Annotated in this window: 216 protein-coding genes, 1 tRNA gene, 1 pseudogene and 3 riboswitches (1 of these 221 running past the window's edge); of the genes and pseudogenes, 105 read left to right on the top strand and 113 right to left on the bottom strand. The window is 65.7% G+C overall.

The window, feature by feature from the left end; genetic code table 11:
- A protein-coding gene (gene glgC, locus ACJJVR_RS04220; RefSeq protein ID WP_405402499.1) for a glucose-1-phosphate adenylyltransferase crosses the window boundary here: on the bottom strand, positions 1 to 1,109 show its 5' portion. The gene continues 151 nt to the left of window position 1, outside the view; only the first 1,109 of its 1,260 coding nucleotides appear in the window; its start codon is at positions 1,107 to 1,109; the stop codon falls past the left edge of the window.
- 22 nt (positions 1,110 to 1,131) lie between these two features.
- Positions 1,132 to 3,315, bottom strand: a complete 2,184-nt coding sequence (gene glgB, locus ACJJVR_RS04215; RefSeq protein ID WP_405402497.1) for a 1,4-alpha-glucan branching protein GlgB — start codon at positions 3,313 to 3,315, stop codon at positions 1,132 to 1,134.
- Between the two features lie 117 nt (positions 3,316 to 3,432).
- Between glgB and ACJJVR_RS04210 the strand changes: the two genes are divergently transcribed.
- Entirely contained in the window at positions 3,433 to 5,037 is a 1,605-nt protein-coding gene (locus ACJJVR_RS04210; RefSeq protein WP_405402538.1) for an alpha-glucosidase, read from the top strand.
- An 18-nt stretch (positions 5,038 to 5,055) separates the two neighbouring features.
- Here the strand turns inward: ACJJVR_RS04210 and ACJJVR_RS04205 are convergent, their stop codons facing one another.
- Together ACJJVR_RS04205 and ACJJVR_RS04200 are read right to left on the bottom strand one after the other, a co-directional pair.
- Complete coding sequence (locus ACJJVR_RS04205; RefSeq protein ID WP_405402494.1) at positions 5,056 to 5,244, bottom strand: hypothetical protein; 189 nt, start codon at positions 5,242 to 5,244, stop codon at positions 5,056 to 5,058.
- Entirely contained in the window at positions 5,241 to 6,215 is a 975-nt protein-coding gene (locus ACJJVR_RS04200) for a LysR family transcriptional regulator (protein ID WP_405402493.1), read from the bottom strand. The genes ACJJVR_RS04205 and ACJJVR_RS04200 overlap by 4 nt, the downstream gene beginning before the upstream one ends.
- Before the next feature lie 121 nt (positions 6,216 to 6,336).
- Between ACJJVR_RS04200 and ACJJVR_RS04195 the strand changes: the two genes are divergently transcribed.
- Complete coding sequence (locus tag ACJJVR_RS04195; RefSeq protein WP_405402491.1) at positions 6,337 to 7,269, top strand: ring-cleaving dioxygenase; 933 nt, start codon at positions 6,337 to 6,339, stop codon at positions 7,267 to 7,269.
- Between the two features lie 17 nt (positions 7,270 to 7,286).
- Complete coding sequence (locus ACJJVR_RS04190) at positions 7,287 to 7,841, top strand: NADPH-dependent FMN reductase (RefSeq protein WP_405402489.1); 555 nt, start codon at positions 7,287 to 7,289, stop codon at positions 7,839 to 7,841.
- Positions 7,842 to 8,674: 833 nt separating this feature from the next.
- Here the strand turns inward: ACJJVR_RS04190 and ACJJVR_RS04185 are convergent.
- Complete coding sequence (locus tag ACJJVR_RS04185; protein WP_405402488.1) at positions 8,675 to 10,171, bottom strand: VOC family protein; 1,497 nt, start codon at positions 10,169 to 10,171, stop codon at positions 8,675 to 8,677.
- Between the two features lie 153 nt (positions 10,172 to 10,324).
- Here ACJJVR_RS04185 and ACJJVR_RS04180 point away from each other — a divergent pair, with 153 nt between their 5' ends.
- Genes ACJJVR_RS04180 through aroQ form a run of 5 tightly spaced genes read left to right on the top strand, consistent with a single transcriptional unit; the run spans position 10,325 to position 14,843 of the window.
- Positions 10,325 to 11,257: a pirin family protein gene (locus ACJJVR_RS04180; protein WP_405402487.1), complete on the top strand. Its 933-nt coding sequence runs from the start codon at positions 10,325 to 10,327 to the stop codon at positions 11,255 to 11,257.
- A gap of 11 nt (positions 11,258 to 11,268) precedes the next feature.
- Entirely contained in the window at positions 11,269 to 11,811 is a 543-nt protein-coding gene (locus tag ACJJVR_RS04175) for a DUF924 family protein (RefSeq protein WP_405402485.1), read from the top strand.
- Between the two features lie 2 nt (positions 11,812 to 11,813).
- A complete protein-coding gene (locus ACJJVR_RS04170) occupies positions 11,814 to 12,875 on the top strand; it encodes a histone deacetylase family protein (RefSeq protein WP_405402484.1) in 1,062 nt (353 codons plus the stop codon).
- Positions 12,876 to 12,908: 33 nt separating this feature from the next.
- The gene (locus ACJJVR_RS04165; protein WP_405402483.1) at positions 12,909 to 14,375 is read left to right on the top strand and encodes an asparaginase domain-containing protein; all 1,467 of its coding nucleotides are present in this window, start codon (positions 12,909 to 12,911) and stop codon (positions 14,373 to 14,375) included.
- A 36-nt stretch (positions 14,376 to 14,411) separates the two neighbouring features.
- Positions 14,412 to 14,843 carry a type II 3-dehydroquinate dehydratase gene (gene aroQ / locus ACJJVR_RS04160; protein WP_405402536.1) on the top strand — a complete coding sequence of 144 codons (432 nt, stop codon included), beginning with the start codon at positions 14,412 to 14,414 and terminating at the stop codon, positions 14,841 to 14,843.
- A gap of 258 nt (positions 14,844 to 15,101) precedes the next feature.
- Here the strand turns inward: aroQ and ACJJVR_RS04155 are convergent, their stop codons facing one another.
- From ACJJVR_RS04155 to cobO, 3 genes are all read right to left on the bottom strand, one after another.
- A complete protein-coding gene (locus ACJJVR_RS04155; protein WP_405402481.1) occupies positions 15,102 to 16,457 on the bottom strand; it encodes a trehalose-6-phosphate synthase in 1,356 nt (451 codons plus the stop codon).
- A 9-nt stretch (positions 16,458 to 16,466) separates the two neighbouring features.
- Positions 16,467 to 17,189: a trehalose-phosphatase gene (gene otsB / locus ACJJVR_RS04150; RefSeq protein ID WP_405402480.1), complete on the bottom strand. Its 723-nt coding sequence runs from the start codon at positions 17,187 to 17,189 to the stop codon at positions 16,467 to 16,469.
- A 102-nt stretch (positions 17,190 to 17,291) separates the two neighbouring features.
- A complete protein-coding gene (gene cobO / locus ACJJVR_RS04145) occupies positions 17,292 to 17,921 on the bottom strand; it encodes a cob(I)yrinic acid a,c-diamide adenosyltransferase (RefSeq protein WP_405402478.1) in 630 nt (209 codons plus the stop codon).
- Between the two features lie 40 nt (positions 17,922 to 17,961).
- Positions 17,962 to 18,188: riboswitch (cobalamin riboswitch) on the top strand.
- A 94-nt stretch (positions 18,189 to 18,282) separates the two neighbouring features.
- On the opposite strand from cobO, the gene ACJJVR_RS04140 reads away from it, so the two are divergent.
- From ACJJVR_RS04140 to cobJ, 7 genes are read left to right on the top strand one after another with little or no spacing between them, the layout of a single operon-like run.
- On the top strand, positions 18,283 to 18,636 hold the full coding sequence (locus tag ACJJVR_RS04140) for a DUF1636 family protein (protein ID WP_405402476.1): 354 nt from the start codon (positions 18,283 to 18,285) through the stop codon (positions 18,634 to 18,636).
- Positions 18,637 to 18,638: 2 nt separating this feature from the next.
- A complete protein-coding gene (cobW, locus tag ACJJVR_RS04135; RefSeq protein ID WP_405402475.1) occupies positions 18,639 to 19,682 on the top strand; it encodes a cobalamin biosynthesis protein CobW in 1,044 nt (347 codons plus the stop codon).
- A gap of 13 nt (positions 19,683 to 19,695) precedes the next feature.
- Positions 19,696 to 22,905: a cobaltochelatase subunit CobN gene (cobN, locus tag ACJJVR_RS04130; protein WP_405402473.1), complete on the top strand. Its 3,210-nt coding sequence runs from the start codon at positions 19,696 to 19,698 to the stop codon at positions 22,903 to 22,905.
- Positions 22,902 to 23,990: a precorrin-3B synthase gene (cobG, locus tag ACJJVR_RS04125; RefSeq protein WP_405402472.1), complete on the top strand. Its 1,089-nt coding sequence runs from the start codon at positions 22,902 to 22,904 to the stop codon at positions 23,988 to 23,990. The genes cobN and cobG overlap by 4 nt, the downstream gene beginning before the upstream one ends.
- The gene (locus ACJJVR_RS04120; protein ID WP_405402470.1) at positions 23,990 to 24,619 is read left to right on the top strand and encodes a precorrin-8X methylmutase; all 630 of its coding nucleotides are present in this window, start codon (positions 23,990 to 23,992) and stop codon (positions 24,617 to 24,619) included. The genes cobG and ACJJVR_RS04120 overlap by 1 nt, the downstream gene beginning before the upstream one ends.
- The gene (gene cobI / locus ACJJVR_RS04115) at positions 24,619 to 25,356 is read left to right on the top strand and encodes a precorrin-2 C(20)-methyltransferase (protein ID WP_405402534.1); all 738 of its coding nucleotides are present in this window, start codon (positions 24,619 to 24,621) and stop codon (positions 25,354 to 25,356) included. The genes ACJJVR_RS04120 and cobI overlap by 1 nt, the downstream gene beginning before the upstream one ends.
- The gene (gene cobJ / locus ACJJVR_RS04110; RefSeq protein WP_405402469.1) at positions 25,353 to 26,084 is read left to right on the top strand and encodes a precorrin-3B C(17)-methyltransferase; all 732 of its coding nucleotides are present in this window, start codon (positions 25,353 to 25,355) and stop codon (positions 26,082 to 26,084) included. The genes cobI and cobJ overlap by 4 nt, the downstream gene beginning before the upstream one ends.
- Here cobJ and ACJJVR_RS04105 read toward each other — a convergent pair.
- On the bottom strand, positions 26,057 to 26,797 hold the full coding sequence (locus ACJJVR_RS04105; RefSeq protein ID WP_405402468.1) for a cobalt-precorrin-6A reductase: 741 nt from the start codon (positions 26,795 to 26,797) through the stop codon (positions 26,057 to 26,059). The two genes, cobJ and ACJJVR_RS04105, sit on opposite strands and share 28 nt — an antisense overlap.
- On the opposite strand from ACJJVR_RS04105, the gene cbiT reads away from it, so the two are divergent.
- The 6 genes from cbiT to cobF all read left to right on the top strand — a co-directional run bounded on the left by cbiT (position 26,796) and on the right by cobF (position 32,111).
- Positions 26,796 to 27,995 (top strand): precorrin-6Y C5,15-methyltransferase (decarboxylating) subunit CbiT, encoded by a 1,200-nt coding sequence (gene cbiT / locus ACJJVR_RS04100; RefSeq protein WP_405402466.1) that lies wholly within the window; start codon positions 26,796 to 26,798, stop codon positions 27,993 to 27,995. The two genes, ACJJVR_RS04105 and cbiT, sit on opposite strands and share 2 nt — an antisense overlap.
- Entirely contained in the window at positions 27,977 to 28,300 is a 324-nt protein-coding gene (locus ACJJVR_RS04095; protein ID WP_405402465.1) for a cobalamin biosynthesis protein, read from the top strand. The genes cbiT and ACJJVR_RS04095 overlap by 19 nt, the downstream gene beginning before the upstream one ends.
- Entirely contained in the window at positions 28,297 to 29,064 is a 768-nt protein-coding gene (gene cobM, locus ACJJVR_RS04090) for a precorrin-4 C(11)-methyltransferase (protein ID WP_405402463.1), read from the top strand. The genes ACJJVR_RS04095 and cobM overlap by 4 nt, the downstream gene beginning before the upstream one ends.
- Complete coding sequence (locus ACJJVR_RS04085) at positions 29,064 to 30,383, top strand: cobyrinate a,c-diamide synthase (protein WP_405402532.1); 1,320 nt, start codon at positions 29,064 to 29,066, stop codon at positions 30,381 to 30,383. Before cobM ends, ACJJVR_RS04085 begins: the two co-directional genes overlap by 1 nt.
- Before the next feature lie 20 nt (positions 30,384 to 30,403).
- Positions 30,404 to 30,623: riboswitch (cobalamin riboswitch) on the top strand.
- 31 nt (positions 30,624 to 30,654) lie between these two features.
- Positions 30,655 to 31,320, top strand: a complete 666-nt coding sequence (locus ACJJVR_RS04080; RefSeq protein WP_405402462.1) for an energy-coupling factor ABC transporter permease — start codon at positions 30,655 to 30,657, stop codon at positions 31,318 to 31,320.
- On the top strand, positions 31,317 to 32,111 hold the full coding sequence (cobF, locus tag ACJJVR_RS04075) for a precorrin-6A synthase (deacetylating) (RefSeq protein WP_405402461.1): 795 nt from the start codon (positions 31,317 to 31,319) through the stop codon (positions 32,109 to 32,111). Before ACJJVR_RS04080 ends, cobF begins: the two co-directional genes overlap by 4 nt.
- 404 nt (positions 32,112 to 32,515) lie before the next feature.
- Here the strand turns inward: cobF and carB are convergent, their stop codons facing one another.
- The 7 genes from carB to ACJJVR_RS04040 form a co-directional block, all read right to left on the bottom strand.
- The gene (gene carB, locus ACJJVR_RS04070) at positions 32,516 to 35,854 is read right to left on the bottom strand and encodes a carbamoyl-phosphate synthase large subunit (RefSeq protein WP_405402460.1); all 3,339 of its coding nucleotides are present in this window, start codon (positions 35,852 to 35,854) and stop codon (positions 32,516 to 32,518) included.
- Positions 35,855 to 35,993: 139 nt separating this feature from the next.
- The gene (locus tag ACJJVR_RS04065; protein WP_405402458.1) at positions 35,994 to 36,767 is read right to left on the bottom strand and encodes a DUF1217 domain-containing protein; all 774 of its coding nucleotides are present in this window, start codon (positions 36,765 to 36,767) and stop codon (positions 35,994 to 35,996) included.
- Positions 36,768 to 36,774: 7 nt separating this feature from the next.
- Positions 36,775 to 37,179: a flagellar biosynthesis repressor FlbT gene (gene flbT, locus ACJJVR_RS04060; RefSeq protein WP_405402457.1), complete on the bottom strand. Its 405-nt coding sequence runs from the start codon at positions 37,177 to 37,179 to the stop codon at positions 36,775 to 36,777.
- Positions 37,176 to 37,556 (bottom strand): flagellar biosynthesis regulator FlaF, encoded by a 381-nt coding sequence (gene flaF, locus ACJJVR_RS04055; protein WP_405402455.1) that lies wholly within the window; start codon positions 37,554 to 37,556, stop codon positions 37,176 to 37,178. Before flaF ends, flbT begins: the two co-directional genes overlap by 4 nt.
- A gap of 71 nt (positions 37,557 to 37,627) precedes the next feature.
- On the bottom strand, positions 37,628 to 38,494 hold the full coding sequence (locus ACJJVR_RS04050) for a flagellin (protein ID WP_405402454.1): 867 nt from the start codon (positions 38,492 to 38,494) through the stop codon (positions 37,628 to 37,630).
- Between the two features lie 169 nt (positions 38,495 to 38,663).
- Entirely contained in the window at positions 38,664 to 38,981 is a 318-nt protein-coding gene (locus tag ACJJVR_RS04045) for a hypothetical protein (protein WP_405402453.1), read from the bottom strand.
- The gene (locus ACJJVR_RS04040) at positions 38,978 to 39,223 is read right to left on the bottom strand and encodes a flagellar biosynthesis protein FlgJ (RefSeq protein ID WP_405402452.1); all 246 of its coding nucleotides are present in this window, start codon (positions 39,221 to 39,223) and stop codon (positions 38,978 to 38,980) included. Before ACJJVR_RS04040 ends, ACJJVR_RS04045 begins: the two co-directional genes overlap by 4 nt.
- 104 nt (positions 39,224 to 39,327) lie before the next feature.
- On the opposite strand from ACJJVR_RS04040, the gene ACJJVR_RS04035 reads away from it, so the two are divergent.
- From ACJJVR_RS04035 to ACJJVR_RS04015, 5 genes are all read left to right on the top strand, one after another.
- Complete coding sequence (locus ACJJVR_RS04035) at positions 39,328 to 40,587, top strand: flagellar hook-length control protein FliK (RefSeq protein ID WP_405402450.1); 1,260 nt, start codon at positions 39,328 to 39,330, stop codon at positions 40,585 to 40,587.
- 9 nt (positions 40,588 to 40,596) lie between these two features.
- Complete coding sequence (locus tag ACJJVR_RS04030) at positions 40,597 to 41,262, top strand: flagellar hook capping FlgD N-terminal domain-containing protein (RefSeq protein ID WP_405402449.1); 666 nt, start codon at positions 40,597 to 40,599, stop codon at positions 41,260 to 41,262.
- Between the two features lie 1,453 nt (positions 41,263 to 42,715).
- Complete coding sequence (gene rpe / locus ACJJVR_RS04025; RefSeq protein ID WP_405402448.1) at positions 42,716 to 43,399, top strand: ribulose-phosphate 3-epimerase; 684 nt, start codon at positions 42,716 to 42,718, stop codon at positions 43,397 to 43,399.
- Positions 43,400 to 43,537: 138 nt separating this feature from the next.
- On the top strand, positions 43,538 to 44,317 hold the full coding sequence (locus ACJJVR_RS04020) for an SDR family oxidoreductase (protein ID WP_405402447.1): 780 nt from the start codon (positions 43,538 to 43,540) through the stop codon (positions 44,315 to 44,317).
- A gap of 66 nt (positions 44,318 to 44,383) precedes the next feature.
- Complete coding sequence (locus ACJJVR_RS04015; protein ID WP_405402446.1) at positions 44,384 to 45,463, top strand: ABC transporter ATP-binding protein; 1,080 nt, start codon at positions 44,384 to 44,386, stop codon at positions 45,461 to 45,463.
- On the opposite strand, the gene ACJJVR_RS04010 is transcribed toward ACJJVR_RS04015, so the two are convergent.
- A complete protein-coding gene (locus ACJJVR_RS04010; RefSeq protein WP_405402445.1) occupies positions 45,460 to 47,343 on the bottom strand; it encodes a glycosyl transferase family 90 in 1,884 nt (627 codons plus the stop codon). The two genes, ACJJVR_RS04015 and ACJJVR_RS04010, sit on opposite strands and share 4 nt — an antisense overlap.
- Positions 47,318 to 47,407: riboswitch (glycine riboswitch) on the top strand. (Overlaps the previous gene by 26 nt.)
- A gap of 161 nt (positions 47,408 to 47,568) precedes the next feature.
- On the opposite strand from ACJJVR_RS04010, the gene gcvT reads away from it, so the two are divergent.
- The 3 genes from gcvT to gcvP all read left to right on the top strand — a co-directional run bounded on the left by gcvT (position 47,569) and on the right by gcvP (position 51,982).
- Positions 47,569 to 48,684 (top strand): glycine cleavage system aminomethyltransferase GcvT, encoded by a 1,116-nt coding sequence (gcvT, locus tag ACJJVR_RS04005; RefSeq protein ID WP_405402444.1) that lies wholly within the window; start codon positions 47,569 to 47,571, stop codon positions 48,682 to 48,684.
- Positions 48,685 to 48,695: 11 nt separating this feature from the next.
- Entirely contained in the window at positions 48,696 to 49,055 is a 360-nt protein-coding gene (gene gcvH / locus ACJJVR_RS04000; RefSeq protein ID WP_405402442.1) for a glycine cleavage system protein GcvH, read from the top strand.
- A 92-nt stretch (positions 49,056 to 49,147) separates the two neighbouring features.
- Positions 49,148 to 51,982, top strand: a complete 2,835-nt coding sequence (gene gcvP, locus ACJJVR_RS03995; protein WP_405402440.1) for an aminomethyl-transferring glycine dehydrogenase — start codon at positions 49,148 to 49,150, stop codon at positions 51,980 to 51,982.
- A 1,175-nt stretch (positions 51,983 to 53,157) separates the two neighbouring features.
- On the opposite strand, the gene ACJJVR_RS03990 is transcribed toward gcvP, so the two are convergent.
- From ACJJVR_RS03990 to ACJJVR_RS03925, 14 genes are all read right to left on the bottom strand, one after another.
- Positions 53,158 to 54,192 (bottom strand): acyltransferase family protein, encoded by a 1,035-nt coding sequence (locus ACJJVR_RS03990; protein ID WP_405402438.1) that lies wholly within the window; start codon positions 54,190 to 54,192, stop codon positions 53,158 to 53,160.
- Positions 54,185 to 54,412: a hypothetical protein gene (locus ACJJVR_RS03985; protein WP_405402437.1), complete on the bottom strand. Its 228-nt coding sequence runs from the start codon at positions 54,410 to 54,412 to the stop codon at positions 54,185 to 54,187. The genes ACJJVR_RS03990 and ACJJVR_RS03985 overlap by 8 nt, the downstream gene beginning before the upstream one ends.
- A 1,327-nt stretch (positions 54,413 to 55,739) precedes the next feature.
- Positions 55,740 to 56,180, bottom strand: a complete 441-nt coding sequence (locus tag ACJJVR_RS03980) for a hypothetical protein (protein ID WP_405402435.1) — start codon at positions 56,178 to 56,180, stop codon at positions 55,740 to 55,742.
- 141 nt (positions 56,181 to 56,321) lie between these two features.
- Positions 56,322 to 57,239, bottom strand: a complete 918-nt coding sequence (argC, locus tag ACJJVR_RS03975; RefSeq protein WP_405402433.1) for an N-acetyl-gamma-glutamyl-phosphate reductase — start codon at positions 57,237 to 57,239, stop codon at positions 56,322 to 56,324.
- Between the two features lie 51 nt (positions 57,240 to 57,290).
- Complete coding sequence (locus ACJJVR_RS03970) at positions 57,291 to 57,638, bottom strand: DUF779 domain-containing protein (protein WP_405402432.1); 348 nt, start codon at positions 57,636 to 57,638, stop codon at positions 57,291 to 57,293.
- Positions 57,635 to 58,690, bottom strand: a complete 1,056-nt coding sequence (locus ACJJVR_RS03965) for a DNA topoisomerase IB (RefSeq protein ID WP_405402429.1) — start codon at positions 58,688 to 58,690, stop codon at positions 57,635 to 57,637. Before ACJJVR_RS03965 ends, ACJJVR_RS03970 begins: the two co-directional genes overlap by 4 nt.
- An 82-nt stretch (positions 58,691 to 58,772) precedes the next feature.
- Positions 58,773 to 60,299 carry an aldehyde dehydrogenase gene (gene adh / locus ACJJVR_RS03960; RefSeq protein ID WP_405402428.1) on the bottom strand — a complete coding sequence of 509 codons (1,527 nt, stop codon included), beginning with the start codon at positions 60,297 to 60,299 and terminating at the stop codon, positions 58,773 to 58,775.
- 114 nt (positions 60,300 to 60,413) lie between these two features.
- Entirely contained in the window at positions 60,414 to 61,385 is a 972-nt protein-coding gene (locus ACJJVR_RS03955) for a GAF domain-containing protein (RefSeq protein WP_405402427.1), read from the bottom strand.
- 79 nt (positions 61,386 to 61,464) lie between these two features.
- Positions 61,465 to 62,688 (bottom strand): ABC transporter ATP-binding protein, encoded by a 1,224-nt coding sequence (locus ACJJVR_RS03950; RefSeq protein WP_405402425.1) that lies wholly within the window; start codon positions 62,686 to 62,688, stop codon positions 61,465 to 61,467.
- A gap of 16 nt (positions 62,689 to 62,704) precedes the next feature.
- Entirely contained in the window at positions 62,705 to 64,246 is a 1,542-nt protein-coding gene (locus ACJJVR_RS03945; RefSeq protein ID WP_405402423.1) for an alpha-amylase family glycosyl hydrolase, read from the bottom strand.
- Positions 64,243 to 65,376, bottom strand: a complete 1,134-nt coding sequence (locus ACJJVR_RS03940) for a carbohydrate ABC transporter permease (protein WP_405402422.1) — start codon at positions 65,374 to 65,376, stop codon at positions 64,243 to 64,245. Before ACJJVR_RS03940 ends, ACJJVR_RS03945 begins: the two co-directional genes overlap by 4 nt.
- Positions 65,376 to 66,371 carry a carbohydrate ABC transporter permease gene (locus ACJJVR_RS03935; protein ID WP_405402420.1) on the bottom strand — a complete coding sequence of 332 codons (996 nt, stop codon included), beginning with the start codon at positions 66,369 to 66,371 and terminating at the stop codon, positions 65,376 to 65,378. Before ACJJVR_RS03935 ends, ACJJVR_RS03940 begins: the two co-directional genes overlap by 1 nt.
- Before the next feature lie 57 nt (positions 66,372 to 66,428).
- Complete coding sequence (locus ACJJVR_RS03930) at positions 66,429 to 67,784, bottom strand: ABC transporter substrate-binding protein (protein WP_405402419.1); 1,356 nt, start codon at positions 67,782 to 67,784, stop codon at positions 66,429 to 66,431.
- Between the two features lie 87 nt (positions 67,785 to 67,871).
- Positions 67,872 to 68,930: a quinoprotein relay system zinc metallohydrolase 2 gene (locus tag ACJJVR_RS03925; RefSeq protein WP_405402417.1), complete on the bottom strand. Its 1,059-nt coding sequence runs from the start codon at positions 68,928 to 68,930 to the stop codon at positions 67,872 to 67,874.
- A 147-nt stretch (positions 68,931 to 69,077) separates the two neighbouring features.
- On the opposite strand from ACJJVR_RS03925, the gene pqqA reads away from it, so the two are divergent.
- The 11 genes from pqqA to ACJJVR_RS03870 all read left to right on the top strand — a co-directional run bounded on the left by pqqA (position 69,078) and on the right by ACJJVR_RS03870 (position 77,407).
- On the top strand, positions 69,078 to 69,170 hold the full coding sequence (pqqA, locus tag ACJJVR_RS03920) for a pyrroloquinoline quinone precursor peptide PqqA (RefSeq protein ID WP_405402416.1): 93 nt from the start codon (positions 69,078 to 69,080) through the stop codon (positions 69,168 to 69,170).
- 73 nt (positions 69,171 to 69,243) lie between these two features.
- Positions 69,244 to 70,125, top strand: a complete 882-nt coding sequence (pqqB, locus tag ACJJVR_RS03915) for a pyrroloquinoline quinone biosynthesis protein PqqB (RefSeq protein WP_405402415.1) — start codon at positions 69,244 to 69,246, stop codon at positions 70,123 to 70,125.
- Positions 70,122 to 70,874 (top strand): pyrroloquinoline-quinone synthase PqqC, encoded by a 753-nt coding sequence (pqqC, locus tag ACJJVR_RS03910; protein ID WP_405402413.1) that lies wholly within the window; start codon positions 70,122 to 70,124, stop codon positions 70,872 to 70,874. Before pqqB ends, pqqC begins: the two co-directional genes overlap by 4 nt.
- On the top strand, positions 70,871 to 71,164 hold the full coding sequence (gene pqqD, locus ACJJVR_RS03905) for a pyrroloquinoline quinone biosynthesis peptide chaperone PqqD (RefSeq protein WP_405402411.1): 294 nt from the start codon (positions 70,871 to 70,873) through the stop codon (positions 71,162 to 71,164). Before pqqC ends, pqqD begins: the two co-directional genes overlap by 4 nt.
- Positions 71,161 to 72,297, top strand: coding sequence for a pyrroloquinoline quinone biosynthesis protein PqqE (gene pqqE / locus ACJJVR_RS03900; protein ID WP_405402410.1), 1,137 nt, complete (start codon positions 71,161 to 71,163; stop codon positions 72,295 to 72,297). Before pqqD ends, pqqE begins: the two co-directional genes overlap by 4 nt.
- Before the next feature lie 4 nt (positions 72,298 to 72,301).
- Positions 72,302 to 73,096, top strand: a complete 795-nt coding sequence (locus tag ACJJVR_RS03895; protein ID WP_405402408.1) for a quinoprotein dehydrogenase-associated SoxYZ-like carrier — start codon at positions 72,302 to 72,304, stop codon at positions 73,094 to 73,096.
- A 119-nt stretch (positions 73,097 to 73,215) separates the two neighbouring features.
- On the top strand, positions 73,216 to 73,923 hold the full coding sequence (locus ACJJVR_RS03890) for a response regulator (RefSeq protein ID WP_405402406.1): 708 nt from the start codon (positions 73,216 to 73,218) through the stop codon (positions 73,921 to 73,923).
- Positions 73,923 to 75,065, top strand: coding sequence for an FIST N-terminal domain-containing protein (locus ACJJVR_RS03885; RefSeq protein WP_405402405.1), 1,143 nt, complete (start codon positions 73,923 to 73,925; stop codon positions 75,063 to 75,065). Before ACJJVR_RS03890 ends, ACJJVR_RS03885 begins: the two co-directional genes overlap by 1 nt.
- On the top strand, positions 75,062 to 76,384 hold the full coding sequence (locus tag ACJJVR_RS03880; RefSeq protein ID WP_405402403.1) for a hybrid sensor histidine kinase/response regulator: 1,323 nt from the start codon (positions 75,062 to 75,064) through the stop codon (positions 76,382 to 76,384). Before ACJJVR_RS03885 ends, ACJJVR_RS03880 begins: the two co-directional genes overlap by 4 nt.
- Positions 76,385 to 76,469: 85 nt before the next feature.
- Complete coding sequence (locus ACJJVR_RS03875; RefSeq protein ID WP_405402401.1) at positions 76,470 to 77,075, top strand: hypothetical protein; 606 nt, start codon at positions 76,470 to 76,472, stop codon at positions 77,073 to 77,075.
- A complete protein-coding gene (locus ACJJVR_RS03870) occupies positions 77,072 to 77,407 on the top strand; it encodes a hypothetical protein (RefSeq protein ID WP_405402400.1) in 336 nt (111 codons plus the stop codon). The genes ACJJVR_RS03875 and ACJJVR_RS03870 overlap by 4 nt, the downstream gene beginning before the upstream one ends.
- Positions 77,408 to 77,417: 10 nt before the next feature.
- Here the strand turns inward: ACJJVR_RS03870 and ubiB are convergent, their stop codons facing one another.
- Together ubiB and ubiE are read right to left on the bottom strand one after the other, a co-directional pair.
- Positions 77,418 to 78,950, bottom strand: a complete 1,533-nt coding sequence (ubiB, locus tag ACJJVR_RS03865; protein ID WP_405402398.1) for a 2-polyprenylphenol 6-hydroxylase — start codon at positions 78,948 to 78,950, stop codon at positions 77,418 to 77,420.
- A 4-nt stretch (positions 78,951 to 78,954) separates the two neighbouring features.
- Positions 78,955 to 79,701 (bottom strand): bifunctional demethylmenaquinone methyltransferase/2-methoxy-6-polyprenyl-1,4-benzoquinol methylase UbiE, encoded by a 747-nt coding sequence (gene ubiE, locus ACJJVR_RS03860; RefSeq protein WP_405402395.1) that lies wholly within the window; start codon positions 79,699 to 79,701, stop codon positions 78,955 to 78,957.
- A gap of 76 nt (positions 79,702 to 79,777) precedes the next feature.
- On the opposite strand from ubiE, the gene mutM reads away from it, so the two are divergent.
- The 8 genes from mutM to ACJJVR_RS03820 all read left to right on the top strand — a co-directional run bounded on the left by mutM (position 79,778) and on the right by ACJJVR_RS03820 (position 89,681).
- A complete protein-coding gene (gene mutM, locus ACJJVR_RS03855) occupies positions 79,778 to 80,623 on the top strand; it encodes a bifunctional DNA-formamidopyrimidine glycosylase/DNA-(apurinic or apyrimidinic site) lyase (RefSeq protein ID WP_405402394.1) in 846 nt (281 codons plus the stop codon).
- A gap of 69 nt (positions 80,624 to 80,692) precedes the next feature.
- Entirely contained in the window at positions 80,693 to 81,469 is a 777-nt protein-coding gene (locus tag ACJJVR_RS03850) for an enoyl-CoA hydratase (RefSeq protein ID WP_405402392.1), read from the top strand.
- 157 nt (positions 81,470 to 81,626) lie between these two features.
- Positions 81,627 to 81,896 (top strand): 30S ribosomal protein S20, encoded by a 270-nt coding sequence (rpsT, locus tag ACJJVR_RS03845; RefSeq protein ID WP_045982305.1) that lies wholly within the window; start codon positions 81,627 to 81,629, stop codon positions 81,894 to 81,896.
- 545 nt (positions 81,897 to 82,441) lie between these two features.
- Positions 82,442 to 83,803 (top strand): chromosomal replication initiator protein DnaA, encoded by a 1,362-nt coding sequence (gene dnaA, locus ACJJVR_RS03840; RefSeq protein WP_405402390.1) that lies wholly within the window; start codon positions 82,442 to 82,444, stop codon positions 83,801 to 83,803.
- Between the two features lie 84 nt (positions 83,804 to 83,887).
- Positions 83,888 to 85,006, top strand: coding sequence for a DNA polymerase III subunit beta (dnaN, locus tag ACJJVR_RS03835; RefSeq protein WP_405402388.1), 1,119 nt, complete (start codon positions 83,888 to 83,890; stop codon positions 85,004 to 85,006).
- Positions 85,003 to 86,085 (top strand): DNA replication/repair protein RecF, encoded by a 1,083-nt coding sequence (recF, locus tag ACJJVR_RS03830; RefSeq protein ID WP_405402387.1) that lies wholly within the window; start codon positions 85,003 to 85,005, stop codon positions 86,083 to 86,085. Before dnaN ends, recF begins: the two co-directional genes overlap by 4 nt.
- Positions 86,086 to 86,326: 241 nt before the next feature.
- A complete protein-coding gene (gyrB, locus tag ACJJVR_RS03825) occupies positions 86,327 to 88,762 on the top strand; it encodes a DNA topoisomerase (ATP-hydrolyzing) subunit B (RefSeq protein WP_405402386.1) in 2,436 nt (811 codons plus the stop codon).
- Positions 88,763 to 88,934: 172 nt separating this feature from the next.
- Positions 88,935 to 89,681, top strand: coding sequence for an outer membrane protein (locus ACJJVR_RS03820; RefSeq protein ID WP_405402384.1), 747 nt, complete (start codon positions 88,935 to 88,937; stop codon positions 89,679 to 89,681).
- Between the two features lie 51 nt (positions 89,682 to 89,732).
- Here the strand turns inward: ACJJVR_RS03820 and pdeM are convergent, their stop codons facing one another.
- The 7 genes from pdeM to ACJJVR_RS03785 all read right to left on the bottom strand — a co-directional run bounded on the left by pdeM (position 89,733) and on the right by ACJJVR_RS03785 (position 98,317).
- The gene (gene pdeM, locus ACJJVR_RS03815) at positions 89,733 to 90,389 is read right to left on the bottom strand and encodes a ligase-associated DNA damage response endonuclease PdeM (protein WP_405402383.1); all 657 of its coding nucleotides are present in this window, start codon (positions 90,387 to 90,389) and stop codon (positions 89,733 to 89,735) included.
- A complete protein-coding gene (locus tag ACJJVR_RS03810; RefSeq protein WP_405402381.1) occupies positions 90,386 to 92,761 on the bottom strand; it encodes a ligase-associated DNA damage response DEXH box helicase in 2,376 nt (791 codons plus the stop codon). The genes pdeM and ACJJVR_RS03810 overlap by 4 nt, the downstream gene beginning before the upstream one ends.
- A complete protein-coding gene (locus tag ACJJVR_RS03805; protein ID WP_405402380.1) occupies positions 92,758 to 94,308 on the bottom strand; it encodes a cisplatin damage response ATP-dependent DNA ligase in 1,551 nt (516 codons plus the stop codon). Before ACJJVR_RS03805 ends, ACJJVR_RS03810 begins: the two co-directional genes overlap by 4 nt.
- Entirely contained in the window at positions 94,305 to 95,297 is a 993-nt protein-coding gene (locus ACJJVR_RS03800; RefSeq protein ID WP_405402531.1) for a ligase-associated DNA damage response exonuclease, read from the bottom strand. The genes ACJJVR_RS03805 and ACJJVR_RS03800 overlap by 4 nt, the downstream gene beginning before the upstream one ends.
- Before the next feature lie 73 nt (positions 95,298 to 95,370).
- Positions 95,371 to 96,261 carry a DMT family transporter gene (locus ACJJVR_RS03795; protein ID WP_405402378.1) on the bottom strand — a complete coding sequence of 297 codons (891 nt, stop codon included), beginning with the start codon at positions 96,259 to 96,261 and terminating at the stop codon, positions 95,371 to 95,373.
- 124 nt (positions 96,262 to 96,385) lie between these two features.
- The gene (locus ACJJVR_RS03790; RefSeq protein WP_042246023.1) at positions 96,386 to 96,685 is read right to left on the bottom strand and encodes an HU family DNA-binding protein; all 300 of its coding nucleotides are present in this window, start codon (positions 96,683 to 96,685) and stop codon (positions 96,386 to 96,388) included.
- Positions 96,686 to 96,832: 147 nt separating this feature from the next.
- The gene (locus ACJJVR_RS03785) at positions 96,833 to 98,317 is read right to left on the bottom strand and encodes an AMP nucleosidase (RefSeq protein WP_405402375.1); all 1,485 of its coding nucleotides are present in this window, start codon (positions 98,315 to 98,317) and stop codon (positions 96,833 to 96,835) included.
- A gap of 94 nt (positions 98,318 to 98,411) precedes the next feature.
- Between ACJJVR_RS03785 and ACJJVR_RS03780 the strand changes: the two genes are divergently transcribed.
- Genes ACJJVR_RS03780 through ACJJVR_RS03770 form a run of 3 tightly spaced genes read left to right on the top strand, consistent with a single transcriptional unit; the run spans position 98,412 to position 101,503 of the window.
- Positions 98,412 to 99,263 (top strand): SDR family oxidoreductase, encoded by an 852-nt coding sequence (locus tag ACJJVR_RS03780; RefSeq protein WP_405402374.1) that lies wholly within the window; start codon positions 98,412 to 98,414, stop codon positions 99,261 to 99,263.
- A gap of 49 nt (positions 99,264 to 99,312) precedes the next feature.
- On the top strand, positions 99,313 to 100,536 hold the full coding sequence (locus tag ACJJVR_RS03775) for a UbiH/UbiF/VisC/COQ6 family ubiquinone biosynthesis hydroxylase (protein ID WP_405402372.1): 1,224 nt from the start codon (positions 99,313 to 99,315) through the stop codon (positions 100,534 to 100,536).
- 55 nt (positions 100,537 to 100,591) lie between these two features.
- Positions 100,592 to 101,503: a glutaminase gene (locus ACJJVR_RS03770; RefSeq protein WP_405402370.1), complete on the top strand. Its 912-nt coding sequence runs from the start codon at positions 100,592 to 100,594 to the stop codon at positions 101,501 to 101,503.
- Between the two features lie 4 nt (positions 101,504 to 101,507).
- Here ACJJVR_RS03770 and ACJJVR_RS03765 read toward each other — a convergent pair whose 3' ends face one another.
- Positions 101,508 to 102,929: a UdgX family uracil-DNA binding protein gene (locus ACJJVR_RS03765; RefSeq protein ID WP_405402368.1), complete on the bottom strand. Its 1,422-nt coding sequence runs from the start codon at positions 102,927 to 102,929 to the stop codon at positions 101,508 to 101,510.
- Entirely contained in the window at positions 102,929 to 104,161 is a 1,233-nt protein-coding gene (locus ACJJVR_RS03760; RefSeq protein WP_405402367.1) for a putative DNA modification/repair radical SAM protein, read from the bottom strand. Before ACJJVR_RS03760 ends, ACJJVR_RS03765 begins: the two co-directional genes overlap by 1 nt.
- A gap of 150 nt (positions 104,162 to 104,311) precedes the next feature.
- Between ACJJVR_RS03760 and ACJJVR_RS03755 the strand changes: the two genes are divergently transcribed.
- From ACJJVR_RS03755 to ACJJVR_RS03745, 3 genes are all read left to right on the top strand, one after another.
- Positions 104,312 to 104,902, top strand: a complete 591-nt coding sequence (locus ACJJVR_RS03755) for a LolA family protein (protein ID WP_405402365.1) — start codon at positions 104,312 to 104,314, stop codon at positions 104,900 to 104,902.
- A gap of 89 nt (positions 104,903 to 104,991) precedes the next feature.
- The gene (locus ACJJVR_RS03750; RefSeq protein ID WP_405402363.1) at positions 104,992 to 106,233 is read left to right on the top strand and encodes an MFS transporter; all 1,242 of its coding nucleotides are present in this window, start codon (positions 104,992 to 104,994) and stop codon (positions 106,231 to 106,233) included.
- 91 nt (positions 106,234 to 106,324) lie between these two features.
- A complete protein-coding gene (locus ACJJVR_RS03745; protein WP_405402362.1) occupies positions 106,325 to 106,999 on the top strand; it encodes a 5'-nucleotidase, lipoprotein e(P4) family in 675 nt (224 codons plus the stop codon).
- A 1,050-nt stretch (positions 107,000 to 108,049) separates the two neighbouring features.
- On the opposite strand, the gene ACJJVR_RS03740 is transcribed toward ACJJVR_RS03745, so the two are convergent.
- A complete protein-coding gene (locus ACJJVR_RS03740) occupies positions 108,050 to 108,232 on the bottom strand; it encodes a hypothetical protein (protein WP_405402361.1) in 183 nt (60 codons plus the stop codon).
- A gap of 730 nt (positions 108,233 to 108,962) precedes the next feature.
- On the opposite strand from ACJJVR_RS03740, the gene glf reads away from it, so the two are divergent.
- Together glf and ACJJVR_RS03730 are read left to right on the top strand one after the other, a co-directional pair.
- Positions 108,963 to 110,099 carry a UDP-galactopyranose mutase gene (gene glf, locus ACJJVR_RS03735; RefSeq protein ID WP_405402359.1) on the top strand — a complete coding sequence of 379 codons (1,137 nt, stop codon included), beginning with the start codon at positions 108,963 to 108,965 and terminating at the stop codon, positions 110,097 to 110,099.
- 166 nt (positions 110,100 to 110,265) lie between these two features.
- Complete coding sequence (locus ACJJVR_RS03730) at positions 110,266 to 111,063, top strand: hypothetical protein (RefSeq protein ID WP_405402358.1); 798 nt, start codon at positions 110,266 to 110,268, stop codon at positions 111,061 to 111,063.
- Positions 111,064 to 111,066: 3 nt separating this feature from the next.
- On the opposite strand, the gene ACJJVR_RS03725 is transcribed toward ACJJVR_RS03730, so the two are convergent.
- From ACJJVR_RS03725 to rfbC, 7 genes are read right to left on the bottom strand one after another with little or no spacing between them, the layout of a single operon-like run.
- Entirely contained in the window at positions 111,067 to 112,053 is a 987-nt protein-coding gene (locus ACJJVR_RS03725) for a hypothetical protein (RefSeq protein WP_405402356.1), read from the bottom strand.
- Between the two features lie 31 nt (positions 112,054 to 112,084).
- Entirely contained in the window at positions 112,085 to 112,984 is a 900-nt protein-coding gene (locus ACJJVR_RS03720; RefSeq protein ID WP_405402354.1) for a glycosyltransferase family 2 protein, read from the bottom strand.
- Positions 112,981 to 114,600: a glycosyltransferase gene (locus tag ACJJVR_RS03715; RefSeq protein WP_405402352.1), complete on the bottom strand. Its 1,620-nt coding sequence runs from the start codon at positions 114,598 to 114,600 to the stop codon at positions 112,981 to 112,983. The genes ACJJVR_RS03720 and ACJJVR_RS03715 overlap by 4 nt, the downstream gene beginning before the upstream one ends.
- A 33-nt stretch (positions 114,601 to 114,633) precedes the next feature.
- Entirely contained in the window at positions 114,634 to 115,506 is an 873-nt protein-coding gene (rfbA, locus tag ACJJVR_RS03710; protein ID WP_405402351.1) for a glucose-1-phosphate thymidylyltransferase RfbA, read from the bottom strand.
- Positions 115,503 to 116,363, bottom strand: a complete 861-nt coding sequence (rfbD, locus tag ACJJVR_RS03705) for a dTDP-4-dehydrorhamnose reductase (RefSeq protein ID WP_405402350.1) — start codon at positions 116,361 to 116,363, stop codon at positions 115,503 to 115,505. The genes rfbA and rfbD overlap by 4 nt, the downstream gene beginning before the upstream one ends.
- On the bottom strand, positions 116,363 to 117,400 hold the full coding sequence (gene rfbB, locus ACJJVR_RS03700; RefSeq protein ID WP_405402348.1) for a dTDP-glucose 4,6-dehydratase: 1,038 nt from the start codon (positions 117,398 to 117,400) through the stop codon (positions 116,363 to 116,365). The genes rfbD and rfbB overlap by 1 nt, the downstream gene beginning before the upstream one ends.
- Positions 117,397 to 117,957 (bottom strand): dTDP-4-dehydrorhamnose 3,5-epimerase, encoded by a 561-nt coding sequence (gene rfbC, locus ACJJVR_RS03695; RefSeq protein WP_405402347.1) that lies wholly within the window; start codon positions 117,955 to 117,957, stop codon positions 117,397 to 117,399. Before rfbC ends, rfbB begins: the two co-directional genes overlap by 4 nt.
- Positions 117,958 to 118,129: 172 nt before the next feature.
- On the opposite strand from rfbC, the gene ACJJVR_RS03690 reads away from it, so the two are divergent.
- Entirely contained in the window at positions 118,130 to 119,116 is a 987-nt protein-coding gene (locus tag ACJJVR_RS03690) for a glycosyltransferase (protein WP_405402345.1), read from the top strand.
- On the opposite strand, the gene ACJJVR_RS03685 is transcribed toward ACJJVR_RS03690, so the two are convergent.
- The 6 genes from ACJJVR_RS03685 to ACJJVR_RS03660 all read right to left on the bottom strand — a co-directional run bounded on the left by ACJJVR_RS03685 (position 119,113) and on the right by ACJJVR_RS03660 (position 124,062).
- The gene (locus ACJJVR_RS03685; protein ID WP_405402344.1) at positions 119,113 to 119,703 is read right to left on the bottom strand and encodes a hypothetical protein; all 591 of its coding nucleotides are present in this window, start codon (positions 119,701 to 119,703) and stop codon (positions 119,113 to 119,115) included. The genes ACJJVR_RS03690 and ACJJVR_RS03685 overlap by 4 nt on opposite strands.
- Positions 119,700 to 120,524, bottom strand: a complete 825-nt coding sequence (locus tag ACJJVR_RS03680; RefSeq protein ID WP_405402343.1) for an ABC transporter permease — start codon at positions 120,522 to 120,524, stop codon at positions 119,700 to 119,702. The genes ACJJVR_RS03685 and ACJJVR_RS03680 overlap by 4 nt, the downstream gene beginning before the upstream one ends.
- Entirely contained in the window at positions 120,521 to 121,243 is a 723-nt protein-coding gene (locus tag ACJJVR_RS03675) for an ABC transporter ATP-binding protein (protein ID WP_405402342.1), read from the bottom strand. The genes ACJJVR_RS03680 and ACJJVR_RS03675 overlap by 4 nt, the downstream gene beginning before the upstream one ends.
- 6 nt (positions 121,244 to 121,249) lie before the next feature.
- On the bottom strand, positions 121,250 to 121,705 hold the full coding sequence (locus ACJJVR_RS03670) for a hypothetical protein (protein ID WP_405402529.1): 456 nt from the start codon (positions 121,703 to 121,705) through the stop codon (positions 121,250 to 121,252).
- A 189-nt stretch (positions 121,706 to 121,894) separates the two neighbouring features.
- Positions 121,895 to 122,866, bottom strand: a complete 972-nt coding sequence (locus ACJJVR_RS03665) for a YVTN family beta-propeller repeat protein (protein ID WP_405402340.1) — start codon at positions 122,864 to 122,866, stop codon at positions 121,895 to 121,897.
- A gap of 8 nt (positions 122,867 to 122,874) precedes the next feature.
- Positions 122,875 to 124,062, bottom strand: a complete 1,188-nt coding sequence (locus ACJJVR_RS03660; protein WP_405402338.1) for an ABC transporter substrate-binding protein — start codon at positions 124,060 to 124,062, stop codon at positions 122,875 to 122,877.
- Between the two features lie 160 nt (positions 124,063 to 124,222).
- Between ACJJVR_RS03660 and ACJJVR_RS03655 the strand changes: the two genes are divergently transcribed.
- Genes ACJJVR_RS03655 through ACJJVR_RS03645 form a run of 3 tightly spaced genes read left to right on the top strand, consistent with a single transcriptional unit; the run spans position 124,223 to position 126,210 of the window.
- Positions 124,223 to 124,729 (top strand): DUF3280 domain-containing protein, encoded by a 507-nt coding sequence (locus ACJJVR_RS03655; protein WP_405402337.1) that lies wholly within the window; start codon positions 124,223 to 124,225, stop codon positions 124,727 to 124,729.
- Entirely contained in the window at positions 124,726 to 125,283 is a 558-nt protein-coding gene (locus tag ACJJVR_RS03650; RefSeq protein WP_405402335.1) for an SRPBCC family protein, read from the top strand. Before ACJJVR_RS03655 ends, ACJJVR_RS03650 begins: the two co-directional genes overlap by 4 nt.
- Positions 125,284 to 126,210, top strand: a complete 927-nt coding sequence (locus tag ACJJVR_RS03645) for a PQQ-binding-like beta-propeller repeat protein (RefSeq protein WP_405402334.1) — start codon at positions 125,284 to 125,286, stop codon at positions 126,208 to 126,210.
- Here the strand turns inward: ACJJVR_RS03645 and ACJJVR_RS03640 are convergent.
- From ACJJVR_RS03640 to hrcA, 11 genes are all read right to left on the bottom strand, one after another.
- Complete coding sequence (locus ACJJVR_RS03640) at positions 126,185 to 126,715, bottom strand: rhodanese-like domain-containing protein (protein ID WP_405402332.1); 531 nt, start codon at positions 126,713 to 126,715, stop codon at positions 126,185 to 126,187. The two genes, ACJJVR_RS03645 and ACJJVR_RS03640, sit on opposite strands and share 26 nt — an antisense overlap.
- Positions 126,712 to 127,533, bottom strand: a complete 822-nt coding sequence (locus ACJJVR_RS03635) for a quinoprotein dehydrogenase-associated putative ABC transporter substrate-binding protein (protein WP_405402331.1) — start codon at positions 127,531 to 127,533, stop codon at positions 126,712 to 126,714. Before ACJJVR_RS03635 ends, ACJJVR_RS03640 begins: the two co-directional genes overlap by 4 nt.
- Entirely contained in the window at positions 127,530 to 128,075 is a 546-nt protein-coding gene (locus ACJJVR_RS03630) for a c-type cytochrome, methanol metabolism-related (protein WP_405402330.1), read from the bottom strand. The genes ACJJVR_RS03635 and ACJJVR_RS03630 overlap by 4 nt, the downstream gene beginning before the upstream one ends.
- Positions 128,076 to 128,204: 129 nt before the next feature.
- Positions 128,205 to 130,007, bottom strand: coding sequence for a methanol/ethanol family PQQ-dependent dehydrogenase (locus ACJJVR_RS03625; RefSeq protein ID WP_405402329.1), 1,803 nt, complete (start codon positions 130,005 to 130,007; stop codon positions 128,205 to 128,207).
- A 170-nt stretch (positions 130,008 to 130,177) separates the two neighbouring features.
- Positions 130,178 to 131,011, bottom strand: a complete 834-nt coding sequence (fghA, locus tag ACJJVR_RS03620; protein ID WP_405402328.1) for an S-formylglutathione hydrolase — start codon at positions 131,009 to 131,011, stop codon at positions 130,178 to 130,180.
- A complete protein-coding gene (locus ACJJVR_RS03615; protein ID WP_405402327.1) occupies positions 131,001 to 131,504 on the bottom strand; it encodes a GNAT family N-acetyltransferase in 504 nt (167 codons plus the stop codon). Before ACJJVR_RS03615 ends, fghA begins: the two co-directional genes overlap by 11 nt.
- Positions 131,505 to 131,518: 14 nt before the next feature.
- Positions 131,519 to 132,151 carry an ATP-dependent Clp protease proteolytic subunit gene (locus ACJJVR_RS03610; protein ID WP_405402325.1) on the bottom strand — a complete coding sequence of 211 codons (633 nt, stop codon included), beginning with the start codon at positions 132,149 to 132,151 and terminating at the stop codon, positions 131,519 to 131,521.
- A gap of 79 nt (positions 132,152 to 132,230) precedes the next feature.
- A complete protein-coding gene (locus tag ACJJVR_RS03605) occupies positions 132,231 to 133,361 on the bottom strand; it encodes an S-(hydroxymethyl)glutathione dehydrogenase/class III alcohol dehydrogenase (protein WP_042245943.1) in 1,131 nt (376 codons plus the stop codon).
- Between the two features lie 109 nt (positions 133,362 to 133,470).
- The gene (gene gfa / locus ACJJVR_RS03600; protein ID WP_405402324.1) at positions 133,471 to 134,058 is read right to left on the bottom strand and encodes an S-(hydroxymethyl)glutathione synthase; all 588 of its coding nucleotides are present in this window, start codon (positions 134,056 to 134,058) and stop codon (positions 133,471 to 133,473) included.
- A gap of 105 nt (positions 134,059 to 134,163) precedes the next feature.
- Complete coding sequence (locus tag ACJJVR_RS03595) at positions 134,164 to 134,694, bottom strand: nucleotide exchange factor GrpE (RefSeq protein ID WP_405402323.1); 531 nt, start codon at positions 134,692 to 134,694, stop codon at positions 134,164 to 134,166.
- 6 nt (positions 134,695 to 134,700) lie between these two features.
- Positions 134,701 to 135,756, bottom strand: a complete 1,056-nt coding sequence (hrcA, locus tag ACJJVR_RS03590; RefSeq protein WP_405402321.1) for a heat-inducible transcriptional repressor HrcA — start codon at positions 135,754 to 135,756, stop codon at positions 134,701 to 134,703.
- Positions 135,757 to 135,842: 86 nt separating this feature from the next.
- Between hrcA and rph the strand changes: the two genes are divergently transcribed.
- The 5 genes from rph to ACJJVR_RS03565 are packed head-to-tail and all read left to right on the top strand — an operon-like array spanning position 135,843 to position 139,050.
- Positions 135,843 to 136,556 carry a ribonuclease PH gene (gene rph, locus ACJJVR_RS03585; RefSeq protein ID WP_046000531.1) on the top strand — a complete coding sequence of 238 codons (714 nt, stop codon included), beginning with the start codon at positions 135,843 to 135,845 and terminating at the stop codon, positions 136,554 to 136,556.
- Positions 136,553 to 137,161, top strand: a complete 609-nt coding sequence (rdgB, locus tag ACJJVR_RS03580; RefSeq protein ID WP_405402319.1) for an RdgB/HAM1 family non-canonical purine NTP pyrophosphatase — start codon at positions 136,553 to 136,555, stop codon at positions 137,159 to 137,161. Before rph ends, rdgB begins: the two co-directional genes overlap by 4 nt.
- Positions 137,154 to 137,528, top strand: a complete 375-nt coding sequence (locus ACJJVR_RS03575) for a RidA family protein (protein WP_405402318.1) — start codon at positions 137,154 to 137,156, stop codon at positions 137,526 to 137,528. Before rdgB ends, ACJJVR_RS03575 begins: the two co-directional genes overlap by 8 nt.
- Complete coding sequence (gene hemW, locus ACJJVR_RS03570) at positions 137,525 to 138,691, top strand: radical SAM family heme chaperone HemW (RefSeq protein ID WP_405402316.1); 1,167 nt, start codon at positions 137,525 to 137,527, stop codon at positions 138,689 to 138,691. The genes ACJJVR_RS03575 and hemW overlap by 4 nt, the downstream gene beginning before the upstream one ends.
- 2 nt (positions 138,692 to 138,693) lie before the next feature.
- Complete coding sequence (locus tag ACJJVR_RS03565; RefSeq protein ID WP_405402314.1) at positions 138,694 to 139,050, top strand: YbaN family protein; 357 nt, start codon at positions 138,694 to 138,696, stop codon at positions 139,048 to 139,050.
- A 41-nt stretch (positions 139,051 to 139,091) separates the two neighbouring features.
- Here the strand turns inward: ACJJVR_RS03565 and ACJJVR_RS03560 are convergent, their stop codons facing one another.
- The 7 genes from ACJJVR_RS03560 to ACJJVR_RS03530 all read right to left on the bottom strand — a co-directional run bounded on the left by ACJJVR_RS03560 (position 139,092) and on the right by ACJJVR_RS03530 (position 146,345).
- On the bottom strand, positions 139,092 to 139,985 hold the full coding sequence (locus ACJJVR_RS03560) for a ParB/RepB/Spo0J family partition protein (RefSeq protein ID WP_405402527.1): 894 nt from the start codon (positions 139,983 to 139,985) through the stop codon (positions 139,092 to 139,094).
- A complete protein-coding gene (locus ACJJVR_RS03555) occupies positions 139,985 to 140,770 on the bottom strand; it encodes a ParA family protein (RefSeq protein ID WP_405402311.1) in 786 nt (261 codons plus the stop codon). The genes ACJJVR_RS03560 and ACJJVR_RS03555 overlap by 1 nt, the downstream gene beginning before the upstream one ends.
- The gene (gene rsmG / locus ACJJVR_RS03550) at positions 140,763 to 141,353 is read right to left on the bottom strand and encodes a 16S rRNA (guanine(527)-N(7))-methyltransferase RsmG (RefSeq protein WP_405402309.1); all 591 of its coding nucleotides are present in this window, start codon (positions 141,351 to 141,353) and stop codon (positions 140,763 to 140,765) included. Before rsmG ends, ACJJVR_RS03555 begins: the two co-directional genes overlap by 8 nt.
- Positions 141,350 to 143,212, bottom strand: a complete 1,863-nt coding sequence (gene mnmG / locus ACJJVR_RS03545) for a tRNA uridine-5-carboxymethylaminomethyl(34) synthesis enzyme MnmG (RefSeq protein WP_405402308.1) — start codon at positions 143,210 to 143,212, stop codon at positions 141,350 to 141,352. The genes rsmG and mnmG overlap by 4 nt, the downstream gene beginning before the upstream one ends.
- Positions 143,213 to 143,223: 11 nt before the next feature.
- Positions 143,224 to 144,489: a tRNA uridine-5-carboxymethylaminomethyl(34) synthesis GTPase MnmE gene (gene mnmE / locus ACJJVR_RS03540; protein ID WP_405402307.1), complete on the bottom strand. Its 1,266-nt coding sequence runs from the start codon at positions 144,487 to 144,489 to the stop codon at positions 143,224 to 143,226.
- A gap of 10 nt (positions 144,490 to 144,499) precedes the next feature.
- Positions 144,500 to 145,771: a transcription termination factor Rho gene (gene rho / locus ACJJVR_RS03535; protein WP_405402306.1), complete on the bottom strand. Its 1,272-nt coding sequence runs from the start codon at positions 145,769 to 145,771 to the stop codon at positions 144,500 to 144,502.
- A gap of 127 nt (positions 145,772 to 145,898) precedes the next feature.
- A complete protein-coding gene (locus ACJJVR_RS03530) occupies positions 145,899 to 146,345 on the bottom strand; it encodes a CopD family protein (RefSeq protein WP_405402526.1) in 447 nt (148 codons plus the stop codon).
- Between the two features lie 493 nt (positions 146,346 to 146,838).
- Here ACJJVR_RS03530 and ACJJVR_RS03525 point away from each other — a divergent pair, with 493 nt between their 5' ends.
- The 4 genes from ACJJVR_RS03525 to ACJJVR_RS03510 are packed head-to-tail and all read left to right on the top strand — an operon-like array spanning position 146,839 to position 149,928.
- Positions 146,839 to 147,693 carry a shikimate dehydrogenase gene (locus ACJJVR_RS03525; protein WP_405402524.1) on the top strand — a complete coding sequence of 285 codons (855 nt, stop codon included), beginning with the start codon at positions 146,839 to 146,841 and terminating at the stop codon, positions 147,691 to 147,693.
- Positions 147,690 to 148,277: a dephospho-CoA kinase gene (coaE, locus tag ACJJVR_RS03520; protein WP_405402304.1), complete on the top strand. Its 588-nt coding sequence runs from the start codon at positions 147,690 to 147,692 to the stop codon at positions 148,275 to 148,277. The genes ACJJVR_RS03525 and coaE overlap by 4 nt, the downstream gene beginning before the upstream one ends.
- Positions 148,270 to 148,977 (top strand): DNA polymerase III subunit epsilon, encoded by a 708-nt coding sequence (gene dnaQ, locus ACJJVR_RS03515; RefSeq protein WP_405402303.1) that lies wholly within the window; start codon positions 148,270 to 148,272, stop codon positions 148,975 to 148,977. The genes coaE and dnaQ overlap by 8 nt, the downstream gene beginning before the upstream one ends.
- Before the next feature lie 60 nt (positions 148,978 to 149,037).
- Positions 149,038 to 149,928, top strand: a complete 891-nt coding sequence (locus ACJJVR_RS03510; RefSeq protein WP_405402302.1) for a YihY/virulence factor BrkB family protein — start codon at positions 149,038 to 149,040, stop codon at positions 149,926 to 149,928.
- A 36-nt stretch (positions 149,929 to 149,964) separates the two neighbouring features.
- Here the strand turns inward: ACJJVR_RS03510 and ACJJVR_RS03505 are convergent, their stop codons facing one another.
- Positions 149,965 to 150,768, bottom strand: a complete 804-nt coding sequence (locus tag ACJJVR_RS03505; RefSeq protein ID WP_405402299.1) for a response regulator — start codon at positions 150,766 to 150,768, stop codon at positions 149,965 to 149,967.
- Positions 150,769 to 150,899: 131 nt separating this feature from the next.
- On the opposite strand from ACJJVR_RS03505, the gene ACJJVR_RS03500 reads away from it, so the two are divergent.
- The 7 genes from ACJJVR_RS03500 to ACJJVR_RS03470 all read left to right on the top strand — a co-directional run bounded on the left by ACJJVR_RS03500 (position 150,900) and on the right by ACJJVR_RS03470 (position 157,623).
- The gene (locus tag ACJJVR_RS03500) at positions 150,900 to 151,010 is read left to right on the top strand and encodes a NepR family anti-sigma factor (RefSeq protein WP_405402297.1); all 111 of its coding nucleotides are present in this window, start codon (positions 150,900 to 150,902) and stop codon (positions 151,008 to 151,010) included.
- A 55-nt stretch (positions 151,011 to 151,065) separates the two neighbouring features.
- Positions 151,066 to 151,632, top strand: coding sequence for an RNA polymerase sigma factor (locus ACJJVR_RS03495; protein WP_405402295.1), 567 nt, complete (start codon positions 151,066 to 151,068; stop codon positions 151,630 to 151,632).
- Positions 151,633 to 151,708: 76 nt separating this feature from the next.
- Positions 151,709 to 153,433 carry a sensor histidine kinase gene (locus ACJJVR_RS03490; RefSeq protein WP_405402294.1) on the top strand — a complete coding sequence of 575 codons (1,725 nt, stop codon included), beginning with the start codon at positions 151,709 to 151,711 and terminating at the stop codon, positions 153,431 to 153,433.
- A 79-nt stretch (positions 153,434 to 153,512) separates the two neighbouring features.
- Complete coding sequence (locus ACJJVR_RS03485) at positions 153,513 to 154,208, top strand: paraquat-inducible protein A (protein ID WP_405402292.1); 696 nt, start codon at positions 153,513 to 153,515, stop codon at positions 154,206 to 154,208.
- Positions 154,205 to 154,867 (top strand): paraquat-inducible protein A, encoded by a 663-nt coding sequence (locus tag ACJJVR_RS03480; RefSeq protein WP_405402291.1) that lies wholly within the window; start codon positions 154,205 to 154,207, stop codon positions 154,865 to 154,867. The genes ACJJVR_RS03485 and ACJJVR_RS03480 overlap by 4 nt, the downstream gene beginning before the upstream one ends.
- 42 nt (positions 154,868 to 154,909) lie before the next feature.
- A complete protein-coding gene (locus ACJJVR_RS03475) occupies positions 154,910 to 156,961 on the top strand; it encodes an intermembrane transport protein PqiB (RefSeq protein ID WP_405402290.1) in 2,052 nt (683 codons plus the stop codon).
- 2 nt (positions 156,962 to 156,963) lie between these two features.
- Positions 156,964 to 157,623, top strand: coding sequence for a membrane integrity-associated transporter subunit PqiC (locus ACJJVR_RS03470; RefSeq protein ID WP_405402289.1), 660 nt, complete (start codon positions 156,964 to 156,966; stop codon positions 157,621 to 157,623).
- A gap of 118 nt (positions 157,624 to 157,741) precedes the next feature.
- Here the strand turns inward: ACJJVR_RS03470 and ACJJVR_RS03465 are convergent, their stop codons facing one another.
- The 3 genes from ACJJVR_RS03465 to ACJJVR_RS03455 form a co-directional block, all read right to left on the bottom strand.
- Positions 157,742 to 158,119, bottom strand: a complete 378-nt coding sequence (locus ACJJVR_RS03465; RefSeq protein ID WP_405402288.1) for a hypothetical protein — start codon at positions 158,117 to 158,119, stop codon at positions 157,742 to 157,744.
- Between the two features lie 79 nt (positions 158,120 to 158,198).
- Complete coding sequence (locus tag ACJJVR_RS03460; RefSeq protein ID WP_405402286.1) at positions 158,199 to 160,025, bottom strand: hypothetical protein; 1,827 nt, start codon at positions 160,023 to 160,025, stop codon at positions 158,199 to 158,201.
- Positions 160,016 to 161,068, bottom strand: a complete 1,053-nt coding sequence (locus tag ACJJVR_RS03455) for a phosphatase PAP2 family protein (RefSeq protein WP_405402284.1) — start codon at positions 161,066 to 161,068, stop codon at positions 160,016 to 160,018. Before ACJJVR_RS03455 ends, ACJJVR_RS03460 begins: the two co-directional genes overlap by 10 nt.
- A 96-nt stretch (positions 161,069 to 161,164) precedes the next feature.
- On the opposite strand from ACJJVR_RS03455, the gene ACJJVR_RS03450 reads away from it, so the two are divergent.
- Positions 161,165 to 162,703 carry an SARP family transcriptional regulator gene (locus ACJJVR_RS03450; RefSeq protein ID WP_405402283.1) on the top strand — a complete coding sequence of 513 codons (1,539 nt, stop codon included), beginning with the start codon at positions 161,165 to 161,167 and terminating at the stop codon, positions 162,701 to 162,703.
- Here the strand turns inward: ACJJVR_RS03450 and ACJJVR_RS03445 are convergent.
- The 3 genes from ACJJVR_RS03445 to ACJJVR_RS03435 all read right to left on the bottom strand — a co-directional run bounded on the left by ACJJVR_RS03445 (position 162,700) and on the right by ACJJVR_RS03435 (position 166,484).
- On the bottom strand, positions 162,700 to 163,476 hold the full coding sequence (locus tag ACJJVR_RS03445; RefSeq protein ID WP_405402282.1) for a 3'(2'),5'-bisphosphate nucleotidase CysQ: 777 nt from the start codon (positions 163,474 to 163,476) through the stop codon (positions 162,700 to 162,702). The two genes, ACJJVR_RS03450 and ACJJVR_RS03445, sit on opposite strands and share 4 nt — an antisense overlap.
- The gene (locus tag ACJJVR_RS03440) at positions 163,463 to 164,824 is read right to left on the bottom strand and encodes a TldD/PmbA family protein (RefSeq protein WP_405402281.1); all 1,362 of its coding nucleotides are present in this window, start codon (positions 164,822 to 164,824) and stop codon (positions 163,463 to 163,465) included. Before ACJJVR_RS03440 ends, ACJJVR_RS03445 begins: the two co-directional genes overlap by 14 nt.
- A 67-nt stretch (positions 164,825 to 164,891) precedes the next feature.
- On the bottom strand, positions 164,892 to 166,484 hold the full coding sequence (locus tag ACJJVR_RS03435; RefSeq protein WP_405402279.1) for a hypothetical protein: 1,593 nt from the start codon (positions 166,482 to 166,484) through the stop codon (positions 164,892 to 164,894).
- A 74-nt stretch (positions 166,485 to 166,558) separates the two neighbouring features.
- Between ACJJVR_RS03435 and ACJJVR_RS03430 the strand changes: the two genes are divergently transcribed.
- The 4 genes from ACJJVR_RS03430 to ACJJVR_RS03415 all read left to right on the top strand — a co-directional run bounded on the left by ACJJVR_RS03430 (position 166,559) and on the right by ACJJVR_RS03415 (position 169,526).
- Positions 166,559 to 167,176, top strand: a complete 618-nt coding sequence (locus ACJJVR_RS03430) for an enoyl-CoA hydratase/isomerase family protein (protein ID WP_405402277.1) — start codon at positions 166,559 to 166,561, stop codon at positions 167,174 to 167,176.
- Positions 167,177 to 167,357: 181 nt separating this feature from the next.
- Positions 167,358 to 168,113 carry an amino acid ABC transporter substrate-binding protein gene (locus ACJJVR_RS03425; protein ID WP_405402275.1) on the top strand — a complete coding sequence of 252 codons (756 nt, stop codon included), beginning with the start codon at positions 167,358 to 167,360 and terminating at the stop codon, positions 168,111 to 168,113.
- A 1-nt stretch (position 168,114) separates the two neighbouring features.
- Positions 168,115 to 168,789 (top strand): amino acid ABC transporter permease, encoded by a 675-nt coding sequence (locus ACJJVR_RS03420; RefSeq protein ID WP_405402274.1) that lies wholly within the window; start codon positions 168,115 to 168,117, stop codon positions 168,787 to 168,789.
- Positions 168,786 to 169,526, top strand: a complete 741-nt coding sequence (locus ACJJVR_RS03415; protein ID WP_405402273.1) for an amino acid ABC transporter ATP-binding protein — start codon at positions 168,786 to 168,788, stop codon at positions 169,524 to 169,526. Before ACJJVR_RS03420 ends, ACJJVR_RS03415 begins: the two co-directional genes overlap by 4 nt.
- Here the strand turns inward: ACJJVR_RS03415 and ACJJVR_RS03410 are convergent, their stop codons facing one another.
- The 3 genes from ACJJVR_RS03410 to ACJJVR_RS03400 form a co-directional block, all read right to left on the bottom strand.
- Positions 169,527 to 169,949, bottom strand: coding sequence for a hypothetical protein (locus tag ACJJVR_RS03410; RefSeq protein WP_405402270.1), 423 nt, complete (start codon positions 169,947 to 169,949; stop codon positions 169,527 to 169,529).
- Positions 169,950 to 170,017: 68 nt separating this feature from the next.
- Complete coding sequence (locus ACJJVR_RS03405) at positions 170,018 to 171,430, bottom strand: ATP-binding protein (RefSeq protein WP_405402268.1); 1,413 nt, start codon at positions 171,428 to 171,430, stop codon at positions 170,018 to 170,020.
- Positions 171,417 to 172,121 carry a response regulator transcription factor gene (locus ACJJVR_RS03400; RefSeq protein ID WP_405402267.1) on the bottom strand — a complete coding sequence of 235 codons (705 nt, stop codon included), beginning with the start codon at positions 172,119 to 172,121 and terminating at the stop codon, positions 171,417 to 171,419. The genes ACJJVR_RS03405 and ACJJVR_RS03400 overlap by 14 nt, the downstream gene beginning before the upstream one ends.
- A gap of 181 nt (positions 172,122 to 172,302) precedes the next feature.
- On the opposite strand from ACJJVR_RS03400, the gene ACJJVR_RS03395 reads away from it, so the two are divergent.
- The 7 genes from ACJJVR_RS03395 to ACJJVR_RS03365 all read left to right on the top strand — a co-directional run bounded on the left by ACJJVR_RS03395 (position 172,303) and on the right by ACJJVR_RS03365 (position 183,826).
- Complete coding sequence (locus ACJJVR_RS03395; RefSeq protein WP_405402265.1) at positions 172,303 to 173,544, top strand: ABC transporter substrate-binding protein; 1,242 nt, start codon at positions 172,303 to 172,305, stop codon at positions 173,542 to 173,544.
- 64 nt (positions 173,545 to 173,608) lie between these two features.
- On the top strand, positions 173,609 to 174,481 hold the full coding sequence (locus ACJJVR_RS03390; protein WP_405402263.1) for a carbohydrate ABC transporter permease: 873 nt from the start codon (positions 173,609 to 173,611) through the stop codon (positions 174,479 to 174,481).
- Positions 174,471 to 175,325, top strand: coding sequence for a carbohydrate ABC transporter permease (locus tag ACJJVR_RS03385; protein WP_405402261.1), 855 nt, complete (start codon positions 174,471 to 174,473; stop codon positions 175,323 to 175,325). Before ACJJVR_RS03390 ends, ACJJVR_RS03385 begins: the two co-directional genes overlap by 11 nt.
- A 3-nt stretch (positions 175,326 to 175,328) precedes the next feature.
- The gene (locus ACJJVR_RS03380) at positions 175,329 to 176,435 is read left to right on the top strand and encodes an ABC transporter ATP-binding protein (RefSeq protein WP_405402259.1); all 1,107 of its coding nucleotides are present in this window, start codon (positions 175,329 to 175,331) and stop codon (positions 176,433 to 176,435) included.
- Between the two features lie 14 nt (positions 176,436 to 176,449).
- Positions 176,450 to 177,376: a glucokinase gene (locus ACJJVR_RS03375; protein WP_405402258.1), complete on the top strand. Its 927-nt coding sequence runs from the start codon at positions 176,450 to 176,452 to the stop codon at positions 177,374 to 177,376.
- Positions 177,377 to 177,488: 112 nt separating this feature from the next.
- On the top strand, positions 177,489 to 179,348 hold the full coding sequence (locus tag ACJJVR_RS03370) for an autotransporter assembly complex family protein (RefSeq protein WP_405402257.1): 1,860 nt from the start codon (positions 177,489 to 177,491) through the stop codon (positions 179,346 to 179,348).
- The gene (locus ACJJVR_RS03365; protein WP_405402255.1) at positions 179,348 to 183,826 is read left to right on the top strand and encodes a translocation/assembly module TamB domain-containing protein; all 4,479 of its coding nucleotides are present in this window, start codon (positions 179,348 to 179,350) and stop codon (positions 183,824 to 183,826) included. Before ACJJVR_RS03370 ends, ACJJVR_RS03365 begins: the two co-directional genes overlap by 1 nt.
- Here the strand turns inward: ACJJVR_RS03365 and ACJJVR_RS03360 are convergent, their stop codons facing one another.
- Together ACJJVR_RS03360 and ACJJVR_RS03355 are read right to left on the bottom strand one after the other, a co-directional pair.
- Complete coding sequence (locus tag ACJJVR_RS03360) at positions 183,827 to 185,419, bottom strand: PAS-domain containing protein (RefSeq protein WP_405402253.1); 1,593 nt, start codon at positions 185,417 to 185,419, stop codon at positions 183,827 to 183,829. It lies immediately after the preceding gene.
- 65 nt (positions 185,420 to 185,484) lie between these two features.
- Complete coding sequence (locus ACJJVR_RS03355) at positions 185,485 to 186,831, bottom strand: ActS/PrrB/RegB family redox-sensitive histidine kinase (protein ID WP_405402251.1); 1,347 nt, start codon at positions 186,829 to 186,831, stop codon at positions 185,485 to 185,487.
- Between the two features lie 92 nt (positions 186,832 to 186,923).
- Between ACJJVR_RS03355 and ACJJVR_RS03350 the strand changes: the two genes are divergently transcribed.
- The 3 genes from ACJJVR_RS03350 (at position 186,924) to ACJJVR_RS03340 (ending at position 188,580) form a co-directional block, all read left to right on the top strand.
- Positions 186,924 to 187,553, top strand: a complete 630-nt coding sequence (locus tag ACJJVR_RS03350; RefSeq protein ID WP_405402250.1) for an SCO family protein — start codon at positions 186,924 to 186,926, stop codon at positions 187,551 to 187,553.
- 78 nt (positions 187,554 to 187,631) lie between these two features.
- Positions 187,632 to 188,183, top strand: coding sequence for an ActR/PrrA/RegA family redox response regulator transcription factor (locus tag ACJJVR_RS03345; protein ID WP_405402248.1), 552 nt, complete (start codon positions 187,632 to 187,634; stop codon positions 188,181 to 188,183).
- An 85-nt stretch (positions 188,184 to 188,268) separates the two neighbouring features.
- Positions 188,269 to 188,580, top strand: coding sequence for an H-NS family nucleoid-associated regulatory protein (locus tag ACJJVR_RS03340; protein WP_405402247.1), 312 nt, complete (start codon positions 188,269 to 188,271; stop codon positions 188,578 to 188,580).
- Positions 188,581 to 188,634: 54 nt separating this feature from the next.
- Here the strand turns inward: ACJJVR_RS03340 and ACJJVR_RS03335 are convergent, their stop codons facing one another.
- From ACJJVR_RS03335 to ACJJVR_RS03325, 3 genes are read right to left on the bottom strand one after another with little or no spacing between them, the layout of a single operon-like run.
- On the bottom strand, positions 188,635 to 189,243 hold the full coding sequence (locus tag ACJJVR_RS03335) for a hypothetical protein (protein WP_405402246.1): 609 nt from the start codon (positions 189,241 to 189,243) through the stop codon (positions 188,635 to 188,637).
- Between the two features lie 5 nt (positions 189,244 to 189,248).
- Positions 189,249 to 189,764 carry a protein-export chaperone SecB gene (gene secB / locus ACJJVR_RS03330; RefSeq protein WP_405402244.1) on the bottom strand — a complete coding sequence of 172 codons (516 nt, stop codon included), beginning with the start codon at positions 189,762 to 189,764 and terminating at the stop codon, positions 189,249 to 189,251.
- A 57-nt stretch (positions 189,765 to 189,821) separates the two neighbouring features.
- A complete protein-coding gene (locus ACJJVR_RS03325; protein WP_405402243.1) occupies positions 189,822 to 190,361 on the bottom strand; it encodes an FxsA family protein in 540 nt (179 codons plus the stop codon).
- Between the two features lie 111 nt (positions 190,362 to 190,472).
- Here ACJJVR_RS03325 and ACJJVR_RS03320 point away from each other — a divergent pair, with 111 nt between their 5' ends.
- Both ACJJVR_RS03320 and ACJJVR_RS03315 read left to right on the top strand, forming a co-directional pair.
- Complete coding sequence (locus tag ACJJVR_RS03320) at positions 190,473 to 191,135, top strand: Tim44/TimA family putative adaptor protein (RefSeq protein WP_405402241.1); 663 nt, start codon at positions 190,473 to 190,475, stop codon at positions 191,133 to 191,135.
- Positions 191,135 to 191,752 (top strand): Smr/MutS family protein, encoded by a 618-nt coding sequence (locus ACJJVR_RS03315; RefSeq protein ID WP_405402239.1) that lies wholly within the window; start codon positions 191,135 to 191,137, stop codon positions 191,750 to 191,752. The genes ACJJVR_RS03320 and ACJJVR_RS03315 overlap by 1 nt, the downstream gene beginning before the upstream one ends.
- Positions 191,753 to 191,803: 51 nt before the next feature.
- On the opposite strand, the gene ACJJVR_RS03310 is transcribed toward ACJJVR_RS03315, so the two are convergent.
- The 3 genes from ACJJVR_RS03310 to hslV all read right to left on the bottom strand — a co-directional run bounded on the left by ACJJVR_RS03310 (position 191,804) and on the right by hslV (position 193,970).
- A complete protein-coding gene (locus tag ACJJVR_RS03310) occupies positions 191,804 to 191,983 on the bottom strand; it encodes a PLDc N-terminal domain-containing protein (RefSeq protein WP_405402238.1) in 180 nt (59 codons plus the stop codon).
- A 61-nt stretch (positions 191,984 to 192,044) separates the two neighbouring features.
- Complete coding sequence (hslU, locus tag ACJJVR_RS03305; protein WP_405402236.1) at positions 192,045 to 193,352, bottom strand: ATP-dependent protease ATPase subunit HslU; 1,308 nt, start codon at positions 193,350 to 193,352, stop codon at positions 192,045 to 192,047.
- Between the two features lie 63 nt (positions 193,353 to 193,415).
- Positions 193,416 to 193,970 carry an ATP-dependent protease subunit HslV gene (gene hslV / locus ACJJVR_RS03300; RefSeq protein ID WP_405402235.1) on the bottom strand — a complete coding sequence of 185 codons (555 nt, stop codon included), beginning with the start codon at positions 193,968 to 193,970 and terminating at the stop codon, positions 193,416 to 193,418.
- A 99-nt stretch (positions 193,971 to 194,069) separates the two neighbouring features.
- On the opposite strand from hslV, the gene ACJJVR_RS03295 reads away from it, so the two are divergent.
- Entirely contained in the window at positions 194,070 to 194,969 is a 900-nt protein-coding gene (locus ACJJVR_RS03295; RefSeq protein WP_405402232.1) for a hypothetical protein, read from the top strand.
- A gap of 34 nt (positions 194,970 to 195,003) precedes the next feature.
- Here ACJJVR_RS03295 and trxA read toward each other — a convergent pair whose 3' ends face one another.
- The 5 genes from trxA to tsaE form a co-directional block, all read right to left on the bottom strand.
- Positions 195,004 to 195,324: a thioredoxin gene (gene trxA, locus ACJJVR_RS03290; RefSeq protein WP_405402230.1), complete on the bottom strand. Its 321-nt coding sequence runs from the start codon at positions 195,322 to 195,324 to the stop codon at positions 195,004 to 195,006.
- A gap of 81 nt (positions 195,325 to 195,405) precedes the next feature.
- Positions 195,406 to 198,777: a double-strand break repair helicase AddA gene (gene addA / locus ACJJVR_RS03285; RefSeq protein WP_405402229.1), complete on the bottom strand. Its 3,372-nt coding sequence runs from the start codon at positions 198,775 to 198,777 to the stop codon at positions 195,406 to 195,408.
- Positions 198,770 to 201,718, bottom strand: a complete 2,949-nt coding sequence (gene addB / locus ACJJVR_RS03280; protein ID WP_405402227.1) for a double-strand break repair protein AddB — start codon at positions 201,716 to 201,718, stop codon at positions 198,770 to 198,772. The genes addA and addB overlap by 8 nt, the downstream gene beginning before the upstream one ends.
- Positions 201,711 to 202,379 (bottom strand): nucleotidyltransferase family protein, encoded by a 669-nt coding sequence (locus ACJJVR_RS03275; RefSeq protein WP_405402226.1) that lies wholly within the window; start codon positions 202,377 to 202,379, stop codon positions 201,711 to 201,713. Before ACJJVR_RS03275 ends, addB begins: the two co-directional genes overlap by 8 nt.
- The gene (gene tsaE / locus ACJJVR_RS03270; RefSeq protein ID WP_405402224.1) at positions 202,367 to 203,743 is read right to left on the bottom strand and encodes a tRNA (adenosine(37)-N6)-threonylcarbamoyltransferase complex ATPase subunit type 1 TsaE; all 1,377 of its coding nucleotides are present in this window, start codon (positions 203,741 to 203,743) and stop codon (positions 202,367 to 202,369) included. Before tsaE ends, ACJJVR_RS03275 begins: the two co-directional genes overlap by 13 nt.
- Before the next feature lie 99 nt (positions 203,744 to 203,842).
- On the opposite strand from tsaE, the gene ACJJVR_RS03265 reads away from it, so the two are divergent.
- Entirely contained in the window at positions 203,843 to 204,442 is a 600-nt protein-coding gene (locus ACJJVR_RS03265; RefSeq protein ID WP_405402222.1) for a COG3650 family protein, read from the top strand.
- Here ACJJVR_RS03265 and dapB read toward each other — a convergent pair.
- On the bottom strand, positions 204,433 to 205,272 hold the full coding sequence (dapB, locus tag ACJJVR_RS03260; RefSeq protein ID WP_405402220.1) for a 4-hydroxy-tetrahydrodipicolinate reductase: 840 nt from the start codon (positions 205,270 to 205,272) through the stop codon (positions 204,433 to 204,435). The two genes, ACJJVR_RS03265 and dapB, sit on opposite strands and share 10 nt — an antisense overlap.
- A 72-nt stretch (positions 205,273 to 205,344) precedes the next feature.
- Here dapB and rbfA point away from each other — a divergent pair, with 72 nt between their 5' ends.
- The 3 genes from rbfA to truB are packed head-to-tail and all read left to right on the top strand — an operon-like array spanning position 205,345 to position 207,457.
- Positions 205,345 to 205,764, top strand: coding sequence for a 30S ribosome-binding factor RbfA (rbfA, locus tag ACJJVR_RS03255; protein ID WP_042251397.1), 420 nt, complete (start codon positions 205,345 to 205,347; stop codon positions 205,762 to 205,764).
- Positions 205,754 to 206,503, top strand: coding sequence for a phosphodiester glycosidase family protein (locus tag ACJJVR_RS03250; protein WP_405402217.1), 750 nt, complete (start codon positions 205,754 to 205,756; stop codon positions 206,501 to 206,503). The genes rbfA and ACJJVR_RS03250 overlap by 11 nt, the downstream gene beginning before the upstream one ends.
- Positions 206,504 to 206,563: 60 nt before the next feature.
- Entirely contained in the window at positions 206,564 to 207,457 is an 894-nt protein-coding gene (gene truB / locus ACJJVR_RS03245) for a tRNA pseudouridine(55) synthase TruB (protein WP_405402216.1), read from the top strand.
- Here the strand turns inward: truB and ACJJVR_RS03240 are convergent.
- The 3 genes from ACJJVR_RS03240 to ACJJVR_RS03230 are packed head-to-tail and all read right to left on the bottom strand — an operon-like array spanning position 207,447 to position 210,076.
- Positions 207,447 to 208,271 (bottom strand): C40 family peptidase, encoded by an 825-nt coding sequence (locus ACJJVR_RS03240; RefSeq protein WP_405402215.1) that lies wholly within the window; start codon positions 208,269 to 208,271, stop codon positions 207,447 to 207,449. The two genes, truB and ACJJVR_RS03240, sit on opposite strands and share 11 nt — an antisense overlap.
- Positions 208,271 to 209,641, bottom strand: a complete 1,371-nt coding sequence (locus tag ACJJVR_RS03235) for a leucyl aminopeptidase family protein (protein ID WP_405402213.1) — start codon at positions 209,639 to 209,641, stop codon at positions 208,271 to 208,273. Before ACJJVR_RS03235 ends, ACJJVR_RS03240 begins: the two co-directional genes overlap by 1 nt.
- A 57-nt stretch (positions 209,642 to 209,698) precedes the next feature.
- Positions 209,699 to 210,076, bottom strand: a complete 378-nt coding sequence (locus ACJJVR_RS03230; protein ID WP_405402212.1) for a hypothetical protein — start codon at positions 210,074 to 210,076, stop codon at positions 209,699 to 209,701.
- A 141-nt stretch (positions 210,077 to 210,217) separates the two neighbouring features.
- Between ACJJVR_RS03230 and ACJJVR_RS03225 the strand changes: the two genes are divergently transcribed.
- Positions 210,218 to 210,865 (top strand): carbonic anhydrase, encoded by a 648-nt coding sequence (locus tag ACJJVR_RS03225; RefSeq protein WP_405402210.1) that lies wholly within the window; start codon positions 210,218 to 210,220, stop codon positions 210,863 to 210,865.
- 21 nt (positions 210,866 to 210,886) lie between these two features.
- Here the strand turns inward: ACJJVR_RS03225 and ACJJVR_RS03220 are convergent, their stop codons facing one another.
- From ACJJVR_RS03220 to ACJJVR_RS03190, 7 genes are all read right to left on the bottom strand, one after another.
- Positions 210,887 to 211,486 (bottom strand): DedA family protein, encoded by a 600-nt coding sequence (locus tag ACJJVR_RS03220; RefSeq protein ID WP_405402208.1) that lies wholly within the window; start codon positions 211,484 to 211,486, stop codon positions 210,887 to 210,889.
- A 3-nt stretch (positions 211,487 to 211,489) separates the two neighbouring features.
- Positions 211,490 to 212,512, bottom strand: a complete 1,023-nt coding sequence (locus ACJJVR_RS03215) for an aspartate-semialdehyde dehydrogenase (protein ID WP_405402206.1) — start codon at positions 212,510 to 212,512, stop codon at positions 211,490 to 211,492.
- Between the two features lie 118 nt (positions 212,513 to 212,630).
- Positions 212,631 to 214,589, bottom strand: coding sequence for a M28 family peptidase (locus ACJJVR_RS03210; protein ID WP_405402205.1), 1,959 nt, complete (start codon positions 214,587 to 214,589; stop codon positions 212,631 to 212,633).
- An 85-nt stretch (positions 214,590 to 214,674) separates the two neighbouring features.
- Positions 214,675 to 215,292, bottom strand: a complete 618-nt coding sequence (locus ACJJVR_RS03205; RefSeq protein WP_405402203.1) for a glycosyltransferase family 29 protein — start codon at positions 215,290 to 215,292, stop codon at positions 214,675 to 214,677.
- Positions 215,289 to 216,317, bottom strand: coding sequence for a glycosyltransferase family 4 protein (locus ACJJVR_RS03200; protein WP_405402202.1), 1,029 nt, complete (start codon positions 216,315 to 216,317; stop codon positions 215,289 to 215,291). Before ACJJVR_RS03200 ends, ACJJVR_RS03205 begins: the two co-directional genes overlap by 4 nt.
- Positions 216,310 to 217,497: an MFS transporter gene (locus tag ACJJVR_RS03195; protein ID WP_405402522.1), complete on the bottom strand. Its 1,188-nt coding sequence runs from the start codon at positions 217,495 to 217,497 to the stop codon at positions 216,310 to 216,312. The genes ACJJVR_RS03200 and ACJJVR_RS03195 overlap by 8 nt, the downstream gene beginning before the upstream one ends.
- A gap of 88 nt (positions 217,498 to 217,585) precedes the next feature.
- Positions 217,586 to 218,065, bottom strand: a complete 480-nt coding sequence (locus ACJJVR_RS03190; RefSeq protein WP_405402201.1) for a hypothetical protein — start codon at positions 218,063 to 218,065, stop codon at positions 217,586 to 217,588.
- 164 nt (positions 218,066 to 218,229) lie between these two features.
- Here ACJJVR_RS03190 and leuB point away from each other — a divergent pair, with 164 nt between their 5' ends.
- The 4 genes from leuB to ACJJVR_RS03170 all read left to right on the top strand — a co-directional run bounded on the left by leuB (position 218,230) and on the right by ACJJVR_RS03170 (position 221,102).
- Complete coding sequence (gene leuB, locus ACJJVR_RS03185) at positions 218,230 to 219,351, top strand: 3-isopropylmalate dehydrogenase (protein ID WP_405402199.1); 1,122 nt, start codon at positions 218,230 to 218,232, stop codon at positions 219,349 to 219,351.
- 6 nt (positions 219,352 to 219,357) lie between these two features.
- Positions 219,358 to 220,311, top strand: a complete 954-nt coding sequence (locus ACJJVR_RS03180; RefSeq protein ID WP_405402520.1) for a DMT family transporter — start codon at positions 219,358 to 219,360, stop codon at positions 220,309 to 220,311.
- Positions 220,312 to 220,360: 49 nt separating this feature from the next.
- Positions 220,361 to 220,437 (top strand) — tRNA-Pro (locus ACJJVR_RS03175).
- 197 nt (positions 220,438 to 220,634) lie between these two features.
- The gene (locus tag ACJJVR_RS03170) at positions 220,635 to 221,102 is read left to right on the top strand and encodes a GNAT family N-acetyltransferase (protein ID WP_405402198.1); all 468 of its coding nucleotides are present in this window, start codon (positions 220,635 to 220,637) and stop codon (positions 221,100 to 221,102) included.
- 121 nt (positions 221,103 to 221,223) lie between these two features.
- Here ACJJVR_RS03170 and ACJJVR_RS03165 read toward each other — a convergent pair whose 3' ends face one another.
- Positions 221,224 to 221,559 (bottom strand): DUF1330 domain-containing protein, encoded by a 336-nt coding sequence (locus ACJJVR_RS03165; RefSeq protein ID WP_405402196.1) that lies wholly within the window; start codon positions 221,557 to 221,559, stop codon positions 221,224 to 221,226.
- Between the two features lie 110 nt (positions 221,560 to 221,669).
- Between ACJJVR_RS03165 and ACJJVR_RS03160 the strand changes: the two genes are divergently transcribed.
- Positions 221,670 to 222,458, top strand: coding sequence for a helix-turn-helix domain-containing protein (locus tag ACJJVR_RS03160; RefSeq protein ID WP_405402195.1), 789 nt, complete (start codon positions 221,670 to 221,672; stop codon positions 222,456 to 222,458).
- Between the two features lie 126 nt (positions 222,459 to 222,584).
- Here the strand turns inward: ACJJVR_RS03160 and ACJJVR_RS03155 are convergent, their stop codons facing one another.
- Together ACJJVR_RS03155 and ACJJVR_RS03150 are read right to left on the bottom strand one after the other, a co-directional pair.
- Positions 222,585 to 223,151, bottom strand: coding sequence for a TetR/AcrR family transcriptional regulator (locus ACJJVR_RS03155; protein WP_405402194.1), 567 nt, complete (start codon positions 223,149 to 223,151; stop codon positions 222,585 to 222,587).
- Positions 223,152 to 223,610: 459 nt separating this feature from the next.
- Positions 223,611 to 224,058, bottom strand: a pseudogene (locus ACJJVR_RS03150) (transposase); the annotation flags it as partial.
- Positions 224,059 to 224,220: 162 nt separating this feature from the next.
- Here ACJJVR_RS03150 and ACJJVR_RS03145 point away from each other — a divergent pair.
- Positions 224,221 to 224,403, top strand: coding sequence for a hypothetical protein (locus tag ACJJVR_RS03145; RefSeq protein WP_405402192.1), 183 nt, complete (start codon positions 224,221 to 224,223; stop codon positions 224,401 to 224,403).
- 153 nt (positions 224,404 to 224,556) lie between these two features.
- Here ACJJVR_RS03145 and ACJJVR_RS03140 read toward each other — a convergent pair whose 3' ends face one another.
- Together ACJJVR_RS03140 and ACJJVR_RS03135 are read right to left on the bottom strand one after the other, a co-directional pair.
- A complete protein-coding gene (locus ACJJVR_RS03140) occupies positions 224,557 to 225,195 on the bottom strand; it encodes a DUF1349 domain-containing protein (RefSeq protein ID WP_405402191.1) in 639 nt (212 codons plus the stop codon).
- 30 nt (positions 225,196 to 225,225) lie between these two features.
- Positions 225,226 to 225,428: IS3 family transposase (locus ACJJVR_RS03135; RefSeq protein WP_405402189.1), on the bottom strand; the 203-nt coding region annotated here is incomplete at its 5' end.

Genomic DNA, 225,428 nt, shown 5'->3' with positions numbered 1-225,428 from the left:
CGCAGCTTGGCGTGACGGCTGACGGTCACATAGGGCAGCACGACCGCGTGATCCAGCACCGCATAGCTGTTGGTATGCACCTCTGTGAACAACAGCGAATTGCGGATTTCCGTCCCCGAGATGATGCACCCCCCCGACACCATGGACGAAATGGCCACCCCCCGGCGGTTGGCTTCGTCATGGATGAACTTGGCGGGCGGCGTGCTCTCGGAATAGGTCCAGATCGGCCAGTCGGTGTCCCACAGGTCCAGTTCGGGCGTGAAATCGGTCAGCGCGATGTTCGCCTGCCAGAAGGCGTCCACCGTGCCCACGTCCTTCCAATAGGCCGGCGCACCCTGATCGCGGACACAGGACGTGTCGAACCGGTGCGCGACGGCCTTGCCGTTCTTGACGATGTCGGGGATCAGATCGGTGCCGAAATCGTGGCTTGAATTCGGGTCCTGCGCATCGCGCAACAGCAGGTCGCGCAGAAATGCCCAGTTGAAGACATAGATCCCCATAGACGCCAGCGCCTTGTCCGGTTCGCCCGGCATAGCAGGCGGATCGGCGGGTTTTTCCAGAAACGACACGATGCGACCGGAGGCGTCCACGTCCATCACGCCGAATGCCACGGCCTCCATCCGTGGCACGGTAAGACAGCCCACGGTGACGTCCGCCCCGCTGGCCACATGCTCACGCAGCATGATCTCATAGTCCATCTTGTAGATGTGGTCGCCCGCCAGGATGACGATGTAATCGACGTCGTAATCGTCGACGATATCGATGTTCTGGGTCACCGCATCGGCGGTGCCGCGGTACCAGTGCCCCTCGGACGTGCGCTGGCTGGCGGGCAGAATGTCCAGAAATTCGTTGCGTTCCGCCCGAAAGAAGTTCCAGCCCCGTTGGCAATGCCGGATCAGGCTGTGCGCCTTGTATTGCGTGGCGACCGCGATCTTGCGGATGCCGGAATTCATGGCATTCGACAGGGCGAAATCCACGATGCGGGTCTTGCCCCCGAAATAGACGGCGGGCTTTACCCGCCGGTCGGTCAGCTCCATCAGACGACTGCCCCGGCCCCCCGCCAGCACGAACGCCATCGCCCGGCGTGTCAGCCGTTGCGTTTCCACCATGGTCCTCTCCTCCCTCATGAAATCAGCCTGCCGCCACGAAGATCACCACGGACAGCGGCGGCAGGGTCACAGTCATCGAAGCCGGCTGACCGTCCTGCGGTTCCCCGTCGGCCACGACCCCGCCCAGATTGCCCATGCCGCTGCCGCCATAGGCGGTGGCATCGGTGTTCACCGCCTCGCGCCATTGGCCCGACTGCGGCACGCCGATGCGGAAACCGGGACGCGGCACCGGCGTGAAATTGCAGACCACCACCACCGGCGGATCGCCCGCATCGCCGCGCCGCACCCAGACATAGGTCGATTGCGCAGGGTCGGTGGCGACCCACTGGAACCCCTCGGGTTCGGCATCACCCACATGCAGGGCGGGCGTGTCGCGATACAGCACGTTCAGGTCGCGCACCAACGCCTGTACCCCCTGATGCATCGGCTGACTGGCCGCGTGCCAGTTCAGTTCGCCATTGTGGTTCCACTCCTCGGGCTGGGCGAACTCGCAGCCCATGAACAGCAGCTTTTTGCCCGGATGCCCCCACATAAAGCCGTAATAGGCGCGCAGGTTCGCGAATTGCTGCCATTCGTCGCCTGGCATCTTGTGCAGCAGGCTGCCCTTGCCGTGGACCACCTCATCGTGGCTGATCGGCAGGATGAAGTTTTCGGTGAATGCGTACATCAGCCCGAAACTCATCAGGTCGTGGTGATAGCGGCGGTGGACCGGATCGCGGCTCATGTAGCGCAGGGTGTCGTTCATCCACCCCATGTTCCACTTGAACCCGAACCCCAGGCCGCCCGCATCGACCGGCGCCGACACCTTGGGAAATGACGTGCTCTCCTCGGCCACGGTCATGATGCCGGGCTGTTCGCCGTAAGCCTCAATGTTCATCTGCTGCAGGAACGCGATCGCCTCGTAATTCTCGCGGCCGCCATCCTTGTTGGGCACCCATTCGCCTGCCTTGCGCGAATAGTCGCGGTACAGCATCGACGCCACCGCATCCACGCGCAGCCCGTCGATATGGTATTCGTCCAGCCAATAGACGGCATTCGCGGTCAGGAAATTCTGCACCTCGGTCCGGCCGTAATTATAGATCAGCGTGTTCCAGTCCTGGTGAAACCCCTCGCGCGGGTCGGCATGTTCGTACAGGTCGGTCCCGTCGAACCGCGCCAGACCATGCGCATCGCTCGGGAAATGCCCCGGCACCCAGTCCAGCAGAACCCCCAACCCCGCCCGGTGCGCGGCATCGACCAGATCGCGAAACTCGTGCGGCGGACCGAACCGGATCGTCGGCGCATAGAGGCCCACCGGCTGATAGCCCCATGACCCGTCGAACGGAAACTCGCTGACCGGCATCAGCTCCAGGTGGGTGAACCCCATGTCCTTGGCATAGGCGACCAGATCACGGGCCATCTCCTGATAGGACAGCGGACGGCCGCCATCGTCGTACTTGCGCCGCCAGCTGCCCGGATGGACCTCATAGATGCTGATGGGGGCGCGGCGATCCTGCGCCTTGGCGCGGGTTGCCATCCAGTCGCCGTCCTTCCAGCCATAGCCCGCGATGTCGCGCACCACGCTGGCCTTTTCGGGCGGATGCTGGCTGCCGAACCCCACCGGGTCGGCCTTCAGCATGACCCCGCCCTGGGCATCCAGGATCTCGTACTTGTACAGCGTGCCCTCGCCCAGATCGGGCAGGAAAATCTCCCAGAACCCCTGGCCCACGCGGCGCATCGGGTGCCGCCTGCCGTCCCATCCGTTGAACTGACCCACCACCGACACGCGGCGCGCGTTGGGCGCCCAGACCGCGAACTGCGTCCCTGCGACGCCCTGATGGGTGGTCACATGCGCACCCAGCACCTGCCACAACCGCTTGTGCGTGCCTTCGGCCAGCAGGTGCAGGTCCATCTCTCCCAATACCGGCGCGAACCGATAGGGATCGTCGAACGTCCATTCGACACCGCCCCCCGACCGCGCCTTCAGCTGATAGGGGCCTGACGGAATGGGCCCCGCGAACAGGTCGCCCGCCACGCGCGGCAGATCGACGGCCCCGTCAGGCCCCACCGCCGACAACGCGGCCAGATCCGGGTGATAGACGGTCAGCCATTGTCCGTCGCCAAAGGGGCGCGGGCCCAGAACCGAAAACGGATGCGCACATTGCCCTTGGGCCAGCAGGGCCTGATCTGCGGGGCTAACATGCGGAGGATTCTTGATTTTGTCCATGCTCTCCACCTTAGCCCCATCATCGATCAGGACAATCGTCTGGTTAACGCTAACACCTCCTATTTGATCCCGCTATAGTCATGCAGGATGTCAGAGCGGTTGAACGAGGTGACGACGATGGCGGAATGGTGGCGCGACGCGGTGATCTATCAGATCTATCCCCGCAGCTTTCAGGACAGTGACGGCGATGGCATCGGCGACCTGCCGGGCATCACCCGCAGGCTGGACCATGTGGCGGCGCTTGGGGTGGACGCGATCTGGCTGTCGCCCTTTTTCACCTCTCCGCAAAAGGACATGGGCTATGACGTGTCCGACTATACCGACGTCGACCCGCTGTTCGGCAGCATGGCCGATTTCGACGCCATGGTTGCCCGCGCGCATGATCTGGGCCTCAAGGTCATCATCGACCAGGTCATCAGCCATTCCAGCGACAAGCACCTCTGGTTCGAGGAAAGCCGCCGCGACCGCACCAACGCGCGCGCCGACTGGTATGTCTGGGCCGACCCAAAGCCCGACGGCACGCCGCCCACCAACTGGCCCGCAGTCTTTGGCGGTCCGGCTTGGGAGTGGGAGCCGCGTCGCCGCCAGTACTATCTGCACAACTTCCTGATCGAACAGCCCGACCTGAACATGTGGAACCCCGCCGTTCAGGACGCGCTTCTGGACACGATGCGGTTCTGGCTGGACCGGGGCGTGGACGGGTTCCGGCTGGATACGGTGAACTACTATTTCCACGACGCCAAACTGCGCGACAACCCGCCCAACCCCGACCACAAGGGCCCTGAAACCTATGGCTTCCAGCGCCACGTGCATTCCAAGAACCAGCCCCAGAACATCGCCTTTCTGGAACGCATGCGCGCGCTGACCGACAAATACGACGCCCGCATGATGGTCGGAGAGGTCGGCGACGGCGGCCAGACCGCCATCGACATCATGGGCGATTACACCAAGGGCGATGACCGCCTCCACATGTGCTACAGCTTTGAAATGCTCAGCCCCGATTTCACCGCACGCCATTTCCGGCACACGATCGAGGGCGTGCACGACCATGCCCCCGACAGCCATTCCTGCTGGTCCTTCTCGAACCACGACGTGGTCCGGCACGTGACACGGTGGTCCGACCACGCCGAAACCCCCGATGCATTGGCCCGGCAGGCGGCGGCGATGCTGCTGTCGTTCCCCGGCACGATCTGCCTCTATCAGGGAGAGGAGTTGGGCCAGACAGAAACCACGTTGGTCTATGCGGAACTGACCGACCCCCCCGCCCTGCGCTTCTGGCCCGAGGTCAGGGGCCGCGATGGCTGTCGCACGCCGATGGTCTGGGATCAGGGCGAACCGCATGCCGGCTTCTCGGCCACGACGCCCTGGCTACCGGTCAAGGATGAACAGGCCCTCCGCGCCGTGGCCCATCAGCAGGATCGGGACGACAGCGTCCTGGCGGCCTATCGCGACACGATCGCGTTCCGCAAGGCATCCGATGCGCTGCGCTTTGGTACGACAACGTTCCTTGACATGCCCGAACCGGTGCTGGCATTCCGCCGCGACCATGGCGGACAGGCGCTGACGGCAGTGTTCAACCTGTCGGCCACGCCCCTGTCGCTGAAGGTGGCGGGCGACACTGCGCTTTGCGGTCCGGTGCATGCCGCGCTGGACGCGAGCGTGCTGCACCTGCCTGCGAACGGGTTCGCCTGGCTGACCGGTACACCGACGCTGACGGCCTGAACCGGCCATGCCGGGGCCTTATGGCTCCGGCTGCCGCCACACGAACAGCGCCACCGCCAGATAGACCCCCGCGGCAGCCGACAGAATCGCCCAGACCGCGCTGCCAGACCACAGCTCCACCACCGCCCAGACCAGCGGCACGATCACGCAGATCACCCGCACCCACAGCGGGCGAAAGAACGGCGCGTCGGGATCGACCAGCCTCATGGCGCACCTTCCAGGGGCTCGGGCCGGCGGGGGGTCCGGGGGGCTGGCCCCCCGGCCATCGCGGGACGCACCAGACCGCGCTGCCATGGCGGGTTTTCGGCAAAGGCCGCCGCAATGTGATCGACAAAGGCACGTGTCTTGCGCGGCAGGGGCCGGATCGGGGGCCAGACCACGCTGATCGGCATCGGGTCCTGCGCCAGATCGGGCAACAGCCGCACCAGCCGCCCGTCGCGCAACGCATCATGAACGATGAACAGCGGCAGCAACGCCAGCCCCAGCCCCCCGATGGCCAGATCGCGCATCGCCTCGCCGTTGTTGGCGGACACCCGGCTTTGCCGGAGCGGTGGAACATCCGCGCCAAAGGGCCATATTTCGGCCAGCCGCGCATTCAGGTACCCGATGACCTCATGCCCCGCCAGATCGCCCGGCCCCGTCACCGCCCCGTGCCGTTCCAGGTAATCCGGGCTGGCCACCAGGGCACGCGGGTCCTCGCACAGGCGGCGCGCCATCAGGCTGCTGTCCTTCAGATGCCCGATGCGCAGAGCCAGGTCGAACCCCGCCCGTCCCAGATCGGCTTGCCGGTCGTCATACTCCACCACGATCTCCAACTCCGGATGCGCGCGGGCGAACCCCGCGATCACCGGTCCCAGATGGCGGATGCCGAAACTCATCGGCGCGGCGATCGACAGCCTGCCGCGCAGCGTGGCCTCGGGGGCGGCGGCGCTTTCCGTGGCGGCGACCAGTTCGGCCAATGCAGGACGCAGCCGCTCTGCCAGTGACAGCGCGCTGTCGGTGGGTGTGATCCGCCCTGCGTGCCGGGTAAACAGCGCGACGCCCAACGCGGCCTCGAAATCGCTGATCCGCTTGCTGACGACGGATTTGGACAGGTCCGCCCGCACCGCAGCACAAGAAATGCTGCCGGCATCCAGGACCGACAGAAAGGTGCGGATATCCGTGATCGTCCAGCTCATGGCGCACCCTAGCATGCCGCCAGTCGTTCGCAAGAACCGAACACCGCGTTGACGCGCGCATGGGTGCCGCGAACGCCATGCCTGCGCCATATTTCCTGACAAGCCAACACAGGAGCCTGCCATGCAGTTGACCGGAATTCATCACCTGACGGCCATCACCTCTGATGCGCGGGGCAAAAACCGATTTTATACCGACACCTTGGGCCTGCGCCGGGTCAAGAAGACCGTGAACCAGGACGACACATCGGCCTATCACCTGTTCTTTGCGGACGGCGCGGGCAGCCCAGGCACCGACATCACCTTTTTCGACTGGCCCGCGGCCCCCGAACGCCGCGGGACGAACGCGATCACCCGGACCGGGCTGCGCGTGGGTTCGGACAGCCTTGATTACTGGGCCGACCGCCTGTCCGGACTGGCGGGCCCGATCACGACGCTGGACGGTCGTCCGACCCTGGACGTCGAGGACCCCGAGGGTCAGCGCCTGCGCCTGATCGCCGCCCCGACCCCGGCAGGCCAGCCCTGGGACCGCAGCGACGTCCCAGCCGAACACCAGATCCAGGGCCTGGGGCCGATCACCATCTCGGTCCCCGAACTGGCGCCAACCCAGTCCGTGCTGACACAGGTGATGAACATGCGCCTGGTGCGCGACTATGCCAGCCCCGATGGGCAGGGCCAGGTCCATGTGTTCCAGATGGGCGATGGTGGCGCCGCGGCCGAACTGCATGTCGCGGTTCAGCCCGACCTGCCGCAGGCGCGCCAAGGGGCGGGCGGGGTACATCACGTGGCCTTTCGCGTACCCGACACCGCCGCCCTGACCGCCTGGACCGACCACGTCGCCCGGTTCCGCGTTCCCAGCTCTGGCGAGGTCGAGCGGTTCTATTTCCGGTCGTTGTATTTCCGCGAACCCGGCGGCAATCTGTTCGAACTGGCGACCGACGGGCCGGGTTTCGACGTGGACGAACCCTTCGAGACGATGGGCGAGGGATTATCCCTGCCCCCGTTTCTGGAGGGCAAACGCCAGCAGATCGAGGCAGGGCTGAAACCGCTGACCTGACCACAAGGAGAACCGCGATGACCACGATTCTGGGACTTTCCGGCAGCCTGCGTCGGGCATCGCTGAATTCCGGCCTGCTTCGGGCGGCGGCGGATGTCGCCCCCGATGGGGTGACGATCACCATCGGCGACATCGCACAGGTGCCGCTGTATGACGGCGACCTTGAGGCCGCGTCGGGCATTCCCGCCGCGGTCACGACCCTGACTGAACAGCTGGCCGCCGCCGATGGGTTGCTGCTGGTCAGCCCGGAATACAACAACGGCGTGCCCGGCGTGTTCAAGAACGTCATCGACTGGATGTCACGCGGACCCGGCATGGCCGCGTTCAAGGGTAAGCCGGTGGCAGTCATCGGCGCCTCTCCGGGCGGTTTCGGAACCGCGCATGCACAGTCGCACTGGCTGCCGGTGCTGCGGATGCTGGGCACGCGCCCCTGGTGGGACGGGCGGCTGATGGTGGCGCGTGCGGGCGACCTGTTCGATGACCACGGCACTTTGACGGACGACAAGACCCGCACAAAGGTGGCGGAATTCGTGGCGGGCTTTGCGGGGTCCATCGACCGCGGCCATTCGTGACCTGAATCGCCCATCGCGTACGAACCGCGCGCCACCTGTCGGGTACGGTGCTGGTCCGGCAGACCAATCTTGTCCATGGACAGATCGGCCCGTGGCGCGGCCCTTGTTCGGACCTTTTGCACACCGCTTTGCTGATGGCACAGCCGCAACAATCCGGGCCGATGGCTGATCAGTGCCAGGCGCACACGGATGGCCCGTGCATCGTTCTGGATCATGCCGTTGTTCCCGATAGGACAGTACCGCGTCGCGTGGTCACCGTCTTGGGTAGCGATATGACGCAAAGGCGACCGCTTTGCCGTTGGGGCGGAACTGCAGAACGCCTTGGCCGTTTTTGCCGCGTGACGCGGCAAATACGCGTCCAGACCCCGCCAGCCATCCACGCAAAGCGTATGGCGGCATTGAACATGATCCATCGCCACTGCGCTTGTCGCGCACGCCAAGGATTTACCGCGTAAGCCAGTCAGAGCCGTCGCGGGCACTCCGTCCCGCCCAACCACCATCGGCAGAAGCGTGTCAAAGGCGGCCCCGGCGGCAATCGGACCATGTCCGGATCAGCACCGGACGCGGTCGTTTCAGGGTGGGCGCGACGCGTTCTGGACATCACGCCGGGGGCTGGCGCACAGCCAAGTCGCGCGAAACGAAGGTTCATTCGTCACGCACGGGATCATCATTGGGTCGCCGCAAAGGCTTCGTCGGCACGACGGTTATCACAGCGCGTTGACCGCATATCGACGATCCGTTCGGGAACCGGTTCAATTTGTCTGAGTTATATGCCCGTAAACAGTCTGAAGAGTGCGCCCCGCCTCCGGCAACAACCGGAGGCGGGGCTTTTTTCATGGCGCAGGTTCCGTCAACCACGCGCTGGCAGCGGACAGATCTTCGGGAGCGATTTCATGGCCCGCCGCGACCTGTCGATCGTCCAGATCGGCCCCGCTGGCGGCCAGCCAGTCGTTCAGCGCCGGGGCGTATTGCTCATAGGGATCAAGCGCGCCACGCAGGGTCAGCACCCTGACGCCCGACAGGTCCGCATCGGGAACCGCGTTCAGAACCAGCATCGGCCGGATCAGAATCGCCCGCATGATCAACTCCGGGTGCAACGCCATCACGGCGCCTGCAAAATTCGCGCCATTCGAATAGCCCAGCACCGTCAGCCGCGCGGGGTCCAGACCATAGGCGGCCATCGCACTGTCCCAGAAATCCGCAAAGACCGCGGCTTCAGAACGGATGTCGTCCTGGTCAAAGCTGACCGGAGACAGGCGGCGGAAAAAGCGGGCAACGCCCTCCTCGGTTGATCGTCCGCGCAGACCCAGCAGGGTCGCACGCGGCGCGATCCGGTGCGCCAAAGGCATCAGGTCTGATTCCGACCCGCCAGTGCCGTGCAGCAGCAGGATCACCGAACCATCCGCATCGTCGGGCGCATGGATACGGTGGATGAAGGGCAGATCGCGCATGGGGGTCCTTTCCTCGCCCGGACGGGCGAATTGCGGCAGGCGCAGCCGCAGGTCGATGCTGTCGGTCATGTGCGGCGGGACCATCAGGGTCCGGCCAGGGTCGTCCTCGTCCACGGTCATGCCGGGGCCTTCGGTCGCCAGCTCGATCAGGATGCCCGCAGGATCGCGGACATAGAGAGAGGTGAAATACAGCCGGTCATGAACCGTCACGTCCGTCAGGACGGCACGGTGGGCATGGATCGCATCGACATCCTGCACGCGCAGCGCGACGTGGTCGATCACTCCCGTCCCCGGGATACCCGGCACGAATCCGGCCGTGTCGCGGATGTCGATCACATCGCCATCGGATGCCAAACGTGTCACGCCCCCTTCGGCCCCCTGCAGGGCATAGCCGAACCCGGCCAGAAACGCCGCCGTGGCACCGGCATTTTGCGACCACAGCGTCACGCCGTGCATGCGGGTGGGCGATGCGGGCCATCCGGTGTCGGGAATGTCCACGCCCACCAGCTTGACGATGATCCCGTCAGGGTCGCGCAGGCGCAGCACCGGCGCGCCGAATTCGTGCGACGGCCCCTGAACAGACAGGCCGCGCTGCATGGCGCGGGTCAGCCAGTCGCCGATCCGCATACGGGGGATGGCCAATGCGATTTCCGCAACCTGCCCGTGGCCGACGCGACCCGGCGCGCCGTCCTGCCAGACCAGAAAGCTGACCAGCGATCCGGGCGTGCCGTTGGCATCGCCATAGAACAGGTGCAGTTGTTCGGCATCCTCGAACCCCGCAGTCTGCTTGACCAGCGACAGGCCGACAAAGCCCATCCAGAAATCGACATTGGCCTGCACGTCGCGCGTGATGGCTGTCACGTGATGAAGTCCCGTCATGGCGACCTCCTTTCACGGCCCAAGATGACCGCGCCGAGCGTTCGGCGCCACGAGGGCTCGGCGCAACGCGGCGTTCGCCCCTGCCGAACGACCGCACGCTTGCCCGATGGTCTGCGAACCCTCATCCTTGAGGACAGCACAGGAGACAACGCCATGAGCTGGAACCCCGCCCTGACCCCCGGATGCCCCGATCAGATCGGCCTGGATGCCATCGAAACCCTGATCATCCCCCGCGCCCGCGATCTGGGCGGGTTCGAGGTGCGCCGCGCCCTGCCCGCCCCCAAACGCCAGATGGTCGGACCGTTCATCTTTTTCGACCAGATGGGCCCGGCGGAATTCCTGACCGATCAGGGCATCGACGTGCGCCCGCACCCCCATATCGGCCTGGGCACGGTCACCTATCTGTATCGCGGCAGCTTCCAGCATCGCGACAGCACCGGCGCGGACCAGATCATCACGCCCGGCGCGCTGAACTGGATGGTGGCCGGGCGCGGTGTGACACATTCCGAACGCAGCCCCGATGCCGTGCGCGCCGGGCCCAGCAGCCTGTTGGGCATTCAGACCTGGATCGCCCTGCCGGAAGCGCACGAGGACGCAGCCCCCAGCTTTGAACATCACGCCGCCACCGCCCTGCCCGAGATCCGCGACCAGGGGATCGAGGCGCGGCTGATCCTTGGCCACGCCTATGGCGAAACCGCCCCGGCGACGATACATTCCGACACCTTCTATCTGGACGTGACGCTGGCGCCCCGCGCCCGCTTTCCCCTGCCCGTCGATCACGAGGATCGCGGGATCTACATCACCGAAGGCAGCGTCAGCATCGCCGGGCAGGAGTTTCAGGCCGGTCAGATGATGGTGTTCCGCCCCGGCGATGCGATCACCGTGGCGGCGGGCGACCGGGGCGCACGGCTGATGGCGCTTGGCGGTGCCACACTGAACGGGCCGCGCCACATCTGGTGGAACTTTGTCGCGTCGTCGCGCGACCGGATCGAGACCGCGAAACAGGAATGGCGCGAAGCGCGTTGGGGACTAGGCCGGTTCGACCTGCCGCCGGGCGACCGCGACGAATACATTCCCCTGCCATGACGGAGAGACACATGCCCAAGACCCCCCACGAGGTGCTGGAGTTCTGGTTTTCGGACCAGATGCGCCCCTATTGGTTCGCCAAATCGGACGACATCGACCGCGACATCGCCGCCCGGTTCAGCGACACCTATGAGGCCGCGCATGCCGGTCGGCTGGACGCCTGGATGGACGCGCCCGACACTGCGCTGGCGCTGGTGATCGTGCTGGACCAGTTTCCGCGCAACATCTATCGCGGCGGGCCGCGCAGCTTTGAATCGAACGACCTGGCGTTGCGCCATGCGCGGACCACGCTGGACATGGGCCACGATACCGGACAGACGCCTGACCGGCGGCAGTTCTTTTATCTGCCCTTCATGCACAGCGAGGATTTGGCCGACCAGACCCGGTCCGTCACCCTGTACGAGGGGCTGGGCAACGACCACTCGCTGCATTTTGCGCGTGAACACCGCGATATCGTCGCACGCTTTGGCCGCTTTCCGCACCGCAACGCGATTCTGGGCCGCGACAGCACCCCCGATGAGGCCGAATTCCTGAAAACGCATTCCGGCTTCTGATCTTGCCCAAGCGGCGCGGGCCCCCTAGCCTGTGCCGCATGGACAGCCTTCCCTGCTTTTACGCGCCCGACACCGCCGCCCATGATCCGCAGTTCTGGATGCTGCGCGGGGTGCCGATGGCCAACAAGGAAACCGCCGAACGGGCCGACCGCCTGTTGGCGGGTATCGCCGCCGCCGGTCTGGTCGCGACCGATCCGCCGGTCACCGACCGTGCGCCGATGCGTGCGGTCCATACGGCACGGTACCTGACCTTTCTGGAAACCGCGTGGGACGAATGGCAGACCGCCCCCGGCGCGGGGGCAGAAGTCGTGGCCAACCTGCATCCGCAAAAGGCAGGCCAGACCTATCCATCGGGGATCACCGGGCGGGCGGGATGGCACATGGCCGATACCGGCTGCCCGCTTGGGCGCCATACCTTTGCGGCCGCGCTGCGCGGGGTCGACACCGCGTTGGCGGCCACCCATGCGGTGCTGGACGGCGCGGGTGCGGCCTATGCGCTGTGTCGTCCGCCGGGGCACCATGCCGATGCCGACACCGCGGCGGGCCACTGTTTCCTGAACAATTCCGCCGTCGCCGCGCAGGCGCTGCGCGGGGTTCATGACCGGGTCGCCATTCTGGATATCGACGTGCATCACGGCAACGGCACGCAGCAGATCTTTTTCGACCGCGCCGACGTGCTGACCGTGTCGGTCCATGCCGACCCGGACGCGTTCTATCCCTTTTACCTGGGCCACGCGCACGAGGTGGGGCCCCCAGGCACCAACCTGAACCTGCCGCTGCCCTTGGGGTCGGACGATGCCGTCTGGCTGGACGCGATCGACCGGGCGCTGAACCGTATCGCGGATTTCGCGCCGGGCGCGCTGGTTTTGGCCCTGGGGTTGGACGCGCATGAAAACGACCCGTTTCGCGGGCTGCGCGTGACCACCCCCGGCTTTGCCCACGCCGCCGCCCGCATCCGCGCGGCGGGCCTGCCCACCGTCATCGTGCAGGAGGGCGGCTATGTCTCCGAGGATCTGACCCGCAACCTTGCCAGTTTCCTGCAGGGCTGGATCGGCACCGCCTGAGCGGTCTATAGCGGTCCGGAACGGGGGGCCATCATGCGCATCTGCATCATCAACACCGGCGGCACGATCAGCAGCATGGGACAGCCGCTGGCCCCGATGTCGGCGGACCGGTTTGCCCGCGCCGCGGGTGATCTGCTGGGACCGGCACTGGCAGCTGCCCTGCCGGGTTGCACATTGCATTTCGATACCGGCCTGCGGTTTCCCGGGGACGGGCCGGGAACGCTGGACAGCACCGACCTGCGCCCGTCCGACTGGTGCCGAATCGCGCGGCGGGTGCTGGAGCTGTACGTCGATCACGACGCCTTTGTGGTTTTGCACGGCACCGACACGATGGATTATACCGGCGCGGCGCTGCCACTGCTGCTGAATGTGTTCGACGGTCTTGGTTTGGCGCGCGCCGCGCTGTCCAAGCCGGTGATCCTGACCGGTGCGCAACTGCCGCTGTTCACCGACACCACCGCCGGTCTGGTCCTGAACGCGGGCAGCGATGCGTTGGCGAACCTGACCGGCGCGCTGGCCTGTGCGCGCCTGCGCCTGCCCGAGGTTGCGGTTTTCTTCGACGGCCGCCTGATGCGCGGTGGCCGCACGGTCAAGGTGTCGACCACCGGCTTTGCGGCGTTCGACAGCCCGCACCTGCCACCGCTGGCCGAACGCGGCATCGGCATCCGCATGGGTCACGTGCCGCCCCTGCCCGGCCCCGCCGCGCCGGACATGGCGCTGGACGCGGCCCCGGCCCGCGCGCTTGCGCTGGCACAACTGGACGCGGTGCAGGCGCGCATCGACGTTCAGCGCGTGGTGCAGATCGCGGCCGTGCCCGCCGATCACCGCGCCGCCGCGCCGATGCTGGCGCAACTGGTGCGCGCGGCGCTGGATCAGGGCGCGACCGGGCTGGTCCTGCAGGGGTTCGGTCCGGGCAACGTCCCGGCGGGACAGGGTGCGATGGAACGGGTGCTGACCGACGCGGGCGTGCCCGTGCTGATCGCCAGCCGGGTGATCGGCGGGCAGGTGGGCGCGTTCGATTATGCCGCCGGGGCGTGGATCGCGGCGACAGGGGCCGTGGCGGGGGGTGACATGACGCCCGTGGCCGCGCTGGCCAAGTTGGCGATCCTGACCGCCGCCGCGCCCCATCACGGGTGGGACCGCGCCACGCTGGACACGCTGCTGACGCGCAGTCTGGCCGGGGAATGCACGGCCACGGATCGGATGGACGGGCCGCTGTGGCCGGGACAGGCGCTGACCTGCGGCCCGGTGCGGTTGGAAAACGACCCCGATGCCGGGCCCTTGCTGACCCGCAACGGTGCGGTTCTGTGGCGCGCGCCGGGTCCGGGGGTGCTGCGGATGCGCGGCGACCGGCTGGCGCTGATCGGTCATGACGGGGCGGTGCTGTGGTCCGGGCCGCCCACCCCCGGCGCGGTGGCGATCCTGTGCGACGATCCCGCGGGCCTGCAGATGGTCGACCCCACCCATCGCACGGTTCCCGTCATGGCGCTTGCGGGCTGACCCCGGCCCGCGCTAGCAATTCCCAGCAAGGAGACCCTGATGCCGCTGATCCATGTCCTGAACGGTCCGAACCTGAACCTGCTGGGCCAGCGCCAGCCCGAGGTCTATGGCCACCAGACGCTGGCCGACCTCGAGGCGCTGTGCCGCACGGCCGCCGCCCCGCATGACATCCGGTTCCTGCAATCCAACTGGGAGGGCCAGATCGTCGACTGGATCCACGAAGCCCGGCTGGAGGCCGCGGCCATCGTCATCAATCCGGCCGCGCTGACCCACACCTCGGTTGCGGTGCTGGATGCGCTGAACGCCTTTGACGGCCCGGTGATAGAGGTCCATATCAGCCAGATCCACAAACGCGAGGCGTTCCGCCATCATTCCTTTGTGTCGAAACGCGCCGATGGGGTGATCGCGGGACTGGGCCTTGACGGCTATGGCGCAGCGCTGCGCCATGTGGCGGGCCTGATCGCCTGAGGCGAAAAGGCCGCCGGACCTGACCGCAGGGAGGAGGAGGGCGGGCAGGACCGGCGGCTTTCCGAAGTGTCCGTGGCCGGACCGGGAGGAGGATGCCACGAAGCAGCTGCTTCATGAGTTCACCCTGCATAGTCGATCTTTCCCTGTCACCGGTCTGCGTACAGTCCGTTCAACCTTAACGTGCGTTGCCGCCAGATCGGGCAAAATTGCAACGCAATGCCCCATATTTGGGCAATATCCGGTCAAACCCGCCGCTGTCTATCGCGTCAGTGCCTGCAGATAGGTCCGTGACCACCATGCAACGTCATGGTCAACCACGCCCTGCAACAGGGCCGCGTGGCGCTGACGGCGCTCGACGCGCGACATGCGCATGGCCTGAGCCATGGCGACAGCCAGATCATGGGGGTCATGCGGGTTGATGATCAGCGCCTCGTCCATCGTCTCGGCCGCGCCGGCGAAACGCGACAGGATAAGGACCCCCGGATCGTCGGGGTTCTGGGCGGCGACGTATTCCTTGGCCACCAGGTTCATGCCGTCGGCCAATGGCGTGACCAGCCCGATCCGCGCCTGTCGGTACAGGCCCGCCAGCACGGTGCGTGGAAACGGCCGGTGGATGAACCGGATCGGCGTCCAGTTCAGCGTCGCGAACTGACCGTTGATGCGGCCGGCCAGGTGTTCGGTCTCTTCGCGGATGTCCTGATAGGCCTCGACCTCGCCCCGCGTTGGCGGGGCGATCTGCAGGAACGAGATCTTTTCGTGCAGGTCGGGGATTTTCTCCAACAGCAGCTGATAGGCCCGGAACCGCTGCGGGATGCCCTTGGAGTAGTCCAGGCGGTCGACGCCAATCATCATCTTGGCGCCAGTCAACAGACGCATGCGATCGCTGTCGGGCGCCTCGGCGGCCTCGTTGATGAACGTCTTGGCATCGATGCCGATGGGAAAGACCTGTGTCCGGACCATCCGCCCCGACAACTGGAACCGATCGGGCGCAACCTGGTCCCCGTCGGCCAGCTGGCGCGCGCTTTCGGCGAATGCGCCCAGGTCGCGATCGGCCTGAAACCCCAGCAGGTCGTAATGCGACAGCCAGTCGAACAGCTGCGCAGGGTTCGGCAGGGCTGCACAGTCGGCAGGGCCGGGAAACGGAATATGCAGGAAATGCCCGATGGGATTTTCGACCCCAAGCGCACGCAGTTCTGCGGCCAGCGGAAACAAATGATAGTCCTGAACCCAGATCCGGTCGTCGGGGCGCAGCACTGGCAACAGCATCCGTGCGATGCGTTCGTTCACTGCGGCATAGCCGTCCAGATATTCGGGCCTGATGCGCATCAGGTTCGGGCGCCCGTGACACAGCGGCCACAGAATCGAGTTGGAATAGCCCAGATAGTATTCGTCATGTTCCTGCGGCGTCAGATCAAAGGACAGACGCTGAAACGATGCCCCCGGATGATCCTGCAGGTCGGCGGCAGGGTCATCCGTCACCTCGCCCGAGAATCCGACCCACACCCCGCCGGAACTGCGCAACGCATCCTCCAGCGCCACGACCAGCCCGCCCGAGGGATCGTCCCCCAACGGCAGACGGTTCGCGACGACGATCAGGCGCGGTTCGGTGGACATGGACATTCCTCAGTTCAACGATGCGTCAAGCCAGGCGGCCAGCGCGGCAGGGTCGGACAACCGATAGCGCGCCGCTGTGGCACCGTCACCGATCTTGATGGCGAAACCACCACGGGCCTGTGCCTCGGCCATGGCAGGTTCGTCGGTGGTGTCGTCGCCAGCAAAGACCGGCATGCGTCCCACAAACGGGGCCAGGGTCATCAGATGCGCCAACGCGCTGTCCTTGCCCACGCCGCCGGGGCGCAACTCGACCGCCATCTTGGCGGGTTGCAACACAAGATGTGGGTTCTGGTCGGCCAGATCCTGCATCACCCCCTCGACAAAGCCGCGCAGGTCGGGCGCATCGCGGTAATGCAGCGCGACGCCATGGGGCTTTTCCTCGACCAACAGGGCGGAATGGGGGGCGGCGGCGGCATGGGCCGCGGCATGAAGGGGTGCGGGGTCGAAATCATCGCGGTGCAGAGTTTCGATGCTGCCGGGGCGCAGCGACAGTTCGGCACCGTGGCTGCCGGCGACGATGCCAGCAAACCCGTCCATATATCCCCGCAGATCGGCGACATCGCGCCCCGAGATCAGCGCGACCGCGCCCCCCTGCCGGTGATACAGGGCCGCCAGACGGTCGCGCAGCGCCTGTGTGACGATCACCGCGTCAGGTCGGGGGGCGATGTCGACCAGACATCCATCGAAATCCAGAAACAGGGCGGCATCGGGGGCAAGGGGCGGTGGGGTCACGTCAGTGGGGCTCCGGCGAATGGGATACGCAGATGAAACCCGCGAACGCCTCCAAGGGTTCACCGTCGCGTGAGGTTTTTTGATCCCGACACCCCCGGAGGGTCAGTATTCGACCCCGGCCTGCGCCTTGATCCCCGACCGGAACGGGTGCTTGACCTGGGTCATTTCGGTGACCAGGTCGGCAGCCTCGACCAGCGCATCGGGGGCACCGCGGCCGGTCAGCACGACATGGGTCATCGCGGGCTTTTCCGCCTGCAGGAACGCGACCACCTGCGCCGCGTCCAGATAGCCATAGCGCAGCGCGATGTTGATCTCGTCCAGCAGGACCATGCGGATGTCGGGGTCGCGGATCAGATCCTGCGCGCGCGCCCACCCGGCCTGTGCCATGGCGATGTCGCGGGTCTTGTCCTGGGTTTCCCAGGTGAACCCCTCGCCCATGGCGTGGAATTGGCAGATGTCGGCGAAATGCGTGGTCAGCAGCGTCCGTTCGCCCGTGTCCCACGCGCCCTTGATGAACTGGACCACCGCGCAGGGCATGCCATGCGCGATGCTGCGCATGATCATCCCGAACCCCGATGACGATTTGCCCTTGCCCGGTCCGGTATGGACGATGATCAGCCCCTTTTCGCCGGTCTTGGTTTCCATCATCCGGTCGCGGGCGGCCTTTTTGCGCGCCATCTTGGCGGCGTGGCGGTCCTGATCGGCGGCGGAAATCGGGTCGGTCTGCGTCATCGGGTCGTTCCTTGCGGTTGACAAACGGCGGGTGCGGGGGTTTGGGTGAGAGCGTGTTGGTTCCTGTCTATGACAGGCGAAGAGGGAATGCGACAAGGCCCGGGTCACCTGACCCGCGACCCCAAGCGCAGCCGCCCCCGCGACCGTGACCGGAGAGGTCGCCCGATCCACTGGCCCCGATCCGGGGCTGGGAAGGTGGGACGACCGTCGGGGCAACCGCCCCGGGATCCGCAAGCCGGGAGACCTGCCAACACCTGACGATGACGGGCGAACGGGGTGTTTCGCAACCGGCAGGTGATGGCCGGATGCCCCGTGCCGTCGTCTCTCGGACGCCCCTTGCCGCAACAAGGAAGGGGCCGCGATGCGTGCCGTTCTGCATGTCTGCACCACCTGTCGCGGCGCGCAGCCCGACGCCGATCCCGATCAGCCTCGTCCCGGCGCGCGCCTGATGGACCGCCTGTCATGCGATATCCCCGACGGCGTCGAGATCCGCCCCGTCGAATGCCTGTCCGCCTGTTCGCAAGGCTGTTCCGTCGCGCTGTCCGCGCCGGGCAAGTGGTCCTATGTCTATGGCCGCCTGACCCCGGAGGACGCCGCCGACATCCTGTCGGGCGCGCGCGCCTATGCCGGCACCACGGATGGCATCGTGCCGTGGCGCGAACGCCCCGCCATCTTCCGCAAGCAGAGCCTTGCCCGCATCCCCCCGCAGGAGTGACCATGACCGACCTTGTGAAAACCCCCGTCACCGTGATCACCGGCTTTCTGGGATCGGGCAAGACCACCCTTGTCCGCCACTTGATGGCCAATCCCCAGGGGCTGCGCCTGGCGGTGATCGTGAACGAGTTCGGGACGATGGGCGTGGATGGCGACATCCTGAAAGACTGTGCTGATGCCAGCTGCCCGGCCGAGAACATCGTCGAGCTGTCGAACGGCTGCATCTGCTGCACCGTGGCCGATGATTTCATCCCCACGCTGGAGGCGCTGATGGCGTTGCCCGTTCGTCCCGACCACATCCTGATCGAGACCTCGGGGCTGGCGCTGCCGAAACCGCTGCTCAAGGCCTTTGACTGGCCCGCGATCCGGTCGCGGATCACCGTGGACGGCGTGATCGCGCTGGCCGATGCCGAAGCCGTGGCCGCGGGCCGTTTCGCCCCCGACGTGGCGGCGGTCGATGCACAGCGTGCGGCCGACCCGTCCCTGGACCACGAGACGCCCCTGTCCGAGGTGTTCGAGGATCAGATCGCCTGCGCCGACGTGATCCTGCTGACCAAGGCCGATCTGGCCGGGCCCGACGGCGTTACCGCCGCCCGCGCGGTGATCGAGGCCGAACTGCCCCGCCCCCTGCCCATCCTGACCGTGACCGAGGGCGCGATCGACCCGCGCCTGATCCTGGGACTGGGCGCCGCCGCCGAGGACGATCTGGACGCCCGACCCAGCCATCATGACGGCGCAGACGACCACGAGCACGAAGATTTCGACACCGTGGTGATCGACCTGCCGGAAATCACCGATCCCGCCGATCTTGCCGCCCGCATCGCGCGGTTGGCCACCGAACAGAACGTGCTGCGGGTCAAGGGCCACGTGGCCGTTGCGGGCAAACCCATGCGCCTGCTGGTGCAGGCCGTGGGTGCACGGGTGCGGCATCAGTACGACCGCCCGTGGGGCGACAGCCCGCGTCGGTCGCGGCTGGTGGTGATCGCGGAACATGACGACGTGAACCCCGACGCGATCCGCGCCGTGCTGGAGGGCGTGCCCGCATGACCCGAGCCGCCTGATGCATGTCATCTTTCGCGAACAGGTCGGGCTGGAACAGTCCGACACTCCCTATGATCCCGGGCAGACGCCCGGCGATCTGGTGGTCCTGTCCTTTTCAGATAGCGACCTGGGGGCGTTTGCGAAAGGGTGGCACCGTGCGGCGGGGGGCCTGCCGCCCACCCGCCTGTGCAACCTCGTGGCGCTGCGCCATCCGGTGTCGGTCGACACCTATGTCGAACAGACCTTGTCGGGGGCGCGCGGCATCCTGATCCGGCTGATCGGAGGCGAGGCGTACTGGCCCTATGGGCTGGCCTCGGTCCAGGATCTGGCGCGGCGGCGGGGCATCGCGCTGGCGGTGCTGCCCGCCGACGGGCGCGACGATCCGCGGCTGGACCAGATGTCGACCGTGCCGCCGTCAGTGCTGCGCGTGCTGCGGCGGCATTGCGATCAGGGCGGCGCCGTGGCGGCCCAGGCGGCGCTGGCGCAGATGGCAATCGCATCCGGCCTGCAGGCGGCCCCGGTGCCGGGGGTCAAGACGCTGCCCGGAATGGGGTTTTACGACCCTGACCACGGGGTCGTGGCCGATCCGGGACCGGTACAGGCGCTGGTCACGTTCTATCGCAGCTGGCTGGCGGCGGCGGATGTGGCGCCCATTGATGCGCTGATCCGGGCGCTGCGCGATCGCGGGATCGCCGCCGTGGGGGTGTTCGCGCCGTCGCTGAAGGCGCCGGGGTTGGGCCAATGGCTGGCGGATGTGCTGCCGGGCGGGCCAGAGATGGTCGTCAACGCGACAGGGTTTTCCGGGGGCGGCGTCGAGGGGTCTTTGGACAACGGCGACATGCCGGGCGTCGCGCCCTTTGGCGGCTGGTCCTGTCCGGTGTTTCAGGTCGCGCTGTCGACGAACCGGCGGCGGGACTGGCTGGCCGCAGAGCGTGGCCTGTCGCCATCGGATCTGGCGATGAATGTCGTCCTGCCCGAGGTGGACGGGCGCATCTTTGCGGGGGTCATCAGCTTCAAGGCAGTCAGCGCACGCGACCCGGACCTGCAGTATTCGCGGTTCGTACACAGGCCCGATGCGGGGCTGCTGGCACAGGCGGTGGGGCGGATCGCGGCCTGGCACGGTCTGTCGCGGGGTGCGGGCCGGGTGGCCGTGGTGCTGTCGACCTATCCGGGGCGCGACTGGCAACAGGCCCATGCGGTGGGGCTGGACGCGCCGGCATCGGCGGTTGCGGTGGGGGCGATGCTGGGGGTCGATCTGCCGGGTCTGCCCCAGAGCGTCGTCGAATGGCCCATCGCGGCGTATCGTGCGGCGCTGGCGCGGTTGCCCGAGGTTTTGCGCAACGATCTGGAAGTCGCCTGGGGCGTGCCCGAAAGCGACCCGGATTGCGTGGACGGCCTGTTCCGGCTGCGCGTCAGTCGGCACGGTCCGGTGATCCTGGCGCTGCAGCCCGAACGCAGCCACCGCGCCGGGCGGACGGACAGCTATCACGACCTGACCCGCGTGCCGCGCCATGCCTATGTGGCGTTCTATCTGTGGCTGGCGGAACAGGGCGCGCAGGCGCTGATCCACATGGGCGCGCATGGCACGCTGGAATGGCTGCCGGGCAAGGCGGTCGCACTGTCGGGTGATTGCTGGCCGCAGGCGTTGCTGGGCACGCTGCCGGTGATCTATCCGTTCATCGTCAACGATCCGGGCGAAGCCGCGCAGGCCAAACGGCGGATCGGGGCCGTGACCCTGGGCCACATGCCACCGCCCATGCGGGCCAGCGCCCTGCCCCCCGGCATGGCCGGGCTGGAGCGGTCGTTGGACGAATATTCGACCGCCGACGGGCTGGACCCGGCGCGGCGCAACCGATTGATTGCCGCTATCCGCGACGAGGCCCGCGCCCTGGGGGTCGAGGACGATCTGGGCATACCGCATGACGCCAGCGCGGCCGAGGCGATCACCCGGATCGACCGGTTCGTCTGTGACATCAAGGAAAGCCAGTACGGCGAGGGGCTGCATGTCTGGGGCAGCGGCATCTGTGGGGACGCAGAACGCGCAGGGCTGGCGGCTGCGCTGGCGGGCCAGTTCGTGCCGCCGGGACCGTCGGGGTCGCCCAACCGGGGGCGGTCGGACGTGATACCCACGGGGCGCAACCTGTTTTCCGTCGATCCGCGCGCGGTGCCGACCCCGTCCGCCCATGCGCAGGGCGTCAAGCTGGCCGAAGAGTTGCTGCGCCGCCATCTGCAGGATCATGGCGACTGGCCGCAGGGTCTGGTCGTCGATCTGTGGGGCAGCGCTACGATGCGCACCGCCGGAGAGGAGTTCGCGATGGCCTTGCATCTGGCCGGGCTGAAGCCGGTATGGGATGCCGGATCGGGGCGCGTGTCGGGGGTCGAGGTCGTGCCGCTGGCCCTGCTGGGCCGTCCGCGCATCGACGTGACGCTGCGCGTGTCGGGGCTGTTCCGCGATGTGTTCCCGGTGCTGGCGCAACTGTTCGAGACCGGGGCCACGACGCTGGCCGTACGGGAAGAGGGTGCGGATCAGAACCCCTATGCCGCACGTGGACCGCGGGTTTTCGGCCCACAACCCGGGCAGTACGGGCTGGGCATGGGCACCGCGCCGACAGAGTTCACCGATGCCGCGCGGGCCGCGGCAGGCGAGGCGTGGATCGCCGCGTCCAGCTGGGCGATCGGCGCGGATGGTGCCAGCCACGAGGCCCGCGGCGCGCTGGAGGCGCGGCTGGCCGGGACCGACAGTTTCGTCCACGCACAGGATCTGCCCGAGACCGACCTGCTGCTGGCGGCCGACTATGCCGCGCATGAGGGGGGCTTTGCCGCCGCCATGGCGCGGATCGGGGGGCGGGCCAGCCTGTATCATCTGGACGCGACACAGCCCGACCGCCCCCGCGCCCGCACCCTGACCGAAGAGATCGCCCGCACCACCCGCGCCCGCGCCGCCGACCCGGCCTGGGCCGATGCGATGACCGCGCACGGCTATCGCGGTGCGGCGGAAATTGCGGCGACGCTGGATCACATGGCGGCTTTCGCCCATCTGGCGGGCGCGGTGCCCCCGCATCTGTTCGACCTGTACCATCAGGCGACGTTGGGGCGGCCACAGATCGTGGCGTTCATGGAACAGGCCAATCCCGCCGCCCTGGCCGCGATGCGCGACCTGTTCCAGCGTCTGCACGACGCGGGCCTGTGGGTCACGCGGCGCAATTCGATCATGGCGGGGCTGTCATGATCCGCGGCTGGTGCCCCGGCGCGCTGCAGCCGATGGAGTCGGGCGACGGGTGGGTGGTGCGCATCCGTCCCCCCGGCGGTCGGTTGGACGCGGCGCAGAGCCAAGCCATCGCCGACGCCGCCGAGGCCCACGGCAATGGCGTGATAGAGCTGACCGGCCGCGCCAACCTGCAGCTGCGCGGGGTGACGCCCGCGACCCATGCGCCCCTGATCGCGGGGCTGCGGTCCGTGGAGCTGATCGACGCCGACATCGCCACGGAAACGCGCCGCAACATCATGGTCACGCCCTTTGCCGATGCGGCGGCGGATGCGTTAGCCGCCGAACTGGCGGCGGCGCTGGCGGGCAGCGACCTGGCCCTGCCCGCCAAGTTCGGGTTCGCGGTCGATACCGGCCCCGCGCCGGTGCTGTCCCGCGACCCCGCCGATATCCGCATCGAGGCCGGCCCGGTCCTGCGCGCCGACGGGATGGACCGCGCCGCGCCCTATCGCGGGCCGCAGGATGCGCTGGCGCTGGCACGCTGGTTCCTGGACCAGGGCGGCGCGCCGGATGGCCGGGGCCGCATGGCCGCGCTGACAGCGCGGATACAGCCCCCCGGCACCACCCTGCCCGCCCCTGCGCCTGCCGCGCCGCCACAGCCGGGCGTGCATCCGCGGGGAATGCTGGTCGCGCTGGAATTCGGCCAGATCGCGCCCGACACGCTGCGCCGTCTTGGTCGGCTGGCACCGCTGCGCCTGACGCCCTGGCGGATGCTGCTGGTCGAAGGTGCGCGCCACCTGCCTCCGATGGAGGGGCTGATATTGGACCCCCGCGACCCGCGCCTGCGCCTGCGCGCCTGTCCCGGTGCGCCCGCCTGTCCCCAAGGGTGTGCGGCGACACGGCCCCTGGCGCGCAGCCTGGCGCCGCTGATCCCGGCGGACGCGGTGCTGCATGTCAGCGGCTGTGCCAAGGGCTGCGGCTGGCCGCGTGCCGCCGACATTACGCTGACCGCGACGCCGGCCGGGTTCGACTTGATCCGCCATGGCCGAGCCCATGACGTGGCTGCCCTGCGCGGCCTGCACCCCGATCAACTGCCAAAGGTTCTGTGATGCCCCATGATTACGAAAAGGACGGCGCCGCGATCTATCGCCAGTCCTTTGCCACCATCCGGGCCGAGGCCGACCTGACGCGCTTCGACGCGGACGAGGAACCCGTCGTCGTCCGCATGATCCATGCCGCGGGGCTGGTCGGGTTGGAACGCGACGTGGCCTTTACCCCCGGCATGGCGACCGTGGCCCGCGCCGCGATGGCCGCAGGTGCGCCGATCCTTTGCGACGCGCGCATGGTCAGCGAAGGCATCACCCGTGCCCGCCTGCCCGCCGACAACCCGGTGATCTGCACCCTGCACGACCCCCGCGTGCCCGACATGGCGCGTGACATGGGCAACACCCGCAGCGCCACCGCGCTGGAACTGTGGCGCCCGCATCTGGACGGTGCGATCGTGGCGATCGGCAATGCGCCGACCGCGCTGTTCCATCTGCTGAACATGCTGGAGGACCCCGCCTGCCCCCGGCCCGCCGCGATCATCGGCTGTCCCGTGGGGTTCGTCGGCGCGGCGGAATCCAAGGACGCCTTGATGGCCGCGCCGCCGGTGCCGTCGGTCATCGTGCGGGGGCGCCTTGGCGGGTCGGCGATCACCGTCGCCGCGATCAACGCGCTGGCCAGCCGGAGGGAATGATGGGACGCATCATCTGCGCGGGGTTGGGACCGGGCGACCCGGACCTGATCTCGGTCCGGGCCGACAGGGCGGTGCGCGCGGCGCGCCACGTGGCCTATTTCAGGAAACCCGGCAGGCCCGGTCAGGCGCGTCGCATCGTTCAGGGCATGCTGGCCCCGGATGCGGTCGAATACCCGATGGAATACCCGGTCACGACGGAAATCCCGTTCGACCATCCCGACTACAACGACGCGCTGGCGGGGTTCTATGACCTCTGGGCCGCGCGGCTGGCGCAGCTGGCGCAGACCGAGGACGTGGTGGTGCTGTGCGAGGGGGACCCGTTCCTCTATGGCAGTTTCATGCACCTGCAGATCCGGTTGCAGGGGCTGGCAGAGGTCGAGGTGATCCCCGGCATTCCGGGTATGGTCGGCTGCTGGAACGCGGTGGGTCAGCCGATGACCTGGGGCGACGACGTACTGACCGTGCTGATGGGCACGCTGCCGGAACCCGACCTGATCCGCCACATGCAGGGCAGCGACGCGCTGGTGGTGATGAAAACGGGGCGCAACCTGCCCAAGCTGCGCCGCGCGCTGACCGCTGCCGGTCGTTTGGCCGACGCCTGGCTGATCGAGCGTGGCACCATGCCCGGCCAGCGCATCGTGGCGCTGCGCGATGTGGCCGACGACGACTGCCCCTATTTCGCGATCCTGCTGGTGCATGGCCACGGGCGGCGTCCGATGGCACGGGTGGCGGAATGACCGGCTGGATCACCGTCGCCGGGCTGGGCCCGGGGTCCGACGCCATGGTCACGCCCGAGGTTGCAGCCGCGCTGGAACAGGCGACCGACGTGATCGGATACATCCCCTATGTCGCGCGGGTGGCCCCGCGCCCCGGCCTGACCCTGCATGCCAGCGACAACCGGGTGGAGCTGGACCGGGCGCGCCATGCCCTGTCGCTGGCGGCGGGCGGCGCGCGGGTCGTGATCGTGTCGTCGGGCGATCCGGGGGTGTTCGCGATGGCCTCGGCCCTGTTCGAGGCGCTGGAGGAGGTCGGGGGCGACCCGGACATCCGTATCCTGCCGGGCATCACGGCGATGCTGGCGGCGGCGGCGCGGGCGGGCGCGCCCCTGGGCCATGATTTCTGCGCGATCAACCTGTCGGACAATCTGAAACCCATGGCCCTGATCGAACACCGCCTGCGCCACGCGGCGCGGGGCGATTTTGCGATGGCGTTCTATAACCCGCGATCGGCCAGCCGCCCTGCGGGGTTCGCGCGCGTGCTGACGGTGCTGCGCGAGGAGTGCGAACCGGGGCGACTGATGATCTTTGCCCGCGCGGTGACGACGCCGGACGAATCGCTGCGCATTGTGACGCTGGAACAGGCCACGCCCGACATGGCCGACATGCGCACCGTCGTGCTGGTCGGCAACCGCGCCACGCGGCGCGTGGGGCGGTGGGTCTATACCCCGCGCCAGGGGGCCGTCTGATGCAGCCAGTCCAGCGCCTGATCCGGGGTGGCGACCTGCGGTCGGTCCGGGGCCGCGGGGCGGTCGATCAACACGACGCGCACACCCAGATCGCGCGCCGCCTGCAGTTTCGCGGCGGCTCCTGTGCCGCCGCTGTTCTTGGCGACCAGATGGGTGATGCCATGCGCCTGCATCAGCGCCCGGTCGCCCGCGACCGTGAACGGGCCGCGCGCCAGAACGACCTTTGCGCCGGGCAAGGGGGCCGCATCCGGCGCATCGACCAGGCGCAGCAACCAGCGATGCGGCAGCGACGCAAAGGGTGCCAAGGTCTGCTTGCCGATGGCCAGGAACACGCCGGTGGGTGCGTGGGGCAGCGCCGCGACGGCACCGCCGATATCGGGCACGTGCTGCCAGTCCGGGTCCACCGCCCATGCGGGACGGCGCAGCATCAGCATGGGCACCCCCGCCGCGCGGCAGGCAGCATCGGCATTGCCGCTGATCCGGGCGGCAAAGGGATGCGTCGCATCGATCAGGGCGGCGATATCGTGGTCGCGCAGATATCGCGCCAACCCCTCGGCCCCGCCAAAGCCCCCCGTTCGCGTGGGCAATGGTTGGGCGATGGGTGCCACGGTACGCCCGGCATAGGAAAAGATCGCCGGACAGTCCGCATGCGCCAGCAGTGCGGCCAGACGGCTGGCTTCGGTCGTGCCGCCCAACAGCAGGATGTGTCGCATGTCTGACCCTTGGCTGACGATCATCGGGATCACCGAAGATGGCCCGGACGGGTTGCCGGATGCAAGCCTGCGGGCGCTGGCGTCGGCCCATATCGTTTTTGGCGGCCCGCGTCATCTGGCGCTGGCCGGGGTCGGCACGCGGGGGCGGGCGTGGCCGGTACCGTTCGACATGGCACCGCTGCTGTCGCTGCGGGGTATGCCGGTCGCGGCGTTGGTGTCGGGCGATCCGTTCTGGTGCGGCGCGGGGGGCAGCCTGGCCGCCGCGTTGTCACCCGGCGAATGGCGCGCCCTGCCCGCGCCGGGGGTGCTGACGCTGGCGGCCGCGCGCCTTGGATGGCGGCTGGAGGATACGGTCACCCTGGGCCTACACGCGGCACCCCTGTCGCGGCTGCGCCCGCACCTGTCGCGCGGCTGTCGTATCATCGCGACCCTGCGCGACGGCGATGCGCCTGCGGCACTGGCCGGATGGCTGGCGGCGCAGGGGGCGGGGGCCGCGCGGCTGACGATGCTGGAACGTCTGGGTGGCCCATCGGAACGGGTGCGCCAGACCCGCGCCGACGCGTTCGCGATGGACTGTGCGGCACCGGTAGCGGTGGCCATCGACGGGGCCGACCTGCCACGGGGGTTCGGTCTTGCCACGGTGCCGGGGCGGGCCGACGCGCTGTTCACCGATGACGGGCAGATCACCAAATCGCCGGTCCGTGCGCTGACGCTGGCGGCGCTGGCACCGCGTGCCGGGCAACTGCTGTGGGATATCGGCGGGGGTTCTGGCGCGATTGCGGTGGAATGGGCGCTGGCCGGGGGGCGGGCCGTGACCATCGAACCGCGCGCTGATCGCATCGCCCGCATCCGTGCCAACCTGGACAGGTTTGGCGTCACGCATCGCGTCACCGCGATCCATGGCGCGGCGCCGGACGCGATGGCGGACCTGCCCGACCCCGATGCCGTGTTCATCGGCGGCGGCGCGTCGCAGGTGTTGATGAAAACGCTGTGGCATCGCCTGCCCCCCGGCGCGCGGCTGGTCGCCAATGCCGTCACGTTGGAGACCGAGGCTTTGCTGGCCAGTTGGCACGCCGACCACGGTGGCCGCCTGATCCGCATCGACATCGCCGAGGTGGCCCCCCTTGGCCGGATGCGCGGCTGGACCCCCGCCCGCCCCGTTACGCAATGGAGCGTCACATGCGCATCGCCGGAATAGGCTGCCGCCCCGGCACGCCCCTGCCCGCCCTGCTGGCCGCGCTGGACGCGGTGGGCGGTGCCGACGCGCTGGCCACCATTCCCGACCGCGAAACCGACCTGCGCCCGCTGGCGCAGGCCCGCGCCCTGCCGCTGCACCTAGTTCCGGTCGCGGGCATTGCCACGCCCACCCAATCAGCCCGCATCAACGCGACCTTTGGCACCGGATCGGTGGCCGAGGCCGCGGCCATCGCGGCGGGCGGCCGCCTGACCCATCCCCGCCGCATCGTCGGCCCCGTCACCATCGCCATAGCCGAGGTTCCATGACCGTCCATTTCATCGGCGCCGGTCCCGGCGCACCCGACCTGATCACGCTGCGCGGTCGCGACCTGATCGCGGCCTGCCCGGTCTGTCTGTACGCCGGATCGCTGATCCCTGCCGCCCTGCTGTCCCATTGCCCGCCCGGCGCGCACATCGTGAACACCGCGTCGCTGTCACTGGACGACATCATGGCGGAAATCGCCACCGCCCATGCGGCGGGGCATGACGTCGCGCGGCTGCATTCGGGCGACCTGTCGGTCTGGTCCGCGATGGGCGAACAGATCCGCCGGTTGCGGGCGCTGGACATTCCCTTTGACGTGACGCCGGGCGTGCCCAGTTTTGCCGCCGCCGCCGCCGCGCTGCAGACCGAACTGACCCTGCCCGGTCTGGCGCAGTCGGTCGTGCTGACCCGCACGCCGGGGCGCGCATCGACGATGCCGGAACGCGAGACGCTGGCCGCCTTTGCCGCGACCGGGGCGACGCTGGCAATTCACCTGTCGATCCATGCGCTGGACCGGGTGGTGGCCGACCTGACGCCCCATTACGGCCCCGACTGCCCGGTGGCGGTGGTCTGGCGGGCCAGTTGGCCCGACCAGCGGGTGATCCGCGCCACGCTGGCAACGGTGGACGCCCAAGGCATCGACCGCACCGCACTGATCCTGGTCGGCCCCGCGCTGGCGGCCGAGGGGTTCGACGACAGCCGCCTGTATGCCGCTGATTACGACCGCAGGTATCGCCCGGTCGGTGACGCGCCGAGGTTTCCGGAATGATGCCGCATCTGTGTCCGGGCCTGATGATTTCCGCCCCCGCATCCGGCACCGGCAAGACGATGCTGATGCTGGGCCTGCTGACCGCGCTGCGCCGGCGCGGGCTGGCGGTGCAGCCCTTCAAGTCGGGGCCGGACTATATTGATCCGGGGTTTCATCTTGCGGCTTCGGGGCGGGCCAGCTTCAACCTGGATGCCTGGGCGATGGAGCCGGGACGCCTGACCGCCCATGTGGCAGACCAGCCGCCCGCCGATCTGGTTCTGGCCGAAGGGTCGATGGGCCTGTTCGACGGGGTCGCGACCAAGGGCGAAACCGGCATCGGGTCCAGTGCCGAGATATCCCAGATGATGGGGTGGCCCGTGGTTCTGGTGCTGGATGTGGGCGGACAGGCGCAATCGGCGGCGGCCACCGCGCGGGGGTTCGCCACGCTGCGGCCCGACCTGCCCTTTGCGGGGGTGGTGCTGAACCGCGTGGCCTCCCCCCGCCATGACCGGCTGATCCGCGAGGGGATGCGCGATGCGGGCATCCGTGTCCTGGGCAGCCTGCCGCGACAGGGCAACATCACCCTGCCCGAACGCCATCTGGGCCTGATCCAAGCCGAGGAAACGTCTGGCCTGCAGACGATTCTGGACCACGCGGGCGATTTCATCGCGGCGCATTGCGATCTGGACGCGATCATCGCCGCCGCCGCGCATCGCGCCCTGCCCGACGCCCCCGCGCCGCGACCGCTGACCCCGCCGGGGGGCCGGATCGCGCTGGCCCGTGACGCGGCCTTCAGCTTTGTCTATCCGCATGTGCTGGAGGCGTGGCGGCGTGCCGGTGCCACAATCCTGCCGTTCTCTCCGCTGGCGGATCAGGGGCCGGACGACGGCGCCGATTGCTGCTGGCTGCCGGGCGGATACCCGGAGCTGCACGCGCCGCGGCTGGCGGCCTGTGACGGGTTCCGCGCGTCGATGCACCGGTTCGCGGCAACGCGTGCGGTGCATGGGGAATGCGGCGGATATATGGCGCTTGGTGCAGGTCTGGTAGATGCTGACGGACAGCGCCACCAGATGTTGGGGCTGCTGGGGTTGGAGACCAGCTATGCGAAACGCCGCATGCATCTGGGATATAGACGCGCCGATCCGTTGACCGTCCTGCCCGGCCTTGGCCGCGTGGCGCTGCGCGGGCACGAATTCCACTATGCCTCGATCCTGTCGCAACCCGATGCGCCGTTGGCCCGCGTGACCGACGCGACTGGGGCCGAGGTGCCGGAAACCGGCAGCCATCGCGACCATGTCACCGGGACATTCTTTCACCTGATCGCCCCGGCGGCGACTTGACGCAGGCATTGCGATCCCGTCTAGGTGGGCGCCTGACTGGTGCCCGTCAGGCGTTCAACGCCGGGCTTCATCGGGAACGGGGAAGGGTGGACCCAATCGCGGCACCCGAAGCCCCGGCCGCCCCCGCGACTGTATGCGGAGAGCGCGCGTCACCAAACGCCACTGGGCCCCGGCCCGGGAAGGCCGACGCCGCGCCCCGACCCGCAAGCCAGGAAACCGGCCAACTCAGGCAAACCCCATGCCGTCGGGTGGACGGCCAAAGGAGCATGAGATGCATATCGAAGAAGGCGTCGTCCACGGCGCGAAACTGATTCTGGGCTATGCCACCGCCGCGACGGCGGGGCTGTATACGCTGCGGCTGGCGGCGGATGCGTTGCGCGCGCAGGGTGCCGGGTCGCTGGCGGCCCGCGCGGGGCTGGCCACCGTCGCGACATTCGTGTTTTTTCAGGTCCTGCCGACCGCGCCCGTGGGCGTGTCCGAGGTGCACCTGATTTTGGGGTCGACGCTGTTCCTGCTGTTCGGAGCAGCCCCCGCGGCGTTGGGCCTGGCATTGGGCTTGCTGATCCAGGGGCTGTTCTTTGCGCCATTTGATCTGCCGCAATACGGAATGAACGTGACGACGCTGCTGGTGCCGCTGTTCGCGGTTGGTGCCCTGGCGCGGCGGCTCATCGCGCCAGACACGGCCTATGTGGACCTGCGATACGCGCAGGCACTGGCGCTGTCGGCGGCCTATCAGGGCGGGATCGTGGCATGGGTCGCGTTCTGGGCGTTCTATGGTCAGGGCGCCGGGGCAACCGCGGGCGTGCTGTCGTTCGGCGCGGCCTATCTGCTGGTCATCGCGATAGAGCCGCTGGTCGATCTGGCCGTGCTGGCCGCAGCCAAGGCGGCGCGGGGCCTGCAGGGCAGCGGTCTGGTGACGCCCCGGCTGTATGCATGATAGATCTGGTGCTGATCGGGGCAGGCACGGGCCATCCCGATCACCTGACATTGCAGGGCGTCCGCGCCCTGCAACAGGCCGACCTTGTCGTGGTTCCCCGCAAGGGTACGGGCAAGGAAGACTTGGCGCATCTGCGGTTGGCGATGCTGAACCGGCACCGACCGGGCGGTGCGGTGGCCAACATCGATCTGCCGGTCCGGGACGCGGACCTGCCCTATCTTGATGGGGTGGAGCGGTGGCACGACGCGATCGCGCACGTCTGGGCACAGGCGGTGGCGGCCGCACTGCCACAAGGCGGGACGGTGGCGATGCTGGTCTGGGGTGACCCGTCGCTGTACGACAGCAGCTTGCGGATCGCGGCGCGGCTGAACTGGCGCGCCCGCGTCGTTCCCGGGATCACCGCGATACAGGCGCTGTGCGCGGCACATGCCATTCCGTTGAACGCATTGGGGTCCGACGTGCGGATCACCACCGGACGACGGCTGCGCGATGCGGGGTTTCCCCCCGATGCCGACCGGGTTGTCGTGATGCTGGACGGGACCTGCGCGTTTGCGACACTTGACCCCAAGGGGCTGCAGATTTGGTGGGGGGCCTATCTTGGGATGCCCGAACAGCTGATCCAGGCGGGCCCGCTGCCCGACACCGCGCCACGGATCACGGCCGCACGCACAGCAGCCCGGGCGACGCATGGCTGGATCATGGACTGTTATCTGCTGGCCCGCGACGGCAGCCACAGCGCACCGGAACTGTTGCAGCACAATCATGGTCGGCGCATCCACAGCGTAGGATAGACCCGATACCATCGTGACACAGACGCCGCCGAACTGACAGGTATCGAAGTGGCATCCCTTGTCAGCGCAGATCACACCCTGTGCGTGATCGTGCGCTTTGCGGGGTTTTATCGTGACACTGGCAGCGCTTGGCAATCACCACAGCGCAGCCGCGTTGCAACACCCCGCATCACAGTGCCTGTCGCAATCCCTGCGGCGGAAACGAACCGTCGTTTCGCTGTGTCTTTTATGATCGTTGTGACAGTGACCTCAGGGACAGGCCACCGCTGTCACGCTTTGGGTGGCATGTCGTCGATGCACCAAGGATGCATCGACGTTCCGGAACCCCAGAACACATCAGGCGTCCACCAGTCCGGCCAAGCAGTTCAGATATCGTTCCCGGCCTGCTTTGGCGGGGATCGGTACTATGCTTGCAGCGACCTCACGCCCACTTCGCCTTCCTCACGCGACTTGATCGCTGCAACAGCGGCGATGCTGCCTGCAGCCGTCGTGAAGTAGGGGATCTTGTCATAAAGGGCGACCGCGCGGATTTCCCGGCTGTCCGCGATGGCCTGAACGCCCTCGGTCGTATTCAGAACCATCGCGATCTCGTCGTTCTTGAGACGGTCCACGATGTTCGGTCGACCCTCATAGACCTTGTTCACGCGGGTCGAAGGCACCCCTTGGGCGTCAAGGAAATCGGCTGTGCCAGACGTGGCGATCAGATCAAAGCCCATCGTCACCAGGTCACGGGCGGCCTGTGCCAACGCGGGCGTCTTGTCGGCATCCTTGACAGACAGGAAAACACGGCCGGTCGTCGGCAGGTCGGTACCCGCACCCATCTGCGCCTTGAGGAAGGCGCGCGCAAAATTACGGTCCCAACCCATGACTTCGCCGGTCGAACGCATTTCCGGCCCCAGCAGCGTGTCGACCCCAGGGAAGCGGGCAAACGGCAGAACGGCCTCCTTGACCGAGAACCAGGGCGTGATCGGGTCGGCCAGCGTCATCGGATCGGCAAAGGGCAGGTCGGTTTCCGGGCCGACACCCTCGGGGTACGGCGCACGGGCGGGAAAGTTCGACATCGGCTCTCCGGCCATCAGGCGCGCGGCGATCGACGCGATGGCGCTGTCGGTGGCCTTGGCGACAAAGGGGACGGTGCGGCTGGCGCGCGGATTGACCTCAAGGACATAGATCTCACCGTCCTTCAGGGCGAACTGCACGTTCATCAGGCCTTTGACCTTGAGTGCGCGGGCCATCGCTGTGGTCTGAACCTTGAGTTCCGCGATCGTCGCCGCGTCCAGCGTGTGCGGCGGCAGGGAACAGGCGCTGTCGCCGGAATGGACACCGGCCTCTTCGATATGCTCCATGATCCCGGCAACGTGGACTTCATGGCCGTCGCAAAGCGCATCGACATCGACCTCGATCGCGCCGGACAGATAGCTGTCCAGCAGGACCGGGCTCTTGCCGCTGACCGTCACGGCCTCGGTGATATAGCGGCGCAGGTGGTCCATGTCGCGCACGATCTCCATCGCGCGGCCGCCCAGCACATAGGACGGGCGGATGACCAGCGGAAAGCCGATGCGCTCCGCGATCTCGATGGCCTGCGCGTCGCTGCTGGCGATGCCGTTGATGGGCTGCTTCAGGTTCAGATCCTGCAGCAGGCGCTGGAACCGTTCGCGGTCCTCGGCCAGATCGATGGCATCGGGGGTGGTTCCCAGGATCGGAATGCCCTCATCCTGCAGCGCGTTTGCCAGCTTCAGGGGCGTTTGCCCGCCGAACTGCACGATCACGCCGTGCAAGGTGCCGTTCTGCTGTTCGGTGTGCAGGATCTCCAGCACATGCTCGAAGGTCAGCGGTTCGAAATACAGCCTGTCCGATGTGTCGTAATCGGTGCTGACCGTTTCCGGGTTGCAGTTGATCATGATCGTCTCATAGCCCGCCTTGGTCAGCGCATAGCAGGCGTGGCAACAGCAGTAATCGAACTCGATCCCCTGGCCGATGCGGTTGGGACCGCCGCCCAGGATGACGACCTTTTTGGCGTCGGTGGGGCGGGATTCGCATTCCACGTCGCCCATCGCGGGCGCTTCGTAGGTCGAGTACATATAGGGGGTTTGAGCCTCGAATTCGGCCGCGCAGGTGTCGATGCGCTTGAAGACCGGGCGGATGTCCAGTGCGCGGCGGGCACGGCGGATAGTAGTTTCGTCGGATCCGGTCAGATGCGCAAGGCGCGCGTCGGTAAAGCCCATCATCTTGACGCGGCGCAGACCGGCCTCGTCCGTGGGCAGGCCCTGATGGCGGATGACGTGTTCGGCGTCGATGATCTCGCGGATGCGGGCCAGGAACCACGGGTCAAAGCTGGTGACGCGGCCGATCTCGTCGTCGGACAGGCCGAACCGCATCGCTTCGGCGATGACGCGGATGCGATCCGGGGTGGCCTTGGACAGCGCCGCAATGACTGCTGGCTTTCCCTGCTCCGCGGCACCCTCGATGGCGATCTCGTCAAGGCCGGTCAGGCCCGTCTCCATCGATGCCAGTGCCTTTTGCAGCGATTCATGGAAGCTGCGGCCGATCGCCATCACCTCGCCCACTGATTTCATCGCGGTGGTCAGGTCGGGCTTGCTGCCGGGAAACTTCTCAAAGGCAAACCGCGGGATCTTGGTCACGACATAGTCAATGGACGGTTCAAAACTGGCAGGCGTCACTTTGGTGATGTCGTTGTCCAGTTCGTCCAGCGTGTAACCCACGGCCAGCTTTGCAGCGATCTTGGCGATCGGAAAACCGGTGGCCTTGGAGGCCAGCGCCGACGACCGGCTGACGCGCGGGTTCATCTCGATCACGACCATGCGGCCGTCTGCGGGGTTCACGGCCCATTGCACGTTTGAACCGCCGGTCTCGACCCCGATCTCGCGCAGGACAGCAATGCTGGCGGTCCGCATGATCTGATATTCGCGGTCCGTCAGGGTCAGTGCGGGTGCAACGGTCATGCTGTCGCCGGTATGCACGCCCATCGGGTCGATGTTCTCGATCGCGCAGACGATGATGGCGTTGTCGTTGCGATCCCGCACGACCTCCATCTCGAATTCCTTCCAGCCAAGAAGAGATTCGTCGATCAGGACCTGGGCCATCGGTGATGCATCCAGGCCCGAGCGCACGATACGTTCATAGTCGTCGCGGTTGTATGCAACGCCGCCGCCGGTGCCGCCCAAGGTGAAGGCAGGCCGGATGATCGCGGGCAGGCCGATTTCTTCCAGAGCGTCCATCGCCTGACTGACAGCGGTATTGATGTCGTACTTTCCCGATGCCAGTTTGGGGGCGGCGATGATCGTGGCCTTGGGGTTTTCAAGACCGATACGGTCCATCGCCTCGCGGAACAGCTTGCGGTCCTCGGCCATCTCGATCGCGCTGCGCTGCGCGCCGATCAGTTCGACACCATAACGGTTCAGCGCGCCGCTGTCGGCGAGGGCCAGTGCGGTGTTCAGACCTGTCTGCCCCCCCATCGTGGGCAGCAGCGCGTCGGGGCGCTCCTTGGCGATGATTTTTTCGACGATCTCGGGGGTGATCGGCTCGATATAGGTGGCGTCAGCCATCTCCGGGTCGGTCATGATCGTGGCGGGGTTGGAGTTGACCAGAATGACCCGATAGCCCTCTTCGCGCAGGGCCTTGCAGGCTTGCGCGCCGGAATAGTCGAACTCACAGGCCTGCCCGATGACAATGGGCCCTGCCCCGATGATCAGGATCGACTTGATATCGGTACGTTTCGGCATGGTTTTGGCCCCCGGGCTGGTCGTGCATCGATCGCGGCAAATCGTCCGGGGTTATAGCCAGTCACACTTTGGACGCAAGGTCCGGCAGGCCGACGCGGCATCGAAAACAGGGCCGTTCGCCACCCACGATGGCGTCGCGTCAAATGTTTTGCAGCAAGGTCAGCGCCGCGCTGTAGCGATTGGCCGTCGAAGACTCGGCCAGCTGGGACCGCGCCATGAACGTCTGGATCAGCTTTTCCATGTTTTCCGAACTGCTGATGTCCTTGAAGCTGGAACTGCCCAACAGACGCTCGGAGGCTTTTGTGTATTCTTCCAACTGCCGATCAATCGGTAATTGGCTATAGCTGTCACCAAACCCGAACGCTCCTTGGAAGACCGTGCGCAACGGGGCGTTGCCAATCACCTCAAACCACAACGTCCGGTCGGTCGAACTGCGCGCGGCCAACTGTTCCACCTCGCGCCTGGCATTCAGGGCAAGGCGCAGGTTGTCATCGCTTTCACCGATGCGACGTTCGAATTCTCGCTGTACAAAGGCGGTGCTGATCGTGTCCGCCAGATCAGCAGCAGGCGTTGATGAGCCATAGCCCATCGCCTCGTTCATACGTAGATAACGCTTGTCTGCCAGTCGGTTGACAAGCGAAGTCTTGTCCGCGGGGTCACTTTCCAGAACCTTCTGGATGAAGGCCTTGTTTGGCAGGTCGGCCTCCAACCCGAAGGCCGACAGTGTCGTGCTGAGCAGGCGATAGTCCTTGACCAGCTCTTCGGCCTTTGTAGTCGCAGCGATATTCTCGCGGAAATAAGCAGTGCTGCGCTGCACCACCGGGTCGCGGGCGACGGATTCGATCTGTCGGGCCTCGGTCCGCTGGACAATCTTCCAGCCCAGCAGGCCCGTGGCACCAACGGAAATCGTCATGGGAACCTCATATTCGGGCAGCGGCGAACAACCGTGCCTCTCGGGGCAACAGGTCCCGCAACTTTCGCAGTGCCTGATAGGAATTGGCATCGACTACAGCCGCGGTAGCCTCGGCCAGCAACAGACGGCTGTCGCGGTCATCGAACACCTGGCTCAGCTGTTCGATGGCAACTATCAATTGGCGGCGTCCTTCGGTTGGGTCGGCGTCGCCCGACAGAATCATCTGGGCGATATACATAGCGCGCGACACCGGGGTCTGGGCACTATCGGGATGGATAGCGTCGCGCAGGCGCAGGACGTTCACGTTCGGCGTCTTGATCGCGATCTTGGTGCGGCGGTCGCCGTTTTCGATCACCGCGCCGTTGATCAGCACGCGCTCGTTTGGCGCCAGCTTGAGGACGAGGCCGCTCATGCGCCCCCCTCTCCGCGCAGACCACGCATGACGGTCATGTTGATGTCGATCAGCGGGTCGGTTTGTGCGCTGCCCGCCATGACGGCCTGACCGTGGCGAATGGCAAATCCCGCCAGCGAAATCAGACCGGCCTTGACCTGGTCGGGCAAACCGTTGCCAGGATCGGCAAGGTCGGCGGCCAAAATCGTCCACAGTTCGGAATTCTTGTGCACCGCCTGGATTGTATCGGTGTTGTCGGCCTTGCGCGGGGCCTGGCGCAACATTCGCGTCACGCGCGAAAAGATGTCGTATTCGGCATCGCGCGGAGAGCGGATGGCGGATGTCCTGTAGCCATGTTCGGTCAGTGGCGTTACCGCGTTCAAGATCGTGCTTCCCATTCTGGAGTGTGATCAGGGGCTGAGAGATATTCAGGGGGTGGCGGGCGCCCCTGGGGCGCCCGCCGATCTTATCAGCGGAACAGCGACATGACGGCCGACGGACCCTGGTTGGCGATCGACAGCGCCTGGATGCCCAGCTGCTGCTGGGTCTGCAGGGCCTGAAGGCGGGCCGAAGCCTCCTCCATGTCCGCATCCACCATCGACCCAATTCCGGATTTCAGCGAGTCCGACAGTTTGCCGACGAAACTGGCCTGATCGGAGATCCGCTTTCCGGCGGAACCAAGGTCTGCTGCACCTTGCACGGCCAGTTCGATCATTCCTTCAATCGTTTCGATCGCACCTGCTGCAGTCGCGGTATTACTGATTGCCGTATAATCAGTTGAGACGCCGAAGGTCGCAGCGTCAGTTGGATCAATACCAATATTTAGCGTGCCTGCTAAGTTGATCCCAGTTACTGAGATCGTATTCGCCGTGGTCTCCGCGGTACCGTTAGTACGGTCCAAAGACGCAACAACGGAGAGGCCACCTGCAGAGCTCAGCAGGTTGACGCCATTCATCTGGCTTCCATTGATCACAGAGGCAATTTGCTTAAACTTTGCTTCAATATCGGTATTGATTTTATCGAAGTCAGCCGTGCTGACGGTAGCGCCGATCGCAAGGTCCTTCATCTCCCGCAGAAGATCCGTGATTTGCTCTGCGCCGTTCCGACCCGTTGCCACGGTTGCATCGGCAACGTTCAGGTTCGATTGAATCGCCTTGGCAGCCGACTGGTCGGTTTCCATGACTTTCGAGATCGCCCAGACAGCGGCGTTGTCCTTGGCGTTCGCCACCGATTTGCCGGTTGCGATGTCGGACTGGGTTTTACCCAGCTGCGAGTTGATGTTCTTCAGGGTCTGCAGCGCGACCATGGCGCTGTTGTTGGTCAGAATGCTGGACATGGTGTCCTCCGGTATAAGGCGCTTTGCGCCCAGGTTGCATCTTGTGGCCTTCTGACCTGTCGGGCGGTTGCCCTTGCCATTTCCCTGGCATGTCCCCGGTTTAGCGGCCGGTTATTGACAACTAGTGAATATCGGACGCCCGCTCAAACAAACGTTCCGACGCATTTTATCAAAACCTTTGCGGGGCATTGGCGCGGGTTTCATTGACCTGGCGCTGACCAAGGGAATCATAGGTCTGAAGGCTGCGCGCGGCCTGCACGATGGCGCGCACCTGTTCGGCCGCCTGTTGCGCACCCAGCAGCGACGCTTGCGCAAGCGCGCGCAGATCTGCCAACGCAGGCTCCAGCAGATCACGCGTGGAGGCGTCAATACCCTTGCGCGTGGCGATGCGTGTCAGATCGTCCAGTCCGACCAGTGCCGCCTGGGCGTTTCCAGCCATCAATGCGCTGCGGATCAGGGCAAGCTGCCGGGTCAGGGCACGGCTCATGTGCGGCCCTCCAGCATGCCGGCAAAACCAAGGTCCAGACGATCAGCCAGCAGCCCCGCATGTTCGCGGGTCAGAAAGCTGGAGAACTGCTCCTCTCCGGCACCGCCGGAAAACGCGCCTTCGGACGGGCCCGGACCGCAGTATTTAAGCATCTCTTCGAGAAATGCCTGCTCCAGTTGATTCGCGACGGCCAAGGGCGTGGGCTTTTGTGCCGTGCCGGGCATTGTCATTTCGATCTGCATTCTATCCCCGCTATTCATGACGATGAGATTCAAAATATCGAGGTGCAGTAAATAATTAGTAAGGAATCAGGATTAATCAGGAAAAAACCCAAAGAGGCTTTTTCATGACTGAAATCCAGATCATATCGCCCGTGCCGACCCGCCCCGACGCGCTGATCGACGTCGCTGCGCCAGCGTCCCCAACGGGCGAAACGGGTTTCGACGCATGGACCATGACAGCAGAGGGGCAGATCGCGGCCGCAATCGCGGTCCCTGTACCGGCAGAAGATCCGCTGGCGGCGTGGCTGGACCGGCAGATGGGCTTTAGCGGGCAGTTCAGCGCGCCGCCCGGAACCGATCCCGCAATCGAGGCGCTGGCGGCAGGACTGCCGACACTGCCCGAGCCGGGGATCGTTGATCAGATCGATATACAACGTGACGCTCCTCTGGCGCACATGCCTTCCGCTGACCCGCAGGCGGTCGAGATGATCCCGGGTGTCCCCATGCCCGATGCCCCCGTGCCGGTTCCGGGCGATGTCACATTAGTGGGCGCAGCCGATCAGCCTGACACCCCGGACGCGCTGCCCTTGGCATCGCAGCCCGACCCCCGGATCGCTGCCGTGCAGGTCCCGCAGGCAGCTGCCACGCCGATCGCCACGCAGTCCGCCGCGCCCGCTGTGCAGGCCGCCGCTGCGGCCGTCGGCAGCCCGGCGGTTTTGCCGTCGCACCTTGGCCGGCCAGTTCCAAAAGCCGAGAGCGTGCCTGTGATGCGTACGGCAGACGTGGCGCCCGTAGTGCCCCCGCCAGCGTCCGATGCAATGGTGGTGGATCGTTCCGCAGCCGTCGTGGCACGCGATGCGACCGCCACCGTCCGCGCAGAAATCACCTTGCCCGCAGGCCTTGCCGAAACCATGTCCGAGATGCCGTTCGGAACAGATCCACATACCCCGGCTGCAGCGCGTACAGCCGTTTCTGGCCCCGGCTGGCAGGCGGCAACCCAGGATCCACGCCCCGTCATGCAACAGGTCACCGACGCGCTGGTCAGCAACCGCGGCGATCGGACCGAGATCGCCCTGTCCCCCGAAGAGCTGGGCCGCATCCGGTTGGTCATGTCCGGACCCGATCGCGGCCAGATCACCATCTGGGCAGAACGCCCTGAAACGCTGGATCTGGTGCGTCGCAACGCCGATCTGCTGACCCAACAGCTGGCAGAGGCGGGCGTGACCGCAGGGAGCCTGGATTTTCACCGTGACGACCGCGGTGGCGGACAGGCCGCGCACGGCGGGCCGACCGACGACGACGATGGACCCGTGCTGGCCACATCCGCCCGGGTCCGCATGTCCCCTTCCGTGCTGAGCGATCGCCGCTTGGACATCAGATTATAGGAACCCCTCATGGTTGACGCGATCAGCAATCCGACAGTGACCATTCCCACGTCCACCGCCGCGACAAGCTCGGGCGGGTTTGCAGGCGCCAGCGCAGGGGGCGATTTTCAGACCTTCCTGACCATGCTGACGGCTCAGTTGAAAAACCAGGACCCCCTGAACCCGATGGAAAGCACCGACTTTGCGATTCAGTTGGCAACATTCGCCGGGGTCGAGCAAGCCGCGCTGAGCAACAAGTTTCTGGAACAGATGGCCGGCCAGGCGGGGGGCGCGGGCATCTCCGGGTGGATCGGAAAGGAGGCACGGACCACGACGCCTGTCTGGTTCGGCGATGAGGCCATCACCCTGGATGTGTCGCCCCATGCATTGGCCGACAGCGTGCAACTGGTCACCCGCAATGCGCAAGGCCGCGAGGTCACCCGCGAAGAGATCGGTCCCGGAGAGGGCCAGATCGACTGGCTGGGCCGCACCGACGAAGGCACCAAGCTGCCGGACGGTCTGTACAGCTTTACGATCGAGAACCGGCGCAGTGGAGAGATGATTCTCGAAACGCAGGTCGGCGCCTATGCCCGCATCATCGAGGCGCAGTTCGACGCCAGCGGCGGGCGCGTCGTGTTCGAGGGCGGCAGCTCCGCCCCCGCGGCAGAGATCACGGCCCTGCGCGATCCGGCCTGACGGCGGACAGTTGTAACCGTAGAAAAAAGGCGCGCTGTGATGGTTCCCAAAGGCCATACCGCCCCCTGCCACGCTGCTTTCGCGGCGCAGCAAGCCATATGGGGCTTGTCCGTGAGGTCCCGCACAGTCATCCGCGCGTCGCGGGAAATTAGGCTGTGGCAGTGGGTTCCTCACGGATCCGTCTGATTGCAAGATCGGAAACTGTTCGATGCGGGCAGCACCGGCGACCGACGGCTAAAGTGACACTGCCCTGCGGGTCAGATGGACGGCCTTGCAATGAACGCATGGACACGGACCTTGGCTGCGGCGTTAGCAGTAGTGGACTGCAGCAAGAGGTATCGCAGCGTGGTGATCAGCAAGACTGCCAGACATGGGCAACCGATACCAGGTGGCAGGCCGGGTCAGCGCTGTCCGATCCGTACCCTTGTCATTAGACCCCATGATTGCGAAGTGAGCTGACTGGGTCAGCGGCCTCTCCCGCGGCATTCTCCGTTCGAGGGTTGCGCCAGATTGGCTGGCGCCGGGCCTCAAGAATGGGGAAGAGACCGCATGGAAGACGCATGAGAGCTTGCTCAACTGTCGTCTCAGTTCCGTCTCCTACCTTGCGCATCTACACAAGTTGCGCCCGGTCCCGCCGGGTTAATTGCCATGGAACAGGAGGTTGACAACGACCATGAGAACAGGCTGGGGATCGCGGTGGTATAGAACGGCCCCATACGGTTGCACGTGCAGGCAATCCGGCATTTGTGAAATCTGCAGATTGGTTAGGTTGAGGTCCATGCTGGCGTCCCACTATTATGCCCTGCGCGGACTGGCTTCAGGGCGACGCAAGCACGGTCCGCCAGCATGATCCGTGACGTTTCCGTTCGCCATGTCGCATGTGCCACAATCGCCGCTGCGGTCGTTCTTCCGTCCACCAATCATACCAGGGCGGCGCAGTGACAGAATCGCTTTGCCAGACGAACCGGACAACCATGCCGCGGCCTGCGCGGTCAATGGGTTTGTCGTGGCGGCCGCGGTGGTCGTGCATACGCAGATTTTCGCATCATCCGGAACACCGTCCGTCTCCACGTGAGTACACGATGGTGGCGGTTTCTTGGTCCGGCAGACCAAGATGACGCAAACACCGATGCGGCATCCGGATTCCGGGCATGGCGGCCAACGCCTTGCCTCAGCATGGAGCAGAACCGGCCCTGCTGTCATGCGCAGGTTCCAACAGATATATCGGATGGGGCCAGGCGAAACGGTGAAAGTACAATCTCGCCGTCTCGGCTGATGCGATGCGCAGGCGGGTAAGCACACGTCACCCTTGTCAGGGTGCTGCATATTCAGATGAGGTGAATGCAGACCGGGAATGTCCTGTCGAGATCCCTGCCGACGCCGCATTCGACGGCAGGCTTGACGTGGCGTATGCAAGCAGGCAGGCCGCAATGAAGTGCATAGGGAGAGACCCATGGAGTTCGACCGCAAGATCAAGATCGCCCCGTCGATCCTGTCCGCCGATTTCGCAAATTTCGGTGCAGAAATCCGCGCCATTGAGGATCAGGGTGCCGATTGGGTCCATGTCGACGTGATGGACGGGCATTTCGTGCCGAACCTGACCTTTGGGCCCCCGGCGGTGAAGGCGTTCCGGCCGCATGTGAAGACATTCATGGACGTGCATCTGATGATCGCGCCGGTGGACGCGTATATCGAGGCCTATGCCGAAGCGGGCGCCGACATGATCACCGCGCATGTCGAGGCCGGTCGCCATCCGCACCGCACCTTGCAGGCGATCCGCGCGACGGGGAAAAAGGCGGGGATCGCGCTGAACCCCGGGACGCCGGCCGATGCGGTCGAATACCTGCTGGACCTGTGCGACATGGTGCTGGTGATGACCGTGAATCCCGGCTTTGGCGGGCAGAAGTTCATTCACAGCCAGACAGGCAAGATCGCCCAACTGCGCGCCATGATCGGCGATCGGCCGATCCATATCCAGGTGGATGGTGGTGTGGACCCGGTAACCGCGCCGCTGGTGGCGCGCGCTGGCGCAGATGTGCTGGTCGCGGGATCAGCGGTGTTCAGGGGCGGGTCGGTGGATCGGGCCGATATCTATGGCGCGAACATGCGCGCGATCCGCGAGGCCATCGCGGGTTGAGCATGAGGCAAGGGCGGGGCCGTCGAGGCCCCTTCCTTGCCGCGGGGCCATGCCCCGCCGCACATCGCGGACGTCATCGCGTTTGACAATGCCGCCCCGCCCGCGTTTCCTGCGCCCCGAATGCAGAGGGAGAGCACGATGGATCTGGGCATCAAAGGCAAAAGGGCGCTGGTCTGTGCGGCGTCCAAGGGGTTGGGGCGCGGATGCGCCGAGGCGCTGGCCGAAGCTGGCGTGAACCTGGTCATCAATGCCCGCACCGAGGCCGAGATCACCCGGACCGCCCGTGAGATCGCCCAGACCCATGGCGTCGAGGTCATTCCAGTCGCCGCCGACATCACAACCGAGGACGGCCGCGCCCGCGTGCTGGCCGCCGTGGGGCATGCCGACATCCTGGTCACAAACGCGGGCGGCCCGCCGCCGGGCAACTGGCAGGACTGGTCGCGCGAGGATTTCATTCGCGCCATCGACGCCAACATGCTGTCGGCCGTGGCCCTGATGCAGGCGCTGGTGCCTGGCATGATGGACCGTGGCTGGGGTCGGGTCGTCAACATCACGTCGGCGTCGGTCAGGTCACCGATCTCGGTTCTGGGGCTGTCGAACACGGCGCGGACGGGCCTGACCGGGTTCGTCGCAGGCATGTCGCGGGAGGTTGCCGGCAAGGGCGTCTGCGTGAACAACCTGCTGCCCGGCATTCATGCGACCGACCGCGCCGCCAGCCTGGACGGGGGCGTTGCCTCCGCGCAGGGGATCACGGTCGATCAGGCCCGCGTGCAGCGGCAGGCGACCATTCCCACCGGCACCTATGGCACGGCCGCCGATTTCGGCGCGACCTGTGCGTTCCTGTGCAGCCAGCAGGCCCGGTTCATCGTCGGGCAGAACGTCCTGCTGGACGGCGGCGCGCTGAACGTCACGGTCTGAGCCGCCCTGTTGCGAGCCGGGGGCGCGCCTGATACGCAACCCCGACCCAAACGCCAAGGATTGCCCGTGACACTGCCTCCGCGACTGGACGTTCAGGGACTGACACGCCGTTTCGACGGGCAGGCAGTGGTGGATGATGTCAGCTTTCAGGTCGAGGCGGGCCAGGTCGCCTGCCTGCTGGGTCCGTCGGGCTGCGGCAAATCGACCACGCTGCGCATCGTGGCGGGCGTCGACATGCAGGACCACGGCCGCATCTGGGTCGACGGCCAGCTGGTCTGCGACACCCAGTTCCGCATTCCGCCGGAACGCCGCGCCATCGGTCTGATGTTTCAGGATTTCGCCCTGTTTCCGCATCTGCCTGTGCGCGAGAACGTGGCTTTTGGCCTGACCGGCGGGTGGAAAGCCAACCGCGACCGCGTGGCAGAGCTGTTGGACCGGGTGCGGATGATAGGCCACATCGACAGCTATCCCCATGAACTGTCGGGCGGTGAGCAACAGCGCGTGGCGCTGGCGCGCGCACTGGCGCCGCGTCCCCGCGTGCTGTTGATGGACGAGCCTTTCAGCGGTTTGGACGAACGTCTGCGCGACGGTATCCGCGACGAGACGCTGGCCCTGCTGAAGGAAGAGGGCACCGCCGTCCTGCTGGTCACCCACGAGCCGCACGAGGCGATGCGCATGGCCGACCAGATTCTGCTGATGCGGGACGGCCGGATCGTGCAACAGGGGGCGCCATACAACCTGTACAACGCGCCCGTAGACAGGCTGGCGGCAGGTTTCTTTAGCGACATCAACGTATTGACAGGGCGGGTGCAGGGCGCATTGACCGACACGCCCTTTGGCCAGTTCCTCACGCCGGGCCTGCCCGAGGGGGCGGAGGTCGAGATCGTCATCCGCCCCCAGCACCTCAAGATGGATTTCGACCGCGCCGGCCAGGGCCCCGCCCCCACCGCGGAAAACGGCAGCGCCGCGCTGGCGCGGGTCACACGGGCCCGCTATCTGGGCCGCGAATCGCTGGTGGAATTCGTCACCGATACGGGGAGTATCGCGCTGAACGCGACGGTGCCGGGGGTGTTCCTGCCCCCCGCAGGGACGCCGATGTGGCTGATGCTGCGCCGCGACAGGGTGCTTGTCTTTCCCCGCAGCTAGTCTTGGCCCGTGGCGCGACGGTAATCGGCCAGCACCTGTCCCAGATGCAGCCTGCGCCCGGCGGGGTCGGCCAGGGCGTGGCACAGCCTGCGCGCCTTGCGCGACATCTGCCGACAGGCATCGGGGTTGGCCCGCGCCCAATCCAGCCGTTCGGCCAGATCGGACCCGTCCGGAGCCATGGGAATGACATGGACCCAAGGGCGCAACAGCCGCCCCACGAAACTTTCCCAATCGTCGTCCTGACGGATCACCACCGCATGGCTGTTCGCCAGTGGCAGCAGGTCGGCATCCCCCTCGGACCCTGACAGGCACAGGGCGTGGCGCGGGTGCCGCAGCGGCCCCTGCGCCACGGGCGGGGTCAGGCCGGCCCGGTCCAGCGCCCGTGCAACACGCGCGTCGGGGATCAGCGCCAGATCGACGCCGTCGCACGCCGCGTGATTGGTCAGGAACCGCCAGCGCGGCGTTCGGGGCAACGCATCCGCCGCCTGTGTAAAGGCGTCAGACCCCGGCGCGCGGGTCAGCAGGGTGGTGATCGCGGTCTCGGCGGTCAGGCGGTCGTGATGGCCGGACAGCGTGCCGCGCCAGCCTGCCACGTCGGCGCGGTCCCGCCACGCGGGGTCGTCGCCCACGGGCGCGCCGGGAAAGCCGTCATTGCCGATGCGATGCAGCCACGGCGCAGGCCACAGGAACACGTTGCGCGCACCCCGGCGGCGCAGGCTGGCGATCAGCGGCCCGTCGGCCGGATCGTCGGGTCCGCTGCCCGCGAATGTCGCGGGGCGCATGTCCAGCCAATAGCGGCCGTGATCGGTCAGCGCAGCGATGTCGTTGGCCACCGCCGCCGCGCGCAGTAGGCCGGGACGCTGTGCCGCCAGATGGAACCGCCCGTCCGGCCCGCGATGCAGCGGCAGGTCGGCCCCGTCCGCGGCCCGCAGGCAGCCCCGGTCCATGTCCAGGCACAGCGCCTGCGCATGGGGTGGGCGGTCGACAGTACCCTTTTGCCGCAGCCGCGCGGGGGCGGCCAGCCGCGCCAGCCGCGTGGCCAGCCGGGCGCGGCGGTCGGGGTCGATATCGGCGCCGGAAACCGCCGTCTCCATCATCGCCAGCACCCGCGGCAGGTTCACCCGCCGGGCGCGGTGCACCCCCGCGCCCGGCAGCGCGGGCAGATGCGGCAGGTCGTACCACGGCGACAGGGCGCGTCGGTAATCCTCAGGCGTGGCCTCATCGATGTCGATGTCGATGAATTCCGCGCGCCCCGCGAAATGCGCGCGCACGGACGACAGATGGTCGGCCCAGTCCCGCGCCCAGATGTCGCCCAGATCGCCCAAGGAAACCCCCAGATTGGCCGCGATGCTGCGCGCATAGGCACCGCCCCGGTGCAGATAGCGGCTGGCGATCCAGTCCTCGACCCGGCGGGTGTTCAGCATGAACACCGATCCCGGATAGTGACGGTCCAGCAGGGCGAAATCGCGGAAACCCTCGATCACCGGTATGTTCAGAAAGCGTACCGATTCCATGTCGGTAAAGGCCGTGACGCTGTCAGCCCATCGCGCCAGGGGCCGCGCCCCGGTCAGTTTCGCATAGGCGATGTCGTCGGCCAGCGCGCCTTCCAGCCAGTGGGCGGCGGGAATTGCGTTCAGGTCGAACAGCCGCGCGATGAAGGTCGTGCCGCATTTGTTGAAGCCGATCTGAAAGAATTTGGGCACCATGATCGACCTGTCCGGGGGGCAAGGCGCGACGATGCGCATGGGGGCCGCACCTGTCAACGCCCGCCCGACCCATGGGCGGAAAGCGCCGCTTTGGCACCCGGCTGCGACAAAGGTCTTGCCTTGCGGCGAGGGGGCGGCTAGCACCGAGGGCAGGAATTCGGGAGACATCGGCATCGCGCCGGGGCCGAAGGAGAAGCCGCCCCGGCAAGCTCTCAGGCAAAAGGACCGTTTTCCCCAAGAACTCTGGAGAGTGGCGCGATGCGCCCGCCGAAGGGATAACGATCTCAGGCGCCCGAACCCTGCAATCAGGGACGGGCACGGACAGAGGGGGCATCGACGCGCGGGGGGCACCCCCCGGCCCACCGATGCCGGCTGCCCGGCAGACACGCAGGAGGCCAGATGGCCGAGACGAGCCGCCGGACCGGTCTTTACGACCTTCACGTCGAACAGGGCGCCCGCATGGTGCCCTTTGCGGGCTGGGACATGCCCGTGCAGTACCCGATGGGGGTGATGGCCGAACATCTGCACACCCGCGCCCAGGCCGGGTTGTTCGACGTCAGCCACATGGGACAGGTGCTGGTCACCCCCACGGATGGCGACATGGCCACCGCCGCCGCCACGCTGGAGACGCTGATCCCCGCCGATGTCGCGGGCCTGGCCCCGGGGCGACAGCGCTATGGGCTGTTCACGAACGATGCGGGCGGGATTCTGGACGACCTGATGTTCGCCAACCGGGGTGATCATTATCTGCTGGTCGTGAATGCGGCCTGTGCTGATCAGGACATCGCGCATCTGCGGACGCTGTCGGGCGTGACGGTGACCCCGGTGACCGATCGCGGGCTGATTGCGCTGCAAGGGCCGCTGGCCGCGACGGCGCTGGCGCGGCTGGTGCCGGGCGTGGCTGCGATGCGGTTCATGGACAGCACCGCGCTGGACTGGGACGGGGCGGCGCTTTGGGTGTCGCGGTCGGGCTATACCGGAGAGGACGGGTTCGAGATTTCGGTCCCCGAGGCGCGTCTGGCGGATTTCGCGCGGGCGCTGTTGGCGCAGCCCGAGGTCGCGCCCATCGGCCTGGGCGCGCGCGACAGCCTGCGCCTGGAGGCAGGGATGCCGCTGTATGGTCATGACATGGACGGGGGCGTCACACCGGCGCAGGCGGGGCTGGGTTGGTCCATCCCCAAGGTGCGCCGCACCGGTGGCGACCGTGCGGGCGGGTTTCCGGGCGCAGACGTGGTGCTGGCCGAACTGGGCACGCCCGCCGTCACGCGTCGCGGGCTGCGCCCCGAAGGCCGCGCGCCCATCCGCGAGGGTGTCGCGCTCTTCGACGATGCGGGCAATGCCATCGGCATCGTCAGTTCGGGCAGCTTTGGGCCGTCGGTCGGCGGACCGATCGCGATGGCGCGCATTCCCGCCGACATCCCCGACGGCGCCACCATCCAGGCAGAGCTGCGCGGCAAGCGCGTGCCCCTGACGGTCTGCGCCCTGCCCTTCGTCACCCCATCGTACAAACGCTGAAGGACCTGATCATGCTGAAATACACCGAAGACCACGAATGGTTGCGCGCCGAGGGCGACGAGATCGTCGTGGGCATCACGAAACATGCCAGCGAACAGCTGGGCGACGTGGTGTTCATCGAACTGCCCGAGGAGGGGCGCGAGGTATCTGCAGGCGACGAGATCGTGGTGATCGAGAGCGTCAAGGCCGCGTCCGACATCTCGGCCCCCGTGGCAGGCACCATCACCGCGGTGAACGAGGCACTGGCGGACAGCCCGGGCGACGTGAACGGCGATCCAATGACCGCGTGGTTCTTTCGGATCAAGCCGACCGATGCGGATGCGTTGGCCGGGTTCATGGACGAGGCTGCCTACAAGGCGCTGGTCGACTGATCCGACCGTCGGTCCGGGGATCACCCCCGGACCCCCCAAAATAGTTGAGCAAAGAAGGGCCGCCGCCGCGCGAGCCCGTCAGGGAGGCCGCGATGAGCCGCTGGACGCCGAGTGACTATAACCCCGATGATTTCGCGAACCGCCGGCATATCGGCCCGTCTCCGGTCGAGATGGCCGAGATGCTGCGCGCCGTGGGGGCAGACAGTCTGGATGAGCTGATCGAGCAGACCGTGCCCGCCGCGATCCGACAGGCGGACGCGTTGGACTGGCCCGCTTTGTCCGAGGCCGGGCTGCTGGCGCGGATGCGCGAGGTTGCGGACAAGAACCGCGTGATGACCAGCCTGATCGGCCAGGGATATTACGGCACCGTCACGCCGCCCGCGATCCAGCGCAACATCCTGGAAAACCCGGCCTGGTACACGGCCTATACCCCCTATCAGCCCGAAATCGCCCAGGGGCGGCTGGAGGCGTTGCTGAATTTCCAGACCATGGTGGCGGATCTGACCGGGTTGCCGGTGGCAAACGCATCCCTGCTGGACGAGGCGACCGCGGCGGCCGAGGCAATGGCCATGGCGCGGCGGCAGTCGAAATCCAAGGCGGACGCGTTCTTTGTCGCCCATGATCTGCATCCGCAGACGATCAGCGTGATCGAGACGCGGGCGGCCCCGTTGGGCATTCGCATCATCAAGGGCTCGGTGGACGACCTGGTGGCGGATCAGGTGTTCGCCGCCGCGTTCCAGTATCCCGGCACCTATGGCCATGTCCGCGACCTGACACCAGAAATCGACGCGCTGCACGGCGCGGGTGCGCTGGCTATCGTGGCAACCGACCTGCTGGCGCTGTGCGTGCTCAAGGAACCGGGCGCGATGGGGGCGGATATCGCCGTCGGATCGTCGCAGCGGTTCGGCGTGCCGATGGGGTATGGCGGGCCGCATGCGGCCTTCATGTCCTGTCGCGACGCGCTGAAGCGGGCGATGCCGGGGCGCATCGTCGGCGTCAGCATCGACAGTTCCGGCAATCAGGCCCTGCGCCTGTCGCTGCAGACGCGCGAACAGCATATCCGCCGCGAAAAGGCCACCAGCAACGTCTGCACCGCGCAGGCGCTGTTGGCGGTGATGGCGGGGTTCTATGCGGTGTTCCACGGGCCGGTGGGCCTGCGTGCCATCGCGCAGCGGGTGCATCTGCACGCCGTGACCATCGCGGATGCGTTGCGCGCCGCGGGGGCCGAGGTCGCGCCGGATGCGTTCTTTGACACGATTACCGTCAAGGTCGGCGTGGGCCAGCAGGGCATCATGGCCGCCGCGCGACATCGCGGCATCAACCTGCGCCGCGTTGGCCGCGACCGCGTGGGCATCAGCGTAGACGAGACGACCGATGCCGGCGTAATCACCCGCCTGCTGGACGCGTTCGGGATCACCGATGCGGCACCTGCGGCTGTGGCACCCGCGATCCCCGACGCGTTGCTGCGGGAAAGCGATTACCTGACCCACCCGGTGTTCCACATGAACCGGGCCGAGTCCGAGATGATGCGGTACATGCGCCGCCTGTCGGACCGCGACCTGGCGCTGGACCGGGCGATGATCCCATTGGGGTCCTGCACGATGAAGCTGAACGCGGCGGCCGAGATGATGCCGATCACCTGGCCCGAGTTCGGCGCGCTGCACCCGTTCGCGCCGCATGACCAGGCGGCGGGGTACCATGAGGCCATCGCGGATCTGACCGAAAAGCTGTGCGTGATCACAGGGTACGACGCGTTCTCGATGCAGCCGAACAGCGGCGCGCAGGGGGAATATGCGGGGCTGCTGACCATTCAGGCCTATCACAAGGCGCGCGGGGAAAACCGTGACATCTGCCTGATCCCGGTATCGGCGCATGGGACGAACCCCGCGTCGGCACAGATGTGTGGCATGCAGGTCGTCGTGGTGAAATCGGCCCCCAACGGCGATATCGACCTGGAGGATTTCGCCGACAAGGCAGCCAAGGCGGGCGATCGGCTGGCGGCGGTGATGATCACCTATCCCTCCACCCATGGCGTGTTCGAGGATACGGTCCGGCAGGTCTGCGACATCACGCATGATCACGGCGGTCAGGTCTATATCGACGGCGCGAACATGAACGCGCTGGTCGGTCTGGTGAAACCCGGAGAGATCGGCGGCGATGTCAGCCACCTGAACCTGCACAAGACATTCGCCATTCCGCATGGCGGCGGCGGTCCCGGCATGGGGCCGATCGGGGTGCGGGCGCATCTGGCGCCCTATCTGCCCGGCGATCCGCAGGGTGGCGAAGGTGCTGTCAGCGCGGCGCCCTATGGGTCGGCATCGATCCTGCTGATCAGCTGGGCCTATTGCCTGATGATGGGCGGCGAAGGGCTGACGCAGGCCACGCGCGTGGCGATCCTGAACGCGAACTATATCGCGGCGCGGCTGGCGGGGTCGTACCCGATCCTGTTCATGGGCAACCGCGGGCGGGTGGCACATGAGTGCATCATCGACACGCGGTCCTTTGCCGAACATGGCGTGACGGTCGATGATATCGCAAAACGGCTGATCGACAACGGTTTCCACGCCCCCACCATGAGCTGGCCGGTCAGCGGCACGCTGATGGTGGAGCCGACGGAATCGGAGACCAAGGCCGAGATCGACCGTTTCATCACCGCCCTGCTGGCGATCCGCGCCGAGATCACCGAGGTGGCCGAAGGCCGCATCGCCGCCGCCGACAGCCCGCTGCGCCACGCGCCCCACACGGTCGAGGATCTGGTGCGGGACTGGGACCGCCCCTATGGCCGCGAACAGGGCTGTTTCCCGCCGGGCGCGTTCCGGGTCGACAAATACTGGCCGCCGGTGGGGCGTGTCGACAACGCCTATGGCGACCGGAACCTGATCTGCACCTGTCCCCCGCTGGAGGCCTATGCCGAGGCTGCCGAATAGGACGCACTCTCTCCCCCAGGCCACTCATTCGGGCCTGGGGGGGAGACTTTGCCCCGCTGCGGCAATCGCGTTGGCGGGTCACGGCCTGAACCGGCCCCCTTGCCGCGCCGACCTGATGCCGCTCCGGCCAGTATTGCCCGCCAACACACACTGCGATGGCGTGTTCGGTCAGGCCGATATCGCATTTCCTGGCTGTCGCGCACGCGATCCTGAGACGCTGCACGATACAAGCTGTAATTCCCGACCCGGCCTGCAACTATCGCCAGCAACTTCTGTAACTGTGGACAGTTACCATCTGGGCGACCCCACGGTCGAACCGGACCGCTGCATCCTGCAGTTCAACCGCATCTATGTGTCCCCAAGACGATGACACCATGCTCTGACAACAAAGCCGGTCGTCTCGACCCATATGAACCGTACGACCACCGCGATCAAAATGGCATCGCGGTCATAGCTTCGCTGTAAGAATGCGCGCCTGTGTCGTGGCAATGTGCTGACATAGGCTCTTTGTGCTGCCCAGACGGATCCGCATTATGACTGTAGCGACAGGGACGCCGATGGCGGTGGCGTGGTTCAGCGTCGCAACGCCCCTGAACCGCGGCGGCGTTGCATGCCTTCAGCCACTGCCCCAAGCAGGTTGTCGCCATCCATCGTCGTCGCGACATGGCTCCGGCGGTGGTATCCGCTGCAACTGCGCCATAGCGTCCGATCCGGATATTTTAACGCGTGGAGTAGGTCGCTCCCAACGACGGCGCGGGCAGTAATTGGCATCCACTCCCATACGTTTCCACGCGGCGCAATGGACGCTGCTGCGCCATGCGTTGGCATCGTCACAGGACACCTCTGCGGTCTGCAGCACTCCCCCGGGAGTTTTAGCGGGCCGCCATTCTGACTCAGAGAGAGGCGCAGTCCAAAGGCTGCTCCCGTGCCCAGCCAGCGTTCCCGTCAAGCTTTCGCTTGGCCAAACAAGGGCATGCTGCGGGGGTCGGCAGGATCATGCAGACCCCGGGCTGCTGTACCGATTCCGGCAAGACGACGCGGGTGGCGACAGGGCCTCCCTTGTGCCGCCTTTGCCCGTGACGTGGCCTGGCCTGCGTCATGGGCGATGCGCATTTTGGTGCTGAATAACCCCACGCGCAGTCTCAACTGCGACCACAGCCTAGCCCGACAATGATCTAGTTGCCCAACACTGCCTGACGTCCGGAGGCGGTGAATTTCCCATTCAGGAAAACTCTTGCTGGCTGTTCAACCAAATGAAAGCTTCCGAATGCGAAAGCAGCAGTGGCAGCCAAGCTGAACAGCATGCTCAGCTCGCCAGCATGATGCAATTGATAGAACGGTTGCTGCCATAAATAGATAGAGTAGGAATACATTCCTATTATCATCGCGATTGAATTATCAAACAGCCGTCGAAACCACTCATAGGATCGATCGATGGTGCAGACCGAAACCGCGAGGCAAATTGTGCCAAGGGAGTACGTCAGCGGCGGAGGGAATATGTTGGCGCTCAGCAAAAGGCCCGCGGCGAATGCCATTGGCGACACCCAAGGCAGAACAACGGAAGGTTTACGGGCCAGCCAAAGGTAAACGGCAGCAGAAACGGAAATTGAGGCGATATGAACGTCTGTGCGCCAGTAAGTCTCAAAGTAGTCCAGCTGAAAAATCGACATGCTGAGAATGCCGTTGATAAATCCGATGGCGCTAATCATCAGGACCATCGGCAACGGACTTAATCGAAAGGCCCGAGCTAATAGAACAACAAGTGCCAGAATGACATAAGCGTGCTCTTCGACACAAAGCGACCACAGGTGATCGACAAATCCATGCCGGTATAGTCCCGGTATCCAGATGCTATAGTTGGAAATGAACGTCAGAGATCCAAGAACAGCCTTTGGACCAATCCGCCAGTCGGAAAATTGCGTCAAAGCAAACAGAACCAAAACGAAAGCCAGCAATGCCGGATAAACACGGTTTATTCTTCTTGGAAAGAACGTGCGAAGCGGTACTTTTCGAATAAACAGGATTTCTGCCATCAGCCTGCCACTAAGGACAAAAAATAATTCGACCCCGAATGTGCCAAAATTTATTCCGGGAATTGAAAGAAAGTGCCCCAAAAGAACAAGCGTGACCGCCCACCCCCTCCATCCATCTAAATAGTAAAGACGATTCTCAGCCAGTGGCGCTGCCGCAGCCAAAGATAATTCACTCATAAATTTTATTTACCTGGGAAAATATGGCGGCCATATAAGCTTGCTTGCTATCCCTTGGCAATATCGCCTGTTCAGCAGTATCCAGGCTCACGCCTCCGGCAATGTGGCCTTTTTTGCCGGGCGGTTTTGCGCGTGCGCGGTGGGCTGCCATGTCACGGTTTTGGCTATGTCGGCCGTCCTGCCAGACGCCGCGACCTTTGTCCGCGATCGTTTGGGCCATGCCTTGGTCCGTGGTCGGCGCGCGGGCCGCCGACAGGATGCTGGTTCAATGCCGTCCCGATGTGCCCATCCCATCGGCGTGCTTGATGGGGTTCGGCGGCAGTCCTGACCGCGGCATCATCAGGACCGCGTCCCTAAAGGCCCTCGAAAGCCTGCGATCAGGCAGGCAATAGTGGGGCGCTTGGGCGATCACGCTGCATGTGCCGGGTGGATCTGGCAAAGGGCGGCGGTGCCATGGCTCACGTTCGTTGCACGATCACGCTACTGTACGGCCTTGCGGGCACCACGCAAAGCGCACCCTGAAGGATGCGCGGTGCACGGGCCGGAACCAGCCACGGTCAAGCAGGCGCGTCATGCCATCGTCAGCCCTCCGGTCCGTCTAGGAACTGCAATGGCGCTTCGGGTGCTCTGCGCCTGCCGGGTCTCCATCAGGATGGGGGCGGGGCGCGCACCCCGCTCAGTCCAGGGCGCACCATTGCGACAGGGGCCGGCTTCAGGGCCGACGACCGCGATGGTGCCGGCCAGTTCCCCGGTCCAGCGCGTCAGCACCTCTGGCTCACGGGTCGCCCGCGCTTTTCGTAAGATGGTCCAGTGCTCGCGGATCGCAGGTCTCTCCGGTGAGACGCCCAGTCCGACAAACAGCTCTATCCCACAGCCGTCCCGATGGATCCGAGACGGGAACGGCGCCGGATCACCTACAGTATGGCAATGCTGAAGGGCAGGTCGCGGCACAGGCCCGGTGACACGGCCAGAACAGGACGCTCCCGGCCAATACGATTGCGAAAAGGCAGGTCTCCGGGCACCTGTCGTAACGCGTGGCGACGCGTTTGCAGTCCTTCAGGTGGCCAAACATGACCTCGATACGACTGCGCCGTCAGAAGCAGCGTTGTCGTATTGGTGGGCTTATCGAACCTTCTGCCCGGAATGAAGGCGTGTATCCCCCTGTCCTACAATGCTTTTAGCCGCCATTCAGCATTTTGGCCGCGGCCCGCCAGAAACCAATGGGCCGGTGGCCGGTTGCCCAACAGCGCCACCGCGCGGGTATGATTGCTGACATGCCATGCCGACATGAAGAAGCGGATAGGCCGGCGTTCCACACCCGTGACGGCGTGCAAACTTATGTGCCGTTCGTGGGCGAAACCGTCCCCCAGACGGTGTCTCCCCCCCAACCCACGTGTTCGACCGATCCGGCGACCGCCCCTCTTTCACACGCAAACTGCGAGCCATGCGATGCGCCGTCAGATACGTGGCATCGATCATGATCGTCTTTGGATCGGCATTCTCGACAGCAAGGCCGACCATTGGCCTTGCCGCATTCAGCGGCCTCGTCACGACTGCACCTTCAGCCATGACAGATCGGCCAGGAACAGCCTGCGGCGATTTTCTCTGGCATGGGTGATTGCGTCGGGTTCAGGGACACGAGCGTGTTTGGTCCTGGTGCAGCCCATCACGACAAAATCAAGCATCGCTTTGTTGACCATCGCGACCTGCCGGGGCCGCATGGCGCGCCCTGCAGCATGGCTGTCGATGCCGACGCGACCGTTGATCGGGTCATTGCCGCCGACACCAGCGCCAGAAATGCTGTTGGCACCATCTGGATGTGACGTACCTTTGCGTGACACCGCCGGTTCGACACCCACAAGGTCGCTGACAGGCGAATACCTCAAGGTTGCGCCCGAGAAACCCTTCTGCGCAATCGCATGCGTTGGAGCCTTGCGGCACACGCACCATATGTCCGACCTGCGGAAAGCCGGAACGGGACGCAGCATGATACACGGTGCCAAGACCGGAATGGGCGACGTCGCGGCGGTGGCACGACTGTTCCTGTGCGGCCAGTCAGGTCCTCGGTGACGACGTCCGGCGATGGGCGTCAAACCCTGTCGCACGGCATCGTCACTCTTTGCATACGGTTACAGGCTTGTGCCCTCGGGCAGTCCCAGCATGATGTTCATGTTCTGAACTGCAGCGCCGGACGCGCCCTTGCCCAGATTGTCCAGCACCGCGACGATGGTGGCGCAGCCGACCTCGTCGTCGCCATGCACGCTGATGCGCAACACGTTGCTGCCGTTCAGCGCGGTCGGGTCGATCCGGGCACCGATCTGGTCGGCAGGGACGACCTGGACGAAAACCTCGTTCGCGTAATGGTCGGCCAGCGCCTGGTGCAGGGCCGCGACGCTGCGATCGTCGTCCAGGTGCAGCGGCAACTGAACGGCCATGCCCTGTGCGAAATTGCCGACGGACGGCGCAAAAACCGGCTGCAACAGCAGGCCGCCATGGGTCATGATCTCGGGGATGTGCTTGTGCCGCTGGTCCAGACCATAGACGAAATGCGCTGGTGCGGTGCCCGCGTCATAATCCACGACCATCGCCTTGCCGCCACCGGTATAGCCGCTGACAGCGTTGATCGACAGGGCCTCGGTCTCGTCGATCAGGCCGGCGGCGACCAGGGGCGCGACGATGGCGATCGCGCCGGTCGAATAGCAGCCCGGGTTGCTGACCAGCCGCGCGGCGGCGATACGCTCGCGCATTTCGGGGGCCAGTTCGGGAAAGCCGAAGACCCATTCCGGGTCGATCCGATGCGCGGTCGACGCATCGATCAGGCGCACGCCCATATCGGCGGTCAGGGCCACGGCCTCGCGCGCGGCGGCATCGGGCAGGCACAGGATCGCGACGTCGGCCTGCGCGAAACAGTCGGCCCGGGCCTGGGGATCCTTGCGCATCGCGGGGTCCAGCTGGACCAGACGAATGTCGTCGCGTCCCAGCAGGCGGTCGCGGATCTGCAGGCCGGTGGTGCCGGCCTCGCCGTCGATGAAAACGCTGTGGGTCATGGGGCAAGCCTTTCGCAGGTGTCGCCCGTGTCTAACGCAGCCCCGCCCCGGTCACAACGCTGCTTGGTCCTGAATGGTGCACATCTCGGACCGCGTCAGGAACCGTTTCTCGCGGCCGTTGTCCAAGCTGAACATGCCACCGCGCCCCGGTACGACGTCGATGATCAGATCGGTATGCGCCCATACCTCGGCCTGACTGGCCGAGATATAGAACGGCGCGCCGCCGATCTCTCCCAATCGAACGTCGCGATCGCCCACGCGGAAATCGCCCTGCGGATAGCACATCGGCGACGACCCGTCGCAGCAGCCACCCGACTGGTGGAACAGGACGGGTCCGTGATCGGCCACGATCTCGGCGATCAGGTCCAGGGCGGCGGGGGTGGCGGTGACGGTGCTCATGTCTTCAGCCTTTTCTTGAGGAACCGCAGCACCTGGGTCTCTTCGGGGCGCAGGTCGGTCCGGGTCAGGGTGTCGTCGATGGTGTCGGCCAGTTCCAGCCGCAGCTCGTCCGCCAGATAGGCGTCGATGATCTGGGGGTGCACATAGCATTGGCGGCAGATGGTCGGCGTATTACCCAACCGCGCGGCAACCGATTCGATGGCGTCGCGCACGTTGCGTTTGGCGGCGGCCTCGCTGTCGGCCTTTTCGTATTCGGCCAGCGCAAGCGCCGCCAGCACCGTCCCGGTCCAGGTGCGGAAATCCTTGGCCGTGATCTGGCGACCGGTGATCTGGCGCAGATAGTCGTTCACATCGGTCGAGGTGACCTGGCGGCGGGTCCCGTCGTCGTCGACATACTGGAACAGATGCTGGCCGGGAATCTCCTGCACCGCACGGATGATGCGGGCAATACGGCGGTCGCGCAGGCCCAGGTTCCATTCCTTGCCCGACTTGCCCTTGAACCGGAACCGCACCTGATTGCCGTCCAGCGTGACGTGGCGCATCCGCAGCGTGGTCAACCCGTGCGACTTGTTCTCGCGCGCATAGCGGGTGTTGCCCACCCGGATCATGGTGTTTTCCAGCAGGTAGACAATGGTCGCCAGCACCTTTTCGGCAGGCAGCCCGCGGCGCGCCATGTCGGCATCGACCTGCGCGCGCAGCTGCGGCAGGCCGCGCGCAAATTCCAGCATGCGGTCGTATTTGCTGCTGTCGCGCAATTCGCGGAATTCGGGGTGATAGCGGTACTGCTTGCGGCCCTTGGCATCGCGCCCGGTCGCCTGGATATGGCCGCGCGGGTCGGGGCAGATCCAGACGTCGTCATAGGCCGGCGGAATGGCCAGCGATGCCAACCGCTTGCGTTCGGCCCTGTCCGTGATGGTGCGCTTGTCGGGTGCCTTGTAGGAAAACCCCTTGCCCGCACGCACCCGGGTGATGCCGGGCATGTCGTCGTTGACATAGGTCAGGCCCGCGCTGATCGCGGCGTCCTCGGGGTCGATGATGCTGTCCTTGGGCATGGCGCGCTCCACGATTGGCGTCGTGTCCAACGCCGCCGGATCGGTGCGGGTTGCGGGCGACCAAGGGGCCGCCCGCATCGCGTCAAAAGAATCCCAGCTTTTTGGGGCTATAGCTGACCAGCATGTTCTTGGTCTGCTGATAGTGGTCCAGCATCATGCGGTGGTTTTCGCGCCCGATGCCCGACTGCTTGTAGCCGCCAAAGGCCGCATGGGCCGGATAGGCGTGATAGCAGTTGGTCCAGACCCGGCCCGCCTGGATGGCGCGGCCAAAGCGATAGCAGGTGTTCGCATCGCGCGACCACAGCCCCGCGCCCAGCCCGTACAGCGTGTCGTTGGCGATCGACAGCGCCTCGTCGTGATCCTTGAAGGTGGTCACCGACACGACCGGGCCAAAGATCTCCTCCTGAAAGACGCGCATCTTGTTGTGGCCCTTGAAGACCGTCGGTTTGATGTAGAACCCGCCCGACAGCTCCCCGCCGTGATCCGCAGCCTCTCCGCCGATCAGCACCTCGGCGCCCTCTTTGCGACCGATGTCGAAATAGGACAGGATCTTGTCGCGCTGTTCGCTGCTGGCCTGGGCGCCGATCATCGTGGCGCTGTCGCGCGGGTCGCCCTGCACGATGGCTTCGACCCGCTTCAGCGCACGTTCCATGAACTGGTCATAGATCCGTTCGTGAATCAGCGCGCGCGACGGACAGGTGCAGACCTCGCCCTGGTTCAGCGCGAACATCACGAAACCCTCGATCGCCTTGTCGAAGAAATCGTCATCCTCGCGGCAGACATCCTCCATGAAGATGTTGGGCGACTTGCCGCCCAGTTCCAGCGTGACCGGGATCAGGTTTTCGGACGCGTACTGCATGATCAGGCGACCGGTGGTGGTTTCCCCGGTGAACGCGATCTTGGAGATGCGCGGGTTCGATGCCAGCGGCTTGCCGGCCTCCAGGCCGAAACCGTTGACGATGTTCAACACGCCCGGTGGCAGGATATCGGCGATCAGTTCGGCCCAGACCATGATCGTGGCCGGGGTCTGTTCGGCGGGCTTCAGCACCACGCAGTTGCCGGCCGCCAGCGCGGGCGCCAGCTTCCAGCAGGCCATCAGCAGCGGAAAGTTCCACGGGATGATCTGGCCCACGACGCCCAGGGGTTCATGGAAATGGTACGCGACGGTGTCGTCGTCGATCTGGCTGATGCCGCCTTCCTGGGCGCGCAGGGCACCCGCGAAATACCGGAAATGGTCGATGGCGAGCGGCAGGTCGGCGGCCATCGTCTCGCGGATGGGCTTGCCGTTGTCCCAGGTCTCGGCAGTGGCCAACAGCTCCAGGTTCGCCTCCATCCGGTCGGCGATCCGCAGCAGCGCGTTCGACCGGTCGGTGGTCGACGTGCGGCCCCAGGCCACCTTGGCCTTGTGGGCGGCGTCCAGCGCCGCCTCGATGTCGTCGGCGTTCGACCGGGCGATCTCGCCGATCTCGGCGCCGGTGATGGGGGTGGTGTTGGTGAAATAGCGGCCCGACTTGGGCGCTGCCCATTCGCCGCCGATGAAATTGTCATAGCGGCGGGCAAAGGGCATCACGCCCACGCCCTTGAATTCGTGCGTCTGGTCGTTCGGCATCGGTTCCTCCTCCAAGGCTGTCATCCCGGATCTCCCGTTCCGGGTATGGGCCAAGGGTCGGGCACCGTGCGATTCGTCGCAACAGCCGATCCGCGCCGCAGTGCAGAAGATGTCTCAGCTTTGGGACAGTCTCCCGTGATTTTCACCGACGCCAAGCCGCGCCATGCGCCGGTACATCGTCGCCCGTCCGATCCCCAAGGCGCGCGCCGCTGCCGACACGTTGCCCTGCGCCCGTGCCAGCGCGCGCATCACGGCGGCCCGTTCGGCCCGGTCGAACCCGGTCAGGTCGTCCTGGCGGCCCAGCAGGTCTGCGGCCGGGCGCGGGCGGATCGCGCCCTCGCGTTCCAGCCCCAGAACGCGGCGGGCGGCACGGGTGGCGCCGATGGCCAGGTCGTCCTTGTCCACCGCCAGCAGCACCGCCTGTTCGCCCTGATCATCGGACGCGACGACGATGCGGGCATCGGGGAACGACAGCCGAAAGAACACCGCTTCGATGGCCCGTGCGGTCTGCGCCACCTGCGCCGCGATCAGTCGGTTGTACCGCTCTGTCTGGTCCGCCCGCGCCGAACTGACATCCAGCGCCGCCAGCAGTCGCCCGTCCGGTCCCCAGATCGGCGCATCCATGCACGACATGGCGGTGTTGCGGGTGTGGAAATGTTCGTCGCGGTGGATGGTGACCTGCCGCCCCTCGACCAGACAAGTGCCGATGCCGTTGGTGCCCTGTGCCGCCTCGGACCAGTCGGCCCCCTGCCACAAGCCCCAGTCGCGGAACTGCTGGGCATCGCCATCCGACACCCGCTGATCCAGCACGATCCCATGCGCGTCGGTCAACAGCACGTTGCAGCCCGACAGGCCGACCAGATTGTACAGCTGGTCCAGCTGCGGACCTGCAACATTCAGGAACGGCCGCATCGCCTGATGGCGGTCGGCCAGTTCGCGGTCGGACAGGCGATCGGGGCGGCGACGGTCGGCGGGGTCCAGCCCGTGTTTCAGCATGGACCGCCGCCAGGATGCGGCCAGCGCCGATGTGGCACTGCGCGATTGCGACTGCGCGGCCACCAGGTCCGCGTGGGTCGGTTCGGTCATGATCTCCCCCTCAGGATGGGGAAAGTATAGCACGGTTTGCGGGGCGCGATCTGCGACCTTGGTCGCCCCCCGCGGGGGGTCAGCGCACCGGTCCTTCGGGGACGATCATCCCGTCCATTGCCCGTTCCCGCCCGTTGTCGGGGCGCGCAGGCGTGCCGCCCACGCTGCCCGACGGCGCGGCCATGCGCGGCTGATAGGGCGGCAGGCGGTCGGCGCCGTCGCGATACAGCAGCGATTGCCCCTTGTGGAACAGGTGCAGCGCATGGGGATCGGCGGTCAGGCGCACGCGCCTGCCCTTGACGTCGGGGTGAATGCCCGGCAACTTGGCCGTGATCGGCGCGGTTTCCGCCCCGGTCCCGAAATACAGCAGCGTCACCTCGCCCAGGGCCTCGGTCAGATCGACGGTTCCCTCAAAAACGGGGGTGCCGTCGGTCTCGCGCATGTCCTCGGGGCGGACGCCCAGGTTGACGGCCATCCCCTCGTCGCCGGCGCGGGTCGCGATCGCCACCTCGGCCTCCAGACCGCCGTCCAGCGCGACGGTGGTCATCGCGCCCACGGTCTTGACCCGTCCGGGCAGCAGGTTCATCGCCGGGCTGCCGATGAACTGGGCCACGAATTCCGTCATCGGGCGTTCGTAAAGTTCCAGCGGCGCGCCGACCTGGGCGATGCCGCCGCCGGCCAGCACCACGATGCGGTCGGCCAGGGTCATCGCCTCGGTCTGGTCATGGGTGACATAGATCATCGTGCGGTCGGGCATCGATGCCTTCAGCTGCGCGATCTCGATCCGGGTGGCGACGCGCAGGGCGGCGTCCAGGTTCGACAGCGGTTCGTCGAACAGATAGACCTTTGGGTCGCGCACGATGGCGCGCCCGATGGCAACACGCTGACGCTGGCCGCCCGACAACGCCTTGGGCAGGCGCTCCAGATAGGGCGTCAGCTGCAACATCGTGCCCGCACGGTCGGTGGCGGCCTTGATCTGATCCCTGGACTGGCCTGCGATCTTGAGGGCAAAGGCCATGTTGTCGCGCACTGTCATGTGCGGGTACAGCGCATAGGACTGGAACACCATCGCGATGCCGCGCTGGCTGGGGGGGATGTCGTTCATCACCTGACCGCCGATCTGCAGCTCTCCTGCGGTGATCTGCTCCAGCCCGGCGATCATCCGCAGCAATGTGGATTTTCCGCAGCCGGACGGTCCGACAAAGACGATGAACTCGCCCGAGCGGATGTCCAGGTCGATGTCCTTCAACACCTGCACGTCGCCATAGGACTTGGCGATGCCCCTCAGTTTCAGATCGGCCATTTGCGGTCCTCCTCCCCTACCCTTCGATGATCTGGACCTGCCATGGCATCAGCCCGCCCGCATCGTCGTCGGACAGGTTGGCGCGGATCAGCAGGGTCTGCTTGGCGTCGCGGCGGCGAAATGACAGCACCGGCCCCTCGGCATGGATGTCGGTCATGTTGCCGTTGCGCAGCGCGCTGTGCTTGCGCCGCAGGCCGACCGCCCACCGATAATGGTGCAGCATGGACTGTGCGTCGGCCTCCTGGCTGACGACGGTGCGCTGCAGATGCGTGTGCGGCACGGGCAGCCAGGGCTGGCTGGTGGAGAAACCGCCGTTCACGCCCATGTCCCAGACCATCGGCGTCCGGCACCCGTCGCGGCCCTTGAACTCGGGCCAGAACTCGATGCCATAGGGGTCGCGCAGGTCCTGGAAACGCAGCTCTGCCTCGGGCAGGCCCAGCTCCTCTCCCTGGTACAGGCAGACCGACCCGCGCAGGCACAACAGCACCGTCGCATAGGCCTTGGCCGCCTGATCGGGAAGGTTCCAGCGCGTCACATGGCGCACGACGTCGTGGTTCGACATGGCCCAGCACGGCCAGGCATTGGGCGCGGTGTCGTGCAGCTTGTCGAACACCTCGACCACCCGCGCGGCGGGCAGGTCGTCGCCCGACAGAAAGTCGAACACATACGACATCTGCACCCGGCCTGGCACGCCGGTATATTCCTCCAGCAGTTCCAGCGCGCGTTCGCTGTCGCCGATCTCTCCGACCACGGCGGCGCCATAGGGCACCAGCGCCTGATGGAACCGCTCCAGGAACGCCAGGTTCTCGGGCTGGGACTTGCTGAACTGGTGGCTCTGGTGGTTGTAGGGGTTCACGGCGGGGGCCGTGTCCGATTTGCGCAGTTCCGGCGCCAAAGGCGGGTTGTCGCGCAGCTGGGCGTCGTGGAAATAGAAGTTGATCGTGTCCAGCCGAAAACCATCCACGCCCTTGTCCAGCCAGAACCGCGCCATCTCGATCAGGGCGTCCTGGACGGCGGGGTTGTGAAAGTTCAGGTCCGGCTGCGACGACAGGAAGTTGTGCAGGAAATACTGTTCGCGCCGCGCATCCCACTGCCACGCGCTGCCGCCAAAGATCGACAGCCAGTTGTTGGGCGGCGTGCCGTCCGGGCGCGGGTCCGACCAGACGTACCAATCGGATTTCGGGTTGTCGCGCGTCGCACGGCTTTCCCTGAACCAGGGATGCTGGTCCGAGGTGTGCGACATCACCAGGTCGATCATCACCTTGAGACCCAGCTCGTGCGCGCTCTGCACCAGCCAGTCGAAATCGTCCATCGTCCCGAAGACCGGGTCGATCCCGCAATAGTCGCTGACGTCGTAGCCGAAATCCTTCATCGGAGAGGTGAAGAACGGAGAGATCCAGACCGCATCGACGCCCAGTGATGCCACATATGGCAGGCGCTGTGCGATGCCGGCCAGATCACCGGTGCCGCTGCCGGTCGTGTCCTGAAAACTGCGCGGGTAGATCTGATAGATGATCCCGCCCTTCCACCAATCCGTCGTCTGTTCAGTCAAGATCATCCACCTTTCACAGAGCCGGCCAGCAATCCGCGGACCAGGTATTTCTGCATGGCAAAAAACACCAGCAATGGTACCGCTATCGAGATAAACGCCGAAGTTGCAAGGATCTCCCATTCACCTCCGCGCGACCCCATCAGTTCGCGCAGCAGGCCGGTCATCACCAGTTGCTCGCCCGTATTGCCCAGGAACACGGTTGCCACCAGCAGGTCGTTCCAGACCCACAGGAACTGAAAGATCGCAAAACTGGCCAACGCGGGAAAGGACAACGGCAGGATGATCCGGCAAAAGATCTGAAACTCGGTCGCGCCGTCGACGCGGGCGCTTTCGATGACCTCGCGGGGCAGGCCGACCATGTAGTTGCGCAGCAGATACACGGCCAGCGGCAGGCCGAACCCGGTATGGGCCAGCCAGATACCCAGGTAGCCCTTGCCGATGCCCAGTTCGTTGTGCAGCCGCAGCAGCGGGATCAGCGCCACCTGCAGCGGCACGACCAGCAGGCCGACCACGCATGCCGTCAACAGCGCGCGCCCCGGAAACCGCATCCAGGCCAGCGCATAGGCGGCGAATGCCGCGATCAGGATCGGGATGACGGTGGCCGGGATCGTCACCGTCATGGTGTTCATGAACGCCCGGCCCAACCCGCCCGCGGTCAGCACGCGGCGATAGTTGTCGGTCGTAAAGGCCGGCGGCGACAGCGTGGTGGTAAAGATCCGTTCACCGCGCCGCATCTCGAAGGGCTGGGCAGAGGTCATGCGATAGCTGCCGTCCTCGGTCACGGTCAGGTCGATGCCGGGGTCCAGTTCGACCGTGTCACCCGGCGCATTGGCATCGGGCTGCCGTGCGTTGGTGCCCCAGGCCGTCAGTTCCTGCGTGCCCTCCAGAGCGCTGCCGGCGATCACGTACAGATCGCCCTCTTGCACCTGATCGTCGGCCGTGCCCGACCGCACGAACCCGGTCTGCACCGACCCGGAAAACGACTGCCACCACCCCGAGGTCGAGATCTGGTCGCGGTCGCGGAACGACGACACGAACAGGCCCAGGGTCGGGATCGTCCACAGCAGCACCAGCAGGAAGGCCGCGATGTTGACGGCCCATGCCAGCGACGACTTTTGTCCGGCCATCCCCTCCATCAGCGGACCTCCTTGCGTGCGTTCCAGATGTTCCAGACCATGATCGGCGTGACCAGGATCATCAGGACGATGGCGATGGCCGATCCGCGCCCGTAATCGGGCGTGCCACGGAACATCCAGTCGTACATCAGGTTGGCCAGCACCTGCGTGCCCCATTGCCCGTTGGTCATGACGAAGACGATGTCGAACACCTTCAGCACGACGATGGTGATGGTGGTCCAGACGACCGCGATGGTGCCCATGATCTGGGGCACCTTGATCCTGAAGAACACCTGCAGGGGGGATGCGCCGTCCAGGATGGCGGCCTCGACCGTCTCTTCGGGGATGCCGCGCAGGGCGGCGGACAGGATGACCATCGCGAATCCGGTCTGGATCCAGACCAGCACGATCATCAACAGCAGGCTGTTCCACATCGGCAGGGTCAGCCAGATCTGCGGCTGTCCGCCCAGTTGAGTCACGATCCAGTTCAGCAGGCCGATCTGGGTCTCGCCCGATGCGCGGTATTCATAGATGAATTTCCAGATGACGCCCGCGCCGACAAAGCTGATGGCCATGGGCATGAAGATCAGCGACTTGCCGATGCTGCCCCATTTCAACCGGTCGGTCAGCTGGGCCGCCAGCAGGCCGAACAGCGTGGACATCGCCGGCACGACCAACAGCCAGACCACGTTGTTCAGCATGGATTCCCGGAACTTGTCGTCGTTCATCAGCCAGGAATAGTTGTTCAGGCCGACGAATTGCGATCCGTTCGAATTGAACAGCGACCGCCACAGGCTGTCCAGAACCGGATAGACCAGATAGGTCCCCAGAAACAGGATCGCAGGCCCCAGGAACAGCCAGGGGCGGATCTGGTTCGCCCGGCGGATGTTGTCGCCCGCCCGCGCGCCCTGCGGCGGATAGATGCGGTCCAGCAGCCAGTTCGAGCCCCAGAACCACGCCACACAGGCAAAGACCCCGATCGCGATCGTGCTGGCCGCCAACCACATCAACTCCATACCCTGTCCCCCCCTGAATGATGGGGCGCGGCGACATCACCATCGCCGCGCCGGTCGTCAGTTCAGCGAGGCCCAGCTGGCCTGGATCTTGTCCGCGACGGCCTGTGCCGAGGCGCCGCCGACGAAATCGATCATGCCGGTCCAGAACGCGCCCGCGCCGATCGCGCCGGGCATCAGGTCCGACCCGTCGAACCGGAACACCGTGGCGTCCAACAGGATCTCTCCCATGCGGCGGACGGTCGGGTCGTCATAGGCCTCGATGTTGGCACCGGCATAGGGGGTCACAAAGCCCTGTTGCGCCATCCAGATCTCGTGCGCGACGGGGGTTTGCAGAAAATCGACAAAGGCCATCGCGGCCGGGTTGTCCGACATCACCGCAAACATGGTGCCGCCGCCCAGCACGGGCTGGCCCAGATCACCCGACGCGGGCGCGGGCATGTAGAAGAAATCGGCATCCTCGCCCACGATGATCCCTTCCGGGAAAAAGGTCGTGATGAAGCTGGCCTGACGGTGCAGATAGCAGGCGGGCGGGCTGTCGAACAGGCCGGCGGGGCTTTCGCGGAAATCGGTCGCGCTGACCGAGCCCACGCCGCCCGCGACGAAATCGGGGTTCTTGGCGAACCAGCCGAACTCCTCGATCGCGGCGACCACCTTGGGGTCGTTGAAGGGCATGCCGTTCGTGGTCCAGGCGTCGTAATCCTCCGGGGAGGACGTGCGCAACATCAGATCCTCGACCCAATCGGTGGCGGGCCAGCCGGTCGCACCCCCCGACCCCAGGCCGATGCACCACGGCGTCTCGCCCTCTTCGGCGATCTGCTCGGTCAGGGTCTTCAGATCCTCATAGGTTTCGGGGATCTCATAGCCGGCATCCTCGAAGTTCTCGGGGACATACCAGACCAGCGACTTCACGTCGGCCTTGTAGGGGAACGCATACAGCGCCTCGGTCCCGTCCGGTCCCGCATAGGTCCCCAGTGCCGCCCAGCTTTCGCCCGCGGCATAGTTGTCGGTCAGCCATTGCGCGGTGTCGTCGCCCAGGGGCCGCAGGAAACCCCGCTCGGCCAGATCGGCCGCCAGTCCCGGCTGCGGAAAGATCGCCACGTCGGGCGGCGATCCGGCCTCGCTGTCGATGACGACCTGCTGTTCAAAGCTGTCGGACCCGGAATAGTTCGCCTGCGCGCCTGTCGCCTGATTGAAATAGGCGATGACGCTGCTGAACAGCTCCTGGTCGCCGCCAAGCCATGGGCCCAGCATGTCAAAGCTCTGCCCTTCCAGATCGGGATGGGCGGCGGCGAACGCGTCCAGGCTGGCCCAGTCGATGCGGTCATCGCTGCCCGGTTCGATCACCAGTTGCGCCTGCGCGGTGCCGGCGGACAGCGCGATGATGGCGGCGGTCGTATACAATGCGGTTTTCAAGTCTTCCTCCCTGAAAGTCCCCGGACGTTTCTTGTCCGGATGTTAACGCGAACATCCGACAGATCCTTTTGATCTGTCAAATACTTCTCATTCCCACTCCAATTCCTTATAGGCCGCGGTCGCGTTTCTCGCGATCGTCTGCGGATAGGAATTCCATGTTCCCTGCATCGGCTGCAGGGCATCGACGATCACGGGAACTGCCTGCGACAGGGCCAGGCCGTCGCGAATGGCCTGCCGGGTGCGGTCTGCAAGCGCGCGCAGCAGATCGACCTGCGGGGACGATGCGTCCTGCCATGATTGGCCGACGGGACCATGCCCCGGCACGATCACATCCGCGCCCCGGGCGGGGTCGCCGTCCAGCCAGTCCAGCCACCCCGTCAGCGATCCGTCCACCACCGGCGTCAGGTCTCGAAACAGCAGATCACCCGTGAACAGCGTGCCGGTCGCCCGGTCCAGAACGGTCAGGTCGCTGTCGGTATGGGCCGCGGGCCAGGCGCGCAGCAGCAGCGACCGGTCGCCCAGCTTGATCACCTGCCGGTCGCGCACCAGATCGTCTGGCATCACCGCCTGCGTGGCGATCCACTCCCCAGGCGGATACAGATCGGCCAGGGCGTCCAGATACCCCGCCGACCGCGCCTGCAGCGATTGCGGCAGGGCGTGATGCGCGGTGATGCGGGCCCCGGCCTCGGACAGAACCTGCGCGCCCAGGACGTGGTCGGGATGCATATGCGTCAGGATCAGGTGGCGCACGGGCAGGTCGGTCATCCGCCGGATCGCCACGTACAGGTCCTGCCCCTGCGCCCGCGACACGCCCGCGTCGATCACTGCCACCGCGTCGCGCCCGACGATCACCCCAAGATTGGCGATGCGCCCGTCCGTGGTCTCTTCCATCTGGCGGGATTGCCCGAAATGGACGTGAATGCCCGGTGCGACCTGCTGCAGGTCCAGCGCCGGCAGGTCGGCATTCGCCCGGCATTCCGGCGCGTCACCCGTCAGGTCCGGCCGCGCCGCCAGCCATGCGCCCGCCACCTGCGCGGCCTGCGCCCGGCACCCCTGGGCGGTCGTCGAATCGCCCTGCGGCAGCAGAACATGGCCGCAATGATCGGCCGAAATCGCCAGACAGACGCCCAGAATCAGATGAAACATCGCCAAACGTCTCTCATTTCCGGTCCAAGATCACGAAATGGTCACGACTTTGCGACCTTTGTCGTGTTGATTCATCCTGTCTCCATACTAAATTTGAATCCAGTCGCCTTCTGTAGCGGCACCACCGGCATGTAGGAGGAGCACAACATGGCCTGGACCAAACCAATCCTGAACGAAATCGCTTGCGGCATGGAAATCAACATGTACGCACCCGCCGAGGACGAGCCCGTCCTGTTCTGAGCCTGTACCACAGGCAGGAATGAGGCCCCGTCCGAATTCGTTCGGGCGGGGCCTTCCTATCACAAGGGACGACATGCGGATCATCATCCTTGGGGCGGCGGCGGGCGGCGGGTTGCCGCAATGGAATTGCGGTTGCGGAAATTGCGATGCGGCGCGCGCCGGTCGCATCCCGTCGATGACCCAAAGCTCCGTCGCGGTCAGCGCGGACGGGCGTGACTGGGCGATCCTGAATGCGTCGCCCGACATCCGGGCGCAACTGGCGGCCACGCCGGCGCTGTATCCGTCCGGTCCGCGAACCATGCCGCTGCGGTCGGTTCTGGTCACGAACGGCGACATCGACCACGTGGCGGGGCTGTTGACCCTGCGCGAAAGCCAGCCCTTTGATCTGTTTGCCACGCAGGCGATTCACGATGCGCTGGCGGCGAACCCGATGATGGCGGCGGTGAACCCCGATTTCGTGCCGCGCCGGACCATCGGGCTGGACCAGACGATCCCGCTGACGCCGGGCCTGACCGCGACGCTGTTCGCCGTGCCCGGCAAGGTGCCCCTGTACCAGGAAGGCGCCACCGTCGAGACCGGCCTGATCGGAGAGACCACCGTCGGCGTCGAATTGCGGACCGCGGACAGGCGGGCGTTCTATATTCCCGGCTGTGCGGACATGCCCGACTGGCTGCGCGACCGGATCGCGGGGGCCGACGCGCTGTTTTTTGACGGTACCCTGTGGGACGACGACGAGATGATCCGCATGGGGCTGGGCCGCAAGACAGGTCGACGGATGGGGCACATGGCGGTGACCGATACCATCCCCGCCCTTGCCGAAACGCCGCTTGGCCAGCGCATCTTTGTGCACATGAACAATTCGAACCCGCTGACCGATCCGGCCAGCCCGCAGGCGGCGGACGCAGCCGCGCGGGGATGGCTGGTCGCCCGCGACGGAATGGAGATCACGCTGTGAAGGACGTCCAAGCCACCGCCCAATCGCCCAAGGATTTCGAGGCCCGCCTGCGCGCCATCGGCGCCGAACGCTATCACGACCGCCACCCGTTCCACGCCCGCCTGCATGGCGGCGACTGCACCCCGGACGAAGTGCGGGCCTGGGTCATCAACCGTTGGATGTACCAGTCGCGCATCCCCATGAAGGACGCCGCCTTCATGAGCCGGGTCGAGGATCCCGACCTGCGCCGCGCCTGGCGCAAGCGGATCGAGGATCACGACGGCGGCGAGACCGAGGGTGGCGGCATCCGCCGCTGGCTGGCCCTGGCGCAGGCGGTGGGGCTGGACCCCGATTATGTCGCATCGGGTGTGGGCATCATGCCGGCGACGCGGTTCGCGGTCGACGCCTATGTCCGCTTTGTGCGCGACATGCCTTTGTTGGACGCGGTGGCTGCCAGCCTGACCGAACTGTTCGCGCCCCGCATCCACGCCCAGCGCATCGAGGGGTTGCTGGCGCATTACGATTTCGCCGATGACAGCAGCCTTTCCTATTTCAGGAAACGCCTGACCGAGGCCCCCGATGACGTCAAGTTCGGCCTGGGTTACGTACTGACCCATGCCGACACGCTGGAAAAACAGGATGCCGCCGCCGCCGCCCTGACCTTCAAGACCGACGTGCTGTGGGCGCAACTGGACGCCCTGTGGCACGGCTATGTCGAGGGTCGCACGCCCCCCGGCTCATGGCAGCCCGGACAGGGAATGCAGGCATGACCGCATTGATCGGACCCGACGACATCCCCTATCTGCCGCGCGGCGTGCGGTTGCAGGGCGACCGCGTGCGCGGCATCCGCGTGCTGCAGGCCCCCGAACGCGCGTTGCAGCTGGATCAGATCGGAGAGGCAATCCTGTCCGAACTGGACGGCGCCCGCAGCCTGGACCGGATCGTGCGCGATCTGGCCGCACGTTACAACGCGCCGGTGGACCAGATCGGCGGCGACGTACGCGATTTCCTGACCGGGCTGATCGAACGGCGCATGGTATTTCTGAAGGACGCCGCATGAAGGATCAGCAGCACCAGCCGCACGATCTGGAGGGCAACCCCGTCACCCCCGGCCTGCCCATGGCAATGCTGGCCGAGGTCACACATCGCTGTCCGCTGGCCTGTCCCTATTGTTCCAACCCCGTCGATCTGATTCGCGCATCCAGAGAGATCAGCGCAGACGACTGGGGCCGCGTGTTCCGGCAGGCCGCCGACCTGGGCGTGCTGCAGGTCCACATCTCGGGCGGGGAACCGGGTGCGCGGCGCGATCTGGCGCAGATTGTCGGACATGCACGCGATGCCGGGCTGTATGTGAACCTGATCACGTCCGGCATCGGCATCACCCGCGACCGGCTGATCGAGCTGGACCGTGCGGGCGTCGATCATGTCCAGCTGTCTCTGCAGGGTATCCGTCCGGACATGGCCGACCGGATCAGCGGCCATCCGGGGTCCTGGGACAAAAAGATGGTGTTCAGCGACTGGGTCACGGAAATCGGCTTTCCGCTGACCATCAACGCGGTCGTCCATCGCCAGAACATGGACCGTCTGCCCGACATGGTGGACCTGGCCGAACGCCTTGGTGCGCGGCGGATCGAGGTGGCCACCGTCCAGTTTCACGGGTGGGCCGACCGCAATCGCGGCGCGCTGATGCCGACGCGCGAACAGGCCGAATTCGCGCGGCAGGTGGTGAACGCCGCCCGCATCCGGCTGCGGGGGCGGATGGTCATCGACTATGTCCCCGCCGATCACCACGCGATCTATCCCAAGGCCTGCATGGGAGGCTGGGGTTCGACCGGGCTGAACGTCGGTCCGGACGGCACTGTCCTGCCCTGCCACGCCGCGCAGACGATCGACTGGATGCGGTTCGAGAACGTGCAGGACCGGTCGCTGTCGGACATCTGGCACCTGTCCGACAGCTTCAATGCGTTCCGCGGCACCGCCTGGATGCCGGAACCCTGTCGCGGTTGCGACCGCAAGGACATCGATTTCGGCGGCTGCCGCTGTCAGGCCATGGCGCTGGCGGGCGATGCGCGGGCGACCGACCCGGTCTGTTCGAAATCTCCGCTGCACGCGGGGGTCGTGGCACGCGCCGAGGAGGACGCAGCCGCCACCACCACCGCGTTCATCTATCGGAGGATGTCCAAGGGAGGATAAGGCAATGAGACTGTGGCTGACTCTGACGGCGGCGCTGCTGGCCGCGCCCGCGATGGCGCAGGACAATGCGCTGCAACCGTCGCCCACATGGGAGGATCTGCGCGGCGCGGTGATGGATCTGGACACCGATCCGCCGCAGGACGCGACGGCGCTGGACCTAGACGCGCCGCCCCGTGCCCATGACGCGGCCATTGTCCCGATCCGACTGACGCAGGCACCCGACGCCCCGCCCATCACGGCCCTGACCCTGATCATCGACGAGAACCCCGCCCCCGTCGCCGCCGAATACGCGTTCGGCCCCGCCCTGATGCCCCTGGATTTCGAGGTGCGTGTCCGCGTCGACAGCTATTCCGACGTCCGCGCCATCGCGACCCATGCCGACGGCGCGCAGGTCATGGCCGGGCGGTTCGTCAAGGCTGCGGGCGGCTGTTCGGCCCCGGCGGGCAAGGACATGGCCGCGACCAATGCGACGATGGGCCAGATGCGCTGGCGCAGCGAGGTGCAGGATGGCCAAGACATCGGCACGCTGATGATCCGGCACCCGAACTTTTCCGGATTACAGCGCGATCAGCTGACGCTGTTGAACATTCCCGCCCATTTCATCGACCGCCTGGACGTCCGCCAGGGGGACGCATTGCTGTTTTCGATGTCGGCGGGAATTTCGGTCAGCGAGGATCCGGTATTCCGGTTCCGCTATGAACCCGATGGCCAGACGATCAATGTCAGGGTCGAAGACACCGATGGCAACATCTGGACAGAAAGCTTTGCGCCGATCGACCCCGCGGTCAAGAAAAGCTAGATCCGCGTCCGACCTTTGTCGGACCGGACGCTTGCTTTATGTGCACCCTGCCCTAAACTGGGCTGACGGCGGCGCTCTTGAGGAGGAGACGCAGCCGACAGAACTCAGGGAGGATTGCCATGACAGCTGCTGCGATGCAGGCGCGTCCCGTGGCGCCAGCGCGCCCGTCCGCCGACCAGGTCCGTGAGATACTGATCGTCGATGACCACCCGTTGATGTGCGACGCGCTGGCCCTGACGCTCAAGATCAGCTTTGGCCTGAAAAACGTCCGAACCGCGCGCAGCCTTGGTGCGGCGGTCGAACAGATCCGGATGCAGGGTGCACCCGACGCCGTGATCCTGGACCTGAACCTGCCGGACGCGCGCGGGGCCGAGGGCATCGTGACCCTGCGCCGCCAATTGCCGGATGTGCCGATCACCATGATCTCGGCCGATCTGGAAGGGGCGATGATCTCGACCGCGATGGCGGCGGGGGCACAGGGTTATATCAGCAAGTCGCTGTCGCGAGAGGCGCTGGTCGACAGCCTGCGCCGCATGTGGGAGGGGGAACATGTCACCCCCGAAGGGTATCGGCCTGATCAGGACGGCGCCGGCAATGATGCCAAGGCCGCATTGGCACGGCGTTTTTCATCGCTGACGCCGCAGCAGATGAAGATTCTGCGGCTGATCTGCAAGGGCAAGGCCAACAAGGAGATCAGCTACGAGCTGTCGATCGCCGAGGCCACGGTCAAGACCCACATCACCGCGATCATGTCCAAGATCAACGCCCGCCGCCGCACGCAGGCCGTGCTGCTGGCCAATTCGATCCGGCTGTTCGAGGCCGGCTGATGAACACCGACCCGGCTGCGAAGGAGGGCGCATCCGGGCCGGTCGCTGTGCAGGCCGACCGCGGCGGGACCGACATGGTCCCGACCCTGCTGGACGGCCTGCGCGGCATTGATCCCGCGCTGGTGCTGCTGTTCGGCGCGCAGGCCGACGATCTGACCGCGCTGCATGCCGGGCTGACGCCGCATCTGCCACGAGACTGCATCATGGTCGGATGCTCGTCCGCCGGAGAGATCGGGCCGCAGGGCTATGCCAGCGACAGCGTCGTGGCAATCGGGTTCCCCGCCTGCCATTTTCGCGCCGCGTCGCTGGTGCTGCCGGATCTGGCCGCATTGCCGGTGTCCGGGTGGATGGCGCAACTGCGCCGGATGGCGCGCGATTTCGGTTCCGACCCGGCGCGCCATCTGTTCGGATTGCTGCTGACCGACGGGCTGGCGGGCCAGGAGGATGTGCTGGTGTCCACGCTGGACGCGGCGCTGCCGTCTGTCCCGGTGCTGGGCGGATCGGCGGGCGACGGGCTGAATTTCTGCCGCACCTCCCTGCTGGCGCAGGGTATGGTGCAGTCGGGCGTCGCGGTGTTCCTGCTGGTCGAGACGGACCTGGCCATCCACGAGGTGACATTCGCCCATTTCAGCCCCACCCCAACCCGCGCGGTGGTCACCGCCGCCATTCCTGACAAGCGCTGCATCCTGGAACTGAACGCCGAACCTGCGGCCCAGGAATACGCCCGTCTGACCGGTCTGCGCCGCGTCGACCTGACGCCCACCGAATTCGCCCGCCATCCCCTGCTGCTGCGCATGGGCGGGCGGCATCATGTGCGCGCCATCAGGGCGGTCACCGACGATGACGGGCTGTCGCTGATGTCGTCGATCGATACCGGCACCGTCCTGACACTTGGCCGGTCCGAAGATCTGATCCAGGGCTTTTCCGACCTGCTGGATGCGCTGCCCACGCCGCCGCTGATGGTGCTGGCCTTTGACTGCATCCTGCGGCGGCTGGCCCTGGAACGCGCCGGGCTGACCGACCGCATGTCAGACCTGTACCGCCGCCACCGTGTTGTCGGGTTCAATACCTATGGCGAACAGCACAGCGGCATGCATGTAAACCAGACATTCGTGGGCCTGGCCTTCATGGAGGTCCAATGATGATGCGTGACGGCGACCTGCCCGACCGGCAGATCGCCAAGCTGACCCGCATCAACGCCGTCCTGATCGACCGCATCGACAGGCTGGAGGAAACGCGCGGGTCAGCATGGTCGATGTTCCAGGCCGCCGTGGCGTTGGAGCAGGAGGTTCTGGCCCGCACCCGCGATCTGGAACGCGCGATGGCCGACCTGTCGCAAAGGAACCGCGAACTGGCCGTGGCCCGCGCCCTGGCCGAAGAGGCGAACAGGTCCAAGACCCGCTTTCTGCGCGCCGCCAGCCACGACCTGCTGCAACCTTTGTCTGCTGCGCGGCTGTTCCTGTCGGCGCTGACCGATACCGCGATGGACCCGCATCAGACCGAATTGACCGATAGGCTTGGCAGTGCCTTTGAATCGGTCGAACAGCTGATGCATGCGGTGCTGGACATCTCTCGGCTGGACAGCCAGCGGATTGAATTCAATCGCCAGCCGGTGCCGCTGGACGACCTGTTCCGCAGGCTGGCCGCCGAATTCGCGCCGGTGGCGCAGGCCAAGGGGCTGCGTCTGCGGTTCATGCCCACGACCGCGGTGGTCGACAGCGACCCGATCTTTTTGCGTCGCATCGCGCAGAATCTGGTGTCGAATGCGATCAAATACACCCATCGCGGCGGCGTGGCGGTGGGCGCGCGACGCAAGGGGGCAATGTGCTGGCTGTCTGTGTACGACACGGGGATGGGCATCCCGGCAGTGGACCGCAACCGCATCTTTGACGAATTCCAGCGGCTGACCCATGACAGCGCGACCCCCGGCATGGGGCTGGGCCTGTCCATCGTGCGCCGTGCCTGCGCCAAGCTGGGTCACCCCATCAGCCTGTCGTCCGAGGCGATGCGCGGCACGGTCTTTCGTGTCGGTCTGCCGCTGGTGCAGGCGCTGACCGATACGCCCCGCCTGGCGGTCGCGACCCTGCCCGCGCTGCGCGGCCGCGTGGCCCTGGTGGTCGAGAACGACCCCGAGATGCGCCGCGCCTATCAGATGATCCTGCGCGACCGGCTGGGCATGGTGCCCCGCATCGCGGGCGACACCGCCGAGGCGTTGGCCACGATGGGGGATGAACCCCCCGACGTGATCCTGGCCGATTACCACCTGGAAAACGGCGATACCGGCTTTGCCGCGATAGAGGCCTTGCGCGCGGCGTCCGACAGGCCGGTGCCCGCGGTGATCGTGACGGCACATCGCGATCCGGCCATTTCACGGCACTGTGCGGCCATGGGGATCCATTTGTTGGAAAAGCCCGTCAGCCCCCCCGACCTGGCCGAGATCCTGGGCCGCCTGCTGGCCTAAGACCAAGGGAGGATGCACACGCCGCCGGGGCTTGCGCCCCGGTCCGTCCCGCGCCCATCATGCCCAGACGTTTGGGAGGACGACCATGACCCGCGCCATCGCACTGGCCCTGATACTGGGGCTTGCCCCCCTGCCCCTGGCTGCCGCCGAGGCCGGCGACGCGGTCTTTGCCGAACGCGGCCCCTGGGATCTGGGCGACACGGCGTTGGAATGGCGGATGACTGTCGCGGGCCCCGCCGTCGAGGGGTTTCGCCCGACCGACAACGGGCTGGTCACCCTGTCCCAAGGCATCGACCCCAGCGACCAGCAGCCGATCCTGGAACTGAACCAGAAGGCTGCGCCCATCGATCGCACGATCGGGCCGTTCCCGATATCGTCGGGCGACCCGGTGCTGACCTTCTTTCTGGAACAGACGACCCGCGACATGGCGGCACTGACCGGCGGCAGCCCCTTTTATATCCGCAACCGGATGAAGGAGGCGCTGTTTCAGGGCGGAGAGGTCACGACAACCGATGACGGCATCACGGCCAGCTTTCAGCCCTTTGCCCAGGATGCGAATGCGGCGCGGATGAACGGGTTTCAGACGCTGACGCTGACATTCGTCATGGCCGCGCCGGACGAACCCATCCGCGAATTGCGGGCCGAAACCGATGACGCGGCGGGCTATCGTAACGCACTGGTGCTGCAATGATCCGCGCGGGCGCGGTGGCACTGGCCCTGTCGGCTGTCCCCGCATCGGCACAGGCGGTGAACGACTATCCGACGAATGCGAGGGTCGAATACGCCTTTGCCTGCATGGCGACCAACGGGCAGACGCGCAACATGCTGGACCGCTGTTCCTGCGCGATCGACCGCATCGCCGAGGTCCTGCCCTATGCCGATTACGTCGGCGCGGAAACCGTTCTGCGGATGCGCCAGACCACCGGCGAACGGTCCGGCATGTTCCGCGGCATGGCCGCCTTGACCGAAACCGTGGCAACCCTGCGGCGCGCCGAGGCCGAGGCCGAGATCATCTGTTTCTGACCGACGCGTCCTAGAGCGACAGGCCGATCCCCGCGCCAGCCGCCAGTGCCAGCACCGCGACCAACAGCAGCGTGCCGGTGCTGCGCGGCTGAATCAGCGTCAACCGCGCCTCTTCGGGGTGGGCGCGTTCCCACAGGGCCTGTTCGATCATCCGCGGCAACAGGGGTCCGTACCGGCCCACGGTCTGCGCGATATGGGTCAGGTCGCTGATCGCGGCCTTGGGCCCCACGCTGGCCTTGATATAATCGGACACGACCGGCTTGGCCGCGTCCCAGATGTTCAGCTGGGGGTCCAGCGACCGGGCCACACCCTCGACCACGACCATGGTGCGTTGCAGCAGGATCAGTTCGGTCCGCGTGGGCATGCCGAACCGTTCCGTCACCTCGAACAGATAGGACAGCAGGTTGCCCATGCTGATCCGGCTGGCATCGGCGCCAAAGATCGGCTCGCCCACGGCGCGCAGGGCGCGGGCGAATGCGGCCTCGTCGCGGTCGCGGGGGACATATCCAGCCTCAAAATGGACCCGCGCAACCAGGCGGTAATCACGCTGGATGAACCCGTACAGGATCTGGGCATAGACGCGGCGGGTATATTCGTCGATCTCGCCCATGATGCCGAAATCATAGGCGATGACATCGCCATTGGCCGCGACCTTGAGGTTGCCGTGGTGCATGTCGGCATGAAAGAACCCGTCGCGCAGCGCGTGCGACAGGAACAGCTGGATCACCCGGCGCGCCAGATCGGTCGTGTCGTGGCCCGCCGCGATCAGCGCGTCGCGGTCGCCCATCGGCAGGCCTTCGGCCCAGTCGGCGGTCAGGACGCGACGCGAACACAGCGCCCAATGCGGCATGGGGATCTGAAATCCCGTGTCGCGGGCGGTGTTCTCGGAAAATTCCGACGCGGCCGCAGCCTCCAGGCGCAGATCCTGTTCGCCGGTGACCGTCTGTTCGAAATGGCGCACCACGTCGCGCGGACGCAGGCGGCGGGTACCGGGGGACAGCAGCTCGATCAGGCGGGCGCCGAAATGGAACGCGTCGATGTCGCGCCGGAACGCCGCGCCGATGTCGGGGCGCACGACCTTGACGGCAACCTCTCGGCCCGTCTCGCGGACGCGGGCGCGGTGGACCTGGGCGATCGACGCGGCGGCAACGGGTTCGGAAAACTCGCTGAACAGCTGATCGACCGGGGCGCGCAATTCCGTCTCTATCGCCTTTTTGGCCACATCGGTGGGAAAGGGCGGCAGACGGTCCTGCAGCATGCGCAGCTGTCCAGCCATTTCCGGGCCCACGACATCCGCGCGCGTCGACATGATCTGGCCGAACTTGATATAGGCCGGGCCAAGCGCGGTGATCGCGCGCGTGATCGGCGGCAGGGTCGGATCGCCCTTGTAGCCCAGCCAGCGGAACGGTCGGCCCAACACCCGTGCGGCCAGACGCACGCGGATCGGCGCATCGACGGCGTCCAGGACGGCGGCCATCGCGCCGGTCCGCTCAAAGGTCGCACCCGTGCGGATCAGACGCAGGATGTTGTGGGGTCCGCGCATTGGCCTATAATTTCCAACCGGAATGCAGGGCGGCGATGCCCATCGACAAGTTGCGCCACTGGACACGACCAAAGCCCGCATCACGGATCAACTGGGCAAAGCTGTCCTGATCGGGAAACTTGCGGATCGATTCGACCAGATACTGATAGCTGTCGCGATCGCCCGTCACCGCCTGTCCCATCGCCGGGATCACGTTGAAACTGTAGCGGTCATAGGCCCATTGCATCGCGGGCACCGGGATTTGGCTGAATTCCAGCACCATCAGCCGCCCGCCGGGTTTCAGCACGCGATACGCCTCGGCCAGCGCATCGGGAATGCGCGTCACGTTGCGGATGCCAAAGCTGATCGTATAGCGGTCGAAACTGTTGTCGGCAAAAGGCAGCGCCATCGCATCGCCCGTGACCCATGCCAGCCGGTCGGCCTTGTCGACGGCATCGGCGCGCTTGCGCCCCTCGACCAGCATCGATTCGGTCATGTCGCAAACGGTCACGCGCGCGCCGGGCGCCCGGTCCAGGAACCGGAACGCCACGTCGCCCGTGCCGCCCGCCACGTCCAGCAGATGCTGCCCATCGCGCGGCGCCAGCCAGTCCATCATCGCGGTCTTCCAGACGCGGTGGATGCCCACGCTCATCAGGTCGTTCATCACGTCGTATTTCGACGCGACGCTGGAAAAGACCTGATGGACCATGCCGGCCTTCTGATCCTCGTCCACGGTCCGAAAGCCGAAATGGGTCTGCCTGTTGTCCGTCATCACGCTTGCCGTTTGCCTGTTCCATTGCCAGATAGGTCCGGCTTGCCGCGCGCACAATGCGACGAAAGGAACACGATTGCCAGAACTGCCGGAAGTCGAGACCGTTCGCCGCGGCCTGTTGCCCCATCTGCAAGGCGCGCGCATCGTTCGCGCCCAGATCAACCGCCCCGACCTGCGCTGGCCCATGCCGGTGGACCTGATGCAGGTGCTGACCGGCGCCACCGTCACCGCGCTGCGGCGGCGGTCGAAATACCTGCTGGCCGACCTGGACCGGGGGGGCACTGTCCTGTGGCATCTGGGCATGTCCGGCCGCATGCTGGTCGAGGGCGCGGGCCTGGCGGGGTTCCACCGCGACCCGGGCATCCATGCGCGCCACGACCATGTGGTGCTGACCACCGATGCGGGCACGACGATCACGTTCAACGACGCGCGCCGGTTCGGCATGGTCGACCTGATCCGCGATGGCACGTCCCATCCGCTGCTGGACCATCTGGGCCCCGAGCCTTTCGATGCGGTCTTTACGCCCGCCTATCTGTCGCCGGCCTTTGCGGGGCGGCGCGTGCCGGTGAAACAGGCCCTGCTGGACCAGCGCATCGTGGCGGGTCTGGGCAACATCTATGTCAGCGAATCGCTGTGGCGTGCGGGCATCGATCCGCGCCGGGCGGCGGGGCGCATCGGGGCCGCGCGCATCGGGACACTGGTCGGCCATATCCGTGACGTGCTGACCGACGCCATCGCGGCGGGCGGGTCGTCATTGCGCGATCATCGTCAGGCCAGCGGAGAGCTGGGCTATTTCCAGCACAGCTTTCGCGCCTATGACCGTGCGGGCATGCCCTGCCTGCGGGATGGCTGTTCCGGCACCATCACGCGGGTCGTGCAATCGGGGCGGTCGTCCTTTTACTGCCCCGCCTGTCAGAGGTGAACGGTTGGACGACTGCGCGGCCCTCTGCTAGGACGGGGGCCACGCAATCTGCCAACGAGGTCCAAGCCTATGGCTTACGAAACCATCATCGTGGAGATCGAGGACGAGGTCGCCCTGATCCGGCTGAACCGCCCCGAGGCGCTGAACGCGCTGAACGCCACGCTTCTGGAAGAGCTGTCGGCCGCCCTGTCGGATGCCGACCGCAACGACAAGGTCCGCTGCATCGTCCTGACCGGCAGCGAAAAGGCCTTTGCCGCCGGTGCCGACATCAAGGAAATGTCGACCAAGACCTTTGTCGAGGTCTACGAATCCGACCTGTTCGGCGCCCAGATCGAGGCGATCACCCGCGTGCGCAAGCCGATCATCGCCGCCGTCAGCGGATACGCCTTGGGCGGCGGCTGCGAGCTGGCGATGGTGTGCGATTTCATCATCTGTGCCGAGAACGCCAAGTTCGGCCAACCCGAGATCAACCTGGGCGTCTGCGCAGGCATCGGCGGCACACAGCGCCTGACGCGATTCGTGGGCAAGTCCAAAGCGATGGACATGAACCTGACCGGTCGCTTCATGGATGCGGCCGAGGCCGAGCGCTCTGGTCTGGTCAGCCGCGTGGTGCCCACCCCCAAGCTGATCCCCGAGGCGATGACCGCTGCGCGAAAGATCGCCGAGAAATCCCAGATCGCGACCAAGACCGTCAAGGAGGCCGTGAACCGCGCCTATGAGACGACCCTGCGCGAGGGGCTGTTGTTCGAACGCCGGTCGTTCCACGCCCTGTTCGCGACCGAAGACCAGAAGGAAGGCATGGCCGCCTTTCTGGAAAAGCGCGAGGCGCAGTTCCGCGACAGATAAGGGTTTTCTTTTCAGGACGGCTGGCCTATACGCCCCGACTTACATGCGTGTGGGCCCGCTTTGGCAAGAATCATGTCCGTCCCGAACAGGGACGGCGCCATGGGGCTTTTGCACGTTCGAAATTTAGACATGCAACCGACCCGATAGGAAGACACCCATGGCCAACACGCCCCAGTCCAAAAAACGCGCCCGCCAGATCGAACGTCGCACCGACGTCAACAAGGCCCGCCGTTCGCGCATCCGCACCTATATCCGCAAGGTCGAAGAGGCCATCGCGTCGGGCAATGCCGATGCGGCGGCACTGGCGCTGAAAACCGCGCAGCCCGAACTGATGCGTGGCGTGACCAAGGGCGTCGTGCACAAGAACACCGCGTCGCGCAAAATCTCTCGTTTGGCGGCCCGCGTGAAGGCGCTGTCGGCGAACTGATCCACAGGCCCCAAGGGGCCGCGCGACCAGCATTCCCACGCCCTACGGGCACTGGAATACAGCATCGGGTGCAGGCGAAAGCCCTGCGCCCGATTTGCGTTTCTGCACCTGCAACATTTTGAAAAATTGAACGATTTCAATCAATTCAGAAAATTGTTAATCGAGTCAAAGGCATCGCAGATTCGGCGCGGCCAAGTTGCTGTCAAGCGCAGAGTTCGGTTGCAGCTATCCACAAGCTGGGGCTAGTTTCCTCCTTGCGATTCACGTCGCTTGGGGACGGGCCGGGCCCTGTGGACAGATCTTCGGATCCGTCAGGGACGACGGCCGGGCCGCGAAGAACACCTCTTCCGCCTTCGGGTTCACGACATCCGGCTGCCACCGGGTGTCCGGGGACCTGTGTCCAGGACCGAAAACGGGCTGATGCCCCTTGATCGACCGCGGTTGTGGTCGCAGGGGCACTGTTTTTGCTTGCCACCCGAATGACGTGAATTCTGTCCCGTCGGATCAACCGACGGGGATTGGGGACAGGCACGGGAAACGGGACGATGATGGATAAGATCTGGGGTCAGGCATGCGCCGAGCTGGAACAAAGCGTGGGGCCGAACAACTACAACCACTGGATCAAGCCGCTGCGCCTGACGGCGATTGACGACGGGGCCGCACGATTCGTCAGTCCGACGCGATTCATTTCTGATTGGGTCGGGCGGCATTTCGCCAAGGACATCATGGCGGTGCTGACCCGCCACGGCGCGCCCGTCGAACGCCTGCGCTTCGACGTGGGCAGCGCCGCGGCACGCCCGCAAGCCCAGGCCGCCGCTCCTGCGGGTCACGTGGCCGAGGCACCGACCACCCGTGCGCCGCGCGCCGATCTGGGCGCGCCGCTGGACAACCGCTTTACCTTCGGGAACTTCATCGTCGGCAAGCCGAACGAGCTGGCCCATGCCGCCGCGCGCCGCGTGGCCGAGGGCGGGCCCGTGGGCTTCAACCCGCTGTTCCTCTATGGTGGCGTGGGTCTGGGCAAGACGCACCTGATGCACGCTATCGCGCATGATTATCAGGCCCGGCACCCGTCGGCGCAGGTGCTGTACCTGTCGGCGGAACAGTTCATGTACCGTTTCGTGCAGGCGCTGCGCGAAAGTTCGATCATGGATTTCAAAAGCATGTTCCGGAACGTGAACATGCTGATGGTCGATGACGTGCAGTTCATCGCCGGCAAGGACAGTACGCAGGAAGAATTCTTTCACACGTTCAATGCGCTGGTCGATCAGGGAAAGCAGATCGTGATTTCCGCCGACCGCGCGCCCGCCGAAATCAAGGGCCTTGAGGAACGCATCAAGTCGCGCCTGTCCTGCGGCCTGATCGTGGACCTGCATCCGACCACCTACGAGCTGCGTCTTGGCATTCTGCAGTCCAAGACCCAAGGATTCCGGGCCCAGCAACCCGATCTGGAGATCGGCGCGGGCGTGCTGGAATTCTTGGCGCATCGCATCACCACCAACGTCCGCGTGCTGGAAGGCGCGCTGCAGCGTCTGTTCGCGCATGCCAGCCTGCTGCGCCGCGAGATCACGCTGGAGGTGGCGCAGGAATGTCTGGCCGACATCCTGCGGACCAATGACCGCAAGATCAACATCGACGACATCCAGCGCAAGGTCGCCGAACACTACAACATCCGCCTGGCCGACATGATGGGCCCGAAACGTGCCCGCAACGTCGCCCGGCCACGCCAGATCGCCATGTATCTGTCGAAACAGCTGACCAGCCGGTCCCTGCCCGAGATCGGGCGCCGCTTTGGCGGGCGCGACCACACCACGATCATGCACGGCGTCCGCAAGATCGAGGAACTGCTGGTCGAGGACAGCGCAATGGTCGAGGATATCGCCGTGTTGAAACGGATGCTGGAAGCCTGATCACGAAATTCTTGTGAGTGCCCGCGTGGGCGGCTACACATCAGGTCCGGCAAGGGCCGCAGAGCCATGGGACAGGGGAAACTGATGAAATTCTCGATCGAGCGCGCCGTTCTGGTCAAGGCCGTGTCGCAGGCCCAGTCGGTCGTGGAACGCCGCAACACCATCCCGATTCTGGCCAACGTGCTGATCGAGGCCACCCCCGAGGGCGTCAGCTTTCGCGCGACCGATCTGGACACCGAGGTCGTCGACCGTTCCATCGCGCAGGTGGAACGCCCCGGTGCGACGACCGTCAGCGCCGTGATGCTGAACGAGATCGCGCGCAAGCTGCCCGACGGTGCCCTGGTCCAGTTGGCCAGCGACGACGCAACGGGTCGGCTGTCGGTCCAGGCCGGGCGGTCGTCCTTCAGTCTGGCGACCCTGCCGCGGGCCGATTTCCCGGTCATGGCCACAAGCGAATACAGCGCGAACTTCAAGGCGCCTGCATTGGTGCTGCGTCGGTTGTTCGACAAGTCGAAATTCGCGATCTCGACCGAAGAAACGCGGTACTATCTGAACGGCGTCTACATGCATGTGGCGCAATCCGAGGACGGCCCCGTCCTGCGCTGCGTGGCGACCGATGGTCACCGTCTGGCCCGCATCGACGCACCTCTGCCGGTCCATGCCGATGCGATGCCCGGCGTGATCGTGCCCCGCAAGACCGTGGGCGAACTGCGCAAGCTGCTGGACGACGACGAGGCCGAGATCGCCGTGTCGGTCAGCGAGACCAAGATCCGCTTTGCCACGCCGACGATCACGCTGACCTCCAAGGTGATCGACGGGACGTTCCCAGATTACAGCCGCGTCATCCCGCAGGGCAACACACGCAAGCTGGAGGTGGACGCCGCCGATTTCGCCCGCGCCGTCGACCGCGTGGCCACCGTCAGCAGCGAACGTTCGCGCGCGGTCAAGCTGTCGCTGGACGCCGACCGGTTGGTCCTGTCGGTCAACGCCCCCGATGCGGGTGCCGCCGAAGAGGAGCTGATCGTCGCCTATGCCGACGAGCCGCTGGAGATCGGGTTCAACGCCAAATACCTGCAGGAGATCGCGGGTCAGGTCGATCGCGACAATGCGGTGTTCCTGTTCAACGGGTCCGGCGACGCCGCCCTGATCCGCGAGGGCAGCGACCTCAGCGCGGTCTATGTCGTCATGCCGATGCGCGTGTGACACTGACGGCGCTGCGGCTGTCCCAGTTCCGGTCCTGGCCGCGGCTGGATCTGCCGCTGGACGCCCGACCGATGGCGATCCACGGGCCCAACGGGTCCGGCAAGACGAACATTCTGGAAGCCCTGTCCATGCTGGCCCCCGGTCGCGGATTACGCGCGGCGGCCGCCCCAGATCAGGCGCGGATGGGCCCTGATGCGGGCTGGCGAATCCGCGCAACGCTTGGCGATCACGCGGTGGAAACCGTGGCGCCCCCCGGCCAGCCCCGCCATGTCATCCTGGACGACAAGCCCGTGACCCAGACCACGCTGGCGCGGCTGGTGCGGGTCATCTGGCTGGTGCCCGCGATGGACCGGCTGTGGTCGGACGCCCCCGAAGGGCGACGGCGGTTCATGGACCGGGTCACCCTGTCGCTGATGCCTGATCATGCAGACTTGGCGCTGGCCTATGAAAAGGCGATGCGCGAACGCAATCGCCTCCTGCGCGATCAGATCAGCGACCCCGGATGGTACCGCGCACTGGAATCGCAGATGGCGCAGGCCGGTGCGGGCCTGACCCGCAACCGCCATGCGGCGCTGTCCGCGATCATGACCGCGCAGGACGGCGGCACCGATTTCCCCGCCGCCCGCCTGACCCTGCTGCCGCAGGACGGGTTCGCCGACGACGCCGATGCGGACGCCATCGCCGCACGTCTGTCCGCGATGCGGCATCGCGACATGGCTGCGGGGCGGACGCTGACCGGCGCGCATCGTGCCGATCTGGGCGCCAGTTGGGGGCCGCAGGACATGCCCGCCGCGCAATCGTCCACCGGAGAGCAGAAAGCGTTGCTGCTGTCGCTGATTCTGGCCAATGCGCGTGCGCTGTCGGACCAGCCGGTGCTGTTGTTGCTGGACGAGGTCGCGGCCCATCTGGACGCGGACCGGCGCGCGGCGCTGTATGACCGCATCACCGACCTGCCCGCCCAGACCCTGCTGACCGGCACCGGGCCGGAACTGTTCGGGGCCTTTGGCCCCCGCGCCCGCAGCCTGTCTGTGACCAAGGCCGACGGTGCCTCGGCCGCGACCGAGGGCGCGTTGTCCTGACCGTGCGGACGTTGGCGCGATAAGAGTTCATGGCAGCATTGGCAGTGCCCCACGCGGCTGCGACGGACGGCCTTTTTGGCCGGGCTGACCGCCTGTGTCAGGGGGGCCGTGGCGGTCTGCGGGACAGATCCGGGCAAGCCCGGCACAAAACCCGCCGACGAGACCGAAAAACCCAGTCAAAGCCGTGACTTTGCCCCGGTGAAAGCCTATATCAGGGCATGACGAACAGAAAGCCCGACGCATGACCGACACCGCCGCCCAACCCGCTTTGTACGACGCCGATTCCATCAAGGTTCTCAAGGGTTTGGACGCCGTGCGCAAGCGTCCTGGCATGTATATCGGCGACACCGACGACGGGTCCGGTCTGCACCACATGGTCTATGAGGTCGTGGACAACGGCATCGACGAGGTTCTGGCGGGCCACGCCGACTTTGTTTCGGTCAAGATCCATGCCGACAGCAGCGTCAGCGTGCGCGACAACGGCCGCGGCATTCCTGTCGACATGCATGCGGGCGAAGGCGTCAGTGCCGCCGAGGTCATCATGACCCAGCTGCATGCGGGCGGAAAGTTCGACCAGAACAGCTACAAGGTGTCTGGCGGCCTGCATGGCGTGGGTGTGTCGGTTGTGAACGCCCTGTCCGACTGGCTGGAGCTGCGCATCTGGCGCAACGGCAAGGAACATTATGTCCGTTTTGAACGCGGCGACACGGTCAAGTCGCTGGTCGTCGTGGGCGACGCGCCGGGCGAAAGCGGGACCGAGGTGCGGTTCCTGGCATCCGCCAAGACGACCCACCCCGAAGGCACGTTCAGCAATCTGGACTATGTCTTCAAGACGCTGGAGAACCGCCTGCGCGAGTTGGCGTTCCTGAACAGCGGCGTGCGCATCATTCTGGAGGACGAGCGCCACGCCGAGGTCCAGAAGACCGAACTGTTCTATGAGGGCGGCGTCAAGGAATTCGTGAAATACCTGGACCGGTCCAAGACCGCCGTCATGCCCGACCCGATCTTTATCACCGGAGAGAAGAACGGCATCAGCGTCGAGGTCGCGATGTGGTGGAACGACAGCTATCACGAGACCGTCCTGCCCTTTACCAACAACATCCCGCAGCGCGACGGCGGCACCCACATGGCCGGTTTCCGTGGCGCGCTGACCCGCGTGATCGGAAAATATGCGCAGGACAGTGGCATCGCGAAAAAGGAAAAGGTCGATTTCACCGGCGATGATGCCCGCGAAGGCCTGACCTGCGTGCTGTCCGTCAAGGTGCCTGACCCGAAATTCTCCAGCCAGACCAAGGACAAGCTGGTGTCGTCCGAGGTTCGCCCGGCAGTCGAGGGGCTGGTCGGCGAAAAGCTGTCCGAGTGGTTCGAAGAGAACCCGACCGAAGCCCGCCAGATCGTCGGCAAGATCATCGAGGCGGCGCTGGCCCGCGAGGCCGCCCGCAAGGCGCGCGAACTGACGCGGCGCAAGACGGCGATGGACGTGGCATCCCTGCCCGGCAAGCTGGCCGATTGCCAGGAGAAGGACCCGGCCTTGTCCGAATTGTTCATCGTCGAGGGTGACTCGGCTGGTGGGTCGGCCAAACAGGGCCGGTCGCGTCAGAATCAGGCCGTGCTGCCCTTGCGTGGCAAGATCCTGAACGTTGAACGCGCGCGGTTCGACCGCATGCTGGGCAGCGACCAGATCGGTACGCTGATCACCGCGCTTGGCACCGGGATCGGACGCGACGAATTCAGCCTGAAGAAACTGCGCTACCACAAGATCGTCATCATGACCGATGCCGACGTTGATGGCGCACACATCCGGACGCTGCTGCTGACGTTCTTTTTCCGCCAGATGCCGGATCTGATCGAGGGCGGGCACCTGTATATCGCGCAGCCGCCACTGTACAAGGTCGGTCGCGGACGGTCCGAGGTCTATCTGAAGAACGAGGCCGCACTGGAGGAGTACCTGATCCAGCAGGGTGTCGATGGTGCATCCCTGCGCCTCGCATCGGGCGAGGAGATAAGCGGCCTGGACCTGGCCCGCGTGGTCGAGGAGGCGCGCGTGGTGCGCCGCATTCTGCGTGCCTATCCGACGCACTATCCGCCCCACATCACCGAACAGGCCGCAATCGCGGGCGCGCTGGTTCCTGGCCGCATCGACCAGGATGCCCAGGGGGTCGCCACCGACATCGCCGCCCGCCTTGACCAGATCGCCGAGGAGTACGAGCGCGGTTGGGAGGGTCGTCCGACCCAGGATGCCGGCATTCGCCTGTCGCGCACCCTGCGCGGCGTTGAGGAAAACCGGACCCTGGACGGTCAGATGCTGCGCAGTGGCGAAAGCCGCAGGCTGGGAGAAATGACCCAAGCCCTGCAGGACATCTATGCCAAGCCCGCGCGCCTGATCCGCAAGGACCGCGATCAGCCGATCCACGGCCCCCTGGGTCTGTTGCAGGCGGTGTTCCTGGAGGGCGAAAAGGGCCTGTCGCTGCAACGCTACAAAGGTCTGGGAGAGATGAACCCCGAACAGCTGTGGGAAACCACGCTGGACCCGGTCGCGCGCACCATGCTGCAGGTCCGGATCGAAGACGTCGCCGAGGCCGAGGACCTGTTCACCAAGCTGATGGGCGATGTCGTCGAACCACGTCGCGAGTTCATCCAGCAGAACGCCCTGAACGTCGAGAATCTGGATACCTGACGGGTCCATGTTGCCCAAAGGTCACTGTCCTTGCCCACCACAGCGTGCAAGGACGGTGCACCCTGCGCGTTTCAATTGATCTTTTGCTGATTCTCTGTGCTGGGTTGTCATGACATCATCCGCAATTCGGGCGCAGACCATGTGCGTGCCCCATGCTTTCAGGAGTATCTCCATGCGTCTCTCCTATTTCGTTTCCGTGTCTGCCCTGGTCCTGGGTTCGGGCGCTGCCTCTGCTGGTGGCATCATCTCTCCCGTCATGGACGTGTCACCGGTCGTCGTGACCACCGAGGCGCCGATCGCCGCGGCCTGGGGCGGCGCCTATGTGGGCGGATCGCTTGGTTACATCTTTGACACCGATGATCAGGTCGGGTTCTCCGAGGTCATCGACGGTGATGACGTGGGTCTGGTCGGTGGTCTGGGCGATGTCGGCATCTCCGGCGCGACCGCCGGTTTGCAGCTGGGCTATCGCTGGCAGCGTGGCAACTGGGTCTTTGGTCCCGAACTGGGCGTCGAATTCGGCTCCGTCGACGAGAGCATCGACTTTGGCGATGACGTCGACGCCACGTCCGGCAGCGTCGAGAGCGAGATGAAGAACATTGCGACGCTGGTCATGAAGACCGGATACGCAGTCAACCCGCAGACGCTGGTCTATGGAACGTTCGGCGTCGCGCGCGGTGATTTCGATTATACGGTCAGCACCGATGACGGGTCGCTGACCCGCGGCTTTGACGCCACAGGTGCCGCCGCCGGGCTGGGCGTGGAGCGTATGATCAACGCCCGCACCTCGGTCTTTGCCGAATACCAGTACCGCGATTTCGGCAACGAGCGTATCGAATTCACCGATGGCATCGACACCGTGTCGACCCGCGCCAGCATGACCATGAGCACCGTCAAGGTCGGCGCGAATTTCCGCTTCTGATCGGACCGCCAGACGACAACGGGGCCGGCCGCGATGCGCGCCGGCCCTTTTTCATGCGCGGCGCCGCATTCCAACCGGAACCGGCAGGGCCCGTGATCCGCAGGCGATGGCCAGACCCTGTGGCACCAGCGTGGCCAAGGCGCGGTCAGTGACCTCCAGCCCGCCGGTATAGGCGCCAAAGGCCGGCAGGATCAGGTGATCGCGTCCGACCAGAAAACAGCGCCGCCGCTGGCCCGCCAGCCGGATGCAGGGGTGGTAATGGCCCGACACGTCCGGCCCCGACCCCGCCTCGTGGCGCAGGGTCAGGCCATCGCACAGGTCCACCGCCGTGTCGCCGGGCAGGCGCTGACAGATGGCACCCGGATCGTGATTGCCGCTGACCCAGATCCATCGCCGCCCCTGTGCCATCGCGCGCAGGCGGTCGCAAACATCGTCGGGCAGCGCGCGCCCCGCCGCGTCGTCGTCGAACCCGTCGCCCAGGCTGACCACGACCGCCGGATTGGTTGCCGCAATCTCCGCCTGCAGGCGGTCCAGCGTTTCCAGCGTCTCGTACGGGGGTAACAGGGCACCGCCGCGCCGCGCCATGCGTTCCGATTTGCCCAGATGCAGATCGGCCACGATCAGCCAGCGCCGCTCGGGCCAGAACAGCGCGCCGGTGGCCCGCGCCTGCAGCGTCTGGCCACCGAATTCAAAGGAATGGAATGTCACGAAAGCCCTGCCTCTGCCATCATTGCGGCCGCCTCGGCCTCGGCCATGCGTTCACGTCCCTGACCCGCAATGGGAACGCGGCCCAATTCCAGCATCAGCGGCGCGGCCAAAGGGGACACCCGGTCCAGCATGCGGTGATCCAGGCGGTCAGTCCGGTCCAGCATTTCATCGATCCGGCCAAAATCCACAAGCCCCCTGCTGGCCTCGGATGCGGTGATGCGCAACATCAGATGGTCCGGGTCGTATTTGCGCAGCGTGTCGTACAGAATATCGCTGGAGAACGTTGCCTGTCGCCCCGATTTTCGCGCACCGGGCAGGTTGCGCTGGATCAGACCCGCGATGGTGGCCACGTTGCGAAAGCTGCGCTTCATCACCGCATTGCTGGCCAGCCAATCGCCCAGACCCTCGCGCAGGCCGTCCCTGTCCAACAGCGGCGCAGGGTCGGTGACAGCGTCCAGCGACCAGATCAGCAGCGCGTAATCGGTGGCAAGGAACCCCAGGGGTGCCAGCCCCGCCTCCTCCATCAGGCGCGTCATCAACAGACCCAGCGTCTGCAGCGCATTGCGCCCGGCAAAGCCATAGACGGCCAGATGCCAGCGGCCCTGATGGGGAAATGCCTCGGTCAACAGGGTGCCCGGACGCGGCAGGGTGCTGACCCGCGCCTGCAGCGCCAGCCAGTCGCGGGTATCGGCCGGCAGGCCGGCATGCGCCCCCGGATCGCCGATCAGCGTCAGAACGCGGTGCGACAACTGCGTCGATGTCGCCAGCTTCATTCCTGAAAACGTCGCGATGCGGGGTTCTTTGGACGGCTGTTTCGTCACCTCGACAACCATCTCGCGCAGTGCGTCGTACCGGACCGTCTGTCCGCCGATCAGAAAGGTATCGCCCGGTGCCAGCGTCGCGGCAAAGCCTTCCTCGACCTCGCCCAGCGGCGCGCCACCTCGGCCACGATAGCGGACCTTGAGCATTTCCGCCTCGACGATGGTCCCGATATTCATACGCAGGTTGCGCGCCGCGCGCGGGTCGCGCAAACGCCACAGCCCGTCGCGTTGCATCAACCGCTGCCAGCGGTCATAGGCCCGCAGGGCATAACCGCCCGTCGCCGCGAACGCGACGCAGTCATCGAAATCGGCGCGGGCCAGATCCGCATAGGGTCCGGCGGTGCGAACCTCTGCGAACAGTGCATCGGCATCGAACGGCCCCGCACAGGCAGTTAGCAGGATGTGCTGGCACAGCACGTCCAGCGGCCCCGGCCCACGGTCGTCGCCGTCCAGGTCGCGTTCGCGCACGGCCTGCAGTGCGGCGACACATTCGATCACCTCGAACCGGTTGGCGGGCACGATCCGCGCGCGCGACGGCGCGTTATAGCGGTGGTTCGCCCGGCCGATCCGCTGGACCAGCCGCTTGACGTTGCGGGGCGCGCCGACCTGGATCACCAGATCGACCGCGCCCCAGTCGATACCCAGATCCAGCGACCCGGTGGCCACGACGGCGCGCAACTGGCCCGCGGCCATCGCCGCCTCGGTCCGGGCTCGGGCCTCACGCGACAGGCTGCCGTGGTGCAGGCCGATGGGCAGGTTCGCGTCATTCGCGGCCCACAGCGCCTGAAAGAACAGCTCTGCCTGTGCGCGGGTGTTGATAAAGATGATCGTCGTCGTGGCCTGCGCCACCGCGGCCAGCACGTCTGGGACAGCGTAATGCCCACCCGCGCCCGCCCAGGGCGGCGCCTTGGCGGTGGCCAGCATGGCGATGTCGGGGTCGGGGCCGGGATCGGCATGGATGACCGTCGCTCCGCCCATGAAACGTGCCAGCCGCGATGGATCCTCGACCGTGGCCGACAGGCCCGTGACCTGCAGGTCGGGGGCCAGCGCACGCAGCCGCGACAGGGCCAGCATCAGCTGGTCCCCCCGCTTGTTTTCGGCCAGCGCGTGCAATTCATCCAGAACCACCCGGCGCAATCCGCCAAAGATCGCAGGGGCCTGTTCGTATGACAGCATCAGCGCAAGCGATTCCGGCGTGGTCAGCAGGATGTCGGGCGGGTCGGTGCGCTGGCGGGCGCGTTGGCTGGCACGGGTGTCGCCGGTCCGGTCCTCGATCCGGATGTCCAACCCCAGATCGGCCACGGGGCGCGACAGGTTGCGCGCGATATCCGCTGTCAGCGCCTTGAGCGGCGAGACATACAGCGTGTGCATCCCCTTGTGCGGCGCGGTCAGGTCCACCAGCGTGGGCAGGAACCCCGCGAGCGTCTTGCCGCCTCCGGTCGGCGCGATCAGCAGGCTGTCGGTGCTGGCCTCCAGCAGCGCCAGCTGATGCGGATGCGGTTGCCATCCCTGCCGGGTGAACCAGTCGTGGAACGCGGGGGGCAGCGTCACGGGATCATGTCCTTCAGCGTCTCCAGCCGATCGGCCTCGGGCGCGGGCTTATCCCACCGGATACGGCTGATGCGGGGAAACCGCATCGCAACACCGGACTTGTGGCGCGGGGATGCGTTCAGCCCCTCGAACGCGACCTCCAGCACCAGCTTGGGCGCAACGGAGCGTACTGGCCCGAACCGTTCCGTGGTGTTGTTGCGCACAAAGCGGTCCAGTTCCCGCAGCTCTTCATCGGTGAACCCGAAATAGGCCTTGCCCACGGGCACCAACACATCCCCATCCCACAGGCCAAAGGTGAAGTCGCTGTAGAACCCCGACCGCTTGCCATGACCGCGCTGCGCGTACAGCATCACCGCGTCGATCACCATCGGGTCGCGCTTCCACTTGAACCACGGCCCGCGCGGGCGACCGCCGACATAGGCGCTGTCGCGGCGCTTGATCATCACGCCCTCGATCACGATGCTGGGCGGGTCGGCGCGTAGGGCGGCCAGGTCGTCCCAGGTGTCGAAAGACAGCAGCGGGGACAGGTCGATCCGGTCGCTGCCGAAATCGGCGGTCTCCAGAACCGCGCGCCGGTCCTGATGGGGCATGTCGCGCAGGTCGCGCCCCTGCCAGATCATCGCATCATAGACCCGCAGACCCGCCGGATGGCTGTCCAGCAGCGCGCGCCCCACGACCTTGCGGCCCAATCGTTTCTGCAGGTCGCCGAACGGCGCAACGTCGGCACCGCGCCGGACCAGCAGTTCGCCATCCACCGCCCCGTCGAAATTCAGCGCCTCCAGCAGGTCGGGGAATGCCGCGCCCACGTCCTCTCCGGTCCTGGAATACAGGCGCCGCGTGCCATCGTCGTTGATGGCCTGCACGCGGATGCCGTCCCATTTCCATTCGGCAATGTAATCCGCCGGATCGAACGCGCGCAGCTGGTCCAGATCGACCGGCGTGGACAGCATCACCGGCCGGAACGGTGCCAGTGCCGCATGTTCGGGGCGCGTGCCGCCCGCGATCCAGTCGAACAGCGGTTGATAAGGGGGCGTCAGTCCGTGCCAGATTTCCTCGATGTCCTTGACCTCGGGGGCGCCCATCTCGGCCAAGGCGATGCGGGCCATGCGGGCGGACAAGCCCACGCGCATGTTGCCCGTCGCCAGCTTCAGGAACGCCAGCCGCTGCGAAGGGCCAAGCCGGTCCAGCATCGCGGTGATCGCCGCAGGCAGGCCCGCGCGTCCGGTCCCCGACAGCAGGTCAACCGCGTCGCGCAGGGGAACGTCCTGATCCTGATCGGTGTCCCACAGCAGCGCGATGGTTTCCGCCAGATCGCCGACGAAATCATAGGACATCGCGAACAGCTGTTCATCCACCCGCCCCGCCATCAACCCGCGCAACAGGCCCGGCGTCACTGCCCGCAGCTTCAGATCGCCGGTCAGTGCGGCCAGGGCATAGCCACGGTCGGGGTCGGGCGTTGACTCCAGATAGTGGCGCAGCAGGCGCAGTTTCGCGTTGCGCGCGGCGGTAAAGGCCAGACGTTCCAGCAGATGGGCAAACGCCTTCATTCCGGCTCGTCCTCGTATCCGATCAGGCGCAGGGGGCGGGATGCGATCCCCTGCAACTCGCACCAGCGCATCAACCCGTCCTCGGTCCCGTGGGTGATCCAGACCTCCTGCGGGGCCAGCTCGGTGATTGTCTGGGTGACCTGCGGCCAGTCGACATGGTCGCTGATCACCAAGGGCAGTTCCACCCCGCGCTGGCGCGCCCGCGCCCGGACCGTCATCCAGCCCGATGCAAAACCGATCACCGGGTCGCGGAACCGCTGGACCCACGCGCTGGCAAAGGCCGACGGCGGCGCGATGACCAGTTGGGCATCGACCTGTTTCGCAGTGGCGGGAACCAGCGGGCCAAGGTCGATCCCCTGTTCCACGTGAAAATCGCACAGCCGCTGCAGCGCGCCGTGGATGGCGATGGGCCCGTCGATGCCCGCCTGACGCGCCAGTGCGATGACCCGCTGTGCCTTGCCCAGGGCATAGGCGCCGATCAGGTGTTGGCGTTCGGGAAACTCGGCCATGCTGGCGATCAGTTTGGTCATCTCGGTCAGCGGGTCGGGGTGGCGAAAGACCGGCAGGCCGAACGTCGCCTCGGTCACGAAGATGTCGCAGGGAACGGGCTCATAGGGCGCGCAGACCGGGTTCGGCGCGCGGCAATAGTCGCCCGACACGACGATCTTGGGGCCCCGATCGGGCATCACCGCGATCTGGGCAGACCCCAGAATATGGCCCGCGGGGTGAAAGCTGACCTGCACATCGCAGATGCGGGCCACGCCCTCGGCCGTCTGCCGGGTACCGGTGAAATCCTCGCCATAGCGGATCGCCATGATGTCCAGCGTCTGTTGCGTGGCCATGACCGCGCCGTGACCCGACCGGGCGTGGTCGCCATGCCCGTGTGTGATCAGCGCGCGGGGCACCGGACGGACAGGGTCGATATAGAAATCGCCGGGGGGGCAGTACAGCCCGGCCTCGGTCGGATGCAGTATCTGGTCGGGACGCATGGCACCATCATGACAGGGGTTCACGCGGGTTCAACGCCGCCGATGGCCGCAGGGGTCCGTCAGCTGGCCCCAATCAACTGGGAGGCGGACGCTTGACCGGAGGTGCCTTGGACAGCTGAACGGCCAGAATGCCCACCATTATGACCGCCACGCCGATCACGTCGCCCGCGCCCAGATCCTCTCCCAGAAACAGGGCGGCAACGGCCACGCCAAAGAAGGGCGTCAGGAAATGAAAGGTCGCCGCCCGCACCGCACCGATGCGGCCAACCAGCATGAACCATACAAAGGTCGCGACCAGCCCCGGCACGATGACCGTGTACAGAAACGCCACGACCAGACGCGGGGTATAGGTGACGTCCCAGGTTTCGAACCACGGCGCGATCAGGCCCAGCGTGACGGCACCGACCAGCATCTGCAGGCCCACGATCATCATGACATTGCCGCCCGAACTGGCCCCCCGGACGGTCAGCGTGGCAACCGCCAGCGCCAGCGCCGCAACGAAACACATGGCAATTCCGGTCAGGTCGCTGCCGCCCTGCAGGCGCGCACCCATGATGATCGCCACGCCGGCCACGCCCAGGACCAGCCCGGTCACGCCCATCGGGCGCAGGCGTTCGCCCATCAGGGTCCAGCCCAGGAACGCCACCAGCAACGGCATGGTGGCCGCGATGATCGAGGCAAGGCCCGCCTCGATCCACTGCATCGCGGTCCAGTTCAGGCCCAGGTACAGCGCGTTCTGGCACAGGCCCAGGATCAGCACCGCGCGCCATTGAACGCGCGTCAGATTGCGCCATGTCTGCCCCATCGCCCAAGCAATCAGCACGCCCACCACCCCCGACAGCGCAAAGCGCAGCGCCAGCGACATCAGCGGCGGCGCCTCGGTCACGATCATCCGGGTCGAGGTAAAGGCCGAGGCCCACATCACCGCAAAGCCCAGACCCATCAGCAGCGCGCGAAGATCCATGGGCCGTGCCTTTCTTGCAGGTGATGCAAAACGGCTAGCAGAGCGCCACCGCCGGGTGAAGTCATAAAGAAAAGGGGCCGTGCCCGATGGCACGACCCCAATCCGTCATCGCAGGTTCTGCGGATCAGCTGTTGACGCTGTCCTTCAGGGCCTTGGCGATGGTGACCTTGACCTGCTTGTCGGCGGGCTTGGTCATCATTTCCTGGGTCTGCGGGTTGCGGACCTGACGCTCGGGACGGGCGCGGCAGGCGATCTTGCCGATGCCCGGCAGGGTCACCGCGCCGCCACCGGCGACTTCGCGGGTCACGATCGCCACGATCGCGTCCAGAGCGGCCGAAGCGGATTTCTTGTCCGAGCCCATTTCCTCGGCGATGGTCGCCACCAGTTGGGTTTTGGTCATCGGTTTTGCAGCAGCCGTAGCCATGGTCCGTCTCCTCTTGCCCTGTTGCACCGGGCCCACAAATTGCGCCTTTTGCGGCATATCGCCTGCTACACACGGTTTTCACGGGCAGATCAAGCCTTTTTCGCCCGACGCGCGAAAACCCGCGTTTGCTGGTGTTTTACCGCCGCGCTACAGAAACGCTGTCTCGCTGAAGGACCGCAGCTTGCGCGAATGGATGCGCTCCAGCGGCATGTCGCGCAGCTTTTCCATCGCGCGAATGCCGATCAGCAGATGGTTGGCGACCTGGGTGCGATAGAAATCCGTGGCCATGCCGGGCAGCTTCAGCTCTCCGTGCAACGGCTTGTCGCTGACGCACAGCAGCGTGCCATAGGGGACCCGGAACCGGAACCCGTTCGCGGCGATGGTGGCGCTTTCCATGTCCAGCGCGACCGCCCGCGACAGCGACAGGCGGTGGACCGGCCCGGACTGGTCGCGCAGCTCCCAGTTGCGGTTGTCGATGGTGGCCACCGTGCCCGTGCGCATGATGCGTTTCAGCTCGTATCCGTCCAGACGGGTGACCTCGGCCACGGCCTCCTGCAGGGCGACCTGCACCTCCGCCAGCGCGGGGATCGGCACCCAGACGGGCAGATCGTCGTCCAGCACGTGATCTTCGCGCAGATAGGCGTGGGCCAGAACGAAATCGCCCAGGGACTGGCTGTTTCGCAGGCCTGCGCAATGCCCGACCATCAGCCAGGCATGCGGGCGCAGCACGGCGATGTGGTCGGTCGCCGTCTTGGCGTTGGAGGGGCCCACGCCGATATTGACCAGCGTGATCCCCTGACCGTTGGCGCGTTTCAGGTGATAGGTCGGCATCTGCGGCAGCTTGGACAGCGGCACGATGCTGTCCTGGCCATCGGTGATCTGCTGGTTTCCGGGCGCGACAAAGGCGGTATAGCCGCTGTCCGGGTCCGACAGGACGCGGCGGGCAAAGGCCTCGAATTCGTCGACATAGAACTGATAGTTGGTGAACAGGACAAAGTTCTGGAAATGCTCGGGCGCGGTGGCGGTGTAATGGGCCAGCCGTGCCAGCGAATAATCCACCCGCTGCGCGGTGAATGCGGCCAGATGCTGGCTGCCATCGGGCATGGCACCCGCCACGCCGTTCACGATGTCGTCGTTCATGGTGTTCAGATCCGGCACGTCAAAGACATCGCGCAGGCTGAAATCCAGCACGCCCTCCTGCGGGACGGCAAGATCGCTTTGGGCGGCGACCGCGAAATGCACGGGCATGGGCGTGGCCGACAGGCCGATGGTGACGGGGACGCCGTGATTCTTGATCAGCAGGCCCAATTGTTCGGTCAGATAGTGCTGAAACAGGTCCGGGCGCGTCACCGTCGCGGCATAGACGCCGGGTGCGACAACGTGGCCAAAGGACAGGCGGCTGTCGATCTTGCCGTGGGTCGGGACGATCAGCCGCACCTCGGGGTAAAAGGCGCGATAGCGGGCGACGGGGGACGCGCCCTCCAGAATGGCGGTGAAATGGCCCAACAGAAACCCGGTCGCCTGATCGTACAGCGCACGCAGACGCGCCACAGCGGCGGCAGCGTCGGTAAAGTCGCGGGGCGCCGCGGCATCGGGGGTCTGGACCGGCAGAAAGCGGGCGTCTGTCGTCATCGGATCTGTCCTTCTTGTTATGCCGACCCTGCCAGCGGCCCGCCCGGCAGGCAAGCGTCTGGCGCAGCCGCGCGCGCGTCGTTACGGTGCCGTCATGAAGATGCTTGTTTTCGGTCACGGCTATTCCGCCGGCTATCTGACACCCTTGCTGACCGCGCGCGGCTGGCAGGTCACCGGCACCACGCGCGACGACCCGGGCCGCGTTGCGGCAACCGGGGCCACGCCCCTGCTGTGGCCGGGGTCCGAGGATGCGTTGCGCGCGGCCATCCCCGAGGCCGACGCGATCCTGATCAGCACCGCGCCGGGCCGGGACGGCGACCCCGTGCTGGCCGCGTTCCGGGATGATCTGGCCCGCGCCCGGCCCCGCTGGCTGGGTTATCTATCCACCACCGGCGTCTATGGCGACCGCGACGGGGGCTGGGTCGACGAGGGGTCGGTTCTGGACGGATCGGGCCCGCGTGGCCAGGCCCGCATCGCCGCCGAAGCCGCATGGCAAAATCTGGCCCGCGCGCATGACCTGCCGCTGCATATCTTCCGGCTGGCGGGGATCTATGGTCCCAGCCGTGGCCCGTTCCAGAAGGTCCGCGACGGCACCGCGCGCCGGATCATCAAGCCCGGTCAGGTCTTTTCCCGCATCCATGTCGAGGATATCGCCCAGGTCCTGCTGGCCTCGATCGATGCGCCAGCGCCCATCGGCATCTACAACGTCTGCGACGACGACCCGGCCCCGCCCCAGGACGTGATCGCCCATGCGGCCAGCCTGCTGGGCCTGCCCCTGCCGCCCGCGGTGCCGTTCGATCAGGCCGACATGACCCCCATGGCGCGGTCCTTTTACGGCGACAGCAAACGGGTGCGCAACGACCGCATCAAGCGCGATCTGGGCGTCACGCTGCGCTATCCGGACTATCGCACCGGGCTGGCCGCGTTGCTGGCACAGGGCGCGTGAGGCCGCGCGCCGCATTGCCTTTGCCTGCCGCCCGTGCATTCTGCCGGGCATGACACAGGACTTTGACATCGTGATTGCCGGGGGCGGGCTGAACGGCCCGACACTGGCGCTGGCGCTGGCGCAGGCCGGCCTGCACGTGGCCGTGGTCGACCCGCGGCCCGCGCGGGCGCGGGCGGGCGCGGGGTTCGACGGGCGGGCCTATTCGCTGGCCATCGCGTCGGTCCGGGTGCTCCGGGCCCTTGGCCTGTGGGACCGGCTGGCCCCCGATGCCCAGCCCATCCACCAGATCAAGGCATCCCAAGGCCAGCCCGGAGAGGGCGCGGGCCATTTCTTCCTCCATTTCGACAGCGCCGAACTGGGCGAAGGCCCGGTGGGCCACATGCTGGAGGACCGCTTTCTGCACGCAGCCCTGGTCGACGCGATGGAGGGGTCGGTGACCACCCTGCCCGGCCTGTCCGTGACCGGACAGGAGGTCGGTCCGGCAACCGCCACCGCGATCCTGTCCGACGGGCGGCGTCTGACCGCACGCCTGCTGGTCGGTGCGGACGGGCGCGGGTCGGGCGTGGCCACGCGCGCGGGCATCAAACGGCAGGGATGGGATTATGGCCAGACCGCGCTGGTCGCGGCCATCGACCACGAATTGCCGCATCAGGGCATCGCGCATCAGTACTTCATGACAACCGGGCCACTGGCGATCCTGCCCCTGCCCGGCAACCGCAGCAACATCGTCTGGTCGGAAACCACCGCGAATGCCGCGGCCATTGCGGCGCTGGACGACGACGATTTCCTGACGGTGCTGCGCCCGCGCTTTGGCGATTTCCTGGGCGCGCTGTCGCTGGCGGGACCGCGGTTCAGCTATCCGTTGTCGCTGTCGCTGGCGCGCGACTATGCCGCCCCGCGCGTGGCGCTGGTGGGCGATGCGGCGCATGGGGTGCATCCCATCGCCGGTCAGGGCCTGAACCTGGGCCTGCGCGACGTGGCCGCCCTGGCCGAGGTGCTGGTCGACGCCGCCCGCCGGGGCGAGGATATCGGCAGCACGCTGGTGCTGGAGCGATACCAGGCATGGCGCAGGCACGATGCGACGACGCTGGCCCTGGGCATGGACGGGGTGAACCGGCTGTTTGCCACCGACAATCCGGCGGTGTCTGGGCTGCGCGGTGCGGGCATGGGCGTGGTCGACGCGCTGCCGGGGCTGCGGCGCGGTTTCATGCGGCAGGCGGCGGGGCTGGCCGTGTCGCCGATGCCGCGGATGCTGGCGGGTCAGGCGCTTTAACCTTCCCCGACGGGCGGTTTCGCGCCATAGGCTGCGCCCAGCATCGGGGAACGCCATGACACTTGACCGCTTTCTGCAGGATCTGGACCACGACATCCGCACGACCGCCGATTGGGGCAAGGTCGCTGATTACATCCCCGAACTGGGCCGCGTCGCGCCGGACCAGTTCGGCATCGCCGTGGCGCTGGCCGACGGGCGGGTGCTGACGGCGGGACAGGCGGATCAGGGGTTCTCGATCCAGTCGGTCAGCAAGGTGTTCGCGCTGGCCTGCGTGCTGGGGCGGATCGGCGAACAGCTGTGGCTGCGCGTGGGGCGCGAACCGTCGGGCGACCGGTTCGATTCGATCCTGCTGCTGGAACAGGAAAAGGGCCGCCCCCGCAATCCGTTCATCAACGCGGGCGCCATCGTGGTGACCGACCAGCTGCTGACCGGGCGCAGCCCGCAACAGACCTTGGCCGAGATCCTTGGTTTCGTGCGCGCCGCCGCCGAGGATGAGAACATCCACATCGACAAGGCCGTCGCCCGGTCCGAGGCCCGCACCGGGTACCGCAACGCCGCGCTGGCGCATTACCTGCGCAGCTTTGGAAACCTGCGCAACCCGCCCGACCACGTCATCGGCACTTATGTCCACCAATGCGCGATAGAGATGTCGTGCATCCAGCTGGCCCGCGCGGGCCGGGTGATCGCCGGACTGGACTGTGCGCCCGCGCTGCTGGCCCCGGTGAAACAGCGGCGGATCAACGCGCTGATGATGACCTGCGGCCAGTATGACGGGTCGGGCAATTTCGCGTTCCGCGTGGGCATGCCTGCGAAATCGGGCGTGGGGGGCGGGCTGTTGATCATCGCGCCGGGCAAGGCGTCGATCGCGATCTGGTCGCCGGGGCTGGATGGCTGGGGCAATTCCCAGATGGGCACGCTGGCCGCCGAACGACTGGCCGAATTCACCGGTTGGTCAGTGTTTGGCTGACGCCTCAGGCCACCATCTGCACAGCTTGCGCCAGATCGGCCCGCAATTCGGACAGGGCCGACGGCGCGCGGTCTGGCGGCAGGCGCAGGATCAGGCTGGGGTGCCAGGTGATCAGGACGGGGCCGCCGTCGCGCGCAGGTTCGACCAACCCGCGGCGTGGCGTCAACGGCTTGCGGTTGCCGGTCAGCGCGAAGGCCGCCGTCGCCCCCAGGGCCACGGTCAGGCGCGGCGCGACCATCCGGCGTTCGGTGTCCAGCCACCAGCGGCACTGGTCGACATGGTCGCGGTCGGGCGTCTGGTGCAGGCGCCGCTTGCCGCGCGGGGTGAAACGGAAATGCTTGACCGCATTGGTCATCCACGCCCGGTCGGGGGCCAGCCCTGCCTCGGCCATGGTGCGGTGCAGCAACTGGCCCGCGGGCCCGACAAAGGGCAGGCCGGCCAGATCCTCCTGATCGCCGGGCGCCTCTCCGACCAGCATCAGGGCGGCGGCGGGATCGCCCTGCCCCCAGACGGTCTGGGTGGCAGCATGGCACAACTCGCACCGGGTGCAGCGGGCGGCCTGGGATGCGGCCTGATCCAGCGTGTCAGAAATGCTGTCATCGGGCTGCTGGCGCAGGCGGGCAGTGATCTTTGGCGCAAAGGCCGGGGCATCGGACGCGCCCGCATCGCGCATGGCCTGCACCCGCCGGGGCGCATCGGCCAGCATGTCGGGGATCAGCCGGGTTTCCGGCAGGTTCTTCCAGTATTTCTTGGGCATTTCCGACCGCATCGCGTTGGTCTTGATGCGCGCCGGGTTAAAGATATTGGCGAAATAGGTCTGCCACAGGTCGTGGCTGGCATCGTCGGGCAGATCGGGGCGCGGGGTCGGGTCGTCATAGGTGATGGCGTTGCCGTCGAACCGGGCCGTGCCTTCGGGCGTGGCGATCAGCCAGTCCATGTCGGCAAAGCGTTTGGCAAAGAACGGCGTTCCGGCCTCCAGAATCGGGTGTTCGGGTTCGAACCACGCGCCGAACGCGCGGCGCGGCCCGTCCGAGGGCAATTCGTGAAACCGGACAAAGGCATGCATCTTGTGGATGTCGCGGCGCACGGATTTCGCCATGCGCGACAGGCGGTCCAGCATCGGGTCGGCAGGGTTCGACAGAAACCGCCGGTCACCCTGCGCCCGCATAAGCGCTCCATACAGCAGCGGCCAGCGTTCCGGGTCGGAATGGCTGGCGAACTGGCGTGCCAGTTGCAGAAACTCCTGCGTGGCGATCACCGAATGGTCGCCAGGCGGTGGGGCCGGATCGGCGCCGAACAGGTCGGGGGGCGTGTCGGGGTCGGCCCAGGTCACGTCCTCGGTCGGGACGCGCGCGCTGGCCAGATCGCGGGCGGCCTGACGCCAGGCGTCAAAACGTCCGAACCGCGGCAGCGTGACCCGGATCATCAGAAAAGGGACAGCTGTTCAGGCGGCGGCGCGAACCGGGCGCGCAGGCCCGCGCTGTCGATCAATGCACCGGGCGTCCAGTCGGGCAACGTGACAAAGGGCTGGGCCTTGGACATGATCGCGCCCATGCGCAGCAGGTCCGCGTATCGCAGCACGCCGCTGCGCCGCGCGGTCAGGATGCGGGCAACGGTCTTGGTCCCGAACCCCGGCACCCGCAACAGCATCTCGCGCGTCGCGCGCCCCACATCGACCGGAAACTGCGCACGGTTGGCCAATGCCCAAGCCAGCTTGGGGTCGATATCCAGATCCAGGTTGCCCGACGGATGCGCCGACCCGATCTCTGTCGCGTCGAATCCATAGAAACGCATCAGCCAGTCGGCCTGATACAGGCGGTGTTCGCGCATCAGCGGCGGCTTGACCAGCGGCAGCATGGCCGACGCGTCAGGGATCGGGCTGAACGCCGAGTAATACACCCGTTTCAGCTGATACCCGGAATACAGATTGGCCGAGGTGTTCAGGATGTCCACGTCGGTTGCCTGATCCGCGCCGACAATCATCTGCGTGGACTGTCCGGCGGGGGCGAAACGCGGCGGGCGCTTGCCCGTATGGCTGCGGTCCTTGGCGGCCTCTCGGCCGAGGCGCACGTCGGCCATCGTGGCGCGGATCGTCTCGGGGCGCTTTTCGGGGGCCAGATGGCGCAGGCTGGCATCCTGGGGCAGTTCGACATTCACCGACAGACGGTCCGCAAACAGCCCGGCTTGTGCCACCAGATCGGGCGACGCGTCGGGGATGGTTTTCAGGTGGATGTACCCCTTGAACCCATGTTCGATCCGCAACATCCGCGCGATGCGGACCATGTCACCCATCGTCTGGTCCGGGCTGCGGATGATGCCCGACGACAGGAACAGCCCCTCGATCATGTTGCGGCGATAGAACTCCAGCGTCAGCCGGACAACCTCCTCGGGGGAAAACCGGGCGCGTTCGACATTGCTGCTGACGCGGTTGATGCAATAGGCGCAATCATAGATGCAGAAATTCGTCATCAGGATCTTGAGCAGGCTGATGCAGCGCCCGTCCGGCGTATAGGCGTGACAGATCCCCGTGCCCCCGGCAGAGCCGATGCCCCCGGACCGCGAATCGCGCCGCGTCGTCCCGCTGGACGCACAGGATGCGTCGTATTTCGCCGCGTCCGACAGGATCGCCAATTTGTCTTGCAAGGTGCGCTGTGCCATGGGCAAAAGATATGTTCCCCATGCGTTCTTCGCAAGTCGTCATAGGTGAAACAAATGATGCGGAACCGTCACGGACGCGCGATGGTTGGCACCGCGTTCATCCGCCAGACGTGATGTGCATCGCAACCGCGAAAGGATATGATCGGAACCATGAACATACGCACCCTCGCCCTTGCGCCCGCCCTTCTTGTCGCCATGGCCTTTCCGGCCCTGGCCGAACGCATCTCCCTGTCCGAGATCTCGCGCTATCTGAACAGCCTGACCACGGTCACGTCAGAGTTCACGCAGATCAACCCGGACGGCACCGTGTCCACCGGAACGGTCTATATCCAGCGCCCCGGCCGGGTGCGGTTCGAATACGACAACGACCCGACGCTGGTGCTGGCATCGGGCGGCAACGTGGCGATCTTTGACGGCAAATCGAACGGCGGGCCGCAGCAATATCCGCTGTCGCAGACGCCGCTGTCGATCATTCTGGACGCCAACGTGAACCTTGGCCGCCAGGGCATGGTCACCGGCCACAGCGAACAGAACAACGGCACCATCGTGACCGCACAGGACCCGCAGCGGCCCCAGAACGGCACCATTCAGATGGTGTTCACCGCCCCCACCGAACTGCGCCAGTGGGTCGTGACCGATGACACGGGCCAAAAGACCACCGTGATCCTGGGAGAGATGTCCAAAGGCGCCTCTATCCCGTCATCGCGGTTCTCTATCCAGTCCGAGATAGGGCGCCGCTGACCGAGGCGATTGCATCCTGACAATTGCGTGATTGACGTGCCCTTATGCCGGGGGCAACGCTGCGGCCGACCCTATCCAAGGCCGCAGCCATGCCCCATTCCCGCATCCTGACACCCGTGCTGATCGGTGGATCGCTGATCCTGCTGATCAACTTTGCGCTGCGCGCCAGTTTTGGCGTGTTTCAGATCCCCATCGCCCAGGATTTCGGCTGGCCGCGGGCGGAATTTTCGCTGGCTATCGCGATCCAGAACCTGGCGTGGGGCATCGGCCAGCCGATCTTTGGCGCAATGGCGGAACGGTGGGGCGACCGGTGGGCAATCATCGTCGGCGCGATCCTGTACAGCACCGGCCTGATCCTGACTGCATTCGCAACGACCCCGGCTAGCATCCAGCTGCTGGAGATCATCGTGGGTTTCGGCATCGCCGGCACCGGGTTCGGGGTGATCTTGGCCGTCGTCGGCCGCGCCGCCAGCGACGACAACCGCAGCCTGGCCCTGGGCATCGCCACTGCCGCCGGATCAGCGGGGCAGGTCTTTGGCGCGCCGCTGGCCGAAGGGTTGCTGGCGTTCTATCCTTGGCAATCGGTCTTTGTCATATTTGGGGTCATCGTGCTGGCCACGATGCTGTTTCTGCCGATGCTGGGCGACGGCAGGCCCGCAACCCCGTCGCAGCTGGAGGACAGCATGGGCACGGTGCTGAAACGCGCGTTCCGCGACCCGTCCTTCATGATGATCTTTGCGGGGTTCTTTTCCTGCGGCTATCAGCTGGGCTTCATCACCGCGCATTTTCCCGCCATGATCACAGAGATGTGCGGCCCCATCGACCCAGCCGGCATGCTGGCGGGTTTGGGCATCACCACGACATCGGCGCTTGGGGCGATCGCCATATCGCTGATCGGGCTGGCCAATATCGGCGGGGCGATCCTGGCGGGGTATCTGGGCAAGCGCTATACCAGAAAATACCTGCTGGCGGGCATCTATACCCTGCGCACCATCGCCGCCGCGGCGTTCATCCTGGCGCCGATGACCCCCGGCACGGTGGTCGCGTTCTCTCTGGTCATGGGGGGGTTGTGGCTGGCCACGGTGCCGCTGACCTCAGGTCTGGTCGCCTATATCTATGGGCTGCGCTATATGGGCACGATCTATGGGTTCGTGTTCCTGTCCCATCAGGTCGGATCGTTCATGGGGGTGTGGCTGGGCGGCAAGCTGTATGACGCGTCGGGTGATTATCTGATGGTCTGGTGGATCGGCGTGGGCATCGGGGCGTTCAGCGCCCTGATCCACCTGCCCGTCCGCGAGGCGCCGTACCGCATCCCCGCCCCCGCACTGTGATGCGGCGGCCAATCGCTGCCCTGACATGACACGCATTTGACCCGGCGGCGCACGCGGCCTAGCTATGCTGCGCGCGACCAAAGGACAGATCATGCACCCCACCCGCACGCCTCACGACCACGCCATCGCCGTCCGTTATCAGCAGGCCTCGGCCGAGGTCCGCGCCCTGCAGCGGCAATGCTATGCGCTGGCGACGCTGCGCCTGCGCGCCGCCGTCGATCAGGCCGGGGGCGGCGCCGGGCTGGCGATTCTCAGCGACATCGACGAGACGATCCTGGACAACAGCGCCGTCATGGCCGCCGCCATGCACAACGAGGGGATGTTCCAGAACCTGGACACCTGGCTGCTGTGGGAGCGTGAGGGCAACCCCCACCTGATCCCCGGCGCCGCCGAGTTCTTTGCGCTGGCCGACAGCCTTGGCGTCACGATCTTCTACGTCTCGGACCGGTTCGAGGAGAACAAGCTGGCCACCATCGCGACCCTGTCGCGTCTCGGCCTGCCGCAGGTCTGCGCCGAACAGGTGCTGCTGTTCGGCCCGCCCAAGGCCAAGCGCCGCGAACAGGTCGAGCGCGCCCACCGGATCGTCCTGCAACTGGGCGACACGTTGCACGATTTCCACGGTGCCTTTGCAGGCGCCGCGCTGGAGGATCAGCACCGCCTGACAGACGACCATGCCGACCGCTTTGGTCAGGACTGGATCGTCTTTCCAAACGCCGCCCATGGCACCTGGATGGAGGCCGAACTGCGCCCTTGGCAGCGGGCCTAGGGGCGCAGCCCGCCCGCGATGCACGACACTGCCCGCCATGGCACCATCACGCGCCGAAATGTCCTGGACCAAAGCTCGCCCCCAGGCGCATGGCTGATCGCGCACCAGTTCTGCCCGCGTCAGATCGTCGGCCGATCGGCAGCACCACCACCGTCCGAACGCCTGACCTCGACGCATCGGCAATTGGCTGGGTCCGGGCGATCGCAGCGAAAGCCACAGTCAGGCGATACCGCGCGTCGCTTTGGCCTGTTGCCCGGTCAGACCCTGCGACCGGCACGCGCTGGACCGCATGGAAAATGGCTGGGGCAAGCCCGCCCTGTGAACCGACAAAAGCATCGCATCGAAAGACTGGATCAGCCGTTCCGCAAATGGGCCGTCGCGGACCCTAACGATGCCATCATCAGCGCGCAGATTGTACCGATAAAGGTCAAACTTGGTGTTCGCGCAGGGTCCGTGCCCGTTCGCAGCAGATCGGGATGGGCCCTGGTCACGATGCGGGCGGTCCGCCCGAACAGTCCGGGTTATGCAGGGATCGTCTGTGTTTTGCGGCCAGTTCGCCAGTTCTCCAGGGTCTGACACGGGTTTCCTGTCCGCCTGATTAGTATCACAGATCTCGGGCGGCCCGTCTTTGGCCAGCGGGTCCGTGGCGTTCGACCGTCGCCATCTGAGCACCTTGCGGCCGTGCCAACCCTTGGTGGCCACCAGGTAGAGACACCCCGGCGCATGCACTTGTCACTGGCACCGCCGCACCGGACTCGATTGGGGCGGGTGATGGACAAACCACGGAATGGTACGCGGAAAATTTGTGTTCCACAGCCCGATGGTCGATCTTGGCATGCAGCCTTGCACCTCCTCATCGGAAATCGTCCGCTCGGGCAGCTTCTTTCCGTCAACGGTCGCGGCCCTCATTCCGGCCCGTGATCACAGTGGGGTGGATGTGCCACCTCTTTGGCCAGATCGCCCGTGGTCAGTGCCGCGCGGCGGACTCCCGGGGTCGCCCGCGCCTTGAACCCAGCCCAATGGCGCTTTGTCACTGATCAGCTCTGTCAATCAACAAATGCCGTGACGCAGTGCGATTTCCACCGCGCCGCGCAGTGGGCCGGGATAGTCCGCCAGACTGACCGCGAACGGGAATCCCTGCGCGACCGACGGATAAACGAACGGTGCGCCATCGGCGAAGGACATGATTGCGGCATCGATCCGGTCACGGGCCAAAGCGCGGAGATGGGTCATCTCGCGCAGCGGGTCCGGTGTGATCTGAATGGCGCACTACTCCGTCAGAGCCCGTCACGCAGAAGGCCCGCCGGACACGCCGCCATAATCGGGTCGGCGCCACCCTCGTGCCGATTGCGCAGCAGGTCGGTCAGCGCCGGATCAGCCCCGGGGCGATTTCCAACGCTTGGATCAGAGCTGTTTCCTCCTTTCCTTCGACCTCGTGGGCACTGGGCCGGGCATTCATACCCGTGATCAAAACCCTGAACGTCGGCGACTGGACGACATGCCACGTCAATAATTGGCCAGCGTACCATCATCAGCAGACCCCCAGCTGAGTGTCGGTCTGTATCAGAGGATGGACCTCACCGGCAGCTGACAGATTATCCAATGTTTCCAGAATCCGATGTGGGCGATAAACGCGCAGGCATCCGTGTTGCAGGCGGTGGGCGTGGGCAGGTCCGGGATATGTTTAGGCACTGATCACTGCGGCTTTGATCGCCTGCTGACGCAGGAACGGTCGTGCCCGCCGTACAAGGCGGTGATCGGCATGAATCGGGTCGGAAACCCCATCATTCAGCCTGATCCATTTCATCGACGTGCGATTCATCCCAAATGGTTGCAAACCAGACATGGCCAATATCCGCGGATGCATTGCAATCAGACTGCCCTGTTGGACTGGGCGCCAAGCATCGCTATAGCGAGGTACGGCAGTGTGGTTGCCAGACAGTGGACAGAATGGGAGGGGACGATGAAGATACTTCTGGTAGGCGCGGGACTGTCCGGAGCCGTGATCGGGCGGGAACTGGCCGAGGCCGGACATGACTGCCGCATCATCGACGCGCGTCCCCACATCGCCGGCAACTGCCATACGGAACGCGATGCCGATACCGGCGTCATGATGCATGTCTATGGTCCCCACATCTTTCACACCGACGATGAGGGCGTGTGGGATTACGTCAATCGTTTCACGCGCTTCATGCCGTTCCAGAATAGGGTCAAGACGACCGCACAGGGGCGGGTCTATTCGCTGCCGGTGAACCTGCTGACAATCAACCAGTTCTTTGGCACCACCCTGCACCCCGAGGAGGCCCGCGCCTTTATCGAATCAAAGGCCGACACGACCATCACCGATCCGCAAAGCTTTGAGGAGCAGGCCCTGCGGTTCGTGGGGCCCGAACTCTACGAGGCGTTTTTCAAGGGCTATACCGAAAAGCAGTGGGGGTGTTCACCGACCGAGCTGCCGGCATCGATCCTCAAGCGGCTGCCGGTGCGGTTCAACTATGACGACAACTATTTCTTCCATCGCTTCCAAGGGATGCCGCAGGACGGATATACCGCGATGGTCGCGGCCATTCTGGATCACCCGCGTATCACGGTCGATCTGGGCACCGAATATAGCCCAGACATGGCAGCGGATGCCGATCACGTCTTTTGGTCGGGGCCGCTGGACGGGTATTTCGACTATCGCCTGGGCCGCCTGGGCTATCGCACGCTGGATTTTGAACGCTTCAGCCATGATGGCGACTATCAGGGTTGCGCGGTGATGAACTATGGCGACCGCGACGTGCCCTATACCCGCATCACCGAACACAAGCATTTCAGCCCGTGGGAAAGCCATCAGGGATCGGTCTGCTATCGCGAATTCTCACGCCAGGCGGAACCCGGCGACACGCCCTATTACCCAATCCGTCTGGTCAAGGAGAAATCCTTGCTGGAGCAGTATGTCGACCTGGCCCACGCCACCCCCGGCGTGACCTTTGTCGGCCGCCTTGGCACCTATCGCTATCTGGACATGGACGTGACGATTCGCGAGGCGCTGGAGACTGCTTTGGCATTCACCTCGCGCGGCAACACCTTGTCCGCCTTTGTCCAGTCGCCGGTATGATATGCTACGCCAAACCTTGAGGGCGGCGCCCACAGCACAACACTCCCATAAGGCGCACTCCCCTTTCGACACCAATATTGGCCTACACCGCCTGCGCTATCAGCCAGGCGGGGATACTCTTATCATCAGCTTTGATCATGCAGGCCGACCTGACGAAGGTCCTTATTTGACCCGGGAGGCTTGGGGCGAAAAGTTCTATTTAGGCGAAGGGCATTCCCTTCTAGGTGTTATTGCGCAAAGGGCCCTCTGGTTCCGAGACGCAAAGTTAATCGCAGCTTTAGAGCAGCTTCGCGACGATGGCTTCTTCGGTCATTTCTCAAAAGTGGTGATGACCGGTGGGTCGATGGGTGGATTTGGCGCATCTACATTTGCTGCAATGGCCCCTGGCTGCACGGTAATTGCCTTTAGTCCACAAGCGACGCTCGATACGAAAATCGTACCTTGGGAATGTCGATTCCGTGACGGTCAGGCTTGCGATTGGACGCAAAAGTATAGTCATGCAGCTAACGGGATACAACAAGCCGGATCAGTTTACATCTTTTCAGATCCACTGGATCGTGGAGATAGACGCCATACTCGACTGATGGCAACTACCAGTAAAATAACAATTATACCAATTCCTGCGGGCGGACATGGGGTCCAACCGATGCTGATAGCTACCGGCATTCTAAAACAGGTTACCCGCGACTGCATAGCAGGTACGTTTGATCGCATCGAGTTTCTGCGTACAATCCGTTTGCGCAAACAGACGCTAAGATATCATAGGATGATGGTTCGCGAGGCTATGATCCGTGACAAACCAAATTTTGCACTGAAAATCTGCGAAAAGGCCATTAAACGCTTTCCAGAGGCTGACTTTCGCGAATTAAAATCGCTAGCCTTGTCACGCCTAGGTCGTCCAGACGAGGCTTTCAATACGATGATGGTTGCGCGCAAGGTCCTGATAGCCCGCTTGAAAAGCTAACGCTTAGCCTTTCGAGAATCCACGGATTATTTCTGCAAAAAAAGGTGCGACAAGGCGATTAACTAATGGACCAGAATAGCGCGGCAGTTCCGGCGTCACCACAGGCTGCGACGGCTGCGGCAGCGGTTCCAGAAACAGATCACTGCGTCCGAAGAACCGATGCGCCACTCGGCTGTTTCCAGGCGCGAACTCCCGGATAATCTCAAGGCGCTGGTCGTGCGAAATCATAAGAGTCACCGGATTCTCGGCGCGGATCTTGCGGTCCACGCCCTCAGCCATTGCAATCAGACGTAGGCGCAGATCCATGGGGGCGTCGATCAGCGGCAAATGACGTACGAATTCGGAAACCTCGGGCGTCAGGCTGATGTTCTCGCCGCCCGCCCTGTCCAGACTGGCACCATCAGGAAAGCCAAACTGCTGGCAAAAGGCTACAATCGGTCCGTCCGGCATCTGCTGGCGTTCAAAGACGTAGGGTTGGACACTTCCCTCACCGAATACGTCCTCGATATGACGGATATATCGATCGTAATCGATCCAATGAAAGTCGCCCCTGTTCTGCATGAAGTCTGGCCAAGACATATGACAGTAGCGACGATCCCATTGCCCCTTCACGTTCTGTGCCCACCAGCTTTCCAGCCACAGGTCCTGCCGGCGCATCGCAAAGATCACCTTAACGTCGAAATCGTCCGCGAAATCGCGCAGAGCGCTAATGTCCCGACGCATGCTAACGTCTTCATCGCTCATGATCAGCGTGTGGATAGGAACCGGATGCGACTCCGCTCGAGCTAGCAAAGTCTTCGAGACATCCTTGGCGGTAGTGTTGCCAAAAAAGATATTATTAAACGTGCCTATATGTCTCTCTACTCCTAATGGATACAGATAGCCCTCGTCTCGCAGCCGCGTCCAATTCTTGAACATCGTCGCCTGAATGGCCGTCGTTGCTGTCCGGTGGACGCCAATATGAAGGAACAGGGTTCTGCGTTTGTTCATGATGTTTTCGTGTTCTCTGGTGTGCATCTAGTCAAACGCGTTCAATGGCCGGGCGAAAGCCAAGGCCCTTGATGATCGCGCCATAGATCTGGCGGCGCAGGGAGGGTGGCACGTCGCCGCGGCGCATCTGGCCGCGGACGCCGTAGGCATAGGCCAGCACGCCCATAAGACCCATTTCGCGCTGGCGCCATGAGGTCTCGTTGCGGGCGCCGTACTTGAACTTCCACAGGCTCTTGTCGTCGACCAGGCCGAAATTGACGCCCCGGTTGTCCGGGGTGTCGTGGACGACGACGCTTTCGGGCACAAAGATGCCGGGATAGCTGCGCGCGATGCGGCGGGTGTATTCGGCGTCGTCGAACCAGATGAAATAATCCGCAATCGGCAGGCCGTGCTCGCTGACCGCCCATCGCGGGATCATCACCGACACGAACGATGCGCTGTCCACCAGCGCCCAGGCGCTGCCCGGCCGCACAAAGCGCGCCCAGTCCCAGACCGTGCGCGGACAGTTCATTTCGCATAGCGACCCGTCGATCCACTCGACCCGAGAGCAGGCAAAGCTGGGCCGCCAACCGTTATCGGCCTGAAACCCGGTCAGGGCGCCGTGCAGGGCCTGAATGGCGTCGGGCCGGGGATAGGCGTCGTCGTCGGACACCCAGAAATACTGGGCGCCCATCTGATAGGCGGCCTTCATCCCGGCATGGAACCCCCCTGCCCCGCCGATATTGGCCGGCAGGCGCAGGTGACGGATGGTCGGGTCGGCCTCGGCCCGTGCCTGGACCAGTGCCGCGGTGTCGTCGGTCGAGGCATTGTCCACGACCAGCACGATGTCGGGGCGCATCGTCTGCGCCGCCAGCGCATCCAGAACCGCCATCAGCTTGCCCGACCGGTTGAAGGTGACGATGACCGCCGCCGTCTTGTTCAGAATGCTCATGCCTTGTCCCCCTGCGCCAGGCGACGATAGACGGGCATCAGAACCTCCTCGGCGGTGGGATCGGCGGTCAGGCGGGTCCAGGCGGCCTGCAGGGCCTCCTTGTGCCTCGCCAGCGTGCCCGCATCGCGCCACATCGCATCGACTGCGGCCACGGTGCCAGCCACCGCCGCACGCGGCGCCAGCGGCACCAGCAACCCGTCGGGCAGCACCTCGTCCTGGGACCCCACGCGGGTCGAGATGGGGATGCATCCATGGGCCACGGCCTCGTAGCAGACCAGCGCCAGACCCTCGTTGTTGGACGGCAGCAGCAGGATGTCGGACCGTTCGAGCAGCGCCGGGATGTCGGTATTGCCCGGCAGCAGGGTGACCTTGGACGACAGCCCGTGCTTGCGCAGCAGGCGCGCCAGCGCGCCGTCAAAGGGCCCTTCGCCGACCATCGTCGCAGTCATGGTGACGCCGTTCCGCGTGGCCCAGGCATCCAGCGCGCGCAATGCCTCGACCACGACCACGGGACGTTTCTGATAGAACAGCCGCCCGACGAAGCAGACATGCAGCGTCTTCTGTCCCGCCTGCAGGCGCAGCGGCGGCAGCGCATCCGCGTCCTTGCGGTCCAGCATGCGGCCCAGGACCACCTTGCCCGCAGGGGCGTGGAACCTGTCGCGGAAATAGCGCACCAACTCTCCGCTGATGACGTGCTGCATGTCCAGATAGTTGGACCAGACCCCGGAGATCCGCGGGTAGCCACCATTGGCATATTCGACGATATGCGTGCTGTCGATCGTCTGCACCCACGGCAGGTGCATGCGCAGCATGGTCAGGCTTTCATAGAGCGGCGTGCAATGGTGGATGTGCACCGCGCGGATGTTTTCCGCCATTGCCAGCCGCTGGACATAGCGTGGCCACATGTGATGCGGCAGATAGCGGTCCAGCCGGATGAAGGTCACGTCCGGGTGGTCGGGCAGCCTGTCCGCCAGCCGTTGAATCGATGGGACCGATGCGGCTACGAACACCCGCAGCCCTGCCGCCAGCGCCCAGCGTATTGTGTCAAAACCCAGCTTTTCCGCGCCGCCCATCTCCAGCCAGTGCATGCCGATCAGAATTGCGGGACGCTTGTCGCTGTCGGGCGCCACGGGCGCGGAAACCAATGCGGAACCATCGCCCAAAGGCATGGCGGTCTGGTCCGAACGTCGGTCCGCCCGCCGCTTGCGCGCCATTTCTGCCCCATACCGGACCTGTTCGTACCACAGCGGGCTGGCCCGGAACAGCGCGTCCAGGCCGCGCATGGGCCGCCACGGCGCATCGGTCTGCTTGATCTCTCCTGGCAGGGGTTGGCGGGGGATGGCCAGATAGATGGTAACCTGCGGCGCGCCCTCATAGGTGCCGGGGCGGGTCAGCGTGCCCAGATAGTCCGCGCCCAGATCCTGGGGCCGCGGATTGTGGGGGCCCTCGATCACCTCGGGTTTAGCCCAGATCGGGTTGTCGCCCTGAGACAGGACATAGAACAGCTGCTGCGTGGGAAACAGCAGCTCGTAGATCGCGCGGGCCTCGGCAATACTGGCGGCGAGGTGGGCCAGCAGCGCAGGGTCCACGGGCGTTTGCGATGCAAGGTCGGACATGGGTGTGGTCAATCCGTCTGTCTGGAACAAGGGTCAGCTGATCAGCCGCAGCAGATATGCTCCGTAATCGTTCTTGGCAAACTTTGCCGCACGGGCCCGCAGCTGTTCAGGCGAGATCCAGCCGGCCTCGAAGGCGATTTCCTCAGGGCAGCCGGTCTGCAGGCCTTGGCGGTTTTCCAGCGTACGCACGAAATTTCCGGCATCCAGCAGACTGGCATGGGTCCCTGTATCCAGCCACGCAAAACCCCGGCCCATGCGTTCGACGGTCAGCGCCCCGTCATGCAGATAGCTTTCCAGCAGGGTCGTGATCTCCAGCTCTCCGCGGTCGGACGGCTTGACGGCGCGGGCCCGTTCGGGCGCAGTACCATCCAGGAAATAGAGCCCCGTCACGGCATAGTCCGACGGCGGCACGGATGGCTTTTCAACGATGGCGCGGGCGCGCATCTGGTCGTCGAAATCGACCACGCCATAGCGTTCCGGGTCCGACACGCGATAACCAAAGACCGTGCCGCCACTGTCGCGCGCATCCGCCGATGCCAAGAGTTCCGGCAGGCCGTGCCCGAAAAAGATGTTGTCGCCCAGCACCATCGCGGACGGGCTGCCCGCCAAGAAATCCTCGGCCAGGATATAGGCCTGCGCCAGGCCGTCGGGGCTGGGCTGGATGATATAGGTGAAGCTGATCCCCCACTGGCTGCCGTCGTCCAGCAGGCGGCGGAACTGATCCTGATCCTCGGGGGTGGTGATGATCGCGATTTCGCGGATGCCGGCCAGCATCAGCACGCTGATCGGATAAAAGATCATCGGCTTGTCGTACAGCGGCAGCAGCTGCTTGGACACGCCCATGGTGATCGGGTACAGCCGGGTGCCCGATCCACCGGCCAGAATGATGCCCTTGCGCTGTGTCATGCCTTGTCCTTCAATTGGTCCAGAACGCGCGCCAGACCGGCCCGCCAGTCGGGGCGCGCAATGCCGAAATCACGCGCGATGCGCCCGCAATCCAGCCGCGAATTCAGCGGCCGTGCAGCAGGCGTCGGATAGTCGGATGACGGAATGTCGGCGACCTGCACGACAAGGCCCGCCTGCGCCATGATCTCGCGCGCGAAATCGGCCCAGGACGCATCAGGAGCGCCCGCAAAGTGATAGATCCCGCCCGTGGTGTCGGGCCGGTCGCGCATCACGCGGATCATCCGCAGCGCCGCGGCGGCGATGTCGGCGGCGGGGGTCGGTCCGCCGATCTGGTCGGCCACCACCGTCAGCCGGTCGCGATCCGCGCCAAGGCGCAGCATCGTCTTGACGAAGTTCGCGCCATGGGCGGAAAACACCCATGACGTGCGCATGACGGCCCACCGTCCGCCCGCGGCAGCCACGCCCTGCTCTCCGGCCAGCTTGGTCGCGCCATAGACGCCCAGGGGCGCGGTCGGTGCATCCTCGGCCCGCGACTGATCGCCCGATCCGTCAAAGACGTAGTCGGTCGAGATGTGCAGGAACGGGATGCCCAGATCCGCGCAGGCCCGCGCCATCGCCGCCGGCGCATCGGCATTGACAAGACGCGCGGTGTCGGCGTCCGTCTCGGCCCGGTCCACGGCGGTATAGGCAGCCGCGTTGATGACCGCGCGGGGACGTGCCTCGCGGATGGCTGCAGCGCAGGCAGCGGGGTCGGTCAGGTCGGCCCGGTCACGGCCCAGACAGATCGCCTTTGGGGCCAAGGCAGCCAACTCCTGCGCGACCTGGCCCGTGCGGCCAAAGACCAGCAATCCCTGCATCACGCGGCCCCCAGTCGTTTGCCCACACCGTCGCGGTCCAGCAGCGGCTGCCACCAGTCGCGATTGGCAAGGTACCATTCGACGGTGCGGCGCAGCCCCTCCTCGACCGTCATGGACGGGCGCCAGCCCAGTTCGTCACGGATGCGGGTCGGGTCGATCGCATAGCGGCGGTCGTGGCCCGGACGGTCGGTCACAAAGGTGATCAGGTCGGCATGCGGCGCGCCTGCGGGGTGCAGGTCGTCCATGTGGGCGCAGATCGTGCGGACCAGATCGATGTTCGTGGCCTCGTTCTCTCCGCCGATGTTATAGCTGCGGTTCACGCGGCCCTTTTCCAGGACCAGCAGCAGCGCGTCGGCGTGATCTTCGACGTACAGCCAGTCGCGGACGTTGCCGCCGTCGCCATAGACCGGGATCGGCTGGCCCGACAGCGCCTTGAGGATCACCACCGGCACCAGTTTCTCGGGGAAATGATAGGGGCCGTAATTGTTGGAACAGTTCGTCAGCACGACCGGCAGGCCATAGGTCTCGGCCCAGGCACGCACCAGATGATCGGACCCCGCCTTGCTGGCCGAATAGGGGCTGCGGGGGTCATAGGGGGTGGTTTCCGTGAACTGCCCCGTCTCGCCCAGCGATCCGAACACCTCGTCGGTCGAGATGTGGTGAAAGCGGAAGCTGTCGGGTTTGCCCTGGGCGATCCAATAGGCGCGGGCGGCCTCCAGCATGTTGAACGTGCCGATCACGTTTGTCTCGACAAAGGCCGCGGGGCCGTCGATGGACCGGTCCACGTGGCTTTCCGCGGCCAGGTGCATGATCGCGTCGGGGCGGTGCTGCGCCAGAATGCGGTCCAGCGTGGCGCGGTCGCGGATGTCGGCCTGCTCGAACGCATAGCGGTCGGACTGCGCGGCATCGGCCACGTTTTCCAGGTTCGCGGCATAGGTCAGCGCGTCCAGGTTCACGACGTGATGGCCGCGCGCAATGGCCAGACGGACGACGGCAGAGCCGATGAAGCCGGCACCGCCGGTGATCAGGATATTCATGCCTGCTCCTCAAAGACAAAGGGCGATTTCAGGTCGGCCAGCCGTTGCGCATCGCGGTCCTTGTCCGACAACAGCGGGTCGGTCACGTCCCAGTCGATGCCGACGCTGTCCCACGCGACCGCCCCGTCCGATGCGCGGTCGTAATGGGCCGTGCACTTGTACACGATCTCTGTATCAGGTTCGCGCGTGACAAAGCCGTGCAGGAACCCCGCCGGTATCCACAGCTGGCGACCGTTCTCAAAGCTCAGCTCGGCCCCGAACCACTGGCCATAGGTCGGGCTGCCCACACGCACGTCCACCGCCACGTCGAACAGCCGGCCCCGCCCGCAGCGCACCAGCTTGCCCTGCGCAAAAGGGGGCGACTGATAGTGCAGGCCCCGGACCGTGCCGGTCTGTGCAGACATCGAATGGTTGTCCTGCACGAATTCCGGCAGCACGACCCCGGCATCGGCCAGCGTCCTGCGGTTCCAGCTTTCGGAGAAGAAGCCGCGCGCATCGCCGTGACGCGCCGGCGTCAGCAGCAGCACTCCGGGCAGAGGGGTTGTCTCGATCTGCATACGTGCCTCGGATGGTTGTCCTGCACGATGTCTAGGGGCATCGGTGCGTCTTGTCAGCCCCGTCCGGCATGGAAAGCACCGGGATGGCGGTGGTTGCTGCGCAAAGTCGCTTTGTGGTATCGCGCGATCCGACCCGGCCGCAGCCTGCCGGCAGATGACATGATCGGTAGCCATGGCCCATACCCGACCCTCGATCGCCGCCGTGGTTGTGACGCATGACCGCCTGGACAAGCTGACCGTCACGGTCGCGCGTCTGCTGGATCAGCCTGTGGACCACGTGATCGTCGTCGACAATGCCTCGACCGACGGGACGGCGGCCTGGCTTGCCACGCTGGACGACCCGCGCCTGCGGGTGCATCGCAACGCCACGAACCAGGGCGGGGCGGGCGGGTTTTCGGTCGGCATACAACTGGCGCGGGACGAGGCGGATGCTGACTGGACCGTGGTCATGGACGACGACGGCCGCCCTGCGACGGGCGCCATCGACGCGTTCCGGGCGATGGATCTGTCGGGGTGGGACGCGATCGGCGCGGCGGTGCATCATCCCGACGGCTGCATCTGCGAGATGAACCGCCCCTATCGCAACCCTTTCTGGCATCCGGGCGCGTTCCTGCGGACCTTGGCGCGGATGCCCCTGGGGCGCGGCCGCGCGGGGTTCCATCTGGGCGATGACGATTATCACGCCGACGCACCGGTCGTGGCCGTGGACATGAGCAGCTTTGTCGGGCTGTTCCTGTCCCGCGCGGCCCTGCGACAGGCCGGGCTACCCGACCCGCGGCTGTTCATCTATGGCGACGACCAGTTGTACACGCTGCGCATGCGCCGCGCGGGGCTGCGCATCGGCTTTTCGCCGCAGGTCCGGTTCGAACACGACACCACCGCCGTGCAGGCGCAGGGCGGGGTCGTGCTGCGCCCGATGTGGAAGGTGTTCTACATGTATCGCAATGCGCTGATGGCGTATCGGGTCGCGGCGGGGCCGTGGTTCTGGCCGCTGGTCCCGGTGCTGCTGCGCAAATGGCGGCGCAAGGCGGGCGATTACGGCCCCGATGCCGCCCTGTTCCGGACCATCCTGGATGAGGCGGTGCGGGACGGGCTGGCGGGGCGGCTGGACCGCAGCCATGACGACATCCTGCGCCTGTCGGGCGGCAGCGCGCCCTAGTCCAGCTGGCCCGCGATGGCGCGGCCCAGCGCAAAGACCCGCTGTTCCAGGATCACCGGCGTCTCGCAGACATAGGTCAGCGCCTGCTGGCGTTCGGTAAAGATACGCTGATCCCAGTCCAGGGCCTTTTCCTCGGCGTCGATGGCATCGAAATCGGGGCTGTCGGCGGCCTCCATCGCGGCCATGCGGGCGCGGCGGTCCTCGATGCGTCCGGACAGGTCCAGCTGCGACTGGCCATAGCGCGCGATGCCCGCGATCAACGCGCTGCGGTCGCTGTCGATGCGATCAAAGATCGCCTGCATCAGCGCCACCAGATGCGTGTCGGGGGCCTGGGCGCCGAATTCGGCGATCTCGGCCACGGCGTCTTGGACCGGCAGGCGGCGCTGTTCCAGGCGCTCGGCCAAGCGGGCGATGTCCGGGTCGCGGGCCAGGGCCAGCGTCTGGTCATCGGGGATGGGACCGGTCCAGACCTGGCCCATCGACAGGTGCGGCTGCTTGCGCTGAATGCAGGGCCAGTCGGGATCGGTCCCCGATGCGCCGAATGCGGGACCGGCCAGCAGCGCCAGGGCCAGAGTAATGCGGATCATGCGGGGCCTCCTTTTCGCCGGGCCCACAGGCCCTTTTGCGGATCATACATGAAGACCGCCGCGCCAAAGAACCCCGCCAAACATCCCAGAACCACCGCCAGCGCGGTCCAGTTCACCTGCATGTACAGCGCGAACCGGATCAGCTCGACCGCGTGGGTAAAGGGATTGAAGGCGCAGATGTCGTGCAGCAGCGGGCTGCTCTCGCGCATCCGCCACAGCGGGTACAGCGCGGAGGACGCAAAGAACATCGGGAAGATCACGAAATTCATGACGCCCGCGAAATTCTCCAGCTGGCGGATCGCGCTGGACAGAAACAGACCCATCGCCCCCAGCATCAGCCCCGACAGGATCAGCGCCGGAATCACCGTGACATAGCCTGAGGCCGGCGGGCGGATGCCCCACCACCATGCGATCGCCAGAAAGGTAAAGACCTGGATGATCGACACGATCACCCCTGCGATCAGCTTGGACCCCAGCAGGTACCAGCGCGGGAACGGGCTGACCAACAGCGTGCGCATGGCCCCGGTTTCGCGGTCATAGACCATCGACAGTGACGATTGCATGCCGTTGAAAAGCTGGATCATCGCGACCAGACCCGGGGTCACATAGACCTCGTACAGCACATAGGTCTGATAAGGCGGCGTGATCGACAGACCCAACACGGCGCGGAACCCGGCGGCAAAGATGAACAGCCAGACCAGTGGACGCACCAGCGCCGCCAGAAACCGCCCACGCTGGTTGACGAAACGCAGCGTCTCGCGCCGCGCGATGCCCAGAAAGGCGGTCAGCCAGCCGCGGGGGCGGTCGGTCGGCGCGGTCATGGCGCCACCCCGGTCAGGTCCAGAAACGCGCGCGTCAGCCCCTGCGACCCTGCGATGTCAGCGGCGCGTCCGTGGCGCAGCACCCGACCGCGATGCAGGATGACCAGATCGTCGGCGGGGTCGATCTCGTCCAGGATATGGGTGGCCCACAGGGCCGATACGCCATCGCGGGCGATCAGGCGGCGGGTCAGGGCCAGCACCTCGGCCCGCGATTTCACGTCCAGACCCACCGTCGCCTCGTCCAGCAGCAGCAGGTCGGGGCTGTGGATCAGGGCGCGCGCGATCTCTGCCCGACGGGCCTGGCCGCCGGACAGGGCGGTGACGCGGGCATCGGCCTTATCGGCCAGATCGACCTGACCCAGCACGCGGTCGATGCGCGGACGCGCCAGCCGGCCCGGAATGCCATGCAGGCTGGCGTGATAGATCAGGTTCTGGCGGATCGTCAGGTCGGCGTCCATCGCGCGGCTTTGAAACACCACGCCCAGCCGGGCCAGCGCCTGCGACGGTTCGCGCCGCAGATCGTGCCCCGCCACCCGGATCGTGCCCGACCGGTTGTTGTAAAGACGCGTGATCAGCGAAAACAGCGTGGTCTTGCCCGCGCCGTTCACGCCCAACAGGGCGGTGAACCCGCCACGCGGCACCGTCAATGACACGTCGTCCAGCGCCTGCACGGCACCAAAGCTGTGGCTGACATGGTCGATCTGCAACGCGGCGGTCAACGGGCCCTACTGGATGTTAAAGACGGCTTGCATGCTGTCGCCCGACGACCCCGGAACCGACAGGGTATAGCGACCGGGCAGCACCGCGACAAAGCTGAGAACCGCCGTGCCCTCGGCGTCGAATTCGATGCTGTGCACACCCATCGGCCGGATCTCGGTGTCGCCGATGACAATCTCGTTGATCCATATCGCGCGAAAGAAATCGCCGCCCGACAGAGCCAGCTCCTGGCTGCCATCGGCCACGATGGTGATGCGATAATAGCCGCCGGACTTGATCGTGTACTCCGCGCTGGCGACGGGCTGTCCGGATGCCAGCGTCAGCGGCGCCAGATCGCTGCGGTTCTGGCGGGCCAGCAGGCCGGAAAAGCCGTAATCGAACATGCCGGTCGCGTCATGCGTCCCCTCGGCCTCCTCCCCATTGTCGTCATCGTCATCATCATCGTCGTCCGGCTCGACAGCCACGCCCGATTGGGTGCCCGGTTCGGCATGCTCGCCCACCACAGCGTCGCCGCCGGGGCCCTGGTCAGCGGGGGTGGGGCTGTCCTGTGCCACGGCGGGCACCGCCAGGATCAGGGCCAGCGCGGCGCCGGACATCAGTGTCGTCAACGTGGTCATGGGAACTCTCCTCCTTGGGGACATGCGGATGCGGGATCAGTCCGGGGCGACGACGACGCCCCATGGCTGCTGCCCCACGGGGACAGAGCGGACGACCTGATTGGCGGCCACGTCGATGATCGACACGTCGTTGGAATTGCCGTTGGTGGTGTAGAGGTATTTCTCGTCCGGGCTGAAGGCCAGCTGCCAGACCCGCTGGCCGACCAACAGATAGTCGGTCACCTCGTCGGTGGCGGCGTCGATCACCGCGACCCGGTTCGCGGGCCCCAGCGCCACGAACAGCGTGGTGCCATCCGCGGTGACGCGCGCCCCCACCGGCTGGATCGCCTCGGGCAGGACGCCGGGAATGTCGAAACTGATCTTGCTGGTGATCTGCTGGGAGGCCGGGTCGATCACGCTGACCGTGCCGCCGATTTCGGACGTCACGTACAGCTTGGACCCGTCGGCCGTGTATTGGGCAAAACGCGGGCGGCTGTCGACCAGCACGTTGGCGGTGATCTCGAACGTCTCGGTGTCGATGAAATGCGCCATGTTCGTCGTTTCCGACGTGTTGATCACCACGCGACCGTCGGGGCTGACGCCCATACCCTCGGGCTCGACACCGACGGGCACCTCGGCCAGAACCTGATGGGTCTTGGTGTCGACCACGGTGACGATGTTGTCGTCCTCGTTGGCGATGAACAGCGGGTTGCCGGATGGGTGCAGCACGAACAGCTCCGGGTCGGGGCCGGACGGCAGGGTGTGCATCTCGTCCATCGTTTCGGGGTCAAAGACGCGCACCAGGTTGTCGTCGGACGCACAGACATACAGTTCCGTCCCGTCGGGGCTGATGGTGATGCCGCGGGGGCGGTTGCCCACGGGATAGGTGCCGATGACCTCGAACGTCTCTCCGTCTAGCACGGTGACGTCGTTGCTGCGTTCGTTGGTGACAAAGACACGGTTCGCCGACGCGGGTCCGGCGACCAGCATCAGCGCAAGCCCGGTGGTGGCAATCGAAAGATGTCGCATGCGGCCTCTCAGAATTGGCATTGGGTTTCGGGGCGGTCGACGCCCAGCGTGTCCAGCTGGCTGGTCTGATGCAGATACTGGTCCTGCGGACTGACCGACGTGGTCAGCACGCCGGTCGTCAACAGGATCGGCTGGCGCACCTGATGGTCCCAGTCGCGTACCGTCAGGGCCTGGCCCTTGAACCCCGCCACATCGAAATCGGGGGACAGGATGAACTCTCTGAGCACTGCGGGATCGCCGGAATTGGTGCGGGTGGCGGCCTCTCCGATGATACGCAGCGACAGCCAGGCCTGATAGTCCTCCTCGCGGATCGGGCGGTTGGCCAGCTTTTCAAAGCGGTTCTGGAACTGGGTGCCGCCCCAGGCCTCCATCGCGGGGTGCCAGCTGCGCGGGACCAGCCCGGCAGACCCCGCGACCGGGCGCGCATCCCAGGTCAGATAGGGCAGATAGGCGGCGAAAACGTCGGCCTCGTCTGCCGTGATGACCACGTCATGGTCGGCGGCACGTTGGGTAAAGACGGGCATCTGCGCCTGCACCTGCACGTGGCCGCTGTCGGTGCGGCGCGCGCCGCCGGTATCGGCGTATTCGCGTTCCTCGACGATCCGGGCGCCGAATTTGGCGGCGCTGGTGCGCCAGGCCTGTGCCAGGGCCTGATCCTCGGGGTGACTGCCGTGGATCAGGAACCAGCGGGGCCAGTTTTTCCACATCAGAAATTGCGTCATAGCGTCGGTCAACATGGCGCGGCTTGGCGCGACGTGGATGGTGTTGAACCGGCAATCGACCCCGCGCAGGTTGTCGCCCCGCGCCATCGCGTTCAAAACCATGGCCCTGTCGCCTGCCTGATCGGCCAGCGACAGGGTCGTCGCGTCATCGGCCAGCAGGACGATGAATTGAATGCCTTCGTCCAGCATAAGGGCCATCTGGGCCGGTGCGGTCTCGGGGGTGGCGGCGATCTCCTCGGCCTCAAAGTCCTGGCCCATGAAACGACCGGTGGTGTCGTTGTCCTCGATCGCCAGACGGGCGCCGGCAAAGCCCAGATCGGCGGGCATCAGGTCCAGCCGAGAGATCGGCGGCAGACCCGGACGGTCGACCCGCATCACGGCGGCGCGGATCTGCACCGGGTCGGGGGTCTGGGCCGCGACCGGTGGGGCCAGTGCCACGACACCAGCCAAAAGTCCCATGATTCCCTTGAACATTTCGTCTCTCCCTGCGGGCAGGGTGCGGGGTGATCCGGATTGCGGCAAGCCGGTTATTGTTCCCGTTTCGTCCGGGAACTTTTCTCTCAACCCAAAGTCGGATGCGATTGCACCTTTTGTCTTAATGGACGCCTGCCCGACCCCGGCGCATGGTCGGGGGATGACCCGTTTCGGCGTGATATCGACCCTGTTTCTGGCCCCCGTGGCGGCGCTTGGCCAACCGGCACCGCCGTCGGGGACCGCGACGTGGTTCGGCCTGCATTACATCGACACCTCGACCGAAGGCGCCATCAACGGCATCCGCGCGGACGAGACCGCCCGCATCGACATGGTCGAGGATTTCATCGCCCGGGACCTGACCGAACGCGGTTTCGCCCTGACCGCGCCCCCGGACGCGGCGGTCGAAAACATCCTGAACCCGGTCCGGTCGAACGGTGCCGATGCCCGGATCGCCCGCGACATGGGATCGGATTACGCCATCGCCGGAGAGGTTCAGAAGGTGTCCAACCTGATCCAGTCGATCAACCTGACCCTGCGCGATGCCGAAACCGGAGAGACCCTGCGCGCTGGATCGGTCGAGATCCGCGGCAACACCGACGACGCGTTCCGGCGCGGCTACAGCTATCTGCTGAGAAATGTGATCTTTCGGGAGGAACGAAAGGAATGAGGACGACGACAGTTCTGGCCGGCGCGCTTGGTGCGGTGCTGGCCCTGACCGGAATGGCGGGCGCGCATGGCCCGTCGCGGCTGAAGACCGAAAAGACCGTGACGCTGGACGCCACCCCTGACGAGGTGTGGGAGGTGATCGGCCGGTTCGACGACATGGGCTGGCACCCGATGATCGCATCGACCGCAATGACGCCCGAGGGCGCGGCCGCCGACCTTCCAGACGAATCGACCCGCGTGCTGACGCTGGACGCCGACGGCGCGCCCACGATCACCGAACAGCTGATGGCCATCGACGACGACAAGATGATGTACAAGTACATGATCACCGCGGTGGACACCGCCGTCCTGCCGGTGACCAACTATTCCTCGACGCTGCAGGTCACCGACAAGGACGGCAAGGCCAAGGTCCTGTGGAAGGGCGGTTTCTATCGTGGTTTCCCGAACAACGAACCCCCGGCCGACCTGAACGACGACGCGGCCATGGCCGCTGTCGACGGCGTCTATCAGGCCGGTATGGACGCGCTGGCCGAACGCTTTGGTCGCGTCGACTAGGTGCTGCGCCCTTTTCTGATGATGCTGATGGCGGGGTCCCCGGTGCTGGCCGGGGATCTTGCGTTCGTGACCGCGCAGAACGGCGACGCGCTGGTTGTGGTCGATCTGGAAACCGGCACCATCGTGGCACAGGCCGACATCCCCGATGCCCCGGCGCCCGTCGCCTATGACCCGCAGGCCGGGCTGGTTTATGTCATCGCCGCCGATACGGGTCGCCTGCACGTGCTGGACGAAGACGCCCAGGCGCTGGCCCATCGCGACATGGACGCGGGGGCGTTCGGTTTGGCGGCGGGCGGTGGCGCCGTGTTCGTCACCGACTGGTACGGCGCACGGCTGACGCGGCTGGACGCTGATCTGAGGCCCGTCTGGACCGCGCCCACCGGCGACGCGCCCGCGGGCGTGGCGATCGACGGCATGGGCCTGGTCGCGACCGCCGATCGCGATGCGGATCAGGTCAGCATATTCGACGCCGCGACCGGCGCCCTGCTGCATCGCGTGGCGACGGCGGGGGCGCATCCCTTTGGCGTGACGTTCCATGACGGGCGGCTGTTCTCGGCGGATGTGATGGGGGACGTGGTGTCGGTCATCGACCCGGTCGCGGGGCGGCTGACGGGCCGGGTTGCAACCGGCGGCCACCCCTATGCCGTGGCCTTTGCCGCCGGGCGGGGGTTCGTGACCGATCAGTACGACGGGACCGTCACCGTGTTCGACGCCGCAACGCTGGCCCCCGTCGCAACTGTGACGGTGGGCGATTACCCCGAGGGCATCGCCACCCTGCCCGACGGCAGCGGCGTGGCGGTCGCGAACTGGGATTCCGACACCCTTGTGGTGCTGGACGCGGCGACGCTGACGGTGACGCGCATCATCGACATGCCGTCAGGCCCGCGTGCCTTTGGCAGGTTCACGGGGCGACAGGGTCGATGGTGACCAAAGGCTGACCCGCCTGTTCCCAGGCATCCGTGCCGCCGGGAAACCAGATCACCGGGTCGAACCCCCATTCGACCGCCCGCCGCGCGGCGTTCCAGCTCATCCAGCAATCGGCGCGGCAAAAGATCACCACGGGACGGTCGGGATCGCCCGCCTTGGCCCGGGTCAGCCCGCCGCGCAGGCGCGCCTCTTCGGCCGGGGACAGGGCCTGGTAGCCCGTGTCCCACAGCCACTCCGCGCCGGGAATAGAGCGGTGCGCGGGTTCATTCCAGATTGTCCCTTCGGGCAGGCCCGCGGGACGCGCCCGTGGCCGCGGCAGCACGTCCAGAAACGCCGCCCGGCCCTGCAGGGCGATGGCCTGATCCACGTTCACGACCTGCGCGCCCGCCAGCGTGGCGGGAACCGCGGAACGATAGGGCTCTCCACGATAGGTATCGGGTTCAGGAACAGTTTCGGCCCACGCCGCGGGTGCCAGCAGCAGGGCCAGCACCAGCAGCCGGATCACGGCAGAACCGCCTTGCCATAATCGTCGACCAGCGGGACGCCCGCCTCGTGCAGGATCCGGTTGATGCCGTCCTGGTTGCGGCGGATCATGCTGTTCAGGTCGCGTTTCCATTCCTGTTCGTCGGGGCGCACGCCCATGGTGATGCGAAAGAATAATCGCGGCGGGTCCGTGTCATGCAGCAGGGGCACGAATTGCAGATCAGGGTCGTCCTTGACGCGCGGCCCGGCCAGCGGACCCCACAACACGGCGGCTCCGGTCGCACCACTTCGGACATCCTCCAGCAGATCGCCCATCGGGTCCTCGACCCGGCGGTCGACGAACAGATCCGCACCGCGCATGTTGGGCGCCAGCCCCGCGCGGGCCAGATGCGTGGCGGGCGGCGTGCCCGCCACGACGCCAATGCCATGATCCTTCAGCGCCGGGTCGGTCAGCCGGTCCACCTGCGCCAGCGGCCCGTCCCTGCGGGTCACGATGCCATAGACCGACGTATAATAATGGTTGGTGTTCTGGACCAGCTCGTCCCCCTGGGCATAGCCGATCACCACGTCGCAATTCCCCTCCCGCAGGGTGCGCTGAACGAACCCCATGCCAGAGGGAAACCAGAAATAGGTCACCGGCAAGCCCAACTGCTGGCCAAAGAAATCGGCCAGCGTGTTTTCAAACCCGCTGCCGTCGCGGTTGGACATCGGGGCATTGGCGGGGTCCGCGCAGACGCGGAACTGGGTGGTGGACCGCAGGTCGGCCACCTGGGCCACAGCCGGGGCGGACAGCACCCCGGCCGCCAGCACCAGACCGGCAATGGGTCGCAGGACGGTCAACTGGACATGCAGGAATCTTCCTGCGCGGTATAGTCCTCCGACTTATCGGCCCGTTCTGCCGGGCGGCCACGGCCAATCGTGTCGGTGCCATGCGCCAGCAGATAGACATAGATGTCGTCGATATAGCACCAGACGTTCTTGTTGGTGCCAAACGCGGGCATGACCGAGTTCGTCCCCTGCCGCCCCGAGGCCACCACCTGCATGAAGTCATAGTAATCCATGCGCAGCACCGATTCCTTCAGCGCGGGGGCATAGGTCGACCCTTCGCCGTCGGGGCCGTGGCAGACGTGGCATTCCGCATGATACCGGCGAAAGCCGTTGAAGGTCGCGAAATCGACGACGCCGTCCTCGACCTTGAAGGTCGGGATGTCGTCGGCGTTGCGCCAGCGGCCGTCCAGTTCCTCGACGGGGGTCGTGTCCTGACCGTTGGGCAGGACATGGGCGCCCGCATCCTGCGGGGGCGTTGTTTCGGTCTGCGCCCAGGCCATGCCGGCCAAGGATGCCCCCAGGACCAGCGCCGTGAGGCTGGTGATGGCTTTCATGTCGGAAGTCCTCCCAAAGTCGTCTGTCTCCTTAGACGGTTCCGCCCCAGTCTAATGCTGGGGCGGCGTCGTCATAGGTCACGCCTGCATATGCGGAACGAAAGTATGAGACGCCCCGCAGTGGCGCGATCAGTCCGGCAGTTCGAACACGGTCAGCTGACCACCCAGTTCGGTATAGTCGCTGAGCGCGGCATAGCCGCCCACGGCACCCAGACCGTCATTGGGGTTGGTCAGGCCCGCGGCCAGGCCGATCCCGGCCCATCCGCCGACACCCGACAGGACTGCGACATACTGCTTGCCGTCGTGCTCATAGGTCATCGTGTTGCCGATGATGCCCGACGGGGTCTTGAAGCTGTACAGCTCTTCTCCGGTCTCGGCGTCGACGGCCTTCAGATACCCTTCCAGCGTGCCATAAAAGACGATGTCCCCCGCGGTCGCCAACGCGCCCGACCAGACAGAGAACTGCTCCGGCAGCGACCACTTGATCTCGCCCGCGACGGCGTCCCAGGCGATGAAGTTGCCCATACCGCCGTGGCTGTCGGGGGCCGGATACATCGACAGGGTCGCGCCGACATAGGGCTGGCCGGCGGTATAGGCGACGCGGAACGGCTCATAGTCCATGCAGACGTGGTTCGTGGGCACATAGAACAGCCCCGTCTTGGGAGAGAAGGACGCAGGCTGCTGGTCCTTGCTGCCAAGGGCCGCGGGACAGACGCCGGTGGTGTTCGTATCCTCGCCGTTCTGGGCGGTCGAGAAATCGGACACGACCATCGGCCGGCCATAGGTTTCCGAATCGGCGTTCATGTCGACTTCGGTGGCCCAGTTCACGGCCGGGTCGAACTTTTCCGCGACCAGCAGTTCGCCCGTCTCGCGGTCCAGCGTATAGCCGAAACCGTTCCGGTCAAAGTTCACCAGCAGCTTGCGCATCTGGCCGTCGATCTCCTGGTCGACCAGAATGTTCTCGTTCACGCCGTCATAGTCCCATTCGTCATGGGGCGTCTTTTGATAGAACCACTTGGCCATGCCGGTATCGGCGTCGCGGGCCATGATGGTCATCGACCAGCGGTTGTCGCCCGGACGCTGCGACGGGTTCCAGGTCGACGGGTTTCCGGTGCCGTAATAGATCAGGTTCAGATCCGGGTCATAGGAATACCAACCCCAGGTCGAACCGCCGCCGATCTTCCACTGATCGCCCTCCCAGCTGTTCAGCGAGCTGTCGGTGCCGATGGGTTTGCCCAGATGCATCGTGGTTTCGGGATCGACCAGCATGTCTTCATCCGGACCGGTGGAGTAGGCCTTCCATGCCTCGGTACCGTCGGCAAGGTTATACGCCGTGATCCGGCCGCGCACGCCGTATTCGCCGCCCGACACGCCCACGATCACCTTGTCGCCCACGGGCATCACGGTGGCGGTGTTCGTCTCTCCGATGGCGGGGTCGCCGGTCTTGACCGACCACTTCACCTCGCCGGTCTTGGCATCCAGCGCCAGCAGCGTGGTGTCCGCCTGATGGCTGATGATCATGCCGTCGGCATAGGCCGGTCCGCGATAGACCGTGTCGCAGCACATGACCGCGATGACCTCGGGGTTCTGCTGGGGCGTATGTCGCCACAGGATCTTGCCGTTGTCGTTCAGGTCCAGGGCAAAGATGTTGTTGGGAAACGGGGTGTGCACATACATGACGTTGTCCACGACCAGAGGGCCGCCCTCGTGTCCACGCAGCACACCCGTCGAAAACGTCCAGGCGACGCGCATGTCACCCACGTTCTCGCGGGTGATCTGGTCCAGTTCCGAATACCGCTGGTTGGCATAGTTCCCGGTCTGGATGGCCCACTGCCCGGCCTCGGCCGACTCGGTCAGGACACTTTCATTCGCGTAAGCCGATGCGCCGGTCATCAGCAGCGCGACAGCCGCGCTGTTCAACAGATGTTTCATCGAGTGCTCCTCCGCTCCCTTGGATAAGCGCCGCGGATTTCCTCCCCCCGCGGCACTCCATATCCAAGTAGTTGGTCGGGCACCCCCTTGCGTCAATCACGGCCCCTGCCCTTTGCCCCTAAAGTCTTATGGGAAAACGGCAGGCGGGCCGGGAATGTTCGGCAATCGGTTCAGACCAGCCGTTCGGCGTGCCAGAAGACGTGGTCGGCCATAAAGCTTTGGACGAAAAAGTAGCTGTGGTCGTAGCCGGGATGCATGCGGAACTGGCCCGGTTGGCGGCGCGCCATCATGGCATGGGCCAACGCCTCGGGCCGCAGCAGATCCAGGAACTGGTCGTTTGCGCCCTGATCGATCAGCATCTCTCCGGGATAGCCCTTTTCGGTCATCAGCAGCGTCGCGTCATGGGCGCGCCACGTGGCCCGATCCTCGCCCAGATAGGCCGTGAACTGTTTACGGCCCCAGTCGGATTCCGTCGGGTTCGCGATGGGCGAAAACGCCGATACCGATTTATAGCGGTCGGGATGGGTCATCGCGATCGTCAATGCACCGTGACCGCCCATCGAATGGCCGGTGATCCCCATCGCATCGCGGTCGATGGCGAAATTGTCGGACACCAGTTCGGGCAGTTCGTGGACGATGTAATCCCACATCCGGAAATGCGGTTTCCATGGGTCCTGGGTGGCGTTGACGTAAAAGCCCGCACCCTGGCCCAGGTCATAGGCCTCGTCATTGGACACGCCCTCTCCGCGGGGCGAGGTGTCGGGAAAGATGATGGCGATGCCGGCCTCGTCGCACCATTGCTGGGCGGCGGCCTTGGTCATCGCGTTCTCGTGGTTGCAGGTCAGGCCGGACAGGTACCACAGCACCGGCACGCGCCCGTGCAGCGCCATTTCCGGCAGGTAGACCGCAAAGGTCATGTCGGTGCCGGTCGCCTGCGACGCGTGGCGATAGACGCCTTGGGTGCCGCCAAAGCTGCGGGTTTCGGACAGGGTCTCAAGACTCATCAGGCTCTCCCTTCAGGGTGTGGAACATCACCAGCGCATCGACCGGTCCAAGCTGTGGATGACGAAACGCGTCTGGCAGGCGGCCTACAATGGAAAAACCGGCCTTCTGCCACAAATGGACGGCATCGGCATTGGTCGACACCACAAAGTTGAACTGCATTGCACCAAACCCATGCGCGGCAGCCCAGGATTTCGCGTGATCGACCAACCCGCGGGCAACGCCCCTGCCGCGTGCGCCGGGATGGGTCGCAAAGGAGGCATTGGCGACATGCGATCCGCCGGCCGGGCGGTTTGCGCCGATATGGCTGGTGCCCAGAACGCGGCCATCCAGAACCGCCACAAATCCCGTAAAGGGGGGCGCGAACCAATCGGCGATCGCCTCGGGGCAGGTGATGTCGCGGGGGATGCAGTAGGTCTCTCCGGCGCGATAGACGGGTTTCAGGATACCCCATATCGCATCGTGATCGTCGGGGGTGGCCGGGCGGATGGTCAATCCGCCCTCTGCCGTCATTTCAGGTCGTCCGCGCTTCGGATCACCTGGCCCAGCAGGCCGTAATCCAGCGCCTCCTGCGTGTTCAGCCAAAAGTCGCGCTGCGTATCCTTTTCGATCCGCTCGACCGTCTGGCCCGTCGCTTCGGCAAAGATATGGTTCAGGCGGTCGCGCATCAGGCGCACCTGTTCCGCCTGGATCATCATGTCCGACGACGTGCCGCCGATCCCGCCCGAGGGCTGGTGGATCAGAAAGCGCGTGTTGGGCAGGCAGTAGCGGTTTTCCTTTTTCGCCGCGACAAAGATCAGCGCGCCGGCACTGGCGACCCAGCCCGACCCGATGGTGCGCACCGTGGGGCGGATGAACTTGATCACGTCATGGATCATGTCGCCCGATTCCACGTGCCCGCCGGGGGACGAGATCAGCATGTTGATCGGCTTGTCGCTTTCCTCGGCCAGGGCCAGCAGGTGGGCCACGGTGCGCTGCGCCAGCTTGTCGTTGATGGCGCCCGCCACGATCACCGTGCGCGATTTGAAGTAAAGCTTGCCGATCCTGTCGCCTTCGGGCAGGCCCAGCCCGCCCTCTTCCTTGTGGCGGCGGTCGTCTTCTTGCGGTTCGTCGTCGTCATCGTCCAGCCACTGGTGACGCATCGGCCTGCTCCTTGTTCTTTCTCATGGCGACGGCGGGACCGGAGCCCCGCCGTTCTTTTACCTAAGCAGCCATGAAGGATCAGTAAAGGACGACCGAGCGGATCGATTCACCGTGATGCATCAGATCAAAGCCCTTGTTGATGTCGTCCAGAGGCATCGTGTGGGTGATCATCGGGTCGATCTCGATCTTGCCGTCCATGTACCAGTCGACGATCTTGGGCACGTCGGTCCGCCCGCGCGCGCCGCCAAAGGCCGTGCCCTTCCAGACGCGGCCGGTGACCAGCTGGAACGGGCGGGTGCTGATTTCCGCGCCCGCGGCGGCCACACCGATGATCACCGACACGCCCCAGCCCCGGTGGGTGCATTCCAGTGCATCGCGCATCACCTTGGTGCTGCCCGTGGCATCAAAGCTGTAATCCGCGCCGCCGATCTGGTCGAAGGGCGTCTTGGTCATCTCGACGATGTGCTGGACGATGCCGCCGTCGATTTCCTTGGGGTTGACGAAATGGGTCATGCCGAAACGCTCGGCCATTTCCTTGCGGTCGTTGTTCAGGTCGACGCCGATGATCATGTCCGCGCCCGCCAGCCGCAGGCCCTGCACGACGTTCAGGCCGATCCCGCCCAGACCGAAAACGACGGCCTTGGCGCCGATTTCCACCTTGGCGGTGTTGATCACCGCGCCGATGCCGGTCGTCACGCCGCAACCGATATAGCAGATCTTGTCAAAGGGCGCGTCGTCACGGACCTTTGCGACCGCGATTTCCGGCAGCACCGTGTGGTTCGCAAAGGTCGAACAGCCCATGTAGTGATAGATCGGCGTGCCATCCAGCATGCTGAACCGGGTGGTGCCGTCGGGCATCAGGCCCTTGCCCTGGGTCGCGCGGATCTTGGTGCACAGGTTGGTCTTGCCCGACAGGCAGGACGCGCATTCGCGGCATTCGGGCGTATAGAGCGGGATCACGTGATCGCCGACCTTGAGCGAGGTGACGCCGGGGCCGACCTCTACCACGACGCCTGCACCCTCATGGCCCAGGATGGCAGGAAAGATGCCTTCGGGGTCGTCGCCCGAACGGGTGAATTCGTCGGTGTGGCAGATGCCTGTGGCCTTGATCTCGATCATGACCTCGCCGGCCTTGGGGCCTTCCAGATTGACCTCCATCACTTCCAGCGGTTTGCCAGCCTCTAGGGCCACGGCGGCACGGGTTCTCATGACTATTCTCCTGTTCCCTTGCGGGCTTGTCGGTCGGGCGTTTCAGTCAGCGGCCAGGGGTCGACAACGCGACCCCCTGGCTGTTCTTCCAGTCTAATGCGCCCCCCCGTCAAGCAGACAGTGCACCCGACCGCTGCGCGACACTGGTCGCGATCGCGTCCATCAGCGTGGGCGACAGGGCGTCATAGGGCTCCAGCCCCAGCTCACGCAGGCGCGCGCGGATACCGTCCATGCGGCCAGGCTCTACCCCGGATTCAATGACGGAGCTGACGAATGCCGCAAATTCCGGCGCCGACCACCCCTGTTCCGCGGACAGTTCGGTATGCACGAAATCCAGCCCATAGAACGGATGGTCCTTGTTCTCGATCCGGCCATACATGTGCACGCCGCAATCGCGACAGCGGTGCCGCTGGATGGCGGCGCCGGCATCCACAACCTCCAGCTTGTCGCCGCCTTCCAGAACCTTGAGGGAATCGCGGGGGACGACAGCGATCTGGCTGAACACCGCATCGTCCGGCTTCCAACATTTGGTGCAGCCGCAGACATGGTTGTGCGCGGTCTGCGCGCTGACCTGAACCTTGACCGGGTTCGTCGCGCAATGACATGTCAGGACACCGCCCGCAAAGCCCGGACGGGCTGACGCGATGCCGTGATCGACGGCAGGGTGGATATGCACCCCCTGAGTGTTGGTCATCATCCCCTCCTCTGGCTGACTGGATGTGACCAAAAGTCGCGCCATCGGGAATGTTCGGCAAGTCAGCGGAAAGTGGCAGCCCGACCCTCGGACCGGGCTGCCAACCGATCAGCTGGCGGGCGTCGACGAGACGCCGACCTTGGCCGGGCGCAGCAGCCGGTCGTGCAGCATGAATCCGTTGTCCATCACCTGGATGATGTGACCTTTGACCGTGCCGGGGACCGGGGCCTCGAACATGGCCTCGTGATGGGTGGGATCGAACCTGTCGCCGGCTTCGGGTCGGATGATCGCGATGCCGTGCTTGGTGAACACGTTGGACAGCTCGCGCAGGGTCAGTTCGACCCCCTCGATCAGGGCCGCGGCGGCGGTGCGCTGTTCCTCGCCCGCGGCGTCCAGCGCGCGCGTCAGGGCGTCGTGCACGGGCAACAGGTCGCGTGCCAAGCGCGATCCGCCGTAATTCTCGGCGTCGCGGCGATCCTTGTCGGCCCGCTTGCGCGAGTTTTCCGCATCGGCCAGCGCGCGCATCCACTTGTCGCGCAGCTCGTCGCGCTCGGCGGTCAGCTGGGCCAGGGCGTCATCAGGCTCGGCCAGGGGGTCGTCCATGTATTCGTCCATGGGCTGTTCATTCTGCTCGGTCATTTCACTTCATCCTTTCCGGCCGGACAGCACCCGCCCGACCAGCTGCGCGGTATAATCGACGATCGGCACGATCCTGCCGTAATTCAGCCGGGTCGGACCGATGACACCCACCGCGCCAACAATTTTCCGGTCGGCATTCATATAGGGTGAAACCACCAGAGCGGAACCCGAAAGTGAAAAAAGCTTGTTTTCAGAGCCGATGAAAATGCGCACGCCCTCTCCACGTTCGGTCAGCTCCAGGAACTCGACGATGTCGCGCTTGCGCTCCAGGTCGTCGAACAGCACCCGGATGCGGTCCAGATCGGCGGCCTCGCGGTCCAGCAGGTTCGCGCGCCCCCGCACGATCAGGCGCGGATCGGCAGCCTCGGCCCCCCACAACGCGATGCCCGATTCGACCAGCTCGGCCGCCAGTACGTCCAGCTCTCGCCTGCGGACGCTGATCTGGCGGGACAGATGGCTGCGCAGTTCGGCCAGGGTCTTGCCCTCGGCCATGGCGTTCAGGAAATTCCCCGCCTCGCGCATCGATGACGGGGTCTGGCCCGGCGGCGGGGTAAAGATGCGGTTTTCCACATGGCCGTCGGCAAAGACCAGCACCACCAGCGCCCGGTCCGGCCCAAGGCTGACGAACTCGATATGGCGGATCGGGGCCTCGTGCTTGGGCATTAGGACCAGCGACGCACCGCGCGTGATCGACGACAGCGCGGTGCTGACCCGGTCCAGCAGCACCCCGGTTTCAGGGTCGTCATTGCCAAGCGTCTGGTCGATTGCCGCGCGATCGGTCGAATTGACGGCGTCGATCTCCATCATGCCGTCGACGAACAGGCGCAATCCCACCTGTGACGGCAGCCGCCCCGCCGAGGCATGCGGGCTGTCCAGCAGGCCCATGAATTCCAGGTCCTGCATCACGTTGCGGATGGTCGCGGCGCTGACCTTTTCCGACAACGCGCGGGTCAACGTCCGGGAGCCGACAGGCTCTCCGGTTTCCAGATAGGTTTCGACGACCCGGCGAAACACTTCGCGGGACCGGTCGTTCATCTCGTGGAGCAGCGATTCCTGGTTCATGCGCCCTGTCTTGTGACCCCCGTTGGGGTTGCGTGATGGTGCCCCCGGACGGTATGGGCATCCTAACCTCACGAAAAGGAATAGTCATGCGCCCTTCCGGCCGGAATCTAGCCCAAATGCGTCCGATTTCAATCGAAACCGGGGTGATGCGCCACGCCGAGGGGTCCTGTCTGATCCGATGCGGCGACACGCATGTCCTGTGTACCGCCACCATCGAGGACAATCCGCCGCGGTTCCTGAAAGGCACTGGCCTAGGTTGGGTCACGGCCGAATACGGCATGCTGCCACGCGCGACGAACACGCGCAACCGCCGCGAGGCCGCCCAAGGCAAGCAGTCCGGCCGCACGCAGGAGATTCAGCGCCTGATCGGACGCAGCCTGCGCGCCGGCATCGACCGCAGCGCCCTGGGCGAGCGGCAGATCAGCATCGACTGCGACGTGATCCAGGCCGATGGCGGCACCCGCTGCGCGTCGATCACCGGGGGTTGGGTCGCGCTGCGGCTGGCGGTGAACAAGCTGCTGAAGGCCGGCGCGATTTCCAGCGACCCGATCCTGGACCACGTGGCCGCCGTCAGCTGCGGCATCTATGCGGGCCAGCCGCTGCTGGACCTGGACTATGCCGAGGACAGCGAGGCCGGGACCGACGGAAACTTTGTGCTGACCGGCGCGGGTCGCCTGATCGAGGTGCAGATGTCGGCCGAGGGCGCGACATTTTCGCGCGACGAGATGGGCCGCCTGCTGGATCTGGCAGAAGCCGGGATGGCCGATCTGGTCGCGGCGCAAAAGGCCGCCGTCGCATGAGGCAGTTCACCGACAAGCGCCTGCTGGTCGCCACGCATAATGCGGGCAAGCTGGACGAGATGCGTGCCCTGCTGGCGCCGTACGGCGTCGAGGTTGTCGGCGCGGCCCAGATGGGCCTGGCCGAACCCGCCGAGACCGAGGACAGCTTTGTCGGCAACGCCCGCATCAAGGCGCGTGCCGCGATGCAGGCGACCGGCCTGCCTGTCCTGTCCGACGACAGCGGCATCTGCGTCGACGCCCTGGACGGGGCGCCGGGGGTGCGCACGGCGGACTGGGCGGAAACCCCACAGGGCCGCGATTTCGCAATGGCCATGGAACGCACATGGCGCGAGCTGGAGGCCGTGGACGCCCCTGCCCCGCGCCGCGCGCAGTTCCGCTGCACGCTGGTTCTGATGTGGCCCGACGGCCACGAAGAGGTGTTCGAGGGCGTGCTGCCCGGTCAGGTCGTCTGGCCGCCGCGCGGGGACGAAGGCCACGGCTATGACCCGATCTTTCAGCCCGACGGGCACCCGGTCACCTTGGGCGAAATGTCGGCCGCGACCAAGAACAGCCTCAGCCACCGTGCCCGCGCCGTGGCGCGCATGCTGGAGGCCTGTTTTGCATAGGCTGACCACCGGTTCCCCCTTTGAGTCGCGGCTGGCCTATAGCCGCGCCGTGGTCAAGGGCGACTGGTGTTTCGTGTCGGGTGTGACCGGATACGATTATGCCGACATGACCATTCCGGATGACGCCTGCCAGCAGGCACGCAACTGTTTCACGACGATCTTTTCGGTGCTGGACCAGGCGGGATTTGCACCCGCCGATATCGTGCGGGTGCAGTACACGATCACCGATGCCGCGCTGGTCGACGTGATCGCCCCAGCCCTGTCCGATGCGCTTGGCGACGTCAGGCCCGCCGCCACGATGGTGGTCGCAGGCCTGATCCGCCCCGAGATGCGCATCGAGATCGAAGTCACGGCGTTTCGCGGATGACGGTTCCGGGCGAGGATTGGCGCGCCGGGGGGTTCGGCCTGTATGTCCATTGGCCGTTTTGCGCGGCCAAATGCCCCTATTGTGATTTCAACAGCCATGTCGTCGCCCATGTAGACCAGCGGCGGTGGGCCAATGCCCTGTCGTCGGAAATCGCGCGCCTTGCGGCCGAGACGCCGGACCGGCATTTGAGCAGCATCTTTTTCGGCGGCGGTACGCCGTCGCTGATGTTGCCCGAAACCGTTGATGCTGTCATCCGTGCGGCACAGGCCGGATGGGGGTTTGCCAACGACATCGAGATCTCGTTGGAGGCCAACCCCACCAGCGTCGAACGGGACCGCTTTCGTGGCTTTGCCGATGCGGGCGTAAACCGTTTGTCGATGGGTATTCAGGCACTGAACGACGCCGACCTGCATCGGCTGGGTCGCATGCACTCTGTCGCCGAGGCCCGGGCGGCATTCGATGTCGCGCGCGGCGTGTTCGACCGTGTCAGCTTTGACCTGATCTATGCCCGTCAGGGGCAGGATCGGGCCGCGTGGCAGGCAGAGTTACGCGAGGCACTGACCATGGCGGTGGATCACCTGTCGCTGTACCAGCTGACGATAGAGCCGGGCACGGCCTTTGGCGCCCGGGCAGAGGCCGGAAAGCTGCGCGACCTGCCCGATGATGACCTGTCTGCCGACATGTATTTCGATACGCAGGACCTGTGCGAAGCGGCAGGAATGGGGTGCTATGAAATCTCGAACCATGCCCGTCCCGGCGCACAAAGCCGTCACAACCTTGTCTATTGGCGCCAAGGGGACTGGGCCGCTGTTGGACCTGGTGCCCATGGACGATTGACCCTGCCCCAGGGACGCCTAGCGACCGAGGCGCATCGCCTGCCGGGCGCTTGGCTGCAGGCAGTCGAGAGCAGCGGGACCGGAGATGTTCAGCGGGACGTTGTTCCACGTCACGAGCAGGCGACCGAGTACCTGCTGATGTCATTGCGTCTGACAGAGGGCCTGGACGAGGCACGCTATGCAACGATCTCTGGGACGCCCCTGGACCCTGTTGCATTGAAATCATTGGCCGACCTTGGGATGATCGAACGCGCAAGCGGCCGGATCAGCGCAACGACGCAAGGGCGTCCTGTCCTGAACGCGATCTTGCGCGAACTGGCGGCCTGAAAATGCGGCGCAGGATCTGGTTGGTCATAGGCTGGCTGTTCACCCTGTGTGGGATCATTGGTATCGCCTTGCCGGTTGTACCTACAGTGCCGTTCCTGCTAGTGGCAGCATGGGCGTTCGCAAGATCATCCCCGGTACTGGAGCGACGGATCCTGGATCATCCGACCTATGGCCCCCCCGTCCGCGCATGGCAGGAGCGCGGTGTGGTCAAACCACTGGCAAAGCTGTGGGCCATAACCGCGATGGCATCCGGAGTCGTTATTTCCTGGTGGGTCGCCATGCCGGCTTGGGTTGTTGCCACCCAAGCCGTTATTTGTGGCACGGTCGCGATCTTCTTGATGACTCGACCAAGCAGATAGTCAACATATAGTAGCATAGATTTCACCGACTACACTATGTGCTATCGACTACCGCCAAGCAGCTGACACAGCTGATCCAGCTGGTCCAGATCGCTGTAAGTGATCGACAGTTCCCCGCCGTTTGGTCCGGTATGCAAAATCTGCACCCGCATCTTGAGATGCGCACTCAGATCAGCCTCCAGCGCCTTGGTATCGGCGTCCTTCGTCGAGCTCTTCGCTGCCTTCCGAGTTACGGACCCATCCGCCTCAGCGAGTTTGCGGACCATCTGTTCGGTATCGCGAACCGATAGACCTTTTTCGCTGACCCGCCGCGCCAGTTGCGCTGCATTGGGCGCCGTTATCAATGCCCGGGCGTGACCAGCACTCAACTTGCCAGTTTTGACCATATCCTGGACAGCATCAGGAAGCGACAACAGCCTGAGCAGGTTGGCGATATGACTGCGGCTTTTGTTCAACGCTTCGGCAAGCTTTTCCTGTGTATGACCAAAGCGTTCCATCAGCTGCCGGAATGATGCAGCCTCTTCGATAGCATTCAGGTCGGCACGTTGGATATTCTCGATAATAGCGACTTCAAGAACTTCTGTATCCGACATCTCGCGGATGATCACGGGCATCTCGTGCAGCTGCGCCATCTGCCCGGCACGCCAACGCCGTTCACCAGCGACAATCTGATACAGATCCTTGTCCTGAGGATGCGGTCGAACGATCAAAGGCTGGAGGACGCCCCGCTGACGCAGGGACGCCGCCAGCTCCTCCAGAGCATCCGGGTCGAAGCTGCGCCTGGGCTGATCCGGGTTGGCGGTGATCTGCTCAATCGGGATCACCATTCGTTCACGGTTGCTGGCAGAAGACGCCGCATCTCCCATATCCATATCCGCCATCAACGCAGATAGACCGCGTCCGAGACCTCTCTTGGCAATCTTGCTCTCTGACATCATGCGATCTCCGGCACCAGTTTAAGGCGCGCCATGAACTCGGCGCAAAATTGACGATAGGCGACACTGCCCTTCGACATCGGATCATAGATCAAGACAGGTTGCGCATGCGATGGCGCCTCGGAAACCCTTACATTGCGCGGAATTACCGTTGGATAGACCAAATCGCCCAGAGTTTCGCGTGCATCCGCCTCGACCTGCTGGGATAGATTATTTCGATAATCGGACATCGTCAGCAAAACGCCATTGATACGCAGTTTTGGATTCGCACCCTGCCTGACTTGCTTGACCGTTCCCAAAAGCTGCGAGAGGCCCTCAAGTGCGTAAAACTCAGCTTGCAGTGGAACAAGAACGCTATTCGCGGCAACCATAGCGTTAACTGTCAACAGACCAAGCGCAGGAGGACAATCTATCAGTATTATCGTGCCTTCAGGCGCTCCGGACAACTGTTTCTCCAAAAGCCTTGTTCGGTCTGCAAACGACGCCAACTCAACATCAGCAGATGCCAGGTCTGATGTCGATGGAACCACCTGAAGGTTTGGCACCCCGGTTCGGACCGCAGCAGTGAGAAAATCGACTTCTCCTGTCAAAACTTCGTATACAGTATGCCTGCGTTGATCCGTTCCGATGCCAAGGCCGGTCGATGCATTACCCTGCGGGTCCAAATCGATAAGAATCGTTGAGTGCCCCGCTTGAGCCAGTGCAGCAGCGAGGTTGACCGCTGTTGTGGTTTTACCGACCCCCCCTTTTTGATTAGCGATCGCCACAATATTCTGGTTAGACATGCGAAAGTCCCCGGATTTTCAGGATGGCAGCTTCTGGATCAGTCTTACTTTGAAAGCTCTGAAGGTCAAATTGCCAATCGCGCTTTGCATTTTCACACTCTGCCCGCCATTGACGTCCCTTTAGCAGTAGGGCTGTTCCACCCGGATGTATGTGTCTGACTATCATCGACAGTAATTCAGGCAAAGGGGCAAGGGCACGTGCTGATACATAATCTGCGTTCTGAGGAACAAGACTCTCAATTCTCTCGGATACAACCATTGCGTTGGATAACGACAAATCTCTTATCACCGATCGCAGAAATGCTGATTTTCTTAAGTCGCTTTCTACCAGAGTGACTTTCAAATTTTCAGCAGCCTTCATAATTGCGACGACTAATCCGGGTAACCCTGCCCCACTGCCAAGGTCGAGCCAGTGCCCTGATACATCTTCGGCGTGATCCAAAATTTGAGCACAGTCGGCAATGTGACGAGATGAGAACTGCTGCATTGTATTTGGTGAAATTAGGTTTATTTTGCCATTCCACTTTTCAACAATCAATTGATAGCGTTCGAGCCGTTCACTTGTTTCACGTGAAACATTCATGATGCAAGACTTGCTTTGCCTTGCAGGGAAGCAGCTATCAGCAGCGTTAAGGCTGCCGGGGTCATACCTTCAATCTTTGCCGCATCCGCTATGGTAAGTGGCCGGACCGATGCGAGCTTGCTTCGCAACTCCCCTGAAAGACCACCCAAGGCACTATAGTTGAACATCGCGTCCAAGGCCATATGCTCATGAATCTTCAAAGCAGCAGCGTCCTTAAGCTGCCGCGGCGAGTATTGGTCATACAAGGAATCGTTCGTAAGCTGCGTCAGCGTTTCAGAGGATATGTCCGCTAATTCAGGAACAATGGGAAGCAATGATTCTATCGTTATGTCGGTCTGCCCCAACAAACTAAAGACCGACTTTTTTTGCCCGTCTTGAGCGACGCGAAGACCAACTCGCGACAATTGCGTCGGCGACACCAAGATTTGCTCCAGCGAACACCTAGCAAGTGTATACTTTTCAATTCGATCCTGGAAGGATGCTTGGCGCATCGGAGACGCACACCCTGCGGAGATGGCAACAGGAGTCAGCCGCTGATCTGCATTATCAGCACGCAACGACAGACGGAACTCTGCACGAGACGTAAACATGCGATACGGCTCAGTAACGCCCCGCGTGATGAGGTCATCAATCATCACCCCGATATAGCTGTCCGCTCGGCTAAATTTCATCTCCGGCTGATTAGCCGCAAAACGCGCGGCATTCAAACCAGCAACCAGACCTTGGGCTGCCGCCTCTTCATATCCAGTTGTTCCATTGATTTGTCCGGCAAGAAACAACCCAGTAACGCTCTTGACCGACAATGTCGGCCCCAGTGCAGTAGGATCAATATAGTCGTACTCAACCGCGTATCCAGGTTGGGTAATCTCCGCATTCTCCAATCCATAGATAGATCGTACATACTCCAACTGAACCGATTCCGGAAGCGATGTCGAAATTCCGTTTGGATAAACAATATCGCTGTCTAGACCCTCCGGCTCCAAAAATATCTGGTGAGAGTCCTTATCGGCAAATCGGAGGACTTTGTCTTCAATTGACGGGCAGTACCGCGGGCCACGCCCCGCGATATGCCCGCCATACATCGCCGACTTATGGATATTCTCATTAATTATCTGATGCGTCTTAGCATTTGTATGAGTGATGCGGCATTCGATCTGCCGAGATAGGGCAGCGCCATCGAGGTACGAAAATCTTGTTGGAACGTCATCGCCGGCTTGGGACTCTAGGTCCTCCCATCGAATGGAGGATCTTCTCAGTCGAGGTGGTGTGCCAGTTTTCAAACGACCACGTTTCAGGCCAAACTTCGTCAGGCACTCACCCAAGTGATTTGCTGCTCTGTCTCCCCAGCGCCCAGCAGGGCGACTGACATCTCCGATATGTATCGTTCCGTTAAGAAATGTTCCGCTTGTTAGGACAATTGCCCTCGCTTGAATTTGCGTCCCATCAGACATGACAACGCCAGTTACATTTGCCACGTCTCCAGTAAAATCGATCACCTCGCCGAAAATAACATCAACGCCATCATACTGAGAAATAAGGTTCCAAGCAGCCGACCGGTACAGATCGCGATCCATTTGGGCGCGCGGCCCTTGGACAGCAGGCCCTTTTCGGCGATTTAACAGTCTGAACTGAATTCCTGCCATATCCGCGAGACGGCCCATAACCCCGTCCATCGCATCAATCTCTCGGACAAGGTGGCCCTTACCAAGTCCACCTATCGCGGGGTTGCATGACAAGGTTCCAATATCTTCCTGACGCATTGTGATCAGCGCGACTTTGGCACCGAGACGTGCAGCCGCGGTCGCCGCTTCGAGCCCAGCATGTCCGCCACCTACGACTGCAACATCATAATGTTTCACGTGAAACACTCCTACTTCCCAATGCAAAACGACGAAAAGATGAGGTCAAGATAGTCCTCGGCATCGATTCGGCCAAGTAGACGATCCAGTGAGATGCTGGCCATCCGCAATTTCTCAGCTACAATCTCAGGAGGCAAGCTATCTATGCCATCCAGTTCATGCGCCGCATTCAAGATTTCTGACTTTTGCCGCTCATGACTAATCACACCAGCGACCGAAACACGATTGGATAGGACATTCGCGACACCAGAGAGCATCTCGGTGATCCCCTGCCCTGTTACAGAGGATATCGCAAACTGGTTCTTAACTTTGTTAACGTCAGCACGGCCCGACACCACGAGGTCATCAAGTTGCCACAACGTTGCAACGGGTTCTCCGTCATTAGATAAGTGAATTCTCAGATCCGCGTTATTTGCTCTATCAACCGCCCTATCTATACCAAGAGCTTCGATATCATCTGTCGATACCCGCAATCCAGCAGTATCCAAGAACGTGACGGCTAGCCCATCAAGATCCAGTCGCAGCTCGATGATGTCACGCGTCGTTCCAGGCTTCTCTGAGACGATAGCGATATCGCGCTTGGCCAAGGCGTTTAGCAGGCTTGATTTCCCCGCGTTTGGCGGTCCAATGATCGCAACCTCAAAGCCGATGCGGATTCGCTCAGCCGATGTAAACCCGTCTATCTCAGACTGCAGCATTTGGCGCAGCTCGGAAACAGCTTGAAATACTCTTGCCGGAATTTCTTCAGGAACGTCCTCGTCTGCAAAATCAATGCTGGCTTCGACCAGCGCACCTGATTCTACAAGAAGCTCACGCCACAACTGTGCTTTGGCCGCCAGCTCTCCGTTCATCGTTCGCAACGCAAGTCGACGCTGAGACTCGGTTTCAGCTGCGAGAAGATCTCCGAGCCCTTCAATCTCCGCAAGGTCCATACGGCCGTTCAAAAAAGCACGTCGTGTAAACTCTCCGGGCTCTGCTGGACGCGCGCCCGCGGCAAGCAATGCCGACCCCACCCTACGCGCAATGACCGGCGCACCATGCAAGTGCAACTCTGCAACCTCGTCCCCCGTAAAGCTTGCGCCCTTAGGAAACCACATCGCCAATACTTGATCGATAGGGTCTTCATCGTCCGAGAGGGTTCGAAAGTACGCATGGCGTTCAATCGGCATAGCCCCGACAAGCCGCTCGGCAACCGAGCGCGCGCCTTCGCCGCTCATTCTAATAACAGAAACGCCCCCCCGCCCAGGCGGGGTGGCTTCGGCAAAGATCAGGTCCATTACAGCCTCGTCAGGCGTTCATCGAGTCAAAGAACTCGGCGTTGCTCTTGGTCTGTTTCATTTTCGAGATCAAGAACTCAACCGCATCTGTTGTCCCCATCGGGTTCAGGATACGCCGCAAAAGATACGTTTTCTGCAGATCCTTCCCATCAACCAACAGTTCCTCTTTCCGCGTTCCGGATTTCAGAATGTCCATGGCTGGGAACACACGCTTGTCCGCGACCTTACGATCAAGCACGATTTCACTGTTACCAGTGCCCTTGAACTCTTCAAAGATCACCTCGTCCATCCGCGACCCGGTATCGATCAGCGCGGTTGCAATGATGGTCAAGCTGCCGCCTTCCTCGATGTTGCGCGCAGCACCGAAAAAGCGTTTGGGCCTCTGCAGGGCGTTCGCATCGACACCACCCGTCAACACCTTCCCCGAGCTGGGAACCACAGTGTTGAATGCTCTACCAAGTCTTGTGATCGAATCGAGCAGAATGACCACATCTCGCTTATGCTCGACCAGTCGCTTTGCTTTCTCGATGACCATTTCGGACACGGCGACGTGTCGGCTGGCCGGCTCGTCAAAGGTTGACGACACGACCTCGCCGCGGACACTGCGCTGCATGTCGGTCACTTCCTCGGGACGCTCGTCGATCAACAGAACGATCAGATAGCATTCCGGGTGATTTCTCTCGATCGAATGGGCGATGTTTTGCAACAGAACCGTCTTGCCTGTCCGTGGCGGTGCCACGATCAACGACCGCTGACCTTTGCCGATCGGCGCGACCAGATCGATGATCCGGGCGCTGCGATCCTTCAGTGTCGGATCCTCGATCTCCATGTTCAGACGTTCGTCGGGATACAGCGGCGTCAGGTTGTCAAAGGCAACCTTGTGACGCGCCTTTTCCGGATCCTCAAAGTTGATCTTTTCGACCTTGGTCAGCGCAAAATAGCGTTCATTTTCTCCAGGAGCGCGAATGACCCCATCCACCGTGTCCCCGGTGCGCAGGGAATGCTGCCGGATCATGTCGGGGCTGACGTAAATATCGTCGGGTCCAGGCAGATAGTTCGCCTCGGTCGACCGCAAAAATCCGAAACCGTCCTGAACAACCTCCAGGACGCCACCGCCGCCGATTTCCCAACCCTCTTCCGCATGCTCTTTCAGGATCGAGAACATCATCTCGCCCTTGCGCATGGTAGAGGCGTTCTCGATCTCCCATTCCTCTGCCATCGACAGCAGGTCGGCGGGGCTTTTGGCCTTGAGGTCGGACAGATTCAGGCGTTCTTCGGTCATTCTGATGCAAACTTTCGACCGTGCGACTTATCGAACGGAGCAGACGGGTGTTCAGGGAATCCCGCACCGGACGGCCGGGGTTGGGGGCGCAGATAAGGCCCCGCTGGTCGCGAGTCAATCTTTTCGATCAGAACTTGACGATCACCGCCGTCACGATGCCGACCATCAGCAGCGTCGGAACCTCGTTCATCATGCGATAGGACCGCCCTGCCCGTGCTGTTCCTTGTGCCAGACGCCGCCGTTCCCGTGCGCACCACATGTGAAACACGCTCATCGCGATCACGCATCCTGCCTTGACCCAAGGCCAGACCATATCCCAGCTGACGATACCGGGTGTCATGACCAGGGCCAGCCCACTGAGCCACGTGGCGATCATTGCCGGGTTCATGATCACGCGCAGCAGCTTGTCTTCCATGATGACAAAGCTGGCAACCGGCTCTGCCGCTCGGCCATGACGTTCTGCGTGATAGACGAACAGTCTGGGCAGGTAGAACAGACCTGCCATCCACGAGATCACAGCCACGACGTGGAACGCTTTCACGTACGGATAAACCAGCGCCAGCCCGTCGAACATCTCGAAACCTCTCTTTGGTCTTCTCTTAAATAAGAAAGATAAAGAAAGGAATGTTGTTGAAGTAGGGCCTGTGGATAGCAGGAACTGGACTCTGCTCACCGTGATTTCCTCAGAATCATGCATTGTGGACAAGCATGTGCGAAAGCCGTCAGTCGACCTGAAAATCATTTGTAAACAAAGAGATCATATGTGGATAACTTTGCGGATAATGATTTGGCCGATGATTCCTCCACAGATCTGCTGTTCGCGCCCCTCGATTCGTCCCCCTGTGGAAAAGCACCGGCTGTTTTTGCTTTGTTCCAGGGCGTAATCAGTGCACGCAGAGGATTGACTCGACTTGCCACCAATCCCGGCACCGATTCCCCCGAAGACTTGTCCACAGCGGGCCTGCGCCGTCTCCGCCACAGGGCGGTCACTGCGTGCTTGCAAGGGCTTTCGCGATACTCGGTCTGTGCCTAGTCTGCCGGAAAGACGCCATGTGATGATCAAGCCGATGCAAGACGACCTGCCAGCCAGCCAGATCACCCACGCGCCGCTTGCCGGGGTGATCGGCATGCCCATCGTGCACTCCCGCTCTCCGCGGCTGCATGGGCACTGGTTGGCCCGCTATGGCCTGCCGGGCCATTACGTGCCGATCCCCGTGATGCCCGAGCATCTGGCAGAGGTTCTGCGCGTCCTGCCGCGCGCGGGCTTTGTCGGTGTGAACGTCACGATCCCCCACAAGGAGGCTGTTCTGACCCTTGCGGACACGGTCACCGACCGTGCCGCGCTGATCGGGGCGGCCAACACGCTGATCTTTCGCGCGGACGGCAAGATCCACGCCGACAATACCGACGGCTATGGCTTTATCGCAAACCTTCGGCAGAACGAACCTGACTGGCAGCCGGATCTGGGCCCTGCCGCGGTGATCGGCGCGGGGGGTGCTGCGCGGGCGGTGGTGGCGTCCCTGCTGGACAGCGGGGTCAAGGAACTGCGGATCACCAACCGAACGCGTCTGCGGGCGGAACAGATCAAGGCGGAATTTGGTGCGCGGCTGGTCGTCTATGACTGGGCGCAGGCCGGCAACATGCTGGAGGGTGCGACGACGGTCGTCAACGCAACGTCTTTGGGCATGCAGGGCAAGCAACCCTTGCGCGTGCCTCTGGATGCGCTGTCGCCCGACGCGCTGGTCACCGATCTGGTCTATACGCCCCTGATGACCCCGCTTTTGACAGAGGCGCAGGCCCGTGGATGCCGGGTCGTGGATGGTCTGGGAATGCTGCTGCATCAGGCCGCACCGGGGTTCGAGCGCTGGTTCGGTCACCGGCCCGATGTCGATGACGAAGCGCGGCGGGTCGCGCTGGAATGACCTATCGTCTTGGCCTGACCGGCAGTATCGGGATGGGCAAATCGACCACCGCACAGATGTTCCGCGACCTTGGGCACCCGGTATGGGACGCCGACCAGGCGGTCCATACCTTGTATGCCCCTGACGGCTTGGCCGTGGCGCCGGTTGCCGCCGCCTTTCCGACCGCATTGTGCGATCGCGGTCTTGACCGCACCGCGCTCAAGACCGCTCTTGCCGCGGACCCTGACGCGCTGGCCCGGCTGGAGGGGATCGTTCACCCCCTTGTGGCCCAGAACCGGCAGGATTTTCTGGCGCGACATGTCGGCGCACCCCTGGTCGTCCTGGACATCCCCCTGCTGTTCGAAAGCGCGTCGCCCCCTGATCTGGACGGGGTCGCCGTGGTCTCGACCGATCCTGCCATACAGGCCGCCCGCGTGCTTGCACGTCCGGGGATGACGGGTGATACGCTGGCCATGATCCTGGCACGCCAGATGCCCGACGCGGACAAGCGCGCGCGCGCCGACTGGATCATTCCGACCGACAGCCTGGACGGCGCCCGTGCCGCCGTCGCCCGCATCGTGAAAGAGGTTGCCCCCCATGCGTGAGATCGTTCTGGACACCGAAACCACCGGCTTCGACGCGGCGGGTGCCGATCGCATCGTCGAAATCGGCGCGCTGGAACTGATGAATCACCTGCCCACCGGGCGCACGTTCCACGTCTATATCAACCCCGAACGCGCGATGCCGAAAGAGGCGTTCGACGTCCACGGCCTGGGTGACGACTTTCTGCGCGACAAGCCGAAATTCGCGGCAATCGTTCATGATTTCATCGACTTCATCGGGGACGATGCAAAGCTGGTGATCCACAATGCCAGCTTTGACATGAAATTCCTGAACGCCGAACTGAAACGCGCGGGACACAAGCCGCTGCCGTGGTCACGGGCGTTGGACACGCTGATGCTGGCCCGCGAGAAATTCCCGGGATCGCCCGCGACGCTGGATGCGCTGTGCCGCCGTTTCGGCGTGGACAATTCGGGTCGCGAACTGCACGGCGCGCTGCTGGACAGCGAACTGCTGGCCGAGGTCTATCTCGAACTGATCGGCGGTCGCCAGCCCGACCTGGTGCTGGACAAGCCCGGCACACAGGACGATGCGGCACGCAGCCCTGACGGACAGATGCGCCCGCGCGCCGCGCGCCCCCGCCCCCTGCCGCCCCGCCTGACCGACGCCGAGGCGCAGGCCCATGCCCAGTTCGTCGCCAAGCTGGGCGAAGATGCGGTCTGGGCGCGTTTCGCCACGACCTGACGCCGGTCTTGCACGGGCGGGTCTGGCGGCCCATGCTGACGAAAAGGGATGCGGGGCGGGATGCTGGACTGGTTGCGGGATCTGGGATCGTTCTGGGGCGCCATCTTCGAACGGATGGACAAGACCCATATGACGCTGATCGCGGCGGGCGTCGCGTTCTATGCGATGTTTGCGGTGTTCCCCGGACTGGCCGCCATCATCGCGCTGTGGAGCCTGTGGTTCGACCCGGCGGTGGTCCTGACCTATCTTGACGTTGCGCATGAATTCCTGCCCGCCGGCGCAGCGGACATCGTCGACGATCAGGTGACGACGCTGACCCAGAACGGACGGACTTCGGTCGGGTGGACATCGTTCCTGTCCTTCATGATCGCGACCATCGCGGCCCGGGCGGGGGTGGATGCCCTGATCCGTGGGCTGAACGCTGCTTACGGTGTCCGGGCGCATTCCACGATCTTTGGGTTCGTGCTGGCCTATGCGCTGACGCTGGTGATCGTGGGAATATCGTTGGCGGGTCTGGCGACCATCGTGGTGGTCCCTGTCCTGCTGAACTTTCTGGTCTTTGCGCCGGTGCGGTCATCGCTGCTGACGGTGCTGCCCTGGGCGGGGATGTTCCTGTTGGTGATCGTGACCATCGGCGTGCTGTATCGCTATGGTCCCAACGTCAAGACGCCGCGCACGCCGATCTTTACCTGGGGCGCGATGTTCGCGGCTGTGCTGTGGTCGGCAGGGTCGATCGCGTTTTCGGCCTATCTGGGCAGCTTCAACAGCTACAACCGCATCTATGGGTCCATCGGGACCGTCGTTGCGCTGCTGATGTGGTTCTATCTGGCCGGGTTTTCGGTGCTGCTGGGCGCGCTGATCAATGTCGAACTGGCGCGGCGTCGCCGGATGCGCGCAGCCCGCGAGGCGCGGCGCGGCTTTGACGAACTGTTGGCCGAAAAGGCCAAATGACAGGGGCGCCCGATATGGGCGCCCCTGTGTCGTTTCTCAGGCGCTCAGCCCTTCGGTCGAGGCAAAGAACATCGCCTGGCTGACCGCCGAGCGCACCTGCTCCTCACTGTAGGGCTTGGAGATCAGGAAGGCGGGCTCCGGACGGTCGCCCGTCAGCAGGCGCTCCGGGAAGGCGGTGATAAAGATCACCGGGATGTCGCCCATGCTGCCCAGCAGCTCGTTGACCGCATCCACGCCCGACGATCCGTCGGCCAGCTGGATATCGGCCAGGATAAGGTCGGGGCGGTGCTTGCCCGCCAGCTCGATCGCGGCGGTGTGCGTGCGGGCGACGCCGGTGACGTCATGGCCCATCGCCTGCACGATGCCCTTCAGGTCCATCGCGATGATCATCTCGTCCTCAATGACCATGACCTTGCCGCTCAGGGCCTGGCCCATCTCGTTCAAGGCGATCTGGACCAGTTCCTCCGCCTCGGCGGCATCGATCTGCATCACGCGTGCAATCTGGTCGGAACGCAGCTCTTCGATCGTGCGCAGCAGCAGTGCTTCGCGCGAATTCGGGGTCAGGCCGCGCAGATGCCCTTGGGCGCGGCGTTCGCGCTCCGACATGTCGGCATCATCCACCGGCTGACCGGAACTTTGCCAGATCACGTGGAATGTCTTGAACAGCGCAATGCGCAGGTCGTCTTCGCCGTCCAAAACGCTGCGATCCGTCAGAATCGCCTCCAGCGTGGCGGCTGCATAATTGTCGCCGGCGCGCTGGCTGCCGGTCAGGGCGCGCGCGTAGCGGCGCAGAAACGGAAGCTCGCGCCCGATGGATTGGGCCAGATCGGCAACAGTCATTACACAGTCCTCTTAAATCGCGTATTGCAGGGAACCAACTGAACCCCCTATCGGTTGCATGCTGTGCGCACAAGTTTGTCGGGACTGACACGAATATGACACCAAAGAGAGACGACCGCAGGAGAGCGGCTGTGGAAAAGCAGATCGATGAGAACCTGAAAAGAGTCTATGAACAGGATGCGACGGACCAGATCCCGGATCGGTTCATCGAATTGCTGAAGAAGCTGAAGGAACAGGAATGATCCTTTTTCCGGCCCGGCGTTCCTCGATCCCCAAGCTTACCGGTGTATCATTTCAATGACCAATTCCCCTTCGGTTCACCCGCGCGACCAGCTGGTCGATCATTTGCCGGCCTTGCGTGCGTTTGCGCTGTCGCTGACCCGCGAGGGGGCATCAGCGGATGACCTTGTCCAGGACACGATCGTCAAGGCGTGGACGAACATGGACAAGTTCCAGGCCGGCACGAATTTGCGCGCATGGTTGTTCACCATCCTGCGCAACACCTTCTATTCGTCGCGTCGCAAGACCAAACGTGAGGTCAGCGACAGCGACGGCATTCATGCTGCACGTCAGGCGACACGGCCGGACCATGACGGCAGGCTGGCCCTTCGCGATTTCCGCGTGGCGTTCGACAAGCTGCCGGACGAACAGCGCGAGGCGCTGATCCTGGTCGGCGCATCGGGCTTTTCCTATGAGGAAGCGGCCGACATGACCAAGGTCGCTGTCGGCACCGTAAAGTCCCGCGCCAATCGCGGGCGTCGGAAACTGGCCGAACTGCTGCACCTGGAACAGGGCGAGGAGTTGAGCATGACAGACCAGGCGACCTTGGCTGTCATGGCGCAGAACAACTACAGTTCCCGCTGAGGTCGGCATTGTGCTGAGGCGGATCACCCAAAGGATGGAATTCACGCGGCGTCTCGGGTTTCGGCTCGGGGCGCTTTTGTCGATCGCGATCCTGCCGATCGGGCTGATCTCTCTGGTCCAGAACCTGCACCTGTCCCGCGAGGCAGAGCGCAGCGCCGAAATCGCGCTTTTGGGTCGCACGGCATCTGCGGCCGCGGGCGAACGGGCGCTGTTGCAAAGTGCCTTGGGCGCGGCCGATGCATTGGGTCCTGCTATTTTGGAAAGCGCAGATCAGGCGGTCGTATGTTCCGACCTGTTGCGCAACTTCGTGCAGCGCAGCGGCACCTATCGACATGCCGCTTTCATCCCTGTGGACGGTCGCGTCGATTGCAGTTCGGCTGGCGCTGACGATCCGCAGCTGGACTTTTCCACCAGCGATACTGTGAATGACTTCATGCAGAACCCGATGACGCGGGTGACATCCCTGGCACAGGGGCCTGTCAGTCAGGAACCTGTGGTGGTCGTGCTGCAGCCGCTGTACCGGGACCGTGAATTTCTGGGCCTGACCGCGCTTTCGCTGACGCAGGAACTGTTGCAGTCCACCCATGCGATGGATTTCGGGACCGAAGGCGCGCGCATTCTGACGTTCAACAATTCAGGCCGTGTCCTGATCGCGGATAACAGCCTAGGCGACGACCCGACCCAGCTGTTGCCCCGCGATGTGCCCCTGATCAGCCTGCCCGGCCAGGGAGAGGCGACCTTTCGGACCCGCGCCAACAACGACGAAATGCGCGTCTTTACCGTCGTTCCCGTGGTCCCCGGCCTAGTCTATGCCCTTGGCAGCTGGAGCCCCAGCACCGCCGGCGTCGGGTTGTTTCAGCTGTCGCGCTTTGGCGCTGTCATGCTGCCGGTGGCGCTTTGGGTGGTGTCGCTGGCCGTGGCCTATTTCGCGGTCTTTCGACTGGTTCTGCGCCATATCAGCGTGCTGCGCGGGCAGATGCGGCGCTTTGCCATCGGCAACCGCGACAGCCCGCCCCCCGTCCTGTCCGACGCGCCGACCGAAATCGCCGATGTCAGCCAGACATTCCACAACATGGCCCGCATCCTGATCCGCGACGAAGAGGCGATGGAACAGGCGGTCGCAGAAAAGACGGTCCTTTTGAAAGAGGTCCACCACCGGGTCAAGAACAACCTTCAGTTGATCGCGTCCATCATCAACATGCAAAGCCGCCTGATCGACGACCGCGATGCCAAGCGCGTTCTGCGATCGGTTCAGGACCGGGTCGCGGCGTTGGCGACAATCTATCGCAACCTGTATCAGGCCGAACAGTTGGACCAGGTTTACGCCGACCGACTGATCGCTGACATCATCGCCCAACTGACAACCGCATCGGCCAGCGCGGGCCGGCATCTGCAGGTAAAGACCGACATTCAGCCGCTGACGATGCTGCCCGACCAAGCAGTGCCGCTGACCCTGTTGACGACCGAAGCCTTTACGAACGCGATGAAATACGCGGGCACGCCCGTGGATGGTGGTGATCCGTGGGTTCGCGTGTCACTGACCGCACCCGCGCCCGGACAGGGCCTGCTGGAGGTCGTGAACTCTACCGGCCCCGACGGCGCTGCCAGCGGCACCGGCTTGGGCAGCCAGCTGATAGAGGCATTCTCGATGCAGCTGGAGGGCGACATCGTCACCGAAAACCGGCCCGGCGACTATCGTCTGGCGCTGACCTTTCAGTTGGGACAGGGCGGAGCGCCGGGCGGCAGCAACCCGCGACAGGTCGTGCTGACATCGGCGGCCCGCGCCGGATCGCGGCATTAGCGCCGCGCCCGCATGCAAATCTGCGTGCCATTCATGCGCCGTGCTTGCACCGCAGGCGGACAGGCTTATCTTCGGGCCCATGGAACGTGAACAAACCTATGATCTGTCGACCGGCGAAGGGCTGATCGCCTGCCCGCTATGCGACGCCCTGCACGTCCACGAAGATCTGGATGTCGGAGAGACGGCGCGCTGCATCCGGTGCGGCACGGTTCTGGCAAAACCCCGTGACGGCGCCTTTGCCCAGCTTATCGCGCTGGCCTTCACCTCCATGGTGCTGCTGGTGGGGGCCGTGTTCTTTCCCTTTCTCGAGGTGTCGGCGATGGGCTTTGGCAATGCCAGCTCGTTATTCGACGTGGCGCTGGCATTCGCGGACGGGGTGCTGCTGCCGCTGGTTCTGGCCGTGCTGGCGATGATCATCGGCCTGCCGATCCTGCGGTCCTGCCTGCTGCTGTATACGCTGGTGCCGCTGGCACAGGGACGTGCGCCCCATCGCCATGCCGCCCGCGCCTTTCGCTGGTCCGAACTGCTGCGCCCCTGGTCCATGGCCGAGATCTTTGTCATCGGTACCGCCGTGGCCCTGATCAAGGTCGCCGGGCTTGCCACGGTGCATCTTGGTCCGGCCTTCTGGGCGTTTTGTGCATTGATCTTCGTGAACGTCGCCAGCCGCGCCTTCATGTGCCAGACCTCGATCTGGGACGCGATCGAGGATGCCGGGATGAAGACCGACTACCCTGCAAAGACCCCCGTACCCCTCACCACCCCCGGCGACGCATGAGTGCGCCCGCCGACCGGCACGATGGCCCGGTCCCCACCGCACACCGCGCCGGGTTGTCCGGATGCCACCGGTGCGGTCGCGTCTGGCCGCAGCACGAAACGCGTTGCCACCGCTGCGGCGCGCATCTGGTCGCGCCCGACCGCCGCGGCCTGCAAAAGGTCTGGGCATGGTGGCTGGCTGGACTGATCGCGTATATCCCCGCCAACGTCTTTCCGATGATGAGCACGCAGACCTTTGCGGGCCTTGCCGGCAATTCCGAGGCGACGATCCTTGGCGGCGTGGTCGAGCTGATGCACCACGGCAGCTACGACATCGCCATCATCGTCTTTGTGGCATCGGTCGTCGTCCCGGTGGGCAAGTTCCTGGCCATCGCCTGGTTGGCGGTCGTCGCGGGTCGTCCCGCCAGCGTGGAACAGGCCCATTCGCGGCTGAAGGTGTATGAGGTGGTCGAATTCGTCGGCCGCTGGTCGATGATCGACGTCTTTGTGGTGGCGATCCTGTCGGCGCTGGTACAGCTGGGGTTCGTCGCCTCGATCAAGCCGGGGCCTGCGGCGGTCTCGTTCGCCCTGTCGGTTGCTTTCACGATGCTTTCTGCGCAAAGCTTTGACGCACGATTGATTTGGCGCGGCCTGCCCCTGCGCACCCGCCGCGAGCCCTGACCGCCTGCATTTTCAGAACGACCGCCCAAGGATCACGACCCTATGCCTGATACAACGCCGCCCCTGACGCCGGCCAGCCCAGTACGCAAGACGGCGGCCCGCGCGGCACAGGCCGGTATCAATGTCATCTGGATCGTGCCCATCGTGGCACTGATCGTGACGTTGGGCATCGCCTGGAACGCATTCCGCGACCGGGGCAGCGTGGTCGAGATCGAATTCGCCGATGCCACCGGCATCACGCCCGGTGAAACCACGTTGCGTTTCCGCGAGATTACGGTGGGTGGCGTCGAGGGGGTAAAGTTCACCGATGACCTGTCGCGTGTCGTCGTGTCGGTCCGGGTGGACACCGACGTGGCGCAATACATCGACGCCGATGCGTCGTTCTGGATCGTGCGCCCTCAGGTCAGCGCCCAAGGGGTCACGCGTCTGGATACCGTTCTCAGCGGCGCCTTCATCGAGGGATATTGGGACGCCGACGTGTCCGAGCCTGGAATGCGCTTTACCGGTCTGGACCGCCCGCCGCTGATCCGCAGCGACCAGCCCGGCACATGGATCACCCTGTCGATGGAAACCGCCGACGGCCTGTCCGAAGGGGCGCCGGTCCTGTTCCGCGGCGTTCAGGTCGGGCGGCTGGAGAACATTCGTCTGGATCAGGGCACCGACCGTGTCGTGGTCGACGCCTTTGTCGAGGCGCCCCATGACGCGCGGCTGACCAGTTCGACCGTCTTCTGGGATACGTCGGGCTTTTCGGTATCGCTTGGGGCGCAGGGGGTGGCGCTGAACGTGAACTCTCTCTCGTCTCTGCTGCAGGGGGGCGTCGCGTTCGAGACATTCGTCAGTGGCGGTACGCAGATCGAACCCGGCCGCGAATTCCCCGTCCAGGCTGACGAGGGTACAGCCCGCATCGCCCGGTTCGAAGACGACGACACCCGCCTGTTGCGCGTCGGCATGCTGATCGACGACAGCGTGGAGGGTCTCTCCACCGGCGCCGATGTCCAGTTTCAGGGGCTGCGCGTCGGCCGCGTCACCGAACTGGCCGTCAGCCTGACCGAGGATGAGCTGGGCAACACCGCGCCCCGCCAGCTGGTGACCATGCTGATCTCTCCACGGCGGATGGGTCTGCTGGACGATGCGACCGCTGAGGACGCGCTGGCCCTGCTGACCGACGAGGTCGCAGGCGGGTTGCGCGCCCGCGTGGCCAGTGCGGGCTTTCTGGGCACGACCCTGATGGTCGAACTGGTGGACATACCCGATGCAGAGCCCGCGTCGATCGACCTGCAGGCAGAGCCGAACCCCCTGATCCCGTCGGTGCCCGGCGATCTGGACGATTTCACCGCCAGCGCCCAGGGCCTGGTCAACCGCATCGGAAACCTGCCGATCGAAGAGCTGCTGACCTCGGCCCGTGACACGCTGGACGGGATCACCGCGCTGGCCACGTCGCAGGACACCCGCGCGATTCCCGCCGCCCTGCGCGAGGCGATCGAAGGGGGCAGCGTCGCGCTGTCCGATATCAGTGCCATCACCGGCGATCTACGTCAGGCCGAAAGCGGCCAGGCCCTGGCCCGCATGCTGGACGAGGCGACCGCGGCCTTTACCGCCGTGTCCGACGCCGCCGTGGGCGTCCCCGAGATGGTCGAACAGATTGACATCGCCGCCGCCTCGGTCGAGGAATTCGGCTTTGCCGAAATCAGCCTGCAGGCCGAGGGTATCCTGTCCGACCTGCGTTCCATGCTGGGCAGCGATGATGCCGAACAGCTGCCGCGCAACCTATCCAACGTGCTGGAATCGGCGACGGGCCTTCTGGATGACCTGCGCGACGGCAATGCCGTGGGCAGCCTGAACAGCGCGCTGGACAGCGCCAGCCAGGCCGCCGACCAGATCGCCGTTTCCGTCCAGCAACTGCCCGACCTGCTGCAGCGCCTGCAGCTCACCGCGGCGCGCGCCGATACGCTGTTCGCCAGCTATGGCGACCGATCGGCCTTCAACAACGAACTGATCGGGGCGCTGCGTGAATTGCGGCGTGCCACCTCCTCCATCGGCTCGGTCGCCCGGCTGATCGAACGCAACCCCCGCGCCTTCATTCTGGGACGATAGACATGATGCTGCCCCACCGCACCCTGCGCCTGCCCGCCATCGCTGCCCTGATCGGGGCGACCCTGCTGGGGGCCTGTTCCAATTCCGAAAAGACCGGGCGTTTCCTGATTGATCCGCCTGTGGCGGGAATACAGGTGCCGAACCGCCTTGGGACCGCGGAACTCAAGGACGTATCCCTGCCCGAATATGCCGCCGATCAGGAGGTCGCGTTCCAGACCGAAGACGGGGCGGTCCGGTCGAACTCGGACAACCTGTGGGCCGACGATCCGGCGCGGTCGTTCACCACGACGCTGGCCCGCACGATCAGCGACGTGTCCGGCGCCACCGTCATCAGCGAGCCCTGGCCCCTGGCCCAGCCCCCCGCCCGCATCCTGGAGGTCCGCGTTGAACGCGCGCTGGCACAGGCCGACAACAGCTATCGCCTGTCGGGGCGGTATTTCGTGTCCGATGACGGGTTGTCCGGCGGCGGCACGAACCACGCGCGCAGCTTTGACATCCGGGTGCCGATGACCGCGCAGGGTCCGGCCGCGACGGCGGCGGCGGCCAGCCAGGCGATCTCGATCCTGGCACAGCAGATCGCGACGCTGTCGGGACCGGGGGCGACCATTGCCACCACGCGCCCCGCCGCGTCCGATCCGTTCGACCTGCCGCCGTTGTTCTGAAGAGATCGGCGGAAGACTGCCCCAGACAGTCTTCCGCCGATCCACCCGCAGGACAGGTACCAATAACACCAAACCGCTCACGACAGACGGTCCCGCAGGTTTCTGAACCGGCGCCCGATCAGGCGCCGGATGTGTCGATCGAACTGTGGCCAAGGACCCGGATGATGACCGGCAGCACGAAATGGTCAAAGCACGCCCGGTCCGGGTTGAAGGCGCCGGGACGACCGATGCCACCGCAGTCCTCGCAATCGTCGATGGTGCCCCAGCAGTTCGGGCAGGCGCCAAGCGCACAGGCCAGCATTTCCGCGTGGTCGATCAACAGGGTGTTCTCACGCTCCAGCCGGTTCAGCGCGGCGCGGCTGTGCAGGTCGCCGATGCCCGTGGCGTGCAGTCGCGCCGGTGCCCGCCCGCCCGAGGCGCCAGACACCGTGTTTCCCCCCAGCATCCGCAATGCGGACAGCATGTCCTGAAACTCTGCGGTATCCTTGTCCCTCATGGCGCGCCTCCCGGTGCGAACGATGTGTTCGCCCTGCACATGCTGATTCGCATGCGTCCGTGAATCTGGCGTGAAACCCTCATTCATGCTGAAAACGGGTCGGCAGCACCGGCACCGGGCCATCCGTCGTCCCGCCCGCCAGTCTTTGGATTGCCGCCCGGTCCCTGGGCCGCGCGCCGTCCGCCAATTGCGCCGCCAGCCATCGTGTCGCCTGGGGTGCCGCGACAGAGGTGCCGGACAACAAACAAAAGCTGCCGCTGATCCGACCACGCACGATCATGCCATCCAGCCCCGGCGACCGATCCACGCAGGCCAGCAGATCGCCGCCACCCGCCGTTCCGATCAACGAAGCATAGGCCATGCCCCGCCCGCGCCTGTCCACCGCGCCAACCCGCAGCCCATGTCGCCCTGTTGCATAGGCATTCACCGTATCCGCCCGCTGCAGGCGCGCCGTTCCGTTGTCCGGCGGGTCCAGCACCAACGGAAATCCACGGGCGTCACGCGCGGCATAGGCAGGGTGGTACAGCCGACTTTGCCGCGCCTCTCGTGAGAAACCGCGCAGCACGTCATCGCGCTGGACCGAAACGGCGTGATCGCCGTCGCCCTGCACCAGCTGCAGCTGCCACCGACCGGGCGGCGCCCAACCGTCGCCCGCATGCGCAGGGCAGGTCGGAGCCACGATCAGCGTCACGCATTCGCGCCACCCGTCGGGATGCGGCATCACTCGATAGAACGCCCGCGCCAGGTCGTGCCCCCGCGCGTCGCGCAGCACGCTGGACTGATCACCAGCGCCAAAGGCGGTGCGCGCCTGGGTGCGCGACGGGGGCGTCAGGCCGATCCGCATCGGTTCGTCCGGGTGGTCAGCGCGCACAGGACCCCAAATCTCCAACGGGGTTTGGGTGGCGTCATCGGGCGGCACCTGCCAGCCGATGACGCCCTGCGGACGCAGGGTCGCGCGCAGGCGGGCCATCCGGTGATTGCCTGTGGGCAGCACCACATGCACAGGTCCCAGTTTCGCCGATGTATGCGTCGCCAGCGCGTCCAGGAACCGTTCCACAAGGCCGGTCCCGTCACGTGGCCCCGCTGTCAGCCCCAGGCTGAGGTTCAGCACCACAGGCAGGCGCACGCTGTTGCGAGGCAGGCTCCGCGCGGCCTCGACCTGGCGGCACAGCATGCGGGCGCGGGTCATCGCAAAGACGATGGCAGCCAACAGCGGGTCCTGGGCCAGCGTGGCGGACGTGTCCGCGATCACCCCCGGTGCCAGGTTCACCGCGATCACCGGGTGGTCGCGTGCGCGCGGATCGTTTGGTGCAAATCCCGCCGCCAGCAGGGTTACCGCCGCGCCGTGGCCCGCGGCAAAGGCGGCGCTGTGCGTCGTGCGGCGATCCATCGCCACCACCCCGGCATGGCGATAGACGGTATCCTCGGCCGCGATCGCACCCGATTCCAGCCCCGCCAGCCAGCCCGAGATCATGTCGCCCCGCAGCTCTCTTCCCCATGGCAGGTCGCGACCGGGTCCGCCCGGGTCGACGGGGACGTCCTGAACCCACAGCGACGCAACGCGCGACAGCCCCCCCGGCAGGCGAAGATGCTGATGCGCAAAGGGAACGGCGTCATCGATGACGGCGATGATGCAGCCCCGCGCGGGGTCAGGCAACGCATCGGGTGTCATCAGCGGGCCGGCACCGGCGGGCGCGGTGGTGGTATTCGCCGCACCCGGCGACAGCACCGCCGATGGCAGGAACCAGCCGGGGGTCATCCGCCCAAACGCCTGCGCCATCAGGGACGGCACGTCGGGTGCGGCCGCAGGCGGCGTGATGCCCTGACGCCGGCACCATTCGACCAGCGCGGGTGCCAGCCCCGTCGGGGTGTGCAGAGGCGCGGTCCATGCGGTCGTCAGCTCCACCGGTCCGACCATTCGGAGCGGGCGCGTGCGACCAGTGTCGTCCACAGCGGCGCGGGGCGCGCCGCCAGCGCGTCCCCCGTCAACGTGGTCGCAGGGTCGGTCCCGCCCAGCATCCCGTCCAGCACCCCATAGTGGAAATCGCGCACGGCCCCGTCGTCGTGATACAGGCGCCCGTCAAACCGTGCGGCGCGGACGGTTGCGCCGGGATCGGCACGGGCCAGCATGTATTGCGCCACCTGCATCCCCAGCACGGCCCCCGAAGCGCTGTCGACGGGGAAATGCACCCCCGCCACCGTTCGGTTCACCGCAATGCGGCAGGCCAGCCGGAACAGCGGGTCGCGTGCCTGCAGCGGGGCGGCCGGATCATCCAGCCGCGTCAGCAGCGTCGCCAGACAGAATGCCTGGGTGGCATGGCCGCTGGGCAGGGTCGGATGGCTGGGACAGGCGATCATCGGCTGGATCAGGTCGCTGAACTGGCCGGGGCGCGGACAGGCCAGTGCCAGTTTGACGCGCATGACAGCAGCGGTGGTCAGGTCTAGTGCGCGGGTCAGCATCTCCAGTGTGGCGGGGTTGCGCGACGGCTCCAACGGGCGGATCGCGGCGAAAAAGGGCATCAGGCCGCTGGTCTGGACCTGGATTTCGGGGGCCCGGTCGGGGCGCAGTTCGGCGTAATGACCGACCATGGCGGCGGCATCGCGCAACTGTGCCAGATCGGGCCGGTCGATCCGTATCAGGGGCACGCAGGTCCCGTCGCGCTGACGGCACAGCAGGCTGGCCGATGACGCACCGGACAGCCCGTCATCGTCAGCCGACAGCGGCAGATCCTCTGACAGTTCGGCCAAAAGGATCGCGGCGCGGTGGTCGGGGTCCATCCGCGCAAGGCGGGCACCCGGCGACAGGCCGACCGGCGCACCGCCAATGCCCTGCAGATCCTCGGTCGCCACGACCGCATCCCGGCTGCGCATCAGCGCAAGCGCCAAAAGCGCGCCCTGACCGTCGGGGGCGTCGTCGGATTTGGCATGCTTGGCATGATGCAGGGACATGGGACACCGGAGAAAACAGAAACGGACAGTTTGATTAACCTATCACACAAAGACGTGATCGGATAAACTTTCGCAAAATGCCGCCGGGACATCGTGATGAATCGTCTGACCCTGTCTTTGATCGGCCCGGTCGAGATGACCGGACCGGGCAACCTGCGGTTGACCCCGCGGGGCATGCGGGCACGCGGTGCGCTGGCGGTGCTGGGCACGGCGCGCGGTCTGCGCGTGACCCGGGCACGCCTGCAGGACCTCCTGTTCAGCGACCGTGACCCCGATCACGGCAATGCCAGCCTGCGTCAGCTGCTGAGAGAGATCCGACAAAGCCTGGGCCCTGCACGCGATGCGTTGATTGCGGGTCCGGGCTGGGTCGGGCTGGACCCCGACCGGGTTCAGGTCGATCTGGCGGCCCGCCCCGGTCCCGATGGTCAGGTGCCCGAATTCGCGGCCGACCTGGACATCCCCGACCCCGAATTCGAGGATTGGCTGCGCGACGCGCGGCAAAGCGCGGCGAACCGTCCGCCCCAGATCGTCCCGGCGGATACGCTGCCCGACCTGCTGCTGGCCGATCCGATAGCGGTGGGTCAGGACGCCACGGTGCTGGCCACGATGATCCTGTCCGAGGCCGCGGGCCGCGCCGCCGACCTGTTGCCCATTGCCGTGCTGGCGCCGGGTGCCGCGCCGCGTGGGGCCTATGTGCGGGTATCGTCGATGGCGGGGGTGCATGGCGGTGTCTTCAGCCTGCTGGTGCGGCTGATCCACCACCCGTCGGGCCGGGTGATGTGGTCGCAACGCCTGACCGCGCCGATGGCCGGCCTGGAGGGGCGGCTGGACGACCTGGCCGCGCGCTGTTGCCTGGGGATGGTGCAGGTGCTGGACCAGGGTCAGGCGCTTGGGGCGGCGATGGGACTGTCTTTCGCGGACGTGTTCAGCTTTTCCGCGCCCCGGCTGGCTCGTGCCGATCAGGTTCTGGCGCAACTGGGTGACAGCATCACCCCGGCGGTGACGCTGTCGCTGCGCGCCTGGATCCGAACGACCCATGCGTTCGAACGCCTGACCCCCGATCCCCGCCAGGCCATCGCCGAGGCCGCGGACCTGGCCGCACAGGCTCGTCAGGCCGCCCCGTTCCACGCAACCGCGCTGGCCGTCCAATCGGTGGTCGAGGCCTATCTGGACCGCGACCAGATCGCGTTCGACCTGTCCCGTCAGGCAGTGCTGGCCGATGCGGGCAATCCCTTGGCGCGGCTGGCCCATTCCCGCGCGCTGGCCGGGGTCGGCCGCGTTGCCGAATCCGCGGCACAGGCGCAGGCCGGGCTGGATCAGGCGCTGTCCAGCCTGAACCCCGCGAATTGGCACCTGGGAATCGGGGTCGCGATGATGCGCGCGGGCGATCTGCCCGCCGCCACCCGCCATCTGGAGGCCGTGCACCGCTTTGCCCCCGACAACCGCCCTGCCCTGCGGTTTCTGGCCGCGTTGCGATACGCGCAACGCGACGAGGAAGGCACCGTCGATGCCCTGCTGGCCCTGCGCAGGCTGGAACCGGATTTCAGCCTGGATCTGATGGGCAGCGACGGATACCCGGTGGACAGCCTGCGCAGGCTGGGCCTGCTGCAGGTGGCAGGGTCGGGGTTGATCTAGCGCAGCGCCGCCAACAATGCGCCATGCAACCGGGTACCAGCCACGATCAGCCCGTCCACCTGCGCGGCCTCGCTGTTGAACCGCATCCGCTGTCCGCGCCGGTCGGTCACGCGCGCCCCGGCCCGTTCCGCGATCAGCGCCCCTGCGGCGATGTCCCATTCCCACGCCGCGCGCAGCGACAGGGCTGCATCGAACTGCCCTTCGGCCGCAAGGCACAGCCGCCATGCCAGCGACGACCGGAATTCGCGCCGGAACCCGGGCATGCCGTTGCGCCAGTTCGGCGCGTCGGCCACCGTGCGATAGGTCAGCACCCGCGCGCCCTCGACCTCCGCATCGGTGGGCGCGATGGGGGCGCCGTTCAGCGTGGCGGGGCCATCGACATGCGCGGCATAGGTCAGGTCCAGCACCGGCAGATGCACGACGGCGGCCACGATCCGGTCCCCCCGTGCCACGGCCAGCGAATGCGAAAACCCGTCCTGCCCGTCAATAAAGGCGCGGGTGCCGTCGATCGGGTCGATGATAAAACAGTGTTCGGCGTCCAGACGGGCGGGGTCGGCCTCGGATTCCTCGGACAGCCAGCCGTAATTGGGGCGCGCGGTGGTCAGGGTCGCGTGCAGGGCGTCGTTGACGGCCAGATCGGCCTCGGTCACCGGACCGGCATCGCCGCCCTTGTCCCACGCCTGCGGGTCGCGCCGCCAGAATCGCAGCGCGATGTGCCCGGCGTCCCGCGCGGCGGCGGTCAACAGGGCCAGGTCGGCCTCAGCCCCCGGCAACGGTCATGCCCCGGACCAACAGGCTGGGGACCTCTGTGCCGCGCCACGGCAGGGCGTCGTCGGCGGCCTCCAGCGTCATCAGCATGTCGCGCAGGTTGCCCGCGATCGTGCATTCGTTCACCGGCCAGGCGATGCGGCCGTTTTCGACCCAGAACCCCGCCGCGCCGCGGGAATAATCGCCCGTGGTGCCGTTCACCGATGCGCCCAGCATCGACGTCACGACCAGCCCGGTGCCCATCCGTTCAATCAGGTCCTGACGGCTGGCGCGGCCCGGCGTCAGGATCACGTTGCTGTGGCTGGGTGACGGGCTGGAGGCCAGCCCCCGTGCCGCTGATGCGGTGCTGTCCATGCCCAGTTTGCGCGCGGTGGCCAGATCCAGCGTCCAGCCCTGCAGCACGCCGTCGGCCACGATCAGCCGCGCGCGCGTGGGCAGCCCTTCGGCGTCGAACGGGCGCGACGAGGGATAGCGCGGGCGCAGCGGATCCTCGGCCAGATCCATGCCGGGGGGCAGCACGGGCTGACCCATATCACGACGCAGCCAGCTGGCCCCGCGTGCGATGGACGACCCGTTCACCGCCGACAGCAGGTGCCCGATCAGCGATGCCGACACGCGGCGATCATACAGGATGGGAAAGGCGCCCGTTGGCGGCCTGCGCGCGCCTGCGCGGGCCAGCGTGCGTTCGGCCGCAAGGGTGCCGATTTCCTCGGGCGTGGGCAGGTCGGCGGCAAAGACGCGCGATTCGCCTGCATAATCGCGCTCCATCCGCAGCCCTTCGCCGGTGATGGCGACGACCGACAGGGAATGCCCGGTCCGCGCATAGCCGCCCGAAAATCCGTTCGACGCGGCCAGCCACATGCGCCGCTGGCTGTAGCTGGCATTGGCGGCCTCGACCTGGGAAATGCCCGCAACGTCCAGGGCCGCGGCCTCGGCGCGTTGCGCCATGTCCTGCAGGTGCTGGGGGTCAGGTTCGGGCGCGTCCTCGGCCAGGTCCAACCCGGCGGCGTCGCGGTGGCGCGCCAGCTGGTCGGGATCGGCCAGGCCCAGATGGTCGTCCACCGGCGCCTCGCGTGCCATGGCGACGGCACGGGCCGCCATTTCGGTAATGGCGGCGTCGCGGTGGTCGGATGACGACACCGCGGCCTGACGACCGCCCACCAGCACGCGCAGGCCGATCTCCAGCCCCTCGGCGCGTTCGGCCTGTTCCAGCGCGCGTGCGCGGATGTCGATGCTGACGGACCGTCCGTCGACGGCCAGCGCGTCGGCCTGATCGGCTCCGGCGCGGCGCGCAGCGTCGATCAGCGCCTCGGACAGGCGCTGAAGGCGAAGGGGGTCGGCGGCGTCGGTCATGCGGGCCTCACAGGCGAAAGGGGTCGGGCCGAGGCGGATGCCCCGGCCCGCTGTCATGCGGTCAGGGTCACTGGATCTGCTGGCCGTTGGCAAAGATCGCGCCGCCTTCGCGGAACTCGATCTCGGTCTGCAGCTGGTCGGGGTTGCCCTCGACCGGGCGGGCGAACATCGCCATCATCATGCGCGGACCCATCAGCTGTTCCTGCGGCACGACGCCCATCGCGACCAGCGTATCCAACAGGCCGTTGATGCCGCCGAACGTGCCCTCGATCTGGCCGACCGGCTGGCTGGGATCGTCGCCAAAGGTCAGCGCGCCGGTCAGGTTCGCGGTCGCGCCGACGGCGTCCAGGGCCAGTTCCTTGATGGTCAGATTGCGCGGCTGCAGCGGCATCGGCGCGGCGCCATCCGGCCCCGGCTCCGCCTGTTGCGGAAAGTCGGGGTCCATGAAGTTCTGCGTCAGCAGCGCAGTGCCCTCCAGGTCGATGGTCAGGCTGGCCGGATCGCGCGGCAGGGCCGCCTCGGGGTCCATCGCCTGCCAGATCGCATCGTCCATCGTCAGCCCGTCCAGCACATAGGTCAGCGCAAAGGACTGTTCCTGATCGGACGCGACGATCGGCATGGCCAACCGGAACCGGTTTTCCGCCGCCGCATAGGCGATCGGGAACGGCAGGTCCGTGGCGGTCAGCGTGGTGGCCATGTCGGTCATGCTGCCCTCGTAGGACAGGCCCTCCGCCGACATGGCCACGGCCAGCGTGCCGCCGGCAGCATCAAAGCTGCCTTGGGAATCGTTGCGCTCGCCGTCAGCGGTCAGGGTGCTGGCGCTGAAGCTGCCGGTGGTTGCGCCCATGCCAAAGCTGCCCTTGCCGCCAAAGCCCGCCTGCAACGCCTGCGTTGGCTGGTTCGAGAAGTTGACTTCTCCGGCGGGGCTGGTGCCGTCACCCTGCATGGTCAGATCGGCGATGCTGATCGTGGCCTGGAAATCATCGGTTTCCGCAGTTTCCGCAGGGGTGTCGGCTGCCTCCGGCATATCGGTCGCGGGTGTCTGCGCCGCAGCCGGGGACGGGCCGGATGCGGTGACCTGTGCCTCCAGCGTGTCCGCGCGTCCCTCAAAAGTCTGGGTGCTGGCACCATCGGGGGCGGTGGTGACGGTCTGGCTGCCCGTGACACCGCTCAACGATGCGGTCAGCGGAACCTCGTTCTGATCGTCCATCGCGCGACCGGCCATCGTCAGCGTGGGCATCACGATGTCATGCGTCAGCGCCTCGGGCGTGCCCGAGCTGATCGTTTCGTTGCCGGGTGCGTCCAGCGTCATGGAAAACCCCACGGCCTCGCTGTCACCGTCGGGCATGGCGCTGCTCTCCAGCGTCATCTGGCCGTCCACGACCGACCGCACGGTGCCGTCGCCGACCGCGGTCAGCACGATCTGGGGCAGGGTCAGGACCATGTCGGGGGCGTCGGCCTCTCCGTCGACGGTCAGGACGACGTCCGTCAGCGAGATCGCCTCGTCGGATGCGTCCTCGGATCCGACCTGGACCTCGTAACCCATCTGCTCATAGCTGTCCTGCAGGCTCTGCCAGACCTGGGCGGGGGTGACGTCCGCAAGGGTCGGGCCCGCGCCCAGGATCAGCGCAATTGCCGAGGTTGCAAGGGGACGGTTCATGGCGGATACCTTTCGCAAACCTGAAATCGGGGAATTCCTGACACAGTGCCGCCGAAAGGGAAAGGGAACAAGTCGTGATCCACAGCCACCACCGGGATGGCCTGTCCCTGCTGACGATCGACCGCCCCGACAAGGCGAACGCCCTGACCGCCGACATGCTGCGCGATCTGCGCGCGGGCGTCGCGCAGGCCCGCGACAGTGGCGCGCGGGTGCTGATCCTGACCGGGGCGGGTCGGGTCTTTTCCGCCGGTGCGGACCTGGATCAGGCCCGCGCGGGTCTGGCCACCGCCCCCGAATGGGAGGATCTGTCGAGCGCGCTGGCGGACCTGCCCTGCCTGACCATCGCCGCGCTGAACGGGTCGCTGGCGGGGGGTGCCTTTGGCATGGCGCTGGCCTGCGACATTCGTCTGGCGGTGCCCGATGCGCGGTTTTTCTATCCGGTGATGCGGCTGGGCTTTCTGCCGCAGCCAAGCGACCCGGCGCGTCTGGTGGCGCTGGTGGGGCCGGCGCGGGCGCGGATGATCCTGATGGCCGGTGCCCGGATCGACGCGCCCGAGGCGCTGGCCTGGGGCATGATCGACCGCATCCTGCCCGCGCCCGACCTGATGGACGCGGCGCGTGCGTTGGCGGTCGACGCCCTGGCCGCCGACCCCGCCCATGTGGCGGCGATCAAGGCGATGACGCAGGCATAGCCGCCACAGGGGTGGCCCACGATCCGCTGATGGAACGAAGTTCCCCGCCCGCCGTTGCGCCAGCGGGGCTTGTTCCGGACCGTGACGGCCTGCCGCATCTTTGTCCTTTTCTGCCGCTGTCCCGCTTGCGGATCGTGTCGCCCGATCGCAGGTAAAGCCCAAGAACATATGGAGATTTCTCGTGCGCACGCTTGTCCTGACAGCAGCCCTTGCCCTGACCACCGCCCTGCCCGCCGCGGCCGACACGATCCGCGTCGGCATGTCCGGCGGCTATTTCCCCTTTACCTTTACCCGTGCCGATGAACTGCAGGGGTTCGAGGTCGATTTCCTGAACGCCGTCGCGCAGGAAACCGGGGACGAGGTCGAATTCGTCACAATGTCGTTTTCCGGTCTGATCGGCGCGCTGGAATCGAACCGCATCGACACCATCGCCAACCAGATCACCATCACCCCCGAACGCGAGGCGGCCTTTGCCTTCACCCAGCCCTATGTCTATGACGGCGCCCAGATCGTGACGCGCGAAGGCAACGCGGCCGGCATCACCGGTCCCGACAGCCTGGACGGCAAGACGGTCGCGGTGAACCTGGGATCGAACTTTGAACAGTTGCTGCGCGACCTGCCCAATGCCGACCAGATCGACATCCGCACCTATGAAAGCAACATCGGACAGGACACCGCGCTGGGCCGGGTCGATGCCTTTGTCATGGACCGCGTGTCGTCCGCACAGGTGATCGCGGAAAGCCCCCTGCCGCTGGAACTGGCCGGAGAGCCGTTCTCGGAGATCCGCAACGCCCTGCCCTTCCGCAACGACGCCGCGGGACAGGCCCTGCGCGACCGCGTGGACACGGCCATCACCACCCTCAAGGAGAACGGCACCCTGGCCGAAATCTCGCAGAAATGGCTGGATGCGGACGTGACGCAGCCTGCGTCGCAATAACATGCGGCCCCTGGATACGGCCTATATGTGGGATCTGGCCCCGGTCATCGCGGGCTATGTGCCGCTGACGCTGTTCATGGCGATCATCGCGATGGTGGCGTCGCTGGCCCTTGGGTCGGCGCTGGCCATCGTGCGCGTAACGCGCGTGCCGGTGCTGGATCGCATCGTGGCCGTGTTCATCAGCTTTTTTCGCGGCACGCCGCTGCTGGTGCAGCTGTTCCTGTTCTATTTCGGCCTGCCGCAGGTCGTGCCCGCGCTGACCGGCATTGACGGGGTGACGGCGGCGATCATCGGCCTGACGCTGCACTTTTCGGCCTATATGGCCGAAAGCATTCGCGGCGCGATCCTAGGTGTCGATCGCAGCCAATGGGAGGCGGCCCAGTCCGTCGGCATGACCCAAGGCCAGCTGCTGCGCCGCATCATCCTGCCCCAGGCCGCGCGGACTGCGGCGCCGACCCTGATGAACTATTTTATCGACCTGATCAAAGGCACCTCGCTGGCCTTTACCCTGGGCGTGACGGAAATGATGGGCGCGGCACAGAAAGAGGCCGCAGGCAGCTTTCTGTACCTGGAGGCGTTTCTGGTCGTCGCGTTGTTCTATTGGGTGATCGTCGAAACCCTGTCCGTCGGTCAACGCCGACTGGAATCCAGCCTTGGAAAGGCGGTTGCCCGATGACATGTCAGATAGAGATCACTGGACTGGTCAAACGTTTTGGCGACAACACGGTGCTGAACGGCATCGACCTGTGTCTGGAACCGGGCGAACGCGTGGCGATCATCGGCCCGTCGGGAACCGGCAAATCGACATTGCTGCGGTGCCTGAACTGGCTGGACACGCCTGACCAAGGCACCATCCGCATGGGCGATGTCACCGTCGACGCAGCGCGCGCGACCAAGGCGCAGATCCTGGGCCTGCGCCGACGGACCGGGTTCGTGTTCCAGAACTATGCGTTGTTCGCCAACAAGACCGCCCGCGGCAACATTACCGAGGGTCTGACCATGGTACGCGGCTGGTCCGCCGACAAGGCGCGGGCCAAGGCCGATGACATCCTGACCCAGATCGGTCTGGCGGATCGCGGCGACAGTTTTCCAGCCGCCATGTCCGGTGGTCAGCAACAACGCGTTGGCATTGGCCGTGCGATGGCGCTGGATGCGGACTTGATGTTGTTCGACGAACCGACCAGCGCGCTGGACCCTGAATGGGTCGGAGAGGTGCTGGACCTGATCCGGCGCATCGCGGACGGTCGTCAGACGATGTTGATCGTCACCCATGAAATGCAGTTTGCCCGCGAAATCGCGGACAGGATCATCTTTATGGAGGGTGGTCGCATTGTCGAACAGGGACCACCGACGCAGGTTTTCGGAAACCCACAGGACGACCGCACGCGGTCATTCCTGCGGCGGGTCGGCTGATTACAGCCCGGCGACCTGAAAATACGCCTGCGTGCTGCGATCATCGCTGAACCCGATACCGCTGGCGATGATGCAACTGGTCTGATCGCCGCGCGGGGCAACCAACGTCCACGTTCCCAACTGATCGGAACCCCACAGCTGCGTGCCTTGCGCCCCGGTCACGTCCACGGGCTGTTCGGCGAAATCCTGTTCCAGCGTCGTCGCGATTTCAGCGTCGCCGGCGCAATAGGGCTGATCGTCGACAGCCAGTTCGGACACCGGCATGGTCTGGATTTCCTCCAGCAGCGCGGCGGGCTCCATACCTTGCATGGCGCTCCACCCCTGGACGGGCTGTGCGGGGCTTGCCGACAGTGCGGGCGTGACGCTGAGCAGCGCCACGACGCCGGCGCAGCCGAGGCGGGTAATGCGATCTGCACGGGTCATGATGATAGCCTTTCTTGCGAATTCCCCAATAAAACGCAATTTTCGTCCCATGGGTTCCGTCAGGCCCCCTAGGCCCAGCTGCGCGCCAGTGCCAGACGGGCCTCCAGCCCCTGCGGCGCGCGGTGGAATTCCAGCCGTCCGCCATGCTGTGCGGCGATGGTCGACACAATGGCCAGACCCAGCCCGACGCCGCTGGCGGTGCCCGCATTCTCTCCGCGTTGAAAGGCCCCGGTCAGGCGCGCCAGATCGTCCCCTGTCAGGACCGATCCGCGGTCGGTGACGGTGATCCAGGCCTCGTCGGCATCGCCACCTGTCAGCACCTGCGCCTCGCGGCCGTATTTCAGCGCGTTGTCGATCAGGTTCGACAATGCGCGGCGCAGCGCGGTCGGCTGGCCGCGCATCAGCAGGGCATGGCTGTCCACCGTCGGGCGGCTGGTCGTGCGTGAAAACAGCGTGCCCGCGCGGGCAGGGGGCAGCGACGCCTGGTGCAGCGTCACGGGCATGCCGACGTCCTGATAATCGGCGACCACCGCCTCGGCCAGCGATGTCAGGGACAACTGCCGGAACGGTTCGGCCCCGATCTCGGCGCGGGTATAGGTCAGTACGCCGTCGATCATCGTCGTCATCTCGTCGATGTCGCGGTCCAGGCGGGCGCGCAGGGCGGCATCCTCGATCATCGCGCTGCGCAGGCGCAGGCGGGTGGCGGGCGTGCCCAGGTCGTGGCTGACCCCGGACAGGACCAGCGCACGGTTCTCCAGCGCGGCGCGGTCCTGGGCGACATAGGCGTTCACGGCCTCGGCGGTCTGGCGCAGCTCGATGACGCCGCCGACGGGCAGGGCGGCGGTCCGGGCGCGGTGATCGCGCAGCGCGGCGGCAAAGGCGGTGAACGCCCCCGCCACGCCCGCGACCCAGCCCAGCAACAGGGCCAGCGCCCCCAGGGCCAGCGCCCCGGCCAGCAGACGTCGGTCGGGCGGCGCGGCCCCGCACCCCCAGACCGCCGCGCCGTCCACGCGGATCCACGGCCCCGATTCCTGTCTCACGAACAAGCGGGGGTCGCTGCAGAACCGCGCCAGCGTGCGGGTGATCGAGGCAAGCCCCGCGGCCTGGCTGCCGCCGCCGACGGATTCCACCTTGGCCACGGGATAGGTCAGGTCGGGGGACTGGATGCGGACCGACAGCCGCGCGCCCTGCGACAGATCGGGCCGGCCGCCGCCGGTCAGGGTGATCACCGTCTGCCGCCAGCCGGGCGGCAGGTCGGGCGTCGCCCGCAGCTGGACCTGGGACAGGCCCTGGGGCAGGGCGCTGCCCGTATCCAGGCTGTCGGCCAGCGCCAGCCCGGCGATATAGGCGCGGTTCAGATGCGCGTCCCAGGCCGCGTCGCTGACAGCCCACAGCCAGACCGACCCGCCACCCGCCAGCATCGCCAGCACCACCCACAGGCTGGCCACCAACCGCAGCGACAGGCGGTCACTCAGCGTCACGCGCAACCTCGGACGACAGGACATAGCCAAGGCCCCGTTCGGTGCGGATCAGCGCGGGGTCGGTCTTTTGCCGCAACCGGCCGACCAGCATGTCGATGGCGCGTCCCTCGGCGGCCTCGTCGTCGTCCAGGGCGGCGGCGATTTCCTCGCGCGTCAGGGGGATCAGCGGGTTGGCCAGAAACACCCGCAGCAGGGCGGTTTCGCGCGACGACAGGCTGACCTGCCAGCCGCCGGGGGCCGTCACCTCGTCGCGCCGCGCGTCATAGCGCCAGCCCGCGAACCGCAGCACGCTGTCGCGTTTCCGGTGCGACAGGCTGGGCGCACGGCCCGCCCGACGCAGTACCGCCCGGATGCGGGCCAGCAGCAGGTCGGGGTTGAAGGGCTTGGCGATGTAATCATCGGCGCCGACCGCGTATCCGGCCATGCGCTGATGGTCGGCGGACAGGGCGCTGACCATGATGATTGGCACGTCCTGCGCCTCGCGGATCTCGGCGCAGATCGCCACGCCGTCGTCATCGCCCAGGGACACGTCCAGCAGGATCAGGTCCACCCGACCCCCGCGCAGCGCCGCCAGCGCGGTCGCGCGACTGTCCGCGCATGACACGTGAAATCCGTGGCGCTGCAGATGGGCGGCCAGCATGGCGGCCATGTCGGCATCATCCTCGACCAGCAAAAGGCGGTGCAGGCTCATCAATGGTCCTCCGATCCGGGCTTTACCATCGCAGGCCGGGGTTACGTAACAGTTTGTAACGTGACGCGGCGAAAACTGCTGGGCGCATGGCAGCACTGCGTTGCGGACATGGCAGTGCCTGCGGCATGATCGACCCACACGCGGATCATCGAATCCGCGCGGGATAGATCTGGGAGGATCCATGAACATCAAATCCGTTCTGGCGGCATCGACCGCCGTGATGCTGGCCGCGCCCGCGATGGCCGAACCCACCGCCGAGGTGATGCACTGGTGGACCTCGGGCGGCGAGGCCAAATCGGTCGCCGTCCTGCAGGAACAGTTCGCGGCCGAGGGTGGCACCTGGACCGACATGCCGGTGGCAGGTGGCGGCGGCGACGCCGCGATGACCGCCCTGCGCGCCCGCGTGCTGTCTGGCAATGCGCCGACCGCCGTGCAGCTGAAGGGCCCGGCGATCCAGGAATGGTACGAAGAGGTCGGCCTGGCTGATATCGGCGCCGTCGCCGAGGAGAACGGCTGGGACGACGTCCTGCCCGCGCAGATCGCCGAGCACATGAAGTGCGAGGGCCAGTGGTGCGCCGCGCCGGTGAACGTCCACCGCGTCAACTGGATCTGGGGCAACAAGCAGATCCTGGACGATAACGGCATCGAGATGCCCACCACCTGGGACGAATTCAACGCCGCCGCCGAAAAGCTGCAGGCCGCCGGCATCACGCCGCTGGCCCATGGCGGCCAGAACTGGCAGGACGCGACGATCTTTGAGACCGTCGTGCTGGGCCTGGGCGGCCCCGAGTTCCACCAGCAGGCGCTGGTCGATCTGGACCCCGAGGCGCTGACCTCGGACACGATGAAGCAGGTCTTTGACCAGATGCGGACCATCCGCGGGTACGTCGACGACAACTTCTCGGGCCGCGACTGGAACTTGGCAACGGCCATGGTCATGAACGACGAGGCCGCGTTCCAGATCATGGGCGACTGGGCCAAGGGCGAATTCCTGGCCGCGGGCAAGGAACCGGGCGTCGATTTCATCTGCGCGCCGACCCCGGGCGAGGGCTTTCTGTACAACGTCGACAGCTTTGCGTTCTTCGAGCTGGACGGCGAGGACAAGCAGCAGGGCCAGGCCCTGTTGGCCAGCCTGATCATGGGCCCCGACTTTCAAAAGACGTTCAACCTGAACAAGGGCTCTATCCCGGCACGGACCGACGTGGCGCTGGACGATTTCGACGATTGCGCGAAACAGTCGAACGCCGACATGACCGCGGATGCCGAAAACGGCTCGCTGCTGCCCAGCTATGCGCATGGCATGGCGCTGCGCGGCGCGCCGGCCGGTGCGATCACCGACGTGGTGACCGCGCATTTCAACAGCGACATGTCGTCGGACGACGCCGTGGCGCAACTGGCGGATGCTGTCGCGAACGCGATGTGATCACGGCCTGACGACCCCGCGCCCCTGTTCGGGCGCGGGGTTTTTCTTTGGGGGTTTACCGGAAATGGAATGGCTTGAACGCAACGTGCCCAAGGTCGTCTTGGCGCCGTCCTTTGTGGCGATCCTGGTCTTTGTCTATGGCTTCATCGCCTGGACGGCCTGGATCAGCTTTACGCGCTCGCGGCTGATGCCGCGCTATGAACTGGACGGTGTGACGCAATATCAGCGCCTGTTCGACGCTCCCCGGTGGGACGTGGCGATGAACAACCTGTTCATCTTTGGCGGCCTGTTCATCGTGATCTCGATGGTGATCGGCCTGCTGCTGGCGATCTTTCTGGACCAGAAGATCCGGGCCGAGGGCGTTCTGCGCACCATCTATCTGTATCCCATGGCGCTGTCGCTGATCGTGACGGGCACGGCGTGGAAATGGATCCTGAACCCGGGCCTGGGCATCCAGCAGGCGATCCGCGGATGGGGGTTCGAGAGTTTCACCTTCGACTGGCTGATCAGGCCGGACATGGCGATCTATACTGTCGTGCTGGCCGCCGTCTGGCAGGCCTCGGGGTTCGTGATGGCGCTGTTTCTGGCCGGCCTGCGGTCGGTTGACGGAGAGATCATCCGCGCGGCCCAGGTCGACGGCATTCCCACGCACCGCATCTATTCCGCGATCATCATCCCGACGATGGCGCCGATCTTTCTGTCGGCCTTCATCGTGCTGGCGCATCTGGCCATCAAGGCGTTCGACCTGGTCATCGCGCTGACCGGCGGCGGACCCGGCTATGCCACCGATCTGCCCGCGACCTACATGTACGCCATGGCGTTTTCACGCGGCGATCTGGGGCAGGCGGCGTCCAGTGCCATGATCATGATGATGGTCATCTTTGCCATCGTGGTTCCCTATCTCTACAGCGAATTGAGGCCGCGCCATGACAAGTAAGACCATGTTGCGGTGGGGCCTGTACGGGATCCTGATCCTGTTCGCCCTGTTCTATCTGATGCCGCTGTTCGTCATGCTGACGACATCGCTGAAATCCCTCGAGGAAATCCGCACCGGCAGCCTGCTGTCCCTGCCGCGCGAAATCACGTTCGCCCCCTGGGCCGAGGCCTGGTCGACCGCCTGCGCCGGCACCCAGTGCGAGGGCCTGCGCCCGTTCTTCTGGAACAGCGTCCTGATGGCCGTGCCCGCGGTGATGATCTCGACCATCATCGGGGCGCTGAACGGCTATGTATTCGCGCAATGGAAATTCCGCGGCGCGAACTTGTTCTTTGCCGCGATCCTGTTCGGCTGCTTCATCCCGTTCCAGGTGGTCCTGTTGCCGATGGCGCAGATGCTGGGCCTGATGGGAATTGCGGGCACGATCCCGGGGCTGATCTTCGTTCACGTGATCTATGGCCTGGGCTTCACCACGCTGTTCTTCCGCAACTACTATGTCAGCATCCCACAGGAACTGGTGCGGGCGGCCAAGGTCGACGGGGCAGGGTTCTTTCGCATCTTCTGGTCGATCTTCCTGCCCATCTCTCTGCCGATCATCACCGTGTCAGTCATCTGGCAGTTCACGCAGATCTGGAACGACTTTCTGTTCGGCGTCAGCTTCAGCGGGGCCGGGTCGCAACCCGTGACCGTCGCGCTGAACAACATCGTCAACTCCACCACCGGCGTCAAAGCCTACAACGTGGACATGGCCGCGGCGATCATCGCCGCCCTGCCCACGCTGCTGGTCTATGTCGTCGCCGGCAAATACTTCATCCGCGGCCTGACCGCCGGCAGCGTCAAGGGATAAGCCATGCCCATTCTGGAAATCGAACACCTGCAGAAAGCCTATGGCGACACCCATATTCTGCACGACATCAACATCAGCATCGAAGAGGGCGACTTTCTGGTCCTGGTCGGCCCGTCGGGCTGCGGCAAGTCCACGTTGCTGAACTGCATTGCCGGGCTGGAGCCCATCAGCGGCGGCAATGTCAGCATCGCGGGCCGCAACGTGACCGGCGTCAGCCCAAAGGACCGCGACATCGCGATGGTGTTCCAGTCCTATGCCCTCTACCCGACGATGACGGTCGCCAAGAACATCACCTTTGGCATGAAGGTGCGCGGCGTCGACAAGGCCACCCAGGCCACCAAGCTGGCCGAGGTGTCGCGCCAGCTGCAGATCGAGCCGCTGCTGGACCGCAAGCCGGGTCAGCTGTCGGGCGGCCAGCGTCAGCGCGTCGCCATGGGGCGCGCCCTGGTCCGCGACCCCGCGCTGTTCCTGTTCGACGAACCGCTGTCCAACCTGGACGCAAAACTGCGCGTGTCCATGCGGACCGAGATCAAGAAGCTGCACCAGGACCTGAACGCATCCATCGTCTATGTCACCCATGATCAGATCGAGGCGATGACGCTGGCCACCAAGATCGTCGTCATGAAGGGCGGCGTGATCCAGCAGATTGGCACCCCGGCGGAGATCTACAACCGTCCGGCGAACATGTTCGTGGCCGATTTCATGGGCAGTCCGGCGATGAACCTGATCCCGGCCCGCGTCCGGTCCGAGGCCGGCCAGACCCGGATCGAGATCGACCGCCCCGGCGACACGCCGCTGGTCATCACCGATCCGGTGGCCCGCGACCTGCCCGACCAGATCGTGCTGGGCGTGCGCCCCGAGGACATCCACGAGGCGACGGGCAACGCCCACCTGCCCGGCACCGCACAGGGTGCGGGCGGCGACGTGATGATCGACATCGTGGAACCGGCAGGTGCCGACACGTTCGCCGTTACCCATCTGGGCGGCAAGGCGGTCACCGCGCGGTTGCGCGCCGAAAGTGCAGTGCGGGCGCGCCAGCCGTTTCCGCTGGCATTCGACCTCTCGAAAGTGTCGTACTTCTCGCCTAAGGACGGGGAACGGCTGAACTGAAAAGGGGTGACAGCATGGCGATGCTTTTGGGCGATGTGGGCGGAACCAATGCGCGGCTGGCGATCGCGCGCAACGGTTCCATCGATGCCAGCACGGTCACCCGCTTTAAGGGCGACGACTTTGCCAGCTTCGACGACGTGGTGCGCCAGTTCATGGCCGAACAGCACCAGCCTACCATCTCGTCCATGTGCATCGCCGTGGCGGGGCCGGTCAGCGGCGGGCGCGCGCGGCTGACCAACCGCGACTGGTCGTTCGACGAGGACAACCTGGCGCGGCTGACCGATGCCGACCAGGTGCGGCTGATCAACGACCTGTCGGCGCTGGGCTATTCCACCCCGGCGCTGGCGGGCGAACAGCTGGGCACGCTGCGGGCCGCCCCCGCGACCCGTGCCCGCAACGGGCAGGCGCTGGTCGTGGGACTGGGCACCGGCTTCAACGTCTGCGCGGTGCGCGTGCTGCCCGGCGGCGCCATCACCGTGCTGGAGGCCGAGGAGGGGCACACCCACCTGCCCGCCAACATCATGGCCCGCCTGATCGACCGGGCCGGCGCCGACGCCGCGGCCGGGTTCTTTTCCACCGAAGAGACATTCGCCGGACGCGGGCTGTCGCGCCTGCATGCCGCGATGACCGGCACCGACCCCATCCGCAGCGAGGACATCGCCCGCGCCGCCGAGGCGGGCGATCCGGCCGCCACCGCGACCTATGACCTGTTCGCCGAACTGGTCGGCCTGCTGTGCCGCGAACTGTCACTGCGCTTCATGCCGCTGGAGGGGCTGTTTCTGGCTGGCAGCGTCGGCCGCAGCATCGCCGACCGCATGGCGCTGTTCGAACCGGCCTTTCTGGGCGAAAGCCACATGCGCCATATCCCTGAAAACACGCCGGTCTTTTTGATCCGCGACGATATGGCGGCGCTGCACGGCTGCCTTGCAGCACTAAGCTAGGGTCCGCCGATCCCGCAAAGGTTAACCGCTGATCCGGGAAAATGCCCAAAGATTGCTGGCTTTGCCCGGTCGATCCTGCTTGAATTGCCGCAAGCAAAAGACAGGGCGGGCAATGCGGGCATATCTTCGGGCGATCCTGGTGGCAGGGACGGCACTTGGCGCGGCAGGTGCCGCCATGGCACAAAGCAGCTCTCCGTTTTCGGGCCTGTTCGGCGGCAGCAGCGAGGCCGAGGGCCCCGTCGCGCTGGATATTCAGGTCGCCGGCGGGGACGAGGATCTGACAAGCCAGATCCGCCAGTCGCTGTTGCTGACAGGTGCGCTGAACGAGGATCGCACCACGGGTCAGGACGTGCTGGCCGCCGCGCGGGGCGATTACGCCCGCGTTTTGGGCCTGTTGTACGACGAAGGGTTCTATGACGGCAGCGTGACCATCACCCTGGACGGGGTCGAGGCCGCCGAGGTAGCACCGCTGGACGCGCCCGAACAGGTGTCGCGCGTGGTCGTCGCGGTCGATCCCGGCCCGATCTTTCGCTTTTCCCGCGCGCAGATCGCCCCGATAGCCCCCGGGACAGAGGTCCCGGCCGACTACGCCACGGGCGAGGTCGCGGGCACCGGCGTCATGCGCAGCACCGCCCTGGCCGGGGTCGACGACTGGCGCGCCTATGGCCATGCCAAGGCCGACATCGCCGACCAGCAGATCGTGGCCGATCACGACGCTGATCAGGTCGACAGCCGCATCGCGCTGGCCCCTGGTCCCGCCGTTACCTTTGGCCGCCTGACCGTCAGCGGCAACCAGCGCCTGAACGAGCGCCGCCTGCGCAAGATCGCCGGTTTCCCCGAGGGCGAGCGTTTCGACCCCGAGGAACTGGAGACCGTGCGCCTGCGCCTGCGTCGCAGCGGCGTCTTTTCCGCCATCACCCTGCAGGAGGCCGAGACGCTCAGCCCCGGCGACACGCTGGACGTGGATCTGGCCGTGGTCGAACAGGCCCCCCGCCGCATCGGTGCGGGGTTCGAGATCTCGACCATCGACGGGGCGCTGGTGTCCGCCTATTGGATGCATCGCAACCTGCTGGGCGGGGGTGAGCGTCTGCGCATCGACGGCAGCATCAAGGACATCGGGTCGGAAACCAGCGACCGCGACGACGAACTGACCATCCGCCTGGAACGCCCCGCCACGATCACCGCCGACACCACCGCCTATGTCGAGGCCGAGGTCGCGCAGATGCGCGAAGAGGATTACGACGAGGATCTGGCCACTCTGGGGTTCGGCGTAAGCCACATCTTCAGCGACCGCCTGACGGCTGACGCGGCGCTGGAATACCAGTACTCGCGCGTCTTTGATGCCAACGGGCGCACCGATTTCAAGGTTCTGGCCCTGCCGATGGATGTGATCTGGGACCGCCGCGAGGATCAGAACAACGCCAAGCGCGGGTTCTACCTGTCCGCCGAGGTGACGCCCTTCAGCGGGTTCGAGGATACCGGCTCTGGTGCGCGCGTTCTGGCCGAGGGGCGGGCCTTTCGGTCCTTTGGTGCGGATGACCGGATCACCCTGGCGGGCCGGGCGCGGGCAGGATCGGTCTTTGGCGGCGAGCTGGAGACCACGCCGCGCAACTATCTGTTCTTTTCAGGCGGGGGCGGCACCGTGCGTGGCCATCCCTATCAATCCCTGGGCGTCGAGGAGATCGCGGGTCCCGACGGGCCGATCAAGACCGGCGGCCTGTCGGTCGCCAGCGCCACCGCCGAGGTCCGGTTCCAGGTCCGTGAAAAGATCGGCGTGGTGGCCTTTGCCGATTACGGCCAGGTCTGGACCGACGACGCGTTCGGCGGCGAAAGCGGCGATCATGCGGGCGCCGGTCTGGGCGTACGATACGACACGCCGATCGGACCGCTGCGGTTCGACGTGGCCGGGCCGGTCAGCGGCGATACCGGCAACGGCGTTCAACTTTACCTTGGATTGGGGCAGGCATTTTGATGCGCACGTTCTGGATCACCGCCTTTGCCGTCCTGTTCCCGATGGCCGTGCTGGGCCAAAGCGCCGCTGAAATCAGCGCCGAGGGCGACAGCGACCGCGGCTTTCTGACCGGCCTTCTGGAAAGCAACCTGTCCGGCGACGGCCGTGAGGTCGTGATCGAGGGGTTCGAGGGCGCCCTGTCATCACGTGCGACGTTCACCGAATTGCGCATTTCGGATGAGGATGGCGCCTATCTGACCCTGCGCAACGGCGCGATCCAGTGGAACCGCAGCGCGCTGTTGCGCCGCCGGATCGAGATCGCAGAGCTGTCCGCGGCAGAGATCCTGCTGCCCCGCCTGCCCGCATCCGGGGAAACGGACGTCCAGGCCGAGGCCCCTGTTTTCGCGCTGCCGGAATTGCCCGTGTCGCTGAACATCGAACAGATCAACGTCGAACGTGTCGTGTTGGGCGAACCCGTGATCGGGGTCGAGGCCGCGCTGAGCATCGCCGGCGGCATCAGCCTCGAGGGCGGAGAGGGCACGGCCCAGCTGACCATCGATCGTCTGGACGGCCCGCGCGGACAGTTCGTTCTGGACGCGGGCTATGGCAACGAGACGCAGATCCTGCGCCTGAACCTGGGTCTGGACGAGGCTGCGGACGGCCTGTTGGCGAACCTGGTCGGCATTTACGACAAACCCGCCCTGACTGCTCAGATCAGCGGCGAAGGTCAGATCAGCGATTTCGCCGCCGACATCCGGCTGGCGACCAATGGTCAGCCCCGCATCACCGGACAGGTCAGCGCCAGCGGCGAGACCGGCACCGACGGCGCCCCCGGAACCGGGTTCCGGTTCCAGCTGGGCGGCGACGTGGCATCGTTGCTGCGCCCGCAGGACCGGGCCTTTTTCGGTGAGGACACCCAGCTGCTGGCCGAAGGCTGGCGGGCCGAAACGGGGCGTCTGGACATTCCCCGCCTGGACATCCGCACCGAGGCGCTGCGCATTGCCGGGTCGCTGTCCACCAACGACCAGTCCGCACCCCAGCAGGCCAACCTGCAGGTGACACTGGGCCGTGACGCCGGCGCGACCCAGGTTCCCGTGCCCCTGCCTTTTGCCGGCGAAGGCGCGACGGTCGATTCCGGGCGGCTGACCTTTGACTATGACGCGGCACAAGGCGACGGCTGGCGTCTGGACGGCGGCATCGGCGCGCTGAACCTGGATGGCGTGGCGCTGGGCGCGCTGGATTTGGCCGGGCGCGGCCAGATCTTTCTGAACGAGGGCGCCCTGTCCCGGGTGATCGGTGCCCTGGACTTTGCCGCAGAGGAGCTGGATTTCGACGACGCCTCTCTGGACGAGGCCGTGGGTGCACAGGTCCAGGGTCGGACCGGGTTCAATTTCACGCCCGGCAACGCGCTGGAAATCACCAACCTGCGGGTTCGCGGCGCGGATTACGGGCTGGACGGCAATTTCCTGGTGTCGGGTCTGGGCAGCGGCATCACCCTGTCGGTGGATGCGGGCGCCCGATACACCGACCTGGCGCGCCTGTCGGGCGTCGCCGGACGGCCCCTGACCGGCAGCGCCGATGCCACGGTCGAGGGCTATTATGTCTTGCTGAACCGAAGCTTTGACATCGACGCGCGTGTGTCGGGCCGCGACATCGCGCTGGATCAGCCACAGCTGGACCGGTTGCTGGACGGCGAATCCACCATCCTGCTGCAGGCCCGCCGCGACGAACTGGGCGTGGAGATCGAGGATTTCCGCGTCAACGCCAACCAGCTGACCGCCACCGCACAGGGCCTGATCAGTTCGACCTCCAGCAACCTGCAAGCGCAGGTGTCGATGCCGTCGCTGGCGGATGCGGGGGCGGATCTGGGCGGATCGCTGGAGGCTACGGCGGAACTGAGCGGCCCCCGGGATCAGCGCCGCCTGACCGTGAATGGCCAGGCGCAGGACCTGCGCATCGGCATCGAGGCGTTGGACAACGCGCTGAGCGGGCGGACAGACCTGACCGCCAATGCGCTGCAGACGGCGCAGGGCTTTGAACTGGAGGATTTCCGGCTGGCCAACCCGCAGCTGAACGCGGATGCCCAAGGCAGCTTTGCCCAGGGCGCGCTGGACGCGGTGGCGCAGGTGGCGGTCGTGGACCTGTCATCGATCCGCGCCGACTGGTCGGGCGGGTTTCAGGCCCGCGCCACGCTGCGCGAGGAGGATGGCGCACGGCTGATCGACGTGACCGGCAGCGGGCAGGACCTGTCTATGGGCGCGTCGGGGGCGGACGGCGCGTTGACCGGAACCACCCAACTGGCGCTGCAGGCGTCGGAACGCGATGGTGTCGTCACGATCTCCGAAGGGCGGCTGTCGAACGATCAGATGCGCGCGGTGGTGCAGGGGTCCTATGGTCCGGGCGTCACCGACCTGACCGGGGACGTGAACGTGGCGTCGCTGGCGCCGTTCGGGCCGGGCTGGCGCGGCAGCCTGCAGGCGCAGGGCAGCTTTGCCGAGGCCGGCGACGGCATCCGCAATCTGACCGTGACCGGGACCGGACGCGATCTGTCATTCGGTCAGGCGCAGGTGGACGGTGCCCTTGCGGGCGAGACACGCCTGTCGGTGACCGGCACCGAACAGGGCGGCATCTTTACCATCGACACGGCGCAGGTGGAAAACCCGCGCCTGTCGGCCAGCGCCACGGGCCAGGTCGGCGCTGGCGCGACCGATGTCGCCGCAACGCTGAACGCGGGGGATCTGCGGTTCCTGGGCAGCGGCATCAGCGGTGCGGTCCAGGCCGATGCGCGGCTGACCGATGACGGCACCACCCGCCGGGTCGAGGCATCGGGCACGGCCAGCGGCCTGTCCCTGGGCCAGCCGCAGGTCGATCCGGTCCTGGCGGGACAGACCCGGTTCGACGTGGCCGCCAGCCAGGGGGCCGAGGGCATCTCGGTCCAGCGGCTGAACGTGACCAACCCACAGCTGCAGGTGACGGCGGACGGGGCGCCCGCGACGGGCATCACCCTTGACGCGCGGCTGGCCGATCTGGGCCTGATCGTTCCCGAATTTCCGGGTGCCGTCGCGGTGACCGGCACGGTGCGTGAAGAGGGTTCGAACTTTGCGGTCGACCTGCGCGCCACGGCGCCGGGCAGCACCGACCTGCGCATCGCGGGCACCGCGGCGCGCGACGGCTCGACCGTCGATCTGGGCATCGACGGCAGCGCCGATTCCGCGCTGGCCAACACCACGTTGCGCACGCGCAGCGTGTCGGGGCCACTGGCGATCAATCTGCGCGTCCAGGGCGCACCATCGCTGCAGGCGCTGTCGGGACAGGTGCGCCTGACGAACGGCCAGCTGGCCGATCCGGGCCTGGGCGTGCGGCTGGACGGGATCGACGTCACCGCAGGCTTTCAGTCCGGGCGGTTGCAGATCGAGGGGGCGGCCAACGTCCTGGCCGGGGGACGGGTGACACTGTCCGGACCGGTGGATCTGACGAACGGGGCGGCCGACATCTCTGTCGCGCTGGCGCAGGTCGTGTTGCGTGACCCGAACCTGTACCAGACGGTGATCGACGGTCAGGTGCGGTTCAGCGGGAACTCCACAACGGGCCAGACCCTGTCCGGCCGCATCGACCTTGGAGAGACCGAGATTCGCATTCCGTCGACCGGACTGGGCGGCGCGCGCGCGATCCCCGACATCACCCATGTCGGCAGCCAGCGTCCGCCTGTGCGCGCCACCCGGGCCAAGGCTGGGTTGGAACCCTATCCCAGCCAGGCGTCGCGTGATGCGGGCATGTCTGGGCCGGCGGCGGTGCCGGGCCGTCCACCGGCGCTGGACCTGGTCATCAATGCGCCCAACCGGGTGTTCATCCGGGGCCGGGGGGTCGACGCCGAACTGGGCGGCGGCTTTCAAATCCAGGGCACGACACGCAACGCGATCCCGGTCGGAAATCTGCAGTTGATCCGCGGTCGGGTCGACCTGTTGGGCAGCCGCTTCAACCTGACCGAAGGTCTGGTCGAGCTGCAGGGCAGCCTGATCCCGGTCATCCGCCTTGTCGCCGAGACCGAGCGGGACGAGATCACCACCCGCATCATCATCGACGGAGAGGTCAGCGACCCCGAGATCACCTTTGAATCCTCTCCGGACCTGCCGCAGGAAGAGGTGCTGTCCCAGCTGTTGTTCGGACGCGGCCTGGACAGCATCAGCCCGCTTCAGGCGGCGCAGCTGGCCAACGCCATCGCGGTGCTGGCCGGGCGTGGGGGCGACGGGATCATCAGCAACCTGCGCGAAAGCGCGGGCCTGGACGATCTGGACCTGACCACCGACGACGAGGGCAACATCGAGCTCCGGGCCGGACGCTATCTGTCCGAGAACGTCTATACCGACGTGTCCGTGGGCGAGGGCGGGCGATCGTCGATCAACCTGAACCTGGACATCACGCAGTCGCTGCGGGCGCGAGGATCAGTGGGCAGCGATGGCGGCAGCTCGCTTGGGGTGTTCTTTGAGCGGGACTATTGATCAGTCGGCGCCAATCGCGCTGGACAGGGCGCGCATGTCCTCGGGCGCGCCCTGGGGCATCACCTGCCCCGAGGCGACACCGAACCGCAGCATCCGCCGTCCACCCGACAGGATGGTGACGGTCCAGCCGATCAACTGCCCCTGCGGGCCGGCCATCGCGCCACTGACGCGTGCGGCATCGACATTGTGCAGTGCGTCACGCAGGGCGGCGAACCCGCGTCCTGCAGGGGCCGCGGCTTCCCATGTGGTGATGGCGTCCGCCAGGCTGGCCGGAGGTGCCCCCCACAGCCCACGATAAGCTTGGTTCGACAGGACCAGCTGACCGCTGTTGGAAAAGACCACCAGACCGTCCTCCAGCCCGTCCAGGACATGTGCACCCAGCAACAGTTCGGCGCGGAATTCACGGGTCAGCGACATCTCCGAGGTGATGTTCTCGAACAGGAAGGCCACCGCGCCGTTGGGGTGGGGGCGGCCCGTGACGCGATAGGTCTGCCCACCCGGCAGCGACCAGGTCTCTACGTGGTGGCCGGTGGCGGCGGCGCTTTCCAGGTTGGCCATATGCTGGCGCCAGCTGCGATAATCCTTGGGTTCGGGCACCATCCGTTGCTCGCGAAGCTGGTCCAGAAAATCAAAGAGGGACGGACGTGTCGTCAGAAAGCCCGTCGGCAAACTGGTCAGGTCGATCAGCGCCGGATTGAACAGCTGCAGGTTCCGGTCCTGGTCAAAGATGGCCAGCCCGATGGGCAGGTCGGCGAATGTCTTGGTCAGCGTCTGGACAAAGTCGCGCAAACTGCGTTCGGCCCGGACTGCGGCGTCCGCGGGCAGCGCGAACATCATCACGTCGCTGCCCATCCGGTGGCTGTGGCAGTCGTACCACGACACCGCGCCCTGATCCTCCAGGCCGGCGCGGCGGGTGGCGGTTCCGGCGCCCGGCACCGGACGCGGGGCGTCCAGAAGGCGCGGCAACGGCCAGCCAAGCGCCTCGTCTGACCTGGCCTCGGCGCGGCGCAGATAGGCGGCATTGGCCCAGGTCACGCGATCGTCGGCGTCCAGGCGCCAGACCAGCATCGGCGTCTCGTCCAGTGCGCCGCGCAGCAGGTCCAGCTCTTCCTCCATTGCCTGCAGGGACATCGAATCAACGACGATGCCAGCATGCTCTGCGCCCGGATCGGTGACGCTGAGACGCCACAGCCGATCGCCCAGATCCTCGGCCACAAGGCGCAGGGTCGCACTGCCCTGTCCCTGCTGACCGACCAGTTCGATCCGGCCGATGCGGGGCAGCATGTCCAGGCGTTCGGGTGCATCGGGAAAGCGGGGGCCGATCCAGCGCATCAGACGCAGCCAGTCATCCTCCGGCCCGCCCATGCGGTCCAGCAGCGCGCGTGCAGGAGGGGTCGCATCGATCAGGCGTCCGGCGCGGAACAGGAACACCATCGGCTGGACCTTGCCGTCCATCGCGTGTCCCGCGCGGACCGCTCTGCCCTGCCCAGTCTGGCGGCGATCCCAGAACCGGATTGCCGCCACCGCCAGAAGAACCGATGCCGTCCCGCACAGGACCGCCATCGCCACAAGACCCGCACCTTGAATATCCACCGCAAATGCCCCTTTCCATTCGAAGGGACCATAATCCGGTGTTGATTAACAGGGCGTTAAGAAACTCACGCGTCGAAGGTCGGATTGTGGGCCAGTGCGATGCGGTCCTGAGCGCGGATGCGGTCCAGCGGCCAGCGCACCGATACCATCGCCCCCGGCCCGCCATTGGCAAATGTCAGCCGCGCACCCGACCGTTCCAGCAGGGTCTTGGCGATGAACAGGCCAAGGCCCATCCCCTCATAGCTGCCGCGCTGCGCCTCGGCGCGCCGGGTCAGATAGGGGTCGCCGATCCGCGACAGCAGGTGCGGCGGATAGCCCGGCCCGTCGTCGCGCACGGTCACGACCAGCGCGCCCTGGGTCACCTGTGTTTCAATCACCACGCGGCTTTCGGCAAAATCGACGGCGTTCTGAATCAGGTTGCGCAGCGCGTGGATGATGGCCGGATCGCGGTGGATCACCGGGCCTTCGGCGTGGATTTCGATCAGGGGGCCGCGGTCCATGTGGGGCTGGGCCGCATCCTCCAGCACGGCGCGCAGGGGGGCCGCGCGCATGTGCAGGTCGTCCTTGCCCGCGCGGCCCATGCTGCGCAGAATCGCGGCACAGCGGTCGGCACTGTCGCGCAGGGCGATGGCGTCGGCATGCAGGTCGGGACGGTCGCGCAGCTCATCGGCCAGCTCGCCGGCGATCAGCTTGATGGTGGCGAGGGGCGTGCCCATTTCATGCGCGGCGGCCGCCACGACACCGCCCAGATGCTGCAATCGCTGTTCGCGCGACAGGGCCATCTGGGTTGCGAACAGCGCGCCCGAGGTGTCCGACAGTTCCCCCGTCACCCGGTGCGCATAGCCGGCAAAGAACACCACGCCGATGACCAGCGCGACCCAGTGGCCGACAGCCAGGATAGGCTCCATCCGCAGGATCTGGCCGTCGGGGTCCCGCAGGGGCAGCCCGAATACCGCCGCGACCGAAATCAGCGCCACCGTGGCCAGCCCCAGGGCCAGCACCTGACGCGCGTTCAGCGACGCGGCGGCGATCGTCACTGGGGCCAGCACCAGCAGCGCGAACGGATTGGCCATCCCCCCGGTCAGCGCCATCAGCGTCGAGATCTGAACAAGATCGAACGACAGTTGCCGCACCGCACGCCTCGGAGAGGTCCGTTTCGGCGGACGCAGGAACAGCCACAGGTTCATGGTGATCGACGACGCGATCAGCAGGATGATCGGCAGTTTGACAAAGCCGATGCCCATCATCCATGCGACGATCACCGCCGCCATCTGGCCCCCGATCGCGAACCAGCGCAACAGCACCAGCGTCCGCATTCGGATCGGTTCGGCCTTTGGCGTATCGATCGGAGGGGTCATCGACTGATGCAGGTCGGGGTCGGCGCTGTCGTAGGGGTGTGTGGATGTGGACATCGTCGACCCTTGCTGCGACATTGCCCAACCTTGATACCTGCGCGCCGATGGACGATCAATGCGGGCATTTGACACGCAAAGGAGGCCCGCCAATGACGGACCGAAAAATCCTGCTGATCGGTACTGCGGCCGCTGTCGGCATTCTGGCAGGTGGCGCGCTGTTCCTGGCGATGCGCCCGGGCGACGACCAGTTTGCACAGTGCAGCGGCAGCAGCGTGGCAGGGGGCATGGACGCCTTTGGCACCTCCTTTACCCTGACGCGTGATGACGGCCAGCGCGTCACCGACCAGGAGGTCTTTGACAAGCCCAGCCTGCTGTACTTTGGCTATACGTTCTGCCCTGATGTCTGTCCTTTGGACAGCGCCCGCAATGCCGAGGCCGAGGCTCTTTTGACAGAGGCCGGAGCGGACGTGCAGACCGTCTTTGTCACCGTCGATCCGCGCCGTGACACCCCCGAGGTTCTGGCGGATTACACCAGTCTTTTTTCAGACCGCATGATAGGCCTGACCGGAAGCGATCAGGAAATCGCCGCAGTCAACAAGGGCTGGCGTAATTACTTCAAGCTGAATGACGAGGAAGACAAGGAATACTATTTGGCAGACCATATGGCCAATACCTATCTGGTGATGCCGGGCGGAAAGACTGTTGAATTCTTTTCGCGTGAAACCACGCCGGAACAGATGGCCCAGACTGTCGCTTGTTATACAGACGCCTCGGTCTGAAGGCAGTTTGTCGCACAGGGTTTGATATCCTGCGCATGATTGCCCATTTGCTCTTAAATATCGTGAAAAGGCTCTCGGATGGATCAGTTGAACGCACAAATCGGCCCCGACGCTTCGCTGTTGCTGGTCGACGATGACGAAATCTTTCTGACCCGGCTGGCGCGCGCGATGGAAAAGCGCGGGTTTCAGCCCGAAACCTCGCTGACGGTGGCGGGGGCCATGCGGCTTATCGAACGCCGCGCACCTGCCTATGCGGTGGTCGATCTGCGGTTGGAGGATGGTAACGGGCTGGACGTGGTCGAGGCACTGCGTGAGCGCCGTGCGGATGCAAGGATCATCGTTCTGACCGGATACGGTGCCATCGCCACGGCCGTCGCGGCAGTGAAAATGGGGGCCACGGATTATCTGGCAAAGCCCGCAGATGCGAACGACGTCACGTCCGCATTGCTGTCCAGCGGTGAATTACTGCCGCCTCCGCCGGAAAATCCGATGTCCGCGGATCGCGTCAGATGGGAGCATATTCAACGCGTATACGAACAATGCGAACGCAATGTCAGTGAAACTGCGCGCCGCCTGCATATGCATCGCCGGACACTGCAACGCATTCTTGCCAAGCGCGGACCGCGATGAAGATTTACATATATATATTGATTGATTATTGAAAATGGTTATATCGGCTAGGAATTAACCTTTTCCAATATAGAAACCGGAACAAATGAGCATCGACTTCGACACCATGTCTCTCAAGGAAATGCGCGAACTGCGGACAAAGCTGGACCGCGCGATCAACTCCTATGAGGACCGCAAACGGCGCGAGGCCCTGACCGCGGTCGAGGAAGCCGCGCGCGAGCACGGCTTCAACCTTGCAGAACTGACGGGCGCCAAGGCGCGCAAGACCGGGACGGTCGCGCCGAAATATGCCAACCCGCAGGATCCGACGATGACCTGGACGGGTCGCGGCCGCAAACCGCGGTGGGTCCAGGAAAGCCTGGAAAGCGGCAAGGACCTGGACGATCTGCTGATCTGATCCACGCCGGACTGACGTGACCGAAGGGGGGCCATCGCGGCCCCCTTTCGCATGTCAGTGCGCCTTGTCGATCAGGGCGATCAGGTCGGCAAACCGCGCCAGATAGGCCGCACGGGTCTGTGCAGGCGGACGCAGGGTGATCTGCAGGTCGGGCAGCATCTGCGCATCGGGGATGGGAAACAGGCGCCGCGCCTCGGGCAGGGCAAAGCCCGCGATGGTCACGGCCTCCAGCCGGGCAGAGACCCGGTCGGCGGCCTTGATGCGGCGTTTGACCGCCACGGGCAGCGTCGCGGGCAGCCCGAATCGTCGGTGGATGGCCGAGGTCAGCCGTTCGTCCATTGCCCCGTATTCGCGCCCCAACGCCGCCTTGACCGGAGAGATCATGTCCCCGATCACGTATTCCGGTGCGTCGTGCAACAGCGCCGCCAGCCGCCAGCACGGATCGCCGCCGGGGTTCAGCCCGTCGAAGATCTGTTCCACCAGCAGCGAATGTTCCGCCACCGAATAGGGCCAGTCGCCGTGCGTCTGGCCGTTCCAGCGGGCGACAAAGGCCAGACCGTGGGCGATATCCTCGATCTCGATGTCAAAGGGCGTCGGGTCCAGCAGGTCCAGCCTGCGGCCCGACAGCATCCGCTGCCAGGCACGCGATGCGGGCTTGGCCATGGGGCCTAGGACAGCCGCTGGTCGGCCGGTGCCGTCTGTGCGGTCTGTGCGCGCCGTGCCAGTTCCTGGCGGTACAGGGCCACGAAATCGACCGGGTCCATGTTGAACGCCGGGAATCCCCCGTCGCGCGTCATGTCCGAAATGATGCGCCGCACATAGGGGAACAGCATGCGGGGGCATTCGATCATCAGGAACGGGTGCAACTGGTCCTGCGGCACGCCGTCGATCTGAAAGACCCCTCCGTAATCCAGTTCCGCCAGAAACAGCGTCGCGCCATCGCCCTTGTTGGTCGAGGTGACGCGGTACTTGGTGATGACCTCGAACTGGGTGTCGCTGCCGCGCTTGCGGGCGTCCAGGCTGACCTGGACGGTGATCTCGGGCTGAACCTCGCCCTGGGGGGCGCCCTTCTGCGCGACGGCGTTCTCAAAGGACAGGTCGCGGATGAACTGCGCCATGATCTGCATGCGCGGCTGTGCCGCTGCTGCGGGTTCTGCGCCGTTCTGCGGGGTGTCTTCGGCCATTGTCCTACCTTTGTGATGCGGATTTGCGCCGACTTGTAGCAGGCCGGTCGCCGGCCCTCAATGCCGGGTCCAGCCGGATCCACGTCCCGGCCGCGACGGACCTGTATCGTCGGTATCCTCCAACGGCAGATCGACGGGAGGGCGCCTGTCGTCACCGGTGGCGATGAATTCGCCGTCGATCACGCCCTTGTCATAGGGCGGGCGATGAGGATCGCGGCGCATCGTCGCAGTCTGTACCCGGACATGCGATCCCCGCAAGCGTCGGGCAACGCGGGCCATCAGCATCGTGCGAACCGGGGGGATCAACAGCAGCAACCCCAGAGTGTCGCTGAAGAAGCCGGGCAGCAGCAGCAGCAGTCCGGCGGCGATGATCATCGCGCCATGGGCCAGTGGACGCGATGGATCGCGCATGGCGTCCAGGCTGTGCTGGATCTGCATTCCGGCACGCGCGCCCTGACTGCGCATGATGGTGACGCCGGCCATCGCCGACAGCAATACCAGCGCCAGCGTGGACCAAACCCCGATCAGACCCCCGACCTGGATGAACAGCGCGATCTCGATGATCGGCACCACCAGAAACATGGCGATAAGCCGCATGTGAATTCCCCTTCCTGCCGGCGCGGAAACTGGACTTGCGCCGAGGCACTCCCTACATAATGGTCAGACCGCCCGATACCAACGACCCGTTATGACCCAGAGGTTGCCTGCATGTCCAACCCGCTTCTTCAGCTGATCGTCCTTGCCGGGATTGCGATCTTTCTGATCCTAAGGCTGAAAAACGTTCTTGGGACGCGCGACGGCTTTGAGCCGCCCGAGGTCGACCAGCCCGTGGCCGCCGCGAAGCCCACCCGATTTGAGGTCATCGACGGTTCGGTCGATGACGTCGATCACGACATTCTGGACCACACCGATGCCGGTAGCGCCGCTGCCAAGGCATTGGCCGCGATGAAGCGGGTCGACCCGTCCTTTGGGCTGCGCGATTTTCTGGGCGGTGCGCGCAACGCCTATGAAATGATCCTGATGGCATTCGAACGCGGCGACCTGTCCGAGGTGCGTCCGTTTCTGTCCGATCCCGTGGCCGAGGCGTTCCAGTCGGTCATCGATCAGCGTATAGCCAATGGCCAGACAGTCGAGGCGACGTATCTGGGCACCCGCGATACGGCACTGGCGGCGGCAGAGTTCGACCCCGCAACCGGGCTGGCGGAAATTTCGATTCGTTTCGTCGGGGAATTGATCGCGGCGACCCGCGACGCCGACGGTACGGTGATCGATGGCGATCCCAAGGCCTCGCGCAAGCAAAAGGACACGTGGACCTTTGCGCGCCGCATGGATCAGGACGATCCGAACTGGCAGCTTGTCGCGACAAGCTGATGCGCCGGCGCAGGGGCCTGACCCCCGAAGACCGGGACCTGTGGTCCCGCGTCGCCAGAACCGCAGAGCCGCTTGACCCCAAGCGCAAAGGACAGGCCGCCGATCTGGCGGCCTTTTCCGCATTCGTTGTACCGCCGGCGGTGGCCCAGCCCGCCCCGACACCGCCATCGCCGCCGCAATTGCCGGCCCGGTTCCGCGTCGGTCAGGCGGCCAAGCCCGCCAGCCCCGTCGTCGCGCGTCCCCAGACCCCGGCAGAGCGTCTGTCACAGGCCGGGCTGCGCATGGACGCCCGAACCCATCGCAAGATGAGCCAGGGCAAGCTGCGCCCCGAGGCCCGGCTGGACCTGCACGGCCTGACATTGGCCGCGGCCGGGCCGGAGTTGGTGCACTTTATCCTGTCATGCCACGCATCCGGCCTGCGGCTGGTGCTGGTCATCACGGGCAAGGGCCGCGGCGATCACGGTCCGCTGCCGACGCGTCCGGGCGCGTTGCGCCATCAGGTGCCCTATTGGCTGCACAGCCCACCCCTGGCGGCGGTGGTGCAACAGGTGACGGCCGCGCATTTCCGCCATGGCGGCGACGGGGCCTATTACGTGTATCTGCGTCGCACGCAATGAAAAACGCGCCCCCGTTGCCGGAGGCGCGTTCGTCACGTCGGTGCGGTCACGTCACATTCTGACGTTTGATTTGGGCCCCGCGAAATACCAGATGATCAGGCCGACCACTGGCAGAATCACGATCAGCAGGATCCACAGGATCTTGGCTTTGTTGCTGGCACCGGTGTTGATGATCTGTGCGATCGCCCAGACATCCAGTGCAAAGATGATGATACTGAAAAGCCAACCCATGTGATCTGTCCCCTGCTGTGTTCAGCCAGCCAACACCACAGGCTGGCCACAGGTTCCCCCGTTACAGGACATAGCGTGACAGATCGGTCGACCGCGACAGGTCGCCCAGATGGCGTTCCACGAAGTCGGCATCCACGCTGACAGACTGTCCGCTGCGGTCGGGGGCGGTAAAGGACAGCTCCTCGAACACCCGCTCGATCACCGTGTACAGCCGCCGCGCGCCGATGTTCTCGACCGAGGCGTTGACCTCGGCCGCGATGCGGGCCAGCGCCGCGATGCCGTTTTCGGTGAAATCAACGGTCACGCCCTCGGTCTGCATCAGTGCGGTGTACTGGCGCGTCAGGGCGTTGTCGGTCTCGGTCAGGATGCGGATGAAATCCTCCTCGGTCAGGGCCCGCAATTCCACCCGGATCGGCAGGCGGCCCTGCAGTTCGGGCAGCAGGTCCGACGGTTTGGCCACATGGAATGCGCCCGAGGCGATGAACAGGATGTGGTCGGTCTTGACCGCGCCGTATTTCGTGCTGACCGTCGTCCCCTCGATCAAGGGCAGCAGGTCGCGCTGCACGCCTTCGCGGCTGACATCGCCGCCACGGGCCTCGGCGCGGGCACAGACCTTGTCGATTTCGTCGATAAAGACGATGCCGCTTTGCTGCACGGCCTCCAGCGCGGTGGCCTTGACCGCGTCATCGTCCAACAGCTTGTCCGCCTCCTCGGCGATCAGCATCTCATAGCTTTCCGACACGGTGACCTTGCGGCGCACCTTGCGCCCGCCGAACGCCTTCATCAGGCCCGACAGGTCCATCATGCCGCCGATGGGCTGGCCCGGCTGGCCGGGCATCTCCATCCCGCCAAGCGGGTTCGAATTGTCCTGAACCTCCAGCTCGATCACCGTATCGTCCAGCTCTCCACGCTTCAGCTTGTCGCGGAACATCTGGCGGGTGCCGTCGCGGGCATCCTTGCCGGCCAGCGCCTCGACCACACGCTCCTCGGCGGCCTTGTGGGCGCGGGCCTTGACCGCCTCGCGCATCCGCTCGCGGGTGTCGATCATCGCGGCGTCGGCCAGATCGCGGATGATCTGTTCCACGTCGCGCCCGACATAGCCCACCTCGGTGAACTTGGTCGCCTCGACCTTGATAAAGGGCGCGTTGGCCAGTTTGGCCAGGCGGCGGCTGATCTCGGTCTTGCCGACGCCGGTCGGCCCGATCATCAGGATGTTCTTGGGATACACCTCGTCGCGCAGGTCGTCGCCCAGCTGCTTGCGCCGCCAGCGGTTGCGCATGGCCACGGCCACCGCGCGCTTGGCGTCGCTCTGCCCGATGATGAACCGGTCCAGCTCGGATACGATCTCGCGGGGGGTCAGGTCACTCATGTCGCTCTCCACGGGGTCCGGCGCCGTGCACCGCGCGCCCCTTGTTCGTTGTCCAGATAGCCATCAACCGATGGTTTCAACCGTCAGGCGCCCGTTGGTATAGACGCAGATGTCGGCCGCGATCGCCATCGCCCGGCGGGCAATCGCCTCTGCGTCCAGATCGCTTTCCAGCAGACCCCGCGCCGCGGCCAGGGCGAAATTCCCGCCCGACCCGATCGCCGCCACATCATGCTCTGGCTCCAGCACGTCGCCGGCGCCGGTCACGACCAGCAGATCCACCCCGTCGGTGACGATCAGCATGGCCTCCAGATTGCGCAGGTACTTGTCCATGCGCCAATCCTTGGCCAGGTCCACGCAGGCACGCTGCAGCTGGCCCGGTGCTGCCTCCAGCTTCTTCTCCAGCCGCTCCAACAGGGTGAACGCGTCGGCGGTCGATCCGGCAAAGCCCACGACCACGTCGCGCCCGCCGGGGGTCAGGCGGCGCACCTTGCGGGCGCTGCCCTTCATCACGGTCGGGCCGACGCTGACCTGCCCATCGCCCGCCACGACCACCTTGCCGCCCCGGCGAACCGCCAGGATCGTGGTGCCGTGCCAGCCGGGAAACTTGTCATCAGCCATTGCGCGCTCCGTTCTGTATACGTTGGTGGTGCAGATATGGACGCCCCGCCCGGCTTGCAACCCGTTGAAAACCGACCCGTCCCCCCCTAGCGTCGCGCCATGAGCGATCTGCTGCTGACCGTATATCTGCATCCACCCGTCCTGCAGACCGCGCAGGCGGGCAAGCTGGGCGTCGTGAACCGTATCCGCGCGCTGCTGGAACCCAGGGGCTGGACTGTCCGCGTCGAACGGTCGGGCACCGATGCGCGGGCGCAGGCCCCTGACCGGCCCGGATACGCGCTGTTCAACATGGAGCGTCCCACCCATGATCGCGCGCTGACCTTTCGGCTGGCCTATCATTATCCCTATTGGCGGCTGGAGCGGATGGCCGAACGCTGGCGCTGGCCCATTGCCCAGTGCGCCTTCGACCCCTCCCGGATCGAGGAACATGCGGCCCGGAATTTTGCCCGCCGGCTGCGCGCCCGCGTGCTGCCGGGGCCGGACCCGGTGCGCGGTGATCACATCCTGATCCCGCTTCAGGGCCATATCCGCCGCCAGCGCAGCTTTCAGTCGGCCAGCCCCATCCAGATGATCCGCGCCGCCGCCCGAACCGGGCGTCCCTGCATCGCCACCCTGCACCCAAAGGAGGTCTATGACGACGCCGATCGCACAGCCCTTGACCGCCTGGCGCGCCATCATCCGAACCTGACCATCGGCGGCGACACCGCGGCGGCACTGCGCGATTGCGCCTTCGTGGTGACGCAAAACAGCGGCGTGGGGTTCGACGGGCTGATCCTGGGCAAGCCGGTCGTGCTGTTCGGCCAGTCGGATTATCACCACATCACGCTGAATGCCGGGGTGCTTGGGGCGGAACATGCGCTGGCGCTGGCCCCGGGTCACGACCCGCCGGCCGCAAAATTCCTGGACTGGTTCCTGCGTCGCACCAGCCTGGACATGATGGCACCCGATGCCGATGACCGCCTGCTGGCGGCCATGAAAAAAGGCGGCTGGCCCGTCTGATCGGGCCGCCGCCTTTCCTGTCAGTCGGGCAAAATCAGACGGATTCGTCGATCCAGCTTTTCAGCGCGGCCTTGGGGGCGGCGCCCATGCGGTTCGACACGACCTCTCCGCCCTTGAACATGAACAGGGCGGGGATGCCGCGCACGCCAAGGGCCGCGGCCTGTTCGGGGTTCTCGTCGACGTTGATCTTTACGATCTTGATCTTGCCGGCGTATTCGTCGGACAGCTCTTCCAGGGCGGGGCCGATCTGCTTGCAGGGACCGCACCATTCGGCCCAGAAATCGACGATCACTGGGGTGTCGGACTGACGCACTTCGGCGTCGAATTCGGCGTCGTTCACATGCACGGTGGCCATGTTCGGGCTCCTTTGGGAATGGGCCGGACGGGCCGGCAGTTCGGGGTTCTGTCCAACAGGTATGGGCCGCATGGGGACGGGTCAAGGGGCAGGGGTCGCCTTGATCAGCCCCGCCATCACCCGGTCCAGCAGCGCGTCGGGCAGGGTCATCAGGCTGCGCGTCGCCGTCCACAGCACCGCCATGCGGATCGGACGGTCCGGCCAGATGCCCCGCAGCCCCGCGCGATAGGCCGCCATCTGGCGCAGAATCCCCTCCGGTACGGCGTCCGGTGTCGCGGGCACGTCGGCATTCGTCTTGTAATCGACGGCGGTGATCAGCGCGTCGGTCACCACCAGCCGGTCGATCACCCCGTTCAGCGTGCCCAGCCCCGCGACGGGCGCGGTCAGCGCGACCTCGGACAGGATGCGCGCGCCGTCGCCGGGCTGCAGCACCTGCGACAGGGCGGGGGCGGACAGCACGGCGCGGGCCTCGTCCAGCAGGTCGGCCATGTCGGGCGCGTCGGGCAGACCGCCCTCGGCCCCCGACAGGATCGCGCGGGCGATGCCGGGCCAGTCGGGGGCGGGATGGGTCGGCAGATGTTCCAGCAGCAGGTGCAGCCGCGTGCCGCGCAGCATGGCGGCGTCCCGGTCCCCCGCGCTGGCCCCGGCCAGCACCTTGGCGCCGCCCAGCCCGCTGGCCGTCACCGGTCCCACGAAATCGGGCGCGGGCGGGGCCATGCGCAGCGCCCAGTCCGGCGCGTCGACCGTCACGACCTCATCCGGGGCCGCGCGGTCGGCCTCTGCAGGCCAGTCACCCCAGGACAGGCGCAGCCCGGTGCCGATATCGTCGATCGGCAGGTCCTGTCGGGTCAGGGCGGTGCGCCCCGCCCCATCGGCGACCATCGCGTGCCAGCTGTCCAGACCTTCGCCCGTGTCGCCTGCCGCCGCTACGATCAGCCAGCTTTCGGCACGCGTCATCGCGACATACAGCAGGCGCCGCCGCTCTTCCTCTTGCCGGGTCTGCCATTCGGCCACGGCCAGGGCGACCGCGTCGCAGCGTTCGGGAGCGGCACCGCGCCAGACCGGCATATCGTCCAGCCGCACCAGCGTCTGACGGTTGTTGGGCTTGCGCACCTGTGTTTCGGGCAGGATCACCACGGGGCTTTCCAGGCCCTTGGACCCGTGCACCGTCATCACCCGGATCAACCCGCCCGCGCCGCCGGGCAGCTGGCGTTTCACCTCGACCTCGTCCTGGGCAAGCCAGACCAGAAAGCCGGTCAGGGACGGGGTTTCCACCTGTTCATAGGCCAGCGCCTGCGACATCAGCTCGTCGATGCCGTCCACGGCTTCGGGGCCAAGCCGGGCCAACAGGGCCGCGCGGCCGCCATGCCGGGTCAGCAGCCGCGCGATCAGGTCGTGCGGGCGCAGATAGTCGGCATTGTCCGCCAGATCGCTGAAAACGTCATAGATGGGGCGATGCTGCGATTCACGCAGCCGCGCCCATACGTATTCCCGCTTTCTCCGCCCATGGGCCAGGCGGTACAGGTCGTCCTCGGACAGCCCGAACAGCGGCGACCGCAGCGCCGCGGCCAGCGACAGGTCATCCTCGGGGGTGGCCAGCACCGACAGGGTGGCGATGATGTCGCGCACCGCCAGTTCGCCCGCCAGACGCAGGCGGTCGGCCCCCGCGACGGGCAGGCCGGCCGATTTCAGCGCCGCGATCAGCGCCGCGAACAGCGTGCCGCGGCGCTGAACCAGGATCTGGATGTCGCCCGCATGCAGCGGTCGCGGCAGGCCCGATTTCGCGTCGATGATGGGACTGCCCAGCATGGCGCGGATCTGGGTCGCGACATGGCGGGCCAGCTGGGTGTCGGCGTCGTTTTCGGACGGCGCGTCGACCGGGCGAGTCCAGTCCTCGGGGTCGGTCTTGTCGGGTTTGGGCAGCGCGGGCCAGATGTCCACGCGACCGGGCAGGGCGGCTTTGAACGCCACGTGGCGGGGCGGATCGCCCAGGCCCGCCGCGGCCTCTCCCTGAAACACCGCATCGACCAGCGCCAGCACGGCGGGCGACGACCGGAAACTGTGGGCCAGCCCGCGTTGCTGCATGGGCGCCTGCACGGCGTCAAAGTCCTGGGCGAACCGGTCGCGCATCGCCTCGAATACGGTGATGTCGGCGCCCTGGAACGAATAGATCGACTGTTTCGGATCGCCCACCACGAACAGCGTGCGGGGACGGTCATGCGCGCCCGCGCCGCTGGTGAATTCGTCGGTCAGGCGGCGGATCACCCGCCATTGGCCGGGGCTGGTGTCCTGGGCCTCATCGACCAGAATGTGGTCGATGCCGCCGTCCAGCCGCCACAGCACCCATTGCGCCATGCTGGATTCCTCCAGCAGTTCGGCGGTGCGGCCGATCAAGTCGTCGAAATCCAGCCAGCCTTGCGCCGCCTTGGCCGCGTTCATGCGCGCCGCAAAGGCATGCCCGAACCGATGCAGCGCCAGCGTGCGGTCCGCCGAGGCCAGCGCCAGCGCCTGCGGGCGGGCCAGCTCCACCCGCTCCATCAGGGCGTCCAGATCCTCCATGAACGGGGCACAGGCGCCGGTGCGCAGGTCCTTGGTCGGCAGGGCGCCGATCTTGGCACCGAACGGCACCTTGGCGCTGCCGCCGAACAAAAGGCTGCCGAACAGGCGGAACAGATCGTCCATGCCCGGATCGCGCCAGCGGACCTGAGCCAGGGCCCCGGCCAGTTTGGCATCGGTGGCTTTGCCCGTCCGCAGGACCGGGATCAGTGCATCGGCCAGATCGGCGTCCGTTCCGGTGAACACCGCCGCCAGCAGGCTGTCCGCCGTCAGGCCGGGGGGCAGGTCCAGCGCCGCCCAGATCGCCGCCGGGTCGGGGGCGTTTGCGTAATCGGCCAGCGACAGCCCGGCCAGGAATCCGTCCAGATCGTCGCCCCCCTGCAGGCGGGTCAGATCGGTGATGGCGGGGTGCGATTCCTCGGCCATCTCCTCGATGATTTCGGCGCGCATGGCCCGCGCGCTGCGGTCGTCCAGTTCCGCGAACCCCATCGGTACCCCGGCCTCCAGCGGAAAGCGGCGCAGGACGGCGGCGCAAAAGCTGTGGATCGTCTGGACCTTGAGGCCGCCCGGCGTCTCGATCGCGCGGGCGAACAGGCGCCGCGCGGCGGGCAGGTCGGGGTCGCCCTCCTCGCCCAGCAGGGCCAGTTCGGCGCGCAGGTCGGGCTCCGACAGCATCGCCCATTTGCCAAGCCGCGCCAGCAGGCGGTTCTGCATCTCGGTCGCAGCGGCCTTGGTATAGGTCAGGCACAGGATGCGTTCGGGCGGCGTCCCTGCCAGCAGCAGGCGCGCAACCCGGTCGGTCAGCACGCGGGTCTTGCCCGACCCGGCATTGGCCGTCAGCCAGGTCGATCGCAGCGGATCGGCCGCCGCGATCTGGTTCAGCGTTGCCTCATCCATGATGATCGCCCACCTTTCGTGGCACCGCCGCATCCGTCAGCGCCCATTCGCCGTACCGCGCCAGGTGATCGTAATCGCCCGCATAGGACGTGCTTTGCGGCGCCCGCATCGCGGTGAACCCGGCATCGCCCGTCACATAGGACCGCAGCAGGCGGATGAACCCCTCCCAGGTCTCCTCCTCGATCCCGTCGTCATGCTCTCGGGGGTGGGTCTTGCCCTCTCCGCCCAGCTGGATATAGCGCAGGCCCGCCACGTCCACGGGGCCAAGCGCGTCGAACCCGCCGCGCCGGGCCATCGCGGCCTCCAGCATCAGCTGCTTGTCGAAATGGCGGATCATCGCGTCGGTGGGCGGCGTGCCGGACTTGTAGTCATAGACCACGACCCGGTTGTCGGTCAGCAGGTCGATCCGGTCGGGCTTGGCGGTCAGGGTGACGCCCATATCCGCCACGGGCACCTTGCCGCGATGTTCCACGACCATCGGCCGACCCTCGGCCAGGCGGGTCAGCTCGTCCGCGACGATGCGGTCGGCGATCCGCGCGATGCGCGCCGACCAGAACGCGCGGGCTGTGGGCCACGGCACCTGTTCGGTCAGAACCTGTTCGGTCAGCGCCAGGAACCGCGCCTTGAGCATTTCGGGCGGGGTGTCAGGGGTGGGGCGGCTGTGCAGCAGCGCCTCGACAGTGGCGTGCAGGGTCTGGCCGCGCAGCGACGCGTCGGGTTGCGGCCGCAGCGGTGGCAGGGCGCGCAGGCCCAGCACGCGTTTGGCATAGACCGCATAGGGGTCGCGGATCAGCAGCGACACGTCCGTCACCGGCAGTTCGGAAAACAGCGGCAGCGGCGGGATGGGTGACGGGCGCGCCGCCGGGGGCACCGGCGCGGGGGGGCGCGCCACGGCCTGCGCCAGCGCCAGCCACCGGGCACCGCGCGCCCGCATCTGGGCCAGCGCCTGCGGACCACCGCGGTCGGGCAGGCCGCCCATCAGGTTCAGCATCCGGTTCAGCCAGCGCGACGGGATGGTTTCCGCCTCGGCATCGCGTTTCGCGCGGGTCAGATAAACCCGGTCGGCGGCGATGGCCTGCTGAAAATCGTGGGCCGCCAGCCCGATCTGGCGTTCCGGCAAAGGCAGGCCCGCGGCGGCGCGCATCTGGCGCGACAGCCAGGGGTCGGGGGACAGGGCCTGCGGCCAGCCGCCCTCGTTCAGGCCGGACAGGATGACCGTGCCGTGACTGTGCAGGCGCGCCTCGCGTGGGCCATGGATGCGCAGGCAGTGATGCGCCTCGACATCGTCGCGCACGGCCTTGGCCTGCAGTTCGGTGACCAGCAGGGCGCTGAAATCGCCGGGGCCGATATCGGGGCCAAGCGCCGCGTGTTCCGACAGGTGGTCCAGGATGGCGCGCGCCATCTGTCCGGCCCTGTCCTGCCACAGCTGTGATCGGTCCACGTCGCCGTCCGGTCCCGCCGCCAAGGCCTGCGCCAGGTCCAGCAGGTCGGCCAGCCGGTCGGGCAGGGGGCGCGGACCCCTGTCGCGGGCAAGGTTGGTGAAGCGGGCCAGCATGCCGGCCAGCCATTCGGCCCAGACCTTGCGCGTATCGTCACCTTTGGTGGCCCAATCGGCCAGCGTGGCGGCGTCGGGAAAGGCCGGGCCGTTCCGGCGCAACTGCAATTCCAGCTCGCGCGTCTCGCGCAGCATATCGTTGCGCCCGATCACGGCCGACCCAGTCGCGGTCAGCGGATGTTTCAACAGGATCAGCAGCCGGTCGATGGTCAGCGGCTGGCCGAACAATGCGGCCACCTGGCGCAGGAACAACCCCGGCGCGGTCAGGGGCAACGGGCGGCCTGCGCTGTCGTCGGGGCGGATGTGCCAGCGGTCCAGCGCCGCAGTGACGCGCCGGATCAGGCCGCTGTCGGCGGCGATCAGGGTGACCTGTTCACCGCCGCGTTCGGCCGCGTCGCGCATGATCAGGGCGATGGTTTCGGCCTCCTGGCCGGGTTGGTCGGCCTCGATCAGGGTCAGATCGGCGGTGGCGGGGATCAGGTCGGGCAGGGCGGGGCCCTCGGCGATCCACTGATCGGTGACGGGCGCGGGCCGCAGCGCCAGAGAGATCAGCCGGTTGCGGGCATCCGACGGCGGTTGTGCCGCGGTCCAGCGCCGCGGATGGCCCGCCGCCGCGATCAGCGGTGCGAACCGCGCCTGCGGGTGGTCGTCGGCGCGTTCCAGCCCGTCCCAGACCGGGGCCGGCTGGTCGAAATCGAAACCGGGCAGCACCACCGCGCCATTGGGCAGCGCCGCCACCGCCTGCATGTACAGCCGCGTCGCCCCGTGCGACCCGGTGGACCCCGCGACGATCACCGGCCCCTGCGGCAGGCCGATCCCCTGCGACCAGTCGCGGGCGGCAGCCTCGGCCGCGGCGCGCTGGCGGGCAGAGCGGTCCTGGGACGGGTCGCCCAGGTGGAATTCGGCAGCGATGCGCAGGAACGCCAGCGCGTTCTGCCAGTGGCGGGCGTGATCGCCGGTGTCGATCGCCTCCAGGTCGGACAGGGCGCGGCCTTCGGTCTGCATCTCGATCATCAGCTGGGACAGCGAATTTGCCAGCACCGGGATCGAATGGCCCGCCCCAAGGTCGGGTCGCAGGGCCAGCATCTGCGCGATCAGCCGCGCCAGCTGCAACCGCCGCGCCAATGGCGGCACGGGTGGGTCGGGCATGACCAGCGGCCCCGGATCGATCCCGGTGATCGACCTGATCTGCGGCAGCAGCAGCGGCCCCGCCTTGTCAAAGGCGCGAAACAGCGCCCCCCGCGTGGACGCCGCGTTGACAAAGATGGTGACCCCGGCCAGCGCCTCGGGCGGTTGGCCCGCCATCCGTTCCAGCAAGCCGCGCACAAAGGCGTCGGCGAAATCGACGCCGGGGGGCAGCGCGTAAAGGCCGCGCATCTCAACCATCCAGCAGCGCCTCGGCCAGGGGAATGGCGGCGGGATAGCCCACGTCGCACCAGCCGCCGGAATGGATCAGCCCGTGCGCGCGCCCATCCGCGATCATCAGATCCCACAGGCGGTTCAGCGAGAACGCGGCATCCCCGATCTTGGCCAGCCGGTCGGTGCGGATGATCTGCGCCCCCGCATAGACGTGATCTCCGCGCCGTTGCAGCGTGCCGTCCGGCCCCAGGTCGAAATCGCCCGCCCCCTGCCGCGCCGTGGCCTGCGCCAGCGGCACCAGCGCCAGCAGCGCGTCCATGCGGTCGTCCCACGCCGCCATCAGCGCCGACAGCACGTTCGGCCCGGTCCACACCACGTCCGGGTTCAGCGTCATTACCGGCCCCGGTCCCAACAGCGGCAGTGCCTGCCGCAGGCCGCCGCCGGTGTCCAGGATCAGGTCCGGCTCACGGCTGATGGCAACATCCTGCCCGGCCAGATGGCGTTCGATCTGGTCGCCCAGATAATGCGTGTTGACCACGATGGGTGCCGCGCCCGCATCGCGGCCCAGGTCCAACGCGCGGTCCAGCAGGGTGCGGCCCGCGACGGGGATCAGCGGTTTGGGCCGGTCGTCGGTCAGCGGGCGCATGCGGGTGCCCAGGCCTGCGGCAAAGATCATCAGGGGCGGCATCGGGCGATCCTTTCGCGCAGGGCGGCGTCGGGGGCGGGTACACCTGCCAGCATTGCGCGCAGGGGCGCCAGCGCCGGATGCGCCAGATCGCGCTGCAGATGTGCCCAGACCCGCGGCATGAAGGCCAGATAGCGCGGCTTGCCGTCCCGGATCGCCAGTCGCGCGAAAACCCCCAGGATGCGCAGCGCCCGCTGTGCCCCGATCAGGGCATAGGCGGCGCGGAACGGGGCCTCGGCCACGCCGGTCGCGGCCAGATAGCGGGCGATCTGGACCTGTTCGGTGGCCGGGTCCACGTCGCGGCGCGCGTCCTGCAGGGCGGACACCAGATCATAGGCCGGATGCGCGGCCACCGCGTCCTGATAGTCCAGCAGGCCAAGGGGCGCGTCGCCGCGCCAGACCAGGTTCTCGGCATGGAAATCGCGCAGGCTGATGGCGGCGGGCAGGTCGCGGCACAGTCGGTCGTGCAGATCGGCGATCAGCGCGGGCAGGTCCGGTAGGTCGGCCCCCGGATAGTATTCGACGAACAGCGCCGCCAGATCGCCCATCGCCGGCCCGTCCAGCGGCGCGACGAAGCCGGGAACCGGCTGGCGGTGCAGGTCGACCAGCAGGTCGGTGATGCGGTCATGGATCTGCGGCGCCAGATCGGGCGTGTCGGCCAGCACGCGGGCCACCAGATCATCGCCCAGATCCTGCAGCAGCAGGAACCCCTGGCCTGCATCCTGCGCCAGCACCGCCGGCGCGCCAAAGCCGCGGCTGCGCAACCAGTGGGTCATGGTCAGAAAGGGCGCCACCGATCCAGACGGGTCGTCCATCAGCACACCCACCCCCTGCAGCCGGAAATACCGCCGGGCCGAGGCGTCGCCCGCCAGCGGCAGCACCCGCGCATCGCCATGCCCCGCCGCCACGACGAATGCCGCCCGTGCCGCCAGCCGGTCGGCACCGGGAAACGCCATGTCGATACGACGCATGTCAGGGTCCGGGTCGGCGGTGATCGCGATGGTCATCGCATTGGGCGGCACATGGTCCAGCCGTTCGGGCCATTCGATCAGGCAGATGGCATCCGCCATCGCATCGTCCAGACCCAGTTCGGTCAGTTCCGACGGGTCGGTCAGGCGGTACAGGTCGGCATGCCAGATCTGGCTGCCCATCGGGTCGTCATAGGTCTGGACCAGGGTAAAGGTCGGGCTGGGCACATCCTCGGCCAGATCCCCCTGGCGGGCGCGGATGAAGGCGCGGGCGAAATGCGTCTTGCCCGCGCCCACCGGACCGTCCAGCAGAATCGTCGCCGGCGGCGCGATCTGGGCGGCCAGCATCCGGGCCAGGGCCGCGGTCAGGGTCTCGGAGGCGATCAGGCGCGTGTTCATGGCCTGGTTCTAGCCTGTCGCGCAGGCGGGGGAAACAGGCCGCGGATGCCCGGCGCGCGGGAATATGCTAGTCTGGTGCGAAACCGATCCGGAGGTTCCATGCTGCGCACCGCCCTTGCCCTGATGCTGGCCCTGTCTGGGCCTGCACTGGCCACCCAGGAATACATCCTGCCCAGCCTGTTCGACGTGGCGCGGGTCGCAGCCGACGACGTGCTGAACATCCGCGCCGACCCTGACGCATCCGCGCCGATCATCGGCGCGCTGGCCTTTGACGCGACCCGCATCGAGGTGGTCGAACAGGGCGGCGGATGGTCGCGCGTGAACACCGCCGAAGGGTCGGGCTGGGTGTCCGACCGCTATCTGGATTACCGCGTCGACGTCTGGCAGGACGGCACCCTGCCCGCGGGGTTTCAGTGTTTCGGCACGGAACCGTTCTGGGCGGTCATCCCGCAGGGCGATACTGTGGTGCTGGGCACCCCCGATGTGCCCGAGGATACCCGCCCCGTCCAGGCGGTGCTGTCCACCGGCATCTTTCGCGACCCGACCCGCGCGGTGGTGGCCGATGGGCTGACGCTGACCGCCATCCCGCAGCTGTGTTCCGACGGCATGTCCGGTCGCCTGTTCGGGTTGCGCGCGCATGTGGTGATCCACGGGGATGCCCCGCGGATGCTGTCGGGATGCTGTTCGATTCAGCCCTGAAGGCCCAGCACGTCCATCATGTCGTACTGTCCCGGACCCTTGTCCTGACCCCAGGCCGCCGCGCGGATCGCACCCCGGGCAAAGATCGCGCGATCGGTCGCCAGATGGCGCAGCACGACCCGTTCGCCGTCGGCGGCAAAGATCACGTCATGTTCGCCCACCACATCACCGCCGCGGATGGCCGAGAACCCGATGCTGCCCGGGACCCGGGCGCCGGTAATACCCTCACGCGCGGGTACGCGCAGGTCGTCCAGCGCGGCGCCGCGCCCCTGGGCCGCAGCGTCTCCCAGCATCAGGGCGGTGCCCGAGGGGGCGTCGACCTTGTGGCGGTGGTGGCTCTCGACCACCTCGATGTCCCAGTCCGTGCCAAGGGCCGCGGCGACCTTGCGGGTCAGCCCGACCAGCAGGTTCACGCCCAGGCTCATGTTGCCGGCGCGAATGATCGGCGCGTGGCGGGCGGCGGCGGCCAGCGCATCCAGGTGCCGCTGTTCCAGCCCGGTGGTGCCGATGACATGGACGGCGCGCGCTTGGGCGGTCAGTTCGGCGAACGCCACCGTCGCATCGGGGCTGGTGAAATCGATCACCGCCTGCGCCTGCGCGATGGCCGTCACCGCGTCGTCGCTGACCGTGACGCCCGCCGGTGCGCCACCCATCGCGGTGCCGATGTCCTGCCCGATCCAGGCATGTCCCGCCCGGTCCAGTGCGCCGACCAGCCGCAGGTGATCGCTGTCCAGGATCAGGCGGATCAGCATCTGGCCCATCCGGCCCGATGCGCCGGTCACAACGACGCCCGGCCGTTGCGGCTGATCGGTGTTCTGCAAATCGCTCATGGTCCACCCCTGTTGGCTTTGGGGCGTGATACAAGGTTGCGGCCCGCGCCGCGACCCCCTACATCGGGATGCATGGCACAGAACCGCAATTCCCAAGGTCAGGGCCCCAAGCAGCGTCAGCTGCGCGTGGGCGAACTGATCCGTCGCACCCTCGCCGACGTGCTTGCGCGCGCGGATGTGCACGACCCCGACCTGAACCGTCATTCCATCACCGTGGCCGAGGTGTCGATGTCGACCGACCTCAAGGTCGCGACGGCCTTCGTGCTGCCGCTGGGCGGTCGTGACGCCCCCGAGGCGCTGCTGGCCCTGCGCCGCAATGCGCCCGAACTGCGCCACCTGGTGTCCAAGGTGATGACGCTGAAATACGCGCCCGAACTGCGGTTCCAGCTGGACGAGACCTTTGACCGCATGGACGACACCCGCCGCCTGTTCGAGGACGAGCGCGTGCGCCGCGACGTCGAGGCACCCGACCGGGACGACGATGACGCCTGATCTGCCGCGTCTGGCGGCGGTGGCGGTCGGAATGCTGGTCGCGATGGCGCTGCCATCGGGGGCGGCAGAGTGCGAACGCGTGGACCACGACGGCCAAGGCTATGTGCTGTGCCGGGTCGAGGCCGCACAGGAACCCGCCCTGCGGTTGTTTCAGGACGGCCCCGACGGCGCGCCGCTGCGCAACTTCGGCAATGTCCGCCGCACGCTGCAACCCGACCAGACGCTGTCGTTCGCGATGAACGCGGGCATGTTCCACGCCGATTACCGGCCCGTGGGCCTGTTGGTCGTGGACGGGGTCGAACTGTCGCCCATCGTCACCGGGGCCAGCCGCGACAATTTCGGGATGCTCCCCAACGGGGTCTTTTGCACGGGCGGCGCACAGCCGTTTCAGGTCATCGAAAGCGTCAGCTTTGCGGAAACCCGCCCCGATTGCCGGTTGGCCAGCCAGTCGGGGCCGATGCTGGTAATCGATGGCGACCTGCACCCGCGGTTCCTGGTCGACAGCGACAGCCGCTATATCCGGAACGGGGTCGGCGTCTCGCCTGATGGGCAGACGGCGTGGTTCGCGATCAGCAGCAGGCCGGTGACGTTCCACGAATTCGGGCGGTTCTTTCGCGACGGGCTGGGCGTGCGGGACGCGCTGTATTTCGACGGCTCTATCTCTCGGCTGTACGCTCCGTCGGTGAACCGGGCCGATTTCGGGCGCAGCATGGGGCCGATCATCGGTCTGGTCGAGTGACCGGTTGACCCTTGCCCGCCGCGGGTCTATCCCCCGGCCCTTGTTTTTTCAGGAGTGAGCATGGCGCGCAAGAAGGGCCGGGACATCAACGGCTGGCTGATCGTGGACAAGCCCGCGGGCGTCAATTCGACCGCCGTAGTGGCCAAGGTGCGTTGGGCGCTGGACGCGAAAAAGGCGGGCCATGCGGGCACGCTGGACCCCGATGCGACCGGCGTGCTGGCCATCGCCCTGGGCGAGGCCACCAAGACCGTGCCGATCGTCACGGATGCACTGAAATGCTATGATTTCGTGGTGAACTGGGGGTCCGAGACGACCACCGACGATGCGTCGGGCACCGTGGTCCGCACCAGCGAAGACCGCCTTACCGCCGCGCAGGTTCAGGACGCCCTGGCAGGTTTTACCGGCGATATCATGCAGGTCCCCCCCGCCTTTTCCGCCGTGATGGTCGAGGGTGAACGCGCCTATGACCTGGCCCGCGAAGGGGTCGAAATGGAGTTGGCCGCGCGTCCCCTGTGGGTCGACAGCCTGACCCTGCTGGAGGCCCAGGCCGACACCGCGCGGCTGGAAATGGTCTGTGGCAAGGGCGGCTATGTCCGGTCGATCGCCCGCGATCTGGGTCGCGCATTGGGCTGCCTGGGCCATGTCGCGCATCTGCGCCGCACCTGGTCCGGCCCGTTCGAGGCCGATGCCGCCGTGGCCTTTGATCGCGTCGACCGCGAGGCACAGGAATGGCTGGAGACGCAGATCCTGCCGCTGGAGACGGGTCTGACCGACCTGCCGATGCTGCGCGCCACGACCGAGGGCGGCATCCGCATCCGGAACGGCAACCCCGGAGAGGTGACCGGCGGCGCCGAATGGGGCGAACTGGTCTGGGTTCAGGATGACCGAGGGCCGGTCTGCATCGGACGCTATCAGGGCGGGATGGTTCAGCCGGACCGGGTGTTCAACCTGTAATGCCTGCCGGGCGGTGGGCGCCCAAAAATGGCCCATCGCCCGCCGCGTCGATCCGGGCGATCGCGTCGCGGATCGGTTCGACGGTGACAGACATGGTCCAGGCGGTGGCGTGGATCATCAGGTCCGCCGACATCGCCATCGCCACATGACCGGGCCAGAACAGCAAGTCGCCGCGCGCGACCGTGTCTGTGGGCACGAATGCCGCACGCTGCTGGTCGCTGTCACCGGGGCAGGCGATGCCGCAGGCGGTCAGCGCGGCCTGCACCAGTCCGGAACAGTCGATGCCCGCCCGACTGTTGCCCCCCCACAGATAGGGCGTGCCCAGCAGGCTCTCGGCGACCGGGACCGGATCGGCGGCGGGGCTGTCGCCCAGATGCTGAATCGGGACATGGCCGCCGGTCGCCAGTGTGGCAAAGCGGTCCTGGATGTGGGTGACCGACACCCGCGCACCCAGGGACAGTGCGAACCGTTCCGGTCGCTTCATGTCGGGTTCCGTATAGACATGGGTCGCCGGTGCGGTCACCCGGTGCGTGATCGCGGGCAGGTCGGTGATCAGCGCCGTGTCGGCGATCCAGCCGCAATAGCCGTCCAGCGCTGCCTGGACAAAGCTCATCCCCGCGTCGCGGTCGATCACCGTCACATCGGCGCCGAAATTCAGCTGCCGATCGCGGCGGCCTTTGGGGGTGGCCAGCAGGTCGACCAGCGGGATTGCAACGCGCGCAGGCTGACCCGGCGTGTAGGACGGTCGGTCCAGCACGCCGCGCAGGCTGTCCAGGGCCACGCGGTCGGTGGCCGGGGTCAGGCGGCGGTCCATCAGGGCGCCAGGATCTGGGGCAGCGCGGCCATGATCGCACGCCCGGCCTGTCCGACACCGCCCTTGGGGCGGCCCGGCGCGGCGGTGGGCTGCCAGCCATAGATGTCGAAATGCGCATAGCGGCCGGCCCCGCCCGCAAAACGGCGCAGGAACAGCGCGGCGGTGATCGACCCGGCCATACCGCCCGCGGGGGCGTTGTCCAGATCGGCGATGCCCGGTTCGATCAGCGGCTCGTAACCGTCCCAGAAGGGCATCCGCCAGACCGGATCGCTGACCTGCATCCCCGCAGCCTGAATTGCAGTCGCGGTCGCGTCGTCGTCGCAATACATCGGCGGCAGATCGGGGCCCAGGGCCACCCGCGCCGCACCGGTCAGCGTCGCCAGAGAGATTATCAGGTCGGGGCTTTCCTCGGCGGCATAGGTCAGGGCGTCGGCCAGCACCAGGCGACCCTCGGCGTCGGTGTTGTTGACCTCGACCGACAGGCCCTTGCGGCTGGCCAGCACGTCGCCGGGGCGAAAGGCGTTGCCCGCCACGCTATTTTCGACCGCCGGGATCAGCACCCGCAGGCGCAGACCGGTTGCCGCCCCGCTGCGCGCCAGCATCTTGAGCAGGCCAAGCGCCGTCGCGGCCCCGCCCATGTCCTTTTTCATCAGCCCCATCGAGGCGCCGGGTTTCAGGTTCAGCCCGCCCGTGTCGAAACACACGCCCTTGCCGACGATGGTCAGCATCGGACCGGCATCGCCAAGGCGGATGTCGATCAGGCGCGGCTCGCACGCGGCGGCGCGACCGACCGCGTGGATCAGGGGAAAGTTCTGTTTCAGCAACTGACCGCCACAGATCACCTCGACCCGCGCGCCCAGATCGTTGGCAAGACCGCGCGCGGCGGCCTCCAGCTTGTCGGGGCCAAGGTCGCTGGCGGGGGTGTTGATCAGGTCACGGGTCAGGAATTCGCCCGCGGCGATGGCCAGCATGCGGTCGGCGTCCACGCCGTCAGGACAGACCAGCCGCGGCCCCTGAACAGGCGCACCCTTGTACCGGGTGAACCGGTACTGGCCCAGCAACCAGCCAAGCGCCAACTGATCGGGGTCCAACCCCTGCGGGATGCCCGCCAGGTGCCAGTCGCCCTTGGGCAGGGCATGGGCGCGGGCCAGTTGGAACCGGTCGCGTCCCGCCTGTGCCCGGTCGCCCAGTCCCATGATCGCACCGCGCAGCCCACCCGTGGTATCGGGCAGCAGGCAGATCTGTCCCGCCTTGCCCGCAAATCCGCAGGCCAGCGGCCAGTCGCCCGCATCCTGGGGCAAGGGGTCGTCGGACCAGACCAGCCACAGCGGCAGGGTGGTGTCACAGGCGGGCGCGAATTCCGGGGTCATGGGCAGGTCCTTGGCAGTTCGGGCCGCAGCCTACAGCACAATGCACCGACTGCAACCTCAGGCCAGTGCCGTCCGGTCCCATATCGCTGTCAGCGACCGGTTGCCCACCCGCAGCAACCGCGCCCGAATCGCGGCCAGCGCGGGCGCGTCGCCGCGTTCGGCGGTGCTGCCCAGATCCATCGCGACGCCCGCCAGCGACAGCAACCCGATCTGCCAGGCAAGGCGCGACATGCGTTCGGCATGCGCCACCGCCTGCGCCAGGTCGGCGCTGTCCAGCGCCCCGTCCACCGCCGTCAGCGCGGCCGCCAGTTGTTCCAATGCCAGACCGATGACATGCTGGGCCGATGTCTCGCCCAGTTCGGCCACGATCTCCGCAACGCGGCGGCTGTCCACGCGGACCACCTCCGATATGGCCAAAGCCGAAATTTGTGCCATCCGCACCTCCAGGGGAAGCTGTCCCCGTACGCGCCGACAATGCGCGGCAAGCGGTGAAGAAAGCTTTGAGGCGATCACAAGAAAACGCTCGAATTTGTATCAATCCCGGCCTATTACCCCTGACAGAAAGCGAGGTTCCAGATGCACAACCTGTCTCCGTTGCCGCAATATCTGATCAAGCGTTTCCACGGCTGGAAGGCGACGTCCTATGCCGAGAACGCGGCCTGGTTCCGTCGCCTTGCGACCGAGGGACAGCGCCCGCGTGCGATGGTGATTTCGTGCTGCGACAGCCGCGTGCACGTGACCGGCATCTTTGGTGCCGATTCGGGTGAATTCTTCATTCACCGCAACATCGCGAACCTTGTGCCCCCTTATGCGCCCGACGGATTGCAGCACGGCACCTCGGCGGCGGTGGAATACGCGGTGACGGCGCTCAAGGTCGCGCATCTGATCGTGGTGGGCCATACCAGTTGCGGCGGCGTCAGGGGATGCCATGCGATGTGTTCGGGTGGCGCGCCGGAGCTGGAGGAGAAAACCAGCTTTGTCGGTCGCTGGATGGACATCCTGCGCCCCGGATACGAACGCGTAAAGGATCTGCCGGAGGCCGATCAGGTCGACGCGCTGGAACGCGAAGCGGTGCTGGTGTCGCTGGAGAACCTGATCACATTCCCCTTTGTCCGTGCGGCCGTCGAATCGGGAGAGATGTCCCTGCACGGGTTGCTGCACGACATCAGCGAGGGCACGCTGTTGCAGGCCGATGACGGCGGCAAGCGGTGGGTGTCTGTCTGACACCCGCCTACCCGGCGTCTCTCAGGCGTCGGGCCGCCAGCGGATGACCCGCCACACATACATTGCCACGATGCCCACCACGATCGCCGTGGACAGCGGATCGATCAGGTGGCCGACGGTTTCAAAGCCGTTTTCCAGCACGTAACCCGCCATCGCCAGCCCGCCGGTCCAGATGCTGCTGCCGAGGGCGGTGAACAGCAGGAAGCGGCCCACCGGCATCTGTGCCAGACCCGCCGGGACAGAGATCAGCGTGCGGATCGTGGGCAGAAAGCGGCCAAGAAACACCGCCGCCCCGCCATGTCGGGCGAACCAGCCTTCGGCGCGGGTCAGTTCGTTCGGGGTCAGCGTCAACCAGCGGCCATATCGGACCACGATGCGGCGCATGCGCGTCGGGCCATAGGCCTTGCCGATGGCATACCAGAACCACGCACCCAGGGTCGATCCGACCCCGCCTGCCAGGATCGCCAGCCACAGCGGCGTCCCGCCGCGGGCGGCGTTGAACCCCGCCAGCGGCATGATCAGTTCGGATGGAATGGGCGGAAAGACGTTTTCCGCCAGCATCAGGGCAAGGATGGCCCAGGCTCCACCACCCTCCAGGAGGGCGGTGATCCAGTCGAACAAGGGTCAGCCCTTTTTCAGGATGCGGTTGCCCAGCAGTTCCGCGATCTGCACCGCGTTCAGGGCCGCACCCTTGCGCAGGTTGTCGCTGACGCACCACAGGTTCAGGCCGTTCTCGACCGTGCCATCCTGGCGGATGCGACTGATATAGGTGGCGTATTCGCCCACGCACTCGACGGGCGTGATGTAGCCGCCGGGCTCGCGCTTGTCGATCACCATGATGCCCGGCGCCTCGCGCAGGATATCGCGGGCCTCGTCCTCGTCCAGAAAGTCCTCGAACTCGATGTTGATCGATTCCGAATGGCCGACGAACACCGGCACGCGGACACAGGTCGCGGTGACCTTGATCGACTTGTCCATGATCTTTTTGGTTTCGGCGACCATCTTCCATTCTTCCTTGGTCGAACCATCTTCCATGAAGACGTCGATCTGCGGAATCACGTTGAAGGCAATCTGCTTCTGGAACTTGTTCGGGGCCTTTTCCTGACCCGGCACGTACATGCCCTTGGTCTGGTCCCACAGCTCGTCCATGCCGTCCTTGCCCGCGCCGCTGACCGATTGATAGGTCGAGACGACGACGCGCTTGATGCGGGCGCGGTCATGCAGGGGCTTGAGCGCCACGACCATCTGCGCGGTCGAGCAGTTGGGGTTCGCGATGATGTTCTTTTTCGCGTATCCGGCGATCGCGTCCGGGTTCACCTCGGGGACGATCAGCGGCACGTCGGGGTCGTAGCGATAGAGCGAGGAGTTGTCGATCACCACACAGCCCGCGGCCGCGGCCTTGGGGGCGTGGATCTTGGTCGCGTCCGATCCGATGGCGAACAGGGCGATGTCCCAACCGGTCCAGTCGAACTGTTCGATATCCTTGATCTTCAAAGTCTTGTCGCCAAAGCTGACCTCGGTGCCCTGGCTGCGGCGTGACGCCAGCACGGCAATCTCGTCCACGGGGAACTGGCGTTCGTCCAGGATGTTCAGCATTTCGCGGCCCACATTGCCCGTGGCGCCGGCGACGACGACTTTGTAACCCATTTCGGGGGAGCTCCTTTTTCTGCGGTCGGGGGCATTTACCGCAAACGGGGGCGCAATGCCAGCGCGCGTTGCAATCGCCCCTGCGCGCCCGGCGACCGGGCGCGCAGGGGCAGCGGTCCTAGAACCGCAGCCCAAGGCCCGCGCCGACGGACGCCTGCGATCCGGCGTCATGGCCGATGCGGCTGTCCAGCGTCACCCAGGCATCGGCCTGGTCCGACAGCGCCGTCTGTGCCGACAGGCCGACGCGGACAAAGTTGCGGTCCTGTCCGTCCAGCACCACGCGACGGTCGGTGCCGGTGCCGTCGGTCACGCGAATGCGCGACGGCGCCCCTTCGGCCAGGTCATGGACCAGCGTGCCTTGCGCGGACAGCGTCACGTCGCGACCGGCCAGGGCCATGTCGGTGCCGACACGGCCGCCCAGCTGCACCTCCAGGCTTTCGATGGACTGGCCGGCATAGGTGACCGCGCGACGGTCGCCCGAGCCTTCGGAAAATCCGCCGATCCGGGTGCGGCTGTAGTCCAGCCCCACGACCGGGCCATAGGTCACCCCCGAGGCCAGCGCATAGTCGCGCCCCGCCTGAACCCGTGCGCCCAGTGTATAGGCGTCGGTCGACCAGTCGAAATCGCGTTCCACGATGGTCGCGCCCAGCCCCGAGCGCAGGACAAAGTCACGCGTTCCCGACAGGTCGGACTTGCCCCAGCTGACCGCGCCGATCACCCAGTCGTCGTTCATCGTATAGGCCGCGTCCAGCGACAGCTGAAAGCCGGTCGATTCCAGGTCGTCGCCGCTGGTCAGGTCGTCGCCGGTCCGCGCATAGGCCAGCTGTCCGCCCACCGACAGGCCGGGGGCCGCCTGATACGACACGCCCGCACGCGCCATCAACGCCGCCCCGCCGTCGCGGCCAAAGGTGGCGCTGCTGTCGGGCGTGGCCAGACCCTGCACCGCGATGCCGGGCGTGATCTGGCCCAAGGGCGCATCCGCGCCCAGCCGGTCGCGCGTGGCGCGCAGCGACAGGGCGGCCAGGTCGGCCTGCTGACGGGTGGCCAGATCGGCGATCTGCGCCGCCGACAGGGCCGCATCCTGGGATGAGGCAATCAGATCGGCGCCCGTCTCCTCGACCAGCAGGCGGGTCAGGATGCTGGCATAGTCGCGCATGCGCTGTTCGAACCGGTCGGGTCCAAGGGCCGCCAGCAGGAATTCCCAGTTGTCCTCGGTCGGGTCATGCCAGGTCGATCCGCCGGGGATCAGGGGGTTGTCGGTCTGGGTATATCCGTCCAGATCGCCGATCTCCCAGTTGGTGGCCTCCAGCCACAGGATCGGGATGCCGTACCCCTCGAACACGGCGGCGTCCGAACAGCAGCCGGTGTTGATCGGATAGTCGGAATTCAGGCCCGGGTTGCTGCGCAGGTCGATCCCCAGATCGATGGCGATGGCCTGCGCGCGCGTCCACAGCGACAGCAGGGCCGGATCCTCCAGGTATTCGGTGCCCGCATGGGCATACATGAAATCACCGGTGATCAGGCTGTCGATGTTGATCATGCCGGCCATGTCGCCCTGACGGTCGCCCAACGTATCGACATAATGGGCCGCACCCTGCAGGCCGACCTCCTCGGCGCCAAAGGCCACGAACTCCAGACCCACATCGGTGGCCAGCCCGGTCATCTGGGCGGCCAGTTCCGTCAGCATTCCCGCGCCCGACGCGTTGTCGTCGACCCCCTGCAGGTCGGGCGAGGTTCCGGCGCTGTCGAAATGCGCGCCCACCACGATGAACCGGTCGCTCGTGCCGGGCATCGACACGACCAGGTTCTGCGACGGCCCCAGCGTGGCGCCCGACCGGGAGGTGGCGGTGAAATCCTGGCGCGCGACCGCGTTGCCGCCAAAGGACAGCTGCCCGCGCATGTATTCGGCAGCCGCGAAAAACGTCGTGCCGGTTTCGGGCGTGCCGGTAAAGCGGCCCGGAAAGCGCAGCGCCAGCATGCGCATGGTGTCGTATCCATAGGCGCCAAAATCCTGTGCCAGCGCCGGTGTGGCGCAGATCAGCGCCGTAGAGGCCAATGCGGCCTTGATCGTGTTCATGGGGTTTCCCTGTCTGCTTTTTGGTGTCCCCCTGCCCGGGGGAAGCACGCAGAATTGCACAGAGTGCAGCACAGACAAGGGTGCGTCAGCGGATCAGCGTCAGACGGTGGTCCTGGCGCAACAGGTCGGCGACCCACGCGCCCTCGGCTGCGAAATCATGGGGCACCTGTGCGGCGTTGCGCCGTCCCGACAGCGACAGGCTGGCAAAGAAGTCGAACCCGTACAGCGTCAATGATGCCAGATCGCTGCGCAGGCACAGGTCGATCAGCATCGCCCCCGTGGTCGGCGGCGCGCCCAGCCGCCCGGCAAGCAGGTCGATATCGGTTAGCGGGTGCAGGTAAAAGCCCGTGCTGGACGCGCTGTCCCAGTCCAGCCGTTTGCGTTTCGGCGACATCCACAGGATGCGACCGGGGTTCAGCCGCGCGCGGTCCGCGTCCGACAGGCGCGTGGCCAGCGCCAGCCAGTCGGTGCGCGTGCCGTGGCTGGCGGGCCGCGGCATCGGCGCGCGGTTGATGCGGATGACCGTGTCCGCGGCGTCGATGCGCGGCCCGTGCGCCTGATCGGCCAGTGCGCGGGCATTGCCGATCAGGGCGACATGGCGGCCCGTCAGGTCGGCCAGCAACGCGGGCTGCGGCACCGACAGCGCGGCCAGCGGCGCGTCGCGGCGCATCAGGCGCGCGGTGGCAAAGGCCAGCCGGTTCACAGCAGCGACCGATAGACGTCGACGATGGCCCGCGCCTCGCCCTCGATGGCGTGGTTCGCGGTGACATGGGCGCGGGCGGCGTGTCCGGCGGCGGCCCGGCCCGCGTCGTCGTCCAGCCAGCGCGCCAGCGCGGCGGTCAGGGCGGGGGCATCGTCACGGGGGACGAGGCTGCCGGTTTCACCGTCACGGATCAGCGCCTCATAGGCACCGACGCGGGCGGCAACGGTGGGGACGGCGCAGGCCGCAGCCTCCAGCGGGGTCAGGCCGAACCCTTCCCACCGGGCGGGGGCGGCGAACAGGTCCAACGCCTGATAATGCGCGATCACCTGATCCCACGGCAATTCCCCCAGGAACCGGATGCGGTTTTCCAGCCCGGCGGCGCGGATGCGCGATTGCAGATCGTCGGCAAAGGCGCGGTTGTCGGGGGTGATGCGGCCGGTGAACACGATCTGGACGTCGGGGCGGCCGGGCAGCAGGTCCAGCCCCGCCTGCACCAGCAGGTCGACACCCTTTTGCGCGCGGATGCGCCCGAAACATCCGATCAGCACCGCGTCGGGGTCCAGGCCCAGTTGCGGGCGCAGGGCGGTGCGGTCGGGGCTGGGGTGGAACACGCTGGTATCGACGCCGTGCAGGATGACGGTGGCGGGGCGTTCCAGATAGCTGGCCGCCTGGGGCGAGGTCGCGATCAGCGCGTCCTGTTGACGGATCAGCCAGCGGGTGAAACCGGTGTGCCTGCGCTGGGCGGCGGAGGTGAACAGCAGCCGGTATTTCCGACGCAGGACGCGGCGCAGGATCAGGCCCAGCGCCATTTCCGTGTTGCGCCGCGCGTGCCAGACCCGCCAGCGGTCGCGGGGCAGGGTCGCGGCGCGCATGAGCGGGATGTGCGGTATGTCCGGGGGCAGGCCGGGGCCGGTCGCGCGGATGTCGATCATGCGCGCCTGTACCGGGATCAGCCGCACCACCGTTGCCGTCACCCCCGACAGGCGACGTTTCAGGTTGGGTGCGACGATCAGCGGGTCAGTCATGTGGGGCGGCCTCGGGCGTCAGGAAATACAGCAGGAACCCGATTGTCAGCGGGATCAGGAAGAACAGCCACAGCATAGCGAAGGCCTGCGCGGGCGCAAAGGCGCCTTGGGCCGCCGCATAGACCGGGCGCGAGGCAAACTGCATTACGCCCACCCCGCCGATCGACATCATGTTGAGAAATGTCATTCCCCGACCCACCAGATGTGGTGGCAGGAAGGAACGCCCATGCGCCATCAACAACGGATAGGCCGATCCGAAAAAGCCCAGCATCACCAGCAGCGCCGTCACCGCAGGCAAGGGCAGGGTGGGCGCCCGCCACATCACCAACAGCGTGGCGATCATCACCGCGGAAAACACCATCGTGGCCCGGCGCGCGCTGCCCGCCAGCCGGGCGGCGGGGCCGACCGCAAAACTGCCCGCAACCATGGCCAGCCCCATCGCCAGCGTGACGCGGCCGATCTGGGTGGCATCGGCGCCATGGACCTGTTCCAGCCACGGCGCGGCCCACAGGCCCCGGATCGCCGCCGTCACCGCATAGTTCACCCCGAACAGCGGCAGAATGAACCACAGCGCGCGCAGGCGCAGGATCTGGCCGATGGATCCCTGCGGGTGTCCCGCCCCCAGCCGTGCCGGATCGCGCACGCAAGCCAGCACCAGCCCCGCCACCATCAGCGTCACGACAGCCAGCCCCCACAGGGTCTGGCGCCAGCCAGCGGCCTCGATCACCCACACCAGCGGCGATGCGCCCAGAATGTTGCCCAGCGATCCGAACCCGACCAGCACCCCGGCCAGCATGCCAAAGGATGCGGGCGGGTATTCGCGGGCAAAGATATAGTAGGGTCCCATCAGCGCCGGCGAACAGCCGATGCCCAGCGCGGTCATCGCCAGATGCAGGTGCCATGGCGCATCGGCCATCGCAAAGATCATTGCGCCCCCCGCACCGCCCACGGCCATCAGGCAGGCCACCGTGCGGCGCGGCCCGAACCGGTCCAGCGCGGCCCCCACTGGCAGCTGCATCAGCGCAAAGGCGATGAACCACAGACCCGACGACAGGGCCAGATCGCCCGGTCCAGCGCCGATCTGATCGCGCAGTACCGGTGCCAGCACGGCCAGAAAGGCCCGATAGAATTGCGACAGCATATAGGCCAGCACCAGGCTGACCAATCCGGCCTTGACCATGAACCCGTCCCTCCGTTCCTCGGCGCCACGCTGGGCCAAGGATGCCGAAGCTGCAAGATGGGCTGTTCACGCCGCGGGCGACGCGGGGCTATTGGGCGGGGGAAGCATCCGCGTCGGTTTCGGCTTCGGCGGCCTCCGCCTCGGCCAGGCCCGGTGTCACGGGCTGGGTGCTGCCGCCCATCCCCTCCAGCCGGGCGATCATGTCGGGGACCTGAGGGCCCAGCCTGTCGCAGGCATCCTCGTCCCCCATCACGGCAAAGGCGGGGCGGGCGTAATCGCGGTCATAGCCGACCGGGTCAAGACCCAGCCGGTCTGTCAGCGCATCGGTGGTGCCGACCATCAGCTGATATTCCGGCCCGCTGACGTCATGTTCAGGGCATTCCGCCGTGATCACGGTCATCTGGGCCAGATCGCGCGCCAGCGCCTTTGCCGCGTCGTCGGTCAGATCTGACACATCCGGCAGCGGCACCACGACCCTGTCGCCCGGAACCCCGTCCGAGGTCTGGGCCAGGGCGGGTTGCGTCAGCGCCATTCCGGCGGCAATCATCAGGACAGTCCAGCGTTTCATCGCATTCCTCGTGCGCAATCACGGTCGGGGGAAAGGGTCGGTCAGTGGTCGGCGCGGTGCAAGGCAAACTGTCGTGAGCGGGGCGGCGCTTGACCCTAGGGCGGGCGGCGTCTAACCCCGAACCGCAGCCTGCGCTGTCGCGACAGGCACCTGAAGGAGGGATCATGTCCGACCGCTATTCGCTTCTCATCCTGCCCGGCGACGGGATCGGCCCCGAAGTCATGGCCGAGGTGGTCAAGGTCATCGACTGGTTCCGGGCGAACCGCGGCATGGCGTTCGACGTGACCCACGACCTGGTGGGCGGGGCGGCCTATGACGCGCATGGCGTGCCCCTTGCGGATGCGACGATGGCACGCGCACAGGCGGTGGACGCGGTCCTGCTGGGCGCGGTCGGCGGCCCGAAATACGATGTGCTGGATTTCAGCGTGAAACCCGAACGCGGCCTGTTGCGCCTGCGCAAGGAGATGGACCTGTTCGCCAACCTGCGCCCGGCGCAGTGTTTCGACGCGCTGGCCGATTTTTCGTCGCTGAAGCGTGAGGTTGTGGCCGGTCTGGACATCCTGATCGTGCGCGAACTGACCAGCGGCGTCTATTTCGGCGAACCGCGCGGCATCCATTCCGACGACAACAACCCTGACAACGAGGGTGGCCGCGTCGGCATCAACACCCAGCGTTACACCAGCGGAGAGATCCGCCGCGTCGCCCGCGCCGCCTTTGAACTGGCCCGCGCCCGCGGCAACAAGGTCTGTTCGATGGAAAAGGCCAACGTCATGGAATCGGGCATCCTGTGGCGCGAGGAGGTGCAATGGGTGCATGACAACGAATATCCCGACGTGACCCTGTCGCACATGTATGCCGACAACGGCGCGATGCAGCTGGTGCGCGCGCCGCGCCAGTTCGACGTCATCGTGACCGACAACCTGTTCGGCGACATCCTGTCGGACGCGGCGGCGATGCTGACCGGGTCGCTGGGCATGCTGCCGTCGGCGTCCTTGGGCAAGCCGATGGCCAATGGCCGGCCCAAGGCGCTCTACGAACCCGTGCACGGATCGGCCCCTGACATCGCCGGGAAGGCGCTGGCCAATCCGATCGCCTGCATCCTGTCCTTTGCCATGGCCCTGCGCTACAGCTTTGCCGAAGGTGCCGCCGCGGATGCGCTGGAGGCCGCGGTAGAACGCGTGCTGGCGGACGGGCTGCGCACCGCCGACCTGATGGGCCCCGAGGGGGGCACGCCGGTCAGCACGTCGCAGATGGGCGATGCCATCATTGCCGCGCTGGAGGCCTGATTGGCCCTGACCGCCAATGTCAGAGGCGCGTTGCTGCAGCTTGCGGCGATGGGCCTTTATGCGACGCATGACGTGGTGATCAAGTCGCTGGGTGCGATCTATCCTTCGATGCAGATCCTGTTCTTTGCCTCGCTGCTGTCGTTTCCGCTGGTCAGCATGGTGCTGATGCGCGACCCCCAGCCCGGCACGCTGCGCCCGGCCAATCCGGGCTGGGTGATCCTGCGCACCCTGTGCGCGGTGGTGGCCGGGATGGCGGGGTTCTTTGCGTTTTCGACCCTGCCGCTGACCCAGGTCTATGCGATCCTGTTCACGACGCCGTTGCTAATCACCATCCTGTCGATCCCCCTGCTGGGGGAAAAGGTCGGCAGGCACCGATGGGCCGCCGTGATCGTCGGCCTGACTGGCGTGCTGATCGTGCTGCGCCCCGGCGGGCAGGAAATCCAGCTGGGCCATATGGCTGCGATGGCCGGCGCCATGGCCAGCGCGATGGCCGCGGTGGTCATCCGCCGCCTCGGCCGGACGGAACGTCCGATGGTGCTGATCATGTGGCCGATGCTGGGCAACTTCTTCGCGACCGGGGCTGCGCTGTCGGTCAGCTATCAGCCGATGGAGCTGGTGCATCTGGCGATGACCGGCATCATTGCCGGGCTGGGCCTGATGGGCGGGTTCCTGGTCATCATGGCATACCGCACCGGAGAGGCCGCGATCGTGGCCCCCATGCAGTATTCGCAGATCCTGTGGGCCACCGGATACGGCTGGTTCCTGTTCGGAGAGGGCGTTGACCCCGCGACCCTGCTGGGCGCCGGGGTGATCATCGCATCGGGCATCTATATCGTCTGGCGCGAAAGCCGTGGCGGCGTCAGCGCCAACCGCCCCGCCACCAGTGCCCGCCTGCGCACCGAAACAGTAACCGCGCCAAAGTCGACGATCCTGCAAAGATTGTGGTCGCCCCGCCGCTGATGAGGGCTTGCATTCTCCGGATCGCCGCGCTACCTGCCCGTCCTACGGTCGGAGCGTAGCGCAGCCTGGTAGCGCACCTGCTTCGGGAGCAGGGGGTCGGAGGTTCGAATCCTCTCGCTCCGACCATTTCCCCGATGTTCTGTGGCACATAGTTCTGCCTTTTCTATTAGGCAGTCTGCCTCTCGGGTTTGCTAGATTGACGAAAGCGGACGGTCATCAGTCGGCGCAGCATCGACGCGAAGAGCCCGTTGGAGACCATCAAGAGCTTGCGTGTCTCATCCTTCGACAGCACGAATAAGCAACCAGATGTAAGGAAGTGGGACATGCAAATCCGCGCAACCGTTGCAGCAGACGCAATGTCGATGAGCGCTATGCTTAAGCAACTTGTGGCAGCAGGAAAACGAACCTCATCTGCGGACAAGCCTTTCGTGTTGAGCAACTACATCGAGAACCCCAACCGCGTTGCATGTTCTGTGGCGCTGGATGATGACGGGACTCTGCGGGGCTTTCAGTCATTGAAGCTGGCAGTGGAAGGAAACCGGTTCGACACTCCCGTCGGATGGGGCATCATCGGCACCCATGTTTCGCCTAAGGCTAGCCGCAAAGGCGTCGGGACAACGCTTTTCGAAGTGACCAAGGCAGCGGCACGCAATGCAGGGCTTGAGACCATCGAAGCTTATATTGCTTCTACCAACGTCGCGGGTCAGGCTTACTATGAAAAGATCGGCTTTCGCACGTATCGCACCGCAGATGGGTCCACCTGCAAATGCTACCACCTAACTAAACCATGAGAGGCGGCATGGTCCCGCAAAGCAGACCGTCAATCGCCACCTTGGTTCGTCCGCTATGCGGGACTTTGCAGACATCCATTCTTCGTCACCAAGTTGGAAGAATGGAGTGCAACGATTGATCTCAGGCCCCACCGGCGCCGTGCAGGATATCAGTTGCGCGATGCTCACTTCCAACACCATCTATCAGGTAGACATCTCCCGCTGCGCCTTGCAGACGCAATGGAATTAGCGCCTGATAAGCTTGTGAAGCATACCACGCCTGCGCTGATGCCTTGGTCGGAAAAGCGATGACAATGAGGTCGTCGACAGGATTACCTTCAAGAACCTCGCGCGCACCGCCATGAATGACGAAGTGCCCTTCGAACGGTTCAAGTGTTGCGTCTATCCTACGGAGATAATCGACGATGCCATCGTTTATTTGCACATCGCGCAGTTGTCCAACTGCAAAGGCTGTCATGATCAGTCTCCTGTGTGTGGCTGCTCCAAGAAGTATCTAGGGCACATCGTCGCCTGTCGATTACCTGAGAGGTAATGGAAACGATTCCGGTTCCGGGTAATCTTCACGTCATGGACCTCGAAGCACCATCATTCGGAAACATTCTGCGCACGCGCCGCCGCTTCAGCCAGCTGGCGCTTGCGCTTGAGGCGGACATATCGCAACGCCACTTGAGCTTTGTCGAAGCAGGGCGCTCGAAGCCGAGCCGCGAGGTGATCTTGCGACTTTCGGAACATCTGGACGTGCCCCTGCGTGAGCGGAACGCGATGCTGGTTGCCGCGGGCTACGCCCCCGCCTACGAGGATCGGCCGCTCACATCTCCCGATATGGCCCGAACGCGCGAGATTATTGAGCGGCTGCTTGTAAGCTACCAACCCCATCCTGCCTTGGCGCTCGATGATTCGTGGACGATCCTCGCAATGAACAGTGCTGCCTCGGTGTTGACTGAAGGTGTCGATCCGTCGCTTCTGAAGGGCGAAGTCAACGCGTTGCGCCTAACTCTTCATCCTCAGGGTCTTGCACCTCGGATTATCAACCTGCAGGCGTGGCGCGATCACGTTCTGCGGCGACTTGCACAGGACATCGACATGTCCGGCAATCATCGCCTTGTCGATTTGCTGGAAGAACTGAAATCCTATCCTGTCGGTCGTCGAGCTTCGACACGACAGGCGGAGCATGCCCCCGACATTGCCGTGCCGCTGATCCTCGATCACCCTCGGGGTCGACTGTCCTTCCTGAGCGCAACCACGATTTTCGGAACGGCAGTGAACGTCACGCTTGCTGATATCGTGATCGAGACGTTTCTTCCCATCGACCACCAGACGGGCGAGATATTGCGCAGTAAGAGTTCTATCAAATGACGCTATGGGCGCGTCACGTCGATACTCATGCGCCCCGTCGTAGGTGGCTGTGCGGGGATGGGGCGGACAGTCAGGGTAGGCCTGAGAAAGCGCCCCGAATTGGTCGAGGCTAGCCTGAAGGTGACATCACGATGGGTTCGTCTGTTTCACACTGCACAATACTCCCAACCGGGCGATGGCGGCTATACTGGACAGAGCGTGCACACCGGCTCCATCCCGGGCCTGAACTGCCATTCCTTGAAGGGTAGCGCAAAGGAACCGCGCGGCCGTATCGGCATGGGTGCGCGGCAGCCAATGTTCGAGGTCTTGCGCGAAGCGAGCAGTCATCGCGCCACGTCTCGCGGCAAGCTCTTCAGTCAGCGCATGATGATCTGGATGGCTGGTCAGAAGACCTGTCGAGATCATGCAGCCATGCCCAACCACAAGCGTGATTGCGCGTTCGAACATCCGGTCCAGCGCGTCGTTGAGCGTCAGGTTTTGCGCGTGATCCTCCACCAGCGTCAACGAGGCCTCAATCGCGTAGCGATCGAGCGCTTCGCGGTACAGGCCAGCCTTGCTGCCAAAGGCGGAGTAGAGACTTGGAGGGGCAATCCCTATCGCATCGGTCAGCATCGTCAGAGACAGCAACGGTGGTTGGCTGAAAACGCCAAAACGCGCGCGCCTCAAACAGGCAGGAAATTCCCCGACGGCCACTGCGCCGTCCCTCCGAGCAGCAAATCTCCGACGAGTTTTTCAACAGCATCAGCCCAAAGCGGTCCTCCGGATAACTATGGCTTTTGCGTCGAGTCTACGCAGGGACAACTGAAATTGCGCTTCGCGTCCGGAAAGCCCGGCTGATAAGGCACGGGCCGCACAGAACGTCACTGCCAGCCCGGGGGCCGGGACCCGCCGAAAGACCAAAGCGCGGTGATGGCAAGCACCACCGCGACGGCGGTGAACGCACCGAAGGCCAACCGCGACTGTCCGGTCATGGTAGGGGCTATCGCCTACGACAAAACCACGCCCGCACATGTTCCAGTATTGATCGTCGTTGTTCGTTGCGTCCTGCCGGCCCTTGGCGAATGCGGCGGCCATGGGCGGCGAGGCAAGTCCCGTGCTTAAACCAGCCAGCATGACGGCGGCAGCCAGGACCATCTTGGACGGCGCAAGCGAAAAGGCACCGTTGCCGGTCACGGTGCCGAACCGCCCGACTGGCGGGATACAGTACAGCAGATCCGTCAGTACTGGGCTGTCGCCAGCTCGGCTCCAGGTGAACTTCACCGCTCGGGTATCGCCGGTGGCAGTGTCCATTACCAGATGAACCTTGTGATACTGGCACATGCGGTGCGTGCCGTGCTTGCGCGACAGCCGTTCTCCGTCGCCGGGGAGCTTGAGCCCGGTGCTGTCCACCATCAGGGTCAGTGGTCCCGGCGTGCGGCGGCTGGATAACTGAACGGCCAGAGATTTGTGTCTGCTGCTCAGCGTGGAAAAATCCGGCACTGGCCAGCGAGCCCAGCCATTTGCAGGATGCTGGTAACAATGCCTGTAGTTTGGCCAAGCGGCAGCCCAAAGACACTTTCATCAACAGGCAGAACTGGATTGCCGCATCCGGGAACACAGGTGTTGATTGCCACTGAAGTTTTCCTCAAATGGCCACAACTCTTCCTTTGCGGCAGCAAGGCTGATGTAAGGCTCGAAGAGTTTTCGCTCGCGCCCCCAACCAAAGTTTCTATCGGGGACAGCCGTCTGCTAATGTCGCCGCACCAATCGTGGGGCCAGTAGCATGGGAAGAAACGATCAGAAGCCTGAAAACACGAAGGCAGAGCACGAGCAGCCGCTGGCAAAGCGCATCGCTGCCTTTCAGGAAAGGGCAAGACCGCGCGGCAGCGAGCAAACGCTCACATCGGCCGAGCTGAAGGCGTTCATGAATGAACAATGGGGCGAAGGTGAGGACGAGGATCGCTAACCCAACTCGCCTATCAGGTCCCCCGCTTACAATTTCGGCCCTTAGCTGCTGGTCGACCGTCGCCAGATAGAGTGATGCCGGTTCCCATAACCGGACGGTCATTCTTGGTGTGGCGGGATTGACTACACAATATCCGCATACCGAACGGAACTGTCATTTGCCTGATCCGCGCCCCTCGTTCAAAGCAATGAGAGGAGGACTATCTCGCAGGGGAACCTGATCGATTATCAACGACGCTCGACCGTGCAAATCGCGTGAAATAGCCTCTCCGACACGGAAATCTTTGAAGGTGGCTTCGAAGCCGGAACGCTGCGGCGAACAGCACATCATCCCGACATCGACTGCAACGGTCGGCGGAAAGCACGCGAGCCGAACAGGCACGAACGTCTCTTCCAGCGGATTGTAATACTGAACCCGGATGGCTTCAGCATGGCGTGTCAGACGAATGCGGATATCGGTCGTGGCACAAGGAACCTTGACAAGCGACCAATCCGACATGGTTTTGATCACGACGACCAAGAAATAGTTCTTTCCGTCCGTGTGTTCGATGCCCGCCTTGATCCAGTGGCTTTCGCTGAGCCGGATCATGAGCCCTGCCTGATCATAGAGCACCCTGTAGTCGCCACCTACACTCACCTCCGCTGTGAAGTCACCCTCGGCGCGCTGGTGGAGGAAATGGCCGTTGTCGCGATAGAAGCCGTAGAATGTCCCGCGCCAGAAGTCGGTTTTGTCACCGGTGGTGACCCTCAGCACATCTCGTCCTGTGTTACGTTTTCGGGTGGGTTTAGCCATTTGAGATCAGTCATCTTGGACCTTGCTGTGCTAGGTGTTCAGTCCCGGCATCTGGTGGATCGGATTTGGGATGAATCGAGCTGGCTCTGAAGTCCAGACCTTGCAGATGTATTCGTAGGGCGTGAGGCCGTTGAGCGTCTTCAGCCTGCGTGCGAAGTTGTATGCGTTCATGAAGTCGGCGAGGTGGGTGCGCAGCTGATCATGGCTGTCGTAATGGTATCGCTTCACCGTCG

Source organism: Paracoccus sp. Ld10 (genome assembly GCF_045064235.1).
Taxonomy (GTDB): Bacteria; Pseudomonadota; Alphaproteobacteria; order Rhodobacterales; family Rhodobacteraceae; genus Paracoccus.
This window is presented reverse-complemented; position numbering and strand designations above follow the sequence as displayed.

Bases quoted from the DNA above. Each gene is read 5' to 3' on its own strand.
- ACJJVR_RS04050 (WP_405402454.1), bottom strand. From the start codon at position 38,494: ATGTCCAGCATTCTGACCAACAACAGCGCCATGGTCGCGCTGCAGACC.
- ACJJVR_RS04155 (WP_405402481.1), bottom strand. From the start codon at position 16,457: ATGTCCACCGAACCGCGCCTGATCGTCGTCGCGAACCGTCTGCCGTTG.
- ACJJVR_RS03240 (WP_405402215.1), bottom strand. From the start codon at position 208,271: ATGGACCGCCGCCTGACCCCGGCCACCGACCGCGTGGCCCTGGACAGC.
- rdgB (WP_405402319.1), top strand. From the start codon at position 136,553: ATGAGGCAGTTCACCGACAAGCGCCTGCTGGTCGCCACGCATAATGCG.
- ACJJVR_RS03565 (WP_405402314.1), top strand. From the start codon at position 138,694: ATGCGGCGCAGGATCTGGTTGGTCATAGGCTGGCTGTTCACCCTGTGT.
- ubiB (WP_405402398.1), bottom strand. From the start codon at position 78,950: ATGCGCGGACCCCACAACATCCTGCGTCTGATCCGCACGGGTGCGACC.
- ACJJVR_RS03320 (WP_405402241.1), top strand. From the start codon at position 190,473: ATGTCCAACCCGCTTCTTCAGCTGATCGTCCTTGCCGGGATTGCGATC.
- ACJJVR_RS03355 (WP_405402251.1), bottom strand. From the start codon at position 186,831: ATGTCCACATCCACACACCCCTACGACAGCGCCGACCCCGACCTGCAT.
- glf (WP_405402359.1), top strand. From the start codon at position 108,963: ATGAAGATACTTCTGGTAGGCGCGGGACTGTCCGGAGCCGTGATCGGG.
- ACJJVR_RS03160 (WP_405402195.1), top strand. From the start codon at position 221,670: ATGGACCTCGAAGCACCATCATTCGGAAACATTCTGCGCACGCGCCGC.
- ACJJVR_RS03755 (WP_405402365.1), top strand. From the start codon at position 104,312: ATGAACATACGCACCCTCGCCCTTGCGCCCGCCCTTCTTGTCGCCATG.
- ACJJVR_RS03435 (WP_405402279.1), bottom strand. From the start codon at position 166,484: ATGAACCGTCCCCTTGCAACCTCGGCAATTGCGCTGATCCTGGGCGCG.
- dnaA (WP_405402390.1), top strand. From the start codon at position 82,442: ATGATGGATAAGATCTGGGGTCAGGCATGCGCCGAGCTGGAACAAAGC.
- rbfA (WP_042251397.1), top strand. From the start codon at position 205,345: ATGGCACAGAACCGCAATTCCCAAGGTCAGGGCCCCAAGCAGCGTCAG.
- gfa (WP_405402324.1), bottom strand. From the start codon at position 134,058: ATGATGACCAACACTCAGGGGGTGCATATCCACCCTGCCGTCGATCAC.
- ACJJVR_RS04030 (WP_405402449.1), top strand. From the start codon at position 40,597: ATGGTTGACGCGATCAGCAATCCGACAGTGACCATTCCCACGTCCACC.
- cobG (WP_405402472.1), top strand. From the start codon at position 22,902: ATGATCCGCGGCTGGTGCCCCGGCGCGCTGCAGCCGATGGAGTCGGGC.
- ACJJVR_RS04010 (WP_405402445.1), bottom strand. From the start codon at position 47,343: ATGCCGATGTCTCCCGAATTCCTGCCCTCGGTGCTAGCCGCCCCCTCG.
- ACJJVR_RS03820 (WP_405402384.1), top strand. From the start codon at position 88,935: ATGCGTCTCTCCTATTTCGTTTCCGTGTCTGCCCTGGTCCTGGGTTCG.
- ACJJVR_RS03805 (WP_405402380.1), bottom strand. From the start codon at position 94,308: ATGAAGGCGTTTGCCCATCTGCTGGAACGTCTGGCCTTTACCGCCGCG.
- ACJJVR_RS03935 (WP_405402420.1), bottom strand. From the start codon at position 66,371: ATGGAGTTGATGTGGTTGGCGGCCAGCACGATCGCGATCGGGGTCTTT.
- ACJJVR_RS03745 (WP_405402362.1), top strand. From the start codon at position 106,325: ATGCACCCCACCCGCACGCCTCACGACCACGCCATCGCCGTCCGTTAT.
- ACJJVR_RS04065 (WP_405402458.1), bottom strand. From the start codon at position 36,767: ATGACGATTTCCGTTGGTGCCACGGGCCTGCTGGGCTGGAAGATTGTC.
- ACJJVR_RS03195 (WP_405402522.1), bottom strand. From the start codon at position 217,497: ATGGTCAAGGCCGGATTGGTCAGCCTGGTGCTGGCCTATATGCTGTCG.
- ACJJVR_RS03725 (WP_405402356.1), bottom strand. From the start codon at position 112,053: ATGAACAAACGCAGAACCCTGTTCCTTCATATTGGCGTCCACCGGACA.
- ACJJVR_RS04080 (WP_405402462.1), top strand. From the start codon at position 30,655: ATGCATATCGAAGAAGGCGTCGTCCACGGCGCGAAACTGATTCTGGGC.
- ACJJVR_RS03140 (WP_405402191.1), bottom strand. From the start codon at position 225,195: ATGGCTAAACCCACCCGAAAACGTAACACAGGACGAGATGTGCTGAGG.
- adh (WP_405402428.1), bottom strand. From the start codon at position 60,299: ATGCCGAACGACCAGACGCACGAATTCAAGGGCGTGGGCGTGATGCCC.
- ACJJVR_RS03495 (WP_405402295.1), top strand. From the start codon at position 151,066: ATGACCAATTCCCCTTCGGTTCACCCGCGCGACCAGCTGGTCGATCAT.
- rph (WP_046000531.1), top strand. From the start codon at position 135,843: ATGCGCCCTTCCGGCCGGAATCTAGCCCAAATGCGTCCGATTTCAATC.
- ACJJVR_RS03380 (WP_405402259.1), top strand. From the start codon at position 175,329: ATGCCCATTCTGGAAATCGAACACCTGCAGAAAGCCTATGGCGACACC.
- ACJJVR_RS03555 (WP_405402311.1), bottom strand. From the start codon at position 140,770: ATGTCTAACCAGAATATTGTGGCGATCGCTAATCAAAAAGGGGGGGTC.
- ACJJVR_RS04195 (WP_405402491.1), top strand. From the start codon at position 6,337: ATGCAGTTGACCGGAATTCATCACCTGACGGCCATCACCTCTGATGCG.
- ACJJVR_RS03335 (WP_405402246.1), bottom strand. From the start codon at position 189,243: ATGGCCAAGCCCGCATCGCGTGCCTGGCAGCGGATGCTGTCGGGCCGC.
- truB (WP_405402216.1), top strand. From the start codon at position 206,564: ATGGCGCGCAAGAAGGGCCGGGACATCAACGGCTGGCTGATCGTGGAC.
- rfbA (WP_405402351.1), bottom strand. From the start codon at position 115,506: ATGACACAGCGCAAGGGCATCATTCTGGCCGGTGGATCGGGCACCCGG.
- ACJJVR_RS03655 (WP_405402337.1), top strand. From the start codon at position 124,223: ATGACCCGTTTCGGCGTGATATCGACCCTGTTTCTGGCCCCCGTGGCG.
- ACJJVR_RS03465 (WP_405402288.1), bottom strand. From the start codon at position 158,119: ATGAGGGACAAGGATACCGCAGAGTTTCAGGACATGCTGTCCGCATTG.
- ACJJVR_RS03475 (WP_405402290.1), top strand. From the start codon at position 154,910: ATGCCTGATACAACGCCGCCCCTGACGCCGGCCAGCCCAGTACGCAAG.
- ACJJVR_RS03610 (WP_405402325.1), bottom strand. From the start codon at position 132,151: ATGCGTCACCAGTGGCTGGACGATGACGACGACGAACCGCAAGAAGAC.
- ACJJVR_RS03415 (WP_405402273.1), top strand. From the start codon at position 168,786: ATGACATGTCAGATAGAGATCACTGGACTGGTCAAACGTTTTGGCGAC.
- ACJJVR_RS03295 (WP_405402232.1), top strand. From the start codon at position 194,070: ATGAGCGATCTGCTGCTGACCGTATATCTGCATCCACCCGTCCTGCAG.
- glgB (WP_405402497.1), bottom strand. From the start codon at position 3,315: ATGGACAAAATCAAGAATCCTCCGCATGTTAGCCCCGCAGATCAGGCC.
- ACJJVR_RS04040 (WP_405402452.1), bottom strand. From the start codon at position 39,223: ATGCAGATCGAAATGACAATGCCCGGCACGGCACAAAAGCCCACGCCC.
- ACJJVR_RS03800 (WP_405402531.1), bottom strand. From the start codon at position 95,297: ATGCGTCCCGACCAGATACTGCATCCGACCGAGGCCGGGCTGTACTGC.
- cobO (WP_405402478.1), bottom strand. From the start codon at position 17,921: ATGACGCAGACCGACCCGATTTCCGCCGCCGATCAGGACCGCCACGCC.
- gcvT (WP_405402444.1), top strand. From the start codon at position 47,569: ATGGCCGAGACGAGCCGCCGGACCGGTCTTTACGACCTTCACGTCGAA.
- coaE (WP_405402304.1), top strand. From the start codon at position 147,690: ATGACCTATCGTCTTGGCCTGACCGGCAGTATCGGGATGGGCAAATCG.
- hrcA (WP_405402321.1), bottom strand. From the start codon at position 135,756: ATGAACCAGGAATCGCTGCTCCACGAGATGAACGACCGGTCCCGCGAA.
- ACJJVR_RS03235 (WP_405402213.1), bottom strand. From the start codon at position 209,641: ATGACCCCGGAATTCGCGCCCGCCTGTGACACCACCCTGCCGCTGTGG.
- ACJJVR_RS03950 (WP_405402425.1), bottom strand. From the start codon at position 62,688: ATGGCCGATCTGAAACTGAGGGGCATCGCCAAGTCCTATGGCGACGTG.
- gyrB (WP_405402386.1), top strand. From the start codon at position 86,327: ATGACCGACACCGCCGCCCAACCCGCTTTGTACGACGCCGATTCCATC.
- ACJJVR_RS03965 (WP_405402429.1), bottom strand. From the start codon at position 58,690: ATGCCCAAGGACAGCATCATCGACCCCGAGGACGCCGCGATCAGCGCG.
- cbiT (WP_405402466.1), top strand. From the start codon at position 26,796: ATGTCTGACCCTTGGCTGACGATCATCGGGATCACCGAAGATGGCCCG.
- ACJJVR_RS03325 (WP_405402243.1), bottom strand. From the start codon at position 190,361: ATGCGGCTTATCGCCATGTTTCTGGTGGTGCCGATCATCGAGATCGCG.
- dnaQ (WP_405402303.1), top strand. From the start codon at position 148,270: ATGCGTGAGATCGTTCTGGACACCGAAACCACCGGCTTCGACGCGGCG.
- ACJJVR_RS03505 (WP_405402299.1), bottom strand. From the start codon at position 150,768: ATGACTGTTGCCGATCTGGCCCAATCCATCGGGCGCGAGCTTCCGTTT.
- ACJJVR_RS03250 (WP_405402217.1), top strand. From the start codon at position 205,754: ATGACGCCTGATCTGCCGCGTCTGGCGGCGGTGGCGGTCGGAATGCTG.
- ACJJVR_RS03165 (WP_405402196.1), bottom strand. From the start codon at position 221,559: ATGACAGCCTTTGCAGTTGGACAACTGCGCGATGTGCAAATAAACGAT.
- ACJJVR_RS03665 (WP_405402340.1), bottom strand. From the start codon at position 122,866: ATGCGACATCTTTCGATTGCCACCACCGGGCTTGCGCTGATGCTGGTC.
- ACJJVR_RS03625 (WP_405402329.1), bottom strand. From the start codon at position 130,007: ATGAAACATCTGTTGAACAGCGCGGCTGTCGCGCTGCTGATGACCGGC.
- ACJJVR_RS03660 (WP_405402338.1), bottom strand. From the start codon at position 124,062: ATGTTCAAGGGAATCATGGGACTTTTGGCTGGTGTCGTGGCACTGGCC.
- ACJJVR_RS04185 (WP_405402488.1), bottom strand. From the start codon at position 10,171: ATGACGGGACTTCATCACGTGACAGCCATCACGCGCGACGTGCAGGCC.
- ACJJVR_RS03765 (WP_405402368.1), bottom strand. From the start codon at position 102,929: ATGATCCGGGTCACGCTGCCGCGGTTCGGACGTTTTGACGCCTGGCGT.
- ACJJVR_RS03470 (WP_405402289.1), top strand. From the start codon at position 156,964: ATGATGCTGCCCCACCGCACCCTGCGCCTGCCCGCCATCGCTGCCCTG.
- ACJJVR_RS03390 (WP_405402263.1), top strand. From the start codon at position 173,609: ATGGAATGGCTTGAACGCAACGTGCCCAAGGTCGTCTTGGCGCCGTCC.
- ACJJVR_RS03795 (WP_405402378.1), bottom strand. From the start codon at position 96,261: ATGGATCTTCGCGCGCTGCTGATGGGTCTGGGCTTTGCGGTGATGTGG.
- ACJJVR_RS03170 (WP_405402198.1), top strand. From the start codon at position 220,635: ATGCAAATCCGCGCAACCGTTGCAGCAGACGCAATGTCGATGAGCGCT.
- ACJJVR_RS03375 (WP_405402258.1), top strand. From the start codon at position 176,450: ATGGCGATGCTTTTGGGCGATGTGGGCGGAACCAATGCGCGGCTGGCG.
- flaF (WP_405402455.1), bottom strand. From the start codon at position 37,556: ATGGGAAGCACGATCTTGAACGCGGTAACGCCACTGACCGAACATGGC.
- pqqA (WP_405402416.1), top strand. From the start codon at position 69,078: ATGGCCTGGACCAAACCAATCCTGAACGAAATCGCTTGCGGCATGGAA.
- ACJJVR_RS03680 (WP_405402343.1), bottom strand. From the start codon at position 120,524: ATGACCGCGCCGACCGACCGCCCCCGCGGCTGGCTGACCGCCTTTCTG.
- ACJJVR_RS03400 (WP_405402267.1), bottom strand. From the start codon at position 172,121: ATGAGCCTGCACCGCCTTTTGCTGGTCGAGGATGATGCCGACATGGCC.
- ACJJVR_RS03790 (WP_042246023.1), bottom strand. From the start codon at position 96,685: ATGGCTACGGCTGCTGCAAAACCGATGACCAAAACCCAACTGGTGGCG.
- ACJJVR_RS03275 (WP_405402226.1), bottom strand. From the start codon at position 202,379: ATGCCGCCCCTGATGATCTTTGCCGCAGGCCTGGGCACCCGCATGCGC.
- ACJJVR_RS03215 (WP_405402206.1), bottom strand. From the start codon at position 212,512: ATGGGTTACAAAGTCGTCGTCGCCGGCGCCACGGGCAATGTGGGCCGC.
- cobW (WP_405402475.1), top strand. From the start codon at position 18,639: ATGACCGACCTTGTGAAAACCCCCGTCACCGTGATCACCGGCTTTCTG.
- hemW (WP_405402316.1), top strand. From the start codon at position 137,525: ATGACGGTTCCGGGCGAGGATTGGCGCGCCGGGGGGTTCGGCCTGTAT.
- ACJJVR_RS03145 (WP_405402192.1), top strand. From the start codon at position 224,221: ATGGGAAGAAACGATCAGAAGCCTGAAAACACGAAGGCAGAGCACGAG.
- mnmE (WP_405402307.1), bottom strand. From the start codon at position 144,489: ATGGACCTGATCTTTGCCGAAGCCACCCCGCCTGGGCGGGGGGGCGTT.
- ACJJVR_RS03485 (WP_405402292.1), top strand. From the start codon at position 153,513: ATGGAACGTGAACAAACCTATGATCTGTCGACCGGCGAAGGGCTGATC.
- ACJJVR_RS04180 (WP_405402487.1), top strand. From the start codon at position 10,325: ATGAGCTGGAACCCCGCCCTGACCCCCGGATGCCCCGATCAGATCGGC.
- ACJJVR_RS03925 (WP_405402417.1), bottom strand. From the start codon at position 68,930: ATGTTTCATCTGATTCTGGGCGTCTGTCTGGCGATTTCGGCCGATCAT.
- ACJJVR_RS03650 (WP_405402335.1), top strand. From the start codon at position 124,726: ATGAGGACGACGACAGTTCTGGCCGGCGCGCTTGGTGCGGTGCTGGCC.
- ACJJVR_RS03750 (WP_405402363.1), top strand. From the start codon at position 104,992: ATGCCCCATTCCCGCATCCTGACACCCGTGCTGATCGGTGGATCGCTG.
- ACJJVR_RS03970 (WP_405402432.1), bottom strand. From the start codon at position 57,638: ATGAGCACCGTCACCGCCACCCCCGCCGCCCTGGACCTGATCGCCGAG.
- ACJJVR_RS03455 (WP_405402284.1), bottom strand. From the start codon at position 161,068: ATGTCCCTGCATCATGCCAAGCATGCCAAATCCGACGACGCCCCCGAC.
- ACJJVR_RS03690 (WP_405402345.1), top strand. From the start codon at position 118,130: ATGGCCCATACCCGACCCTCGATCGCCGCCGTGGTTGTGACGCATGAC.
- carB (WP_405402460.1), bottom strand. From the start codon at position 35,854: ATGCCGAAACGTACCGATATCAAGTCGATCCTGATCATCGGGGCAGGG.
- pqqB (WP_405402415.1), top strand. From the start codon at position 69,244: ATGCGGATCATCATCCTTGGGGCGGCGGCGGGCGGCGGGTTGCCGCAA.
- gcvP (WP_405402440.1), top strand. From the start codon at position 49,148: ATGAGCCGCTGGACGCCGAGTGACTATAACCCCGATGATTTCGCGAAC.
- ACJJVR_RS03870 (WP_405402400.1), top strand. From the start codon at position 77,072: ATGATCCGCGCGGGCGCGGTGGCACTGGCCCTGTCGGCTGTCCCCGCA.
- ACJJVR_RS04105 (WP_405402468.1), bottom strand. From the start codon at position 26,797: ATGCGACACATCCTGCTGTTGGGCGGCACGACCGAAGCCAGCCGTCTG.
- ACJJVR_RS03225 (WP_405402210.1), top strand. From the start codon at position 210,218: ATGCACAACCTGTCTCCGTTGCCGCAATATCTGATCAAGCGTTTCCAC.
- cobI (WP_405402534.1), top strand. From the start codon at position 24,619: ATGGGACGCATCATCTGCGCGGGGTTGGGACCGGGCGACCCGGACCTG.
- ACJJVR_RS03340 (WP_405402247.1), top strand. From the start codon at position 188,269: ATGAGCATCGACTTCGACACCATGTCTCTCAAGGAAATGCGCGAACTG.
- pqqE (WP_405402410.1), top strand. From the start codon at position 71,161: ATGAAGGATCAGCAGCACCAGCCGCACGATCTGGAGGGCAACCCCGTC.
- rpsT (WP_045982305.1), top strand. From the start codon at position 81,627: ATGGCCAACACGCCCCAGTCCAAAAAACGCGCCCGCCAGATCGAACGT.
- ACJJVR_RS04085 (WP_405402532.1), top strand. From the start codon at position 29,064: ATGCCGCATCTGTGTCCGGGCCTGATGATTTCCGCCCCCGCATCCGGC.
- rfbD (WP_405402350.1), bottom strand. From the start codon at position 116,363: ATGCAGGGATTGCTGGTCTTTGGCCGCACGGGCCAGGTCGCGCAGGAG.
- hslV (WP_405402235.1), bottom strand. From the start codon at position 193,970: ATGGCTGATGACAAGTTTCCCGGCTGGCACGGCACCACGATCCTGGCG.
- rho (WP_405402306.1), bottom strand. From the start codon at position 145,771: ATGACCGAAGAACGCCTGAATCTGTCCGACCTCAAGGCCAAAAGCCCC.
- ACJJVR_RS03315 (WP_405402239.1), top strand. From the start codon at position 191,135: ATGCGCCGGCGCAGGGGCCTGACCCCCGAAGACCGGGACCTGTGGTCC.
- cobF (WP_405402461.1), top strand. From the start codon at position 31,317: ATGATAGATCTGGTGCTGATCGGGGCAGGCACGGGCCATCCCGATCAC.
- ACJJVR_RS03190 (WP_405402201.1), bottom strand. From the start codon at position 218,065: ATGAAACGCTGGACTGTCCTGATGATTGCCGCCGGAATGGCGCTGACG.
- addB (WP_405402227.1), bottom strand. From the start codon at position 201,718: ATGGTTGAGATGCGCGGCCTTTACGCGCTGCCCCCCGGCGTCGATTTC.
- ACJJVR_RS03780 (WP_405402374.1), top strand. From the start codon at position 98,412: ATGAAGATGCTTGTTTTCGGTCACGGCTATTCCGCCGGCTATCTGACA.
- ACJJVR_RS03230 (WP_405402212.1), bottom strand. From the start codon at position 210,076: ATGGCACAAATTTCGGCTTTGGCCATATCGGAGGTGGTCCGCGTGGAC.
- ACJJVR_RS03895 (WP_405402408.1), top strand. From the start codon at position 72,302: ATGAGACTGTGGCTGACTCTGACGGCGGCGCTGCTGGCCGCGCCCGCG.
- ACJJVR_RS03715 (WP_405402352.1), bottom strand. From the start codon at position 114,600: ATGTCCGACCTTGCATCGCAAACGCCCGTGGACCCTGCGCTGCTGGCC.
- pqqD (WP_405402411.1), top strand. From the start codon at position 70,871: ATGACCGCATTGATCGGACCCGACGACATCCCCTATCTGCCGCGCGGC.
- ACJJVR_RS04020 (WP_405402447.1), top strand. From the start codon at position 43,538: ATGGATCTGGGCATCAAAGGCAAAAGGGCGCTGGTCTGTGCGGCGTCC.
- addA (WP_405402229.1), bottom strand. From the start codon at position 198,777: ATGGATGAGGCAACGCTGAACCAGATCGCGGCGGCCGATCCGCTGCGA.
- ACJJVR_RS03265 (WP_405402222.1), top strand. From the start codon at position 203,843: ATGCTGCGCACCGCCCTTGCCCTGATGCTGGCCCTGTCTGGGCCTGCA.
- ACJJVR_RS03410 (WP_405402270.1), bottom strand. From the start codon at position 169,949: ATGACCCGTGCAGATCGCATTACCCGCCTCGGCTGCGCCGGCGTCGTG.
- ACJJVR_RS03990 (WP_405402438.1), bottom strand. From the start codon at position 54,192: ATGAGTGAATTATCTTTGGCTGCGGCAGCGCCACTGGCTGAGAATCGT.
- ACJJVR_RS03850 (WP_405402392.1), top strand. From the start codon at position 80,693: ATGGCTTACGAAACCATCATCGTGGAGATCGAGGACGAGGTCGCCCTG.
- ACJJVR_RS03595 (WP_405402323.1), bottom strand. From the start codon at position 134,694: ATGACCGAGCAGAATGAACAGCCCATGGACGAATACATGGACGACCCC.
- ACJJVR_RS03955 (WP_405402427.1), bottom strand. From the start codon at position 61,385: ATGACCGAACCGACCCACGCGGACCTGGTGGCCGCGCAGTCGCAATCG.
- ACJJVR_RS03525 (WP_405402524.1), top strand. From the start codon at position 146,839: ATGCAAGACGACCTGCCAGCCAGCCAGATCACCCACGCGCCGCTTGCC.
- ACJJVR_RS04210 (WP_405402538.1), top strand. From the start codon at position 3,433: ATGGCGGAATGGTGGCGCGACGCGGTGATCTATCAGATCTATCCCCGC.
- ACJJVR_RS03985 (WP_405402437.1), bottom strand. From the start codon at position 54,412: ATGGCCCAAACGATCGCGGACAAAGGTCGCGGCGTCTGGCAGGACGGC.
- ACJJVR_RS03980 (WP_405402435.1), bottom strand. From the start codon at position 56,180: ATGCTGCGTCCCGTTCCGGCTTTCCGCAGGTCGGACATATGGTGCGTG.
- ACJJVR_RS03945 (WP_405402423.1), bottom strand. From the start codon at position 64,246: ATGATCTTGACTGAACAGACGACGGATTGGTGGAAGGGCGGGATCATC.
- gcvH (WP_405402442.1), top strand. From the start codon at position 48,696: ATGCTGAAATACACCGAAGACCACGAATGGTTGCGCGCCGAGGGCGAC.
- ACJJVR_RS04120 (WP_405402470.1), top strand. From the start codon at position 23,990: ATGCCCCATGATTACGAAAAGGACGGCGCCGCGATCTATCGCCAGTCC.
- ACJJVR_RS03395 (WP_405402265.1), top strand. From the start codon at position 172,303: ATGAACATCAAATCCGTTCTGGCGGCATCGACCGCCGTGATGCTGGCC.
- ACJJVR_RS03685 (WP_405402344.1), bottom strand. From the start codon at position 119,703: ATGATCCGCATTACTCTGGCCCTGGCGCTGCTGGCCGGTCCCGCATTC.
- fghA (WP_405402328.1), bottom strand. From the start codon at position 131,011: ATGAGTCTTGAGACCCTGTCCGAAACCCGCAGCTTTGGCGGCACCCAA.
- ACJJVR_RS03385 (WP_405402261.1), top strand. From the start codon at position 174,471: ATGACAAGTAAGACCATGTTGCGGTGGGGCCTGTACGGGATCCTGATC.
- ACJJVR_RS03605 (WP_042245943.1), bottom strand. From the start codon at position 133,361: ATGAGAACCCGTGCCGCCGTGGCCCTAGAGGCTGGCAAACCGCTGGAA.
- ACJJVR_RS03200 (WP_405402202.1), bottom strand. From the start codon at position 216,317: ATGACTGACCCGCTGATCGTCGCACCCAACCTGAAACGTCGCCTGTCG.
- cobM (WP_405402463.1), top strand. From the start codon at position 28,297: ATGACCGTCCATTTCATCGGCGCCGGTCCCGGCGCACCCGACCTGATC.
- tsaE (WP_405402224.1), bottom strand. From the start codon at position 203,743: ATGAACACGCGCCTGATCGCCTCCGAGACCCTGACCGCGGCCCTGGCC.
- ACJJVR_RS03885 (WP_405402405.1), top strand. From the start codon at position 73,923: ATGAACACCGACCCGGCTGCGAAGGAGGGCGCATCCGGGCCGGTCGCT.
- ACJJVR_RS04165 (WP_405402483.1), top strand. From the start codon at position 12,909: ATGCGCATCTGCATCATCAACACCGGCGGCACGATCAGCAGCATGGGA.
- flbT (WP_405402457.1), bottom strand. From the start codon at position 37,179: ATGAGCGGCCTCGTCCTCAAGCTGGCGCCAAACGAGCGCGTGCTGATC.
- ACJJVR_RS03480 (WP_405402291.1), top strand. From the start codon at position 154,205: ATGAGTGCGCCCGCCGACCGGCACGATGGCCCGGTCCCCACCGCACAC.
- rpe (WP_405402448.1), top strand. From the start codon at position 42,716: ATGGAGTTCGACCGCAAGATCAAGATCGCCCCGTCGATCCTGTCCGCC.
- ACJJVR_RS03210 (WP_405402205.1), bottom strand. From the start codon at position 214,589: ATGAACACGATCAAGGCCGCATTGGCCTCTACGGCGCTGATCTGCGCC.
- ACJJVR_RS03760 (WP_405402367.1), bottom strand. From the start codon at position 104,161: ATGGCACAGCGCACCTTGCAAGACAAATTGGCGATCCTGTCGGACGCG.
- ACJJVR_RS03875 (WP_405402401.1), top strand. From the start codon at position 76,470: ATGACCCGCGCCATCGCACTGGCCCTGATACTGGGGCTTGCCCCCCTG.
- ACJJVR_RS03440 (WP_405402281.1), bottom strand. From the start codon at position 164,824: ATGACCGACGCCGCCGACCCCCTTCGCCTTCAGCGCCTGTCCGAGGCG.
- ACJJVR_RS03420 (WP_405402274.1), top strand. From the start codon at position 168,115: ATGCGGCCCCTGGATACGGCCTATATGTGGGATCTGGCCCCGGTCATC.
- ACJJVR_RS03890 (WP_405402406.1), top strand. From the start codon at position 73,216: ATGACAGCTGCTGCGATGCAGGCGCGTCCCGTGGCGCCAGCGCGCCCG.
- ACJJVR_RS03720 (WP_405402354.1), bottom strand. From the start codon at position 112,984: ATGAGCATTCTGAACAAGACGGCGGCGGTCATCGTCACCTTCAACCGG.
- secB (WP_405402244.1), bottom strand. From the start codon at position 189,764: ATGGCCGAAGACACCCCGCAGAACGGCGCAGAACCCGCAGCAGCGGCA.
- ACJJVR_RS03785 (WP_405402375.1), bottom strand. From the start codon at position 98,317: ATGACGACAGACGCCCGCTTTCTGCCGGTCCAGACCCCCGATGCCGCG.
- rsmG (WP_405402309.1), bottom strand. From the start codon at position 141,353: ATGAATGTTTCACGTGAAACAAGTGAACGGCTCGAACGCTATCAATTG.
- ACJJVR_RS03510 (WP_405402302.1), top strand. From the start codon at position 149,038: ATGCTGGACTGGTTGCGGGATCTGGGATCGTTCTGGGGCGCCATCTTC.
- hslU (WP_405402236.1), bottom strand. From the start codon at position 193,352: ATGAGTGACCTGACCCCCCGCGAGATCGTATCCGAGCTGGACCGGTTC.
- ACJJVR_RS04200 (WP_405402493.1), bottom strand. From the start codon at position 6,215: ATGAGCTGGACGATCACGGATATCCGCACCTTTCTGTCGGTCCTGGAT.
- ACJJVR_RS04175 (WP_405402485.1), top strand. From the start codon at position 11,269: ATGCCCAAGACCCCCCACGAGGTGCTGGAGTTCTGGTTTTCGGACCAG.
- ubiE (WP_405402395.1), bottom strand. From the start codon at position 79,701: ATGACGGACAACAGGCAGACCCATTTCGGCTTTCGGACCGTGGACGAG.
- trxA (WP_405402230.1), bottom strand. From the start codon at position 195,324: ATGGCCACCGTGCATGTGAACGACGCCGAATTCGACGCCGAAGTGCGT.
- rfbC (WP_405402347.1), bottom strand. From the start codon at position 117,957: ATGCAGATCGAGACAACCCCTCTGCCCGGAGTGCTGCTGCTGACGCCG.
- ACJJVR_RS03310 (WP_405402238.1), bottom strand. From the start codon at position 191,983: ATGGGTTGGCTTTTCAGTATCATCATCTTTGCACTGGATGTCTGGGCG.
- ACJJVR_RS03530 (WP_405402526.1), bottom strand. From the start codon at position 146,345: ATGTTCGACGGGCTGGCGCTGGTTTATCCGTACGTGAAAGCGTTCCAC.
- dnaN (WP_405402388.1), top strand. From the start codon at position 83,888: ATGAAATTCTCGATCGAGCGCGCCGTTCTGGTCAAGGCCGTGTCGCAG.
- ACJJVR_RS03450 (WP_405402283.1), top strand. From the start codon at position 161,165: ATGAATCGTCTGACCCTGTCTTTGATCGGCCCGGTCGAGATGACCGGA.
- ACJJVR_RS04205 (WP_405402494.1), bottom strand. From the start codon at position 5,244: ATGAGGCTGGTCGATCCCGACGCGCCGTTCTTTCGCCCGCTGTGGGTG.
- ACJJVR_RS03345 (WP_405402248.1), top strand. From the start codon at position 187,632: ATGGATCAGTTGAACGCACAAATCGGCCCCGACGCTTCGCTGTTGCTG.
- ACJJVR_RS03770 (WP_405402370.1), top strand. From the start codon at position 100,592: ATGACACTTGACCGCTTTCTGCAGGATCTGGACCACGACATCCGCACG.
- leuB (WP_405402199.1), top strand. From the start codon at position 218,230: ATGTCCGACCGCTATTCGCTTCTCATCCTGCCCGGCGACGGGATCGGC.
- cobJ (WP_405402469.1), top strand. From the start codon at position 25,353: ATGACCGGCTGGATCACCGTCGCCGGGCTGGGCCCGGGGTCCGACGCC.
- ACJJVR_RS03880 (WP_405402403.1), top strand. From the start codon at position 75,062: ATGATGATGCGTGACGGCGACCTGCCCGACCGGCAGATCGCCAAGCTG.
- cobN (WP_405402473.1), top strand. From the start codon at position 19,696: ATGCATGTCATCTTTCGCGAACAGGTCGGGCTGGAACAGTCCGACACT.
- ACJJVR_RS03630 (WP_405402330.1), bottom strand. From the start codon at position 128,075: ATGAAAGCCATCACCAGCCTCACGGCGCTGGTCCTGGGGGCATCCTTG.
- ACJJVR_RS03940 (WP_405402422.1), bottom strand. From the start codon at position 65,376: ATGGAGGGGATGGCCGGACAAAAGTCGTCGCTGGCATGGGCCGTCAAC.
- ACJJVR_RS03365 (WP_405402255.1), top strand. From the start codon at position 179,348: ATGCGCACGTTCTGGATCACCGCCTTTGCCGTCCTGTTCCCGATGGCC.
- ACJJVR_RS03350 (WP_405402250.1), top strand. From the start codon at position 186,924: ATGACGGACCGAAAAATCCTGCTGATCGGTACTGCGGCCGCTGTCGGC.
- ACJJVR_RS04095 (WP_405402465.1), top strand. From the start codon at position 27,977: ATGCGCATCGCCGGAATAGGCTGCCGCCCCGGCACGCCCCTGCCCGCC.
- ACJJVR_RS03740 (WP_405402361.1), bottom strand. From the start codon at position 108,232: ATGACCCATCTCCGCGCTTTGGCCCGTGACCGGATCGATGCCGCAATC.
- argC (WP_405402433.1), bottom strand. From the start codon at position 57,239: ATGACCCACAGCGTTTTCATCGACGGCGAGGCCGGCACCACCGGCCTG.
- ACJJVR_RS03560 (WP_405402527.1), bottom strand. From the start codon at position 139,985: ATGTCAGAGAGCAAGATTGCCAAGAGAGGTCTCGGACGCGGTCTATCT.
- ACJJVR_RS04035 (WP_405402450.1), top strand. From the start codon at position 39,328: ATGACTGAAATCCAGATCATATCGCCCGTGCCGACCCGCCCCGACGCG.
- ACJJVR_RS04190 (WP_405402489.1), top strand. From the start codon at position 7,287: ATGACCACGATTCTGGGACTTTCCGGCAGCCTGCGTCGGGCATCGCTG.
- ACJJVR_RS04140 (WP_405402476.1), top strand. From the start codon at position 18,283: ATGCGTGCCGTTCTGCATGTCTGCACCACCTGTCGCGGCGCGCAGCCC.
- dapB (WP_405402220.1), bottom strand. From the start codon at position 205,272: ATGAGCGATTTGCAGAACACCGATCAGCCGCAACGGCCGGGCGTCGTT.
- ACJJVR_RS03775 (WP_405402372.1), top strand. From the start codon at position 99,313: ATGACACAGGACTTTGACATCGTGATTGCCGGGGGCGGGCTGAACGGC.
- ACJJVR_RS03370 (WP_405402257.1), top strand. From the start codon at position 177,489: ATGCGGGCATATCTTCGGGCGATCCTGGTGGCAGGGACGGCACTTGGC.
- ACJJVR_RS04045 (WP_405402453.1), bottom strand. From the start codon at position 38,981: ATGAGCCGTGCCCTGACCCGGCAGCTTGCCCTGATCCGCAGCGCATTG.
- rfbB (WP_405402348.1), bottom strand. From the start codon at position 117,400: ATGAATATCCTGATCACCGGCGGTGCCGGCTTCATCGGCTCTGCCGTC.